Origin of the sequence: Pseudomonas sivasensis, from assembly GCF_013778505.1 — a bacterium.
GTDB lineage: Bacteria > Pseudomonadota > Gammaproteobacteria > Pseudomonadales > Pseudomonadaceae > Aquipseudomonas > Aquipseudomonas sivasensis.
In genome coordinates, this window is sequence record NZ_JAAOWU010000011.1 from 1 (window position 1) to 195,731 (window position 195,731).

General features: G+C 60.9%; 164 protein-coding genes, 4 tRNA genes and 6 pseudogenes. 85 read left to right on the top strand and 89 right to left on the bottom strand.

The annotated features are described in order from the left end of the window. Positions 1-282 precede the first annotated feature (282 nt). The 12 genes from G9Q84_RS18195 to G9Q84_RS18250 all read right to left on the bottom strand — a co-directional run bounded on the left by G9Q84_RS18195 (position 283) and on the right by G9Q84_RS18250 (position 11,702). Positions 283-1,677, bottom strand: a complete 1,395-nt coding sequence (locus tag G9Q84_RS18195) for an FAD/NAD(P)-binding protein (protein ID WP_181643821.1) — start codon at positions 1,675-1,677, stop codon at positions 283-285. A 12-nt stretch (positions 1,678-1,689) separates the two neighbouring features. Beyond that, the gene (locus tag G9Q84_RS18200; RefSeq protein WP_032889754.1) at positions 1,690-2,457 is read right to left on the bottom strand and encodes an ABC transporter ATP-binding protein; all 768 of its coding nucleotides are present in this window, start codon (positions 2,455-2,457) and stop codon (positions 1,690-1,692) included. 3 nt (positions 2,458-2,460) lie between these two features. Continuing rightward, positions 2,461-3,801, bottom strand: coding sequence for an ABC transporter substrate-binding protein (locus G9Q84_RS18205; protein WP_181643822.1), 1,341 nt, complete (start codon positions 3,799-3,801; stop codon positions 2,461-2,463). Between the two features lie 19 nt (positions 3,802-3,820). After that, the gene (locus tag G9Q84_RS18210) at positions 3,821-4,870 is read right to left on the bottom strand and encodes a branched-chain amino acid ABC transporter permease (RefSeq protein WP_181639988.1); all 1,050 of its coding nucleotides are present in this window, start codon (positions 4,868-4,870) and stop codon (positions 3,821-3,823) included. Between the two features lie 4 nt (positions 4,871-4,874). Continuing rightward, the gene (locus G9Q84_RS18215) at positions 4,875-5,756 is read right to left on the bottom strand and encodes a branched-chain amino acid ABC transporter permease (RefSeq protein WP_032889760.1); all 882 of its coding nucleotides are present in this window, start codon (positions 5,754-5,756) and stop codon (positions 4,875-4,877) included. Then, on the bottom strand, positions 5,756-6,526 hold the full coding sequence (locus tag G9Q84_RS18220) for an ABC transporter ATP-binding protein (RefSeq protein WP_032889762.1): 771 nt from the start codon (positions 6,524-6,526) through the stop codon (positions 5,756-5,758). The genes G9Q84_RS18215 and G9Q84_RS18220 overlap by 1 nt, the downstream gene beginning before the upstream one ends. After that, the gene (locus tag G9Q84_RS18225; protein ID WP_181643823.1) at positions 6,523-7,371 is read right to left on the bottom strand and encodes an acyl-CoA synthetase family protein; all 849 of its coding nucleotides are present in this window, start codon (positions 7,369-7,371) and stop codon (positions 6,523-6,525) included. Before G9Q84_RS18225 ends, G9Q84_RS18220 begins: the two co-directional genes overlap by 4 nt. Before the next feature lie 126 nt (positions 7,372-7,497). Continuing rightward, positions 7,498-8,931, bottom strand: a complete 1,434-nt coding sequence (locus G9Q84_RS18230; RefSeq protein WP_181643824.1) for an LLM class flavin-dependent oxidoreductase — start codon at positions 8,929-8,931, stop codon at positions 7,498-7,500. Then, positions 8,931-9,257: an acyl-CoA dehydrogenase gene (locus G9Q84_RS18235; protein WP_032889767.1), complete on the bottom strand. Its 327-nt coding sequence runs from the start codon at positions 9,255-9,257 to the stop codon at positions 8,931-8,933. Before G9Q84_RS18235 ends, G9Q84_RS18230 begins: the two co-directional genes overlap by 1 nt. Positions 9,258-9,269: 12 nt before the next feature. Continuing rightward, a complete protein-coding gene (locus G9Q84_RS18240; RefSeq protein ID WP_179178786.1) occupies positions 9,270-10,466 on the bottom strand; it encodes an SfnB family sulfur acquisition oxidoreductase in 1,197 nt (398 codons plus the stop codon). A gap of 174 nt (positions 10,467-10,640) precedes the next feature. Next, positions 10,641-10,997 carry a hypothetical protein gene (locus G9Q84_RS18245; protein ID WP_181643825.1) on the bottom strand — a complete coding sequence of 119 codons (357 nt, stop codon included), beginning with the start codon at positions 10,995-10,997 and terminating at the stop codon, positions 10,641-10,643. Positions 10,998-11,138: 141 nt separating this feature from the next. Further along, positions 11,139-11,702, bottom strand: coding sequence for a helix-turn-helix domain-containing protein (locus tag G9Q84_RS18250; RefSeq protein WP_095184420.1), 564 nt, complete (start codon positions 11,700-11,702; stop codon positions 11,139-11,141). 93 nt (positions 11,703-11,795) lie between these two features. Here G9Q84_RS18250 and G9Q84_RS18255 point away from each other — a divergent pair, with 93 nt between their 5' ends. The 7 genes from G9Q84_RS18255 to G9Q84_RS18285 all read left to right on the top strand — a co-directional run bounded on the left by G9Q84_RS18255 (position 11,796) and on the right by G9Q84_RS18285 (position 18,973). Then, positions 11,796-12,725: a DMT family transporter gene (locus G9Q84_RS18255; protein ID WP_181643826.1), complete on the top strand. Its 930-nt coding sequence runs from the start codon at positions 11,796-11,798 to the stop codon at positions 12,723-12,725. A 193-nt stretch (positions 12,726-12,918) separates the two neighbouring features. Beyond that, complete coding sequence (locus tag G9Q84_RS18260) at positions 12,919-15,840, top strand: monovalent cation/H+ antiporter subunit A (RefSeq protein ID WP_181643827.1); 2,922 nt, start codon at positions 12,919-12,921, stop codon at positions 15,838-15,840. Next, positions 15,840-16,184, top strand: coding sequence for a Na+/H+ antiporter subunit C (locus G9Q84_RS18265; protein ID WP_003192163.1), 345 nt, complete (start codon positions 15,840-15,842; stop codon positions 16,182-16,184). Before G9Q84_RS18260 ends, G9Q84_RS18265 begins: the two co-directional genes overlap by 1 nt. Then, complete coding sequence (locus tag G9Q84_RS18270) at positions 16,181-17,863, top strand: monovalent cation/H+ antiporter subunit D (RefSeq protein ID WP_032889777.1); 1,683 nt, start codon at positions 16,181-16,183, stop codon at positions 17,861-17,863. The genes G9Q84_RS18265 and G9Q84_RS18270 overlap by 4 nt, the downstream gene beginning before the upstream one ends. Next, positions 17,860-18,348 carry a Na+/H+ antiporter subunit E gene (locus tag G9Q84_RS18275; protein ID WP_032889779.1) on the top strand — a complete coding sequence of 163 codons (489 nt, stop codon included), beginning with the start codon at positions 17,860-17,862 and terminating at the stop codon, positions 18,346-18,348. The genes G9Q84_RS18270 and G9Q84_RS18275 overlap by 4 nt, the downstream gene beginning before the upstream one ends. Next, positions 18,345-18,623, top strand: a complete 279-nt coding sequence (locus G9Q84_RS18280) for a K+/H+ antiporter subunit F (RefSeq protein ID WP_005789171.1) — start codon at positions 18,345-18,347, stop codon at positions 18,621-18,623. Before G9Q84_RS18275 ends, G9Q84_RS18280 begins: the two co-directional genes overlap by 4 nt. Then, positions 18,620-18,973: a Na+/H+ antiporter subunit G gene (locus G9Q84_RS18285; RefSeq protein WP_032889780.1), complete on the top strand. Its 354-nt coding sequence runs from the start codon at positions 18,620-18,622 to the stop codon at positions 18,971-18,973. Before G9Q84_RS18280 ends, G9Q84_RS18285 begins: the two co-directional genes overlap by 4 nt. 129 nt (positions 18,974-19,102) lie before the next feature. Here the strand turns inward: G9Q84_RS18285 and G9Q84_RS18290 are convergent, their stop codons facing one another. Continuing rightward, positions 19,103-22,036, bottom strand: coding sequence for a M64 family metallopeptidase (locus tag G9Q84_RS18290; protein ID WP_181643828.1), 2,934 nt, complete (start codon positions 22,034-22,036; stop codon positions 19,103-19,105). Between the two features lie 175 nt (positions 22,037-22,211). On the opposite strand from G9Q84_RS18290, the pseudogene G9Q84_RS18295 reads away from it, so the two are divergent. Next, positions 22,212-22,440 (top strand): annotated as a pseudogene (locus G9Q84_RS18295) (monovalent cation/H(+) antiporter subunit G). A 373-nt stretch (positions 22,441-22,813) separates the two neighbouring features. Here the strand turns inward: G9Q84_RS18295 and cysS are convergent. Beyond that, positions 22,814-24,202 carry a cysteine--tRNA ligase gene (gene cysS / locus G9Q84_RS18300; RefSeq protein WP_032889792.1) on the bottom strand — a complete coding sequence of 463 codons (1,389 nt, stop codon included), beginning with the start codon at positions 24,200-24,202 and terminating at the stop codon, positions 22,814-22,816. Between the two features lie 20 nt (positions 24,203-24,222). After that, positions 24,223-25,923 carry a glutamine--tRNA ligase/YqeY domain fusion protein gene (locus tag G9Q84_RS18305; RefSeq protein WP_032889794.1) on the bottom strand — a complete coding sequence of 567 codons (1,701 nt, stop codon included), beginning with the start codon at positions 25,921-25,923 and terminating at the stop codon, positions 24,223-24,225. 259 nt (positions 25,924-26,182) lie between these two features. Here G9Q84_RS18305 and G9Q84_RS18310 point away from each other — a divergent pair, with 259 nt between their 5' ends. Together G9Q84_RS18310 and lpxH are read left to right on the top strand one after the other, a co-directional pair. Beyond that, positions 26,183-26,686 carry a peptidylprolyl isomerase gene (locus tag G9Q84_RS18310; RefSeq protein ID WP_032889796.1) on the top strand — a complete coding sequence of 168 codons (504 nt, stop codon included), beginning with the start codon at positions 26,183-26,185 and terminating at the stop codon, positions 26,684-26,686. Then, positions 26,683-27,432 carry a UDP-2,3-diacylglucosamine diphosphatase gene (lpxH, locus tag G9Q84_RS18315; RefSeq protein WP_032889799.1) on the top strand — a complete coding sequence of 250 codons (750 nt, stop codon included), beginning with the start codon at positions 26,683-26,685 and terminating at the stop codon, positions 27,430-27,432. The genes G9Q84_RS18310 and lpxH overlap by 4 nt, the downstream gene beginning before the upstream one ends. A 155-nt stretch (positions 27,433-27,587) precedes the next feature. On the opposite strand, the gene G9Q84_RS18320 is transcribed toward lpxH, so the two are convergent. The 7 genes from G9Q84_RS18320 to G9Q84_RS18350 all read right to left on the bottom strand — a co-directional run bounded on the left by G9Q84_RS18320 (position 27,588) and on the right by G9Q84_RS18350 (position 38,601). Further along, positions 27,588-29,117 carry a DHA2 family efflux MFS transporter permease subunit gene (locus G9Q84_RS18320; RefSeq protein ID WP_032889801.1) on the bottom strand — a complete coding sequence of 510 codons (1,530 nt, stop codon included), beginning with the start codon at positions 29,115-29,117 and terminating at the stop codon, positions 27,588-27,590. Next, positions 29,117-30,316, bottom strand: a complete 1,200-nt coding sequence (locus G9Q84_RS18325) for an HlyD/EmrA/EmrK family protein (RefSeq protein ID WP_032889802.1) — start codon at positions 30,314-30,316, stop codon at positions 29,117-29,119. Before G9Q84_RS18325 ends, G9Q84_RS18320 begins: the two co-directional genes overlap by 1 nt. A 15-nt stretch (positions 30,317-30,331) precedes the next feature. Next, the gene (locus G9Q84_RS18330; RefSeq protein WP_122680625.1) at positions 30,332-31,783 is read right to left on the bottom strand and encodes an efflux transporter outer membrane subunit; all 1,452 of its coding nucleotides are present in this window, start codon (positions 31,781-31,783) and stop codon (positions 30,332-30,334) included. Continuing rightward, positions 31,783-32,253, bottom strand: coding sequence for a MarR family winged helix-turn-helix transcriptional regulator (locus G9Q84_RS18335; protein ID WP_095184411.1), 471 nt, complete (start codon positions 32,251-32,253; stop codon positions 31,783-31,785). The genes G9Q84_RS18330 and G9Q84_RS18335 overlap by 1 nt, the downstream gene beginning before the upstream one ends. Before the next feature lie 228 nt (positions 32,254-32,481). Continuing rightward, on the bottom strand, positions 32,482-36,165 hold the full coding sequence (locus tag G9Q84_RS18340; protein WP_181643829.1) for a translocation/assembly module TamB domain-containing protein: 3,684 nt from the start codon (positions 36,163-36,165) through the stop codon (positions 32,482-32,484). Beyond that, positions 36,165-37,892, bottom strand: coding sequence for an autotransporter assembly complex protein TamA (locus G9Q84_RS18345; protein ID WP_122680623.1), 1,728 nt, complete (start codon positions 37,890-37,892; stop codon positions 36,165-36,167). Before G9Q84_RS18345 ends, G9Q84_RS18340 begins: the two co-directional genes overlap by 1 nt. 64 nt (positions 37,893-37,956) lie before the next feature. After that, positions 37,957-38,601: a GNAT family N-acetyltransferase gene (locus G9Q84_RS18350; RefSeq protein WP_032889813.1), complete on the bottom strand. Its 645-nt coding sequence runs from the start codon at positions 38,599-38,601 to the stop codon at positions 37,957-37,959. A gap of 168 nt (positions 38,602-38,769) precedes the next feature. On the opposite strand from G9Q84_RS18350, the gene xthA reads away from it, so the two are divergent. Next, positions 38,770-39,582, top strand: a complete 813-nt coding sequence (gene xthA, locus G9Q84_RS18355) for an exodeoxyribonuclease III (protein ID WP_099600987.1) — start codon at positions 38,770-38,772, stop codon at positions 39,580-39,582. 142 nt (positions 39,583-39,724) lie between these two features. Further along, complete coding sequence (locus G9Q84_RS18360) at positions 39,725-41,059, top strand: substrate-binding domain-containing protein (protein WP_122680622.1); 1,335 nt, start codon at positions 39,725-39,727, stop codon at positions 41,057-41,059. A gap of 133 nt (positions 41,060-41,192) precedes the next feature. Here G9Q84_RS18360 and G9Q84_RS18365 read toward each other — a convergent pair whose 3' ends face one another. Beyond that, the gene (locus tag G9Q84_RS18365; protein ID WP_032889822.1) at positions 41,193-42,422 is read right to left on the bottom strand and encodes an acyl-CoA dehydrogenase; all 1,230 of its coding nucleotides are present in this window, start codon (positions 42,420-42,422) and stop codon (positions 41,193-41,195) included. A gap of 166 nt (positions 42,423-42,588) precedes the next feature. Between G9Q84_RS18365 and G9Q84_RS18370 the strand changes: the two genes are divergently transcribed. From G9Q84_RS18370 to G9Q84_RS18380, 3 genes are all read left to right on the top strand, one after another. Beyond that, entirely contained in the window at positions 42,589-43,524 is a 936-nt protein-coding gene (locus G9Q84_RS18370) for a LysR family transcriptional regulator (protein WP_181643830.1), read from the top strand. 114 nt (positions 43,525-43,638) lie between these two features. Further along, a complete protein-coding gene (locus G9Q84_RS18375; protein WP_032889825.1) occupies positions 43,639-44,031 on the top strand; it encodes a MerR family transcriptional regulator in 393 nt (130 codons plus the stop codon). A 16-nt stretch (positions 44,032-44,047) separates the two neighbouring features. Further along, positions 44,048-44,962 carry a hydroxymethylglutaryl-CoA lyase gene (locus G9Q84_RS18380; RefSeq protein WP_181643831.1) on the top strand — a complete coding sequence of 305 codons (915 nt, stop codon included), beginning with the start codon at positions 44,048-44,050 and terminating at the stop codon, positions 44,960-44,962. 550 nt (positions 44,963-45,512) lie between these two features. Here the strand turns inward: G9Q84_RS18380 and G9Q84_RS18385 are convergent. Then, a complete protein-coding gene (locus G9Q84_RS18385; protein ID WP_181643832.1) occupies positions 45,513-50,675 on the bottom strand; it encodes an NEL-type E3 ubiquitin ligase domain-containing protein in 5,163 nt (1,720 codons plus the stop codon). Positions 50,676-50,756: 81 nt separating this feature from the next. Then, on the bottom strand, positions 50,757-52,391 hold the full coding sequence (locus G9Q84_RS18390) for an AMP-binding protein (RefSeq protein WP_122765500.1): 1,635 nt from the start codon (positions 52,389-52,391) through the stop codon (positions 50,757-50,759). 151 nt (positions 52,392-52,542) lie between these two features. On the opposite strand from G9Q84_RS18390, the gene G9Q84_RS18395 reads away from it, so the two are divergent. Genes G9Q84_RS18395 through G9Q84_RS18410 form a run of 4 tightly spaced genes read left to right on the top strand, consistent with a single transcriptional unit; the run spans position 52,543 to position 58,068 of the window. Further along, complete coding sequence (locus G9Q84_RS18395; RefSeq protein ID WP_032889830.1) at positions 52,543-53,706, top strand: isovaleryl-CoA dehydrogenase; 1,164 nt, start codon at positions 52,543-52,545, stop codon at positions 53,704-53,706. An 11-nt stretch (positions 53,707-53,717) separates the two neighbouring features. Then, entirely contained in the window at positions 53,718-55,325 is a 1,608-nt protein-coding gene (locus tag G9Q84_RS18400) for a carboxyl transferase domain-containing protein (RefSeq protein WP_181643833.1), read from the top strand. A 14-nt stretch (positions 55,326-55,339) separates the two neighbouring features. Further along, positions 55,340-56,146, top strand: coding sequence for a gamma-carboxygeranoyl-CoA hydratase (locus tag G9Q84_RS18405; protein WP_181643834.1), 807 nt, complete (start codon positions 55,340-55,342; stop codon positions 56,144-56,146). Then, positions 56,143-58,068 (top strand): acetyl/propionyl/methylcrotonyl-CoA carboxylase subunit alpha, encoded by a 1,926-nt coding sequence (locus tag G9Q84_RS18410; RefSeq protein WP_181643835.1) that lies wholly within the window; start codon positions 56,143-56,145, stop codon positions 58,066-58,068. Before G9Q84_RS18405 ends, G9Q84_RS18410 begins: the two co-directional genes overlap by 4 nt. Here the strand turns inward: G9Q84_RS18410 and G9Q84_RS18415 are convergent. Beyond that, a complete protein-coding gene (locus tag G9Q84_RS18415) occupies positions 58,065-58,700 on the bottom strand; it encodes a LexA family protein (RefSeq protein WP_095184402.1) in 636 nt (211 codons plus the stop codon). The two genes, G9Q84_RS18410 and G9Q84_RS18415, sit on opposite strands and share 4 nt — an antisense overlap. Before the next feature lie 131 nt (positions 58,701-58,831). Here G9Q84_RS18415 and G9Q84_RS18420 point away from each other — a divergent pair, with 131 nt between their 5' ends. After that, the gene (locus tag G9Q84_RS18420) at positions 58,832-59,182 is read left to right on the top strand and encodes a DUF6124 family protein (RefSeq protein WP_032889839.1); all 351 of its coding nucleotides are present in this window, start codon (positions 58,832-58,834) and stop codon (positions 59,180-59,182) included. 151 nt (positions 59,183-59,333) lie between these two features. On the opposite strand, the gene G9Q84_RS18425 is transcribed toward G9Q84_RS18420, so the two are convergent. Continuing rightward, positions 59,334-59,546, bottom strand: a complete 213-nt coding sequence (locus tag G9Q84_RS18425; protein ID WP_179178769.1) for a hypothetical protein — start codon at positions 59,544-59,546, stop codon at positions 59,334-59,336. A gap of 98 nt (positions 59,547-59,644) precedes the next feature. On the opposite strand from G9Q84_RS18425, the gene G9Q84_RS18430 reads away from it, so the two are divergent. Beyond that, positions 59,645-60,796: a M14 family metallopeptidase gene (locus G9Q84_RS18430; RefSeq protein ID WP_032889844.1), complete on the top strand. Its 1,152-nt coding sequence runs from the start codon at positions 59,645-59,647 to the stop codon at positions 60,794-60,796. A gap of 21 nt (positions 60,797-60,817) precedes the next feature. On the opposite strand, the gene G9Q84_RS18435 is transcribed toward G9Q84_RS18430, so the two are convergent. Together G9Q84_RS18435 and G9Q84_RS18440 are read right to left on the bottom strand one after the other, a co-directional pair. Continuing rightward, positions 60,818-61,357: a cytochrome b gene (locus G9Q84_RS18435; protein WP_032889846.1), complete on the bottom strand. Its 540-nt coding sequence runs from the start codon at positions 61,355-61,357 to the stop codon at positions 60,818-60,820. Further along, positions 61,354-62,436: a catalase family peroxidase gene (locus G9Q84_RS18440; protein WP_122765504.1), complete on the bottom strand. Its 1,083-nt coding sequence runs from the start codon at positions 62,434-62,436 to the stop codon at positions 61,354-61,356. Before G9Q84_RS18440 ends, G9Q84_RS18435 begins: the two co-directional genes overlap by 4 nt. Positions 62,437-62,605: 169 nt before the next feature. On the opposite strand from G9Q84_RS18440, the gene G9Q84_RS18445 reads away from it, so the two are divergent. Both G9Q84_RS18445 and G9Q84_RS18450 read left to right on the top strand, forming a co-directional pair. Then, a complete protein-coding gene (locus G9Q84_RS18445) occupies positions 62,606-63,112 on the top strand; it encodes a sigma-70 family RNA polymerase sigma factor (RefSeq protein ID WP_032889850.1) in 507 nt (168 codons plus the stop codon). Next, positions 63,109-63,846, top strand: coding sequence for an anti-sigma factor family protein (locus G9Q84_RS18450; RefSeq protein ID WP_095184398.1), 738 nt, complete (start codon positions 63,109-63,111; stop codon positions 63,844-63,846). Before G9Q84_RS18445 ends, G9Q84_RS18450 begins: the two co-directional genes overlap by 4 nt. On the opposite strand, the gene G9Q84_RS18455 is transcribed toward G9Q84_RS18450, so the two are convergent. From G9Q84_RS18455 to G9Q84_RS18485, 7 genes are all read right to left on the bottom strand, one after another. Next, positions 63,843-64,763, bottom strand: a complete 921-nt coding sequence (locus G9Q84_RS18455; protein ID WP_050442866.1) for a Csu type fimbrial protein — start codon at positions 64,761-64,763, stop codon at positions 63,843-63,845. The two genes, G9Q84_RS18450 and G9Q84_RS18455, sit on opposite strands and share 4 nt — an antisense overlap. Before the next feature lie 47 nt (positions 64,764-64,810). After that, the gene (locus tag G9Q84_RS18460) at positions 64,811-67,156 is read right to left on the bottom strand and encodes a fimbria/pilus outer membrane usher protein (RefSeq protein WP_095184397.1); all 2,346 of its coding nucleotides are present in this window, start codon (positions 67,154-67,156) and stop codon (positions 64,811-64,813) included. Positions 67,157-67,227: 71 nt separating this feature from the next. Further along, positions 67,228-68,016: a fimbrial biogenesis chaperone gene (locus G9Q84_RS18465; RefSeq protein ID WP_181640002.1), complete on the bottom strand. Its 789-nt coding sequence runs from the start codon at positions 68,014-68,016 to the stop codon at positions 67,228-67,230. Positions 68,017-68,042: 26 nt separating this feature from the next. Beyond that, positions 68,043-68,534, bottom strand: a complete 492-nt coding sequence (locus tag G9Q84_RS18470; RefSeq protein WP_122756403.1) for a Csu type fimbrial protein — start codon at positions 68,532-68,534, stop codon at positions 68,043-68,045. Next, entirely contained in the window at positions 68,534-69,076 is a 543-nt protein-coding gene (locus G9Q84_RS18475) for a Csu type fimbrial protein (RefSeq protein WP_032889863.1), read from the bottom strand. The genes G9Q84_RS18470 and G9Q84_RS18475 overlap by 1 nt, the downstream gene beginning before the upstream one ends. An 18-nt stretch (positions 69,077-69,094) precedes the next feature. Continuing rightward, entirely contained in the window at positions 69,095-69,637 is a 543-nt protein-coding gene (locus G9Q84_RS18480; protein ID WP_122680612.1) for a Csu type fimbrial protein, read from the bottom strand. After that, entirely contained in the window at positions 69,631-70,131 is a 501-nt protein-coding gene (locus G9Q84_RS18485) for a Csu type fimbrial protein (RefSeq protein ID WP_032889867.1), read from the bottom strand. Before G9Q84_RS18485 ends, G9Q84_RS18480 begins: the two co-directional genes overlap by 7 nt. A 214-nt stretch (positions 70,132-70,345) precedes the next feature. Here G9Q84_RS18485 and zapE point away from each other — a divergent pair, with 214 nt between their 5' ends. The 3 genes and pseudogenes from zapE to G9Q84_RS18500 all read left to right on the top strand — a co-directional run. Beyond that, the gene (gene zapE, locus G9Q84_RS18490; protein WP_181643836.1) at positions 70,346-71,440 is read left to right on the top strand and encodes a cell division protein ZapE; all 1,095 of its coding nucleotides are present in this window, start codon (positions 70,346-70,348) and stop codon (positions 71,438-71,440) included. Positions 71,441-71,479: 39 nt separating this feature from the next. Then, positions 71,480-72,781: a protein kinase gene (locus G9Q84_RS18495; protein WP_181643837.1), complete on the top strand. Its 1,302-nt coding sequence runs from the start codon at positions 71,480-71,482 to the stop codon at positions 72,779-72,781. 117 nt (positions 72,782-72,898) lie between these two features. Then, positions 72,899-73,261: pseudogene (locus G9Q84_RS18500) on the top strand (protein kinase); the annotation flags it as partial. A gap of 96 nt (positions 73,262-73,357) precedes the next feature. On the opposite strand, the gene G9Q84_RS18505 reads toward G9Q84_RS18500, so the two are convergent. After that, entirely contained in the window at positions 73,358-74,065 is a 708-nt protein-coding gene (locus G9Q84_RS18505; RefSeq protein ID WP_032889871.1) for a YebC/PmpR family DNA-binding transcriptional regulator, read from the bottom strand. Between the two features lie 108 nt (positions 74,066-74,173). Further along, positions 74,174-75,499 (bottom strand): MFS transporter, encoded by a 1,326-nt coding sequence (locus tag G9Q84_RS18510; protein ID WP_032889872.1) that lies wholly within the window; start codon positions 75,497-75,499, stop codon positions 74,174-74,176. A gap of 258 nt (positions 75,500-75,757) precedes the next feature. On the opposite strand from G9Q84_RS18510, the gene G9Q84_RS18515 reads away from it, so the two are divergent. Continuing rightward, positions 75,758-76,654, top strand: a complete 897-nt coding sequence (locus G9Q84_RS18515; protein WP_179178762.1) for a LysR substrate-binding domain-containing protein — start codon at positions 75,758-75,760, stop codon at positions 76,652-76,654. Here G9Q84_RS18515 and G9Q84_RS18520 read toward each other — a convergent pair. Further along, positions 76,624-77,484, bottom strand: a complete 861-nt coding sequence (locus tag G9Q84_RS18520) for a LysR substrate-binding domain-containing protein (RefSeq protein ID WP_032889876.1) — start codon at positions 77,482-77,484, stop codon at positions 76,624-76,626. The genes G9Q84_RS18515 and G9Q84_RS18520 overlap by 31 nt on opposite strands. Before the next feature lie 113 nt (positions 77,485-77,597). Here G9Q84_RS18520 and G9Q84_RS18525 point away from each other — a divergent pair, with 113 nt between their 5' ends. The 3 genes from G9Q84_RS18525 (at position 77,598) to G9Q84_RS18535 (ending at position 80,236) form a co-directional block, all read left to right on the top strand. Further along, the gene (locus G9Q84_RS18525; protein ID WP_181643838.1) at positions 77,598-78,707 is read left to right on the top strand and encodes a 2-aminoethylphosphonate--pyruvate transaminase; all 1,110 of its coding nucleotides are present in this window, start codon (positions 77,598-77,600) and stop codon (positions 78,705-78,707) included. A gap of 29 nt (positions 78,708-78,736) precedes the next feature. Continuing rightward, positions 78,737-79,564, top strand: coding sequence for a phosphonoacetaldehyde hydrolase (gene phnX / locus G9Q84_RS18530; RefSeq protein ID WP_032889878.1), 828 nt, complete (start codon positions 78,737-78,739; stop codon positions 79,562-79,564). Positions 79,565-79,678: 114 nt separating this feature from the next. Beyond that, complete coding sequence (locus G9Q84_RS18535) at positions 79,679-80,236, top strand: cytochrome b (protein ID WP_181643839.1); 558 nt, start codon at positions 79,679-79,681, stop codon at positions 80,234-80,236. On the opposite strand, the gene G9Q84_RS18540 is transcribed toward G9Q84_RS18535, so the two are convergent. Next, complete coding sequence (locus tag G9Q84_RS18540) at positions 80,226-81,116, bottom strand: 1-aminocyclopropane-1-carboxylate deaminase/D-cysteine desulfhydrase (protein ID WP_122756711.1); 891 nt, start codon at positions 81,114-81,116, stop codon at positions 80,226-80,228. The genes G9Q84_RS18535 and G9Q84_RS18540 overlap by 11 nt on opposite strands. A 57-nt stretch (positions 81,117-81,173) precedes the next feature. After that, the gene (locus G9Q84_RS18545; protein WP_181640433.1) at positions 81,174-83,213 is read right to left on the bottom strand and encodes an NADPH-dependent 2,4-dienoyl-CoA reductase; all 2,040 of its coding nucleotides are present in this window, start codon (positions 83,211-83,213) and stop codon (positions 81,174-81,176) included. Between the two features lie 212 nt (positions 83,214-83,425). On the opposite strand from G9Q84_RS18545, the gene G9Q84_RS18550 reads away from it, so the two are divergent. Both G9Q84_RS18550 and G9Q84_RS18555 read left to right on the top strand, forming a co-directional pair. Beyond that, positions 83,426-84,556, top strand: coding sequence for a carbon-nitrogen hydrolase family protein (locus G9Q84_RS18550; RefSeq protein WP_032889892.1), 1,131 nt, complete (start codon positions 83,426-83,428; stop codon positions 84,554-84,556). Positions 84,557-84,560: 4 nt separating this feature from the next. Next, entirely contained in the window at positions 84,561-85,595 is a 1,035-nt protein-coding gene (locus G9Q84_RS18555; protein WP_181643840.1) for an AraC family transcriptional regulator, read from the top strand. 341 nt (positions 85,596-85,936) lie between these two features. Here the strand turns inward: G9Q84_RS18555 and G9Q84_RS18560 are convergent, their stop codons facing one another. Continuing rightward, positions 85,937-86,413: a MarR family winged helix-turn-helix transcriptional regulator gene (locus G9Q84_RS18560; protein ID WP_181643841.1), complete on the bottom strand. Its 477-nt coding sequence runs from the start codon at positions 86,411-86,413 to the stop codon at positions 85,937-85,939. 145 nt (positions 86,414-86,558) lie between these two features. Between G9Q84_RS18560 and aceE the strand changes: the two genes are divergently transcribed. Then, entirely contained in the window at positions 86,559-89,219 is a 2,661-nt protein-coding gene (gene aceE, locus G9Q84_RS18565; protein WP_181643842.1) for a pyruvate dehydrogenase (acetyl-transferring), homodimeric type, read from the top strand. A 1-nt stretch (position 89,220) separates the two neighbouring features. Here the strand turns inward: aceE and G9Q84_RS18570 are convergent, their stop codons facing one another. Next, positions 89,221-90,003: a DUF2242 domain-containing protein gene (locus G9Q84_RS18570; RefSeq protein ID WP_181643843.1), complete on the bottom strand. Its 783-nt coding sequence runs from the start codon at positions 90,001-90,003 to the stop codon at positions 89,221-89,223. 89 nt (positions 90,004-90,092) lie between these two features. Further along, a complete protein-coding gene (locus G9Q84_RS18575) occupies positions 90,093-90,989 on the bottom strand; it encodes a LysR family transcriptional regulator (RefSeq protein WP_181643844.1) in 897 nt (298 codons plus the stop codon). 119 nt (positions 90,990-91,108) lie between these two features. Between G9Q84_RS18575 and G9Q84_RS18580 the strand changes: the two genes are divergently transcribed. Next, the gene (locus G9Q84_RS18580; protein WP_181643845.1) at positions 91,109-92,314 is read left to right on the top strand and encodes an MFS transporter; all 1,206 of its coding nucleotides are present in this window, start codon (positions 91,109-91,111) and stop codon (positions 92,312-92,314) included. Here the strand turns inward: G9Q84_RS18580 and G9Q84_RS18585 are convergent. The 11 genes from G9Q84_RS18585 to G9Q84_RS18635 all read right to left on the bottom strand — a co-directional run bounded on the left by G9Q84_RS18585 (position 92,261) and on the right by G9Q84_RS18635 (position 102,494). Then, positions 92,261-92,785, bottom strand: coding sequence for a GNAT family N-acetyltransferase (locus G9Q84_RS18585; RefSeq protein ID WP_122765519.1), 525 nt, complete (start codon positions 92,783-92,785; stop codon positions 92,261-92,263). The two genes, G9Q84_RS18580 and G9Q84_RS18585, sit on opposite strands and share 54 nt — an antisense overlap. 99 nt (positions 92,786-92,884) lie before the next feature. Continuing rightward, positions 92,885-94,759, bottom strand: coding sequence for a SurA N-terminal domain-containing protein (locus G9Q84_RS18590; protein ID WP_122680601.1), 1,875 nt, complete (start codon positions 94,757-94,759; stop codon positions 92,885-92,887). A 230-nt stretch (positions 94,760-94,989) separates the two neighbouring features. After that, complete coding sequence (locus G9Q84_RS18595; protein WP_003174819.1) at positions 94,990-95,262, bottom strand: HU family DNA-binding protein; 273 nt, start codon at positions 95,260-95,262, stop codon at positions 94,990-94,992. A gap of 149 nt (positions 95,263-95,411) precedes the next feature. Beyond that, positions 95,412-97,808, bottom strand: a complete 2,397-nt coding sequence (lon, locus tag G9Q84_RS18600) for an endopeptidase La (protein WP_032889909.1) — start codon at positions 97,806-97,808, stop codon at positions 95,412-95,414. A gap of 173 nt (positions 97,809-97,981) precedes the next feature. Beyond that, positions 97,982-99,265 carry an ATP-dependent Clp protease ATP-binding subunit ClpX gene (gene clpX / locus G9Q84_RS18605; protein ID WP_003238279.1) on the bottom strand — a complete coding sequence of 428 codons (1,284 nt, stop codon included), beginning with the start codon at positions 99,263-99,265 and terminating at the stop codon, positions 97,982-97,984. 112 nt (positions 99,266-99,377) lie between these two features. Continuing rightward, entirely contained in the window at positions 99,378-100,013 is a 636-nt protein-coding gene (gene clpP / locus G9Q84_RS18610) for an ATP-dependent Clp endopeptidase proteolytic subunit ClpP (protein WP_003174822.1), read from the bottom strand. A 91-nt stretch (positions 100,014-100,104) separates the two neighbouring features. After that, positions 100,105-101,415 carry a trigger factor gene (tig, locus tag G9Q84_RS18615; protein WP_032889911.1) on the bottom strand — a complete coding sequence of 437 codons (1,311 nt, stop codon included), beginning with the start codon at positions 101,413-101,415 and terminating at the stop codon, positions 100,105-100,107. Positions 101,416-102,015: 600 nt separating this feature from the next. Next, positions 102,016-102,091 (bottom strand) — tRNA-His (locus G9Q84_RS18620). Positions 102,092-102,167: 76 nt separating this feature from the next. After that, a tRNA-Leu gene (locus G9Q84_RS18625) sits at positions 102,168-102,252 on the bottom strand. A gap of 57 nt (positions 102,253-102,309) precedes the next feature. Then, a tRNA-His gene (locus G9Q84_RS18630) sits at positions 102,310-102,385 on the bottom strand. A 32-nt stretch (positions 102,386-102,417) separates the two neighbouring features. Next, positions 102,418-102,494: transfer RNA gene (locus G9Q84_RS18635), tRNA-Arg, on the bottom strand. Between the two features lie 275 nt (positions 102,495-102,769). On the opposite strand from G9Q84_RS18635, the gene folD reads away from it, so the two are divergent. Beyond that, on the top strand, positions 102,770-103,624 hold the full coding sequence (gene folD / locus G9Q84_RS18640) for a bifunctional methylenetetrahydrofolate dehydrogenase/methenyltetrahydrofolate cyclohydrolase FolD (protein ID WP_032889913.1): 855 nt from the start codon (positions 102,770-102,772) through the stop codon (positions 103,622-103,624). 207 nt (positions 103,625-103,831) lie between these two features. Further along, positions 103,832-104,755, top strand: coding sequence for a D-alanyl-D-alanine endopeptidase (gene pbpG / locus G9Q84_RS18645; RefSeq protein WP_032890050.1), 924 nt, complete (start codon positions 103,832-103,834; stop codon positions 104,753-104,755). A gap of 19 nt (positions 104,756-104,774) precedes the next feature. Here the strand turns inward: pbpG and G9Q84_RS18650 are convergent, their stop codons facing one another. Continuing rightward, positions 104,775-105,437, bottom strand: a complete 663-nt coding sequence (locus G9Q84_RS18650; RefSeq protein WP_122756704.1) for a C39 family peptidase — start codon at positions 105,435-105,437, stop codon at positions 104,775-104,777. A 211-nt stretch (positions 105,438-105,648) separates the two neighbouring features. On the opposite strand from G9Q84_RS18650, the gene G9Q84_RS18655 reads away from it, so the two are divergent. Beyond that, complete coding sequence (locus tag G9Q84_RS18655; protein ID WP_163034900.1) at positions 105,649-105,801, top strand: hypothetical protein; 153 nt, start codon at positions 105,649-105,651, stop codon at positions 105,799-105,801. On the opposite strand, the gene G9Q84_RS18660 is transcribed toward G9Q84_RS18655, so the two are convergent. After that, complete coding sequence (locus G9Q84_RS18660; RefSeq protein ID WP_099600964.1) at positions 105,798-106,208, bottom strand: PA0061/PA0062 family lipoprotein; 411 nt, start codon at positions 106,206-106,208, stop codon at positions 105,798-105,800. The genes G9Q84_RS18655 and G9Q84_RS18660 overlap by 4 nt on opposite strands. 194 nt (positions 106,209-106,402) lie before the next feature. Between G9Q84_RS18660 and G9Q84_RS18665 the strand changes: the two genes are divergently transcribed. The 8 genes and pseudogenes from G9Q84_RS18665 to G9Q84_RS29380 all read left to right on the top strand — a co-directional run. Then, positions 106,403-109,624 (top strand): efflux RND transporter permease subunit, encoded by a 3,222-nt coding sequence (locus tag G9Q84_RS18665; protein ID WP_181643846.1) that lies wholly within the window; start codon positions 106,403-106,405, stop codon positions 109,622-109,624. Further along, positions 109,614-110,780, top strand: coding sequence for an efflux RND transporter periplasmic adaptor subunit (locus G9Q84_RS18670; protein WP_181643847.1), 1,167 nt, complete (start codon positions 109,614-109,616; stop codon positions 110,778-110,780). Before G9Q84_RS18665 ends, G9Q84_RS18670 begins: the two co-directional genes overlap by 11 nt. Before the next feature lie 7 nt (positions 110,781-110,787). Beyond that, positions 110,788-112,206, top strand: coding sequence for an efflux transporter outer membrane subunit (locus G9Q84_RS18675; protein ID WP_181643879.1), 1,419 nt, complete (start codon positions 110,788-110,790; stop codon positions 112,204-112,206). A gap of 342 nt (positions 112,207-112,548) precedes the next feature. Then, entirely contained in the window at positions 112,549-113,007 is a 459-nt protein-coding gene (locus tag G9Q84_RS18680; protein ID WP_181643880.1) for an REP-associated tyrosine transposase, read from the top strand. Between the two features lie 222 nt (positions 113,008-113,229). Beyond that, positions 113,230-113,307: pseudogene (locus G9Q84_RS29365) on the top strand (REP-associated tyrosine transposase); the annotation flags it as partial. A 204-nt stretch (positions 113,308-113,511) separates the two neighbouring features. After that, positions 113,512-113,607, top strand: a pseudogene (locus tag G9Q84_RS29370) (REP-associated tyrosine transposase); the annotation flags it as partial. A 222-nt stretch (positions 113,608-113,829) separates the two neighbouring features. Continuing rightward, a pseudogene (locus tag G9Q84_RS29375) lies at positions 113,830-113,907 on the top strand (REP-associated tyrosine transposase); the annotation flags it as partial. Between the two features lie 204 nt (positions 113,908-114,111). Continuing rightward, positions 114,112-114,207, top strand: a pseudogene (locus G9Q84_RS29380) (REP-associated tyrosine transposase); the annotation flags it as partial. A gap of 140 nt (positions 114,208-114,347) precedes the next feature. On the opposite strand, the gene G9Q84_RS18685 reads toward G9Q84_RS29380, so the two are convergent. Further along, on the bottom strand, positions 114,348-115,631 hold the full coding sequence (locus G9Q84_RS18685) for a Zn-dependent hydrolase (protein WP_181643848.1): 1,284 nt from the start codon (positions 115,629-115,631) through the stop codon (positions 114,348-114,350). A gap of 25 nt (positions 115,632-115,656) precedes the next feature. Further along, on the bottom strand, positions 115,657-117,138 hold the full coding sequence (locus G9Q84_RS18690) for an NCS1 family nucleobase:cation symporter-1 (protein WP_032889926.1): 1,482 nt from the start codon (positions 117,136-117,138) through the stop codon (positions 115,657-115,659). A 590-nt stretch (positions 117,139-117,728) separates the two neighbouring features. Between G9Q84_RS18690 and hydA the strand changes: the two genes are divergently transcribed. The 3 genes from hydA to preA all read left to right on the top strand — a co-directional run bounded on the left by hydA (position 117,729) and on the right by preA (position 121,966). Beyond that, the gene (gene hydA, locus G9Q84_RS18695) at positions 117,729-119,168 is read left to right on the top strand and encodes a dihydropyrimidinase (RefSeq protein ID WP_181643849.1); all 1,440 of its coding nucleotides are present in this window, start codon (positions 117,729-117,731) and stop codon (positions 119,166-119,168) included. A gap of 156 nt (positions 119,169-119,324) precedes the next feature. Continuing rightward, on the top strand, positions 119,325-120,692 hold the full coding sequence (locus tag G9Q84_RS18700) for an FAD-dependent oxidoreductase (protein ID WP_181643850.1): 1,368 nt from the start codon (positions 119,325-119,327) through the stop codon (positions 120,690-120,692). Next, the gene (preA, locus tag G9Q84_RS18705) at positions 120,692-121,966 is read left to right on the top strand and encodes an NAD-dependent dihydropyrimidine dehydrogenase subunit PreA (protein WP_032889931.1); all 1,275 of its coding nucleotides are present in this window, start codon (positions 120,692-120,694) and stop codon (positions 121,964-121,966) included. Before G9Q84_RS18700 ends, preA begins: the two co-directional genes overlap by 1 nt. A 182-nt stretch (positions 121,967-122,148) precedes the next feature. Here the strand turns inward: preA and G9Q84_RS18710 are convergent, their stop codons facing one another. Next, a complete protein-coding gene (locus G9Q84_RS18710) occupies positions 122,149-122,769 on the bottom strand; it encodes a TetR/AcrR family transcriptional regulator (RefSeq protein WP_032889933.1) in 621 nt (206 codons plus the stop codon). A gap of 116 nt (positions 122,770-122,885) precedes the next feature. Between G9Q84_RS18710 and copC the strand changes: the two genes are divergently transcribed. The 9 genes from copC to G9Q84_RS18755 all read left to right on the top strand — a co-directional run bounded on the left by copC (position 122,886) and on the right by G9Q84_RS18755 (position 131,362). After that, positions 122,886-123,251, top strand: coding sequence for a copper homeostasis periplasmic binding protein CopC (gene copC / locus G9Q84_RS18715; RefSeq protein ID WP_032889934.1), 366 nt, complete (start codon positions 122,886-122,888; stop codon positions 123,249-123,251). Between the two features lie 3 nt (positions 123,252-123,254). Further along, on the top strand, positions 123,255-124,112 hold the full coding sequence (gene copD / locus G9Q84_RS18720) for a copper homeostasis membrane protein CopD (RefSeq protein ID WP_181643851.1): 858 nt from the start codon (positions 123,255-123,257) through the stop codon (positions 124,110-124,112). 257 nt (positions 124,113-124,369) lie between these two features. Beyond that, positions 124,370-125,632, top strand: a complete 1,263-nt coding sequence (locus G9Q84_RS18725; protein ID WP_032889938.1) for an OprD family porin — start codon at positions 124,370-124,372, stop codon at positions 125,630-125,632. Between the two features lie 223 nt (positions 125,633-125,855). Next, a complete protein-coding gene (locus G9Q84_RS18730) occupies positions 125,856-126,674 on the top strand; it encodes an NAD-dependent epimerase/dehydratase family protein (protein ID WP_032889940.1) in 819 nt (272 codons plus the stop codon). 30 nt (positions 126,675-126,704) lie between these two features. Further along, positions 126,705-127,580, top strand: coding sequence for an SMP-30/gluconolactonase/LRE family protein (locus G9Q84_RS18735; RefSeq protein WP_181643852.1), 876 nt, complete (start codon positions 126,705-126,707; stop codon positions 127,578-127,580). A 56-nt stretch (positions 127,581-127,636) separates the two neighbouring features. Beyond that, positions 127,637-128,599 (top strand): TRAP transporter substrate-binding protein, encoded by a 963-nt coding sequence (locus tag G9Q84_RS18740; protein WP_181643853.1) that lies wholly within the window; start codon positions 127,637-127,639, stop codon positions 128,597-128,599. Positions 128,600-128,662: 63 nt separating this feature from the next. Further along, entirely contained in the window at positions 128,663-129,190 is a 528-nt protein-coding gene (locus tag G9Q84_RS18745) for a TRAP transporter small permease (protein ID WP_032889944.1), read from the top strand. Position 129,191: 1 nt separating this feature from the next. Next, positions 129,192-130,472: a TRAP transporter large permease gene (locus G9Q84_RS18750; RefSeq protein WP_181643854.1), complete on the top strand. Its 1,281-nt coding sequence runs from the start codon at positions 129,192-129,194 to the stop codon at positions 130,470-130,472. Then, complete coding sequence (locus tag G9Q84_RS18755) at positions 130,472-131,362, top strand: aldose 1-epimerase (protein ID WP_181643855.1); 891 nt, start codon at positions 130,472-130,474, stop codon at positions 131,360-131,362. The genes G9Q84_RS18750 and G9Q84_RS18755 overlap by 1 nt, the downstream gene beginning before the upstream one ends. A gap of 190 nt (positions 131,363-131,552) precedes the next feature. Here the strand turns inward: G9Q84_RS18755 and G9Q84_RS18760 are convergent, their stop codons facing one another. The 12 genes from G9Q84_RS18760 to pedF all read right to left on the bottom strand — a co-directional run bounded on the left by G9Q84_RS18760 (position 131,553) and on the right by pedF (position 145,607). Continuing rightward, positions 131,553-132,698 carry an HlyD family secretion protein gene (locus tag G9Q84_RS18760; RefSeq protein ID WP_032889950.1) on the bottom strand — a complete coding sequence of 382 codons (1,146 nt, stop codon included), beginning with the start codon at positions 132,696-132,698 and terminating at the stop codon, positions 131,553-131,555. Further along, a complete protein-coding gene (locus tag G9Q84_RS18765) occupies positions 132,695-134,341 on the bottom strand; it encodes an MFS transporter (protein WP_032889953.1) in 1,647 nt (548 codons plus the stop codon). The genes G9Q84_RS18760 and G9Q84_RS18765 overlap by 4 nt, the downstream gene beginning before the upstream one ends. A 180-nt stretch (positions 134,342-134,521) precedes the next feature. Continuing rightward, positions 134,522-136,000 carry a DASS family sodium-coupled anion symporter gene (locus G9Q84_RS18770; RefSeq protein ID WP_032889954.1) on the bottom strand — a complete coding sequence of 493 codons (1,479 nt, stop codon included), beginning with the start codon at positions 135,998-136,000 and terminating at the stop codon, positions 134,522-134,524. Positions 136,001-136,079: 79 nt separating this feature from the next. After that, the gene (locus tag G9Q84_RS18775; RefSeq protein ID WP_032889957.1) at positions 136,080-137,450 is read right to left on the bottom strand and encodes an ATP-binding response regulator; all 1,371 of its coding nucleotides are present in this window, start codon (positions 137,448-137,450) and stop codon (positions 136,080-136,082) included. After that, on the bottom strand, positions 137,434-138,597 hold the full coding sequence (gene ercA / locus G9Q84_RS18780) for an alcohol dehydrogenase-like regulatory protein ErcA (protein WP_032889958.1): 1,164 nt from the start codon (positions 138,595-138,597) through the stop codon (positions 137,434-137,436). The genes G9Q84_RS18775 and ercA overlap by 17 nt, the downstream gene beginning before the upstream one ends. 127 nt (positions 138,598-138,724) lie before the next feature. Next, positions 138,725-138,796, bottom strand: coding sequence for a pyrroloquinoline quinone precursor peptide PqqA (gene pqqA / locus G9Q84_RS18785; protein ID WP_010209364.1), 72 nt, complete (start codon positions 138,794-138,796; stop codon positions 138,725-138,727). Between the two features lie 240 nt (positions 138,797-139,036). Next, complete coding sequence (exaC, locus tag G9Q84_RS18790) at positions 139,037-140,557, bottom strand: acetaldehyde dehydrogenase ExaC (protein ID WP_032889961.1); 1,521 nt, start codon at positions 140,555-140,557, stop codon at positions 139,037-139,039. A gap of 121 nt (positions 140,558-140,678) precedes the next feature. Continuing rightward, the gene (locus tag G9Q84_RS18795; RefSeq protein WP_032889964.1) at positions 140,679-142,454 is read right to left on the bottom strand and encodes a PQQ-dependent methanol/ethanol family dehydrogenase; all 1,776 of its coding nucleotides are present in this window, start codon (positions 142,452-142,454) and stop codon (positions 140,679-140,681) included. 107 nt (positions 142,455-142,561) lie between these two features. Continuing rightward, positions 142,562-143,491: a quinoprotein relay system zinc metallohydrolase 1 gene (locus tag G9Q84_RS18800; protein ID WP_181643856.1), complete on the bottom strand. Its 930-nt coding sequence runs from the start codon at positions 143,489-143,491 to the stop codon at positions 142,562-142,564. A 16-nt stretch (positions 143,492-143,507) separates the two neighbouring features. Continuing rightward, entirely contained in the window at positions 143,508-144,257 is a 750-nt protein-coding gene (locus tag G9Q84_RS18805) for a quinoprotein dehydrogenase-associated SoxYZ-like carrier (protein WP_181643857.1), read from the bottom strand. A gap of 9 nt (positions 144,258-144,266) precedes the next feature. Beyond that, the gene (locus G9Q84_RS18810) at positions 144,267-145,142 is read right to left on the bottom strand and encodes a substrate-binding periplasmic protein (RefSeq protein WP_181643858.1); all 876 of its coding nucleotides are present in this window, start codon (positions 145,140-145,142) and stop codon (positions 144,267-144,269) included. A 3-nt stretch (positions 145,143-145,145) separates the two neighbouring features. Next, entirely contained in the window at positions 145,146-145,607 is a 462-nt protein-coding gene (pedF, locus tag G9Q84_RS18815; RefSeq protein ID WP_032889971.1) for a cytochrome c-550 PedF, read from the bottom strand. A gap of 255 nt (positions 145,608-145,862) precedes the next feature. Here pedF and exaA point away from each other — a divergent pair, with 255 nt between their 5' ends. Together exaA and G9Q84_RS18825 are read left to right on the top strand one after the other, a co-directional pair. Next, positions 145,863-147,755: a quinoprotein ethanol dehydrogenase gene (gene exaA, locus G9Q84_RS18820; protein WP_032889973.1), complete on the top strand. Its 1,893-nt coding sequence runs from the start codon at positions 145,863-145,865 to the stop codon at positions 147,753-147,755. Positions 147,756-148,487: 732 nt separating this feature from the next. Then, positions 148,488-149,135 carry a pentapeptide repeat-containing protein gene (locus tag G9Q84_RS18825; RefSeq protein WP_181643859.1) on the top strand — a complete coding sequence of 216 codons (648 nt, stop codon included), beginning with the start codon at positions 148,488-148,490 and terminating at the stop codon, positions 149,133-149,135. Between the two features lie 37 nt (positions 149,136-149,172). Here the strand turns inward: G9Q84_RS18825 and G9Q84_RS18830 are convergent, their stop codons facing one another. Together G9Q84_RS18830 and G9Q84_RS18835 are read right to left on the bottom strand one after the other, a co-directional pair. Further along, the gene (locus G9Q84_RS18830; protein WP_032889977.1) at positions 149,173-149,799 is read right to left on the bottom strand and encodes a response regulator transcription factor; all 627 of its coding nucleotides are present in this window, start codon (positions 149,797-149,799) and stop codon (positions 149,173-149,175) included. After that, positions 149,796-151,058 (bottom strand): sensor histidine kinase, encoded by a 1,263-nt coding sequence (locus G9Q84_RS18835; RefSeq protein ID WP_181643860.1) that lies wholly within the window; start codon positions 151,056-151,058, stop codon positions 149,796-149,798. The genes G9Q84_RS18830 and G9Q84_RS18835 overlap by 4 nt, the downstream gene beginning before the upstream one ends. A gap of 152 nt (positions 151,059-151,210) precedes the next feature. On the opposite strand from G9Q84_RS18835, the gene G9Q84_RS18840 reads away from it, so the two are divergent. From G9Q84_RS18840 to G9Q84_RS18865, 6 genes are all read left to right on the top strand, one after another. After that, on the top strand, positions 151,211-152,392 hold the full coding sequence (locus G9Q84_RS18840; protein ID WP_181643861.1) for an ABC transporter substrate-binding protein: 1,182 nt from the start codon (positions 151,211-151,213) through the stop codon (positions 152,390-152,392). Positions 152,393-152,422: 30 nt separating this feature from the next. After that, positions 152,423-153,382 carry a YVTN family beta-propeller repeat protein gene (locus G9Q84_RS18845; protein ID WP_032889983.1) on the top strand — a complete coding sequence of 320 codons (960 nt, stop codon included), beginning with the start codon at positions 152,423-152,425 and terminating at the stop codon, positions 153,380-153,382. Then, positions 153,379-154,119, top strand: coding sequence for an ABC transporter ATP-binding protein (locus G9Q84_RS18850; RefSeq protein ID WP_122756690.1), 741 nt, complete (start codon positions 153,379-153,381; stop codon positions 154,117-154,119). Before G9Q84_RS18845 ends, G9Q84_RS18850 begins: the two co-directional genes overlap by 4 nt. Further along, entirely contained in the window at positions 154,116-154,907 is a 792-nt protein-coding gene (locus G9Q84_RS18855) for an ABC transporter permease (protein WP_099600947.1), read from the top strand. Before G9Q84_RS18850 ends, G9Q84_RS18855 begins: the two co-directional genes overlap by 4 nt. 107 nt (positions 154,908-155,014) lie before the next feature. Continuing rightward, entirely contained in the window at positions 155,015-155,563 is a 549-nt protein-coding gene (locus G9Q84_RS18860; RefSeq protein WP_032889991.1) for a PQQ-dependent catabolism-associated CXXCW motif protein, read from the top strand. A gap of 15 nt (positions 155,564-155,578) precedes the next feature. Continuing rightward, positions 155,579-156,244 carry a response regulator transcription factor gene (locus G9Q84_RS18865; RefSeq protein ID WP_032889994.1) on the top strand — a complete coding sequence of 222 codons (666 nt, stop codon included), beginning with the start codon at positions 155,579-155,581 and terminating at the stop codon, positions 156,242-156,244. A gap of 1,292 nt (positions 156,245-157,536) precedes the next feature. On the opposite strand, the gene G9Q84_RS18870 is transcribed toward G9Q84_RS18865, so the two are convergent. The 6 genes from G9Q84_RS18870 to G9Q84_RS18895 form a co-directional block, all read right to left on the bottom strand. After that, positions 157,537-159,480 (bottom strand): PAS domain-containing hybrid sensor histidine kinase/response regulator, encoded by a 1,944-nt coding sequence (locus G9Q84_RS18870; protein ID WP_050442845.1) that lies wholly within the window; start codon positions 159,478-159,480, stop codon positions 157,537-157,539. Beyond that, the gene (gene nosP / locus G9Q84_RS18875; protein WP_181643862.1) at positions 159,422-160,567 is read right to left on the bottom strand and encodes a nitric oxide-sensing protein NosP; all 1,146 of its coding nucleotides are present in this window, start codon (positions 160,565-160,567) and stop codon (positions 159,422-159,424) included. The genes G9Q84_RS18870 and nosP overlap by 59 nt, the downstream gene beginning before the upstream one ends. A 341-nt stretch (positions 160,568-160,908) precedes the next feature. After that, entirely contained in the window at positions 160,909-162,084 is a 1,176-nt protein-coding gene (locus tag G9Q84_RS18880) for a porin (RefSeq protein ID WP_032888121.1), read from the bottom strand. Positions 162,085-162,241: 157 nt separating this feature from the next. After that, a complete protein-coding gene (locus tag G9Q84_RS18885; protein WP_032888123.1) occupies positions 162,242-163,054 on the bottom strand; it encodes a sulfite exporter TauE/SafE family protein in 813 nt (270 codons plus the stop codon). After that, positions 163,055-164,299: an NAD(P)/FAD-dependent oxidoreductase gene (locus G9Q84_RS18890; protein WP_095184359.1), complete on the bottom strand. Its 1,245-nt coding sequence runs from the start codon at positions 164,297-164,299 to the stop codon at positions 163,055-163,057. Positions 164,300-164,350: 51 nt separating this feature from the next. Continuing rightward, positions 164,351-164,686 (bottom strand): ArsR/SmtB family transcription factor, encoded by a 336-nt coding sequence (locus G9Q84_RS18895; protein ID WP_017527038.1) that lies wholly within the window; start codon positions 164,684-164,686, stop codon positions 164,351-164,353. Between the two features lie 94 nt (positions 164,687-164,780). On the opposite strand from G9Q84_RS18895, the gene G9Q84_RS18900 reads away from it, so the two are divergent. Beyond that, complete coding sequence (locus G9Q84_RS18900) at positions 164,781-165,644, top strand: MBL fold metallo-hydrolase (RefSeq protein WP_032888127.1); 864 nt, start codon at positions 164,781-164,783, stop codon at positions 165,642-165,644. A 58-nt stretch (positions 165,645-165,702) separates the two neighbouring features. Here G9Q84_RS18900 and G9Q84_RS18905 read toward each other — a convergent pair whose 3' ends face one another. Together G9Q84_RS18905 and G9Q84_RS18910 are read right to left on the bottom strand one after the other, a co-directional pair. After that, a complete protein-coding gene (locus G9Q84_RS18905) occupies positions 165,703-167,328 on the bottom strand; it encodes a methyl-accepting chemotaxis protein (RefSeq protein ID WP_181643863.1) in 1,626 nt (541 codons plus the stop codon). Between the two features lie 181 nt (positions 167,329-167,509). Beyond that, entirely contained in the window at positions 167,510-167,992 is a 483-nt protein-coding gene (locus tag G9Q84_RS18910) for an Lrp/AsnC family transcriptional regulator (RefSeq protein ID WP_015884756.1), read from the bottom strand. Positions 167,993-168,186: 194 nt separating this feature from the next. Here G9Q84_RS18910 and G9Q84_RS18915 point away from each other — a divergent pair, with 194 nt between their 5' ends. The 5 genes from G9Q84_RS18915 to G9Q84_RS18935 all read left to right on the top strand — a co-directional run bounded on the left by G9Q84_RS18915 (position 168,187) and on the right by G9Q84_RS18935 (position 174,362). Then, a complete protein-coding gene (locus tag G9Q84_RS18915; protein WP_181643864.1) occupies positions 168,187-169,422 on the top strand; it encodes a 3-methyl-2-oxobutanoate dehydrogenase (2-methylpropanoyl-transferring) subunit alpha in 1,236 nt (411 codons plus the stop codon). Position 169,423: 1 nt separating this feature from the next. Next, positions 169,424-170,482, top strand: coding sequence for an alpha-ketoacid dehydrogenase subunit beta (locus G9Q84_RS18920; protein ID WP_181643865.1), 1,059 nt, complete (start codon positions 169,424-169,426; stop codon positions 170,480-170,482). Beyond that, a complete protein-coding gene (locus tag G9Q84_RS18925) occupies positions 170,483-171,739 on the top strand; it encodes a dihydrolipoamide acetyltransferase family protein (RefSeq protein ID WP_181643866.1) in 1,257 nt (418 codons plus the stop codon). It begins immediately after the preceding gene. 4 nt (positions 171,740-171,743) lie between these two features. Then, positions 171,744-173,123: a dihydrolipoyl dehydrogenase gene (lpdA, locus tag G9Q84_RS18930; protein ID WP_095184356.1), complete on the top strand. Its 1,380-nt coding sequence runs from the start codon at positions 171,744-171,746 to the stop codon at positions 173,121-173,123. A 219-nt stretch (positions 173,124-173,342) separates the two neighbouring features. Beyond that, positions 173,343-174,362: a branched-chain amino acid aminotransferase gene (locus tag G9Q84_RS18935; protein WP_032888142.1), complete on the top strand. Its 1,020-nt coding sequence runs from the start codon at positions 173,343-173,345 to the stop codon at positions 174,360-174,362. A 127-nt stretch (positions 174,363-174,489) separates the two neighbouring features. Here G9Q84_RS18935 and G9Q84_RS18940 read toward each other — a convergent pair whose 3' ends face one another. Beyond that, a complete protein-coding gene (locus G9Q84_RS18940) occupies positions 174,490-175,383 on the bottom strand; it encodes a GNAT family acetyltransferase (protein WP_181643867.1) in 894 nt (297 codons plus the stop codon). A 238-nt stretch (positions 175,384-175,621) separates the two neighbouring features. On the opposite strand from G9Q84_RS18940, the gene ctlX reads away from it, so the two are divergent. The 7 genes from ctlX to G9Q84_RS18975 all read left to right on the top strand — a co-directional run bounded on the left by ctlX (position 175,622) and on the right by G9Q84_RS18975 (position 181,558). After that, positions 175,622-176,548 carry a citrulline utilization hydrolase CtlX gene (gene ctlX / locus G9Q84_RS18945; protein WP_181643868.1) on the top strand — a complete coding sequence of 309 codons (927 nt, stop codon included), beginning with the start codon at positions 175,622-175,624 and terminating at the stop codon, positions 176,546-176,548. Positions 176,549-176,559: 11 nt separating this feature from the next. Beyond that, the gene (locus tag G9Q84_RS18950) at positions 176,560-177,606 is read left to right on the top strand and encodes an ornithine cyclodeaminase (protein ID WP_181643869.1); all 1,047 of its coding nucleotides are present in this window, start codon (positions 176,560-176,562) and stop codon (positions 177,604-177,606) included. A gap of 257 nt (positions 177,607-177,863) precedes the next feature. Next, complete coding sequence (locus G9Q84_RS18955; protein WP_181643870.1) at positions 177,864-178,643, top strand: ABC transporter substrate-binding protein; 780 nt, start codon at positions 177,864-177,866, stop codon at positions 178,641-178,643. A gap of 166 nt (positions 178,644-178,809) precedes the next feature. Beyond that, positions 178,810-179,511, top strand: a complete 702-nt coding sequence (locus G9Q84_RS18960) for an ABC transporter permease (RefSeq protein WP_032888150.1) — start codon at positions 178,810-178,812, stop codon at positions 179,509-179,511. Continuing rightward, complete coding sequence (locus G9Q84_RS18965; protein ID WP_032888153.1) at positions 179,508-180,221, top strand: ABC transporter permease; 714 nt, start codon at positions 179,508-179,510, stop codon at positions 180,219-180,221. The genes G9Q84_RS18960 and G9Q84_RS18965 overlap by 4 nt, the downstream gene beginning before the upstream one ends. A gap of 3 nt (positions 180,222-180,224) precedes the next feature. Continuing rightward, complete coding sequence (locus G9Q84_RS18970; protein ID WP_242461458.1) at positions 180,225-181,055, top strand: ABC transporter ATP-binding protein; 831 nt, start codon at positions 180,225-180,227, stop codon at positions 181,053-181,055. A gap of 5 nt (positions 181,056-181,060) precedes the next feature. Further along, positions 181,061-181,558 carry an Lrp/AsnC family transcriptional regulator gene (locus G9Q84_RS18975; RefSeq protein WP_032888155.1) on the top strand — a complete coding sequence of 166 codons (498 nt, stop codon included), beginning with the start codon at positions 181,061-181,063 and terminating at the stop codon, positions 181,556-181,558. A 152-nt stretch (positions 181,559-181,710) separates the two neighbouring features. Here G9Q84_RS18975 and G9Q84_RS18980 read toward each other — a convergent pair whose 3' ends face one another. The 4 genes from G9Q84_RS18980 to G9Q84_RS18995 all read right to left on the bottom strand — a co-directional run bounded on the left by G9Q84_RS18980 (position 181,711) and on the right by G9Q84_RS18995 (position 185,767). After that, complete coding sequence (locus tag G9Q84_RS18980) at positions 181,711-182,544, bottom strand: TIGR03915 family putative DNA repair protein (RefSeq protein ID WP_181643871.1); 834 nt, start codon at positions 182,542-182,544, stop codon at positions 181,711-181,713. Further along, positions 182,541-183,761: a putative DNA modification/repair radical SAM protein gene (locus G9Q84_RS18985; RefSeq protein ID WP_181643872.1), complete on the bottom strand. Its 1,221-nt coding sequence runs from the start codon at positions 183,759-183,761 to the stop codon at positions 182,541-182,543. Before G9Q84_RS18985 ends, G9Q84_RS18980 begins: the two co-directional genes overlap by 4 nt. A gap of 66 nt (positions 183,762-183,827) precedes the next feature. Next, positions 183,828-185,165 carry a lysine N(6)-hydroxylase/L-ornithine N(5)-oxygenase family protein gene (locus G9Q84_RS18990; protein WP_181643873.1) on the bottom strand — a complete coding sequence of 446 codons (1,338 nt, stop codon included), beginning with the start codon at positions 185,163-185,165 and terminating at the stop codon, positions 183,828-183,830. A gap of 119 nt (positions 185,166-185,284) precedes the next feature. Next, positions 185,285-185,767, bottom strand: a complete 483-nt coding sequence (locus G9Q84_RS18995) for a sigma-70 family RNA polymerase sigma factor (RefSeq protein WP_099600935.1) — start codon at positions 185,765-185,767, stop codon at positions 185,285-185,287. A gap of 260 nt (positions 185,768-186,027) precedes the next feature. Between G9Q84_RS18995 and G9Q84_RS19000 the strand changes: the two genes are divergently transcribed. The 7 genes from G9Q84_RS19000 (at position 186,028) to G9Q84_RS19030 (ending at position 194,226) form a co-directional block, all read left to right on the top strand. Then, positions 186,028-187,197, top strand: a complete 1,170-nt coding sequence (locus G9Q84_RS19000) for an efflux RND transporter periplasmic adaptor subunit (RefSeq protein WP_032888167.1) — start codon at positions 186,028-186,030, stop codon at positions 187,195-187,197. Position 187,198: 1 nt separating this feature from the next. Then, a complete protein-coding gene (locus G9Q84_RS19005; protein ID WP_095184348.1) occupies positions 187,199-189,169 on the top strand; it encodes a MacB family efflux pump subunit in 1,971 nt (656 codons plus the stop codon). Continuing rightward, complete coding sequence (locus G9Q84_RS19010) at positions 189,162-190,574, top strand: efflux transporter outer membrane subunit (protein WP_181643874.1); 1,413 nt, start codon at positions 189,162-189,164, stop codon at positions 190,572-190,574. Before G9Q84_RS19005 ends, G9Q84_RS19010 begins: the two co-directional genes overlap by 8 nt. 106 nt (positions 190,575-190,680) lie before the next feature. Further along, positions 190,681-191,430, top strand: a complete 750-nt coding sequence (locus tag G9Q84_RS19015; protein ID WP_181643875.1) for an alpha/beta fold hydrolase — start codon at positions 190,681-190,683, stop codon at positions 191,428-191,430. Between the two features lie 81 nt (positions 191,431-191,511). Further along, positions 191,512-192,375, top strand: coding sequence for a LysR family transcriptional regulator (locus G9Q84_RS19020; RefSeq protein WP_032888174.1), 864 nt, complete (start codon positions 191,512-191,514; stop codon positions 192,373-192,375). Positions 192,376-192,451: 76 nt separating this feature from the next. Next, entirely contained in the window at positions 192,452-193,129 is a 678-nt protein-coding gene (locus G9Q84_RS19025) for a sterol desaturase family protein (RefSeq protein ID WP_122680579.1), read from the top strand. Next, positions 193,126-194,226 carry an SMP-30/gluconolactonase/LRE family protein gene (locus G9Q84_RS19030; RefSeq protein WP_181643876.1) on the top strand — a complete coding sequence of 367 codons (1,101 nt, stop codon included), beginning with the start codon at positions 193,126-193,128 and terminating at the stop codon, positions 194,224-194,226. The genes G9Q84_RS19025 and G9Q84_RS19030 overlap by 4 nt, the downstream gene beginning before the upstream one ends. A 317-nt stretch (positions 194,227-194,543) precedes the next feature. Here G9Q84_RS19030 and G9Q84_RS19035 read toward each other — a convergent pair whose 3' ends face one another. After that, a complete protein-coding gene (locus G9Q84_RS19035; RefSeq protein ID WP_181643877.1) occupies positions 194,544-194,924 on the bottom strand; it encodes a hypothetical protein in 381 nt (126 codons plus the stop codon). Between the two features lie 206 nt (positions 194,925-195,130). Next, complete coding sequence (locus tag G9Q84_RS19040) at positions 195,131-195,511, bottom strand: hypothetical protein (protein ID WP_181643878.1); 381 nt, start codon at positions 195,509-195,511, stop codon at positions 195,131-195,133. Positions 195,512-195,731: the final 220 nt, after the last annotated feature.

The window sequence follows — 195,731 nt, forward strand, 5'->3', positions numbered from 1 at the left end:
CCCGATGGCGGTGTGTCAGTTTATGCAGCTGTGACTGACACACCGCCATCGGGAGCAAGCCCCCTCCCACATTTGGGCGGAGTTGGACCTGAGAACCCGGTCGGTTCTCAGGCCGCCACGCTCTTGCTTTTGATCTGAAATCGCCCCGTCAACCACGATGGCCGGCATTCCGGCCTTTACAAAAGTGACCCGTTGTAAGAGCGGAACCACTAGCCGCCGTGACCCAAATAACGGATATGTACCCCAAAAAAAACCGCAGATCTGAAGCAAGCCCTACCCCATTCAGGCCTTCACCAATCTCGAAGCCAGCGCCTTGGCCTGAAGCGCCACATCCGTCACCGCCGTGCTTTCCCACCACATCCCGCGCAATGGCGGGCCCATGGCAAACAGGCGTTCACTGACCTGCCCCTGGGCATCCAGCACTGCGCCGGACACATCCGCCGCAATCCCCAACGCCAACGGCCCAGGCCTGATCAACCCGCGTTTGAGCAACTGCTGCGGCAACGGCCGGGCCACGCGGCGCCAGTCGTATTCGATGCCGCTGGAGTTGATCAGCGCTGCCCCCGACACTTGGGTGATCGCCTGTTCGCCTCGATAACGCAAGCGAATGGTTACGCCCTCGCCCGAAGGCTCCAGCCCTTTGAAAGACGCCGCTTGAATCCGCAAGCGCCCTTCCTCATGCAGCCGCGCTACCAACTCTGCGCTCAATGGCGGCGAGCGGTGGTGATGGCTTTCCCACCAGGGCCGCACATGCCGCACGAACTGACGTTTCTCCCGCTCGCTGGCCTGGCTCCACAACCGGCCGATATGGGCACGCACGGTGTCCAGCGGCGACTGCCAATCGATGCCCTGCTCCAGCGCGATCCGGCATTGCCGACGCACTTCGCGCAGCAACTGCCGAGGGCTGCGAAGGCCATGGTCAGCGGCAAGAAAATCCTCCCAAGCCGGCGGTTGCCGGCGCACATGGGGCAACAAACCGTGGCGTGAGAAAACCTCGATAGGTCCGCGATGCCCGGCCTGTTTCAGGGACACCACCGCGTCGACCATGGTCAGCCCGGAACCGATGATCAGCACCCTGGACTGCGGGTCGAGTTGGGTCATGGCCTGCACATCCCACGGGTCCACCGCCGCGGCGTTCAAGCCGCTGGATTCGGTTTGTGGCGTGCGTGCCGCCGGGAACATGCCGGTGGCCAATACGGCAAACGCACCGCGCAGTTGCTGGCCGTTGTCGAGGGTCAGCAGGGTTGAATCCGCGTCCACTTGCAGGTCGACCACTTGCGCCCTGACATGCTCCACCGTGGAAGCCGACAACACCTTGGCCTCAGCCAACCGTTGCTGCGCATACAGGCCAAAAATCCCGCGCGGCGGGAACAGTTCGCTGATGGGCACGTGCTGCTGGTCCGACTCCGGCCAGCCGCCAGCGCCGATGTAGTCAGTGAGCCATTGAGTCAGGTCATCGGCATTGTCCGGGTCAACACTCATGCGTGCCGCGTTGCCGTTCAGGGTGTGGCCCAACTCCACAGCGCTATAGGCCTCGCCACGCCCAAGCTCGGCGCGCGGCTCGATCACCAGGATCCGACGCTGACCACCTAGACGCAGCAGTTGCACGGCCAGCATCGTCCCACTCAGGCCGCCGCCGACGATCAGTACATCAGCGTTGCGGATGGATTCACTCATGCAGGTTCGCCCTTACTGTTTACCCAGGTAAATATCATGCAAGTCACCCCGCGCCAGCAATTCAGCGGCGCTGCCGCTCAAGGCCACGCGCCCAGTATCCAGCACGTAACCCTGGGACGCATAGGTCAGCGCGACGTTGATGTTCTGCTCGGCGATCAGGAAGCTCACCTGCTGCTCGCGGTTGAGCTGCGCGATGATCTCGAAAATCTCCTGCACGATCATAGGCGCCAAACCCATGGATGGCTCGTCGAGCAGTACCAAAGTAGGACGAGTCATCAACGCACGGCCGATGGCGACCATCTGCTGCTCGCCGCCCGAGGTGAGCCCGGCGCGGGTGTGGCGCTTGGTCTTGAGCCGGGGGAACCAGGCGTAGATGCGCTCCAGGTCGTGCTCCATTTCCTTGCGGCTCAGGCGTCGCACAAAGCCGCCGCTGCGCAGGTTGTCTTCCACCGTCAGCTGGCCGAACACATGGCGCCCCTCCAGCACATGCACCATGCCCTGGCGCACGCGCTGGCTCGGGTCGACATCCGCCAGGTCCTTGCCTGCGTACTCGATAACACCTCGGCTGACCTCTGCGCGCTCGGCCCGCACCAGACCAGAGATGGCCTTGAGGGTGGTGCTCTTGCCGGCACCATTGGCACCGAGCAAAGCGACAATGGCGCCCTTGGGCACGCTCAGCGAGACCCCGGCCACCGCCAGGATTGCGCCGTCGTAGATCACTTCAATGTCATTGACCGTCAGCAGTGACGCGCTTTCGGCTTCAGTGGCTGGCTGACTCATGGCTTATTCACCCCCGGTGCAGGTGCGTGGCGTGAGGCCTTTTTCCTTGGCGAACGCGGCGGATTTTTCATCGATCAACGGGCGCAGCAGCGCACGGTCGGCAGCGATCCATTCGCTGACCAGCGTCCAGTTGGCGCCGTCCCATTGCTGCACCCGCGCAGAACCGCCGCCTTCATGGTCGCGGCATGACAGCTTGAGGTTCTGCATCAGGCCCAGGTAACCCATGGCCTTGAGGCGTGCGTCGTCGATATTCAGGTGTTCCAGGCCCCAGCGGCCTTCTTCACCATTGAGTGGACGCTTGCCGAACTTGGCCTGACCGGTGCGGATCGCCTCTACGGCCACGGCCGCGTTCACCAAGCCGGAGTTGTAGTACACGCTGCCGAAGTTTTTCAGGTCCTTGAGGTCGCTGTGGCCCTTGTCGAGGATGTATTGCTTGAGGCGTTTGTGGATCTCAAAATCGGCGCCGGCCGGGTATGGCGTCAGCGCCAGGTAGCCCTTGGCGGCAGCGCCAGCGGGCAATACGTCTTCGCTGGAACTGGCCCAGATGTCGCCGATGATATGGTCAACCGGGAAGCCGAAGCGCGCGGCGGTCTTCACCGCCACCGGCGTCGATACGCCCCAGGTGCGCAGGAACACCCAGTCCGGGTTGGCCTGGCGTACCTGACGCCATTGCGCGGACTGTTCATTGCCGGGGTCAGCCACCGGAATCTGGATATTTTCAAAGCCGTATTTCTCGGCCAGCAATTTCAGCGGGCCGAGGGTTTCGCGCCCATAGGCCGAGTCGTGGTAGACCGTGGCGATCTTCTTGCCCTTGAGTTTGTCGAAGCCGCCTTCGCGCTCGGCAATGTAGTTCACCAGGGTCGAGGCTTCGCTGTAGAAGGTCAGCATCACCGGGAAGTTATAAGGGAACACCGTGCCGTCGGTGGCTTCGGTGCGACCGTACCCGAGGGTGATCAGCGGGATCTTGTCCACCTCGGCCCGCTCGCTCAAGGCATACGCCGCCGGCGCGCCGTTGGGCTGATACACCGCGACCGGCGCGCCATCCAGGCCATTCTTGAAGCGCTCGTAGCACTCGATGCCCTTCTCTGCCGTCCACTCGGTCTCGCATTCCTGCCACACCAGTTTCACGCCATTAATGCCGCCTTCGACCTCGTTGATATAGCGCAGGTAGTCGATCATCCCGGCCCACACCTGCACGCCGCTGGACGCGTAGGCGCCCACCCGGTAAGTCGCCAGGGGGAAGAACTGCTGGTCGGCCGAGGCCATCGCCTGGGGCACGGCAGCGGACAACGCCGCCAACGCAAAGGCCGCACTGACCAGGGATCGTTTTAAGGATGCACGCATGGAAATTCTCTTCTATAGGTCAGAAACGTAGGGGCCACTGACGCAGCCGATCGCGAAGGTTGTGCAACAGGCGAATCAAGCCCTCGGGTTCCTTGATCAGGAACACGATGATCAACACGCCAAAAATGATTTTCTGCAGATTCTGCAACTGCCCCGCGTCCACCGCGCCGCCGAACAGCGCTTGCCCCGCGTGGCTGAGAAAGATCGGCAGCAAGCTGATAAACGCCGCGCCCACGAAGTTGCCGGCGATGCTGCCCATGCCACCGATAATGATGATGAACAGGATCTGGAAGGAGCGATTGATATCGAAGCTGCTGGCGCTGGCCGTGCCCAGGTAGGCAAACGCCCACAGCGCGCCGGCGATGCCGAGGTAAAACGAGCTGACCGCAAACGCCAGGCGCTTGTAGCGCACCACCGGGATGCCGACCACGGCGGCAGCGGTGTCCATGTCGCGGATCGCCATCCAGTTGCGCCCCACTTGGCTGCGCACCAGGTTGACGGCGGTCCAGGTCAACAGCAGCACCGTGACCAGCGTCAGCCAGTAGCGGCCCAGCGGCGTATTAAGGTCATGGCCGAACAGCGCCAGTTTCGGCGCCGAGATAGTCCCGGACGATCCGTAGTTGTAGAACCACGGGAATTTGACGAACAGCCATTCCAAGAAAAACTGCGCGGCCAATGTGGTGACCATCAGGTAGAAGCCTTTGATCCGCGAGCTGGGCAACCCGAACAACAGGCCGACCAAGGCGCTGATAATCCCGCCGCCCAGCAATGCCAGCGGCAATCCCAGCTCCGGCAAGCGCAGCAGAAATCCGTAGGTCGCGAAGGCGCCGACCGCCATGAAGCCGGCCGCGCCCACCGAGGTTTGCCCGGTGTAGCCGGTCAGCAGGTTCAAACCCAACCCGGCCAGCGACAGCACTAGAAACGGGATCAGGATCGCATTGAGCCAATAGTCATTGCCCCACAGCGGCACCACGATAAACGCCAACGCCAGCAGGCCGAGCAGGCCCCAGGGGACACGTCGCGGGACCAGCAACAACGGCGCGGTTTCTTGAGCAACAGGGATCGACATGGTTTCAGACTCGCTCAATAGCGCGCTCGCCGAACAGACCGGCGGGACGGATATACAGGAAGGCCAAGGCCAAGACATAGGCGAACCACGGCGTGATGCCGCCGCCGATCAGCGGGCCGATATACACCTCGGCCAGGTTTTCCGCCGCGCCGACAATCAGCCCGCCGACAATCGCGCCACCAATCGAGGTAAAGCCGCCGATGATCAACACCGGCAATGCCTTGAGCACCACCAGCGACAGCGAAAACTGCACCCCCTGGCGCGCGCCCCACAACAGCCCGGCCACCAGCCCGACAATGCCGGCCACCGCCCAGACGATCTGCCAGATGCGGTTGAGGTTGATGCCGATGGACAGCGCTGCTGTGGTGTCATCCGCCACTGCGCGCAACGACACACCGATGCGGGTCTTGTTGAACAGCAGCGCGAGCACCGTCACCAGCACCACGGCAGCCGCTGCGGCGATCAGGTCGAACTGGCTGAGCATCAGCGGGCCGACAAACAGCGGCACGTCGTCGATGCCCAAGTCCAGGGCGCGCACTTGCGCCCCCATCAAGCCCTGGGCCAGGCCTTCGATAATGAATGACAAGCCGAGGGTGGCCATGAACAGGGTGATCTGAGAGCGGTTCACCAGCGGGCGCAGCACCAGGCGCTCGATGAGCAACGCGCCGACGATCATCACGATCACCGTCAGCAGCAACGCGAGGGCAAACGGCACGCCCTGGTCATGCAGGCTGACAAAGGTCAACGCCGCAAAAAGCAACATCGCGCCCTGAGCAAAATTGAACACACCGCTGGCTTTGTAGATCAGCACGAAGCCGATGGCGACGAGTGAATACATCGTGCCGGCGAGCAGGCCGCCGAGCAGGGTTTCGAAGAAAAAGGTCATCAGTGTACGGCTCCCAGGTAGGCAGCGATCACCTCGGGATTCGCCTGTACTTGCGCCGGCGTGCCGTCGCCGACCTTGCGCCCGTAGTCAAGCACCACCACGTGGTCGGACAGTCCCATCACCACGCCCATGTCGTGTTCGATCAACACCACGGTGGTGCCGAGGTCGCGGTTCACGTCAGCGACGAAGCGCGCCATGTCCTGTTTCTCTTCTGCGTTCATCCCGGCCATGGGTTCGTCGAGCAGCAACAGGCTTGGTCCGGCGATCAGTGCACGGCCCAACTCCACACGTTTTTGCAGGCCGTAGGACAGGTTGCCCACCAGCACATCGCGGTGTGCTTGCAGCTCAAGGAACTCAAGAATGCCTTGGCCCCGCTGGCGAAAGGCCGCGGCCTCGCGGCGCGCGCGTGGCAAGCCGAGGGCCTGCTCGATAAAGCTGCTGCGCATGTGCCGCGACAGGCCGGTGAGAAGGTTGTCGAGCACGCTCATTTTTTTGAACAGCGCGTTGTTCTGGAAGGTGCGGCCAATGCCTCGGCGCGCGGCGCCCAAGGGGTCGATGCGGTGGAAATGTTGCTGTTCGAAGACGATCTCGCCGGCGTCAAAGCGATACACGCCATTGAGCACATTGAGCAACGAACTTTTACCGGCGCCGTTAGGGCCGATCAACGCGCAAATCTCGCCGCGCTGCACGTCAAAAGACAAGGCATTGATGGCCTTGACCCCTTTGAATGACAGCGAGATATCGCGCACCTGAAGAATAGCGTCGCTCATGCGATATCCCGTTTGAGTTCAGCCAGCCACACGGGCTCGGCAGTGGATTTGAGAGGCTGCCAGATAGAGGCCAGGCGCTGAAAACCCAGCAGTTTGCGTACACGGTTCTTCAGTAAACGGCGCAGTCCGCTTTGAGGATGGGCGATGGCCCAGTCGCACAGGCGTCGGCGCCAGGTGCCGCGGGGTGCAAGGCGGCTTTCGATTTCATCGGCCAAGTGCCGCAAACGCTCCGGCGACAGCAGCAAGCCGGTGGGCGCCACTTCACTGCGATCGCGCTGCGCCGAGGCCAGGCTTTCCGGGAAGGCCAGGCCGTGGCCGCTGCTCAGCCATTGCTCCAGCAGCACCGCCAGACCGCCTTGCCAATGGGTGCCCTCCTCGCTCCACAGTGCGGTTTCGCCGGAGGGTTGCCACCAGCGCTGCAAATGCTGCGCAGGCTCGACCGGGCCGAGCAATTGGGCGAAATCCAACCGCTGGGTGAACGTCCAATCGCGCTGACGACCTTGAGCGTAGGCGTGGCTGGGATGCATACGCCACAGGTGTTGCTCCAGGGCCTGCGGCTCAAGGTCATCGGCCAGCGTCAGCACTTGCGCGCCGACGGAATGGGCCGCCAACGCCAGCAACAGCAGGTTCGGCTCAAAGGCGCCGCTGAGCACCAAGCGAGACTGTTCACTTAAACCTTGCTGGCGCAAACCATCGGCCAGGCGCTCGACGTCGCGCAGGGTGTCAATCCAGCGCCAGGCATACCACTGGCCCTGGCGCTTGTGGCGCAGAGCGATGTGCAACGGCGTGAGTTGTGCCCAGCGTTGCAGGTGTTCCAGGAGGGCCTTGGGTTCGAGCACGCTCATAGGTGTTTGCTCCTAGTGGAGGGTGTGCGTGCGGTGGTCCGCTGGCTTGATTATTTGGATCGACACAGGACAACTGTGGGAGGGGCGGTGCGACAATTCGACTTGCTCCCGATGGCGGTGGGTCAGTTAGACCGCCTTTGACTGAGCCACCGCTATCCGCGGCAAGCCCCCTCCCACATTGGATTTATGTGCATTCGATAGATCGCGATAGCTGGCGCCCGGGTGGTTGGCTCCCAGTCGCGCACCGTCGCCAAACAACTTCTCGCGCAACGTGCCTTCGGCGTATTCGGTCTTGTACACCCCACGCTTCTGCAACTCCGGCACCAGCCATTCCACGGCGTCGATAAAGGTTTCGTGGGTCAGCGCATAGGCCAGGTTGAAGCCGTCGACGTCGGTCTCTTCGACCCATTCCTGCAACAGGTCTGCCACCGTCTCCGGACCGCCGACAAACAGCGGACCGAAGCCACCGATGCCGACCCAGTCCGCCAGTTCATTCGGCGTCCAGACTTTATTCGGATCGGCCGTGGAGAAGGCTTCCACCGCCGATTGAATGGCGTTGGTGTGCACATGCTTGAGCGGCTCATCCGGTTTGAACTGGCTGAAGTCGATGCCGGTCCAGCCGGAGATCAGCGCCATCGCGCCTTCGTAGCTCACATAGGATTTGTAGTCGTCAAACTTGGCTTTAGCCTTGGCGTCCGTTTCGTCGACGATCACCGTCTGCAAATTGAAGATCAGGATTTTCTTCGGATCACGCCCGGCCTCGGCCGCACGACGGCGGATGTCGGCAACGGTTTTTTTCAGCAGCACCTTGGACGGCGCGGCGACGAACACGCATTCGGCCTGCTCGGCGGCAAACTGCTTGCCACGGCTGGACGCGCCGGCCTGGTACAGCACAGGCGTGCGCTGCGGCGACGGCTCGCACAGGTGAATGCCGGGCACCTGGAAGTGTTTGCCGACGTGTCGGATCTCGTGGATTTTGCTCGGATCACTGAAAATCCGCCGCTCGCGGTCGCGCAGTACCGCGCCCTCCTCCCAACTGCCTTCCCAAAGCTTGTAGCAAACCTCCAGGTATTCCTCGGCGTAGTCGTAGCGTGCGTCGTGTTCGGTCTGGGCTTTCTGGCCGAGGTTCTTGGCGCCGCTTTCCAGGTAGGAAGTGACGATATTCCAGCCGATACGGCCCTTGGTCAGATGGTCCAGGGTCGACAGCCGACGCGCGAATGGATAGGGATGCTCAAACGACAACGAAGCGGTGAGACCAAAGCCCAGGTGCTCGGTGACCAACGCCATCGGCGCGATCAGCGACAACGGGTCGTTGACCGGCACTTGGGTGGCCTGGCGAATCGCCGCATCACCGTTGCCGTTGTACACATCGTAGATGCCCAGCACGTCGGCTATAAACAGGCCGTCGAACTTGCCACGCTCCAGAATTTTCGCCAGATCGGTCCAGTATTCCAGGTCCTTGTACTGCCACGAACGGTCACGGGGGTGCGCCCACAGGCCGGGAGATTGGTGGCCGACGCAGTTCATGTCGAAAGCGTTCAAGCGGATTTCACGGGACATCACAGCACTCCGTTGAGGTGGTAGTTGCCGACAATCTGGTATTTGTTGCGCAACGGATCATCCAGGGTCGACGGCAGCGCGGTGCGTTGCCCGGTCAGTTCAAATTCCGCGTTACTGGCGGCGATGAGGGCTTCGGCGGCGGCGATTTGCGCCTCGGTGGCGGCCACCGGGCTCGGGTGGGTTTCGGCGCGTTCGAGCAAGGCAGCGGCCACATCCACACGGATCTGCAAGTCGCCGAAGCGGCTGATCACATAGGGGTCAGCGCTTTTTTCGACATGGCGGCGGGTGCTGTCCAGCAGTTGGCGCGCGAGATTCAAGGCAGTCATGGGTCAGGTTCCTCAGTTCCAGGCGTGGCGCGCAGGTTTCACGCCGTTGAGCACGAAGTTGCCGATCAGGTGGTATTTCCAGCGGGCCGGGTCGTGCAGGGTGTGGGTGCGCGCGTTGCGCCAGAAGCGGTCGAGGTTGTGCTTGGCCGTGACCGAACGGGTGCCGGCCAGTTCGAAGAGTTTGCTGCTGGCGAGCAAGGCGGTTTCGGCGGACAGCACCTTGGCTTGGGCGACGATCAGCGAGGCGTTGGCCACGGTGTCTTCGTTCGGTTGCGCCAAGGCTTGGTCAACCGCGATGCCGGCCTTGGCGAGGATCGCTTCGGTGCCGTGCACGCGCCATTCCAGATCGCCGATGGCGGCGATGGTGAACGGGTCCTGCCAGCCGTGATCCTGCTGGCTGTCGATCCAGGGACGGGCCTGGCGCGCGAAAATTTTTGCCTGTTCAAGGGCGCCTAGGGCAATGCCGGTATCCACCGCTGCCTGGATGATTTGCGAAATCGGCCCATCAGCCGTGGGTTGGTCAAACGCCAGGTGGGCGGGGATCACCGCGCTCAAGGGCACAGTCACGCCGTCGAGGGTCACGCCGCCGCTGGCGGTGGTGCGCTGTCCGAAGCCGTCCCAGTTGTCGATCACGGTCAGGCCTGGCGCGTTGCGCTCGACAAAACCAATGAACGCCTGGCCCTTTTCGTTATTGCCCACCGTGGGCACGATATGGGCGAACAGTGCGCCGGTGCAGTAGAACTTTTCACCGTTGATTTGCGCGCTATCACCGTGAAACCGGATTTGGGTGTCAAAGGTGCCGGCGTTTTTGCTCTTGGCCTCGGAGAAAGCATTGCCGAAGCGGTAGCCCGCCAACACCTTGCCGAAGTAATAGCGCTTCTGCTCCTCGGTGGCGGTTTGCAGGAGGATGTCGACGACACCCAGATGGTTCTGCGGGATTTGCCCCAAGGACGGGTCTGCCGCGGAGATCAATTTGATCACTTCGGCCACGGTGACATAAGACACACCGGCGCCACCGTAGGCCTTGGGAACAGTGATGCCCCACAGGCCGCTGGCGGAGAACTCGTCGAGTTCGTCTACCGGTAAGCGACGGTCGCGGTCGCGCACGCTGGCATCGACGGCGAAGCGTTCGGCCAGGCGCGTGGCGACCTCGATGGCCTCCGCGTCCGAGCGGATGATATGGGCAGGGTGTTGAGGGTGGGCTGACATGGGCCGACTCCAGGCTCCAGGGATATGCAGGAGCTACAGCAGGAGTCGTGCCACATGAAAAATAACTTTAAAAACAATGAGTTAAATTAAAATCTCGCAAAGAACGGGAGCGCTGTCATACAGCAAACTGTCTAGTCACTGTTCACCTGCAAACAGTAACGTATGGAACACGCTCTATGCAGGGGTGCGAGGAGCCCCTTCGACAATGTACTTACCAAGGTCCGATTTATAAGGCGGCGAAAGCCCTTCCACCTCAAAACTCACATAAACGAGGGACGTGAAAAAAACCGGTTTTCCAGTCCACGCGGGAATTTCCAAGGTTTCTACCGATTTAACTTCAACCCTGAAGTAACTGGTGCCATTCCCCTCAATCTTCCCAATGATTGTTTGACCTATGCTCATGCCAACGAACGGTTTGATAACCAATTTGAGCACTTCAGTCTCCACATCAGCATATTGGACGACACCGCCCTGTGATGGCTCCAGGGATGGTGCAGGGTTCACCAGCACGGGGGTTTGTTCGTCTTTCATGGTCCATCCTCCAGTGATTGATTAAATCACGGCCAACCAACCACTTCCGGGCAGTGATGCCATAAACCTATGCCCGGCACATGAGACAAACAAGCTGTGAAACTTGACAGGTGCTCATCAGCATCCTTGTAGACAAAACCGCTAAATCACCACGTTGCGCACAAAGCGCACGGCGACCTCGCCATCGTTGCGATAGGCGTGGGGTTGGTGACTGGCGAACATGAAGAATTCGCCGGCGCCGATGGTGTTTTCCTGGTCGCCCACGACCAGCGTCAAGCTACCCTCAAACACAAACAGCTGCTCGCTCCAGCCTTCCAGGTCGGGGTCCGGGCAATAGCGATCACCGGGTTCGAGGCGCCACTCCCACAATTCAACCTCGCGCCGCGCGGTGGCCTTGGCCAGCAATACCGCCTTGCTCCCGGCAATTTCACCGGCCCAGGCCAGTTCGTTGATGCGGCTGTGATCGCGTACGTCCGGAGCCTGGATCAGGTCGCTGAAGGCTACGTCCAATGCTTCGGCCACGCGGTCCAAAGTGGACAAACTGACGTTTTTCTCGCCTGCTTCAATGGCCACCAGCATGCGCCGGCTGACCCCGGACTTTTCCGAGAGCGCGGTCTGGCTCAGGTCGGCGGCGTGGCGCAGGCGACGAACGTTTTGGCTGACGTGCTGCAGGACCGAGGCCCGTTGTGGATTTTCTTTGTGCACTATATTGCTCAATAGGTGGGTGTGCGCAGTATACTGCCCAGCGTGCGGCGCATTGTGCGGTCCGTACCTTTCCCTGTGCAAGACCGAGCCGCCATGACCACCACCAAAAACCCTTCGCGTTTCAACCGCTTCAGCAAAGCCGAATGCATTCTGGTGTTTATCACCATGATCTGGGGCGGCACCTTTTTATTGGTGCAGCACGCTATGACGGTGAGCGGTCCGATGTTTTTCGTGGGTCTGCGCTTTGCGGCTGCGGCCATCGTGGTGGGTTTCTTCTCGTTGCGCACGCTGCGCGACCTGACCTTGTTTGAATTGAAGGCCGGGGTGTTTATCGGTGTGGCGATCATGTTTGGCTACGGCTTGCAGACCATCGGCCTACAGACGATCCTGAGCAGCCAGTCGGCGTTTATCACCGCGCTCTACGTGCCGTTCGTGCCGTTGTTGCAATGGTTGGTACTCGGCCGTCGCCCTGGGTTAATGCCGAGCATCGGCATCATGCTCGCGTTTGCCGGGTTGATGCTGCTGACCGGGCCTGCGGGGGCTTCGCTGAATTTCAGCCCAGGTGAAATCGCGACCTTGATCGGTGCCATTGCGATTGCGGCGGAAATCATCTTGATCAGCGCATTTGCCGGTCAGGTGGATGTGCGCCGGGTGACGGTGGTGCAATTGGCCACAGCCTCACTCCTATCGTTTTTGATGGTGGTGCCGATGGGCGAGGCGCTGCCGGGGTTTTCGTGGTTGCTGCTGTTCAGCGCCGTGGGCTTGGGCTTGACCAGCGCGGTAATCCAGGTCGCGATGAACTGGGCGCAACAGAGCGTTTCACCGACGCGAGCCACGTTGATCTACGCCGGCGAGCCGGTGTGGGCCGGTGTGGTGGGGCGGATTGCCGGCGAGCGGTTCCCGCCGATTGCGATGCTGGGGGCGGTGTTGATCGTGGTGGCAGTGATTGTCAGCGAATTAAAGACGAAGGGGCAGAAAGCGCTCGCGTTGGCTGAAGAGCTGGAGCAAGAGCGTCAGAATTGAGGTTCGTGTTTTGGAGTTGCCTTGCAGCCCGGCAAGAGCATACGCCCTCGCCACAGGGGTAATTCCAGCCTAATGAAACAATGCCAAATGGGAAGTTTCAGCCTACCTTGTAGGATCCTGCCACATCTTGCCGTTTGGTGATCATCAAAGCGGCACGTATGATGCATCCCAAACTCCCGCAGATTAGAAGCCTATGTCCCTGATAGTTCTACTGCTTCTGCCATTCATTGGCAGCTGTCTAGCGGCCTTGCTGCCGCACAATGCACGTAACACCGAATCCCTGTTGGCCGGCCTTGTGGCCCTGGTCGGCACCATTCAAGTCGCCCTGCTCTACCCCCAGATCGCCCACGGTGGCGTGATCCGCGAAGAATTCATGTGGTTACCCAGCCTTGGGCTGAACTTCGTGTTGCGCATGGATGGGTTTGCCTGGCTGTTCTCGATGCTGGTGCTCGGCATCGGCGCGCTGGTGGCGCTGTATGCGCGCTACTACATGTCGCCGGACGATCCGGTGCCACGTTTCTTCGCGTTTTTCCTGGCTTTTATGGGCGCGATGCTCGGGCTGGTGATCTCCGGCAACTTGATTCAAATCGTATTTTTCTGGGAACTGACCAGCCTGTTCTCGTTCCTGTTGATCGGTTATTGGCACCATCGCGCCGATGCGCGACGCGGCGCCTACATGGCGTTGATGGTCACCGGTGCAGGCGGTTTGTGCCTGTTGGCAGGCGTGATGTTGCTGGGGCATATCGTCGGCAGCTATGACCTGGACCTGGTGCTGGCGGCGGGCGATCAGATTCGCGCGCACGCGCTGTACCCGGTCATGCTGGCCTTGGTGCTGATCGGCGCCTTGAGCAAAAGCGCGCAGTTCCCGTTCCACTTCTGGCTGCCCCACGCCATGGCGGCACCGACCCCGGTGTCTGCCTATCTGCACTCGGCGACGATGGTGAAGGCCGGCGTGTTCCTGCTGGCCCGCCTGTGGCCCTCGCTGTCGGGCAGCGAAGAATGGTTCTGGATCGTCGGCGGTGCCGGCGCCCTCACCCTCCTCCTCGGCGCTTACTGCGCCATGTTCCAGAATGATCTCAAAGGCCTGCTGGCCTACTCCACCATCAGCCACCTCGGGCTGATCACCTTATTGCTGGGCCTCAACAGCCCGCTGGCGGCCGTCGCGGCGGTGTTCCACATCCTCAACCACGCCACCTTCAAAGCCTCGCTGTTCATGGCGGCGGGCATCATCGACCACGAAAGCGGCACTCGCGACATCCGCAAGCTCAGCGGCCTGGTGCGCCTGATCCCGTTCACCGCGACCCTGGCGATGGTGGCGAGCGCATCCATGGCCGGCGTGCCATTGCTCAATGGATTCCTGTCCAAAGAGATGTTCTTCGCCGAAACCGTGTTTATCTCGGCCACTCAGTGGGTGGAAATCGCCCTGCCGATGATCGCAACCATCGCCGGCACCTTCAGCGTGGCCTATGCGCTGCGTTTTACGGTCGATGTGTTCTTCGGTCCGCCTGCCAAAGACCTGCCCCACACACCCCACGAGCCACCACGCTGGATGCGTGCCCCCGTCGAGTTGCTGGTATTCACCTGCCTGCTGGTGGGCATTTTCCCGGCCCAGGTGGTCGGCTCGATCCTCGCCGCTGCGGCACTGCCGGTGGTCGGCGGTGTACTGCCGGAGTACAGCCTGGCCATTTGGCACGGCTGGAACGCACCGATGATCATGAGCCTGGTGGCCATGACCGGTGGCGTGGTGCTCTACCTGATGCTGCGCAAGCAGCTCAAGCTCGGCCGTTTCAAGTACCCGCCGGTCATCAGCTACTTCAACGGCAAGCGCGGCTTTGAGCGCAGCCTGGTGGTGATGATGCGCGGCGTGCGCAAAATCGAAAAACGCATCAGCACCAAGCGCCTGCAGACCCAGTTGTTCCTGCTGGTGATCGTCGCAGTGATCGGCGCCATGATCCCGATGTTCAACAGCGGCCTCAGTTGGGGCGACCGGCCGAAGATCCCCGGCTCCATCGTGTTCGTGACCCTGTGGCTGCTGGCAATTGCCTGCGCCCTGGGCGCCGCCTGGCAAGCCAAATACCACCGGCTGGCGGCACTGACCATGGTCAGCGTGTGCGGCCTGATGACGTGCATCACCTTCGTATGGTTCTCCGCGCCCGACCTGGCATTGACTCAACTGGTGGTCGAAGTGGTCACCACCGTGCTCATCCTGCTCGGCCTGCGCTGGCTGCCACGGCGGATCGAAGAAGTCTCGCCACTGCCCAGCTCGCTACGCAAGGCGCGCATTCGCCGCCTGCGTGACTTCCTGCTGTCTACCGTGGTCGGTGGCGGCATGGCGCTGCTGTCCTACGCGATGCTGACGCGCCAGACGCCCAACGATATTTCCTCGTTCTACCTGAGCCGCGCCCTTCCCGAAGGCGGCGGCAGCAACGTGGTAAACGTGATGTTGGTGGACTTCCGTGGCTTCGACACCCTCGGCGAAATCACCGTGCTAGGCGCCGTGGCGCTGACGGTGTACGCCCTGCTGCGGCGCTTCCGCCCGTCCAAGGAAAGCATGCAGCTGCCTGCACAACAGCGCCAACTGGCGCCGGACGTGGCGACCGACCTGGTCAACCCGCGCCAGGCCAGCGATACCGCCCTGGGCTATATGATGGTGCCGGCAGTGCTGGTACGCCTGCTGCTGCCGATTGCCCTCGTAGTGTCGTTCTACCTGTTTATGCGCGGCCACAATCAACCGGGCGGCGGTTTTGTCGCCGGCTTGGTGATGTCGGTGGCGTTTATCCTGCAATACATGGTGGCCGGTACGCAGTGGGTCGAGGCACAAATGAGCCTGCGGCCAATGCGCTGGATGGGCTTCGGCCTGTTCTCGGCAACGCTGACCGGGATCGGCGCGTTGTTTGTCGGCTACCCGTTCCTCACCACGCACACCTGGCATTTCAGCCTGCCGCTGCTGGGCGATATTCATGTCGCCAGCGCGCTGTTCTTCGACGTCGGCGTATACGCCATGGTCGTCGGCTCGACCTTGCTGATGCTCACTGCCCTCGGTCACCAGTCGGTGCGCGCGCATAAACCGAGTAACCAGGCCAAAGTAGTCGCCGCAACAGAAGGAGCCGCCTGATGGAAGAAGTCATCGCAATTGCCATTGGGGTCCTGGCGGCCTCCGGCGTCTGGTTGATACTGCGGCCACGGACGTTTCAGGTGGTGATGGGCCTGTGCTTGTTGTCGTACGGGGTCAACCTGTTCATTTTCAGCATGGGCAGCCTGTTTATCGGTAAAGAGCCGATCATCAAGGACGGCGTGCCGCAAGACCTGCTCAACTACACCGATCCCCTGCCCCAGGCACTGGTGCTGACGGCCATCGTGATCAGCTTCGCCATGACCGCACTGTTCCTGGTGGTGCTGCTGGCGTCACGGGGCCTGACCGGCACGGACCATGTGGACGGCCGGGAGCCCAAGGAATGAACTGGGTCAACCAACTGATCGTCGCCCCCATCCTGCTGCCGTTGCTCACCGCAGCGCTGATGCTGATGCTCGGCGAAAAACGCCGCCCGCTCAAAGCCAAGATCAATCTGTTCTCCAGCGTCATCGGCCTCGGCATCGCGATCCTGCTGTTGTACTGGACGCAAAAAGGTGGCCCCGGCTCGATTGGCGTCTACCTGCCGGGCAACTGGCAGGTGCCATTCGGCATCGTGCTGGTGGTGGATCAACTCTCGGCATTGATGCTGGTGCTCACTGGGATTATCGGCGTGAGCGCGCTGTTGTTCGCCATGGCCCGCTGGGACCGTGCCGGTACCAGCTTCCATGCGCTGTTCCAGATCCAGATGATGGGCCTTTACGGCGCGTTCCTCACGGCGGACCTGTTCAACCTGTTCGTGTTCTTCGAGGTGCTGCTGGCCGCGTCCTACGGTTTGATGCTGCACGGCTCGGGCCGCGCGCGGGTGTCGTCGGGCCTGCATTACATTGCGATCAACCTGCTGGCGTCGTCGCTGTTCCTGATTGGCGCGGCGATGATCTACGGCGTTACCGGTACGCTGAATTTTGCTGATCTGGCACTGAAAATCCCGCTGGTACCGGAGGCCGATCGTGGCCTGTTGCATGCCGGTGCGGCGATCCTCGCCACCGCGTTTTTGGCCAAGGCCGGCATGTGGCCGCTGAACTTCTGGCTCGCGCCCGCTTACTCCTCGGCCAGCGCGCCGGTGGCGGCGATGTTCGCGATAATGACCAAAGTCGGCGTGTACACCGTGCTGCGCCTGTGGACGCTGCTGTTCTCCGGCCAGGCCGGCGCTTCGGCGTTGTTTGGTGGCGACTGGCTGGTGTACGGCGGCATGGCAACCATCGTCTTCGCTGGGCTAGCAATGGTGGCGGCGCAACGCCTGGAGCGCATGGCGAGCCTGAGCATCCTGGTGTCGGCCGGCATCCTGCTGTCGTCGGTGGGTTTCGCCCAGCCGAGCCTGACCGCTGGGGCGCTGTTCTATCTGGTCAGCTCGACCCTGGCGTTGAGTGCGCTGTTCCTGCTGGCCGAATTGATCGAGCGTTCGCGCTCGGCCAATGACCTGCCGTTGGATGAAGAAATCGATGCATTGCCCAAGGCCATGGAGTCGTTGCACCCGCGTCCAGGGGTCAACCTGGATGACGAGCAGAAAGCCGTAGTCGGCCAGGTGATCCCCTGGACCATGGCGTTCCTGGGCTTGAGTTTTGTCGCCTGCGCACTGCTGATCATCGGCATGCCGCCGCTGTCCGGGTTTATCGGCAAGCTCAGCTTGCTGAGTGCGCTGGTCAATCCACTGGGCCTGGGTAGCGGCCAGGAAGGCCCGATTCGCCCTGCGGCCTGGGGCCTGATGGCATTGCTGATCCTGTCCGGACTGGCCTCGCTGATCGCCTTCGCCCGTCTGGGTGTCCAGCGTTTCTGGACCCCGGAGGAGCGTCCATCGCCCTTGCTGCGCCGCTACGAATGCGTGCCGATTTTCTTCCTGCTGGGCCTGAGCATCCTGCTGACCTTCAAGGCCGAGCCGCTGATGCGCTACACCCAGGCCACCGCCCAAAGCCTGAACAACCCGGAAAGCTACGTGATGGCGGTCATGGCCACGCGACCAGTGCTCAGCCCTGAAGCCAAGACGGCCGCTCTGGAGGTGCAACCATGAAGCGTCTGCTCCCTGCCCCGTGGTTGTCCCTGGCATTGTGGGTGCTGTGGCTGGTGCTGAACCTCTCCGTCAGCCCTGGCCATCTGCTGCTAGGTGCTGCGCTGGGGGTGCTCGCCCCACTGCTGATGGCGCCGTTGCGCCCGCTGCCGATCCGTATCCGCCGACCTGGCGTAATCATCCGCCTGTTCTTCCTGGTGGGCCGCGATGTGATCGTCTCCAACCTGCAAGTGGCCTGGGCTGTGCTGACATGCGGCTCGCGCCCACCGCGTTCGCGCTTCATCAAGATCCCCCTGGACTTGCGTGACGCCAACGGCCTTGCCGCCCTGTCGATGATCACCACCGTAGTGCCCGGCACCATCTGGTCGGAACTGGCGCTGGATCGCAGCATCCTGCTGCTGCACGTCTTCGATCTGGAGGACGAAGTGGCCTTCATCGAACATTTCAAAAGCGCGTACGAGCGGCCATTGATGGAGATCTTCGAATGAGCGCCCTGCTCTCCAATGCAATCCTGTTCAGCCTGTTCCTGTTCTCCCTGGCCATGGTGCTGACGCTGATCCGCCTGTTCAAAGGCCCTTCAGCTCAAGACCGGGTACTGGCGCTGGACTATCTGTACATCCTGGCGATGCTGATGATGCTGGTGCTCGGTATTCGTTATGCCAGTGACACCTACTTTGAAGCGGCGCTGTTGATTGCGTTGTTTGGCTTTGTGGGCTCGTTTGCCCTGGCGAAATTCCTGCTGCGCGGGGAGGTGATTGAATGATGCCGTTCTGGATGGAAATCGTGGTCGCGGTGCTGCTGGTGTTGAGCAGTGTGTTTGCGCTGATCGGCGCGATCGGTTTGCTGCGCATGAAGGACTTCTTCCAGCGCATGCACCCGCCTGCCCTGGCCTCGACGTTGGGAGCCTGGTGTGTAGCGTTGGCGTCGATCGTGTATTTTTCGGTACTCAAGTCCGGGCCGGTGCTGCACGGGTGGTTGATTCCGATTTTGCTGTCGATCACCGTGCCGGTGACCACGTTGCTGCTGGCCCGTACGGCACTGTTTCGCAAGCGCATGGCCGGTGATGACGTGCCGGCCGAAGTCAGCAGCCGCCGCGCCGATAAAACACCGTAGCTCCGGCACTTTATCAGCGCTAGCTCGCGAAGCTCGTCAACGATAACGCAGCACTTCATGCTGAATCGTGGCGCACTCAGGGTTTCGCGAGCAAACTTCGCTCCAACAGTGATTGAAGGTCCGCCCGCCTCAGGGCGTGCAAGGACTCAAGCGCCGCCACGGCTTGGCTGAACCGCTCAATACAAAGTTCAGGTCAGGCCGATTATTCTGCGTCCAGTGGGCGACCTCGTAGTTGTAACCGTCATAGGACACCTTCTCGTTGGGCGTCGCGTAGGCCTTGCTCGCCACCCAGGCCGGCGCGCAGTTACCGGCTTGTTGGGCTGTGACGTTAACCGTATGACTTGCACTGGCGCTGCGATTGTCGACATCGGTCACCATGAGGTTGATGATGCGTGGGCCAGCCGTGGCAGGCGCGGTAAGGATCGGACCGATCCCGGAGGAAGACGCCGGCGAAAACTCATTCGCCGTCCATGCATAACGCAGGTTGCCGCCACTCGACCCCGCGCCCGACAGAGTCAGCGTCTTGCCTGCCTCCACGGAAATCGGACCGCTGATTATCGCCTGCGGTGCAGGGCTATCCACTGGCTTGGGCTCTATCACGACGTCCTTGGACAGCGAAGTCGGATTGGGGGAACCGGTGCGGTAAACCAGCACCGTAACCCTGCCGGTCGTACTTTGCGTGACCTCGGGCGCCTTCGCCACGATATTCGGGGCGCTCACATTCTGGTAAGCAAACGCCGGCGAAAACGCCCAGCTATAGCCGCGAACATCCCGCAGATCATTGACGACGGCGGTAAAGACAGCCACCTCACCGGACATCAGCGTCTGCGGCCCCTCTACCCTGTCGGGTTCGGGCGTGGGCTCATCGGACTCGACCTGAATGCTGCGCGTGACGGTATTACTGCGGTTCTCGCTGTTGGTCACCGTCAGCGATACCAGGAAACTGCCCGCTTTCTCAGGCGCTTTGAAATCAGGTGCCACTGCGGATGAACTGGATGGCTCAAAATCAGCGGCATTCCACCGATATGTCATCTTGGCCGACGAATGGGGGATCTCTGAACTGGACCCATCCAACTGAAAGGTTTGAGCGCTTTTTATCGACGAAGGTCCCTGGATTTTGGCATAGGGGTCAGTGTCTACGGGTTGCCTGCGCCTGACGACAACGGAGGTCTCCAGTGTCACGGTATCGGCCGGAAGGCTGATTTTTTCAGGATAAGGATCGTTCTCGGTGCCCGGTAACTTCATCAGCGGCGTGACACTGACACTGAACGTAAAGGGCGTACTGACAGAGGGCGTGGGGGCAACGATGCGCAAACTCTTCTGCGTCACGCCGATGGGCTGGGTCCACCCGTCCGGCACGGTCCAGCGATATTGAAATTCGGGGTCCTCTGCGCCTTCGTGGGAGATGTCGGCCGTCAATTCCACCCAGGTCCCTCCGTTAGCGGAAGAGGCGCCAATGATTTCCCCTTTGATCCGCACCGAGGGAAGGACTTTCAGCGTCTCACTCCGGGTGTTCGCCATCTTGCCGTCAGTAATCTGCACCTCGACCGGGTACTCCATGAATTGCGGCGCCGCTGGAGCCTCAATCAACGCGTAACGCCCGTTGACCTGCGGGTTGAGTTCAACAGGGATCTTCCAACGATACGTAAACGGCGCTCCGCCTGCATTAGGCACACTCGTCGATCCCGCCTCCACCGTCAGGGGAGCGCGACTGTTGCGGTAAGAGGACACTATGGGTTCACGTCTCTCCCCGGTTTTTATCTTCATGACAACTGACGGGGCAAAAACAAGCGGCACGTCGTTACCCAGGTACGCATGCAGCACACTGCGAATCTGCCGCTCGTTGACCGCCCCCCAACCAGCCTCGTGACTTTTCACGCCATAACGTCCACCGCCCATGATGCCTTGGGGTACGGGGCCGTACGTACAGTCTTTGTGGATGGTGTAAAGGCCTAACGTGCCAGCTTCAACCGCATTTTCTTCGGTTGGCAAAGGCGTTTGCGGACTGATCAGATCGCCCCACTTGATTTTTTCCCTGTCAGTCTGACGGGTGATATTCGGCGCCGCAGGCTCGACATCGAAGCACGTCTCGCCGGCGCCATAGGACGCATACTCATCCGACAACCCGAACAACGCATGACCGATTTCATGGGGAATCGATGTGATGGCCAGCGGCGTATTGGCAGACGGTTTAAAGATATAAATCCTATTGGTACTGGCGAGGCCGCCGACGCCGTTCTGATGGTAAGTGAACTTTGAAAGTTTAATCGAGACGTCATAGATGCCGTGCCCCAATTGATTACTGTGCCGCATGATCGTTTCAATATTCTTGGTATCCGGCTCACCCGATACCGGCGAAACATGGTCAAAGCGTAAAAAACCCACTTTATCTTTAATCGCATCGAAAACAGTATCACCCATAATAATGTCAATGGCGGCCTGAGTGTCGTCACGAAAGGCCTGCATATCGTCTTGGGCATAACCATCGCCGACAATGGCAAACACCAGCGGTTTTCTCTGGGTGCTACCGTCCGGATTAAGCATGACCACCTTGTCGCTGTCGATATCGCCTAGGACACCACGCAAAGGTGCTCGCTTCGCCAAGCGTTCGATGGCCTGGCGATCGAGTTCCAGTAACGGCTTACGCATCGCTGTGCCATCGAGTGAGTCAACCGCCTTGAGGTCAATACGAAAGATCTTGATCCTGGACACTTGGCTGTCGTAAGGAAGTAATACTTCTTCAGTGCCTTCTACAGCAGATTCCGCACTGACACTTGATATTGCACCTGTTATCTCATTAAAAACTTCGCCGCGACGATAACGACTGTCATTAATGGTGCTGCTATAAAGCGTATTGCCATTGGCGTCCACAGTAATAACTTTCCATCCCCGCTCAACATCGGCATGTTCCGCCAAAATCGCCGGAGGCACCTTGTAATTACCGAGGGAAACTTCAGCAACATCTAGCGCATCGTGCTGACTTTGCAGTTGCATCCACACACTTTGAGCTTGGGAGATCGGCATCCACACCAGTAGCGCCAATACAGTTAATATCTTATTCATTCCAATATCCTTCGTACCGGTGAGGAGATCAAAATTCTTTAAGAGATAAAACTGTTTCGCCGCACACTACGCTAACGTTCTCTGATTTAAGTCAGGATCATAAATTGATGTTTGTCAAGAAAGGTGACTCAGGCACATTGCCGCGAGTCAAACCCGGCAACTGCAATTAGCCTTCATTCGGTACACCAGTCGGCACATAGTGAACACCTGCCAGCCACTCCGCAGAGTGTTTGCGCTGATCGGTGCGACCGGGTTGTTGCGCATGAAGGACGTCTTCCAGCACATGCAGCCGCCTGCCCTCGCCTCGACGTTGGGGGCCTGGTGTGCTGCTGGCCCGTACGGCGCTGTTTCGTAAGCGCATGGCCGGTGATGACGTGCCCGCTGAAGTCAGCAGCCGCCGCTGAGCTCTGAGGCGAACACGGTAAAAATGTGGGAGGGGGCTTGCCCCCGATCGCAGTGGTTCAGTCAGTTCATCTGTTGCAGACTCACCGCAATCGGGGGCAAGCCCCCTCCCACACTTGATCGCTGTTGCCAGGTGGAAAGCAGTCGGCTGTAGACCTCATGGACACAGCCCCCTGTGGGAGATGTCGAGCTTTAGCGAGGCTTCGAAGGCGGCGGCACTGTTGGCAGGTATGTTGGCTGACACAGCCCTATCGGGGGCATGTCGAATCCTCACTCCGTCCCTCCCACACTCGATCGGGTGAGCCGCTCACTAAAAAGGTGCGCAAAAAAAACGCCCCGAACCAGTCGGGGCGTTTTTCATCCAGCGTTTGCCAATCAGGCCTGATCAGCCAACCGCCACGTCGTCCCGCCCTTCCCGTCTTCCAACACCACGCCCATCGCGGTCAGTTGGTCACGGATACGGTCGGATTCCGCCCAGTCCTTGCCTGCGCGAGCCGCCAGACGCGCCTGGATCAGCGCATCAACCTCAGCCGCATCCACGCGCCCTTCGGCGCCGGCTTGCAGGAAGTCATCGGCTTCCATCTGCAATACGCCCAGCACGCTGGCCAGCTCTTTCAAGCGAGCAGCCAAGCCAGCCGCTGCGTCGAGATCGCTCTCGCGCAGGCGGTTGATTTCACGCACCATTTCGAACAGCACCGCGCAGGCTTCGGGTGTGCCGAAGTCGTCGTTCATGACTTCGGTGAACCGTGCCACGAACGCTTCGCCGCCAGCCGGTGCAACGGCGGGCAAGCCTTTCAACGCGTGGTAGAACCGCTCCAGGGCGCCCTTGGCGTCCTTGAGGTTGTCTTCCGAGTAGTTGATGGCGCTGCGGTAGTGGCTGGACACCAACAGGTAACGCACTACTTCCGGGTGGTACTTTTCCAGCACGTCGCGAATGGTGAAGAAGTTGTTCAAGGACTTGGACATCTTCTCGCCATTGATGCGGATCATGCCGCAGTGCATCCAGGCGTTAGCGTAGGTCTTGCCGGTGGCGGCTTCGCTCTGGGCGATTTCGTTTTCGTGGTGCGGGAACTCAAGGTCGCTGCCGCCGCCATGAATGTCGAAGGTCTCGCCCAGGCAGCAGGTGGACATCACCGAGCATTCGATGTGCCAGCCCGGACGCCCGGCGCCCCATGGGGATTCCCAGCTCGGCTCGCCGGGCTTGGTGCCTTTCCACAGCACGAAGTCCAGCGGATCCTGCTTGGCTTCGTCGACTTCGATACGCGCACCGATGCGCAGGTCTTCGATCTTCTTGCGCGACAGCTTGCCGTAGCCCATGAACTTGGCGACGCGGTAGTACACGTCGCCATTGCCGGGGGCGTAGGCATAACCCTTGTCGATCAGGGTCTGGATCATGGCGTGCATGCCAGGGATGTGGTCCGTGGCGCGCGGCTCCATGTCCGGCTTGAGGATGTTGAGGCGAGCCTCGTCCTCATGCATCGCGGCGATCATGCGCTCGGTCAGCGCGTCGAACGACTCACCGTTTTCATTGGCGCGGTTGATGATCTTGTCGTCGATGTCGGTGATGTTGCGAACATAGGTCAAGTCATAGCCGCTGAAACGCAACCAGCGGGTCACCAGGTCGAAGGCAACCATGCTGCGGCCGTGGCCGATGTGGCAGTAGTCGTACACGGTCATGCCGCACACGTACATGCGCACCTTGTTGCCATCCAGCGGCTTGAAGACTTCTTTGGTCTTGCTGAGTGTGTTGTAGATCGTTAGCACGACAGTTCCTTAAAACAGAATCACTGGCCCCACGAATCACGCAAGGTCACGGTACGGTTGAATACCGGAGCGCCTGGTTTCGAGTCCTTGATATCCGCGCAGAAGTAACCTTCGCGCTCGAACTGGAAACGGTCTTCCGGCTGTGCGTCGCCAAGCGATGGCTCAGCACGACAACCAGTGAGTACTTGCAGGGAATCAGGGTTGATGTTGTCGAGGAAACTGGCGCTGTCTTCGGCCTTCTCAGGGTTCGGCGAGCGGAAAAGGCGATCGTACAGACGCACTTCGCACTCGATGCTGGCCGCAGCCGGCACCCAGTGGATCACGCCTTTGACCTTGCGGCCTTCAGGGTTCTTGCCGAGGGTTTCCGGGTCGTAGGAGCAACGCAGCTCAACGATGTTGCCATCGGCGTCCTTGATTGCTTCGTCGGCGCGGATCACGTAGCTGCCGCGCAGGCGCACTTCGCCGTTCGGTTCCAGGCGCTTGTAGCCTTTTGGCGGCTCTTCCATGAAGTCATCGCGGTCGATGTAGATTTCACGGGCGAATGGCAGCTTGCGCACGCCGAGTGCTTCGTTCTGCGGATGACGCGGCAGTTCGAGGTGATCGACCTTGTCTTCCGGATAGTTGGTGATCACGACTTTCAACGGACGCAAGACGCACATAGCGCGCGGAGCATTCGCGTCGAGGTCCTGACGGATGCTGAATTCGAGCATGCCGAAGTCAACCACGCCATCGGAACGGTTGGTGCCGACCATGTCGCAGAAATTACGGATCGACGCCGGGGTGTAGCCGCGACGGCGGAAGCCCGACAGGGTCGACATGCGCGGGTCATCCCAACCAAACACGTGCTTCTCATCGACCAGTTGCTTGAGTTTGCGCTTGCTGGTGATGGTGTAGTTCAGGTTCAGGCGGCTGAATTCGTACTGACGCGGGTGCGCCGGAACCGGCAGGCTGTCCAGGAACCACTCGTACAGCGGACGATGGCTTTCGAACTCCAGGGTGCAGATGGAGTGGGTGATGCCTTCGATGGCGTCCGACTGACCGTGGGTGAAGTCGTAGTTCGGGTAGATGCACCACTTGTCACCGGTCTGGTGGTGGTGGGCATGGCGGATGCGGTACATGATCGGGTCGCGCAGGTTCATGTTCGGCGAAGCCATGTCGATCTTGGCGCGCAGTACGCGGGCGCCGTCCGGGAACTCACCGGCGCGCATGCGGGCGAACCAGTCGAGGTTCTCTTCCACGGAACGGTCGCGGAACGGGCTGTTCTTGCCCGGTTCGGTCAGCGTGCCACGGTATTCCTTGGCCTGCTCCGGGGTCAGGTCGTCGACGTAGGCCTTGCCGGCCTTGATCAGCTCGACGGCCCAGTCGAACAACTGGTCGAAGTATTTGGAGGCATAGCGCACTTCACCGGACCATTCGAAGCCCAGCCACTTGATGTCGCTTTCAATGGCGTCGATGTATTCCTGGTCTTCCTTGGCCGGGTTGGTGTCGTCGAAACGCAGGTGCGTGACGCCACCGAACTCCTGGGCCAGGCCGAAGTTCACACAGATCGACTTAGCGTGACCAATGTGCAGGTAGCCGTTGGGCTCTGGCGGGAAGCGGGTGACGATCTGCGTGTGCTTGCCCGAATCCAGGTCCGCCTGGATGATCGGGCGCAGGAAATTGACCGGGACGGCAGGTCCGGCCTTGGAATTCGAGGTAGTGTCGACAGTGGGCTTGCTCATAGGATCCTTGAACAGACAGGTTCGTGGCCGGTTGGGGCCAGATAAAACAAAGGCCGTATCATAGCTGATGCTGTCAAGCTGCTGACAGAGCGCGGTCAAAAACTGCTGCATTTATTGCTGCTTTTATGACGGGCGCGGTAAAAAACCACCTCGAAATTCCTGCAAGGCACGCTAAACTGCGCGCCTTGGCCGCAGTTTAGCCAAACCGGTAAGGCGCCAAGGCGCTCAAACCCACGAATTTCCTGAAAGAGTAGTGAACATGACTCAAGTCAAACTGACCACCAACCACGGCGAGATCGTCATCGAGCTGAACGCCGAGAAAGCGCCGATCACCGTCGCCAACTTCATCGAGTACGTGAACGCTGGCCACTACGAAAACACCGTTTTCCACCGCGTCATCGGTAACTTCATGATCCAGGGCGGCGGTTTCGAGCCAGGCATGAAAGAGAAGAAAGACAAGCGTCCAAGCATCCAGAACGAAGCGGACAACGGCCTTTCCAACGACAAGTACACCGTCGCCATGGCCCGTACCATGGAGCCGCATTCGGCCTCCGCACAGTTCTTCATCAACGTGGCCGATAACGCCTTCCTGAACCACAGCGGCAAGAACGTGCAGGGTTGGGGCTACGCCGTGTTCGGTAAAGTCACCGAAGGCCAGGACGTTGTCGACAAGATCAAAGGCGTGTCCACCACGTCCAAAGCCGGTCACCAGGACGTTCCAGCAGAAGACGTAATCGTCGAGAAAGCCGAGATCGTTGGGTGATATTGCTGATTTCAGATTTGCATCTGGAAGAGGAGCGCCCGGACATCACCCGGGCGTTTCTGGATCTGCTCCACGGCCGCGCCCGTGGCGCCCAGGCGTTGTACATTCTGGGGGACTTCTTCGAAGCCTGGATTGGCGACGATGGGATGACCCCCTTTCAACGTTCGATTTGCGCAGCCCTGCGCGAGCTGAGCGACAGCGGTACCCCGATTTTTATCATGCATGGCAACCGCGATTTCCTGATCGGCAAGGCGTTCTGCAAAGCAGCAGGCGCGACCTTGCTCAAGGACCCGAGTGTCGTGCAGTTGTATGGCGAACCCGTGCTGTTGATGCACGGCGACAGCCTCTGCACCCGCGACGTGGGTTATATGAAGCTGCGGCGCATCCTGCGTAACCCGATTGTGCTGTTTATCCTGCGTCACTTGCCCTTGCGCACCCGCCACAAGCTGGCGCGCAAGCTGCGCAGTGAGAGCCGGGCGCAGACGCGCATGAAGGCCAACGACATTGTCGATGTAACCCCCGAGGAAGTGCCGCGGGTGATGCAGCAGTTCGGCGTGCGCACCCTGGTCCACGGCCATACCCACCGCCCGGCGATCCACAAACTGCAGATTGGCGAGCAGGCGGCCAAGCGCATTGTGCTGGGGGATTGGGACAAGCAGGGTTGGGCGTTGCAGGTGGATGAGCAAGGGTTTCAGTTGGCGGCGTTTGATTTTGTGAACCCGCAGCTGGCATTGCCTGGCGCCTGAGACCTCAAACACCACCGATCCAATGTGAACAGAGATAAAAATATGGGAGGGGGCTTGCCCCCGATGGCTGTGGATCCGTCAGCATTTTTTGGCTGACCCACCGCTATCGGGGGCAAGCCCCCTCCCACATCTGATTGCATTCCAGTCCGTGTGGATCAGTGGCCGCTTGCTTCGGGCCCTGCCTTGGCGCCAAACGGCGGCTTCGCCAGCCACACCAGCAGCATCAATCCCATGAACATCCACCCCAACAACGTGAAGTAATCCACGGTGGACATCATGTACGCCTGGCTGGTGAGGATCTGGTCCAACTGCGCATAGGCCTTGTGCCCTGCCCCACCCAACGCATCCAGCGCATTGCGCGTGGCCGCGTCATAGGTGGTCATGTTCTCGCTCATGTACGCATGGTGCTGGTCCGCCCGGCGAATCCAGATCCAGGTGGTCAGCGACGCCGCAAAACTGCCGCCTAACGTACGCAGGAAGGTTGCCAGGCCCGCACCGTCGGCAATCTGGTGCGGTGGCAGGTCGGACATCAAGATGCTCAGGGTCGGCATAAAGAACAGTGCAACACCAATCCCCATGAACAACTGCACAAGGGCGATGTGGGTGAAGTCCACTTCATTGGTAAAGCCTGCGCGCATGAAGCAGCTCAAGCCAATCGCCAGGAACGCCAGGCCCGCCAGCAGACGCAGGTCGAACTTGTGCGCGTACTTGCCCACGAACGGCGACATCAGCACCGGCAGAATCCCGATCGGTGCCACCGCCAGGCCGGCCCAGGTGGCGGTGTAGCCCATCTGGGTTTGCAGCCATTGTGGCAGGATCAGGTTGATGCCAAAGAAGCCCGCGTAACCGAGGATCAACACGATGGTGCCGATGCGGAAGTTGCGGTAGGCAAACAGCCGCAGGTTGACCACTGGGTGCTTATCGGTCAGTTCCCAGATGACGAACACCGCCAGGGCAATCGCCGAAATCGCCGCGCCGATGATGATGAAGTTGGATTCGAACCAATCCAGGTCATTGCCCTTGTCGAGGATGATCTGCAAGGCGCCGACCCCCACGATCAGGCTTAACAACCCGACGTAATCCATCGGCTGATAACTGGTGACCACAGGTCGCTTCTTCAGCTGAGCACGCACCACCATCACCGCAAAGATGCCGATGGGGACGTTGATAAAGAAGATCCACGGCCAGCTGTAGCTGTCGGTGATCCAGCCGCCGAGGATCGGCCCGGCAATCGGCGCGACCACCGTGACCATCGCCAGTAACGCGAGGGCCATGCCGCGCTTCGCCGGCGGGTAGACCGCAATCAACAAGGTTTGGGTCATCGGGTACAACGGCCCCGCCACCAAGCCTTGCAGTACCCGAAAGCCGATCAGCTCGGGCATCGAAGTGGAAATCCCGCACAGGAACGATGCCAGCACAAACAGAATGGTCGCCCACAGAAACAGCTTCACCTCGCCAAAGCGTCGGCTCAACCAACCGGTGAGCGGCAAGGCGATGGCGTTGCTCACCGCAAACGAGGTGATCACCCAGGTGCCCTGCTCCGAACTCACGCCCAGGTTGCCGGAAATGGTCGGCAACGCCACGTTGGCGATGGTGGTGTCGAGCACCTGCATAAAAGTCGCCAGCGACAGGCCAATGGTGGCCATCAACAGGCTGGGTGGCGTGAACGAGGCGTTATTGCTCATCAGCGTTGCACAGCCTTGGGAGCGGCGACGCTGTTGTCATGGATCAACTGGGTGATCATGGCATCGGCTTCGGCCAATTGGCGGTCATACACGTTGGTGGTGAAAGAGGCCTTTTGTGGCGGCTGTTGCGCCAGCACGGGACCGCTCTGGTCGTGCAGGTCCACATTCACCACGGTGCTCAAGCCAACGCGCAGTGGGTGCTTGGCCAACTCTTCGGCATTGATATGGATGCGCACCGGTACTCGCTGCACGATCTTGATCCAGTTACCGGTGGCGTTCTGCGCCGGCAACAGGGCGAACGCGCTGCCGGTGCCGGCGCCGAGGCTGTCGACGGTGCCGCTGTATTTCACATCGCTGCCATAGATATCCGACTCGATGTCCACCGGTTGGCCAATGCGCATGTCGCGCAGTTGGGTTTCCTTGAAGTTGGCGTCGATCCACAGTTGGTTCAGCGGGATCACGGCCATCAATGCGGTACCCGGCTGCACGCGCTGGCCCAGTTGTACGGAGCGCTTGGCGACATAGCCGGTGACCGGCGCGATCAGGGTGCTGCGCGCATTGGTCAGGTAGGCCTGACGCAATTGCGCGGCGGCAGCTTGCACGTCCGGATGGGACGAGATCACCGTGTCATCCACCAGGGCGTTGCTGGTTTTGAGCTGCTGCTCAAGGTTGGTCAGGGCGTTCTTGGCGGCCGTCAGGCTGTCACGGGCATGGGACAGTTCCTCCAGGGAAATCGCCCCGCCCTGGGCCAGGGTCTTACGACGGTTGTAGTTGTCCTGAGCGGTCTGCACATCGGCTTTCTGCGCGTTGACCTGGGCTTTCATGCCATCAACGTTGCTGTACAAGCCACGCACCTGGCGCACGGTACGCGCCAGGTTGGCCTGGGCACTTTGCAGGCCGACGGCGGCGTCATTCGGGTCGAAGTTGACCAGCACCTGGCCTTCGTGGACCAAGTCGCCATCGTCCGCGCCGATGCTCACCACGGTGCCGGTGACCAGCGGGGTGATTTCCACCACGTTGCCGTTCACATAAGCGTCGTCGGTGCTCTCGTTGAAGCGCCCGTAGAATTCGTGCCAGGCCCATACGCCGAGGACGCTGAGGATGACGATCAGCGCAAGGCCGATCAGCATGACTTTGCGTTTGCGCGGGTTGTTGTCTTTGGGTTGTTCTGTAGCGTTAGTGTTTTCGGCAGTGGCCATGACAAATACCTCAAATTATTCCGTGCGAGTGGCTGGGGTGGTCGACGCCACGTTGTCGGCGTTGAACCCGCCGCCCAGGGCCTGCATCAATTGAATCGATAGAGCGATCTGCCCGGCATTCAGGGTCGCCAGCTGACGCTGGGCCTGCAGCAATTGCTGTTCGATGCTGAGCACGTCCAGGTAGTTACCGATCCCGGAGCCGTACCGCTGAAGCACCGTGTCGTAGGACTGCTGGGCAATATCGGTAGCGTGTTGCTGGGCCTGGATCTGCCGGCCGGTTTCGCGCAGTTGCGAAAGGGTGTTGCCAATATCACCCAAGGCTTGCACCAGGGTTTTGTTGTATTGGGCCACGGCGAGGTCGTAGTCGGCGTCGCGGGCATCGAGGCCGGCGCGCAGGCGGCCGCCGTCAAAGATCGGCAGCGAGATCGTTGGCGCGATATTGAAGAAGCGGCTGGCCGACCCGAACATCGCATCCCCCAGCAACGACTCGGCCCCGGCGCTCGCGCTCAGGTTGAGGTTGGGGTAGAAGCGCGTCTTGCTGGCCGCGATGTCCTTGCTCGCCGCCTCCACACGCCACCGTGCGGCGATCAGGTCCGGGCGACGGCCCAACAGTTCGGCAGGCAACACCGACGGTACGGCAACGGCAGCGGGTTTCAACACACTGGGACGCGCCAGCTCATTGCCGCGATCCGGGCCTTTACCGAGCAGCACCGCCAGGGCGATCTTGGCACTCTGCAGTTGTTTTTCAGCGTCGATCAATTGCGATTGGGAGCTGGCTTCCAGGCTTTCGGTCTGCTGGTACTGATAGTGGCTGTCGATGCCCGAATCCAGGCGGCGCTTGCTGAGATCGAGCATTTGCCGGGTGCGCTTGAGGTCGTCAGTGGCCAGGTCCCGCACGATATGGGCCTGGCCCAGGTCGCTGTAGGCCTTGGCCACATCAGCAGCCAGGGTCAGGCGCGCGGCCTGTTGATCGACTTCAGCGGCACGGGCCTGGCCCAATGCAGCTTCCCAGGCGGCGCGCTGGCCACCCCAGAGGTCGAAGGTGTAGTTGAAGCTGGCACCGATTTTTCGCACGGTGGAGTACGCATCGCCCTGCCCCAGCGGGTCCTGATCCTTGGCCAGGCGCGAACGGGTCACACCGGCGCTGGCATCCAGGGTCGGCATGCGCGACGCGTCGGCGGCGTAGGCGGCCGCTTCGGCCTGGTGGGCACGGGCGCTCGCCACTTGCATGTCGGGGCTGTTTTGCAGGGCTTCATGGATCAGGCCGTCGAGCTGTGGGTCGCCGAGGCCTTTCCACCAATCGGCGCTGGGCCAGGCCGCACTCGACAGGGTCACGCCGCTCAGGGATTTACCGGCTTGCAGAGTGTTGGCGTCGAGGCGCTGGCCTTGGGTGTCGAGGCCGCTGAAATTGGCGCAACCGGCCATGCTCATGGCGACCAGCACTAGGCATAGGGCACGTGGATTCATCATTTACCTACCCGCTGAAGGGTGATGGGATCACCCGCAGCTATCAGAATTTTCTTGAGGATCTGTTCCAGGGTTTCCAACTCGCCGGGCTCCAATACGCCCGCCAGTTGGTTCAGCGCCTGGGCGCCGATGTGCGGCAGCATGTCCGCCAGGCGCTGGCCGTCGGCAGTCAACACCAACTGCACCTGGCGTCGGTCCAGCTCGGAACGCTTGCGGCTGAGCAGGTTTTTTTGCTCCAGGCGATCGAGCATGCGGGTCATCGAACCGCTGTCCAGGGACAGGTTGCGGCACAGCTCCGCCGGGGTGTCGACGCCGAACTGGGCCATGATGATCAACACCTTGAACTGCGCGGCCGTGATGCCGTGGGGTTCCATATGGGTGTCGATGATGCGGTCCTTGAGGATCGCAGCGCGGCCCAGCAACAGGCCGAGATGGCAGTTGTGGAAGTTTTCGGGGGTGAAATGGGGCATCGAAAGTCACCTTATTGCTGCCTAGGCAGCGAATGTATGACGAGATGTTACTGCTTAGGCAGCGAATGTCAAATGGAATAATTAGCTTGCTTGCTAATTCGACGACAGGCGGGAGCAAATGTGTGAGGGGGCTTGCCCCCGATCACGGTGTGTCAGTCACTACATCTGCTGACTGTCACACCGCAATCGGGGGCAAGCCCCCTCACACATTGGTTGACCGACTAGGACTTAGAAATCGCGCTTGTAGAAAATGTCGAGGGAACTGGCCACGCCACTCGCCACCTCCAGGTATACCTTCTTGCTCAGCAGGTAGCGCAAGGCAATGGTGCTGGCCGGTTCGAACACGCCCACGCCATAGCGCAGGCTGAGCTTCTCGGTGATCTTGCCGCTGGCTACTACGGCGGTGTTATTGCCGCTGCCCTGGGTGTCGAGGTCGAAGTCCTGAATGCCCAACTTGGTGGCGATGTCCGAGGTCACCCCGGCGCTGCCCATCAAACCCAGGCCCAGCGCCGCTTCGGCGAGCATGTTGTTGTCTTCGCCAGTGGTGGTGCGTGAACGCCCCAGTACCAAGTACGACAACGCATCCTCTTGGGCCATCGCCGGCTCGGAGAAAATCTGCGTAGTCGGTTGCTCGGCGCTGCCGCTCAGGCGAATACCGGCGGTCACGGTCCGCGACGGCTCTGTGGTGACACGCACCGCCTCGATGTCCAGGAACGGCTGGTCCAGAGGGCCGGCAAACAGCAGACGTGCCCGCCGCACATTGAGCCGCTGACCGTAAGCGCGGTAGCGGCCATCGTTGAGCCAAAGCTCACCACGAGTGTCCATGTTGTCGCCGATATGCACATGACCCTGCACCTTGGCGGTGAGGCCGAAGCCTGAGAAGTTGAGCTGGTCTTCGCCCACTGCCACGTCGATATCCATGGCCATGGCCATCGCTGGCTTGCCCTCCTCGGTCTGACTGCCGACGATGATAGTGTCGTCCGAGACCTTGACCGTCGACGGCGGCAATTCGCGCACGGTGATGTCGCCACGCGGGATCTTCACTTTGCCGGCAATCGCCAGTTTGTCGTCCTTCAAGGTGATCTTCAGGTCCGGCGCCACTTCCAGCGTGGCGTAGGGTTCGACTGTGACCGGCAATTGCGAGCCTTGCAGACTGAGGTCCACGGCCAGGGCCTGCCCCCAGTCGATCTGGCCCTTGAGGCTGCCCTGCCCGGCTTTGCCACTGCGCCAACCACCATTGAGCTGCACGCTTTCGCCAGCGATGAGAGCCTGCACGTTCAGGCCTTCGAGGCTGACGGGCAACTCCGGACCAGAGACTTCGCCGCCGATCAGGTTCACATTGCCGTTGATCTGCGGCGCGAGCAGGCCACCGGAAATCCGGCCGTTGCCGTTGAGCTTGCCGTTGAGGGTTTCCACCATCGGCACAAACGGACGCGCTACCGCCAGGTCCAGCCCGGTGAGGCTGAAATTGCCAGTGATCGGCTTGTTCTTCGGCAGCGGATTAATCTGCGCCTGCAACAGCAATTCACCGAGCTTGCCACCCCGGAAGTTCAACTGTGTGTCGATGCGCTTGGGGTTGAGGGTGGTTTCAAGCTTGAGGGTGTCGTAAGGAAAATCCAGCCACTGGTCCTTGTCCTTGACGCGCAAAGTGCCGCCGCTGGCATCCACCGAAATCAAGCCCTTGGGGCCGCTGTCGGGCAGGTCGAGCTGGACATCGGCATTGAGCCTGCCGCGCCAGGCAAAATCCTTGGGCAAAAAGGCCGCGAGGCTGTCGATTGGGAATTGCTTGAGGTGGTAACGCAACTTGGGCTCGGGCATCAGGCGCTGGTCTTCGCCGCACAGACTGGCGCCGCCGGAGACCCAGCAGTGCGCCGCGAAGGTCAGCTTGCCGTCGGCCATGTAATCGATCTTCGCCGGGGCTTGCAGTTTCCAATCCTGCCCGCCGGCCTGGACATCACCGCTGGCCAGGCGCCCGCGCCAGTTGCCTTTGTCGAGGTTGCCGTCCAGGGCCAGGGCCAGCTTGACCAGCGGACCGGCCAAGTCGAGCTGGACCTTCTGGTTCTTGATGTCGCCTTGAGCGCTGGCGGTCAGGGTGCCGATCTGGGTGTCGCCGCTTTGAATACCGCTGCCTTTGAGGTCGATCTTGGCGCGCTGGGCGCTGTCGAGGGTAGCGCCGAGGCTGAGGCTTTGCAGGCGGTTGTCGGCAAACGCCAGTTGCTGGCCCTTGATGTCGAGTTTGCCCTGAGGCGCATTCAGGCTGCCGGCCACGTCGAGGCGGCCATTGATCTGCCCGCGTAACTGCGGCCAGAGCTGGGCGAGGCGCGCCAGCTTGATGTCGATCTGCCCGGCCAGGCGTTGTTGCAGGCTGCCGCTGCCGTTGATGCGGTTGTCACCCAGGCGAATATCCAGGTTGGCCAGGGTCCATTGCTCCCCTGCACCTTCGGCCTTGGCCGCCAGCACGGCGGTTTGGCCCCGCAGGCGGCCCTTGAGGTCGAGGTCGGCATTCAGCTTGAGTTGCTCGTTCTTGAACTCGCCCTTGCTGCGCAGCGGACCGGCCAACGTACCCGGCAGTTCAGCGACCCAGTACGCCGGATTGAGCGCCGACAGGTCCAGCGCGGTATCCCAGGCGATGCCATCGGCGAACTGCAGGTTCAGATGGCCTTCGGCCTTACCTTGACCGGCGGTGAGTTTCAGCTCGGGCAGGAAGACTTGCTTGAGGTCGCCACTGAACGGCGTGACCACATTGAACTTGCCGGCCGGGCCGTCGAGGTCGGCCTTGAGGTTGCCCAGGTAGTTGCCGTCTTTATAGGAAATCTCGCCGTTGAACGTACGCACCGTCACTTGAGGTTCGTCGATCACGGGATAGAGGCGATGCCAGGGGAAGTCGAGCCAGTCGATCCTGGCATCGGCTGTGAAGCCTTGTTGCCAATCCAGGTTGGCACTCAGCTTGAGGCTTTGCTTGTCACCGGCATTCAGGTCCAGGCCCGCAATTTGCGCGCCGTTGGCGTCGACTTTGCCTTGCAGCAGCAGGTCCACCGGACCTTTCTCTGCCGGTAGCACGGCCTTGCCGAGCAGTTGGTAGCCGTTTTTCAGATCACCCTTGGCGGTGAGGTCCAGTTGATTGAGTTGCAGGGTGTCGGGCAGATCGGCGCTGGGCTTGAAGCCGTCAGCGGTGATGTGCAACTGGGCCGGAAGATTTTCAGCCAGGGGTTGCAGCTCGCCCTGCAGTTTGGCCGGCAGGTAGCCGCTGCTGTCGGCGTCGAGTTTGAGGGTCTTGAGCAGGTCGCCGTCGACCTTAAGGGCAACTTTCCAGGGCGCGCCGCCGGGCGCATAAGGCAGGCTCAGGTTTCCGCTGGCGGTCAAAGGCCAGTCGCCAGTGGGTTGCAACAGGCCAGACAGGTCCAGCACCAGATCGTCGCGCTGCAGGTGCACTGAGTCGATTTGCATCCCGGCGGCGGTCCAATGCGCCGCCAGTTGCAGGCCTTTAAGCTCTTCGCTGCCGTTGAACACCAGGCTACCGACGCGAACGTCGCCTAACTGGAGAGCAACCGGCAATTTCAGATCTGGCAGTACAAGGGGGCCACTGCTTTCTTCGGTGCTGGGTGGAAATTGCAGAATGACCTGATTCACATCCAACCGGTCAATGCACAAGGTCATGCGCAGCAGGCAGGCTGGCGACCACTCGAACGCGGGCGCCTTGAGTTCCACGCGACTGGTGTCTTGCTGCCACAGCAGATTATCGGCGCTCCACTGGCCGCCCAAACGGCCCTGGAAATTCTCCACACTCAAACCCGGCACTTGGCCCAACGCCCAGCGGCTGCCCGCCTGGCTGCCCAGTACCGCCCACAGTGCCAGCAACAGCACGGCGAGGATGGCCACCACGGCCAGCCCCGCTATTTTCAAACCACGCATCACAGCTCAGGCCCCATGGAAAAGTGCAAACGAACGCCGCCCGGGTCTTCCAGGGCATGGGCCAGGTCGAGGCGGATTGGCCCCACCGGCGATACCCAGCGGATACCGACACCCACGCCGGTTTTCAGGCTGGGCAGTTCCAGGGTGTTGAACGAGTTGCCCTGGTCGATGAAGGTCGCGATCCGCCATTTTTCGGCGATGGAATATTGATACTCGGCGCTCAAGGCCACCATGTAGCGGCCACCGATGCGATCACCTTGGTCGTTCTCGGGCGACAGCGTCTGGTACTCATAACCGCGCACGCTCTGATCGCCACCGGCAAAGAAGCGCAACGACGGTGGCACCGACTTGTAGCCATTGGTGGCACTGCCGCCGAACTGCGCCCGCGCCAGGAAACGATGATTGTCCCACAGGGTCGTCAGGCCTTTGACCATGGCTGTGCCGTACAGCAAGTTGGTGTCGGAGCCCAGGCCTTCCTTCGCCACCTTCGTGTCGAATTGCAGGCGGTAGCCGTTGTGGGGGTCGATGCGGTTATCGCTGCGTAGGTAGGAATAACTGATGCCAGGCATCAGCAGGTTACTCAGGCCGGAGTCGTTGCCCAGGCGATATTCTTCGCGCTGGTACTTGAGGGAAATCACCCGTGTCCAGCCACTGGGCAACTTGCTGTGCCATTCGGGGCCGACGGTAAGCAATTTACTCAGGGTGTCGGTGTTCGCCAGTTCTTCATTCTGGTAGCCGCCAGCGAAGCGCAGTTTGTCGGTGAGCGGCGGGTCCAGCGGAATGTCGTACCACAGGCCGACGTTCTGGCGCGGAGCCGAGAGTTCTGCTTCCCAGCCATAACTATGGCCCTGGGGGTTAACCCAGTGACGGGTCCAGTTGGCCTTGCCGCGCGGACCGACGTCGGTGGAGTAACCCAGGCCCAGGCCCATGGTGCGCGGCTTGCGTGTGTCCAGATTGACGGCCACCGGGATCACGTCTTGTGTCGAGGCGGTGGGGCTGGCATCCACGCGCACCCCTTCGAAAAAGCCGCTGGCTTGCAGGTTCTGGTTGAGTTCGGCGATCAGTTCGGAATCGTAGGGGTCACCGTTTTTGAACGGCACCATGCGTTGCAGCAGTTCGTCATCAAACGGCGTGTCGCCGGCAAAGCTAACCTTGCCCAGGCTGTAGCGCGGGCCGCTGTCATAAATGAGTTCGATATCGGCGACGCCTGCTTGTGGGTCCACCGCGAGTTTCTGGCTGGTAAAGCGCCCGCTGAAAAAGCCGTAGCGCGAGGCTTGATTCTGGATCAGACGCTTGGCGTCTTCGTAGTGGCCGTGGTTGAGCACGGCGCCGGAGATTAGGTCGTCGCTGGCAGGCACGCGAAAAGACTTGAGGTTCGCAGCCTCGCCGTCGACCCGAATAGTCACGTTGCGTAAATGCACCGGTTCACCGGGGTCGACGCGGAGGATCAGGCGCGGGTTCTTGCCGCCTTTCACCTCGCTGTCGATGTGTGGCTGATAGAAGCCTAGTGCCTGCGCCGCTTTGCGCGCCTGCTCTTCGGCGCCACGGCTGAACCGCAGCAAGGCCTCTTCGTCACGATCGCCAACCCCGCCGATGTAGCCTTCAATGTTGGCTTTCAACGCGTCGTTTGAGGGTTTGATCCGCACGTCCAATTCGCTTAGCGCAAATGCGCCGCAGCTTGTGAACAGCAGAACCAAGCCGCTGGTAAATCTTCCTGGAAACTTCATAGGCGCGGATGCTACACGAGCTGGGGGAAAACTTAGAACTCAGACGATTCTGAAAAATTCTGCATTAAGCCGTTGCAGCATGTAACAGCTGGGGATTGGGGTGGAAAAAGACATGCTCCAGGATAGGCCCTACAGCGACTTCGCCGATTTCCTCATAGCCCTGGCGCTTGTAGAAATCCAGGTAGCGGGAATTGCCGGTGTCCAGCACCACACCCGAAGAGTGCGGGTCTTCGGCGCACCAGTTGTGCACCGCCTCCAGCAACTGTTCACCGTAGTGTTTGCCCTGGAACTGCGGGTGAATGCCCAAAAGCGGCAGCACATGCACCGATTCGCTCGGCAGGCACGCCAGCACGGCGTGATGATAATCAAGATAACGCCGTGTACCGCGCACGCCAGTGCTCAGCCACATGCGCAGTTGCCACGCCCAGCTCTCAGTGATCCCCAGGCGCCGTTGCGGGGGTGCGATCAAGGCAATGCCAATCAGCCGATCATTCACAAACAAACCGATCGCCGGAAGTTTTTGAAAGAAATGCTGCTTGACCAGCTCCCGCACGGTGGCGCGTACCCGCTGCTCATAACCTGGGCGTTCGGCTTCGAAGATGTAGGCAAACGTCGGCTCATGCCGATAGGCCTGGTACAGCAGGGAGCGGGCCTCGCGGGAATAGCCGCTGTTGAGCAAGCGAACTTCGCCAATGGCAGTGTCAGTCATACAATCAATCTCCCTGGGCGCCACTCAATAGATGGCGTTCTTATGGGTACGAACCTACGCAGCACCAGTCGTTCCCAGACATTAGCAGCGCATCTGTCCTACCGCCACGCTGGCCCCCGTCCGACTTGTCCGCTAGCATCGCCCTTTTGCCAGACTGGACCGCCGACCATGAAAATCGTCTCCTTCAATATCAACGGGCTGCGCGCCCGCCCCCATCAGCTGGCGGCGCTGATTGAAAAGCATCAACCCGATGTAATCGGCCTGCAGGAAACCAAGGTCCACGACGACCAGTTTCCTCTGGCCGAAGTACAAGCACTGGGCTATCACGTTTACTACCACGGCCAAAAAGGCCACTACGGCGTGGCGCTGCTTTCGCGTCAGCCTGCGTTGAGCCTTCACAAAGGCTTTGCCAATGACGAAGAAGACGCCCAGCGTCGTTTTATCTGGGGCACCTTCGCCGATGAAAACGGCAACCCGGTGACCATCATGAACGGCTATTTCCCACAGGGTGAAAGCCGCGACCATCCAACCAAATTCCCCGCCAAGCAGCGCTTTTACGAAGACCTGCAACAGTTGTTGGAAAGCCAGTTCAGCAACGATCAGGCGCTGGTGGTGATGGGCGATGTGAATATTTCCCCGGAAGACTGCGACATCGGCATCGGCGCCGACAACGCCAAGCGCTGGCTGAAAACTGGCAAGTGCAGCTTCCTGCCCGAAGAGCGCGAATGGATGGCCCGCCTGAAAAACTGGGGCCTGGTGGACAGCTTCCGTCACCTCAACCCGGACGTGGCCGACCGCTTCAGTTGGTTCGACTACCGCAGCCGCGGCTTTGAAGATGAGCCCAAGCGTGGGCTGCGAATCGACCTGATCATGGCCTCCAACGGTTTGCTGCCACGGGTCAAGGATGCCGGCGTGGATTACGACCTGCGTGGTTTGGAAAAACCCTCGGACCATGCGCCGATCTGGCTTGAACTGAGCTGATCCCCCTGACTGTACTCGGGTCAAATGTGGGAGAAGGGGCAAGCCCCCTCCCACACCTTTGATCATTTGAGTGTCAGTCACATTATTGAAATCCTACTGACTTAATCTCGCGGCACTCCCTTTGGCTTGAGAAGGTGCCGGCATGATGCTGCGCGTTCTGTTCCTGTTGTGTTGCGCGTTTTCCCTCTCCGTTGTGGCTGCCCCCCTACCCGTTCCCGATCAAGGCCCGGCCTTGCGCATCCAGGGCTCCAACACCATTGGCGCGGCGCTGGCCCCGGCATTGGCCAAGGGTTTGATGGAGCATCAAGGGTTGCAGAACGTGCACAGCGAACCTGCCGAGGGCGCCAATGAACAGCGCGTGATCGGCAAGACACGCCAGGGCAAAACGGTGACTATCGACGTCGCAGCCCACGGTTCCAGCACAGGCTTTGTCGCCCTGAAGAAAACCAGCGCCGACCTTGCGGCCTCGTCACGACCGATCAAGGACAGCGAACTGGTAGACCTTGAACCACTTGGTGACTTGAAAAGCCCCGACGCCGAACACGTGATCGCCATCGACGGCCTGGCAATCATCCTCAACCCGCAGAACCCGCTGAATACCCTGAATACCGGGCAACTGGCGCAGATCTTCAACGGTGAGATCAGCACTTGGGAGGCTCTGGGCGGCATCGGCGGCGCGATTCATATCTACGCCCGCGATGACCAGTCGGGCACCTACGACACCTTCAAGGAATTGGTGTTGCGCCTGCGCGCCAAGCCCCTGGTTTCCTCGGCCAAGCGTTTCGAGTCCAGCGAGGCATTGTCCGATGCGGTGAGCCAGGACCCTCAGGGCATCGGTTTTATTGGGCTGCCCTACGTGCGCCACGCCAAGGCCGTGGCGATTGTGGATGGCGACTCGCAACCGATGTTGCCGCTCAACAGCCTGATCGCCACCGAGGATTACCCGCTGTCGCGCCGATTGTTCTTTTACCTGCCGCCCACCGCCCATAACCCGTGGGCCAAGGCGCTGGTGGACTTTGCCCAGAGCAGCAAAGGCCAGGCGATTGTGGCGGCCAGTGGGTTTATTGCGCAGCAGGTGCAGGCCATGGCCGTGGAACCGCGCCCGACAATGCCGGATGACTATCAAGCCATCGCTCGGGACGCTCAGCGCTTGACCGTGAATTTTCGTTTCGAAGAAGGCAGCGCCAGCCTGGATAACAAGGCGCGCCAGGATGTGCAGCGGGTGGTGGCGTATCTCAAGGGTCACGACAAGCTGGACAAAAAGGTGACGCTGGTGGGATTCGGCGATACCAAGAACGATCCGCAGCGGGCGGCGCTGCTGTCTAAATTGCGGGCGATGGCGGTGCGACGGGAGTTGGTCAAGAGCGGCGTAGTACTGCGAGATATTCGCGGGTTTGGTGCGCAGATGCCGGTGGCGGCGAATACGGCGGATGAGGGGCGGATCAAAAATCGGCGGGTGGAGGTTTGGGTGTACTGAGGACTGCCGGATCTTCAGTGCCTGATCCTGCCTCATCGGTAGCAAGCCCCCTCCCACAGGTGACCGCGTATCTCCAGTAGGAATACTGTCGAATGTGGGAGGGGGCTCGCCCCCGATTGCAGGCGACGCCGTATTACTGCCCGCTGCGCATCAACTCTTTAGGCACATATTTGCCGATTTCAAACTTGCCGATTGCAGCGCGGTGCACTTCGTCCGGGCCGTCGGCCAGGCGCAGTGTGCGTTGCATCGCGTACATGTAGGCCAGCGGGAAGTCGTTGGAGACGCCTGCGCCGCCGTGGATCTGGATCGCGCGGTCGATGACCTTCAGCGCTACGTTTGGCGCCACCACCTTGATTTGCGCAATCTCGCTTTTCGCCACTTTGTTGCCTGCGGTGTCCATCATGTACGCCGCTTTCAGGGTCAGCAGGCGCGCCATGTCGATCTCCATCCGTGAGTCGGCGATCTTGTCGATATTGCCGCCCAAGCGTGCCAATGGTTTACCGAACGCGGTACGGCTGACCGCGCGTTTGCACATCAACTCCAGCGCACGTTCGGCCATGCCGATGGAGCGCATGCAGTGGTGGATACGGCCTGGGCCAAGACGACCTTGGGCGATTTCAAAGCCGCGACCTTCTCCAAGCAGTACGTTCTCATAGGGCACACGCACGTTGTCGAACAGCACTTCGGCGTGGCCGTGAGGCGCGTCGTCGTAGCCGAACACCGGCAGCGGGCGCACGATTTTCACGCCGGGGGTGTCCACCGGCACCAGGATCATCGAGTGCTGCTGGTGGCGTGGCGCGTCGGGGTTGCTCAGGCCCATGAAGATCAGGATCTTGCAGCGCGGGTCGCAGGCGCCGGAGGTCCACCATTTCTTGCCATTGATCACCCACTCGTCGCCCTGGCGTTCGGCGCGGGCGGCCATGTTGGTGGCGTCCGACGAGGCGACGTCCGGTTCGGTCATGGCGAAGGCCGAGCGAATCTCGCCGCGCAACAGCGGTTCGAGCCAGCGTTGTTTCTGCTCTTCGTTGGCGTAGCGCACCAGTACTTCCATGTTGCCGGTATCCGGTGCCGAGCAGTTGAACGGCTCCGGGCCCAGCAGCGAACGGCCCATGATTTCGGCCAGCGGCGCATATTCGAGGTTGGTCAGGCCGGCGCCCAGTTCGGACTCGGGCAGGAACAGGTTCCACAGGCCTTCAGCTTTAGCCTTGGCTTTCAACTCTTCCATGATGGCGGTGGGCTGCCAGCGGTCGCCTTCGCTGACCTGGCGTTCGAACACCGGCTCGGCCGGGTAAACGTAAGCATCCATAAACGCGGTGACGCGTTCACGCAGTTCCTGAACCTTGGGCGAATAGGCGAAATCCATGAGCAGCTCCCTTCTTTGAGAGGTTGTTTAGGTCATGCAATCGATGCTAGAACAGCGCTCATAATTTACCTAGCCTATTCTCGGCGTGTATTAACATTCATCACCGATATATGATCGGCGTCTCAGCACGCAACAAATCGCCACCTAACAATAAGAGCGCAACCCAATGAATCTGAGCAAGGTCGACCTCAACCTCTTTATCGTCTTCGACGCGATCTACACCGAAGCCAACCTGACCCGCGCCGGTCAGATCGTCGGCATCACCCAGCCGGCGGTGTCCAACGCCCTGGCACGCCTGCGCGAGACCTTCAACGACCCGCTGTTTGTGCGCACCGCTCAGGGCATGGTGCCCACGCCGATGGCGCAGAACATCATCGGCCCGGTGCGCAATGCGCTGTCGTTGCTGCGAGTGTCGGTACAGGAAAGCCGTATCTTCAATCCGCAACAGGCGGCCAAGACCTACCGCATCAGCATGACCGACCTCACCGAAGCGGTGATTCTGCCGGCGCTGTTCCAGCGCCTGCGCCGTCTGGCGCCGACGGTAGTGATCGAAAGTTTCCTGTCCAAGCGCCGCGAAACCACCAAAGAACTGGCCGCCGGGCGCCTGGATTTTGCTGTGGATGCGCCGCTCAACACCGACCCGCAAGTGCGCCACGTCAAGCTGATGGAAGACCGCTACGTGTGCGCCATGCGCAAGGGCCACCCGATGGCGGGCAAGGACAAGCTGACCCTCGACGATTACCTGGGGCTGACCCATATCCACATCTCCAGCCGCCGCAACGGCCTGGGCCATGTCGACCTGGCCTTGGGCAAGATGGGCCTGCAACGCAAGATCGCCCTGCGCTCCCAGCATTACCTGATGGCCTCGCAAGTGCTGCAGCAGACCGACATGGTGATGACCGTGCCCGAACGCTTCGCAAGGCGCCATGAGTTGCACTGGGTCAACCTGCCGGTCAACGATGTGCCTGCGGTGGAAACGCACCTGTACTGGCACGAAAGCACCGACCAGGATCCGGCCAACCGCTGGATGCGTGAGCAGATGATCGAGTTGTGCCAGCAGGTTACGGCCCATGAGAAGAAGCTGGACAAACAACAAGCCTGAGGTTGAAGCGCGTTCCCTGTGGAGGGGGCTTGCCCCCTATGGTCAGCGAAGCTGGCCTTGACGTTTACGTCAACCTGCCATTAGCTTAGCGCCAGGACCTTCTTGAGCGCCGCCATGAGCATCACCTACAGCATCTCCGACCTCGCCCGCGAGCTCGACATCACCACTCGCGCCATACGCTTCTATGAAGAACAAGGCCTGCTGACCCCGGAGCGCCGGGGCCAGGAACGCATCTATTCGGCACGAGACAAGGTCAGCCTCAAGCTGATCCTGCGCGGCAAACGCATCGGTTTTTCCCTGGCCGAATGCCGCGAGCTCATCGAACTCTACGACCCCAGCAGCGGCAACCACATCCAGCTCAACAGCATGCTGGCCAAGATCGCAGAGCGCCGCGAGCAGCTTGAGCAACAGTTGCTGGATATCGAACAGATGAAACTGGAACTGGACACCGCCGAAGAGCGCTGCACCCAGGCCCTCGCGCACACCATGAGCCAGGCTGGCCATTGATCAGAAGGTAACTGCCATGTCCCACCCATCAAATCCACTCCCCTCCCATGTGCGCCTGGTCGAAGTCGGTCCGCGCGATGGGCTGCAGAACGAAGCCCAACCCATCAGCGTGGCCGACAAGGTGCAACTGGTGGACGCCCTCAGCTCGGCGGGTTTGAGCTACATCGAAGTTGGCAGTTTCGTCTCGCCCAAGTGGGTACCGCAGATGGCCGGTTCGGCCGAGGTATTTGCGCAGATCCAGCGTAAGCCCGGCGTGACCTATGGCGCACTGGCACCGAACCTGCGGGGTTTTGAGGCTGCGCTGGCGGCCGGGGTGAAAGAAGTCGCGGTGTTTGCGGCAGCGTCCGAGGCGTTTTCCCAACGCAATATCAACTGTTCCATCAGTGAAAGCCTGGAACGCTTTGCGCCGATCATGGCTGCAGCCCGGCAACATGGCATCAGCGTGCGCGGCTATGTGTCCTGCGTGTTGGGTTGTCCTTACGAAGGCGAGATTGCGCCAGAGCAAGTTGCCGCAGTCGCGCGGGAGTTGTATGCCATGGGCTGCTACGAGGTTTCCCTGGGCGACACCATCGGCACCGGCACGGCGGGCTCAACCCGGCGGCTGTTCGATGTCGTCGGTGTGCAGGTGCCACGGGACAAACTGGCGGGCCACTTCCATGACACCTACGGCCAGGCGGTCGCCAACATCTACGCCAGTCTGCTGGAGGGGATCAGTGTGTTCGACAGCTCTATCGCGGGCCTCGGCGGCTGCCCTTACGCCAAGGGCGCCAGCGGTAACGTTGCCACTGAAGACGTGGTCTACCTGCTCAACGGCCTGGGGATCGACACCGGCATCGACCTGCAAGCATTGATTGCCGCAGGCCTGCAAATCAGCCAGGTCCTGGGCCGCCCTACGGGTTCGCGGGTGGCCAAGGTCCGTAATGCCGTTTGAGTAGAGCAGCCGTGACAATGTGTTACCGCACGACTACACATCGAGTAACACGGGAACATATTTTGTCGAACTTTGCGTAAGCCAAATCCGAACAAAAAACTAACCAGCTGATTTTAAAGGGTTTTTAAAAGTTGGCACGGCTTCTGCTATCTCTATGGCATAACAAGAATAAAAAGCGCCAAACCTAATAAAAATAAGACGAAACGACTCTGACATAACAAAAACAACACGGCAGAGACGCAGCTAACAGATTTTTTTGGAGAAGATGTGCTTCGCAGGGTACGGCTCGCCGAAACCCGCAACCGGTTAGAGAAAAATAAAACTACCTCAGGTAGCTACCCACTGGTTGGATCGGTCACGAAGAAGCAGGTCAGCGCTCAAAAAAATACGTTTGCTCTTGACCCCGCATGGGGGTCGCTAAAAACAGCGGTAAAAGGGTCACGGCTACCAAAAACAACAACAGGCCGCCCTTCAATAATAAAAAAGAGCACGCAACGACAAATTAAAGGGGACCCTCGGGTCCCCTTTGTGCTTTCTGCACATGGCCTTTTCAGACCTCTGTCCCCTGCTCCGCGGCGGCGTTGTTGAGCACCGACCGCGTCAGTGTGCGCATGGCCTGTTCTTCTTGCTCCCACTGCGCCACGCGCAGCAGGTTGAACTGCTCGATATAGAACGCACTTTGCATCGAACCATCCACCAGAATCTCTTCCCTGGGCTTACCCAGCACAGTCATCAGGTTATCGACCAATTCGGTGTGTGTTGCCTGCCACTGCGCCCTGTCCGGCGCGCTATCCTCCAGCGCCTGCCAGTCCGAGACCGCTTCGAGCGCCTCGCCCCTGGCCCGGTTCAGCGCGGTACCGGGCGCCGTCAAAGCCTCAAGCTCCTGAGGGTAGCGAGTGCGCAAGTGCTGTTGCCAGAAACGCCGCTCGGCAAAAAACGCTGACTCATCCGCAACCATCCGCTCATTCGCGAGCACCTGCGTATAGGCCTGGTCGAGTGCTGCCGGGCTTACATTGGCTTGCTGGGGAAACAACATGCCGCGGGATTTGACGGGCAGGTCCAGCCGGTCCGCCAGACCGACCCGATAGGCCAGGATGACTTCGACCTGCTCGGTGAACCCAGGCCCTCGCGCCTCGACGTCCCGTTGCGCAAGGGTGTCCACCAGATGCAGGCGAAACAGTTTTTTCGCGGTGCTGATCAGTGCGCCCTCCGCGTGCGCATCCCCCGCTTGTGCCAGGGCCCTTGCGCCGATCAGTTCCCTTTCAAGGTTCATGAACTCCACCGTGGTGCCATCGCCACAGGTGACTCGATCATCTGCGGTGCTGAAGAGCGTTTCGCGGATGTCTTGACTTTGCTGTGCTGCTTCCAGCATGTCCCACACCCGCGCCGCCAGGGCTGCACGGGTGTTGGATGAGGCATATTCGGCGCTGCGTGTGGTGTCGGCCAGTACCGTGAAGAACGGCGCCGAGTCGGCACTGGCACTCAGGTCATCCCACAGGATCCCGCGCTCGGCCTGCAGCGCCGTCGGTGTATCGGCCAGCCAGAGTACCCGCGCTTCGTCAGCGGTGACATGGTCTGCCCATTGCGCCTGATTCACCGGAAACTCACCGGGAAGGCGCACCCGGGTAGCCTCCGAAAAGGGGTTGTCATGCACAGAGATCCGTTCCAGATGCTGGAACGCGTACTCCGGCAGTGTCGTGAGCCGATTGGTATGCAGGTCGATCCGCGCCAGTTGAGTCAGTTGCTCGACGCCCGCCGGGAAACGAGTGGTCCCGGTATCGCTCAGATACAGCTGGTTCAGACTGCGCATGTTGCGCACGTCGGCGGTCCATCCCAGGTTGCGATTGCCGGAGAGGTTTAGAATCTTGAGGCCATGCATGGCTTCCAGGCGCGCTCGGCTTTGCTCGGTCAGGCGAATATCGTTGCGGCTCAGGTTGAGCTTGGTCAGCCCAACGCCCGCATTGGCGAACTCCGGCAGTTGAGTGAGGTTGTTCTCACGCATGTCCAGCCAGCGCAAACCGCCGAAGGACTGCAGAAACGGCAGGGAGCTGTCCGACAGCCCCATGCGCCGTAAAGTCAGGCGGCCCACGTGGTCCATATTGGCGCTGAGCTGCGGAAGCTCGTCGATGACTTCACCAGACAGATCCAGGACATGCCCGATAGACGTGCCATCCGCCGCGAACGCCGTAGCCGACTCGCGCTGCCAGGCGTATCGCACGGTCGCGCTGACCCGACGCCTGGCGCTGCGGTAACCGGGCTCACCTTGTTGCTGCCAGGCGACCAATTCCCGGTCAAGCTGTGCGAACTCTTGTTCAAGCTGATTGAGCCTGGCCACCAGCGCCGCACTGCCACGGCCTTGCAACCCCAGCATCTCGACCACCGCCTCGATGGATTTCGACGGGTACAGCATCATTGCTTTCATCACGCACACCGAGGGCCATTGCTGCGCGCCGCCCACCGGGCTGAGCGGGTAGCCGATGCGCCCGTCGGCCAGGCGCATGGGCGACTTGAACCCCGGCTTGATCGCTTGCAGGCGCAGGGCTTGGCGGCTCGCCTGTTCGCTCAACGGCTGAGTGGTGATCTGTGCCTTCAAGGTCGGCGTCGATTCGCGTATTCGCGGCATGTCGAGGCCCTGATCCTCGGTGGCCACCAGCAGCGCGCTGTAGAACGCGTCTTTATCGGCACGATGGTACGAAGCCACTTGCGGTTCGCGGTACACCGCCCATTCCTTCATGCTGACGCGCACAAGGCGCCGCTGTCGCGGGGCGTCCGCACGGCCTATGCGGTCCAGCACCGGCCCGTCATAGGTGCCTGCACGCAACTCGATGCCGACACCGTCGAGGCGGCCGGGCAGCGCCGCCAGCTTGTGCAGCGCCAGGTGTACGCCATCCATGGTCAATTCACTGTCAAACAGCATGTCGGTATGCGCACGCATGACCCGTGCTTTTTGCAGGTAACAACGAGCCTCTTCGGCCAGACGCAGGGGCAACCGGGATGTGCTGTCCAGGTGCACCAACTCCTCGGGGCTGGCGTGGTTGGCCAGCTCCTCGGCGGCGAGCCGGGGCAGTCCGGGGAAGCTGTCCTGGATCAGCTGTGCATGAGTATTACTGGGCCTATCACCGGCCAAAACCTCCTCGCGGTACAGCTTGCCCTGGGTGTTCTTCGCCACCTCCAGCAACCGGTCACGGTACCTGAGTGCTCTCGCCTCGGGCGTACGCTGCGCGGGCATCATAAGCTGCGCCTTTGCCTCCAAGTCTTCTCGGCTTGCCGGCCGGGGAATGGGATCGCCTTCCTCGTCCGTCAGCCCACCAAAATCCAGGCGAGTACGGAGATCGTGCAGCACGGCCTCTTCGTCGAGCAGTTGACGGATTTCAGGCTCACTCAATTGTTTGAGAAAAGCTGGCAGCAACATGCCACTGTCGGTCTGCTCGGCATCAAGCTTCACCACCTGGCTGCGCGTCCTGACCCGGTCAGAACGCCAGGTCAGATTGCCTTCGGCATCAAAGATCACCAGCACCCTGGATTTTGGCCACAGGCCGTTGTCCACCAGCAATTTCAATTGCAAGGTCGCGTCGACCCGGCCGAACACCTGCGGATCATCGCTGCTCAACTGGTCGATAAACGCCTGGTGCTTGCCCGCCAACTCAAAGCGCCGCAGTGTTTCGCTGAATATCGGTGGCGGCAGTTGCTGCTCGACATAGATACGGCGCAGTTCATCATCGGACACCCCGCTGATCAGCCGAAGCTGCTCCAACTGGTCATCGCTCAGGCGCTCGACACGGGGGCCCATACGGCGCAACAAGGTTGTGCGATCCCAACTCAAAGGCTGTTCAAACTCGTGCACCCACGCGCCTTCGCCGTTATGCCGGATACGCGGTGCATAACGCGTGTCACCTTCGGGATGGATCAGTGTGAAGGCATTGCGGCCCCGTGCGGCCTGGACTTCATAGTGGCCGCCACCTGCAGCCGGCAAGTACAGGCGCCCCTCGTGGGGATAGAGTCCATCGGACTGCGGTACAAGACCGGCCGGCAATGTAACCTGATGCTTGTAGGCACCCGGGCTGAAGTCATACAGACGTGGTCGCCCACCCATCTGGACATGCACCAGCCGTCTGACCAATGCGGTGTCCTTCAATACCGTCAGCGCCTTGGGGACCGCCAGCCCCGCCACATTCAGCGCCACCGCCGAGAGATGCGCCCAGGCCTGGTGCGTGTCGCCGTCGGACCATGACTCAAGGCCCTCACACACCTCGCGAGCCATCTGTATCGCCCCCACTACCAGCATCACTTCACCGAGCACCGGCACCACGAACGCCGCCAGATTAAGAATATCCAGGGCCTTGCTGCCCCAGGACCAGAGCCAGGCATTGTAGGTTCGCGTAGTGATGTCGTCGGTCGAGACCGCGCCGGCACTGGCGTTGTTCATGATCGAACGCACGCGCTGCAGCGCGCTGTCGTACCACACGTCTTTCCAGACCTTGCCGTAGTCCCCCTGGCGCTGGACCGGCGTCCTTTTGCTTGCATCAAAATCATCGCTGAAGCTGTACCCCTCTTCAGGGTCAAGCAACATTTTAAGCTTGGCAAAAAAATCATTCTGCTCGGCCAGTGGCACAAATTGGCTGAAGAACGTGCGGTACTTCGCGCGGCACAGGCGCAGGGTCAGTGCTTCGGTGAAAGCGCCCACGTTGTCATAGGCCTTTAGCGGATAAAGCGGATCGCCGGGTATGTAAACCATGCACGGCCGAGGCACGATCTCGGAGTTGACCAGGTACTGCTCCATCACCCGCGGGCCGATGATCAGGATGCTGTCCAGCTCCAGCCCCAGCAGCCGAAATCGACAGAACGCGACATCATCACCCGCCCATTTGCGTCCAACCGGGTCGATCAGGATCTGTTTGATCAGCGCATGCTGAGACGGGTCGATATCCGCCTTCATCAAGGCGATCTCAGCGGCCAGTTCCAGTTGGTTTCGATGGCTGGTGATCAGCGTGCTGTAGAGCTTTCCGGGCGGCGCGTCTGGCACCGCGTTTATGTGCGCATTGATCGTGGTACGCACGTGTTCGAAGTATGACTTGCCCAGGTCAAGCTCCCGGCACAACTGGGCAAAACGATAGGCGTCAATGTCCAGTTTTTGCGCCTGGACACTCCACACAGAATGAATGACGCGTACGCGGTAGCTGTGAAAGTTGTAACAGGTGATCAGGTGGCAATCACCGCACACCGGTGCGGTGGCCTCACTCGCAGTGAAGTTATTCAGCGCCGCTTCAAGCAGGCTCAGGCCTTTATAGAAATAAAACTCGGGCGCCAGTGCATGCTCGCTGTCGGGTTCCAACTCAGCGGGTCCGGGGTTGCATGTGGTGTTCGCCATCTTGCGCGCATAGAACACCTGGCGAACGTCCAGGCGTTTACCGAACGTTTTCTCGATGGCGGCAACCAGTAATGGCTCGGCGTAGTCCGCCGGATTTTGCAGCGAACCAAGCAACTGATCGAGCTGGTTCAGCGAGCGCCGACTGCGCTCGTGAACCTTCTTGAGCCGCTCCTTGGCTGGCGCTTGCGCCTGTTTGTACCAATCCGGAATACGCAGGCCCACGGCGGTCAGTTCGGTTTTACGCGCGTCTACTGCATCGGTGTACCACCCGGGCGTGTTGTCGCGGATTACCGTGACGTGAGGGCCCTGATCCTCCTCAATGTCAGGTGTGGCTGGGTCTGTCATGTGCATCGCCTTCAGATAGCGGAATATCCCGCCACTCTAGGCAATGGGCCCCATACCGAAGCGGTAGCCATGCACCGCGTTTCAGGCGTCGCCCTGCAGCTCCTGGAGACTGATTTCGCGCATCCTGAACTTCTGGATCTTACCCGTCACCGTCATCGGGAACTCCTCCACAAACTTGAAATGCCGAGGCGTCTTGAAGTGCGCTATGCGGTCCTTGCACCACGCCTGCAACTCCAGCGCATTGGCCACATGGCCAGGGTGGAACTTGATCCAGGCGACAATTTCTTCGCCGTAGCGCGCATCGGGAATGCCGATGATCTGCACGTCAGCCACTGCCGGATGGGTGAAGAAGAACTCTTCCAGCTCCCGCGGGTACACGTTTTCGCCGCCGCGAATGATCATGTCCTTGTTGCGCCCGGCAATGCACACGTAACCGTGTTCATCCATGCTGGCCAGGTCGCCGGTGTGCATCCAACCGGCGTCGTCAATGGCCTCTCGGGTGCCTTCGGGGTTGTTCCAGTAGCCGAGCATCACGCTGTAGCCACGGGTGCACAGTTCGCCGATCTGGCCGCGTGCAACGGTGTTGCCCGCCTCGTCGATGATCTTGTTTTCCAGTTGCGGCTGGGTGCGACCGACAGTGGTCACGCGGCGTTCCAGGTCGTCATTGGCGCCGGTCTGCAGCGACACCGGGCTGGTTTCGGTCATGCCGTAGGCAATCTGTACTTCGCCCATGTGCAGTTCGCTGATGACCCGGCGCATCACTTCAATGGGGCACGTGGCGCCGGCCATGATGCCGGTGCGCAGGGTGGACAGGTCAAAGTCGGCGCGGCCCGGATGATCGAGCATGGCGATGAACATGGTGGGCACGCCATACAAGCCGGTGGCGCGCTCTTCGGCGACGGCGGTGAGGGTCAGCAGCGGGTCAAAGCCATCATTGGGGTAGATCATGGTGGTGCCGTGAGTGATGCAGCCCAGGTTGCCCATCACCATGCCGAAACAGTGGTACAGCGGCACCGGGATCACCAGACGATCCTGCGCGGTGAGGCCCAGGCTTTCGCCGACCATGTAACCATTATTGAGTATGTTGTGATGACTGAGGGTGGCGCCTTTGGGGAAACCGGTGGTGCCGGAGGTGTATTGAATGTTGACCGGTTGATCGAAGTGCAGGCTGGCCTGGCGCGCGTGAAGTTGCTCGGGCGCAACGCCGGCGCCGAGGTTCGCCAGTTGCGACCAAGGCATAAACCCCGCGGGCGGCTCGGGGTGAAGGCTGATCAGGCCGCGCAGGTCGGGGTTCAGTTCCTGCAACATAGCGTGGTAATCGGAGGTCTTGAACGAACCGGCACACACCAGCCATTGGCAGCCGGATTGCTTGAGCACGTAGGCAAGCTCGCTGCTGCGATACGCGGGGTTGATGTTGACCAGGATCACTCCGAGCTTGGCGCTGGCGATCTGGCTGATGCACCACTCCGCGCAATTGGGCGCCCAGATGCCCAGGCGATCGCCGGTCTGCATGCCCAATGCGAGGAACGCGCGGGCATGCAGTTCAACCGTCTCGGCCAATTGCTGCCAGGTATAACGACGTTGCTGATGAAGCACTACCAGCGCTTCGCCCTGAGGGTATTGCGCGACGGTGCGATCGAAGGCCTGGCCAATGGTCATGGCCAACAAGGCCTTGTCCTGAGCGCCACGGCTATAGCTCGGCTGCGGTTGATCCATAACGACCCCTGTTGTCTTTTTTGTAGGTTGACGTAAACGTAAACTACGATTGACAGCACCACAACGCAAGCTTACGTTAACGTAAAGGTGAGCGCCCTCCTCTGATGAGCCCTCCATACAACAACAACGCTGATATTTAAGGTGCCTGTCCATGAGTTACCCGTCCCTGAACTTCGCCCTCGGTGAAACCATCGACATGCTGCGCGACCAGGTGCAGTCCTTCGTGGCCAAGGAGATCGCGCCTCGCGCGGCTCAGATCGACAGTGACAACCTGTTCCCCGCCGACCTGTGGCGCAAGTTCGGTGACATGGGCCTGCTGGGCATTACCGTGGCCGAAGAATACGGCGGCGCCGGCCTGGGTTACCTGGCCCATGTGGTGGCCATGGAGGAGATCAGCCGTGGTTCGGCGTCTGTAGCGCTGTCCTACGGCGCACACTCGAACCTGTGCGTGAACCAGATCAACCGCAACGGTAATCACGAACAGAAACTCAAATACCTGCCCCAACTGATCAGTGGCGAACACGTCGGCGCTCTGGCCATGAGCGAGCCGAACGCCGGGTCCGATGTGGTCTCTATGAAACTGCGCGCCGACAAGCGCGGCGACCGCTACGTGCTCAACGGCAGCAAGACTTGGATCACCAATGGTCCCGACGCCAACACCTACGTGATCTATGCCAAGACCGACCTGGAAAAAGGCCCTCACGGCATCACTGCGTTTATCGTCGAGCGCGACTGGAAGGGTTTCAGCCGCAGCAGCAAATTCGACAAGCTGGGTATGCGCGGCTCCAACACCTGCGAACTGTTTTTCGATGACGTCGAAGTGCCCGAGGAAAACATCCTCGGGGTGCTCAACGGCGGCGTAAAAGTACTGATGAGCGGCCTCGATTACGAGCGTGTGGTGCTGTCCGGCGGCCCTACCGGGATCATGCAGGCCTGCATGGACCTGATCGTTCCCTACATCCACGACCGCAAGCAGTTCGGCCAGAGCATCGGCGAATTCCAGCTGATCCAGGGCAAGGTCGCCGACATGTACACCCAACTCAACGCCAGCCGCGCCTACCTCTACGCCGTGGCCCAGGCCTGCGAGCGCGGCGAAACCACGCGAAAGGACGCGGCCGGGGTGATCCTCTACAGCGCCGAACGCGCCACGCAAATGGCCCTGGACGCGATCCAGATTCTCGGCGGCAACGGCTACATCAATGAATTCCCCGCCGGCCGCCTGCTGCGCGACGCCAAACTGTATGAAATCGGCGCCGGCACCAGTGAGATTCGGCGGATGCTGATCGGTCGTGAACTCTTCAACGAAACTCGCTGAAGGAGCGCCCCATGGCCACCTTGCACACTCAACTCAACCCGCGTTCGGCGGAGTTTGCCGTCAACAGCGCGGCGATGCGCCAACAGGTCGACGCCCTGCACACCTTGCTCGCCCATGTGCAACAAGGCGGCGGCGCCAAGGCGCAGGAGCGGCACACCTCACGTGGCAAATTGCTGCCCCGTGAGCGCATCAATCGCCTGCTCGATCCGGGCTCGCCGTTCCTTGAACTCAGCCAATTGGCCGCCCATCAGGTGTACGGCGAAGACGTGCCTGCAGCCGGGGTAATCGCCGGGATCGGTCGCGTGGAAGGCGTCGAATGCATGATCGTCGCCAACGACGCAACGGTGAAAGGCGGTTCGTATTACCCACTGACCGTGAAAAAGCACCTGCGCGCCCAGACCATCGCCGAGCAGAACCGCCTGCCGTGTATCTACCTGGTGGACTCCGGCGGCGCCAACCTGCCGCGCCAGGATGAAGTATTCCCCGACCGCGAGCACTTCGGGCGGATCTTCTTCAACCAGGCCAATATGAGCGCCCAAGGCATCCCACAGATTGCGGTAGTGATGGGCTCGTGCACAGCCGGTGGCGCCTATGTCCCCGCCATGGCGGACGAAGCGATCATGGTGCGCCAGCAGGCCACCATCTTCCTTGCCGGCCCACCGCTGGTAAAAGCCGCCACGGGTGAAGTGGTCAGCGCTGAAGACCTCGGTGGGGCCGATGTGCACTGCAAGATATCCGGCGTGGCCGACCAATATGCCGACAGCGACGAACACGCCCTGGCCCTGGCCCGACGCAGTGTGGCCAACCTCAATTGGCGCAAGCAGGGCCAGTTGGTGCAACGCGCGCCAGTGGCGCCGTTGTACAGCAGCGATGAGCTGTACGGCGTGATCCCGGCGGATGCCAAGCAGCCATTCGATGTGCGCGAAGTGATCACACGGTTGGTGGACGGTTCGGTGTTCGATGAATTCAAGGCGCTGTTCGGCACAACACTGGTGTGCGGTTTTGCGCACTTGCACGGCTACCCGATTGCGATCCTGGCCAACAACGGGATTCTGTTTGCCGAGGCGGCGCAAAAAGGCGCGCACTTTATCGAATTGGCCTGCCAGCGCGGGATTCCACTGCTGTTTTTGCAGAACATCACCGGCTTTATGGTCGGCCAGAAATACGAAGCCGGCGGCATCGCGAAGCATGGCGCCAAGCTGGTCACCGCCGTGGCCTGCGCCAAGGTGCCGAAGTTCACGGTGATCATCGGCGGCAGTTTCGGCGCCGGTAACTACGGCATGTGCGGCCGCGCCTACGACCCGCGTTTTTTGTGGATGTGGCCCAACGCACGCATCGGGGTCATGGGCGCCGAGCAGGCCGCCGGCGTGTTGGTGCAGGTCAAGCGTGAGCAGGCCGAGCGTGCGGGCAATGCATTCAGTGCTGAAGAAGAGGCCGCGATCAAGCAGCCGATCCTCGATCAGTACGAAACCCAGGGCCACCCCTACTACTCCAGCGCGCGCCTGTGGGACGACGGTGTCATCGATCCGCAGCAGACCCGCGAGATGCTCGCCCTTGCGCTGTCCGCCTCCCTGAACGCCCCTATCGAGCCGAGCCGCTTCGGCGTGTTCCGCATGTAATCGGAGCTGTACCCATGAGCGATTTCAACACCCTCGAACTGATCACCGACAGCCGTGGCTTCGCCACCCTGTGGCTCAGTCGTGAAGCCAAGAACAACGCGTTCAATGCCGAAATGATCCGCGAATTGATCATTGCTCTCGACCAGGTGCAAGGCGATCCATCCCTGCGTTTTTTGCTGCTGCGCGGGCGCGGCAAGCACTTCAGTGCCGGCGCGGACCTGGCCTGGATGCAGCAGTCGGCCGAGTTGGATTACCACACCAACCTCGACGACGCCCGCGAACTGGCAGAGCTGATGTACAACCTGGCCAAGCTGAAAATCCCAACCTTGGCCGTGGTGCAAGGCGCAGCCTACGGTGGCGCCCTCGGGTTGATCAGTTGCTGCGACATGGCGATCGGCGCCGATGACGCGCAGTTCTGCCTGTCGGAAGTGCGCATTGGCCTGGCGCCGGCGGTGATCAGTCCGTTCGTGGTGCAGGCCATCGGCGAACGCGCGGCGCGCCGGTATGCTCTGACGGCCGAACGCTTTGGTGGCCAACGTGCGCGAGACATCGGTTTGCTAGCCGAAAGCTACCCGGCCGGTGAGCTGGATACCCAGGTCGAGCAGTGGATTGCCAACCTGTTGCAAAACAGCCCGGCAGCGATGCGCGCGAGTAAAGATTTGCTGCGTGAAGTGGGCAACGGCGCTCTCACCCCAGCACTGCGCCGCTACTGCGAAAACGCAATTGCACGGATTCGCGTCAGTGCCGAGGGGCAGGAAGGATTGAGGGCGTTCCTGCAAAAAAGGTCACCGAGCTGGCAATCCCAGGAGCCGCGCCCATGAGTACACTGACGACCCTGCTGGTAGCCAACCGAGGTGAGATTGCCTGCCGGGTGATGCGCACCGCCAAAGCAATGGGCCTGACAACCGTGGCCGTGCACAGCGCCATCGACCGCGATGCGCGGCACAGTCGCGAGGCGGATATTCGCGTGGACCTGGGCGGCAGCAAGGCCACGGAAAGTTACCTGCAAATCGATAAGATCATCGCGGCCGCCCACGCCAGCGGTGCCCAAGGGATTCATCCGGGCTACGGCTTTTTATCGGAAAACGCCGGTTTTGCCCGGGCGATTGAAGCCGCCGGCCTGATCTTCCTCGGCCCGCCCGCCTCGGCCATCGACGCCATGGGTAGCAAATCCGCCGCCAAGGCGCTGATGGAAACCGCTGGTGTGCCGTTGGTGCCGGGTTATCACGGCGAAGCCCAAGACCTGGAAACCTTCCGCGCCGCCTGCGAACGTATTGGTTATCCGGTGCTGCTAAAAGCCACAGCGGGCGGCGGTGGCAAGGGCATGAAGGTGGTTGAGCACGTCGACCAACTCGCCGAAGCATTGGCCTCCGCCCAGCGTGAAGCACTGTCGTCGTTTGGCAACGGCCAGATGCTGGTGGAGAAATACCTGCTCAAGCCGCGCCATGTGGAGATCCAGGTATTTGCCGATCAACAGGGGCACTGCCTCTACCTCAATGAACGCGATTGCTCGATCCAGCGTCGGCACCAGAAGGTCGTCGAGGAAGCGCCAGCGCCGGGGCTGAGTGTTGAACAGCGCAAAGCCATGGGCGAAGCCGCCGTGCGTGCCGCCCAGGCCATCGGCTACGTTGGCGCCGGTACCGTGGAGTTTTTGCTGGATGCGCGCGGCGAGTTCTTCTTTATGGAAATGAACACGCGGCTGCAAGTAGAACACCCGGTGACCGAGGCCATCACCGGCCTGGATCTGGTGGCTTGGCAGATTCGTGTCGCCCAGGGCGAAGCGCTGCCGATCAGCCAGGAACAGGTGCCACTGATCGGCCATGCGATTGAAGTGCGCTTGTATGCCGAGGACCCGGCCAATGACTTCTTGCCCGCCACTGGGCACTTGGCGCTGTACCGCGAATCCGCGTCGGGCCCGGGGCGTCGGGTGGACAGCGGCGTTGGGCAAGGGGACAGCGTTTCGCCGTTCTACGACCCGATGCTCGGCAAGTTGATTGCCTGGGGCGAGGACCGTGAGCAGGCACGTCTGCGATTGCTGGGTATGCTCGATGAGTTTGCCGTCGGCGGGATCAAGACCAACCTGGGCTTCCTGCGGCGCATCATTGGCCATCCCGCATTTGCGGCGGCCGAACTGGATACCGGATTTATTCCGCGTTATCAGGATGAGTTGCTGCCCGTGCCCGGTGAGTTGAGCGATGAGTTCTGGCAGGCGGCGGGTTCGGCGTTTATGCAGAGCTTGCCGGCGGGTGAAGGGCCTTGGGCGGACACCCGTGGGTTTCGTGCCGGGCTACCCGCCGAGGTTTCCCTGCACTTGAGCTGTAATGGGCAGGATCGCCGAGTGACAGTGGGCGAAGATGTTCCGCGACTGTGCGGGGAGCGCCTGCTGATCGACCATCACGGCGTGCGTCATTCACATCTGGCAGTACGTCGCGAGGGCACCCTGTTCTTGCGTTGGGATGGCGAGATGCATGGCGTGAGCCTGTTCGACCCAATTGCCGCCGTCGAGGCCAACCAGTCTCATCAAGGTGGCCTTACAGCGCCGATGAACGGCAGCATTGTGCGAGTGCTGGTGGAAGTCGGCCAAGCGGTTGAAGCCGGTACGCAATTGGTGGTGCTCGAAGCGATGAAGATGGAGCACAGCATCCGCGCGCCCAAGGCCGGAGTGGTCAAGGCGCTGTTCTGCCAGGAAGGCGAAATGGTTGCCGAAGGTTGCGCGCTGGTGGAACTCGAAACCGCTGATTAGAACTTCGCCGTGGCCTGCACGACGACGCCAAGGATGCGGCAATCCTTGGTGAACAGCCGTTTCGGGTAGGTAGGGTTGAGCGGCACCAGGTAGAGCTCGCCGCTCTCTTCCATCAACTGGCGGAAGGTCGCCTGGGGGCTGTCTGCCCATTGGGCGACCACCAGCCTGCCGGGTTGTGCGGCGATTGCGGGATCCACCAGAATCATCATGCCCGCAGCGATGCTCAGGCCACTAAGCGCAGTCATGGCGTCCCCCGTCACGGGCAGCCAAAAGGCATCTCCGTGGGCATGGTAGTCCGACAGCTCGAAGCCCGCGGCGCCATAAGCGGGGCGCTCTTCGCGCACTTCGCACAGGCCCCTCCACTCGCTGACCGGGTAGCGAAAATACGGTGTGTACTGTTTAGCCTGAATGGGGACTTCGTCGGTTTTCTCACGCACCTCCTGCACCACTTCCAGGTAGCCCAGCCCCAACTCTTCCAGGACCCGGTTCATGTCTGCCAGGCTCGGCACGCGCCGCTTGTTGAGCCAATGGCCCACACCGCCCTGGGACATGCCCAAGCGTTCAGCCAGCTCACCCTGTGTGACCTTGCGGTCTTTCATGTTGGCCTTGACCAACGCTATCCAGTTATCCATGGCGCCAGACAATACGGCAGGTATTTTTCAGGGCAATAAACAGTTTGTAGTAATCCATAAAACGACATAAATACGATACGTACTATTATCAGGCTCAAGGTTTTCGACACCCACACAGAGTACCGCCCCTTATGACAACGAGCCCGTATCTCCTGCCTGAAGCCACCAAGAGTGACGACGTTTACAACCTGCGCAGCAGCGGTGCTGCCCAGAGGGCGCTGGACTTTTACTTGAAAGAAAATATGTCAGCACCCGTCCCGGACGAAGGTTTTTTCACACTCAAACCGGGCATCAGTCAGGAAGAAGCGCTGGTGCACGCCTCAGAGCTGTTGCGCAGCGCCGCCGCTACGGCCTATGAATCGGCGAGCAGCCATCAAGGCAATCAGCGCGACCTGGCGTTTTCAGTGGTGTATTTGATTGATATGGCGAAGGCGATGATAGAGCGGTCGCTGCAGGCATCGGAGGCTCAGACGAACGCGTAAGAGGCGCGAAGGAAAATATTTCTATCACAGGGATAAAAACATTTGACTTGCAAATGATAATGATTATTATTGGGCTCAGCTGATCGCGAGATCAGTCGATAAACCAAGGGACCTTAGGTCGGACTCTTGGAATATCTCCTCATCAGGCTAATCACGGTTTTTGACCCGGCTCTTTGGCCGGGTCTTTTTTTTGCCAGTTTCCCTGGCGTGGCTTCAGGCTAATGAAGACTGTGTGTTGCTCGATGGCGCGCATGGTAGCAAAAGACCATCGCCAAAAGAAAGTCAGTCGGGCGCTCTGGCTCAGATCTCTGCGAAATAGCGCTTGAGAATCAATCTCATAGATTTTAAGCTGCGGCAGCGTCACGGATGACGCCCCCCTTCTCGCAACAATTTTGCGTCCAGTCTTTACCAGACTCCTGTGTAATATAGTCGTCACAACACTCATATTCAGGCAACCAGACTATGACCGTGGCCTTGACTTCCATCAAGATCAGCACCGACTTCGACAGTGGCAATATCCAAGTACTCGACGCCAGCGATGCATACCATTTGTTGCTGGCAATTCGACCCGATACCCGCAGCCACCATTTCCAATGGTTCCACTTCAAGGCCGAAGGCATGCACGTGGGCCACACCCACACCTTTCGCCTGAGCAACGCGGGTGGCTCCTCGTATAAGCACGCCTGGAGCGGCTACCACGCTGTCGCGTCTTATGATCACGTCAACTGGTTCCGAGTACCAACGCGCTTCGACGGAGAGATCCTGCACATCAGCCTCGAAACCCGCGAGAAACATGCCTGGTTCGCCTACTTTGAGCCCTACAGCCGTGAACGCCATGATCGGCTGATAGAGCTGGCGCTGAAATACGCCGGCACTCAACTGCTGGCGACCGGTAAAAGCGTCGAAGGCCGCGATATCCAACTGCTGCGCCGTGGCAAAGGCGGCGAAGGCCGTCGCAACATCTGGATCATCGCCCAGCAGCACCCCGGCGAACACATGGCCGAATGGTTCATGGAAGGCATCATCGAGCGCCTGCAACAGGACGGCGATGCCGAGATGAAAAAACTCCTGGCCGTTGCCGACCTGTACCTCGTGCCGAACATGAACCCCGACGGTGCCTTCCACGGTCACTTGCGCACCAACGCCATGGGGCAGGACCTCAATCGTGCCTGGCAAAGCGCCAGCCAGGAGATCAGTCCAGAAGTACTGTTCGTGCAGCAACAGATGGAAGAGTACGGTGTGGACCTGTTCCTCGATATCCACGGTGACGAAGAAATCCCCTACGTGTTCACCGCCGCCTGCGAAGGCAACCCGGGCTATACCCCGCGTATCGAAGCGCTGGAAAAACACTTCCGCCGCCACTTGAGCGCGCTGACCCGAGACTTCCAGACCACACATGGCTACACCCGCGACTTGCCGGGCGAAGCCAATATGACCCTGGCGTGCAATGCAGTCGGCGAAAAATACGACTGCCTGTCCCTGACCCTGGAAATGCCATTCAAGGACAACGACGACGCCCCCAACCCGAAAACCGGTTGGTCGGGTGAGCGGTCCAAGCAATTGGGCAAGGATGTGTTGAGTACCGTGGCCGATATCGTCACGGTCCTGCGCTAACGCCCCTGCCCTCAGCCGGCATCAGTCCCTGGTGCCGGTCATGCTCTGCAACACCCCGTCACGCCGAATCAGTCCATGGAACAACGCCGCCGCCAAGTGCACCAGCACCGTGAAAAACAGCAGGTAAGCCAGATACCCATGGGCCTTGCGCAGCAGCGCAAACAGCGGCGCGTTAGCCGCCACGAGCGCCGGCAACTGCACCGAACTGCTGAGCATTACCGGATCACCTGCCGCCGAGATCATCGCCCAGCCCAGCAGCGGCAATACCAGCATCAACCCATACAGCACCAGATGGGATGCCTTGGCCGCCAGCACTTGCCACTGCGGTAAGTCAGACGGTAACGGCGGCTGACGGGTGGAAAAACGCACCACCAATCGCACGATCACCAACGCCAGGATCGCAATCCCCAGCGGCTTGTGCAGGTGGATCAACCACTCATGCCGCTCCGACACCGACGCCGCCAGCCCCGCGCCGATAAACAACATGGCGATGACCATCAGCGCCATCAACCAGTGCAGCAGACGTGCCAGGGGCGCAAAAAACCGAGGGTGGGCATTCATGGTTTCGACTCCTGAGGGGCACTGTGCAACGGGCCGACTTCACCGGCACGGCGCAGGTACGAACTGGCATACGCCGCCGAGCGGGCGGCCAGCAGCGGATCATTTGAGGCTTCGATGCCGCTGGGCAGAATCAGCGGGTCAAAGTTGATGTCGCGGCAATCACCGTCGGCCTGGGGTTGGCTGCTTTGCAGCACCAGGGTGCCGGCGTTCAACACTTTGTGCTCGCCGGTCCAGCTCTTGCTCGCATCGTCGAGTGGGTCGCCGGGGTTGGCCAGGGTGATGTTCAACTGCCAACGCAATGGCCCTGACGCCAGGCGCTGCGCCAAGTCTTTCTCAAGGAAGTCAGCACCGGCCGGCGCAGTATCCCCCGCCGCGTCCTGGCTCTGCGGCACCACGCCCCAGCGCACGGCCTGGCGCTTGCCATCGGCGCTCACCAGGTAAAACGCGTTGATGCCGTTATAGGTTTCGGTGGCGTAACTGGCCGATGGCTTGGCGGTCTTGACCCACGCCAAAAACGGCGCCGTCTCGGGATGCGCGGCAAAAAACGCCGGCATATTCGCCGGGTTCGGCTTGCCGGTGGCCGGATCGGGCGCACCCGCTTTGAGCATCTGGTAGAACGCCTCGGGCGTGCCTACCGGGAACACAGGCATGCTGTTCATACCCGTGCGCCATTGCTGGCCGTTGGATTGGTTGAACTGCACGGCGAAGCTGCGGATCGGCACACTGCTGTCCGGTGCATATGGGTTACCACTGGGCAACGCAAACCGGCCGACCAGGGGCGTCTTGGCCTCGCTGAACACCTGGGCACTGGAGTACGCACGGGCTTCGGGGCTGCTCTCAAAATACCCGGCCACGCACACGCCCTTGGCATGGTTACGGCGAAAACCAGGGTGCACGCCGTTGTTCGTTTCCAGGGCATTGACCAAGGTTTTCGGCCGCAGCCGCTGTGGGTCGAGCGTGCCGTTGACGTAGGCAAATGCCCCAGCAACGACAGCAACTACGGCCCCAATACCGGCGAGTCGCGCAATCAGGCTCGCAGTGCTCAACGCAGGACGGGGCGGTGATGAGTGATCTACCATGAACAAACTCCAGGGCCAGAGGCCTTAGGGGGTGAAACTTAAGGTCGGAGCATTGAGACGAATGCCGATCTGCTCTATTCCCTGGCCGTGGATTTATTTTTCCTAGCCTGGAATAACCCTTAACGCCGGACGTCTCTCTAGTCCCAGCGTAGTGACCAGCCAGACACCCATGCATGAACTCGACGAACAGTTACGTGAACTCATCCCCAGGCTGCGGCGTTTTGCCGTGTCCTTGACCCGTAACGCCAGCAGCGCCGATGACCTGGTGCAGTCCACCCTGGAACGGGCGATTACCCGCTGGGCCGACAAACGCGTTGAGGGCGATCTGCGCGCGTGGCTGTTTTCGATCCTCTATCGGCAGTTCCTCGACGCCCACCGCCGCACCCGGCGCTATGCACGCATGCTGGAGTTTTTTACCGGCCGCGATGACGCGCAGCCGTCGGTGGAGCGCACCGTGATCGCCCAGTCGACCCTGCAAGCCTTCGATCAACTCAACACCGAACAGCGCGCCCTGCTGTTATGGGTGTCGGTCGAAGGTCTGAGCTACAAGGACGTCGCCGACATCCTTGACGTGCCAGTCGGCACCGTGATGTCGCGCCTGTCCCGGGCACGCCAAGCCTTGCGTCAACTCAGCGATGGCGAAATTGCCAGCCCTTCCCTGCGGATACTCAAATGATCAGCCTGCCCCCCAGCGAACGCGACCTGCATGCCTACGTCGACCACCAGCTCCTGGAGAGTGATCGCCGTGTGCTCGACACCTATTTGGCGGCCCATCCCGACGTCGCGGCCCGGGTCCAGGCTTGGCAACAGGACGCGCAACTGCTGCGCGCGTCCTTGAGCGGCGCCCTGCAACAGCCGCCCAACCCGGCACTGGACCCGGCGCTGATTCGCCAACGCATCAAGCATCAATCGCGCCGCCACTTCGCCACGGCGGCGGTGTTGCTGATTGCCGTCAGCCTGGGCGGCCTCGGCGGCTGGCACGCCCGTGAAGCCACACAAGCACCGATGTTGCCGATGGCCGACGCGATGCAAGCGTTCCGCCTGTTTGCCCAGGAAGGCATCATGCCCGCCGACTACAACGGCCAGGACAGCGGCACCATGCAGGCGTGGCTCGACCGCTACTTCAACCAGGCCCACCGCCTGCCGGACTTGAGTCAGTCGGGCTTCAAGCCGGTCAGCGGTCGATTGCTCACCACCGACCAAGGCGCCGCCGCCATGGTGCTGTACGAAGATCCCCAGGGTCGACGCATCAGTTTCTACATTCGCCCACCGGGCCCGGACAACGGTTTCCTGCCCCGCGGCCAGCGCACGGCGGATGGATTACAAGCGCAATACTGGTCCGGCGGCGGCTACAACTATGCGGTGGTCAGCCCGACGGATCAGCCGCCACCCTCCCTTCAGCCGTTCTAGAACCCCACGTCCAGCACCACATTGTCGAGATAGGTGCCAGCGGGTGGGGTGGTCTGGTCGCTGTAGATTTTTGCGTTGTAGTTGAACACCTGGCTGCCAGTGCCCAAGCCATTGCCGGGGTTGACCTCAGCCGTGGAACTGGCCCGCCGCGCTGCGCCAACACTGCCCCACCGCGTGGTGCCGGCGCTTTTGAAAATGTCGTAGGCCAGGTAATTGCTGCCTGAAATCATGCGCCGCCGCCCACCCGCACTCAGCGGATTCTGGCCGTCGCTCAGGCCCACGGTGTAGGCACTGCCCTTGGTGCAGGCGATGTTGATGGTCTGTCCGGTCACGGCAGTGAACCCACTGATCACCGGAGCACTGCCAAAGCTGATATTGGGCGCGGTGATCTGACAGTCGTTGGTGACGATCATGCTGACCGTCAGGGTCGCGACGGCATTACCAATGTCCCGTCCCAGGCAGACGCCGCCGATGCCGATCCCCGAGCAATAGTTCCAGTTCCAGGCAATGTTCAACGTCTCGGTATATAGCCCCGCCGCCACATTGCTGCCCGTGATACTGCTCAGGTACAGCGGCACGGTTTTCGTCCCTGGCCCTGCGATCAGCCCCAACGCCTGGGCAATCCCCCCGGATCCACCAAAATCGAATTGCGTGCCTCGGGTAATCGGATAACTGCTGCTGTTGTTGCCGTAAAGGGTGTAACCGATCACGTCACCGGTCGGCCCGACCATGCCACTCTGGGCCGACGTAACGGTGGCGTAGAAGTGGTCCGACGACACCAACAGCGAAATCAGCGCCGACGTGCAACTCAAACCGGCGTTGGCCGTGGAACTGGTCTGCGCGGCAGTGCGCACCGTCATTGAACTGATCGAGCCGAAGCTGGCCGGCGCGGTGGTGACCACCGAGCACGCCGCCATCGCCGGGCCCGCCTGCAGCAGCCCGAGCAGCAACCATGCCCTGCCTCTCACTGGCACACCAACGGCCCGATCAGCGGCACGCCTTGTTGCTGCTCATCGATATCAAAGGTCGCCTGGCAGGTTCGCCCTTGTCCCAACGTCACCTGCAAGGTGTTGTGGGCCGACAGGTTCTCCAGGTACACCAGACCATCCCAGCCCACCACCGCCTGCTGGCCGCTTTGCTCATGGACCACCAGGCTGCCCAGGGGTAATTCCTGATGCTGACTGTCCACCAGGGTAACGCTCGCAGCGAGCACTCGCCGCAGCGGGAACTCAAGCAGATAACCCGCGCCACGGCGCACCGAGACTCGTTGTTCCACGTTAGGGCTCTGCACATTGAGCGGCAGGTTCAGCGGATCGATTTCATACTTGCCCCGGTAATACGCACTGCTCCATGGCACCAGCAAATGCCCATTGCGATCGGTCTCTCCCACCAACTGGTTTTCGTAGCGCACCGGAATCCCGGCAAACCCCTGGGTACTCACCACCACAAATGCATCGTTGATGCGGTTGGCAGCAAAGGTGTCGCCGCCCATCCACACCAGAGAGCCACTGGCATCCGCCCAGCGCGTCTCGGCATCGCTGCTGCCGTACACGCCGGCCTGCAATTGCACCGACTGCAAACGCCAGGTCAAGTCAGCCTGTCGATAGCTGGGTGCATCGCCTTGGGCATACCCCAGGTTGTAGCCGAACCCACCTTGGCTGGGCACCGCACTGCTGTAGTTGACGCGCTGGCGACGGGTGCCGTCCTTTCCGCGCTCGGTGCTCAACGCCAGGCTGCCGTTGAGGTCGAACGGGATTACCAGTTGTGCCTGCATGGCCCAATTGCTATCGCCGATCTCGCGGTTGGCCGACAGGTAGAAACTGGTGTTGCGCCACAACGGTTTGCTCCAGCTCAGGTTGAGCAGCCGCGTGCGGGAATCGTCCGCTGCCTGCACGTCGAAATACCCAAGGCCCAGGCTGCCAAAACGCTGCAGATTGAGGCTCAGGGTCACCTGTTCGCTGCGCTTGCTGAGGCTGGCATAGGGCGTGTCGACCAGGGTCAGATCGGCGTAATCGGCGCGCCGTTCCACCCGTTGGTAGGACAGGCTGTAACGGGTGCTGTTGTACTGATAACCCAGGCTCAGTTGCTGGCCGTTGCGGCCTTCGAACTGGCTTTGGCTGAGGGCAGTGTTGAGCACGCCAAAATTGCCCAGGCGCACATTGGCGCCCAGCCCGCCGAGGGTCAGATCGCTGGTGGCTTCGGCGTGGCTTTCCAGAGTGAGGTTGTCGGAGTAGCCATAACGCAACGTGGCACTGGTCACCCCTGATCCATAGGAGAAGTCGCGCACGGTGTAGTCGCGGCGCAACGTGCCGGCCGCCACCGAAAAATCCGTCAGGCCTTGTTGCAACAGCGTACTGGTGACGTAGAACGGCACCGTGGTCGACACTTGGCGACCCAGGGCGTCGGTGGTGACGACCACCGCTTCACCCGCGCCGTTGATAAACGGGATATTGGTCAGGGTGTAGGGGCCCGGTTGCAGCAGCGCGCTTTCGGATTTGTAGCCGTTGATGAACAGATCCACCGACGACGGCACTGCCGCCTCGCCCGCAAATTGCGGCAAGGGATAAGTAACCAGATCGGGGCGCACCGCAAAATCGCGCGACAACTGCACCCCGCCCAAGCGTACCGAGCTGCTCCAGGGCAGCGAACCGCTGATCACGTCGCCGGCCTCGTAGGTGAGCAAGCGCTCATCATCCGAGAAACGCCAGGTGGTGTCGTAGCGCCGGTAACCATTATTGAGGGTGCTGTCGTTGATACCGCCGGCCAGGGTCTGGCGATACTGCCCGGTGTTGGACAAGGTGCCCCAGTTGTCGAACAGCCGCACTTCATTCCAAGCCGCGAGGTAGCTGCCGCCTTCATCGGTGTCGTTGAAGTACAGGTCGTAGTTGAGCAAAGCGCCAAAGCTGCTCATGGCCTGGGTACGCGGGTAGGTGTCGCGGTTGCCGATGAACTGCTCCTGCAACCACGACGGCGGCACGTCGATCAGCAGGCGCTGGCCGTTGCTGTCGTAATCGCTGTGCAGGCCGGGGATTGCGTCCAGGGCCACGCTGCCGCTGAGTTCACCGGGCAATTTCATGCCCACGTCCTGCAGCGCACCGGCCGGCACATAGAGTTGCCCGGCACGTTGATCGACTGCAACGACGCGGCCGGTGTCCATCTGGTTGACCACCAACTCCAGAAATAACTGTGCATCGGCGACAGCCTCCATGCTGCTCGGCGGCGGCGGCAGGTCGCCAGCCACTGCCACGCCCCACAGCCCGCTGACCACCACCGACAGCCATAGATGACGAGCCCGACCACGACTCACCATGGCGTTGTGTCCTTCAATGGACATCTCCATCTGCTTAAAACCCGGAGCTTCCCCGCCCCGTTACACTGCCTTCAACGCCTCGGCGCCAGGCTCTCCAACTGCGCCGCACCATTGACGCGAACCTGCAACGGCTGATCAGCCGACACAGCATCCGGCACCGGCCAGCGCATCGTCGCGCCGGGCAGCACATAACCCAACAAGCCCTCCACCAGCGGCCGCGTCTGTCCGCTCTGCTTGAACGACGCGTCCGTCAATCGTGCATGCACAGCGCCCTGGTTACGCACCTCGATGTAATTGCGCCCCGCGACTGTGACCTTGTGCCAACTCAGGTCCGGTTTGCCCGCGCCCGCCGGGTCACGCTGACGCGTGGCGTCCTCCTTGCTCCACAGCCCCGCGCCGTAGGCGAATAACGGCACCGAGTAGCGCATCTGGAAACGAATCGCCGCCGCCGTATTCTTGCCTTCCGGCGGCGTGGGCACCTGCAATGGCGAGGGAATTTCATCAATGATGATGCGGTAGGCCAACTCCTGGCCCGGCGGCACTTCACGGGTGCGGGTCAGGCGTACCAGTTGCTTTTGACCTGGTTCGATCCTGGCCACCGGTGGGCTGCCGATCACATCGCGCTGGTTCTGGTACTGCTCGTCAAAGCCACTCTGGCTCCAGGCAAATACGCGAATCTGCAGGCTCGCGGTTTCCGTTCCGCGGTTCTCCAGCCACAGCGCGCTGGCCTGTTGATCAGCTTCCAGCACCGGGTCGATAGGCCAGATCAGCACCGAACTGGCGGCCTGCACCAGCCCCGTCGTACACAACGCCCCCAAGGCAATACCTGCGGCCCACAGCCGCCGGGAAGGTGAACGCATAAAACCACTCCTTTTACCGATAAGCCCTACCACGTCAGCTGCACCTGTAGCGTGTCGCTGTACGTCCCCCCAGGCTGATTGCCTGGTAAAACCACCCGCCCATAGATCGGCAGACTGATGTTGTTTGCGTCGCTGTACGCCACGCTGACGCTCTGGCTGATCCCCAGGCTCTGGCTGAACGCCGCGTCCCGAAACAGCTGATAAGCCACTCGCGCACTGCCGCTGTTGAGTTGCAGGTTGCGCCCGCTGCTGTTATGCAGGCCGCCGTCGACACTCATGCTTAACGCCACCCCCGGCGTGCATTGCAGGGTCACGCCGCCGGTCAGCGCCGCGGTCACGGTGCTGGTGGCCAGGGCCGAGTAACTGCCGTAGTTCAGCGCGCCGTAGTTGGCGCCGCCGCCGACGATCAGGCAGCCCGGCGTAATCGTCGCGCTCACCTGAAAACTCTGGCTGGTCACCGCCGACAACGGCAGCGGCACCACCAGCCCACAGGCCAGCAATGCGCGAAGCCAGCGCATTAGAACGTCAGTTCAACGGCCACGGTGTCCGAGTACGTGCCCGCCGGCAGCCCGGCCTTGCCCACTGCCCGACCATAAAGGTTCACGGTTTGCGCCACACCGGTGCTGGTCGCGAGGGTGATCACGCCGTCAATCGCCAGCAGCGCCGAATGGCCGCTGTCGGTGTAGAAGTCGTAAGGCACGAAGTTACCCGCGCCGTCGGCCAGTGCACGGGTGCCTCCCGGAGAAGCACCATCATGGGCACCGGCACGCACTTTCACTGCTGGCGTGGTGCCACTGGAGCACAGGATCGAGAGCGCGCCACCAGTGCCGGTACCGCCCAGCAGTTGGGCGTCAGCATTGGTAAACAGGCTGTTGGTGGTGCCGAAGTTCAAGCTACCGAAGTTGAGACCAGTAGCCGCTCCGGAACCGTTGACCTGGCAACTGGCAATCAGTGTCAGGCTGGAGGTGATCTGGCCGGTCACCGTGGTGGCCGCATTCAGGCTGGAGGCCATCGCCAGACCCAGTGCACAAACGCCGAGTCGAGATACAAGTGCATGCATGATCGTCATCCTTTTGATTTACCAATCCAGTGTCACCGTCAATGTGTCGGTATAGGTTCCTGCAGGGAGGGCCGTGGTATTGGCCACCACGGCGCCCCACACCGGGATGGTCATTTGCGTGCCATTAGCGGCTACAAAACTGCGTTGCTGGCCGATGGTGTAAGGGATACGCCCCCGCGGGTCGGCCATTAGTTGATAAGGGATAGTCTGGCGGCCGTTGCTCAGGCGCCGGGTGGTGCCGACGGCATTGGTGCCGCCGTCGATGGTCACGGTGAAGCTGGCGACCGTCGGGTTGCACGAGACTGTCAGCGGCGCGTTACTGCCGTCTGAGATGTTCGCCCCCAAGGGGTTGCTCCACGTAGGTCCCTGGCTGCCGAAGTCCAGCATGGCGGTGCCGCCCGTCGGGCTGACCGGCGCTGTGTCATTGCCCTTGCTCACTTCGCAACTGGCGGTGATCACCATGCGCGCCTGGATAAACCCGCTGGCCACCGCCGCGCGGGCGTCTTCAGCCAGCAGCAACAGGCCACCCATGGCCAGCAGGGTCCAGCCACGGTTCACCATGTGACCGTTACCTTGAGCAGGTCGGTGTAACGGCCGACGGCCGGGATGTCCTTGAGCGGTTCGATACGACCATACAGCGGCAGATCGACGGAGCCAGAGTCCGGCACACGGCCGCTGAGCGGGACATTCACTGGCAACGGAACACGCCGCGCGGCGTCGGCATAAATGCGATAAGGAATGGGTTTGCCGGAGGGGATGCCCGTGCTCAGGTAACGCACTTCGCCGGTGCCACCGTTCAGGCCGCCATCGACGCGCATCTGGTACGGGGTGTCGGGGTTACATTCCAGGCGCGGCTGGCGCTGACTGATCAGCGCCGCACTCAACGGCCCGGCCGGGTCATCCAGACGCGGGCCGCTGCCAAAATCCAATACGCCAAGTTGCTCGATGCCAGCGCTGCGGGTGGTGCCCACCAACTGACAGCCCCGTTGCACATCGATGCGCACCACAACTTGCAGTTGCGCCGCGTAAACCGTGCTGCAGAGCATCGCGCCCATGACTGTCAATACTGCTCGTCCCTTCACTGCCCCAAATCCTTATACAGGGGTGACTGCCATGTAGAAGGGTAGTCACTGAGAAAAAATCTGCCAGTGTGGACAGGATTACCTGTGCTCCATGCCGTTTAGAGATAGCTGGCCGCGGCCTTCTGTATTGGTCAAATCGCCCCGAGCGACCTAAAGTAAGCGACCTCGACACACAGAGTGAATCCCATTGGCCGTGCTTCCTTTAATCCGTCGCTTGCTCGGTAAACATGCCGACGGCCACGACGACTCGCCCATCCAGACGTTCTTTGAGAACAAGGCCCGGCAACAGGGCTATACCCTCAGCGACGGCCAGGCCCAGGCAATCGCCGCCATGGCGCGCGCGACCCAGCGCCTGCTCGCTGGCCAACCCACCCGCAGCCTGTACCTGCACGGCCCGGTAGGTCGCGGCAAAAGCTGGCTGCTGGACGGTTTCTTCCAGGCGCTGCCCATCGCCGAAAAGCAGCGCGTGCACTTCCATGATTTTTTCGCCCAGTTGCACCGGGGCATGTTCGCCCACCAGAAGGCCGAGGATGCCCTGGCCGTCACCCTGGACGAACTGCTCGACGGCTGCCGTGTGCTGTGTTTCGACGAGTTCCACGTGCACGATATCGGCGATGCCATGCTGATTACCCGGCTGTTCAAGGCGTTGTTCCAGCGCGGCGTACTGGTACTGGTCACCTCCAACTATGCGCCCGAAGGCCTGTTACCCAACCCGCTGTACCACGAGCGGTTCAAACCGGTGATCGACTTGATCGCCACGCGTATGGAGGTGCTGGAAGTCAGCTCGCCCAAGGATTTTCGCAGCCTGCCCCAGGCTCATTCCGTGCAGCGCTTTACCACCGGGCAATACGTGTGGCCGGGCACTCCGACCCAGCGTGCGGCGCTCGGCCTGCCGGTCACCGATGGCCCGGCGCAGCACCTGACGGTGGGCAACCGACAATTGATCTGCCGCCAGCATCACGCTCGTACCATCGCGTTTACCTTCAGCGACCTCTGCGAACAGCTGACAGCCGTGATGGACTACCTGCTGCTGTGCGAGGATTTCGATCACTGGATCATCGACGGCCTGCCCCACTTGGCCGAGTGCCCGATCGCTGTGCAGCAGCGCTTTATCAACCTGGTGGACGTGCTCTACGACAAAGACAAGCACCTGATCCTGATCGGCGAACAACCGCTGGCACAGGCGATGAGCGGTCAGGCCATCGACTTGGCGCGCACCGCCAGCCGCCTGAATCAACTGCAACACGCCAGCCCGCAACCGGTGCCCGACCCGGTATCATGAGCGCCATTTACGCCCCCTTGCCGAGTGACCGCGCCGTTCATGAATACCCTCGCCCAACTCAAGGCTGGCCAATTGGCCGGCGTTACGCGCCTGGACCTGTCCTGCGGGCTCACCGAATTCCCAGAAGAAATCTTCGGGCTGGCCGACTCCCTGGAGATCCTCAACCTCAGCGGTAACGCCCTGAGCCGCCTGCCCGACGACCTGCACCGCCTGCCGCACCTTCGCGTGCTCTTCTGCTCGGACAACGCTTTTACTGAGCTGCCGGAATGCCTGGGGCAGTGCGCCAAGTTGAGCATGATCGGCTTCAAGGCCAACCAGATCAGCCACGTTCCCGCCGCCGCTTTACCGCCGCTGTTGCGCTGGCTGATCCTCACCGACAATCGCATCAGCCAATTGCCCGACGCGTTGGGCGAGCGGCCGCTGCTGCAAAAACTGATGCTCGCCGGGAACCAGCTCGCGGCGCTGCCGGAAAGCCTGGCCAACTGTCACAACCTCGAATTGCTTCGCATCGCGTCCAACCGCTTTACCCACCTGCCACAATGGCTGTTAGCCCTGCCAAGCCTGACCTGGTTGGCCTATGCCGGAAACCCGGTGGAAATGGCAGTGGATGTGGCGGCAGAAGACGCAACACCGGACATCCCGTGGACAGAGCTGGAATTGGCCGAAGTGCTGGGCGAAGGCGCCTCGGGGGTGATCCGCAAGGCCCTATGGAAACCGCAGGCCAAGCCGGTGGCAGTCAAACTCTATAAAGGCACGATCACCAGCGATGGCTCGCCGCTGCACGAAATGCAGGCTTGCATCGCCGCCGGGCTGCATCCCAATCTGATCAAGGTCGAGGGCCGTGTAGTCGGCCATCCCGATCACCAGGCCGCACTGGTGATGGACCTGATTGACCCCAGTTACCGCAACCTCGCCGCCCTGCCGAGCCTGGCTTCGTGCACCCGCGACATCTACGAACCGACTGCCCGTTTCAGTGCCAATGTGGCCTTGCGCATGGCCCAGGGCATCGCCTCCGTGGCCGCTCATTTGCACAGGCACGGCATCACCCATGGCGACCTGTACGGCCACAATATTCTGTGGAATGAAGTGGGCGATTGCCTGCTAGGGGATTTTGGCGCAGCGTCGTTCCATGCCACGACGGATACCTTGGAAACACGGGCGTTACAGCGACTTGAAGTGCGGGCGTTCGGGGTGTTGCTGGGGGAATTGTTGGAGCGGGTTGAAACGGGGTTGAGCGGTGAACTCTTGGAACTCCAAAAAATGTGCTGTCAGCCGGATGTGTTGGCACGACCGAGCTTCGAAGAAATCAACGCCTTGCTGGCATCTACCCAACACTCTTAAAACCAAGTGGGAGGGGGCTTGCTCCCGATTGCAGTGGGTCAGAACCACCGCTATCGGGAGCAAGCCCCCTCCCACAGTTGTACAGCTATAAATTCAATCAGCCCGCCAGGCCCACGAACTGTGGCCTTGCGCATGGCCCAGGGCATCGCCTCGGTGGCCGCTCATTTGCACAGGCACGGCATCACCCATGGCGACCTGTACGGCCACAATATTCTGTGGAATGAAGTGGGCGATTGCCTGCTAGGGGATTTTGGCGCAGCGTCGTTCCATGCCACGACGGATACCTTGGAAACACGGGCGTTACAGCGACTTGAAGTGCGGGCGTTCGGGGTGTTGCTGGGGGAATTGTTGGAGCGGGTTGAAACGGGGTTGAGCGGTGAACTCTTGGAACTCCAAAAAATGTGCTGTCAGCCGGATGTGTTGGCACGACCGAGCTTCGAAGAAATCAATGCCTTGCTGGCATCTATCCAACACTCTTAAACCATGTGGGAGGGGGCTTGCTCCCGATTGCAGTGGGTCAGACCCACCGCTATCGGGAGCAAGCCCCCTCCCACAGTTGTACAGCTATAAATTCAATCAGCCCGCCAGGCCAACGAACATATCCTGCACGTCATCATGGTTGTCCAAACCTTCGAGGAAGGCTTCGACTTCAGCCATCTGCTCATCCGTCAAACCGCTGACCGGATTTTTCGAGATGTAGCCCAGCTTGGCCGATAGCACGGTGAAACCCTGCTCGGGCAACGCTTTCTGCACTGCGTCCAAGTCGGTGGTTTCGGTGATGAACAGGGTCGCGCCCTCTTCTTCGCCGTCTTCAAAGTCCTGTGCACCGGCTTCAATCGCAGCCATTTCCGGATCCGCGTCCGGGGTATCCGGCGACGCTTCGATCAGGCCGACATGGTTGAAGTCCCAGGCTACCGACCCCGAAGCACCCAACTGACCCTTGCGGAACGCCACGCGGATTTCCGCCACGGTGCGGTTGATGTTGTCGGTTACGCACTCAACGATCAGCGGCACCTGGTGCGGGGCGAAACCTTCGTAGGTCACGCGGTGGTATTGCACAGTTTCACCGAGCAGACCGGCGCCCTTCTTGATCGCGCGTTCCAGGGTTTCCTTGGGCATCGAGGCCTTCTTGGCCTGCTCCACCACCAGACGCAGGTGGGCGTTGGTCGCGGTGTCGGCGCCATTGCGGGCGGCGATGGTGATTTCTTTCACCAGCTTGCCAAAGATCTTGCCCTTGGCATTGGATGCCGCTTCTTTATGTTTGACTTTCCACTGTGCGCCCATGACTCACTCTCTTCTATACATCGCGCCGAAACGTCTACTGGCCGGCGCTTTGGGGGCAGAGTTTATAGGGCAAAAACGCTCTGATCCACCAAAAACCGGCCATCCCCCTCAGGTTCGCAAGGGTTTGATCGCAAGACCGCGGTCCGGCACGAAATCCCCGACCTGGGCCAGCACGGCCGGCCTGGCGTTCCAGTAGGGCATCAGCACCAGCGAGGAAAAGAGCGCGGCACCGGCAAACACGATAAACACCGTCACCGTATCGAAGTAGCCCGGCAGCAACCCGCCGAGGATCGCCCCCACCGAACCGCAACCGTTCACAAAGCCTGCGGCTGTCGCCCCCGCCTTGGCGGTGCCGAAGTCGATGGCGGCGGTGCTGCTGATCATTGAGTCCGGCCCGTAGAGGGTCAGGCCCATCACAAACAACAACGCCATCACCAGCAGCACGCTGCCGGTGTGCAGCGCGCCCATGAATAGCGCCAAGGCCACGGTCAGGGCCAGCAGGCTGAGCACGCAGGCCGGCATGCGTCGGGCGCCGAAGAGTTTGTCGGACGCCAGCCCGATCAGCACTGGCCCAAGCAAACCGGCCAGTTCGAACGCCGTCGGCACGATGGCCGCGCCGACCTTGCCGACCGAGGGCATTTGCTCATACACGATCACCGGGCCCCACAACAGGATCGCGTAGCGCGCCGGTTTCAACAGGAAATACGCCAGCCCCAGGGTCAAGACGGTGCGGTTACGCAAGATGGCCCGCAGCGGTTCCAGCACGCTGATGCGCTTCTCGGCGGCGGCCTCCTCGGCGCTCAGCAGCGGCTCCGGTTCCACGGCCGGCAAGTCAACGTCCTGCGGCGTGTTGCGCTGGAAGAGAAAGAACAGCACCGCCACAAACGCTACCACCGCCGCACTGGAGATAAACGCCGCATGCCAGCTGCCGATCAGGGTGTAGGCCCACCACCCGGCAAAGGGCGACGCCACCAGGCCACCGAAGGCGTAGCACGAACTCCATAACCCCAGCACCCGCCCGCGCTGCTGCGCCGGGAAGAAACTGCCGAGGTTCTTGCACAGTCCAGACCAGCCGGTGGACTGCGCCAAGCCCTGGATCAGCATGCAACTTATAAAGATCGGCAAGGTGGCAAACGTGCCCATCACCAACGCCGCAGCGGCAGAAATCAGTAACCCGCCGAGTACCACGACACGCGGCCCGAAGCGGTCGGCAAGCATGCCCCAGGTGAACTGCCCGACGGCGTAGGCCGCCAGGTAAATGCCATCCAGGTTGGCCATCATCATTTTGTCGAGGGGGAAACTCGGGTCGTCGACGATCCCCAGCTTGGCCACGGAAAACGCTTTGCGAGTGAAATAGAACGCGGCGTACGCCAGCCAGGTGATGGCGAAAATCTGCACGCGCCAACGCTTGATGCTACCCATAGGGATATTCATGGTGGTTCTGACCTCAGGTGAGTGTGCCGGCAGAATCGAGAAGCAAATGCCTGTTGTTTTTATGGTTAAGCACTGCAATGCCGAGCCGTGGATGGCGCGGTATTGGTCAGATGAGTCCGGTGTCCCAGAGCCCATGACCACCGGAGGTTGTAGGACTCAACCTACAGTGGTTGAGACATATCAAAGCAATGGCTGACTAATAGGTAAAATCGATTTATCGTATTTCAAATATAAGCTCAGCTTGTAAGAGGATTTGCGATGTCGGTGTCCCATACCCAACTCAAAGCCTTTCATGCCGTGGCCGTACACGGCAGTTTCACCCAGGCCGCCGAACGGTTGTTCCTGACGCAACCGGCGATTTCCGACCAGGTGCGCAAACTCGAAGAGCGCTTCGGCGTGCTGTTATTTCATCGCAACAAGCGCTCAGTGCGCCTTACAGACCTGGGCGAACGCCTGCTGAGCATCACCCAGCGCCTGTTTGTGATCGAGGCCGAAGCCGAGGAACTGTTGCAGGACTCCCGCGCGTTGCTCACCGGCACCCTCACCCTCGCCGTGGATGCCCCCGTGCATGTGCTGCCGCAGATCGCGCGTTTTTGCCAGCTGTACCCGGGAATCAGCGTGAAGATCGAAACCGGCAACACCGACGAATCGCTGTTTCGCCTGTACAACTACCAGGCCGACCTGGCCTTGCTGGGCCGCGACGTCGACGATGAGCGCCTGCTGTCGCTGCCGTTGCCTGACGACCAATTGCTCGCCTTTGTCGCGCGCAACCACCCGTGGGCCGGACGCGAGTCCATCTGCTTGGCTGACCTGGACGACACGCCGCTGGTATTGCGTGAAATCGGCTCGGTCACCCGTCAGACCCTTGAACAGGAAATGAGCCAGGCAGGCTTGCGCATTCGCCCGGCGATCCAGGTGGAAGGCCGTGAGGCCGCGCGTGAAGCGGTGGTGGTGGGCATCGGCGTGGGCGTGGTCTCGGCGGCGGAGTTCGGCGCCGACTCACGGGTGTGCGCCATGCCGATCCGCGATTGCAGCCAGCGCATGAAAGAAACCCTGGTATGCCTCAAGGAACAGAGTTCCCGCCGGGTGGTGGCGACGTTCCTGGAGATCGTGCGCGACAGCCTTCAGCTCGGCGCCAACTCGAAAAACGCCTGAATCAGGCGCAACGAACGGCGCCGCTCCATGCAACCGAGCGTATGCCGGTTGACCAGCCCATCGCCCTCAATCGCCACGGCCTGCACGCGCGGGTCGGGGCTGACTTCCATGGACGAGACCACGCCCACCCCCAACTCAGCAGCGACGGCTTCGGTCACCGCCTCGCGGCTGTCCAGTTCCAGCAGCACCTTGGGCTGCACATTCGCCGCCACACAGGCGTCATCGAAGGTACGCCGGGTGATGGAGCTGGGCTCGCGCAGCACCATGATCACGTCGTTGAGTTGCTCGAGGCGAATACCCTCGGGTTGCTGCGCCCACGGATGGCTGGCCGGCACCAATGCGCAAATCCTCGACTCGTTCAACGGTTGCAGGTGCAGGCCATTGCGCGGCTCCACTTCGGTGAGCACCGCCACATCCGCATGTTCGGATAACAGCGCGGCGAGGGTTTCCTGGGCATTGCCCAGGCGCAGGTTGACGGTAATCCCGGGGTAGCGCGCGCGCAGGCTGGCAATCATCGGCATCACCAAGTGCGGGCCGTCCGCCGCGACTTCCAGACGCCCGGTCAGCAGTTGGCGGTTGGCCTCCAGCATCGTCTGGGCTTCGTCCACCAGGCCGAAGATCGCCCGGGTGATCGCCGCCAGCCGTGCGCCCTCTTCAGTCAACTCAACCCGTCGGGCGGTGCGCCGTAGCAACGGGATCTGGTAGTACTCCTCCAGGGCCTTGATATGCCCGGTCACCGCCGGTTGGCTGATGAACAGCCGCGCGGCAGCACGGGTAAAACTGCCCTCGCGGGCCACGGCATCGAATGCGCGCAGTTGGAACAGGTTCATAGTCATCGGCCTCACTGATAGCTCGCATAACAACAAACAATTTGATTGATGACAAGCCAAACTGCAATTTAGGCGCCGTAGCTTCAACCCCCGATGCCTTGCGAGGACTTGAGATGACCACTGCCGCGCCGATCCTGCTGACCCCTGGCCCCCTGACCACATCCAACCGCACCCGTCAGGCCATGATGGTGGACTGGGGTTCATGGGATGACCGTTTCAACCAACTCACTGCCAGCGTCTGCGAGCAATTGCTGGCAATCCTCAATGGTGCTGACAGCCACCACTGTGTGCCCTTGCAAGGCAGCGGCACCTTTGCCGTCGAAGCGGCCATCGGCACCCTGGTCCCACGTAATGGCAAGGTGCTGGTCCTGATCAACGGCGCGTACGGCAAGCGCCTGGCGAAGATCTGTGAAGTGCTGGGCCGCGACTTCAGCACCTTTGAAACCGCTGAAGACGAACCCACCACCGCCGCCGATGTGGACCGTTTGCTCCAGGCCGACACGGGCATCACCCACGTCGCGTTGATCCACTGCGAAACCAGCACCGGCATTCTCAATCCGTTGCCGGAGATCGCCCAGGTCGTTAAGAACCACGGCAAGCGCCTGATCATCGACGCCATGAGTTCCTTCGGCGCCCTTCCAATTGATGCCCGCAACGTGCCGTTCGACGCACTGATCGCCGCCTCGGGCAAGTGCCTCGAAGGCGTGCCCGGCATGGGCTTCGTCTTTGCCGAGAAGCAGGCACTGGCCGCCGCCCAAGGCAACTGCCATTCCCTGGCGATGGACCTGTTCGACCAGCACACCTACATGGCGAAGACCGGCCAGTGGCGCTTCACCCCACCGACCCATGTGGTCGCCGCCCTGCACGAAGCGCTGCTGCAGTACCAGGAGGAAGGTGGCCTGCCTGCACGCCATCGACGCTATGCCGAGAACTGCCAGGCGCTTCTAGACGGCATGGCCAGCATTGGTTTGCGCAGTTTTCTGCCGGCCGCAATCCAGGCACCGATCATCGTCACCTTCCACGCCCCCAAAGACCCGCGCTACCAGTTCAAGGACTTCTACGAGCGGGTCAAGGCCAAGGGTTTCATCTTGTACCCCGGCAAATTGACCCAAGTGGAAACGTTCCGCGTCGGCTGCATCGGCCATGTCGACGCAACCGGCATGCAGGCGGCGATCAAGGCAATCGCCGAGGTGCTGCAAGAAATGGAAGTGTTGGACATCTGATTCTCCCCATAACCCACAGGATCTGAACCATGAACTATCAAAACCCCAACACCCTCCAGGCCGTCATCCTCGATTGGGCCGGCACCGTCGTCGACTTCGGCTCCTTCGCGCCGACTCAGATTTTTGTCGAGGCCTTCGCCGAGTTCGACGTGCAAGTCTCCATCGAAGAAGCCCGTGGCCCGATGGGCATGGGCAAGTGGGACCATATCCGCACCCTTTGCGACCAACCGCAAGTCGCCGAGCGTTATCGCAAGGCGTTCGGCCGCACGCCCACCGACGACGACGTGACCGCCATCTACCAGCGCTTCATGCCGTTGCAGATCGAGAAGATCGCCGAACACTCGGCGCTGATCCCCGGCGCACTCGACACCATCGCTCAACTGCGTGAGCAAGGCATCAAGATTGGCTCCTGCTCCGGCTACCCCAAGCAGGTGATGGACAAGGTTGTCGCCTTGGCCGCCACCAATGGTTACGTCGCCGACCATGTGGTCGCCACCGACGAAGTGCCCAACGGCCGCCCATGGCCGGCCCAGGCCCTGGCCAACGTAATTGCCCTCGGAATTGATGATGTGGCGGCGTGCCTCAAGGTCGACGACACCGTGCCCGGCATACTCGAAGGTCGTCGCGCCGGAATGTGGACCGTGGCCCTGACCTGCTCCGGCAATGCCCTGGGGCTTACCTATGAACAGTTTCAAGCCCTCGATGCCGCCACCCTGGCCAGCGAACGCACGCGCATCGAGGCGATGTTCGAAGGCTCACGCCCGCATTACCTGATCGATACCATCACTGACCTGCCGGCGGTGATCGCCGATGTTAACCAGCGTCTGGCGCGCGGTGAAATGCCGCAAAGCCACTGACAAGCGTCAATACAAAGGCATTCGCGCCGGGCAAATCGTTCAAAACAGGCATAAAGTAAAAAGACTCCGTCGCCAAAGAGCGGAGGTTTACCCTGATGAATAAGGAACCGAGCGATGCCGTGGAAAAATTCCGATACGCGCTACAGCACCATGTCGATTGCGCTGCACTGGTTGATGGTGGTGCTGCTGGCGGTGGTCTACGCCTGCATAGAGTTACGCGGCCAGTTCCCCAAAGGCAGCGGCGCCCGCACCTTGATCGTCGAGATGCACTTCATGTTCGGCCTCACCGTGTTTGTATTGGTATGGCTGCGTCTGTTCGCGCGCAGCCTGGGGGTGGCGCCGAAGATCGTACCCGCCCCGCAGCAATGGCAAAGCCTGCTCGCCACCCTGATGCACGCCGCGCTGTACGCCTTGATGATCGGTATGCCGATTGCTGGTTGGCTGATCGTCAGTGCCGAGGGGCATTCGGTGATGTTCTATGGCATGGAGTTGCCGCCGTTAATTGGCGAGAACAAGCCACTGGCCAAAGAGATTGAAAGCTGGCACGTGTTGTTCGGCCAGATCGGGTATTGGCTGATCGGCCTGCATGCCCTGGCGGGGATCTTTCATCATTATGTGATGCGCGATAACACAGCGTTGCGGATGATGCCGGGTAAGCGCGCTAGGCTGTAAGCCCTCGGCGGCCTTGCAGGCCGCCGGTGTGCACAAAGATCAGGCGAGTACCGGGCGCGATGTGCCCGGCCTCGATCTGCTGCTTCAACGCCAGCAGGGCTTTGCCGGTGTACAGCGGTTCCAGCGGCACGCCGCAGGCCTGCTCCGTGGTTTCAATAAAGTCGAGCAACAGCGGGTCGACCTTGGCGAAGCCACCCCGGCTGGCATCCAGCAATGTATAGCCGCCTTGCACCAAGGCACTCACGTTTTGCGCCACACCATGATCGTCCGGCACGGCCATTGCGCCGAACACCGGATGGGCGCCCGCCTCTGCCAGGACTAAACCTGCCAGCGTGGTGCCGGTGCCTGCTGCCAGCCACCAGCCGTCGTAATCGGCCCAACCCAGGTTTCTCAGTTGTTCACGGGCCTGTTCGACCAACACCCCACACCCCACTGCGCCGGCCAATCCGCCGCCGCCTTCAGGCACGGAATACAGATGCGGATAAAGCGCGCGCCAAGGTTCCCAGAAACCCGGCTCATGGCGCGCACGATAGCCGCCATAACCGAGCCAATGCAGCTGCATGCCGAATGCTTTCAAATCCTGGACGGTAGCCGTGTCTTGCGCATGACCGCGCAACAGGCCGACAGTGGGAAAGCCAAAACGCTTGCCCGCCGCCGCCAGTGCGTGCAGATGGTTGGAATAGGCGCCGCCGAGGCTGATAACGCCGCTGGCGCCTGCCCGTTGCGCCTGGGCCAAGTGCTCGGTGAGCTTGAACCACTTGTTGCCACTGATCAGCGGGTCGATGCGGTCCAGGCGCAGCACGGCCAACTCGACGCCGTTGAGCCAATCCAGTGCTAACGGTTCAAGCGGAGCATGGGGAAGCCAATCGAAAGGACCCATCGGGCGGCATCTGAATAAAAAAAGGGGCGGTAGTCTAACACCGCCCCTTTCGTCGTCTTACAGCTGCGCGGCGAGGCGTGAGCCTTGGTTGATGGCGCGCTTGGCATCCAACTCAGCCGCCACATCGGCGCCGCCGATCAGGTGTACGTTCTGGCCCGCTGCGACAAGGCCGTCGTGCAATTCACGCAACGGATCCTGGCCGGCACAGATGACGATATTGTCCACCGCCAACAGCTGCGGCTCGCCCTCGGCGCCGATGCGGATATGCAGGCCGTCATCGTCGATTTTCAGGTACTCAACGCTGTTGAGCATCTGCACCTGCTTGTTCTTCAAGCCGGTACGGTGAATCCAGCCGGTGGTTTTGCCCAGACCGTCGCCGACCTTTGAAGCCTTGCGCTGCAACAGAAACACTTCACGGGCCGGTGGATGGGGTTGAGGCTTGATGCCGGCCACACCGCCACGGGCTTGCAACTGGGTGTCGATGCCCCATTCTTTCCAGAATGCTTCACGGTCCAAGCTGGTAGACACGCCCTGGTGCACGAGGAATTCCGACACGTCGAAACCAATACCGCCAGCGCCAATCACCGCGACGCGCTTGCCCACCGGCTTGCGTTCAAGGATTACGTCCAGGTAGCTCAGCACCTTGGCATTTTCCACGCCCGCAATCGCCGGCGTGCGGGGCGCGATGCCGGTGGCCAGGATGATCTCGTCGTAGCCGCCAGCCGCCAGCTGCGCGACATCCACTCGGGTGTTGAGGCACAGCTCGACGTGGGTGGTTTGCAACTTGCGCTTGAAGTAGCGCAGGGTTTCAAAGAACTCTTCCTTGCCGGGCACACGCTTGGCGATGTTGAACTGGCCGCCGATCTCGCTGGCCGAGTCGAACAGCGTCACGTGGTGACCGCGTTCAGCGGCTACGGTGGCAGCGGCCAGACCCGCGGGGCCGGCGCCGACCACAGCGATTTTTTTGATCTGCTTGACCGGCAGGTAATTCAGTTCGGTCTCGTAGCATGCACGGGGATTGACCAAACAGGTGGTCAGCTTGCCGCCAAAGGTGTGGTCCAGGCAGGCCTGGTTGCAGCCGATGCAGGTGTTGATTTCATCGGCACGCCCGGCGGCGGCCTTGTTGACGAACTCCGGGTCGGCGAGGAACGGTCGCGCCATCGAAACCATGTCCGCATCGCCTTCAGCGAGAATCTGCTCGGCAATTTCCGGTGTATTGATGCGGTTGGTGGTGATCAGCGGGATCTGCACCGCTCCGCGCAACTTGGCAGTGACTTTGCTGAACGCGCCGCGTGGCACCTTGGTGGCGATGGTCGGAATACGCGCTTCGTGCCAGCCGATGCCGGTGTTGATGATGGTCGCACCGGCCTGCTCGATGGCCTTGGCCAACTGCACGATTTCTTCCCAAGTGCTGCCGCCTTCCACGAGGTCGAGCATCGACAGGCGGAAGATGATGATGAAGTTCGGCCCCACCGCTTCGCGCACCCGGCGCACGATTTCCACGGCAAGGCGCATGCGATTTTCGTAGCTGCCGCCCCAACGGTCGGTGCGGTGGTTGGTGTGGGCGGCAAGGAACTGGTTAATGAAATAACCTTCGGAGCCCATGATTTCCACGCCGTCGTACTCGGCGACCTGGGCCAGCAGCGAACAGGTGACGAAATCCTGGATCTGCTTTTCGATGCCCTCTTCGTCCAATTCCTTGGGCTTGAACGGGTTGATCGGCGCCTGGATGGCGCTTGGCGCGACCTGCTTGGGGCTGTAGGCATAACGGCCGGCGTGGAGGATCTGCATGCAGATCTTGCCGCCCGCTTCATGCACGGCCTCGGTCACGATCTTGTGCTTTTGCGCTTCCTCGTCGGTAGTCAGCTTGGCCGCACCGGCGTACACCCCGCCTTCATCGTTGGGGCCAATGCCACCGGTGACCATCAGGCCGACGCCGCCACGGGCGCGCTCGGCAAAATAAGCCGCCATGCGTTCGAAGCCACCGGGTTTTTCTTCAAGGCCGGTGTGCATCGAACCCATCAGAGTACGGTTGCGCAAGGTCGTAAAACCCAGGTCCAACGGGGCCAGCAGGTGCGGGTAGGCAGCAGCGGTCATGGTACAGCTCCACAACGGATCATCACGGGACGTGGAAGGCTCGAATGGCCTGCCATCGGTTTATGTCCCACAGACTAAGAGGCGACCCCCTACCGCTCAATGACCGAAACTCACAACTTATTGATCCAAACGCACAGCGCCCCTTGGCAAGCCGCCGCATGGGCCCTACCCTAGTCAGCGAACCCTGCACTTGGTCTGTTGTCTGTTCCCCCATGCGTAAACTTCTAGCTTTTACCGTCACCCTGGCCCTGGTTGCCGCCGTCGCCGCGTATCTGGTCTGGACCCAGGAGCGCCCCGTGGCGCATTACCTGTCGGACCTGCGCAGCACCCTCGCCGTCAACGAAGGCCAACCCGCCGATCGAGGTAACCTGCTGGGCATCCAGCCGGAGTTATTCCCCGCCGACTACCAGAGCCTGGAACGCCTGCACCTGAAGCTTGCGGCCTACCTGCAAAACGCACGGGACCAGGGCTTGATCAACGAAAAGACCATTGTGGTACTGCCTGAACACATCGGCACTTGGCTGATGCTCACCGGCGAAAAAAACGAGGTGTACCAAGCGCTGCATGTGAAGGACGCGATGCACTGGCTGTCGCTGAGCAATCCCTTGCAATTCCTGCGTGCCTGGATCAGCGCCACGGGCGATGACCGCACCAACGACGCCTACCTGCGCATGAAAGCCCCGGCCATGGCGCGTGACTATCAAGTGCTGTTCGGCGGCCTGGCCAAGGAATTCGGGGTCACGGTGGTCGCTGGCTCCATTGCCCTGCCCAACCCAAGTGTGAGCCAAGGGCAACTCCAGGTCGGCCATGGCGCACTGTTTAACGCCAGCGTGGTATTTGCGGCAGACGGCTTGCCCGTCGGCAATCTGCAACGCCAGCTTTACCCGATATACGATGAGCGCGGTTTTATCGAGCCTGGAGACGAAAATATCGTCAGCGTGGTCGACACCCCGGCCGGCCGCCTTGGTGTGCTGGTGGGCAGTGACAGCTGGTACCCGGACAACTACCGCAAGCTCAACGAACAAGGCGCGCAGCTGATTGCAGTGCCGGCCTTTGTGCTTGGCCGCGAGACCTGGGATCGACCATGGCGCGGTTTTAAAAGCGTCTCCACTCCACAGGAAATCAGCCTCAAGCCCGAAGAGCTCAGTGAGGGCGAAGCGTGGCGCCGCTTGACCTTGATCAGCCAACAACCGATCAGCCAGGCCAGCGCCGGCATGAGCGTATTTCTGCGCGGGCAGTTCTGGGATTTGGGCACTGCCGGGCAGAGTTTCCTGAGTCACAACGGGCAGATCAACGCCGACAGCGACGCCCGTGGCGCGCGCCTGCTGAATATCTGGCTGTAACGCGGTGAAGCCGGTGCGCCTCGGGGATTTGTCGGTGGGCTTCGTGCACACCCTGGCCGACGCGATCCACAGCCACGGCCTGGACCCGCAACCGCTCTTGCTGCAATACAGCCTGGACCCGGCGCGCCTCGCCGAAGCTGGCGCGCGCTTGTCGATCCCGCGCTATATGCGCCTGGGCCATGCGGCCATTCAACTGACCGGCGACCCAGGCCTGGGCTTGCGCATGGGGCAACTCAGCCGCTTGAGCCAAGCGGGACTGGCTGGTGTCACCGCCGCACAGGCGCCTAACGTACGCGAAGCCGCTCGCACCCTGACGCGCTTTGAGCCGCTGTATGGTGCCAACTATCGCGGGCAATCGAGTTTTCATGAGGATGCCGAAGGCGCCTGGCTGCGTTTCTATTCCATCAGCCCCTACAACGCCTACAACCGTTTTGTGGTGGACTCGATCATTTCCAGCTGGTTGCATCAGCTCGCCAACTTGGCACAACAACCGTTGCTGGCGCAACGAATCGACATCGAGTTCGATGCCCCCGAGTACAGCGAGCAGTACAGCCTATTGAGCGCCAACCAGGTCCACTTCGGTGCCGAGGCCAACCAGTTGCGCCTGAGCCAATCCACCCTGGCAATGCGTAACCCGCAGCATTGCCCAAGTACCTGGCAGCTCTTGCTGCAATTGTGTGAAAGGGAGTTGGAGCAGTTGACCCGCACCCGCAGCTTGCGCGAGCGCATTACCCGGTTGCTCGGGCCGATGCTCAATGGCGGCCGGGAACCCGACCTGGAAGAAGTGGCGGCACGCTTGAAGCTGCCGACCTGGACATTGCGCCGTAAACTGGCCGAAGAAGGCACTCAATTCCGCGCGATTCTCAACGATACCCGCCGCGACCTGGCCATGACCTACATTCGCGATACGGAACTGGCGTTCGGCGAGATCGCCTACTTGCTCGGCTTTGCCTCAGCCCAAGCCTTTCAACGGGCATTCAAGCGATGGAACAACCAGACCCCAGGGGAATTTCGCCGCAGTCAGCGGCATTCCGCCTGAAGTCGGTCTTACAGCTCGGTGGCGTCGTCGGCCGGATCCAGCGGATCGAATTCAAAGGCCTGGTACTCCAGCAGTTCTTCCTGGTAATCGTCCATCATGGACTCCTTCTTGACGTTAAAAGTGGCTGCAGATAAATGACCTGCATCACCAGCCTAAAGTGCCGTCATGACGAAAAAATGTCTGCGCCATGACGTTCCTGCACTTCAAGATTAAACGTAGCAGCGTTATGCGGATTTAGCGCCAGGGCTCTGAAGCGCGATTGCAATCAGCTACGCACTGAAATGGACGGCAATGCATTCCATTGTGGGAGGGGGCTTGCACCCTCGCACATGAGATCTGCATCAGGTTTCAGCTTTGCGTCGGCCACGGGTTTGAGCACCCGCCTCCACCGCCATCCCGGCGGTACGCTCCAACGCCTCGGCAAACGCCCGGCGCTGCTCCGGTTCGATCTGCGACAGGAACAACTCGTCCACCGTACTTTCGTAGATCTTCCACATTTTTTTACGCAACGCCCGGCCGGTATCGGTGATCGACGCAAATGCCGCGCGGCCATCGCCGTCGGAGCGTGAACGCAGCACCAGGCCCTCTTTTTCCAGGCGGTCTACCAGGCGCGTGAGGTTATAGCGCTCAATGGCCAATACATCGGCCAACTCGTGCATGCGGCGGGTGCCTTCGAGGCCGCTTTCTAGACCCCACAGTGCGTCGTACCAGGCGTAAGGGGGCAAGTCGGCGGCCGCCAGGCGGCGCTCGATTTCACGGATGACCGTCCTGTGGGCCCTGACAAAACGGAACCATACATCGGGCTCTTTCGACGACATGCAACACCATCCGGTGGATTTCAAGAAGGTTGCAATAGTAGCTCATCCCGCGCTAGATTCGGCCATGTAGTTGCAATTGCAACAACATTGACGACGTTCCCACAAGGAGCCCGCCACTTGAAATCCGCCGACCCTGGAGCCTCACATGACCCCGAATAACGCAGTCAGACGCGACGTCGATCCACAGGAAACCCGCGAGTGGCTGGAGTCCATCGAATCGGTGCTGTCCACCGAAGGCCGCCCGCGCGCCCATTACCTGATCGATCAGTTGCTGGATTTCGACGTGGCGCGGCATGGCGACTTCTATGGGCGGGTGACCACGCCTTACGTCAACACGATCCCGGTGGATCGCCAGTTGCCCTACCCCGGCAACCTGGCCATCGAACGCCGCACCAATGCGTTTATCCGCTGGAACGCCATGGCCATGGTATTGCGTGCAGGCAAACACTCCGGTGTGGGTGGGCATATCGCCACTTATGCGTCAGCCGCTGTGCTTTACGACGTCGGCTTCGACCACTTCTTCCGTGGCCGCACCGACCGCTTCGACGGCGACCTGGTGTACATCCAGGGGCATTCCTCGCCTGGCATTTACGGCCGCGCCTACCTCGAAGGCCGCATCAGCGAAGCACAACTGGATAACTTCCGCCGTGAAGCCGGTGGTGAGGGCATTTCGTCCTACCCCCACCCACGACTAATGCCGGACTTCTGGCAATTTCCTACGGTGTCCATGGGACTGGGGCCGATCACGGCGGCCTATCAGGCGCGTTTTATGCGCTATCTGGAGTTTCGTGACCTCAAGCAACACCAGGGCCGTAAGGTCTGGGCATTCCTGGGTGATGGCGAAATGGACCAGCCGGAATCCCTGGCCGCCATTTCCCTGGCCGGACGCGAGGAACTCGACAACCTGATCTTCGTGGTCAACTGCAACCTGCAACGCCTGGACGGCCCGGTACGCGGCAACGCCAAGGTGATCCAGGAATTCGAAAGCCTGTACCGCGCCGCCGGCTGGAATGTGATCAAAGTGATCTGGGGCGGTGGTTGGGATGCACTGCTGGAAAAAGACACAAGCGGCCTGCTGCGCCAACGCATGATGGAATGCGTGGACGGTGACTATCAGAACTACAAATCCCAGAACGGCGCCTACGTGCGCGAACACTTCTTCGGCAAATACCCGGAGTTGCTGGCACTGGTTGCGGACCTGTCCGACGACGACATCTGGAAACTCTCACGGGGAGGCCATGACCCGGACAAGGTCTACAACGCCTATGCCGCCGCCGTGCGTCACAGTGGCCAACCGACGGTGATCCTGGCAAAAACCGTCAAGGGCTTTGGTATGGGCGAAGCCGGCGAAGGCCAGAACATTAACCACCAACTGAAAAAGATGGGTGCCGACGCCGTCAAGGCCTTCCGCGACCGCTTCGGCCTGGAGGTGCCCGATGAGCAACTTGCTGAAATTCCTTACCTCAAGCCCATAGCCGATAGCGAAGAAGCCCGTTACTTCGCCGCACGTCGCCAGGCCATGGGCGGCTATGTGCCCGCGCGCCACACTGCGGTCGAATCGCTGCAGATCCCCGAACTGAGCGCCTTCGCCACTCAGCTCAAGGACACTGGCGAGCGCGCGATTTCCACCACCATGGCCTTCGTGCGCATCCTCGGTACACTGCTGAAAGACCCGCACCTGGGCAAGCTGATCGTGCCCATCGTGCCGGACGAATCACGCACCTTCGGCATGGAGAGCCTGTTCCGTCAGATCGGCATCCACTCCGCCGTCGGCCAACTCTACACCCCACAGGACTCCGGACAACTGAGCTACTACAAGGAGAGCAAGGACGGACAGATCATGCAGGAAGGCCTGAATGAGTCAGGCGCCATTTCCTCATGGATCGCGGCGAGTACGTCCTACAGCAACCACGGCCTGATGACCGTGCCGTTCTATATCTTCTATTCGATGTTCGGTTTCCAGCGCGTCGGCGACCTAGCTTGGGCGGCGGGCGATGCGCGCGCGCGTGGTTTCTTGCTGGGCGCCACGGCCGGGCGTACCACGCTGATGGGCGAAGGCTTGCAGCATGACGATGGTCATAGCCATATCCTCTCGTCGGTGATTCCGTGCTGCATCTCTTATGACCCGACCTTTGCCTACGAACTGGGGGTGATTATTCGCGAGGGCATGCGGCGCATGTACGTTGAGCAAGAGGACATTTACTACTACATCACCCTGCTCAACGAAAACTACCCGCACCCGGCGATGCCCGAAGGCGTGGAAGGCGGCATTCTCAAAGGTATGTACAGGCTCAGCGCCAACCCTGAGGCGCAAGTGCAACTGATGGGCAGTGGTTCGATCCTGCGAGAAGTGATCGCCGCCGCTGAACTGCTGGCCACCGACTTCGGTGTGCACGGCAACGTGTGGAGCGTGACCAGCCTCACCGAGTTGCGCCGTGACGGGCATGCGGTCGAACGCTGGAACCTGCTGCACCCGGAAAGCGAGCCTCGCGCGAGTTATGCAGAGCAATGCCTGGCCGGGCACACGGGGCCAGTGGTGGTGGCGACGGACTACGTGAAACTGTTCGCCGATCAGCTTCGTCCGTTCGTGCCGGGCCGTCGCTTTGTCGCGCTGGGCACTGATGGCTTCGGGCAATCAGACACCCGGGAAGCCTTGCGTGAGTTCTTTGAGGTGGATCGCCACTTCATCGCCCTGGCCGCCCTGAAGGCGCTGGCGGATGACGGCATGATCGGTCGCGACAAGGTCAGTGAAGCGATCAAACGCTACGGGATCAACGTCGACAAGGTGAATCCCGTAGCGGTCTGAACTACTGCGCAGGCGTTGGCAGGGGCGGAATCGCTTCTGTCGGCGCCGGCATGTCCGGCGTGGTCGTGGCGGGTGCGGGCTCGGCCTGCGGGGCAATCGGTGCGGCTTCAGGCGCAGGCACAACCGGCTCCGCAGCAGCTGGTACGGCAGGCTCTTCCTTCGGCGCCTCGACTTTCTCCGCAGCGGGTGCGGCCTTCGGCTCCGGCACACCGAGGTCCGCCTTTGGCTGCTCGGGGATATGCTCAGCCTTCTTCACTTCCTGGGGCAGGAAGACGTCCACCAACGCAAAGTAGCGATCGTAGAACTTCGGCGCGGACACCGTTTCACTCGCCACCTTCACCATCGAGTCATCGGTGGAGCCAATCGGCATCGACACCGACCCCAGCACGCCTACACCGAGGCTCGCGGAGTTGTTGACCTTCTTCAGCGCATAGCGATCCTGAAGGGCGTTGGCAAACATCGTCGAGTGCTTTTTACCTTTGCCGTCATCGGCACACACCACGTTGAAGCTGATCTGCAGGTGAGTTTCGCCGGTCTGCTGGAAACTCTTGTTACCCACGACCAGTTTCGGGTCGCTGCTGGTGATGATGTAGCCCTGGCTCAGCAAGGCACGCCGCGCGGCCTCGCACGCTGCTACATCGCTAACGGGGTAATCCCGGGAAAACGTACCGGAGTCGTCGAAGTTCTCATGTTCATAAATAGCGGTCTTGGGTGACGAGCAGCCCGCGGCGCCCGCCAGCACCAGCGCCAGCCCGAGGCTACGCAAGTGGAATGATGTCGACATTGAAGATCCTGAGGAAAACGGTCTGGGCGGTATTGTGCAACAGAACGAGGCCTTGGCGCGCGCATTCCTGTCGGTAAAACGTCACAGGGTTACGCACCGGGGCCTGCAGGGAAAAGCCCGGCGCACATATGGTCAATAAACACGCGTACCTTGGTCGAGGTATGGCGACCGGGCCACAACATCCAGAAACTGCCCCGGTGTTCCAAGTAATCATCCAACACCCGTTGCAAGCGCCCCTCGCCCACGGCCTGGTTGACCATGTAGTCCGGCAGGCAGGCAATGCCCAAACCCTCGAGCACCACGTGGTTCAGAGACTCAATGGTGGTACTGACCAACGGCGTACGTAACAGCGGTTCCGCAGTACCCGGGGCAAGACGCAACGGCCAGGGCTCGAGCTTGCCCGTGGCGCAGAACTTGTGGCGCAGGCAGGCGTGGCCATTCAGGTCCTGTGGTTGCTGCGGGGTGCCGTGTTGGGCGAAGTATCCCGGTGTGGCGACGAGCACCAACTGGTAGTGACCCAGGTGGCGCGCTATCAACCGCGAATCTTCCGGCTTGCCCGTGCGAATCACCGCATCGAAACCTTCCTCGATCACGTCCACCATACGGTCAGAGAAATCCACATCCAACTCGATATCCGGATAGACGCGCATAAAGTCACTGAGTACTGGCATCAACAAGCCACGCACCTGCGGCACACTGATACGCAGCTTGCCCCGTGGGGTTGCACCGGCGTCTGTCAGTTCCTGCTCGGCTGCTTCCACCTCAGCGAGAATCCGCCGCGACCGTTCAAGGAACAGCGAGCCTTCACTGGTCAAGGTGATACTGCGCGTGCTGCGGTGAAACAGCCGCACGCCCAGGCGCTCTTCCATCCGCGCAATGCTTTTGCCTACAGCCGACGACGACACCCCCAGCACACGGCCGGCGGCGGTGAAGCTGAGCGTCTGCGCCACCTGCACGAACACCGAAAGGCTGCCCAAGCTGTCCATGATCCCGCCTTCAGCGATTGCGGACACTTGCGTCCGATAAGTTCGGAACCTTAGCCTGTTTTTCCGTCAACCACAGCCCCCTACTCTGCCCGCTTGCCCTTTTACCTGGATAAAACGTCATGAGCAGCAGCCCTTCACTCGCCGCATCAGCCCAGCGGGATTCATTACCGCTGGGCGGTCTACTGGCCCTGGCCAGCGCTGGCTTTATCACCATCCTCACCGAAGCCATGCCCGCCGGATTACTACCCCAGATAGGCGAAGGCCTAGGCGTGTCGCCCGCCCTGGTCGGTCAACTGGTCACGGTCTATGCCCTTGGCTCGTTGCTGGCAGCCATCCCCCTGACGCTGCTGACCCGCGGCTTGCGCAGACGACCGTTACTGCTGATGGCCATCGGCGGCTTTGCCTTGGTCAACAGCGTAACCGCGCTGTCCAGCCACTACGGGCTGACCCTCGTGGCGCGATTTTTTGCCGGGGTCTTCGCCGGGCTGCTTTGGGCGTTGCTAGCGGGTTATGCGAGCCGAATGGTGTCGCCACACTTGCAAGGTCGCGCCATTGCCGTGGCCATGCTGGGTGCACCGCTGGCGCTGTCACTGGGTGTGCCTGCGGGCACCTTCCTCGGCACCGCCGTTGGCTGGCGCCTGAGTTTTGCAATCATGACCGGGCTGACCTTGGTGTTACTGGCTTGGGCACGCTGGCAACTGCCGGATTTTGCTGGCGAACGGGCGGATAAACGCTTGGGGCTGCGCCAGGTGCTGAACCTGCCAGGAATTCGTCCGGTGCTGTGGGTAACGTTTACCTACGTGCTGGCCCACAACATTCTCTACACCTACATCGCCCCGTTGCTGGTGCCCGCCGGGATCGATGCGGATGTTGACCGAGTGCTGCTGGTGTTTGGCCTCTCGGCGGTGCTTAGCATCTGGTTGGCAGGTGTGTTGATTGACCGGTGGCTGCGCGCCTTACTATTAATCAGTTGTGCGCTGTTTGGCCTGATCGCCCTGGCGCTGGCGTTCTGGATCAATGTGCCGGCAGTCATCTATACCGCCGTGGCGTTATGGGGCCTGGCGTTCGGCGGCCTGCCGGCGCTGTTGCAAACCGCACTGGCCCAATCGGCGGGCGAGTCGGCGGATGCCGCACAATCAATGCTGGTGACCGTGTGGAACTTGGGGATAGCCGGTGGCGGGCTGGCGGGTGGCGTGTTGCTTCAGGGCTGGGGCGTCGCGGGCTTTCCATGGGCCGTTATGCTACTGATGCTACTGGCCTGGGCCGGCGCATCACAGACGGCGCCCCAACAGTTGGCCCGGCCAGCCCGCCAAGTCGAATGTTGAAATGCGCTCGTAGCCACAGGACACATAAAAACGCACCAGATCCCCTGTCCCGCCGCCGTAGCAGTCCACACGCAAACGCGTGACGCCTACTGCCCGGGCCTGATCATCGGCAAAGGCCATCATGCGCCGCCCAAGGCCGCGAACACGCGGGTCACGCGCGGCAATCAACAGGCGCACATACACCTCGGGCTCAGTCGCCAACGGTACATAAGGCATAGGATCGCCCAAAACCAGCGCTCCACGGATACGCCCTGCGGGATCCTCTACCACCCACGCCCCGGGCAACGCGCAGGCTTCAGCCACTTGCGCGACCCGCCGGGGCAACGCCGACCAGGGCTCGGTGCCCCACTGATGGGTATTGCCTATGCCAACGAACCATGCAATCACCTCGTCGAACACCTGGAGCACGGCAGAAACATCCGCCACACGGGCGCGGCGGATCAGCAAGCCGTCCATTCCTTGAATCAACATGCATGGAACTCCTGGGTCGACGATACCGAGCACCCAGTCTAGCGCACATAAAAAAGCCCCCGGTCTTTTCAGGCCGGGGGCTTCTTGTTCAAACCAACATCAGTACTTCTTGATATCAGCCTTGGTTTCCAACTGCTTGCGGTACGCTGCGAAGTCCTGCTGGCCGACACGGGAAGCGAGGAAGCGGCGGTATTGGGCCTTTTCTTCTTCCGATGGGGCTGCAGCTTCATTCACGCCGTTCAAGCGCACGATCGCCAGGCTACCGTCAGCCAGGGTCACGGTGGTGAAGGTCGGCTTGTCCTTGACCGCAGGCTTAGGCATGCGGAACAGGGCTTGCAATACGGCTGGGTCGATCGCTTCCTGGCTACGGGTAGCCGCTTCAGTGACTTTCCACGCCTGACCATCGACCGGCTGGTTCAGCGGTGTCTTGCCATCACGCAGGCTGGCGATCAGCTCGTCAGCGTGAGTCTTGGCAGCCGCGCTGGCGCGCTCCTTGGCCATCTGCGTGCGGATTGCCGCAGCAACGCTTTCCAGCGGCAGTTGCGCAGGTTTGCGGTGCTCTTTGGCACGCAGCACGATGATGGTTTCCGGGTCCAGCTCAATGGCGGTGCTGTTGGCACCTTCATCCAGCACTTCCGGGCTGAACGCAGCGGTGACCACGGCACGGTTGGCCGCGACACCGTCACCACCTTCACGGCCAAACGGTGCGGAGGTGTGCACGGTCAGCTTCAGGTCAGAGGCAGGCTGAGCCAAATCAGAAGCTTCGAATGCCGCATCTTCCAATTGCTTGGTCGCTTCGACAAAACGCTGCTCTACCTGCTGGGCCTTGAGCTCACGGGTCAGTTTGTCTTTCAGGCTGGCGAACGTCGGCACTTGCGGTGCTTCAACGCCCAACAACTTGATCAAGTGCCAACCGAAGGTGCTGCGCACCGGCGTCGAGACCTGGTCCTGTTTCAACGCATACAGGGCCGTTTCGAAGTCCGGATCGTAGACGCCAGGGCCAGCGAAGCCGAGGTCACCGCCGTTGTTGGCAGAGCCAGGATCCTGGGAAAACTCCTTGGCCAGGGCTTCGAACTTCTCACCTTTGGCCAGGCGTGCCTGGATTTCTTCGATCTTAGCCTTGGCTTGCGCGTCGGAAACCTTGTCGTTGACTTCAATCAGGATGTGCGCCGCGCGACGCTGTTCAGCGAGGTTGGCGGTTTCTTTCTGATAGGCCGCCTGCAGCTCATCGTCCTTGACGTTGACCTGGTCGAAGAAAGAAGACTTCTTCAATTCCAGGTAGTCGATGACCACCTGGTCCGGGGTCATGAACTCTTTGGCGTGCTGGTCGTAGTAAGCCTTGACCTCTTCGTCGGTGAGCTTCACCGCCGCAGGGTTGGCCTTGATGTTGACGGTGGCGAAATCGCGAGTCTGTTTTTCCAGACGGGCGAATGCGAGCACTTCGGCATCGGTGACAAAACCGCTACCGGCAATGCCTGCGCGAACCTGACCGATCAGCATTTCCTGGGTCATCATCTGACGGAACTGCAGACGGCTATAGCCCAACTGACGGATCACCTGGTCAAAGCGTTCGGCGTTGAACTTGCCGTCAACCTGGAATTCCGGCGTTTGCAGGATCACCTGATCCAATGCAGCTTCAGAGAACCCGAACTTGGAATCGGCAGCACCCTGCAGCAGCAGCTTGCGGTCGATCAGGCCTTTGAGAGCCGCCTCGCGCAGCAGTTTTTCGTCGAGGAGCGAAGCGTCGAAATCCTTGCCCAACTGTTGCATCAGCTGTCGACGTTGCATGTCGACGGCCTGGCTCAGCTCGGTCTGGGTGATTTCTTCACCGTTGACCTTGGCCACGTCCTGCTTGTTAGTACCCGAAGCCTGGAAAATGGCTTCGATACCGGTGAACGCCATCAATGCGACGATGATCCCGATAATGGTCTTGGCAATCCAGCCTTGTGAATTGTCCCTGATATTTTGCAGCATGCGTCCCCCAGAAACGGTTGAACTTCAAAAATTGGCAACCGTGGAGCGTGGGTAGAATCCGGATAGAAGAAAGGCGCATCCGAGGATGCGCCTTCTCGTAACTGGCGGAGCGGACGGGGGGTTGAACTTGCACCCCCGGCGTGGCGACCCAATGGATACGTGGGTCAGCTACCGCTCCGCTGCCAGGCCAGACCTGCGTCCGACCCGGGTAGCAAAGGCTTGAACGAAGCTTAGTTAACGGCTTCTTTCAGGGCTTTACCGGCTTTGAAACCTGGTTTTTTGGCAGCAGCGATTTGCAGTGCTTTGCCAGTCTGTGGGTTGCGGCCAGTGCGAGCTGGGCGGTCAGTCACAGAGAACGTACCGAAGCCTACCAGTACCACGGAGTCGCCGGCCTTCAGAGCGCCAGTGACGGATTCGATTACTGCATCCAGCGCACGGCCAGCAGCAGCTTTCGGGATATCAGCGGATGCAGCAATAGCATCAATCAGTTCCGACTTGTTCACTCTAAGTCCCCTTATATATCTATTGAGTATGATTCTAAGTTTTTTGGTAAACAGCAAAAACCAGTGCTGAATGGCCTACAGACACTTAAGAGCCGCTTTATAACAAGGGCTCTAAAAAGCTGTCAAGGAAGCCTCCAGGCTTATTCACATTAATGCGTGCTAATTCTTTCCTTGGAATCAGACTCTCGTTTTTCATCCTTGGCAACTATCTCCGGAGCCACATCCGGCAAGGGCTCTGGCGCGTATTGCAGCGCAATTTGCAGGACCTCGTCAATCCATTTAACCGGTTTAATCTGAAGATCCTGCTTGATGTTGTCAGGAATTTCCTTCAAGTCGCGAACATTCTCTTCAGGGATGATCACTGTTTTGATACCACCCCGGTGTGCTGCAAGCAATTTCTCTTTCAGACCACCGATGGCCAATACCTGACCACGCAGGGTGATTTCCCCAGTCATGGCAACGTCGGCACGCACCGGAATGCCGGTCAATGCAGACACCAAGGCCGTGCACATGCCTACGCCAGCGCTAGGGCCATCTTTAGGCGTAGCACCTTCCGGCATATGGATGTGAGTGTCATGCTTCTCGTGGAAGTCCAGGGGGATCCCCAGGCTTCTGGCGCGACTGCGCACCACGGTCTGCGCGGCAGTGATGGATTCAACCATCACGTCACCCAGGGAACCGGTCTTGATCAGCTGGCCTTTGCCTGGAATCACAGCAGCCTCGATGGTCAGCAATTCCCCGCCCACCTGGGTCCACGCCAAGCCAGTCACCTGACCGACTTGATCCTGCTGCTCGGCCAGGCCGTAGCGGAATTTCTTCACACCCAGGAAGTGCTCCAAGGAGTCGGCCACCACCTTCACGGAGAAGCGTTTTTCCAGCGCATGCTCTTTGACTGCCTTGCGGCAAATCTTCGCGATCTGGCGCTCAAGGCCCCGCACACCGGCCTCGCGGGTGTAGTAACGCACGATGTCGCGGATCGCTTCGATGTCAAATTCAATCTCGCCCTTCTTCAGGCCATTCGCCGAAATTTGCTTGGGCGCGAGGTACTTGACCGCAATGTTGATCTTCTCGTCCTCGGTGTAACCCGGTAGACGAATCACCTCCATCCGATCCAGCAAGGCCGGCGGGATGTTCATGGAGTTGGAAGTGCAGAGGAACATTACGTCAGACAAGTCGTAGTCGACTTCCAGGTAATGGTCGTTGAAATTATGGTTTTGCTCAGGGTCGAGCACTTCCAGCAACGCCGATGCCGGGTCGCCACGCATGTCGCTGCCCATTTTGTCGATTTCATCAAGCAGGAACAGCGGGTTGCGCACACCCACCTTTGTCATCTTTTGAATCAATCTTCCTGGCATCGAACCGATGTAAGTTCGGCGATGACCACGAATTTCCGCTTCATCACGCACACCGCCGAGCGCCATGCGCACGAATTTGCGATTAGTCGCACTGGCAATCGATTCGGCGAGAGAGGTTTTACCAACACCTGGAGGTCCGACCAGGCACAACACCGGACCACGAATTTTCTTCACGCGCTTTTGCACGGCGAGGTATTCGAGAATCCGCTCTTTGACTTCTTCGAGGCCATAGTGATCGGCGTCGAGAATTTCCTCGGCACGTGTCAGGTCCAAACGCACTTTGGTCTGGGCCTTCCACGGCACTTGCACCAGCCAGTCGATATACGAGCGCACTACGGTCGCTTCAGCGGACATCGGCGACATCTGCTTGAGCTTGTTCAGCTCGGCATTAGCTTTGGTAAGAGCGTCTTTCGGCAGGCCTGCGGCATCAATGCGCTTTTTCAGCTCTTCGATTTCGTTGTGGCCCTCCTCGCTGTCGCCAAGTTCTTTCTGAATGGCCTTCATCTGCTCATTCAGGTAGTACTCGCGCTGGCTACGCTCCATTTGTTTCTTCACGCGACCACGAATGCGCTTCTCAACCTGCAACAGGTCGATTTCGGCATCCAGCAACGCTAGGACATGTTCAACACGGGCCGACAGGTCGATGATTTCGAGGATGTCTTGCTTCTGCTCGATCTTCAGCGCCATGTGTGCGGCCATGGTGTCGACCAGACGGCTTGGCTCATCAATGCTATTGAGGGAAGACAGGACCTCAGCCGGGACTTTTTTGCCCAACTGCACATACTGCTCGAACTGCGAGAGCAGGCTGCGTACAAAAACTTCGGATTCGCGCTCAGGGGCTTCGACTTCGTCGATCAGCGCCACTTCGGCGCGCAGATGACCATCCACCTCCATGAAACGCTCTACAGCACCTCGTTGCTCGCCTTCTACCAGCACCTTGACGGTGCCATCAGGCAGTTTGAGCAGTTGCAGGACAGTAGCAATTGTACCGACGCGATACAGGGCGTCTTCGCCTGGATCATCATCGGCAGGATTTCTCTGGGCCAACAGCAGGATCTGCTTGTCGCCCGTCATCGCTGCCTCAAGGGCTTCGATAGACTTCTCGCGCCCCACGAACAGCGGGATAACCATGTGCGGATAAACGACGACATCACGCAACGGCAGGAGAGGCAATTCAATGGTTGTCTTCATGATTTCGCCTCTATGACAGTTGAAAAATAAGCTTGAAACCAAGATGGGGGCTGCATGCAAAAAAAACAAGCTTATTGCCAGCAGTTAAACGCAGTAAACGCTTCAAGATAAAAGTCGCACAAAAAACAAAGGGGCCCTAGGGGCCCCTTGTTTGTACCGAAACTGCGAAACGCTTACGCGTCTGGCGCAGCTTTGGCAGTCGGCTCACTGTTCTCGTAGATATACAGCGGCTTGGACTTACCTTCTATAACGCTTTCGTCGATCACCACTTTACTCACCTCAGACTGCGAGGGGATTTCGTACATGGTGTCGAGCAATACACCTTCAAGGATAGAACGCAGACCACGTGCACCGGTCTTGCGCTCCAGCGCCCGCTTGGCTACCGACTTGAGGGCATCAGTACGGAACTCAAGGTCCACACCTTCCATCTCAAACAGCTTGGCGTACTGCTTGGTCAGGGCATTTTTCGGCTCGGTGAGGATCTGAATCAGAGCAGCCTCATCCAACTCGTCCAATGTGGCCAGGACCGGCAAACGGCCAACGAATTCCGGGATCAGACCGAACTTGACCAGATCGTCAGGCTCAACCTCACGCAGGGACTCGCCCACCTTCTTGCCTTCTTCCTTGCTGCGCACTTCTGCACTGAAACCGATACCGCCCCGGGTGGAACGTTGCTGAATAACTTTTTCCAGCCCAGAGAACGCACCGCCACAGATGAACAGGATGTTACGCGTATCAACCTGAAGGAATTCCTGCTGCGGGTGCTTGCGGCCGCCTTGTGGCGGTACGGAAGCAACCGTGCCTTCAATCAGCTTCAACAGAGCCTGCTGCACGCCCTCACCAGAAACGTCCCGGGTGATCGACGGGTTGTCAGACTTGCGCGAGATCTTGTCGATTTCGTCGATATAGACAATACCCATCTGGGCCTTCTCTACGTCGTAATCGCACTTCTGCAGCAGTTTCTGAATGATGTTCTCGACGTCCTCACCCACGTAGCCAGCCTCAGTGAGGGTGGTAGCGTCGGCGATGGTGAACGGAACATTCAGCAGACGAGCGAGGGTTTCTGCAAGCAGGGTTTTACCCGAGCCTGTAGGACCGATCAGCAAGATGTTGCTCTTGCCGAGTTCGACTTCGTCGCCTTTCTTGTCACGCTGGTTCAGACGCTTGTAGTGGTTGTACACCGCTACGGCCAGAACCTTCTTTGCACGCTCTTGACCAATCACATATTGATCAAGGATGCCGCTGATTTCTTTAGGCGAAGGCAGTTTATGCGCGCTGCTCTCGGCCTGTGCTTCCTGCACCTCCTCGCGGATGATGTCATTGCACAGGTCGACGCACTCGTCGCAGATAAACACCGAGGGGCCGGCAATCAACTTGCGTACTTCATGCTGGCTTTTGCCACAGAAGGAGCAATAGAGCAGCTTACCGTTGTCCTCGCCGTTGCGGGTGTCAGTCATTCGTTCGATCCAAATCCGATAGGCTTGCAACACAAGATGAAGGCTTATGCGGGCTTTTTCAAGCCCGCCGATGATCGGACACGCCGACCAGCCCTATTTTGAGCGGCTTATATTAAGCGGGGCGCTTTTCGATCACTGCATCGATCAACCCGTATTCACGTGCGGCTTCGGCGCTCATGAAGTTGTCGCGGTTGGTGTCGCGCTCGATTTCTTCCAGCGTGTGCCCGCTGTGCTTGGCCATCAGCGTGTTAAGACGTTCGCGGATGAAGAGGATTTCCTTAGCGTGGATTTCGATGTCCGACGCTTGGCCCTGGAAACCGCCCAGTGGCTGGTGAATCATCACGCGCGAGTTCGGCAGGCAGTAACGCTTGCCCTCGGCACCCGCCGTCAGCAGGAACGCGCCCATGCTGCAGGCCTGGCCAATGCAGGTCGTCGAGACGTTAGGCTTGATGAACTGCATGGTGTCGTAGATCGACATACCTGCCGTCACCGAACCGCCCGGCGAGTTAATGTAGAGATGGATGTCCTTGTCCGGGTTTTCCGCTTCAAGGAACAGCAGCTGCGCACAGATCAGGTTGGCCATGTAGTCCTCTACCGGGCCCACCAGAAAGATCACTCGCTCCTTGAGCAGGCGCGAGTAGATGTCGTAGGCGCGCTCGCCACGAGCAGACTGCTCGACAACCATCGGGACCAAGCCGCCTGCGGCCTGGATATCAGAGTTCTGCTGAATATAGGAATTACGGAACATGCTCTGCAGTTACTCCCAAATAGTCATGTCTTGAAAACGCATAAGCCAGCGCGAGGCTGGCTTATGGTTGAATTTCCAACGAGTTGGACAATCAGTCGGCTTGTGCTGCTTCCGCCGGCTTGACTGCTTCTTCGTAAGAGACCGCTTTATCGGTCACCTTAGCCTTCTGCAGAACAGTATCCACAACTTGTTCTTCCAGCACAACCGAACGCACTTCGTTCAGTTGCTGGTCGTTCTTGTAGTACCAAGCCACAACCTGCTCAGGCTCCTGGTAGGCCGAAGCCATTTCCTGGATCATTTCGCGAACGCGATCTTCATCAGGCTTGAGGTCGAACTGCTTGACCACTTCAGCCACGACCAAACCCAGCACAACGCGACGCTTGGCTTGCTCTTCGAACAGCTCGGCAGGCAGTTGGTCAGGCTTGATATTGCCACCAAACTGCTGAACCGCTTGAACGCGCAGGCGATCCACTTCATTGGACAGCAAAGCCTTAGGCACTTCGATCGGGTTGGCAGCCAGCAGACCGTCCATGACCTGATTCTTAACCTTGGACTTGATGGCCTGGCGCAGCTCGCGCTCCATGTTCTTGCGAACTTCGGTGCGGAAGCCTTCGATGCCGGTTTCCTTGATACCAAACTGATTGAAGAACTCTTCGTTCAGCTCTGGCAGCTTAGGCTCGGAAACGCTGTTGACGGTCACGGTGAACTCGGCAGCTTTGCCAGCCAAGTCCAGATTTTGGTAGTCAGCAGGGAAAGTCAGGTTCAGAACACGCTCTTCGCCGGCTTTGGCGCCAACCAGGCCGTCTTCGAAACCAGGAATCATGCGGTTGGAGCCCAGTACCAATTGGGTACCCTTGGCAGAGCCACCAGCGAACACTTCGCCGTCAACCTTGCCAACGAAATCGATGTTCAGCTGGTCTTCGTTCTGGGCGGCACGATCGGCCACTTCGAAACGAGTGTTCTGCTTGCGCAGGATTTCCAGCATGTTGTCCAAGTCGGAATCAGCGACGTCAGCGCTCAGGCGCTCGATTTCGATACCGTCGAAACCGGCGACTTCGAACTCTGGGAACACTTCGAATACGGCAACATATTCCAGGTCCTTGCCAGCTTCCAGGGACTTAGGCTCGATCGAAGGCGAGCCAGCTGGGTTCAGCTTTTGCTCAACAACGGCTTCGTAGAAGGAAGCCTGGATCACGTCACCTACAGCTTCTTGACGCGCATCAGCACCAAAACGGCGCTTGATTTCGCTCATCGGCACTTTGCCTGGACGGAAACCAGCGATCTTGGCCTTTTGGGCAGTCTGCTGCAGACGCTTGTTGACCGCAGTCTCGATACGCTCTGCCGGCACGGTGATGCTCAGGCGGCGCTCAAGAGCAGTAGTATTTTCAACAGAAACTTGCATGAATATTCCTCGTTGCACAGACGTTAGCCGGCCGTTTCCGACCCCAGAATCAAGGGCATGCATTCTAGAGGGTCAAACTCAAGAAGTCACCCTACTGGAAACGGGTAAAAAAACAGCAGGCCATTTGTAGGTTCAAGTGCACGCGTGCACCTCATCCCGTTAGCAAATACAGCTCATCACGCCAGGGCTCTGCGCCAACCCTTCTATATATAGAAGGACCAGGAACGCAGGCCCCGGCAGCCAGCCTTGCGAGCAAGACCGGCGACAGGGAAGCAGCATCGAGAAACACAAATACGATGAAGCGCCCCGCCCTTGAAACTCGAAACGCTTAAACGAAAACGGCACAGCCCTTTTCAGGTACTGCGCCGTTATCGCTATTTAATAGCGGTACTGACCCCTCTATAGACGAGCATCAGTCCTACACGTTCAAAACCGGCAACGATTCTAACGCCAAGGCATTGAGAATGCTTGCTTTTTTGACAACCATAATCTCTAGGCGCGTCGCACTACTCGACCGCAACCGCCCACAGAAACAAGACCTGGCTTTTTCCAGATGCAAAAAAAAGCGCCAGATCATTGATCTGGCGCTTTTTCAAAATATGGGGTGGACGAAGGGGATCGAACCCTCGACAACGGGAGTCACAATCCCGTGCTCTACCAACTGAGCTACGCCCACCATATTGCATTAACAAAGAACTCGAACATCTTCTTTGTTGACCCCACCCAGCCTGACGGCTTGGCGAAGCTTTAATTGGTGCGGATGAAGAGACTCGAACTCTTACGCCTCGCGGCGCTGGAACCTAAATCCAGTGTGTCTACCAATTCCACCACATCCGCGTTTGAAGCTCTTAAAGCAAAGGCGCCAGACGATTAATCTGGCGCCTTTTCAAAATATGGGGTGGACGAAGGGGATCGAACCCTCGACAACGGGAGTCACAATCCCGTGCTCTACCAACTGAGCTACGCCCACCATATAGCGCTACTTGTGCCAAAGCTGCCTAATGGCGCACCCGGCAGGACTCGAACCTGCGACCATCCGCTTAGAAGGCGGATGCTCTATCCAGCTGAGCTACGGGCGCCTTATTAATCTGTACTCTTAGAGGATTACAAACTAAGTGCTTCCAGCCTTGCAGTACAACAATTCTGCTCGACCTTCTTAACCAGTGCTAGGCTGTGCCCGACAAGTGCGACGAATAGTATAGAGGGCCCGGAAACCCGTCAAATCTTTTTTGAAAAAAATTCATTTTATTTAAGGGGTTAGGCCAATTTGCAGACCAAGCGCCTTTGCCCTCACGCCGTGGCGTGCGAGAATGCGCGCACTTCTCCTCCCCCTCTCGATGGTTAATCACGCGTAATGACTGCACAACTTATCGACGGCAAATCAATCGCCGCCAGCCTGCGCCAGCAGATCGCCAAACGAGTCACCGAGCGCAGCCAGCAAGGCCTGCGCACGCCTGGCCTCGCGGTGATCCTGGTCGGCAGCGATCCTGCCTCTCAGGTTTATGTCTCGCACAAGCGTAAAGACTGTGAAGAGGTCGGCTTTATATCCAAGGCCTATGACCTGCCTGCCGCCACCACCCAAGAGGCACTCACCGATCTGATCGACGGCCTCAACGACAACCCTGCGATCGACGGCATCCTCCTGCAACTGCCACTGCCCGAGCACTTGGACGCGTCCAAGCTGCTGGAGCGTATCCGCCCGGACAAAGACGTCGACGGCTTCCATCCTTACAATGTCGGCCGCCTGGCCCAGCGCATCCCCCTGCTGCGTCCGTGCACGCCAAAAGGCATCATGACCCTGCTGGAAAGTACCGGTGTCGATCTGTACGGCCTTGATGCAGTTGTGGTCGGCGCGTCCAACATTGTCGGTCGCCCGATGGCCATGGAGCTGCTGCTGGCCGGCTGCACCGTGACCGTTACCCACCGCTTCACCAAGGACCTGGCAGGCCACGTTGGTCGTGCCGACCTCGTTGTCGTAGCCGCCGGCAAGCCGGGCCTGGTCAAGGGTGAGTGGATCAAGGAAGGCGCCATCGTTATCGACGTGGGCATCAACCGTCAGGAAGACGGCAAGCTGGTAGGCGATGTGGTGTACGACACTGCCCTGCCCCGCGCTGGCTGGATCACCCCGGTGCCAGGCGGCGTCGGCCCGATGACCCGCGCTTGCCTGCTGGAGAACACCCTGTACGCCGCAGAGACCCTGCACGGTTAATAACCAGTCGTACTGAAAAAGCCCTGCCTTATCGCAGGGCTTTTTATTGCCCGAAAAAAACCTGTTTTTTCTTAGTTTTTAAGCACTTTCGTCTGGTTTTAGAAGAACATTCGACACTCCATCGTCCATACTCCTAAAATGTAACGGCATTTATCAAAGAAACCGTTACTCAACGGTATTTCCTACTTTTTTAGCGAGTTCATCCGCGTGAAAATTCGTCTTTCTATTGCCAGCCTATTTTTTGCGTTCACAGGCACCTTTGCGCACGCCGCCGAATCCACCCAGGCGCCGCGCGACCCATCCAAACTGCAGATCGCATCCGGCAGCGCCATGCTGGTGGACCTGCAGACCAACAAGGTCATCTACGCCAGCAACCCCGACGTAGTAGTGCCGATTGCGTCGGTGAGCAAGTTGATGACCGGCCTGATCGTGCTTGAAGCCAAGCAGAACATGGATGAGTACATCGACATCAACATCAAAGACACGCCGGAAATGAAAGGCGTGTTCTCCCGCGTAAAAATCGGCAGCGAAATGCCTCGCAAGGAAATGCTGCTGATCGCCCTGATGTCATCGGAAAACCGCGCCGCCGCCAGCCTGGCCCACCACTATCCGGGGGGCTACCCGGCATTTATCGCGGCGATGAACGCCAAGGCCAAGGCGCTGGGCATGACCAACACCCACTATGTTGAACCCACCGGCCTGTCGATCCACAACGTGTCCACCGCCCGCGACCTGAGCAAGCTGTTGGCTGCCGCACGGCACTACCCGCTGCTCAGCCAGTTGAGCACCACGAAGGAAAAGACCGTTGCGTTCCGCAAGCCCAACTACACCCTGGGTTTCTCCAACACTGACCACCTGATCAACCGCGCCAACTGGGATATCAAGTTGACCAAGACCGGCTTCACTAACCAGGCCGGCCATTGCCTGGTACTGGTGACCAGCATGGGTAATCGCCCGGTGTCGCTGGTGATCCTGGATGCGTTCGGCAAGTTCACGCACTTTGCCGATGCCAGCCGTATTCGCAGCTGGGTCGAGACCGGCAAGGGCGGTTCGGTGCCGGACGTGGCATTGCGCTACAAGGCCGACAAAAATCTGAAGAACCGCTCGAATGCGGCGCAAGCCCACCGTTAAAGGGCGCCGCACCACATTTTTATCGGTGTTCTGACAATACTTTAAGCGCCTGGGCCGCCGCCTGCTCCTGCCCGGCTTGGGCCGTCGCATTTGCCGCCTCGCGCCAACGCTGGGCATCCACATTCGCTGGCAACTGGCTCGGACGCTGGGTGAGGATCGCCCAGTGCCCGGCGCTTGCCCACTTCGATTCAAACTCGCTGAAGCTCATCAATAAACGCCGGTCCATGCCCGAGCGCAGCAGAACCGTGCTTTTCTGCTGATTGAAGCCAACCACGACAACATAGTGCGCATCCGACCACAGCCCGCCGCCCACCCGCGCCATCACCGGATAACCCGCCGCCACTTGCGCCAGCACGGCCGTCAGTTTGGCATCCAGTGGATACACCATCAGCCCGTACTCACGCGCCAACACTTGCATGTTGCGCTCCAGGTCCGCTTCGCCGCCCGGCAAACGCAGCGGCTTATCCAGCAAACCCGGTGTCATGACAATGCCTTGTTGCGACAGCATGCTGGCTAACGCCGTAGGACCGCTCTGATAAGCCTCGCTGCGAAAGGTCGGCACACCATTGAGTTCGACGCGCTCCGGCAAGCCCGGCAGTTTCGAAGGATGCCCGGAACAGGCCGCGAGGCCCATGGCGCAGGCCAGCAACAGGGATGATTTAACGTTCGACCGTAACCGCAATTTTTTACTCTCTTGATCAACTGCCGGTAAGGGCCCTGATCATAGGGCGCTCGGCCACGCGGGTATAGCCCAAAGCCAGGGTTTACCGCCTGAGATAGAGCAAACAAGTTGGATGAACACGACCATTGGTCAATAGCAGGCAACCGTCAGGTAGCTAGACTGTCCATTGAGAAGACTGTGTGTGCCCCGTACTGGGCGAAAGGAGGCCTGAATGAGCCTTGCAACGACGATTGTGATGTTGATCTGCGGTTGGCTGGCGGTTGCCGGCGCCATGTTGTGGGGGGTGTTGCGCATTACCCGTCGGCACCATCACCCCCACGTAAAACCTGCCAAGCCCCTAAAGGCAGCGGCACACCACGCCTAGCCAGGCATGCAATTGAAGTCCCGCGTCGCCGCAACTTCCTTGCCGTGGCCATCTTTTAAGGATGCACGCACGGTGGTGCCCAGGCTGGATTCCACCAGCGTGTAGTGCTCACCCGCCTTAAAGGCTTCGTATTCGACCCGGCCTTGGCAATCCCGCTGATTGTCGTCGCCGGGCTCCTCTTCGTACAACGTAACATCCAGGCTGTGAGCCCCCGGTGTCACCTCAAAATAGCGCCCGTCATCCACACGCTTGCCGTCCACGCGCTCAGCCAGCAAGTCATTCGGCGCATCCTCTGTCAGACCAATCCAGGCCTCACTCGGATCCGCTTTAGGGATCGGGCCGGCGCACGCCGACAGCAGCAATACGACACCCAATGCAGGGATCAACAACAGAGGTTTAAGTGACATGGCAGTGCTCCAAAAAGACGATATGTCCGATGGGTGACAAGCGTGACCAGCAGCGCTGCCTGGAACAAATGAATCCATATGAAACGATCTTCAGCCCTTAACTAAATGTTCCTTCACCTGGCTGAAAGGCGCGTGTTAGGTGGGTCGGGCAAGACTGCCGGGGTTTGCAATCCTGCTCCCTCGGAGGTTCACGCATGCTCGGGCTGGTAAAGACCGCACTGCAAAAGCCCTACACGTTTATCGTGTTGGCCATATTTATCTGCATCATCGGGCCGATGGCGGCCCTGCGTACTCCCACCGACGTGTTCCCCGATATCGGCATCCCTGTGGTCGCCGTGGTCTGGCAGTACAACGGCCTGTCGCCGGACGCCATGGCGGGTCGCGTGATCTACACCTACGAACGCTCCCTGAGCACCACCGTCAACGACATCGAACATATCGAATCCCAATCCCTGCCAGGGATGGGCATCGTGAAAATCTTCTTCCAACCCGGCGTCGATATCCGCACCGCCAATGCCCAAGTGACCGCCGTGTCACAAACCGTGCTCAAGCAAATGCCGCCGGGCATCACGCCGCCGCTGATCCTCAACTACAGCGCGTCCACGGTGCCGATCCTGCAAATGGCGTTTTCCAGCCCAAGCCTCTCGGAAGCCAAGATCCGCGACCTGGTGCAGAACAACATCCGCCTGCCGTTGAGCGCCCTGCCCGGCCTGGCCATGCCCACACAGATGGGTGGCAAGCAGCGTCAGATCACCCTCGACCTCGACCCGCAAGCGCTGGCTGCCAAAGGCCTGTCGGCCCAGGATGTGGGCAATGCCCTGGCGCTGCAGAATCAGATCATTCCGGTGGGCACTGCCAAGCTCGGCCCCAACGAATACACCATCCTGCTCAACAACAGCCCCAAGGCCATCGATGAGCTTAACGACCTGCCGATCAAGACCGTCGACGGCGCGCTGATCACCATCGGCCAGGTTGCCCACGTGCGTGACGGCTCGCCGCCGCAGACCAACATCGTGCGCGTCGACGGTCATCGCGCAGTGCTGATGCCGGCGTTGAAAAACGGCAGCATTTCCACCCTGTCGATCATCGACGGTATCCGTGGAATGCTGCCGCGCATCAACGAGACCCTACCACCGTCACTGAAGACCTCGTTGCTGGGCGACGCCTCGGTGTTCGTCAAGCAATCGGTGGGCAGCGTGGCCCAGGAAGGCATCATCGCCGCGCTGCTGACCAGCGCGATGATCCTGCTGTTCCTCGGCAGTTGGCGCTCCACGATCATTATTGCGGCGTCGATTCCTCTGGCAGTGCTCTCAGCGATTGCGCTGCTGGCCGTCAGCGGGCAAACCCTCAACGTCATGACCCTCGGCGGGCTGGCGTTGGCGGTGGGGATCCTGGTGGACGACGCCACGGTGACCATCGAAAACATCAACTGGCACCTGGAACAAGGCAAGGCGGTGAAGACCGCGATCCTCGACGGCGCCGCGCAAATTGTCGGCCCGGCGTTCGTCTCGCTGCTGTGCATCTGCATCGTGTTCGTGCCGATGTTCCTGCTGCAAGGCATCGCCGGTTATCTATTCCGGCCCATGGCGCTGGCGGTGATCTTTGCCATGGCCAGCTCGTTCATTCTTTCGCGCACCCTGGTGCCGACGCTGGCGATGTTCCTGCTCAAGCCGCATACGCCGGAGCAAGGCGCGGGACATCATCCGGAAGATGAATTCATCAACCACCATGAGGGTGAGCAGCACACGAAACCGCGCACTGCCGCGCTGCAAGCCGTGCTGAATTTCCAGCAAGGGTTCGAGCGCCACTTCTCGAATATCCGCGACACCTACCATGGCTTGCTGACATTGGCCCTGGGTCATCGCAAGCGCTTTATCGTGGGTTTTCTGGCCTGTGTGTTCGCCTCATTCCTGCTATTGCCCAGCCTTGGCCAGGACTTTTTCCCGGCCACGGATGCCGGTGCGCTGGCCCTGCATGTGCGCCTGCCGCTGGGCACGCGCATCGAAGAAAGCGCCGCCGCCTTCGACCGCATTGAAGCGCGGATCCGTGAGGTCATCCCTGCCGAAGAACTGGACACCATTGTCGATAACATTGGCATCCCGCTCAGCGGCATCGACATGGCCTACAGCAGCAGCGGCACCATCGGCCCGCAGGATGGCGACATTCAAGTCAGCCTGAAAAAACACCACGCGCCCACCGCCGACTACGTGAAAAAACTGCGTGAAGCGCTGCCGCAAAGTTTTCCCGGCAGCCACTTCGCGTTCCTGCCGGCGGACATCAGCAGCCAGATCCTCAACTTCGGCGCGCCGGCGCCGCTGGACGTGAAAATCTCCGGGCGCAGCGATGAAGAAAACCGCGCCTATGCCGTCGAGCTGGAACGTCGCCTGCAACACGTGCCCGGCATCGCCGACCTGCGCATCCAGCAGTCAACCGGCTACCCGTCGCTGCAGGTGAATGTCGACCGCCTGCGCGCCAACGGCCTGGGCATTACCGAGCGCGACGTGACCAACAGCATGGTCGCCTCTCTCGCCGGCAGCTCGCAAACCGCGCCGACCTTCTGGCTCAACCCGGCCAACGGCGTGTCCTATTCCATCGTCGCCGCCACCCCGCAATACCGCCTCGACAGCCTTCCGTCACTGGAAGCGCTGCCCGTCACCGGCGCCAACGGGCAGTCGCAGATCCTCGGCGGTGTGGCAACCATCTCCCGTGTGCAAAGCCCGGCGGTGGTGACCCACTACAACATCGAACCGACCCTGGACCTGTACGCCAACGTGCAAGGCCGCGACCTCGGCGGCGTAGCCCGCGACGTGCAAAAGGTGCTGGATGACACCGCGTCCATGCGCCCAAAAGGCGCGACGATCAGCCTGCACGGCCAGATCGACGCGCTGCATGAAGCCTTCAGCGGCTTGAGCTTCGGCCTGCTCGGCGCTGTGGTGCTGATCTACCTGCTGATCGTGGTCAACTTCCAATCGTGGGCCGACCCGTTTGTGATCATCACGGCCCTGCCTGCCGCACTTGCGGGAATCGTGTGGATGCTGTTCCTCAGCGGCACCTCATTGTCGGTGCCGGCGCTCACCGGAGCCATCTTGTGCATGGGCGTAGCCACGGCTAACTCAATCCTGGTGGTGAGCTTCTGCCGTGAGCGCCTGGCCGAACATGGTGATGCGCTCAAGGCCGCGCTGGAGGCCGGTTACACGCGCTTCCGCCCGGTGTGCATGACGGCCCTGGCGATGATCATCGGCATGTTGCCCCTGGCGCTGTCCGAGGAGCAAAACGCGCCGCTGGGCCGTGCGGTGATCGGTGGTTTGATCTTCGCCACCATCGCCACCCTGTTGTTTGTTCCCGTGGTCTTCAGCCTGGTCCACGGGCGTCACCCTAGTCGCGCAGTTGCAGGAGAAACCCCACATGTCGTCTGATCACAAACCCTCGCGCAAGCGCCTGATGCTCATGGGTGTCGGCGGCCTGACCGTGGCTGCCCTGTTGGTCGCCAACGGCTTGCATGCCCGCACGCTGCACGAGCAATCGGTCACCGCCTGGACAGAGACAGCCGCCATCCCGCAAGTGATGGTGTTTCAACCCAAGCAGAATGTGGCCGGCGATACCTTGCGCCTGCCGGCGCACCTTGAGGCGTGGAGCAAGGCGCCGATCCACGCCCGGGTCAGCGGTTATTTGAAGGACTGGACAGTCGACATCGGCCGCCAGGTCAAGGCCGGGCAAGTCCTCGCCGAAATCGACAGCCCCGACCTGGACCAGCAACTGGCGCAAGCCCATGCACGCTTGGTGCAGGAACAGGCCAATGCGCGCCTCGCTGCAACCACCGCAACCCGATGGCAAAACCTGCTGGCGAGCCACTCCGTATCGCGCCAGGAAGCCGATGAAAAAACCTCCAACGCCGCGGCCGCCAAAGCCAATGCCCAGGCTGCTGCTGCCGACTATGCGCGGCTGTCCGCACTGGAAGACTACAAGACGCTGCGCGCACCGTTCGCCGGCACCATCACGGCGCGCAACACCGATATCGGCCAGTTGATCAAGGCCGACACCGACAGCGACCCGGAGTTGTTCAGCATCGCGGATACGCACCAGCTGCGGCTTTATGTACCCGTGCCACAGAACTACGCGGCAGTGATTCACCCCGGCCTGGAAGCCCGGCTCACCGTGCCCGAACACCCTGGCGAGCACTTCAAGGCACGGCTGATCGGCGACTCCACTGCCATCGATCGCCGCTCCGGCACCCTGCTCGCGCAGTTCGTGGTCGACAATCCCGACGACGCGCTACTGCCGGGTGATTACGCCGAAGCCACGCTGCCGATTCCGGCCGACACCCATGGTGTGAGCATCCCGGCCAGCGCGTTGATCTTTCGCGCCCAAGGCACCCAGGTCGCGGTACTGGATGGGCAGAACCATGTGCACCTGCAAGCCATCCATATCGGCCTCGACCTGGGCGAACGCCTGGTAATCGACCAGGGCCTGAAACCTGCCGACCGCGTGGTCGACAACCCGCCCGACGCTCTGCGCGAAGGCGACGCTGTGCAACTGGCCGACGCCGGAGGTGCGCATGCGCGTAAGGCTTAAGGTGCGCATGCGCACAGGGCTTAAACCACTCGCTGCGTTGACGCTGCTGGTATTGCAAGGTTGCTCGATGGCGCCTAGCTACAAGGTGACGTCGATTGACCTGCCAGCCAACTACCGCGAACAGACCAGCGACGGCCCCTGGCACAGCGCGCAGCCGTCCGACCAACTGGCCCCCGAATGGTGGAAGCTCTACAACGATTCGGGCCTGAATGACCTGCAACAGCAATTGCTCAAGGCCAACCCGGACTTGGCTGCAGCGCTGGCGCACTTCGATGCGTCCCAAGCCTATGCCAGTCAGTTACATGCCGGGCTGTTCCCGCAGATTACCGCCAGCGCACAACCGTTGCGCCAGCGCCAATCTGACTCGCGGCCGCTACGGGGGGAGACGCAGCCGTCGGTGTACAACAGCAACACCGCCGGTTTTTCATTGAGTTACGACCTGGACCTGTGGGGCAAAATTCGCAATCAGGTCGCGGCCGGTGACGCCCAGGCGCAAGCGTCCGGGGATGACCTGGCGGTGGCGCGCCTGAGTTTGCAGCGTCAGTTGGCGACCTTGTACGTGCAGCTCAATGGGCTGGATGCGCAGAGCCGGATTCTTACTGGCTCGCTGGAGGATTTCAGCCAGGCACTGCAACTGACCCGCAGCCGTTACGAGGGCCAGATAGCCTCGGAGCTGGACCTGACCCGTGCGCAAAATCAACTGGCGCAGGCCAGGGCGCAATTGGATGAGGTACGCGGGCAACGCAACCTCACCGAGCACGCCATCGGTGAATTGGTGGGTGTGGCAGCCAGCGACTTTACGCTGCCGCCCGGCCAGCAACTGATCGCCCTGCCGGGGGTTCCCTCGCAGCTGCCAAGCCACCTGCTGCAACGTCGCCCGGACATTGCGGCGGCAGAACGCCGGGTGTTTGCGGCCAACGCGAATATCGGCGTAGCCAAGGCGGCGTGGTATCCGGATTTCAGTTTGACCGGGCTGATCGGCGGGCAGACGCAGGGCGTGGGGAATTTGCTCTCGGCGGGTAATCGGTATTGGGCGCTGGGGCCGTTGGTGAACCTGCCGATCTTTGATGGCGGGCGCCTGAGCGCCAATGAACGCCAGGCCAAGGCCGAGTTTGAAGAAGCGTCCGCGCAGTACCGCAGCCAGGTACTGAAGGCCGTGCGTGAGGTGGAAGATAACCTCGCGCAACTGCGGGATTTGCAGCAGGAAGCGCAGGATGAGCAAGCGGCGGCGGACGCGGCGCAACATACGCAATCATTGGCGATGAACAGCTATCAAGCAGGTGCGGTGAGTTACCTGGATGTGGTGACGGCGCAGACGGCGGCGTTGCAAGCGCAACGGACATTGCAGGCGGTGCAGACGCGGCAGTTGCAGGCCAGTGTAGGACTCGTGACGGCACTCGGCGGCGGCTGGCAACCTGGCGCCTGACATCATTCTCGGACCTGACACAGCTCTAGATCTGGGAGGGGCGGTGCGACTTGCTCTCTATAACGGTGGGTCAGTTATTGATGCCTTGAATGAAATACCGCCATCGGGGGCAAGCCCCCTCCCACACTGATTCTGCGTCAGACACATAATATATAAGCACCGCAGAGCCCCCTCCCACACTTGTCCTGCGTCAGACACATAATGTATGAGCGCCGCTGAGCCAATGTGGGAGGGGGCTTGCCCCCGATGGCGACCTTCCCGACACATCCTGCCAAAAGCCTGCCCATCAACCTCTTGCTCTCCAATCTAGCCTCTCTAAGCACATCTAGAGAGGGCCAGGGAATGGCAGATTTACCCGCTTCACACCGCCTGCGCATCGGCCGCTTCAGCGAACCCAACCGCATTTACCTCATCACCACCAACACCCACGAACGCATACCGATATTCAACAACTTCCATCTCGCTCGCTTAGTGGTCTGGCAATTTCGGCTGGCTCAGTACCAAGGGCTGGCCAATTCCCTGGCATGGGTGATCATGCCGGACCATTTCCACTGGCTGCTTGAACTGAAAAAAGGCTCGCTGGCGGACTTGATGTGCCAGGTGAAGTCAAAAAGCACCAGGACCGTCAATGCCCTGAGCGGTCGCAAGGGACGGCTTTGGCAAGAAAGCTTTCATGACCGCGCACTGCGCAAGGAAGATGACTTGGTGAAAATGGCCCGATATGTGGTGGCTAATCCATTGCGAGCGGGCCTGGTGGAGCGGATTGGCGACTACCCACTGTGGGATGCCATCTGGGTCTAACGTCCGGCAACATTACCTGAAACAACACCGTTCAAATGTGGGAGGGGGCTTGCTCCCGATTGCGGTAAGTCAGTCAGTTCATCTGCAACTGATACACCGCTATCGGGAGCAAGCCCCCTCCCACATTTTTTACCCGCATTTCAGGCCGCGAGTTTGCCGCTGGCGATGGCTGCTGATGCAGCCACCATGGCACGCAACAACACCATGAAAATGGCCCGATAGGTGCTGGCTAATCCATTGCGAGCGGGCTTGGTGGAGCGGATTGGCGACTACCCACTGTGGGATGCCATCTGGGTCTAACGTCCGGCAACATTAGCTGAAACAACACCGTTCAAATGTGGGAGGGGGCTTGCTCCCGATTGCGGTAAGTCAGTCAGTTCATCTGAAACTGATACACCGCTATCGGGAGCAAGCCCCCTCCCACATTTTTTACCCGCATTTCAGGCGGCCCGTTTGCCGCTGGCGATGGCTGCCGATGCAGCCACCATCGCGCGCAGCAATACCGTAAAAATGGCCCGATAGGTGGTGGCCAATCCATTGCGAGCGGGCCTGGTGGAGCGGATTGGCGACTACCCACTGTGGGATGCCATCTGGGTTTAACGTCTGGCAACACTAGCTGAAACAACACCGTTCAAATGTGGGAGGGGGCTTGCTCCCGAATGCGGTAAGTCAGTCAGTTCATCTGTAACTGATACACCGCTATCGGGAGCAAGCCCCCTCCCACATTTTTTACCGGCATTTCAGGCGGCGAGTTTGCCGCTGGCGATGGCTGCCGATGCAGCCACCATGGCGCGCAGCAATACCGAGAAAATGGCCCGATAGGTGGTGGCCAATCCATTGCGAGCGGGCCTGGTGGAGCGGATTGGCGACTACCCGCTGTGGGATGCCATCTGGGTCTAACGTCTGGCAACACTAGTTGAAACAACACCGTTCAAATGTGGGAGGGGGCTTGCTCCCGATTGCGGTAAGTCAGTCAGCTTATCTGTAACTGATACACCGCTATCGGGAGCAAGCCCCCTCCTACATTTTTTACCGGCATTTCAGGCGGCGAGTTTGCCGCTGGCGATGGCTGCCGACGCAGCCACCATCGCGCGCAGCAATACCGTAAAAATGGCCCGATAGGTGGTGGCCAATCCATTGCGAGCGGGCCTGGTGGAGCGGATTGGCGACTACCCATTGTGGGATGCCATCTGGGTCTAACGTCTGGCAACATTAGCTGAAACAACACCGTTCAAATGTGGGAGGGGGCTTGCTCCCGATTGCGGTAGGTCAGTCAGATTATCTGTAACTGATACACCGCTATCGGGAGCAAGCCCCCTCCCACATTTTTTACCGGCATTTCAGGCCGCGAGTTTGCCGCTGGCGATGGCTGCTGAAGCAGCCACCATGGCGCGCAGCAATACCGCACACCCTGCCGCCAGATCATCCGGGGCGGCATTCTCGATCTCGTTATGGCTGATCCCCCCCTCACACGGTACAAAGATCATCCCCGCCGGCCCCAACTCGGCGACGAAGATCGCGTCGTGACCTGCCCCGCTGACGATGTCCATGTTCGACAAGCCCAGCCCATTCGCCGCATCGCGCACGGCGTCAACGCAGCCTTTGTCGAAGTACAGCGGCGGGAAGTCGGCCGTGGGTTCCATTTCAAAACTCAAGCCATGCTTGGCGCAGGTGTCATCAATGACCTTGCGCACCTCGGCAATCATCGAATCCAAGCGCGCCGGTTCCAAGTGACGGAAGTCCAGGGTCATGCGCACTTCGCCAGGAATGACGTTGCGTGAGCCGGGATACGCCTGCAGGCAACCCACGGTCCCGCAAGCATGGGGCTGATGCCCCAACGCCGCCGCATTCACCGCCGCCACCACTGCCGCCGCGCCTACCAGGGCGTCCTTGCGCAGATGCATCGGCGTCGGCCCCGCATGCGCTTCAACGCCGCGCAGCTTCAGGTCGAACCACTTTTGTCCGAGGGCGCCGAGTACCACGCCGATGGTCTTCTTCTCATCCTCAAGAATCGGCCCTTGTTCGATATGCGCTTCGAAATACGCACCGACCTTGTGCCCACTCTCAGGACGGGTTCCCGCGTAGCCAATCGCATTCAACGCATCACCCACGCTCACGCCATCCGCATCGACTTTGGCCAGCGTCTCCGCCAGGGTGAATTTTTCGGCAAACACTCCGGAGCCCATCATGCAGGGCGGAAAGCGCGAGCCTTCTTCGTTGGTCCACACCACCACTTCCAGCGGCGCTTCCGTTTCGATATTCAGATCGTTCAGGGTGCGCAGCACTTCCACCCCGGCTAATACACCAAAGCAGCCATCAAACTTGCCGCCCGTGGGCTGAGTGTCGATATGGCTGCCGGTCATCACGGGCGGCAAGCTGGGATTACGACCGGGACGGCGCGCGAAAATATTGCCAATGCCGTCGACGGTCACGGTGCAACCGGCGTCTTCGCACCACTGCACAAACAGGTCGCGGGCCTTGCGGTCGAGGTCGGTGAGGGCCAGGCGGCACACGCCGCCCTTGGGGGTGGCACCGAGTTTGGCCAGGTCCATCAGCGACTGCCATAAGCGGTCGCGGTTGATGTGCTGGTGGGTCGATTGCAGAACGTCAAGGGCAGCGTTCATGGGGATCTCCTCAGGCTTGTATTTCTTATGAATTGACAACGACCGGGCTGATTCCGCGCCTGGCATTCAGGCCGTAATACAACAACCCGCCCAACGCCGAACCGGTAAACCAGCCGTAGCTGTAGAACCAGCTGAACGCATCACTGCCCAACGACAGCAACGTCAACACCACCGGCACGCCAAAGGCGATAAAGCCGCTCCAGTTCCACGCCGGGTATACGTCGTCGCGGTATAAGCCGGCCAAGTCCAGTTGCTGTTTGCGGGTGATGAAGTAGTCCACCACCATGATCCCGGCGATCGGGCCCAGCAAACTTGAGTAACCCAGCAACCAGTTGGAATACACGGTTTCCAGACTCACATCCGAGACGATCAGCCCGAGTTTTTTCAGCAGTTCATGGCCCATCAATACCAGCCCGACCAGGCCGGTGAGGATCACCGCCGTGGTGCGGTTGATCAGCTTGGGCGCGATGTTCTGGAAGTCGTTGGTGGGCGAGACGATGTTCGCGGCAGTGTTGGTGGACAAGGTCGCGACGATGATCAGCGCCATGGCCACGGCCACCCACACCGGGCTCTGGATATGACCGATCAGGGTCACCGGATCGGACACGCTGACGCCTACCAGCTTCACTGACGCGGCGGTCATGATCACGCCGAGGGCGGCGAACAGAAACATGGTCAGCGGCAGGCCGAAAATCTGCCCGAGGATCTGGTCCTTCTGGCTTTTGGCGTAGCGGCTGAAATCGGGAATATTCAGCGACAAGGTGGCCCAGAAGCCCACCATCGCGGTAAGGCCGGCCATGAAATAACCGGTGAGGCTCGCCCCTTCAGGGCGCTTGGGAGGAATAGCCATCAACTCGCTGATAGATACATTCGGCATCGCCCACACCAGCAGGCCAATGCCCACAGCTACCAGCAACGGCGCCGACAGGGTTTCCAGGCGCTTGATCGACTCGGCGCCACGCAATACGACCCACAAATTCAGACACCAGAAAATCATGAAGCCGATCACTTCACCGGTGCCGCCTAGGGACTTCCACCCCTCGAAAATCGACCCCAGGAACAGGTGAATCGCCAGTCCGCCAAACATCGTCTGGATACCAAACCAGCCGCACGCCACCAGCGCGCGGATGAGGCACGGCACGTTGGAACCGAGGATCCCGAAAGACGAACGCAGCAACACCGGGAACGGAATGCCGTACTTGGTGCCGGGGAAGGCGTTGAGGGTCAGCGGAATCAGCACCACGATATTGGCGAGCAAAATCGCCATCAGCGCCTCGCCCACCGACAACCCGAAGTAAGCGGTCAGCACCCCACCCAGCGTGTAGGTGGGCACGCAGATCGACATGCCGACCCACAGCGCGGTGATGTGCCATTTGTTCCAGGTTCGTTCATGCACCTTGGTCGGTGCCATGTCGTGGTTATAGCGAGGGCTGTCGAGGACGTCGGGGCCGGCGTCGAGTTCGTACAGGCCGTTGCGTTCTATGACTTGCGATCTGTTCTGTTGCATGGCCGCTCCACGGTTTTTTCGAATTATTTTTGCTCACCTGCGTGGTGAGTGCAGGTGGCCGGAGTACCTCGTAAACAACATGACATCACGGGCCCGGCCAGCCGTTTCTGCACTCAATAACCGTGCCGAAAACCGCCACCACACCCTTACCGCTCATATAACTGACTGATGTTAATCAGCTTTCCGATTGAACCTGCGGTACTTGCCACGTGACTCAGGCCGAATAACGTAGAAGTTGCCCGAACTGTCAGGACTCAATCTGGTGCAACACAATTATTTTTATTTCCCAGCCCCGTCAAGAGGCATATCTCAACCGTCTGATTTGCAATAAGAAATGTTGCTCATATTGAGATCCTGTCAAGTGCGTCAAAATGGTGAGAGGCCGCTACATTTTGGTGATTTTAATTTTTAATCCTTATAAATCAGATACTTAATATGGATATAAGCTTATTAAAAATCTTCTTGCTCAATCGAAAAACTCGGGCTAGTTTCTATTCCTGTCACCGATGACAGGAATTAACCGACCATCGGCAGCAGTATTACAACACTTAGAACTGGCACAAGCCGGTCAAGCCTGTGAGGAACTCGACATGTCGCTGTTGATCCGTGGCGCTACCGTTATTACCCATGATGAAAGTTACCGCGCCGATGTGTTATGCGCAGGCGGTCTAATTCGCGCCATTGGCACGGATCTGGATATTCCCGCCGGCACTGAAATACTCGATGGCAGCGGCCAATACTTGATGCCCGGCGGCATCGACCCCCATACCCACATGCAACTGCCTTTCATGGGCACCGTGGCCAGTGAAGACTTTTTCAGTGGTACAGCAGCGGGCTTGGCCGGAGGCACCACCTCCATCATCGATTTTGTGATCCCCAACCCGCAGCAGTCCTTGATGGAAGCGTTTCACCAATGGCGCGGCTGGGCCGAAAAATCGGCATCCGACTACGGCTTCCACGTGGCAATCACCTGGTGGAGCGAACAGGTGCGCGAGGAAATGGCCGAGCTGGTCAGCCATCACGGCATCAACAGCTTCAAGCACTTCATGGCCTACAAGAACGCAATCATGGCGGCCGACGACACCCTGGTCGCCAGCTTCGAGCGCTGCCTGGAACTCGGCGCCGTGCCCACCGTGCATGCCGAAAATGGCGAGTTGGTGTATCACCTGCAACGCAAGTTGATGGCCCAGGGCATCACCGGGCCGGAGGCGCACCCGCTGTCGCGCCCGTCCCAGGTAGAAGGTGAAGCGGCCAGCCGTGCGATCCGTATCGCCGAGACGATCGGCACGCCGCTGTACCTGGTGCACGTGTCCACCAAAGAAGCGCTGGATGAAATCACCTATGCCCGTGGCAAGGGCCAGGCGGTGTACGGCGAAGTGCTCGCCGGCCACTTGCTCCTGGACGACAGCGTCTACCAACACCCCGACTGGCAAACCGCCGCCGGCTATGTGATGAGCCCGCCGTTCCGCCCGCGCGGGCACCAGGAAGCCCTGTGGCATGGCCTGCAATCGGGCAACCTGCACACCACCGCCACCGACCACTGCTGCTTCTGCGCCGAGCAAAAATCCGCCGGGCGTGACGATTTCAGCAAGATCCCCAACGGCACCGCCGGTATCGAAGACCGCATGGCGCTGCTGTGGCACGAAGGCGTCAATACCGGGCGCCTGTCGATGCAGGAGTTTGTCGCGCTGACCTCCACCAACACCGCGAAGATCTTCAACCTGTACCCACGCAAAGGCGCGATCCGCGTGGGTGCGGATGCCGACCTGGTGCTGTGGGACCCCGAAGGCACGCGGACCATTTCCGCCAAGACGCACCATCAAAAGGTCGACTTCAACATCTTCGAAGGCAAGACCGTGCGCGGCGTGCCGAGCCACACCATCAGCCAGGGCAAACTGGTCTGGGCCGATGGCGACCTGCGCGCCGAACGTGGGGCCGGGCGGTATGTGGAACGGCCGGCGTATCCGTCGGTGTTTGAGCAGTTGAGCAAGCGGGCCGAGCATTCAAGGCCGGTTGCTGTGAAGCGCTGAGACCGCCATCGGGGGCAAGCCCCCTCCCACGCTTGACCGCATTCATTCAGATACAACTCGGTCGAATGTGGGAGGGGGCTTGCCCCCGATGAGGCCAGTACAGGCAACAAAAATGCCCACTTAGAGGCAATCCAAAAAAACCGTGAGGCCGACACCGTGATCCAGACCCTGACCCACCTCCCCCATCCCCATGAAGACGGGGCCACCCTCGCCAGCCATTTCACCGACCTGGCGCCGCCCCTCAACGCCCGCCAGGCCCAACTGGAAGCCTCGCGCTGCCTGTATTGCTACGACGCCCCGTGCGTGAACGCGTGCCCCAGCGAAATCGACATCCCGTCGTTCATTCGCAATATCCACACCGACAACGTCCAGGGCGCAGCGCAGAAAATCCTCTCGGCCAATATCCTCGGCGGCAGCTGCGCCCGGGTCTGCCCCACCGAAATTCTCTGCCAACAAGCCTGCGTGCGTAACAACAGCGAAGAATGCGCGCCCGTGCTGATCGGCCTGTTGCAACGCTACGCCATCGACAATGCGCACTTCAGCGAACACCCCTTCCAGCGCGCCGCTTCCACCGGCAAGCGCATCGCCGTGGTGGGCGCCGGGCCAGCCGGTCTGGCCTGTGCCCATCGCGCAGCCCTGCATGGCCACGACGTGGTGATTTTCGAAGCCAAGGAAAAAGCCGGCGGCCTGAATGAATACGGGATCGCCAAATACAAACTGGTGGACGACTTTGCCCAGAAGGAGTTGGATTTTCTCCTGCAAATCGGCGGCATCGAGATCCGCCACGGTCAGTGCCTGGGTGACAACCTGACCTTGAGCGAACTGCATCAACAATTCGATTCGGTATTCCTCGGCCTGGGTCTCGCCGCCAGCAAACAACTGGGGCTGCCCCACGAAGACGCCCCCGGCCTGCTCGCCGCCACCGATTACATCCGCGAGCTGCGCCAGGCCGATGACCTGACTCAACTGCCGCTGGCCGACCGCTGCATCGTGCTCGGCGCCGGCAACACCGCCATCGACATGGCCGTGCAGATGGCCCGCCTCGGCGCCCGCGATGTGAACCTCGTCTACCGCCGTGGCCTTGCCGATATGGGCGCCACTCACCATGAACAAGACATCGCCAAGGCTAATCAGGTGCGCCTGTTAACCTGGGCACAGCCCGAAGAAGTGCTGCTGGATGACAAGGGCCACGTACGCGGCATGCGCTTCGCCCGCACCCGCGTGGAAAACGGCCGCCTGCTCCCCACCGGGGAAACCTTCGAACTGGCTGCCGATGCAATCTTCAAGGCCATTGGTCAAGGCTTCGACAACGACGCATTGCACGATCCCATGGCGCAACAGCTGCACCGCGTGGGCGAGCGCATCTTCGTCGACGAACAGCTACGCACCAGCATCCCTGGGGTCTACGCCGGCGGCGACTGCGTCAGCCTCGGCCAGGACCTCACCGTACAGGCAGTGCAACACGGTAAGCTGGCCGCCGAAGCCATGCACGCCCAACTCATGCTCAATGTGGAGGCTGCGTAATGGCCGATCTCTCGATTGTCTTCGCCGGTATCAAAGCTCCCAACCCGTTCTGGCTGGCCTCCGCGCCGCCCACCGATAAGGCGTACAACGTGGTGCGTGCGTTTGAAGCAGGCTGGGGCGGCGTGGTGTGGAAGACCCTGGGTGAGGACCCCGCAGCGGTCAACGTGTCGTCACGTTACTCGGCGCACTTCGGCGCCAACCGTGAAGTGTTGGGCATCAACAACATCGAGCTGATCACCGACCGTTCCCTGGAAATCAACCTGCGGGAAATCACCCAGGTGAAAAAGGATTGGCCCGACCGCGCGCTGATCGTGTCGCTGATGGTGCCGTGTGTTGAAGAGTCCTGGAAAAACATTCTGCCCCTGGTGGAAGCCACCGGTTGCGACGGTATCGAGCTGAACTTCGGCTGCCCCCACGGCATGCCCGAGCGCGGTATGGGCGCGGCGGTGGGCCAGGTGCCGGAGTATGTGGAGCAGGTGACGCGCTGGTGCAAGACCTATTGCTCGCTGCCGGTGATCGTCAAGCTCACGCCGAACATCACCGACATCCGTGTGGCGGCGCGGGCGGCCTATCGCGGCGGTGCGGATGCGGTGTCGCTGATCAACACCATCAATTCCATCACCAGCGTGGACCTGGATCGCATGGTCGCCCTCCCCATCGTCGGTACGCAAAGCACCCACGGCGGTTATTGCGGCTCGGCGGTCAAGCCGATTGCCTTGAACATGGTCGCGGAAATCGCCCGCGACCCGCAGACAAAAGGCCTGCCGATCTGCGGCATTGGCGGCATCGGCAACTGGCGCGACGCCGCAGAATTTGTCGCCCTCGGTTGCGGCGCGGTGCAAGTGTGCACGGCGGCGATGCTGCATGGTTTTCGCATCGTGGAGGAGATGAAGGACGGGCTGTCGCGGTGGATGGACAGCCAGGGTTACGCGAGCTTGCAAGAGTTTTCCGGGCGGGCGGTGGGCAATACAACGGACTGGAAGTACCTGGACATCAACTACCAGGTGATCGCCAAGATCGACCAAGAGGCGTGCATTGGCTGTGGGCGTTGCCATATTGCCTGTGAGGATACCTCGCACCAGGCCATCGCCAGCTTGAAGCAGGCGGACGGCACGCATAAGTACGAGGTGATCGATGATGAGTGCGTGGGCTGCAACCTGTGCCAGATCACCTGCCCAGTGGCGGATTGTATCGAGATGGTGCCTATCGACACGGGCAAGCCGTTTTTGAATTGGACGCAGGATCCGAGGAATCCCTACCGGGAGGCGGTGTAGGCCTGTAGGCCGCTATCGGGGGCAAGCCCCCTCCCACAATGGTCTGCATTCTTTCAGACAAAATGCAGTAAAGCCCCCTCCCACAGTTGTCTGCATTCTTTCAGACAAAATGCAGTAAAGGTGGGAGGGGCGGTGCGACGATTCGACTTGCTCCCGATGAGGCCCTCAGCCCCCCATCCCACTCAAGGCTCCAACCCAATCCCGCGCAAAATCACACCTGTCACCGTCTGGATCGCCTTCTCGAACTGCATATCCGACAACGGCTGGTGATCATTCAAAATCTTCACTTGGTGGTCAAAGTCGGCATAGTGTTGGGTCGATGCCCAGATCATATACAGCAGGCTCGACGGCTCCACCGGCAGGATGCGTTTGTCTTCCACCCACTGGCGAATTTTCGCTTCCTTCATCTTGGCCCAGTCGTACAGGCTCTCGTCCAGCGCTTCACCGAGTGTTGGTGCGCCGTGGATGATTTCGTTGGCCCAGACCTTCGAACCATAGGGCCGCGTGCGTGAGCGCTGCATCTTGGCGCGGATGTAACTGCTGAGGACCACCCGCGGGTCATCGAAGGTTTCGAAGCTCAGGGCGTCCTGTTTCCACACCTCCAGCAGGTCGAACAGCACGGCGCTGTACAGTTCGCTTTTGGTGGTGAAGTAGTAATGCAGGTTGGAGCGCGGCAGTTGCGCTTCTTCAGCAATGTCGGCCATGGCGGTGCTGCCGTAGCCTTTCTCGGCGAAGATTTTCTCCGCCGCCAGCAGGATTTTTTCGACGTTGATCCGACGAATTCCGATCTTGTGATTGCCCATAAGGGCTCCCTGACAAAGACATACGCCAAAGACTACCACCCGCTCTAGATCGGGGCGACAGGCGCAGTCGAAACTTCGTACACTGCCCGCTCCTAACCATTGATGGGTATTGCACAATGTTGATCAAGAAAACCCTGACCACTGTCGCCCTGCTCGCCTCCCTGCTGGGTGCCTCCGCAGCATTTGCCCATGCTCATCTCAAAAGCGCCACGCCTGCGGCAGACAGCACTGTCACGGCCCCCCAGGATCTGCGTCTGACCTTCAGCGAAGGCATCGAAGCCACCTTCACCAAGGTGTCCCTGAGCAAGGACGGCACCGAAATCGCCATCAAGGGCCTGGATACCGAAGGCGCCGACAAGAAAACCCTCGTAGTCACCCCGGCCGCGCCATTGGCGGCCGGTAACTACAAGGTGGTGTGGAATGCCGTCTCGGTCGACACCCACAAGAGCAACGGCGAATACAGCTTCAAGGTCGGCCAATAATCCATGGCGACGCTGCTGGTGCTGTGCCGCTTTGTGCATTTCATCGTCGTGTTGCTGATGTTCGGGGCCTGTGTGTTCAGGCCCTGGCTCCTGGGCGCCAAACCGCAGCCCGTGCTGGACCGACAATTGTTGCGCCTGACCCGTGGCCTGGCATGGACTGCCCTCGCGTCGGGTGTGATCTGGTTAATGTTGATCACCGTCAGCATGGCGGGCTCATGGGCGGCGGCGCTGGAACCGTCAACCGTGCAGTTAGTGCTGGGCAAGACCTTTTTTGGCCAGGTATGGACCTGGCATCTGATGTTGAATGGGTTGCTGGCCATCGCCCTGATGACCGCGTGGAAGGCCCCGCGCCTGCCGCTGATCACACTCTTGCTGATGACCCTCGCGCCGGTCGGCCATGGCGCCATGCTCGACGGGCTGAGCGGGCAGCTGTTGATCCTCAACCAGGTGGTGCACCTGATGTGCGTCGGTGCATGGTTGGGTGGGTTATTGCTGCTGGTTATGATCCTCAGGCAATCGAACCGTGATGAGCTGGCACCTGTCCTGCGTCGTTTCAGTGGCGTGGGCTATGGCCTGGTCGCGGGCCTGCTGGTGACTGGCTTGATCAATGTGCGCGTACTGACCGGGCAACTGTGGCCCACGCCGTTGTTCAGTGGTTTTGCCCTGATTCTGTTGATCAAGGTGATGCTGGTGTTGGGCATGTTGGCCCTGGCACTGCTGAACCGGCTGCGCCTTGATCGTTGCGAACAGCAGCTGGGCAGTTTGAAGGCCAGCGTGATGGTGGAGTGGCTGCTGGGTGTTTGCGCAGTAGCCGCTGTTTCGCTCCTCGGCACTTTGCCGCCGATGGTCCTGGCGGACTGAATATAGAAGGGGCGGTGCGACGATTCGCATGGCTTCCGATGGCGGTGTATCAGCGACATCATCTGTGGCTGACCCACTGCTATAAGGGGCAAGTCGAATCGTCGCACCGCCCCTCCCACATTGACTGTTCCCGCCTTTACTTAGTCATCGTATAACTTCTGCTTGACACTCCAAGAAAACCCCGCAAATATCCGCCCTGATGTTGTACGACGACGTATAACAAATAATAAAAACAACAAATCAAAGGGAGCGTCACTGTGAGTCAATTCGCCCGTAATTCCTCGTCGTGTATCGGCCTTATCGGTCTCGGCGGCCTGGCCTTCACCCTGCCCCTCATCACCCACGCCGAAGGTTTTGTCGACGACGCCAAAGCCACGCTCAACCTGCGCAACGCCTACTTCAACCGCAACTTCACCAACCCGGCAAACGCCCAGGGCAAGGCCGAAGAGTGGACGCAGAGTTTCATTCTCGATGCCAAGTCGGGCTTCACCCAGGGCACGGTGGGTTTCGGCCTTGATGTGTTGGGCCTGTATTCCCAGAAACTGGATGGCGGCAAAGGCACTGGCGGTACCCAATTGCTGCCAATCCACGATGACGGCCGCCCCGCCGACAACTTCGGACGCCTGGGTGTGGCGCTGAAAACCCGACTGTCGAAGACCGAACTGAAGGTCGGCGAATGGATGCCGGTGCTGCCGATCCTGCGTTCCGACGATGGTCGCTCCCTGCCCCAGACCTTTCGCGGCGGCCAGGTGACGTCCAACGAGATCGCCGGCCTGACCCTTTACGGCGGCCAGTTCCGTGGCAACAGCCCGCGCAACGACGCGAGCATGGAAGACATGTTCATGAACGGCAAAGCGGCATTCACCTCCGACCGGTTCAACTTCGGCGGCGGCGAATACAGCTTCAATGACAAGCGCACCCAGGTCGGCCTGTGGTACGCCGAACTGAGCGACATTTACCAGCAGCGCTACGTCAACCTCACCCACAGCCAGCCGGTAGGCGACTGGACGTTGGGCGCCAACCTCGGTTTCTTCAGCGGCAAGGAAGACGGCAGCGCCCTGGCCGGCGACCTGGACAACAAGACCACCTTCGCCCTGCTCTCGGCCAAATACGGCGGCAACACCTTCTATGTGGGCCTGCAAAAACTCACCGGCGACAGCGTGTGGATGCGCGTCAACGGCACCAGCGGCGGCACCCTGGCCAACGACAGTTACAACGCCAGCTATGACAACGCCAAGGAAAAATCCTGGCAGGTGCGACATGACTTCAACTTCGTGGTGCTCGGCGTACCGGGGCTGACCCTGATGAACCGCTACATCAGCGGCAGCAACGTGCACACCGGGGCGATCACTGATGGCAAGGAGTGGGGGCGTGAGTCGGAGCTGGCCTACACCGTGCAGAGCGGTGCGTTGAAGAACCTGAACGTTAAGTGGCGGAACTCGACCATGCGTCGGGATTTCAGCACCAACGAGTTCGACGAAAACCGGATCTTTATCAGCTATCCAATCTCCCTGCTGTAGAGCTCAGTCTCCCAGCCCAAGAAAATCCCCTGTGGGAGGGGGCTTGCTCCCGATGGCGGTGGGTCAGTAGCAGATGCATTCACTGGCACGCCCTCATTGAGGGCAAGCCCTCTCCCGCATTTTGCTCCGCACTCTGTCCGCAAGAACGTTGACAACCTGGGGGCTCCCTAACAATACTTCGGCATAGTCATACGACAACCTACAACAAAAATTTGGAATCCCCATGACCACGACCACCCCCGCTCCCTTCAACCGCCTGCTGCTCACCGGTGCCGCCGGTGGCCTCGGTAAAGTCCTGCGCGAGCGTCTGCGCCCTTACGCCCAAGTACTGCGCCTGTCCGACATCGCCGCCATGGCCCCGGCTGCCGATGCCTCGGAGGAAGTCCAACCGTGCGACCTCGCCGACAAACAAGCCGTGCACCACTTGGTGGAAGGCGTCGACGCCATCCTGCACTTTGGCGGTGTCTCGGTGGAGCGTCCGTTTGAAGAAATCCTCGGTGCCAATATCAGCGGCACATTCCATATCTACGAAGCCGCCCGCCGCCATGGCGTGAAGCGCGTGATCTTCGCCAGCTCTAACCATGTGATCGGCTTCTACAAGCAGACCGAAACCATCGACGCCCATTCCCCACGCCGCCCCGACAGCTACTACGGCCTGTCCAAGTCCTATGGCGAAGACATGGCCAGCTTCTACTTCGACCGCTACGGCATCGAGACCGTGAGCATCCGTATCGGCTCCTCGTTCCCGGAACCGCAGAACCGCCGGATGATGCATACCTGGCTGAGTTTCGACGACCTCACTCAACTGCTCGAACGCGCGTTGTACACGCCGAACGTCGGCCACACCGTGGTCTACGGCATGTCGGATAACCTCGACACCTGGTGGGACAACCGCCACGCCGCACACCTGGGTTTTGTGCCCAAGGACACGTCCGAAGTGTTCCGCGCCCAGGTCGAAGCCCAGCCGCCAGTGGCAGCCGATGACCCGGCCAAGGTCTATCAGGGTGGCGCATTCTGCGCAGCCGGACCGTTCGGTGACTGAGTTCACATCAACCCAAGGGAATGAGTTGCCATGACTGCTGAATTGATCGTCGACGCCCGCAATGCCGTGGGCGAATGCCCGGTATGGGTGCCTGAGGAAAACGCGCTGTTCTGGGTGGACATTCCCAACAGCGGCCTGCAGCGCTGGAGCGCCGGCAACGGCCATGTCGCCGCCTGGAAAGCCCCGCAGATGCTTGCCTGCATCGCCCGCACCAATGCGGGCAATTGGGTCGCAGGCATGGAAACCGGCTTTTTCCAACTCACCGCACACAACGACGGCAGCCTCGACACCACCCCTCTGGCCAGTGTCAAACACCCGCGCCCGGACATGCGCCTGAACGATGGCCGCTGTGATCGCCAGGGCCGCTTCTGGGCCGGCAGCATGGTGCTCAACATGGGCGCCAATGCGGCGCAAGGCATCCTCTACCGTTATGCGTCCGGTTCAGCGCCCCACGCCCAACTTGACGGGTTCATCACCCTGAATGGCCTGGCCTTCAGCCCCGATGGCCGCACGATGTACGCCTCCGATTCCCACCCGCTGGTGCAGCAGATCTGGGCCTTCGACTACGACATCGAGACCGGCACGCCGTCCAATCGCCGCGTGTTTGTCGACATGAACCATTTCCTGGGTCGACCCGACGGCGCCGCGGTCGACGCCGAAGGCTGCTACTGGATCTGCGCCAACGACGCCGGTTTGGTCCACCGCTTCACCCCCGACGGTCGCCTGGATCGCTCCCTGAGCGTGCCGGTGAAAAAACCCACCATGTGCGCCTTCGGCGGCAGTCGGCTGGACACCCTCTTCGTCACCTCGATCCGTGATGACCAGAGCGACCAGTCCATCGCCGGCGGCGTGTTTGCGCTCAACCCCGGCGTCACCGGATTGCCGGAGCCCACCTTCACCCTCTAGCTGCATCGCTGTGCCTTGAATACAACAATAAAATAACAAGACAGGAGTGACCCCCAATGGACTTCAAACGCACCTTGCTCGCCGCCGCAGTGTTCACCCTCAGCAGCGCCGCTCACGCGCTGGAAATCAAATTCGCCGACATCCACCCCGCTGGCTACCCCACCGTGGTCGCCGAAGAAAACATGGGCAAGGCGCTGACCAAGGAAAGCAACGGCGAACTCACGTTCAAGTACTTCCCGGGCGGCGTGCTGGGTTCCGAGAAAGAAGTGGTCGAACAGGCCCAAGTGGGCGCCGTGCAGATGACCCGCGTCAGCCTCGGCATCGTCGGGCCGGTGGTGCCGGACGTGAACGTCTTCAACCTGCCGTTCGTGTTCCGCGACCAGGCGCATATGCGCAAGGTCATCGACGGCGAGATCGGCGATGAAATCCTCGCCAAGATCACCGACTCGGAGTTCGGCCTCGTGGCCCTGGCCTGGATGGACGGCGGCACGCGCAACCTTTACACCAAGAAACCGGTGCGCAAGATCGAAGACCTCAAGGGCATGAAGATCCGCGTACAGGGCAATCCGCTGTTCATCGACGCCTTCAACGCCATGGGCGCAAACGGCATCGCCATGGACACCGGCGAGATCTTCAGTGCCTTGCAGACCGGTGTCATCGACGGCGCGGAGAACAACCCGCCCACCATGCTGGAACACAACCACTTCCAGAACGCCAAGTACTACACCCTCACCGAACACCTGATCCTGCCTGAGCCCATCGTGATGTCGAAAATCACCTGGAACAAACTCACTCCCGCCCAGCAGGACATGGTGAAAAAAGCCGCTAAGGTCGCCCAGGCCGATGAGCGCGTGCTGTGGGACGCCAAGTCCGCCAGCAGTGAGGAAAAACTCAAGAAGGCCGGGGTCGAGTTCATCACCGTCGACAAAAAACCCTTCTACGACGCCACCGCCGCGGTGCGAGCCAAGTACGGCGCGCCTTACGCCGACATCATCAAGCGTATCGACGCCGTTCAGTAACGCCCCATTCCCTGACAAGGCCTGGCGCGGTCGGCATCGACGCGCCCGGTGACGGTGAACGCCATGAAGAATCTACTGCTGCGCATCAACGACCGTATCTACATGACCTGCATCTGGGTCGCCGGCCTCTCGGTCCTCGGGGTCGCACTGATCATTCCCTGGGGCATCTTCGCCCGCTACATCCTCGGTACCGGTTCCAGCTGGCCGGAGCCCACCGCTATCCTGCTGATGCTGGTGTTCACCTTTATCGGCGCAGCCGCCAGTTATCGTGCCGGGGCGCACATGTCGGTGGCCATGGTCACGGACCGCCTGCCACCTGCCCAACGCCGAATCGTCGGCATTTTCTCGCAACTGCTGATGGCGACAATCTGCCTGTTCATGGCGATCTGGGGCACCAAGTTGTGCCTGTCCACCTGGAACCAGTTCATGAGCGCCATCCCCACCCTGCGCGTGGGTATCACCTATATGCCGATCCCCATCGGGGGCGTGCTGACGCTGATTTTCGTGCTGGAAAAACTGCTGCTGGGTGACCAGAGCAACCGGCGCGTGGTGCGCTTCGACCTGGTAGAAGAAAACGAAGGGGCTGCCTGATATGGACGCATTGATTCTGCTGGGCAGCTTTATCGCCCTGATCCTGATCGGCATGCCGGTGGCCTATGCCCTGGGGCTGTCGGCGCTGATCGGCGCGTGGTGGATCGATATCCCGTTCCAGGCCCTGATGATTCAGGTGGCCGGCGGGGTGAACAAGTTTTCGCTGATGGCGATACCGTTCTTTGTGCTGGCTGGGGCGATCATGGCCGAGGGCGGCATGTCGCGGCGGCTGGTGGCGTTTGCCGGGGTGCTGGTGGGCTTTGTGCGCGGCGGCCTGTCCCTGGTGAACATCATGGCCTCGACGTTTTTCGGCGCGATCTCCGGCTCGTCGGTGGCGGACACCGCTTCGGTGGGCTCGGTGCTGATTCCAGAAATGGAGCGCCGTGGCTATCCACGGGAATTTGCCACGGCGGTGACCGTCAGCGGCTCGGTGCAGGCCTTGCTCACGCCACCCAGCCACAACTCGGTGCTCTACTCCCTGGCGGCTGGCGGCACAGTGTCCATCGCTTCGCTGTTCATGGCCGGCGTGGTGCCGGGCCTGCTGATGAGCGCGTGCCTGATGGTGCTGTGCCTGATCTTCGCGAAGAAACGCAACTACCCCAAAGGCGAAGTCATCCCCCTGAAGCAGGCGCTGAAGATTGCCGCCGATGCGCTCTGGGGCCTGATGGCCATGGTGATCATCCTCGGCGGCATCCTCTCGGGCATCTTCACTGCCACCGAGTCTGCCGCGGTTGCGGTGCTGTGGGCGTTCTTCGTGACCATGTTCATCTACCGCGACTACAAGTGGCGCGAGCTGCCCAAGCTGATGCACCGCACGGTGCGCACGATTTCCATCGTGATGATCCTGATCGCCTTCGCCGCCAGCTTCGGCTACATCATGACCCTGATGCAGATCCCGGCGAAGATCACCACGCTGTTCCTGACGCTGTCGGACAACCGCTACGTTATCCTGATGTGCATCAACGCCATGCTGCTGTTGCTCGGCACGGTGATGGACATGGCGCCGCTGATCCTGATCCTCACGCCGATCCTGTTGCCGGTGGTGTTGGGTATCGGCGTCGACCCGGTGCATTTCGGCATGATCATGCTGGTGAACCTCGGCATTGGTCTGATCACCCCGCCGGTGGGCGCGGTGCTGTTTGTCGGCGCAGCGGTGGGCAAAACCACCATCGAGAAAACCGTAAAGGCGCTGGTGCCGTTTTATGCCGTGCTGTTCCTGGTGCTGATAGCAGTGACGTACGTTCCAGCATTGTCGCTGTGGCTGCCGAGCGTGGTGCTGTAATGCTGATTGAACTTGAAGACAACCTGACCCACCTCACCTTGAATCCGGCCGTGGGCGGCAGCATCGTCAACTGGACGGTGCGCGCCACCGGGCAGCCGTTGCTGCGCCATAACGATGAGCAGGCGATCCATACCGGTTTGCCGGGCAAGCTGGGGTGCTATCCGTTGGTGCCCTGGTCCAACCGCATTGCCCACGGCGGTTTCGATAACCCCGACGGTTGGCTGGTGCTCACGCCTAACAGCCTGACCGATCCGCTGCCGATTCACGGTTCGGCCTGGCAACAAGCGTGGCAGGTGGTCAGCCAGTCGGCAGATGAAGTGGTGCTGGAGGTGGTCTGCCAGACGCCGTTTGCCTATCGCGCCGAGCAGCGGATTCACTTGAGCGATGGGGCCTTGCGTATCGAACTGCGCGTGACCCATCTGGCCGAAACAGCGGCGTGGCATGGCGTGGGCTTGCATCCGTACTTTCCGCGTCGGCCGGGTACTCGGTTGCAGGCCAAGGCCGCGCAGGTGTGGATGAGTGACGCGTCCAAGCTGCCGACCGGCTTGGCACCGGTGCCGGACGAGTGGGATTTCCAGGAAATGAATGCCCTGCCCCAAGGCTTGGTGGACAACGGTTTTTGCCAGTGGGACGGGTATTGCCGGATCGAACAGCCGGACCTGGGCTATGCGCTGGAATGCCAGGCCAGCGGGGCCGATTACTTCCTGCTGTACTGCCCGCCGGGGCTGGGGTTCTTTTGCATCGAGCCGGTGAGTCATCCGGTGAATGCTCATCACCTGGCGGGACGGCCGGGCCTGAAACTGCTGGAACACAATCAGTCGGTCCAACTCAATTTCAACCTGAAATACATTCAAAATGTGGGAGGGGGATTGCCTCCGATGGCGGCCTGACAGCCGAACAGGATGCTGGAACAGACCGAGTACATATCCATTATTCAGCCAACGGCCGCTATGGGTTCCGCCCTTACGGCGACTCGCTTCGCATCGTGATTACCGTTGACTGCTATAAAGTTGTGTAAATACCTATAGCTATCAGGGGCAAGCCCCTCCCACAGTTTTGATTTAGGTTTTGTCACTGATGTCAGGGTGGAGAGTTTTTCAGACGCCCAGCCGTATCGATACTCACGACAACCGACAACCCCGGCCGCAACCGTTCGCTCTCAGCCTGATCCGGGTCCACCGTAATCCTTACCGGCACGCGCTGGGCAATCTTCACAAAGTTGCCCGTCGCGTTGTCCGCCTGCAACAGGCTGAACTCCGAGCCGGTGGCCGGCGAAATATGCTGCACCGTGCCATGAAACTTGCGGTGGTTCAGCGCATCCACGGTAAAGGTCACCGGCTGGCCGACCTGCACATTGTCCATTTGGGTTTCTTTCATATTGGCAATCACCCACAGCTGCTTCGGCACCAGTGCCATCAGCTGCGCGCCAGAGTTGACGTAGGCACCGAGGCGCACGCCAATCTGCCCCAACTGACCGTCGCGGGGTGCGGTGATGCGGGTGTTGGACAGATCGATCCGCGCCAATTCCACCGCCGCATCGGCACTCGCCACCGCCGCTTCCAGGGAGCCGCGATTGACGATCACCGTCTGCAAATCCTGCCGCGCGATTTCCAGGCTGGCCTGGGCTTGGGCGACGGCGGCGACCGTCTGCGCATTGGCAGCACGGGTCACGTCCAGCTCGCGCTTGGACACCGAACCGTCGCTGATCAGCTCCTCGTTACGACGCAAATCCGCAGTGCTTTTACGCGCCTGTGCCTGGCTGTCTACCAGCGCAGCCTGGCGTAACTTGATGGTCGCTTCGGCGCTGTTGCGCTGCTGCACCACATTGGCCAGCGAGGCCTTCTGCACCGCCAGTTGCGCCAAGGCTTGGTCCAGGCGCTGCTTGTAGATGCGGTCATCAAGGCGCACCAACAAGTCACCGGCCTTGACGTATTGGAAGTCCTGCACTGGCACCTCGAACACATAGCCGCTGAGCTGCGGGCCAATAATCGTCACTTGGCCACGTACCAGGGCGTTTTCAGTGGTTTCCACCGCGCTGCTGAACGGCGGCAGTTGCCAGGCATACAGCACGATCAATACCCCGACGATGGCAATCGCGGCGAAGCCCATGGACGAAAGGATGCGCACGCGCAATGAGCGCGGCTCGGTGACCGTGGCGCCGGGCGGCATGGTGCCTTCCGGGGTGGATGCAATGGCGGTGGTGGTGGTTGTCGAAGGTTCGGTCATGAAGGTGCGCCGCTGGGTTGAACGGGAGGGGCTGCTGCTTGGGTGGTGCTCATCAGCCACAGACTGCGAATAAATATCCAGAGCATGGTCAGGATCGCGATGATCGCAATCAGCATGAACACATCGTTGTAAGCCATGACATTCGCTTCACGGGTGGCCGCCGTGGCCAAGCTGCGGATACCCATCAGGTTGCGCAGCTCGGGGTCGGCAATGACACCGCCATAGGCCGAGCCACCGCTGCTCACCCGCGCGGCCACACGCGGGTCGAGCAAGGTCAAGTGTTCGACGATCATGCTGGAATGAAACTTCTCGCGCACGACCTGGAACGTTCCCAGCAACGCGGCTCCAATCAGGCCGCCGAGGTTCTGGCAAATGCCGAACATCACCGAAAAACTCACCAGATTGCGCGGGTTCGTCAGCACGTTCTTGGTGCCCAACACCATGGTCGGTCCCAGGAAAAAAGTGCCGCCAAAGCCCAACAGGAACTGGCTGATATACAGGTTTTCGGGCCGGGTCAGGTTGCTGGAGAAACTGTCCATCACCGAGCCCGTGGCCATCAGCGCCAGGGAGATCACCAGCGGCATCAGCAAGTGAGCCGGGTTGATCGTCAGCGCACTGACCGCCAGCCCGCTGATCGCGCCGGCCAGCATCACCACGTACAGCGTATGCATCTGCTGGTAGCTCATGTTCAACATCTGCATGAACCCGACCGCACCGGTGGACTGCTCCGACAGCACCATGCGAATCAGGATCACCGCCAGTGCCAGGCGAATCATGGTGCCGCTGCCCAGCCAACGGGTCATCAACATCGGGTTGGCGCGGTTATGCTCAATGGCCAGGCCGGCCATGATCAACACCAGGGAACAGGCTGACGCGATACCGATCCACGGGGCTTCCAGCCACCAGTCGATGCGCCCCAGGGACAGCACCGCACAGAGCAACGCCACGCCGGTGGCGAGGATGCCGAAGGTCAGGAAGTCGAGTTTCTCAAAGGTCTTGAAGCGGTCACCCGGCGGCAACTTGAGCAAGAACACACAACCCAGGCAGATCAGCGCCATCCCCAATTCAAACAGATACAAACCGCGCCACTCGGCGATTTGCAGCAAATCTTCGGAGAACAACCGCGCCAGCGGCAACGCCAACTGCGCCGTGCCCAACCCCAGCACCAGGGCTTTGAGTCGCCACTTGGCGGGGAACGCCTGGATCATGTAGTACAAGCCCAACGAACTCAGGGCCGCGCCCACCATCCCATGGGCCGCCCGCACCGCGATGGCCGAACTGAGATCGTTAACGAACAAGTGGCCGAAGGTCACCAGCGCGTACAGCACCAGGAACACCTCGGTGAACACGCGCAGGCCGAACTGCTGGCGGAACTTCACCAGCAGCAGGTTCATGCACACGTTGGTCATCACATAGGCGGCGGGCAGCCAGGCCATTTCCGCTGTGGTCGCGCCGAGGGCGCCTTGCAGGTATTGCAGGTTGGCGATGACCAGGGCATTTCCCAGGCCGCCAGTGATCGCGACCAGCACACCGACCAGCGCATACAGCCAACGCTTGTGCGTAGGGTGCCACGGCGTCGACGGCGAACCGGGCAGGCTCGGGCGCTCGTGGGGTTCCCAGGTGTGGGGGGTGTATTTATCCATTCGATGACCTAGATGACCCGACGGGTGAGGTCGGTAAAACCATTACTCAGAGTAGTAAACCTGAGCGGGGTTCATCTTGCCATCTTGGGCATGGAATTGATGCCTGGAGCGGGTACGGTCAAAAGTCGGAGGGGGCTTGCTCTCTTTGGATTGCATGCCCATCCAGAACCGCCTTCCCGATCAGATCCACCCCAACCAACTCCAGTAAGTCGCCGCAAACACCAACATCAGCCCATACCCGATCACCGTCACCAGGATCCCCACCTTGGCGAACTGCCGCGCCGTAAACGTCCCAGTCCCCAGGCACACCATATTCTGCGGCGCATTAATCGGCAGGATAAACCCGTAGCTCATCACAAACCCCAGCAGCATGGTCATCCCCAACCGGTTGAACTCCCCGGGCAAGGTCTGCAACACCGCAATCAGGATCGGCAACAGCGCCGAGGTCAGCGCCGTGGCGCTGGCAAAGCCCAGGTGGATCACAATCAAAAACGCTCCCAAAATCGCAAACACCCCCAACGGCCCGACCTGATCCAACCCGGTATGCGCCACCACCTGGGAGCCCAGCCACTGCCCGGCTTGGGTCGTCAGCAACGCGGTGCCGAGGCTGATGCCCACGCCGAATACAATCACCGTGCCCCACGGAATACGCGACTGCACATCCTTCCAGGTCATCACCCCAATCCCCGGCAACAGCAGGAACACCAGCCCGGCGTAGGTGGTCGAGGTGGTGTCGAAAGGGTGCAGGCGCCCTTCCGTCGCCCACGCCAACAGCAACAGCACCGACACGGTGAGCAAGCGCTTCTGCGGGCCGGTCATCGGGCCGATGTCCACCAGGGACTGGGCCACGGCCTCCTTGCCACCGGGGATGCTGTCGGTTTCCGGCGGCAGCAGCTTGATCACCAGGAACAGCAACACCGCCGACATGATCACCGCCCACGGCGCGCCGGCGATCAGCCAATCGATCCACGACACGCGCTGGCCGAGCATCTTGTCCATAAAGCCCACAGTCAGCAGGTTTTGCGCGGCGGCGGTCTGGATGCCGACGTTCCAGATGCTGGTGCCCTGGGCCACCACGATCATCAGGCCGGCGGCAATATTGGAGCGCTTGTCCACGCCAAACGCGGCGACCACGCCCATCATGATCGGCACCACACAGGCGCTGCGCGCGGTGGCACTGGGCACCACGAGGCTGAGCAGGATGGTCACCGCAATCGCCCCCAGCAGAATGCCGCGGGTGCTGGTGCCGACGCGGGTCAGGGTCACGAGGGCGATGCGCCGGTCGAGGCCGGTGTGGGTCATGGCCGCCGCAATGAACAACGCGCCCGCCACCAAGGCCAGTGCCGGGTTGGAAAAGCCGGTGAGCGCCATGCTGATGGCCGGGCTGGAGCCGATCAGGTGGGCGGGGTCTTGCAGCGACGGCGCCGTGCCCAGCAAAAATGCCATGAGCGAGGTAATCATGATCGCGCTGGCTTCATAGGACACCGCCTCGGTGATCCACACCACCACGGCAAACGCGAGAATCGCCAGCATGCGCTGCCCGGCCACCGGCAGATCGGCGGGCAGCGGCAACAGCAGCACGCCGACCATCGCCAGTACGCCGATCACCAGGCCCAGGGGCAACTTGAAGGATGCTGCGGTTGTTGCGGGGGCGTTCATGGCGGGCTCCGTCGTGCTCTAAATCAGGCAGGCAGCATGGGGCAAAGCGCCGCAACGGGTGTTGACGGGTATCAAGACCCTAGGTCAATAACTGGCTCAATACCGCCCGCAACTTGCCGGGCTTGAGCGGTTTGTTCAACAACGGCGCGTCAAGGCGGCGCAGCACACGACGGCATTGGTCGGTGCGGTCGGCGGTGATGATCACGGCCGGGATCTTTTGCGCGAAATGCTCGCGCAGATGCTTGACCACCGCAGCGCCCACCACGCCGTGGTCGAGGTGGTAGTCGGCGAGGATCAACTCCGGCGCCCTGCCCTGCAACGCCAGTAACGCGCCGGCCTGGTCGGTGGCGGTGACCACCTCACAGCCCCACTGCACCAGCAGCGCGCGCATGCTTTCGAGGATGCTCACCTCGTTATCGATCACCAGCAAACGCCGCCCCGGCAGCGGGTTGCCCGTGGTCGGCAGCACCGGCAGTTGGCTGATCGCCAGGGGCATCTCTTCGCTGATGGGCACCTCGATGCTGAACATCGAGCCACGCCCCGGCCACGAACGGACCGCCACCGGGTAGCCGAGGATCTCGGCGATACGCTCGACAATCGCCAGGCCCAGCCCCACGCCTTTGCGGTCCGAGGCGCGGCCGACGTCGAGCTGGTTGAATTCGAGGAAGATCGCGTCGAGCCGGTCGGCCGCGATGCCGCGCCCGGTGTCCCACACCTCCAGGCGCAGGCGGTCGCCACGGCGGCGCGCGCCGAGCAGGATGCAGCCCTCGTCGGTGTAGCGGCAGGCATTGCTGAGGAAGTTACGCAGGATCCGCGTCACCAGGCGCAAGTCGGTGCGAATCGCATAATGGCCGGTACGCGCGCGCAGGTTCAGCCCGGCCGCCAGCGCCACCGACTGGAACTCCGAGACCAGCGGCGCAAACAGTTCATCCAGGCGATACAGCGCCACGTCGGGTTTGACCGCCGCCTGGTCGAGCCGCGAAATATCCAGCAGATCGGTGAGTAAATCTTCCGCGCCTTCCAGCGCCTGGTGAGTACGTTCCACCAGCACCTGCTCAACGCTGGGCAAGTTGCGTTCACGCAAGGTGGAGATCAGCAGCCGCGCCGCGTTCAGCGGTTGCAGCAGGTCATGGCTCGCGGCGGCGAGGTATTTGTCCTTGCTGCGGTTGGCAGCCTCCGCGGCGTCGCGCGCATCGCGCAATTCCTGCTCGACCTGCTCACGCTGGGCGATCTGCTGTTGCAGGTTGCGGTTGGCTTCCAGCAGCTCATCGGTGCGCGCGGCCACGCGCTGTTCCAGCTCATCGTTGAGACGGATATAGCGGTTGCGCTCCGCCTCCAGCTCGTCGAGGCGCGCGGTGAGTTCCGGGTAGTGACTCTTGCGTGCCGAGTGATTACCCAGGCCCAGCAGCCCGGCCAGTGCTTGTTGCTGGTCGTCAGAGCGCTTCGCCATAAACAACCTCGACGTCACGCTGGCTGGACTCACGAGGGTTGGTGAGGATGCAGGGGTCGTCCATCGCATGCTCGGACAGGAACGGAATATCCGCCACGCGCACCCCATGCAGACCCAGGGTTTCGTGGAAGCCAATCGCATGTTTGAGCGCGATCAGGTGGTCGACCAATCGTCCGCAGATCTGTCGATGGTTGAGGCCACGGCAGTCAATGCCAAAGGTCTCGGCAATCACCTTGAAGCGCTCCGGCGCCGAGTTGTAGTTGAACGCCACCACATGCTCCACCAGCACCGCGTTGCACAAACCGTGGGGCAAATCGAGAAAGCCGCCGAGGCTGTGGGACATGGCATGCACGGCGCCGAGGATCGCGTTGGAAAACGCCAGGCCCGCCTGCATGCTGCCGAGCATGATTTTCTCGCGCAGGGCAATGTCCGTGGGGTTGGCGATCATCTGCACCAGGTTGCCGTTGATCAGGCGCATGGCTTCCAGCGCATGGGGGTCGGTCAGTGGGCCGTGGCCGGTGGACACGAACGCCTCGATGGCATGCACCAGCGCGTCGATGCCGGTACAGGCGGACAGGAACGGGTCCATGCTCGCCGTGGTTTCCGGGTCGATCAGCGACACATCCGGCACCACCGCCTTGCTGACGATGGAGAACTTCATGCGCTCCTGCTGGTTGGAAATGATCACGAACTGCGAGACATCCGCCGACGTACCGGCGGTGGTGGGGATCAGGATCAACGGCGGGCTGGGCACACGAATGGTGTCCACGCCCTCGAACTCAAGAATGCTACGCCCATGGGCGACCACAATGCCGATGGCCTTGCCGCAATCCATCGGACTGCCGCCGCCGATGGCCACGATCACGTCGCAATGGTTTTCCCGGTACACCTCGGCGCCGAGCATTACTTCTTCGACGCGCGGGTTGGGCGACACAGCGCTGTACAGGCAGTAGTCGATACCGATGGCTTGCAGGCTGGCTTCCACATCCGCCACCCAACCGGCAGCGATCACACCGGGGTCGCTGACGACCAGCACCTTGCGCGCACCAAAGGTCTTGGCATAGTTACCGACGTTGTGCCGACAGCCGGCACCGAAGATGATTTCAGGCGAGACGAATTTACGCAGGAGGCTCAGATTGGGGCTCATTGGAAAGCCTGTTCTTATTATTTTTGGGAGATGCGCTTCACACTAACCCATTCGCAGGCGAATGCAATCAGACCAAAGGGTCATTCCCAATACGGCACCGGCCAGCGCGAGGCTGGCCGGAGATGGATCAACGGCTGGCGAAGTACATGGTCACTTCGAAGCCGATACGCAGGTCGGTGAAGGCGGGTTTGGTCCACATGGGGAGAGTCCTCTTGTTGTGCCGGAAGATTCCGGTAGAGGCATTAATGCATGGGGGGATGGGGGTCCGAATGCTACTTTCGAAGTAGCTCGCACCCGCATTGGTAGCGGGTATACGCCGATCAAAATGTGGGAGGGGGCTTGCTCCCGATAGCAATGTGTCAGCCACATCACTGTTGACTGACCCACCGCCATCGGGAGCAAGCCCCCTCCCACAGGGGACCGCGTTGCAATGCGAGGGTTAGAAGAAACCCAATGGATTGATGTCGTAGCTCACCAGCAAATTCTTGGTCTGCTGGTAGTGATCGAGCATCATCTTGTGGTTCTCACGCCCCACGCCCGACTTCTTGTAGCCGCCAAACGCCGCATGCGCCGGGTACAGGTGATAACAGTTGGTCCACACGCGGCCAGCCTTGATCGCCCGGCCCATACGGTAGGCGCGGTTGATGTCGCGGGTCCACAGCCCGGCGCCGAGGCCGAATTCGCTGTCGTTGGCAATGGCCAGGGCTTCGGCTTCGTCCTTGAAGGTGGTGATACCCACCACCGGGCCGAAGATTTCTTCCTGGAACACGCGCATCTTGTTGTGGCCCTTGAGCAGGGTCGGCTGGATGTAATAACCGCTGGACAGGTCGCCTTCCAGGCGCTCGGCCGCGCCGCCGGTGAGCAGCTCGGCGCCCTCTTCCTGGGCTATCTTGAGGTAGGAGAGGATCTTGTCGTATTGCTGCTCGGACGCCTGGGCGCCGACCATGGTCTCGGTATCCAACGGGTTGCCGCGCTTGATCTTGACGATCTTCTTCATCACCACTTTCATGAAGTCGTCGTAGATCGACTCCTGCACCAGCGCCCGCGACGGGCAGGTGCACACTTCGCCCTGGTTGAAGAACGCCAACACCAGGCCTTCGGCCGCTTTTTCGATGAATTGCGGCTCGGCCTGCATGATGTCTTCGAAGAAGATGTTCGGCGACTTGCCGCCCAGTTCCACGGTAGACGGAATGAGGTTCTCGGCGGCCGCATGCATGATGTGCGCACCGATTGGGGTCGAGCCGGTAAAGGCAATCTTGGCGATGCGCTTGCTGGTGGCCAGTGCCTCCCCGGCTTCGCGGCCAAAGCCCTGCACGATATTCAGCACGCCCGGTGGCAGCAGGTCATTGATCAACTCGGCAAACACCATGATCGACAGCGGTGTCTGCTCGGCCGGCTTGAGCACGATGCAGTTACCGGCAGCGAGGGCCGGGGCGAGTTTCCAGGCGGCCATCAGCAGCGGGAAGTTCCACGGAATGATCTGCCCGACCACGCCCAATGGCTCATGGAAGTGATAGGCCGCGGTGTGTTCGTTGATCTCGGCGGCGCCGCCTTCCTGGGCGCGGATGCAGCCGGCGAAGTAGCGGAAGTGGTCGGCGGCCAGGGGCACGTCAGCGTTGAGGGTTTCGCGCACGGCCTTGCCGTTGTCCCAGCTTTCGGTCACGGCCAGTACTTCGAGATTCTGCTCGATACGGTCGGCGATTTTCAGCAGCACCAGGGAGCGATCCTGGGGCGACGTCTTGCCCCAGGCGTCAGCGGCGGCATGGGCGGCGTCGAGGGCTTTGTCGATATCGGCAGCGTTGGAGCGCGGGAATTCGGCGATCGCTTCACCGGTCACTGGCGAGGTGTTGGTGAAATACTCACCGCTCAGCGGGGCGACGAACTCTCCGCCGATGTAATTTCCGTAGCGCTGCTTGAAGCTGACGATAGCGCCAGGGGTGCCAGGTTGTGCGTAGATCATGTTAAAGCCTCTGTCTGGGTCCGGGCCTGTCGGTCAACAGGCGATGACCCGATAGTAAAGAGCCCCCGTTGCCGGGCGAATGCGCCGTTGGCAGGGGGGCACTTGTCATTTGGTCGTAGATTCAGTGTTTGGCGACCAGCTCTTTGGGCAGCTTGAAGGTCCAGAGCATGCCGCCCTGGTTGAAGTCCTTGATGCGCTTGGCCACCTCACCGCCCCACAACGGCACCGCGCCGCCCCAGCCGGAGAGCACCGAGACGTACTGTTCGCCGTCCATTTCCCAGGTCACAGGCGAACCGAGCACGCCGGAGCCGGTCTGGAATTCCCAGACCTTCTCGCCAGTCTTGGCGTTGAATGCTTGCAGGAAACCTTCCGGCGTACCGGTGAACACCAGGTTGCCCTTGGTGGTCAGCACCCCGCCCCACAGCGGCGCGAAGTTCTTGTGGCGCCAGACTTCCTTACCCGTCTTAGGATCGATGGCGCGCAGTACGCCGATGTAGTCTTCGTTCAACGGCTTGATAGTGAAGCCCGCGCCGAGGAACGCCGCGCCTTTCTTGTAGGCGATACCTTCGTTCCAGATGTCCATGCCCCACTCGTTGGACGGCACGTAGAACAGCCCGGTGTCACGGTTGTAGGCCATCGGCATCCAGTTCTTCGCACCGAGGAACGCCGGTGCGACAAACACCGAAGTGCCCTTGGTTTCGCTGCCCGGCGCACCTGGGCGGCTGGCTTCGTTGTAGATCGGACGACCGTCCTTATCCAGGCCCGTGGCCCAGGTGATCTTGTCGACAAACGGGAAGCCACGGATGAACTTGCCGTTGGTGCGATCGAGCACGTAGAAGAAGCCGTTGCGGTCGGCGGTGGCCGCCGCTTTGATTTCCTTGCCACCTTCGGTGTAGTTGAAGGAGACCAGCTCGTTGACGCCGTCATAGTCCCAACCGTCGTGGGGCGTGCTCTGGAAGTGCCACTTGATGGTGCCGTCGTCCGGGTTCAGCGCCAGGCGCGAGGACGAGTAAAGGTTGTCGCCAGGGCGCAGGTGCGAGTTCCACGGCGCCGGGTTGCCGGTGCCGAACAGCAGCAAGTTGGTTTCCGGGTCGTAGTAGCCGCCCAGCCACGGTGCCGCGCCGCCGGTTTTCCACAAATCCCCCGGCCAGGTCTTGCCCGCCTCGCCGCCGGAGATGCCGTTTTCCACAGCCTTGCCGTCTTTGTAGACATAACCCATATGGCCTTCGACCGTCGGGCGGCTCCACAGCAGCTCGCCGTTTTTCGGGTCATAGGCCTGGATCTTGCCCACCACGCCGAATTCGCCACCGGCCACGCCGGTGATCAGCTTGCCGTTGACCACCAGGGGCGCGGCGCTGATCGAGTAGCCTTCCTTGTGATCGGCGACCTGCTTGCTCCACACCACTTTGCCGGTGTCTTTGTTCAGCGCCACCAGCTTGGCGTCGAGGGTGCCGAAGAACACCAGGTCGCCGTACAGCGCCACGCCACGGTTGATCACGTCACAGCACGGGCGGATGTCATCGGGCAGACGCGCATCGTACTGCCAGAGTTTCTTGCCGGTGCGCGCATCCACCGCGAACACCCGCGAGTAGGAACCGGTGAGGTACATCACCCCGTCCTTGATCATCGGCTGCGCCTGTTGCCCACGCTGCTTTTCGCCGCCAAAGGAAAACGCCCAGACCGGGCGCAGTTCCTTGACGTTGTCGACGTTCAGGGTGTCGAGGGGGCTGTAGCGCTGGCCCTGCACGCCCAGGCCGTTGGTGACGATCTGCCCGGGGTTTTTCGGGTCCTGGAGGATGTCCTCATCGGTGACCGAGGCCATGGCCTGGCCGGATAACAGGATGGCACCGAGCAACACACTCAAGGCGAAGGGTTGGCGACGTGCGGGTTGGGTCATGACGGCTACCTCTGCGGTTTTTTGTTATACCCGGGAAATTTTCCCGGTCTGGTGCAGATTCTTGGGCGCAGGGGCCATTGTCACAATTGACCGCAGTATCGAGTTTGCTAGTTCCTTAGTAGCGGTTGCATCTGCTCGCGCTCGTAACGCGGGTACAGGTGGCTGACGCTGCGGATCAGTTCATAGCGGCTCAGGCTGATCGCGGCGAAGCGTTCGGGGATGGGGCTGCGGATCATCTCGGCCATGTCGTTGCCCTTGGCAGCGCCGTCACGCAGCAGTTGATCGAGCCAGGTCAGGTAGTCGCGCATTTGCGTGAAGGGTTGCGCGTCGCTGGCCACCGGGCCATGGCCCGGCACGATCAGGGTCCAGGGCAAGGCTTGCAGGGTGCCGAGGTCGGCCAGCCACACCGCCAGCCCCGGGCTGTTGGGGGTGGTGAGCGCGCGTTGGTAAAACACCATGTCGCCGGCGAACAGCACGCCGGTGCTCTGGTCGAAGATCGCCAGGTCGGCGCCGGTATGGCCGGTGAGCGCGAGCAGGCGCAAGTCGTGGCCGCCGACGCTCAGCACACCGGGTTCCAGCACCTGAGTGGGCAACACCACCTCAGTGCCGCGCATCCAGTCGCCGACCATGCGGTAGAGGTTTTCCGCCATGCCGTCGCCCTGCTCATGCAGCAGCCGCGTGGTCTCGGCCAGGGCGCCGATGGGCACGTCCTTGAAGGCCTGGTTGCCCAGCGCATGGTCGGGGTGATGATGGGTAATCAGCACCTGAATCACCGGCTTGGGGGTGACGCGGGCGATGGCCTCGCGCATGGCTTCGCCGTAGCGCCGCGACGGCCCGGTGTCGATCACCACCACGCCGGCCTCGGTGACGATGAAGGCGGTGTTGACGATATTGCCGCCATTGGCCTTGGCAAAACTGTCAGTGCTGCCTTCGAGTAGCCAGGTGTCGTCGGCGATCAGCCGGGGCTTGAGGGCGTAGTCGAGATCTGCCAGGGCGGGCAAGCTCAGGCCCAGGCACAACAATAGAATCCAGCGCATGCCGCGCTCCTTCTGGTCAGGGGATGGCCGCGTCGAACTCGTTGCCGCTGTTGTCACGCAGCACCAGTCGGGTGGGCCCCGGCGCGTCGATGTCGAAGGCCAGGTTGGGGTTCTCGCTAACCGCCGGGAACAGCTCAAGATCAGCCAGCACTTGGCCGTCCTGGTCGCGCAGTTGCGCATGGTTGATAAAAAACTCGGGGATGCCGCTGACCATGCCGTTGTCCATCGGGTGCGCCACCTGCACACGCACGCGGCTGAACTCACCACGCGGGTAACGGCCGCCGAGCACTTCGCCGATGTGCTCTTCCCAGCCCGGCTGGGTGCGTACCACGCTGGGCGCGGTGCAGCCGCCACCGGCCGCGTCGATCAGGGTCGAACCCACATGCCACAGGCCGTCATCGGTGAGCACCGCCGCACGCAACGGCGTGGCCTGCTCGATACGAATCCGCAGCGACAGCCACGGCAGCACGCCGGCCTTGGGCTGGAAGTCGACGATTTTCGGCAATGGGTTGAGCTCGGCCCAGGCGAGGATTTTCACCACATGGCCGTTGAAGGCGCGGGCGTCGATTTCCAGCGGCACCTGGCGCGCATCTTCGGCGAACGGCGGCGCGAGCAGCTTGACTCGGTCGTCGAACACGAACGGCGCCTGCGCCAGGAACTGCTTGTGATAGAAGTCCCACATCACCGACGGCACCGGGTCGACCTCCACGGCGTGAGCCGCCAGCGGCAGCCAACACGCCAAGATGCAGCTCAGTCGCCAGTTCATCGCCTGCTCCTATTGATACATCTCGGGGACTTCGTACTGCAGGCCGTAACGGGCATAGATGGCTTGCACCGCGCCGTCGCGGATCAGGCCTTCCAGCGCCTCTTCCACCGCGTAGGCCAACTGGCGATTGCTCTCGTGTACCGCCATGCCGATCTCCCAGCGTTGCTTGCCCATGTTCGGGTAGGCGTTTTCGGCGAGGGCCAGTTGCGGGTCGTGGGCTTCATGCACCTGCCAATCGACTTCGCCGCGCATCGCCATCACCGCATCGACCTCACCGGCTTTCATCGCCGCAAATGCCTGGGGGACGTCGGGGTAGTGATGGGTCTTGGCGGCAAGCATGCCGTTGAACACCGAGGTGAGGTAGAACGACGGCACGCTGTCGACTTCGACGCCAATCGGGTGCTGCTCGAACACCGCCACGCTGGCGACCGTGTCCAGGCGCCGACGGTCATAGGCCACCTGCCATTGTTCGTTCTGGTACGGCCCGAACATCACCACATGGCCGTTTTCCAGTTCGCCCTGGTCGTTGCGCTTTTGTGCGTAATCGCGATCGTAGGGCGCGCGCATCATCAGGTCGGCCAGTTGCTGGTTGTGCAACTGGCTGCCGCGCCAGATGTAGTCGCGCAGGTCGTCATCGAGCTTCTCGCCGGCCGGCGCCCAGATCAACTTGAGCTTTACCCCCAGCGCCGTGGCCAAGGCCTGGGCCAGTTCCACATCGACCCCCCGCGCGTTGGCGCCGTCTTCGAAACTGTAGGGGGCGAAGTCCTTGTACACCGCCACCTTGATTTCGCCGTCAGCGATCATCTGGTCATAGCTGCGCACCTGCGCCTGTGCCGACTGGCAACACAGCAGGGCCAGGCCAAGCACATAAGCGAACAGGCGCATGGCTTACTCCTCGACGTGCACGCTGTCCAGGTAGGTGCGCACCGCCCACAAGGCTTCCTGGCTCAGGTAGTCGGCCATTTTGGGCATGTACACGCGGCCGTCACGCACCGCGCCATGGCGCACACGCTCGACGAACCACTCATCACCGGCTTCGCCCACATCGAGCATGCGCAGGTCGGGGGCGATACCACCGGACTTGGCTTCCAGGCCGTGGCAGGCGGCGCAGTTCTGGTTGTAGGCGGACGAGCCGATTTCCACGGCCCGATCGTGTTCCGGTGAGGTGCGGTACGGATTGACCGCCGCCCAGCCGTCTTCGTTGACCGGCACGCCGGCGTCCTTGATCGAAGTCAGGCCCTTGGTTTCCACCGCTTGCGGGACCACGTTGCCATGCGCCCAAACAGAGCCGGCGCCGAATACACCCACCAACAGGCCAGCCACGAGCCAGGCATTGTGTTTTGTTGTCATTATTTTTGCCCTCAGGATTGCACGCAAAACCTCATTGCAGAGGCTATGGCAACCATCTTAGAAACCCCGAGGCATGGGCCGTATGCTGCTTTGGTGGCCGCCCTCTCCTCCCTTGGTAGTAGGGCTTGTGGGGCACACCTAAAACAGCGGCGGTCCGGGAAGTCTTCCCGGCCACAGCGGGACTTTTTCCGTATCCGCCCGGCGCCCCGGCGTTCCACCCTGTGCAGGCCAAAACCTCCACTGGGAACTGCAACCATGACAATAAGATCGCTACCCGCCCGCTCACCTTTAAGCCTTGCCGTGCAAGCCTTTATGCTGGTGGGCAGCCTGTCCCTCAGTGCTGCAACCTTCGCAGCCGCCGAGCCTGCCAAATCGACACGCAACGTCACCTGGGAAGACATTGCCAACGACCACCTGACCACCAAGGACGTGCTGCAATACGGCATGGGCACCAACGCCCAGCGCTGGAGCCCGCTGGCCCAGGTCAACGACAAGAACGTGTTCAAACTCACCCCGGCTTGGTCCTATTCCTTTGGCGACGAGAAACAGCGCGGCCAGGAATCCCAGGCCATCGTCAGCGACGGCGTGGTGTACGTCACCGGTTCCTACTCCCGCGTGTTCGCCCTGGATGCAAAGACCGGCAAGCGCCTGTGGACCTACAACCACCGCCTGCCCGACAACATTCGCCCGTGCTGTGACGTGGTCAACCGTGGTGCGGCGATCTTCGGCGACAAGATCTACTTCGGCACCCTCGACGCGCGCCTGATCGCCCTCGACAAAAACACCGGCAAAGTGGTGTGGAACAAGAAATTCGGCGACCACGCCGCCGGCTACACCATGACCGGCGCCCCGGTGCTGATCAAAGACAAGGTCAGCGGCAAGGTGCTGCTGATCCACGGCAGCTCCGGCGATGAATTCGGCGTGGTCGGCCAGCTGTTTGCCCGCGACCCCGACACCGGTGAAGAAGTGTGGATGCGCCCGTTCGTGGAAGGCCATATGGGCCGCCTCAACGGCAAGGACAGCACCACCACCGGCGACGTCAAGGCCCCTTCGTGGCCGGATGACCCCACCACCGAAACCGGCAAGGTCGAGGCCTGGAGCCACGGTGGCGGCGCGCCTTGGCAGAGCGCAAGCTTCGATGCCGAGACCAACACCATCATCGTCGGCGCCGGCAATCCTGGCCCGTGGAACACCTGGGCACGCACCGCCAAGGACGGCAACCCCCACGACTTCGACAGCCTCTACACCTCGGGCCAGGTTGGCGTCGACCCGAGCACCGGCGAAGTGAAATGGTTCTACCAGCACACCCCGAACGATGCCTGGGACTTCTCCGGCAACAACGAGCTGGTGCTGTTCGACTACAAGGACAAGGACGGCAAAGTGGTCAAGGCCACCGGCCACGCCGACCGCAACGGCTTCTTCTACGTGGTGGACCGCAACAACGGCAAGCTGCAGAACGCCTTCCCGTTTGTCGACAACATCACTTGGGCCAGTCATATCGACCTGAAGACCGGGCGTCCGGTGGAAAACGAAGGCCAGCGTCCGGCCAAGCCATTGCCGGGTGAAACCAAAGGCAAGCCGGTGGAAGTCTCGCCGCCGTTCCTGGGGGGCAAGAACTGGAACCCCATGGCCTACAGCCAGGACACCGGCCTGTTCTACATTCCGGGCAACCAGTGGAAAGAGGAATACTGGACCGAAGAGGTCAACTACAAGAAGGGCTCGGCCTACCTGGGCATGGGTTTCCGCATCAAGCGCATGTATGACGACCACGTCGGCACCCTGCGCGCGATGAACCCGACTACAGGCAAGGTGGTGTGGGAGCACAAGGAAGCCTTGCCACTGTGGGCCGGCGTGTTGGCCACCAAGGGCAACCTGGTGTTTACCGGCACCGGCGACGGATTCTTCAAGGCCTTCGACGCAAAAACCGGCAAGGAGCTGTGGAAGTTCCAGACCGGCAGCGGCATCGTCTCGCCGCCGATCACTTGGGAACAGGATGGCGAACAGTACATCGGCGTGACCGTCGGCTACGGCGGCGCGGTGCCGTTGTGGGGCGGCGACATGGCCGAGCTGACCAAACCGGTGGCGCAAGGCGGGTCCTTCTGGGTGTTCAAGATTCCGAGCTGGGATAACAAAACGGCCCAGAAGTAACCCATCAGAAAATGCCGGGGCCGCGTTTTTCTGTGGTGAGCGGGCTTGCCCCGCGCTCGGCTGCGAAGCAGTCGTAAAACCTGAGCGCACGCAGGTGCTGGAGGAATGCCAGGGCCGCTTCGCAGCCGAGCCCGGGGCAAGCCCGCTCACCACAACAATTCCGCTCAACACAGGATCTCCAGAGGTCTCGCAATGAACTACCTGCCCTTGCTACTCCTGTTATCCCTTACCCCTGGCCCACGCCGACGATGGCGACGACGCCCAGAAGTAACCCGTCAGAAAATGCCGGGCCGCGTTTTTTTGTGGTGAGCGGGCTTGCCCCGCGCTCGGCTGCGCAGCAGTCGTAGAACCTAAGCGCACGCAGGTGCTGGAGGAATGCCAGGGCCGCTTCGCAGCCCAGCGCGGGGCAAGCCCGCTCACCACAACAAGCCCGCTCACCACAGTATCTCCAGAGGTCTCGCAATGAACTACCTGCCCTTGTTACTCCTGTTATCCCTTACCCCTGGCCCACGCCGACGATGGCGACGACGCCCAGAAGTAACCCTTCAGGAAATGCCGGGCCGCGTTTTTTTGTGGTGAGCGGGCTTGCCCCGCGTTCGGCTGCGCAGCAGTCGTAGAACCTGAGCGCACGCAGGTGCTGGAGGAATGCCAGGGCCGCTTCGCAGCCCAGCGCGGGGCAAGCCCGCTCACCATAACAATTCCGCTCACCACAGTATCTCCAGAGGTCTCGCAATGAACTACCTGCCCTTGCTACTCCTGTTATCCCTACCCCTGGTCCACGCCGACGATGGCGACGACGCCCCGTTGATCGTCAACGGCTGCACCATCGCCGAACACAGCCAATGCCCCGGCGCCAACCTCAAGGGCGCCAACCTTCGAAATCAGAACCTGAGCAAAATGAACCTGGCAGGCGCTGACCTGCGCGATGCAGATCTGCGCCATGCCAACCTCGACCTGGCCAACCTGGAAAAGGCCCAGCTGCAAGGCGCCAACCTGACCCGCGCCAGCCTGCAACAAAGCAACCTGCGCCTGGCGGACTTTAGCGGCGCCACGCTGATGGCGATCCAGGGTTGGGGCCTGTTCGCCCAAGGCGCCCGGTTCGAAAACGCCAACCTCAGTGCGGCCTACCTGCAATTTGCGCGGCTGTCAGGGGCCAAAATGCACAAGGCCAACCTGCGTGCGGCCGACCTGGAGATGACCTGGCTGAGCAAGGCCGACTTGCAAGGTGCTGACCTCAGCGACGCCAATCTGCAGGAAGCGAAGTTCGGCGAGAGCAACCTTGAAAACGCCACGCTGACCGGTGCGCGGCAACATTATGGGAATTTTCAGGATGCCAATATGGAGGGCTGCCAGGATTGCCCAACGACCTGGGACCGCTGAAACGACGCCCTTAAAATGTGGGTTTGTGCACACCCAATTATCCAACCACCCGCACCACCCCCATGTCGATTCCCAGGTGCACCAGCTCGGCATGGGAGCTCACCTGCAGTTTGCTCTTGAGCAAGGTCAGGTGATTGGACACGGTCTTGCTGCTGATATTCAGTTGGTCGGCAATCGCTCGGGTGGGCGTGCCCTTGGCCAGCATCAGGAAGATTTCCAGTTCGCGCGGGGTCATGCCCTGCAAGCGTTGATCACTGGGGGTGTAGGCCAGTTCGGTGGCCAGGGCCTGTTCGATATAGGCGTGGCCGTCGAGGATGCGCCGCACGGCTTCAATCAACACCTCGGGCGCCGAGCTTTTGGTCAGGTAACCGGAGGCTCCGGCGTCCAACGCCTGGCGCACCAGCGGCAGCTCGTCGTGCATGCTGAAAAACAGCACGCGCAACTGTGGCAAGCGCTGGCGCAGGCGGCGCGTGGTTTCCAGGCCGCTGATGCCTGGCAGGCCGAAGTCCATGATCACCAGATGCGGCACCGCCTCCTGCACCCGGCTCAGGGCCTCTTCGCCACTGGCCGCTTCGCGTACTTCGACCGCTGGCAGCAGCGCGCGCAGCAGGCTGGCATAGCCTTGGCGCACCACGGCGTGGTCATCCACCAACAGAATATTCATGAGGCCTCCAACGGCATGTTCAACGCCAGCGCCCAACCGCCGCCGGGGTGGCTGATGATCTTTAATTCGCCGCCCAGGCAGCGGGCGCGTTCGGCCATCGAATACAGGCCCACGCCGGGCCGCTGGGGCGTGACTGCACCGCGACCGTTATCACGCACCCACAGGCGCAGACGTGAACCGCGGTGTTGCAGGCGCACGCGCACCTGGCTGGCATCGGCATGCCGCAGGATGTTGGTCAGCGCTTCCTGGAGCAGGCGGTACAGGTGAGTTTTGTTGGCGCCGGACAACGCCGGCAGGTCGGCACTGACCTGCAATTGACAGGGAATCCCATGGCTCGCCTGCCACTGCGTTACCAGCATCGAGAACGCCTCGCCCATCGGCAAATGTTGCAACGCCACCGGGTAGAGGTCGTGGACCAGGGCGCGGAAACCTTGCTGCAAGTGCTCGCAATGATCTTCCAGCAGCCCCACCGTACGGGTCAGCACGTGCGGCTGATCGGCGACCAGCCGCAACAGGCAGGCCTGGGCGCGAATGCCGGCCAGGTATTGGCCGAGGTCATCGTGCAGGGTCTGGGCCAGGTGGGTGCGTTCCTGCTCCTGCACCGCCAGCAGGGTCTGGGTGAGCCGGGTGTTATCGGTGCGCGCCTGCTCCAGGGCGTCGGTCATGCGGTTGAAGTGCAGCGCCAGTTGCCGCGCTTCCGGCGCGCCTTCACCGCGCAGACGCACATTGAGCTGGCCGGCGCACACCTGTTGCAGGGCGCGCAGCAATTCATCGAGCACGCCCATGCCGCGCTGCACGGCCCAGCGAATAGTCAACAGACTCAGGGCCAACGCCAGGGCGCACAGGCCCAACAGTTGTTGCAGGGAATCCCAGACTTCGTCGATTTCATCCCGTGGATCGACGGCGATGGACACGCGCCGACCGTCCGGCAAGTCCAGCACCTGGGCACTGCGTCGCGCCTCGACGAACAGCAGGCGCCCAAGCCAGGCGTCCAGCCCGTCCGAGGCCGGCGCTTGCGCGGTGTCGTCGCTCGCCAGCCAGTGCACGCGTACATGACGCAAACTCGCGGTGAGGTGGGGTTGCAGGCTGGCCGGGTCGCGCTCGGCGGTTTCGCTCAGGTAGTGCACCACCGCTTCGGCCGATTGCAACTCGCGCTCCACATCGGCCAGGGCCTGGTGCAGCAACAGCGCGGTGCAGGCGCAGGTCACCAGGGCGAAGAAGCCGCAGACCCATAGATTGATGCGCCACAACGCCGACATAGCCAACTCCCGAACAACACACTGAAGCGTCATGCTAAGACCGCTTCACGCGCTGCGAGCTACTACCTTGGTACTGCCCCAGCGCTACTTTCTGCATATTTGCAGCGACCTTAAGGCTTTCTATGCTGGCGCTTCCTGTCATGGAGTGCCTTATGCGCCAGCTCGCCCCTTACGCCGTGATCTATCTGCTGGCGATTGCTTGCGCAGCCGGGGTGGCCACCGCCAGCCAGGCCGCCGAGCCCTTGCAGGTGCAGATCGGCTACTTGGGTTATCGGCCCGATCCGGGCCCGCTGCTGTCGAATGTGATTCCCGAACCTGCCGACGCCGGGCAGCGCGGCGCCGAACTGGCGATCATCGACAGCAACAGCACCGGCGTCTTTCTCAACCAGCGCTACAGCCTGACGACCGCCACGGTTGATACGCCGGACGCCCTGCTCGCCGCCGCCCAAGCCCAGCATGCCCAGGGCCTGCGTTTGTTCGTGGTCAACGCCCCCGCCGCGAGCCTTCGCCAACTCAGCGCCGCGTTGCCTGACAGCCTGCTGTTCAATGCCGGCAGCCCGGATGACAGCCTGCGCAGCACCGACTGCCTGGGCAACGTGCTGCATACGCTGCCCAGCCGGGCGATGCTCGCCGATGCGCTGGCGCAGTTCCTGGTCGTCCGTAAATGGCAGAAAGCGTTGTTGATCGTCGGCCCCACCGAGGATGACCAAGCCTACGCCGCCGCCCTGCGCCGCGCCGCCAAACGCTTCGGCGTGCGTCTGGTGGCGGAGAAAGCCTGGCGCTTCGATAACGACCAACGCCGCAGCGCCCAGGCGGATATGCCGCTGTTCACCCAAACCGCCGAATACGACGTGGTGCTGGTGGCCGACGAGCGCGGCGACTTCGGCGAGTACGTGCCCTACCAGACCTGGTACCCGCGCCCCGTCGCCGGCACCCAGGGCCTGACGCCCACCGGTTGGCACAAGACCGTCGAGACCTACGGCGCCGCTCAACTGCAGAAACGCTTCGAGGCCCTGGCCGGACGTTGGATGAACGATCGCGACTTCGCCGCCTGGATGGCCGTGCGCAGCGTCGCCAGTGCAGTGAGCAAGTTGCGTCAGGTCGAGCCCATGGCGATCCGCGATCTGGAAATCAGCGAGCAACTGCCCCTGGATGGCTTCAAGGGCCGCAAGCTCAGTTACCGCGCCTGGAACGGCCAATTGCGCCAACCGATTCCCATCGTGCAACCCCGCGCGTTGGTCAGCACATCGCCCCAGGAAGGCTTCCTGCACCCCACTAACGAAATGGACAGCCTGGGCTATGACAAACCCGAGGTGACCTGCCGCTTCCCTTGATCACCTACCCACAATAATAAGGAATCCGCCATGCGCCGCACCCTGCTCTCATGCGCCCTGCTGCTTGCCGCCGGGCACGCCGTGGCCAGTACCGCCTGGGTCTCCAACGAGAAAGACAACAGCCTGAGCCTGATCGACATGCAGACCCTGCAAGTCACCGACACCCTCAAGGTCGGCCAGCGCCCGCGAGGCTTGCTGCTGTCCCATGACAATAAGCTGCTGTACATCTGCGCCAGCGACTCGGACCGCGTGCAGGTGATGGACGTGGCCACGCGCAAGATCATCAAGGAACTGCCCTCCGGCAAAGACCCCGAGCAGTTCGCCCTGCACCCCAATAACCGCTGGCTGTACGTGTCCAACGAAGACGATGCGCTGGTCACCGTGATCGACACCGAGACCTCCAAGGTGCTCGGCCAGATCAACGTCGGCGTCGAACCCGAAGGCATGGCCGTCAGCCCGGATGGCAAGTGGGCGGTGAACACCAGCGAAACCACCAACATGCTGCACTGGATCGACACCAGCACCCAGACCCTGGCCGACAGCACCCTGGTGGACCAGCGCCCGCGCTTCGTCGAGTTCAACCACGATGGCTCGCAGTTGTGGGCCTCGGCAGAAATCGGCGGCACCGTGACCATCCTCGACGTGGCCAGCCGCGCGATCCTCAAGACCCTGACCTTCAAGATCAAGGGCGTGCACCCGGACAAAGTCCAGCCGGTCGGCATCAAGCTCAGCGCCGACGGCAAATACGGTTTTGTCGCCCTCGGCCCGGCCAACCATGTGGCGGTGATTGATGCCAAGACCTTTGAGATTCTCGACTACCTGTTGGTGGGCCGCCGCGTGTGGCAGATGGCATTTACCCCGGACGAGAAACAGTTGCTCGCCACCAACGGCGTGAGCGGTGATGTGTCGGTGATCGACGTGGACAGCCTCAAGGTGGTCAAGTCGGTGAAAGTCGGGCGTTACCCGTGGGGTGTGGTGGTGACGCCATGAACGCCCTGGAGGTGCGCGACGTGAGCTTCGCCTATGGCGCACGGCAGGCCTTGTGCGAGGTGAGTTTCAGCCTGGCGCCAGGGCGTTTTGCGGCATTGCTGGGGCCCAATGGCGCCGGCAAATCCACCTTGATCGCCCTGCTCACGCGGCTGTATGACCTGCAAAGCGGCGACATTCGCGTGGGCGGTCATTCCCTGCGCGATGCGCCGCGCGCCGCCCTTAAGCAATTGGGCGTGGTATTCCAACAAAGCACCCTGGACCTGGACTTGAGCGTTGAGCAGAACCTGCGCTACCACGCCGCGCTGCACGGTTTGTCGCGGCGCCAGACCGACACACGGGTCGAAGCCGAACTGACGCGTCAGGCCCTCACCGAGCGCCGCCGCGAAAAAGTCCGCGAACTCAACGGCGGGCACCGGCGCCGCGTAGAAATCGCCCGCGCCCTGCTGCACGAACCGCGCGTGCTGTTGCTCGACGAAGCCAGCGTCGGCCTCGACCCGGCCAGCCGCCTGGCGCTGAACCAGCATGTGCGCAGCCTGTGCGCCGAGCACGGCATCAGCGTGCTGTGGACCACTCACTTGCTCGACGAAGTGCAGGCCAACGATGCACTGATGATTCTGCACCAAGGCCGCCTGGTGGCCAGCGGGCAAGTTGATGAGTTGATCCAGCAACAAGGCGGCGACCTGGGCAGTGTGTTCGCCCGATTGACCCGCCCCACTGTGACGGGAGCCGCCGCATGAACGCTTACTGGCAATGCCTGCGCGGCATCGTGCTGCGTGAGTGGCTGCGTTTTGTGTTGCAGCGCACGCGCTTTCTCAGCGCCCTCGTGCGCCCGTTGCTGTGGCTGGTGGTGTTCGCCGCCGGGTTCCGTGCCGCGTTGGGCATCTCGGTGATCGAGCCCTACGACACCTACATCCCCTACGAGGTCTACATCATTCCGGGACTGGCCTGCATGATCCTGCTGTTCAACGGCATGCAGGGCTCGTTGTCGATGGTCTACGACCGCGAGATGGGCAGCATGCGCGTGTTACTGACCAGCCCGTTGCCGCGCACGTTTTTGCTGTGCAGCAAACTGTTGGCCACGGCATTAATCTCGCTGTTGCAGGTATACGGATTCCTGGCGATTGCCTGGGTCTACGGCGTGCAACCGCCAGCCATGGGCCTGTTGACTGCCCTGCCGGCGTTGCTGCTGGTGGCGTTGATGCTCAGTGCATTGGGCCTTCTGCTGTCGAACGCGATTCGCCAATTGGAGAACTTTGCCGGGGTGATGAATTTCGTGATTTTCCCGCTGTTTTTCCTGTCGTCGGCGTTGTACCCGCTGTGGAAAATGCGCGACTCCAGCGAATGGCTGTACTGGCTGTGCGCGGTCAACCCGTTTACCCACGCCGTGGAACTGGTGCGCTTTGCCCTGTATGAACGCTTCGCCGGCCTGGCCCTGGCGGTGTGCCTGGGGTTGACCCTGTTGTTCACGCTGCTGGCGGTGCTGACCTTCAATCCCCAGCATGCCGCACTGCGCAAAAAAGGCTGAAGCCGATAAAACTACTACTTTGGTACTGGTTTTCCTGTCTATCGTCGCATTCCCAAGGGCTCGGGACTCACGTGTAATGCGCGCATAACGATAAGGATTGCCCTGCCATGCTGCACGCCCGACTGCCTCTGTTGGCACTGCTGTGCCTGTTCGTCGCCCACGTCCAGGCCGACACCCCACTGTTTTCCGCCGACGGCTACCGCATCAGCCTGTACCGCAGCCCCACGCCCGACCACCTGCCTGGCGCCACGATTGTCGACACCGCGGCCCTGCAAACCCTGCTCGGCCAAAGCCCGGCGCCGGTGCTGATCGATGTGTACCGCCGCCAATGGCTGCAAGGCCGCTTCATCGAAGACCAGCCCCACGCCAACCTGCCCGGCAGCCACTGGCTGGCCAATACCGGCGACGGCGACCTCACGCCGGAGTGGCAAAGCTATTTCGTGCGCCACCTGTATGCCTACAGCGGCGGCGACCTCACGCGACCGTTGGTCTTCTATTGCCGCTCCGATTGCTGGCTGAGTTGGAACGCGGTAAAACGTGCCGCCAACCTCGGCTATACCTCTGTGTACTGGTATCGCGACGGTCTGGATGCCTGGGAGGCGGCGAAGCTGCCGGTGACGGTCGCCCAACCCGAGCCATTTCAAACATCACAATAAGAAAGGTGAACGGCCATGTACAAAATCCTGATTGCCGACGATCACCCACTGTTTCGCGAAGCGATCCATAACGTCATCAGCGACGGCTTTCCCGGCAGCGAAGTGATGGAAACCGCCGACCTGGACAGCGCCCTGGCGCTGACCCAGGAACACGACGACCTCGACCTGATCCTGCTGGACCTGAACATGCCCGGCATGCACGGCCTCAATGGCCTGATCAACCTGCGCAACGAGGCGCCGACCATTCCGGTGGTGATCGTCTCGGCCGAGCAGGACAAGCAGATCGTGCTGCAAGCCATCACCTATGGCGCCGTGGGTTTTATCACCAAGTCCTCGCCACGCCTGCAAATGACCGAGGCGATCCAGCAGATTCTCAACGGCAACGTGTACCTGCCGCCGGACATCATCCGCACCCAGAAGCCCGGCACCCACCGGCGCCTCAACGAAAACCCCGGCTTCGCCCCCGAACTGCTGCAAGCCCTGACACGCAAGCAATTGCTGGTGCTGGAGCGGATGACCAAGGGCGAGTCGAACAAGCAGATCGCCTACACCCTGGAGATTGCCGAGACCACCGTGAAGGCCCACGTGTCGGCGATCCTGCGCAAGTTGAACGTGCACAACCGGGTGCAGGCGATCCTCAGTGCCGGGGATATCGATTTCGGCTCGTACCTGCGCCGCTGACCCGCCTGACACAACAGTGGTAAATGTGGGAGGGGGCTTGCCCCTGATAGCGGTGGGTCAGTCGGCATCTACTTGACTGAAACACCGCCATCGGGGGCAAGCCCCCTCCCACACTTGATCTACGTTTGTCAGGGCCGACCGAGGGGTGGCTCGTGGCAGTCTTGAGCTTCATCGGCCGTACCTGCGGCGCCAATCTTCCAAACACAACACCGGTCAAATGTGGGAGGGGGCTTGCTCCCGATAGCGGTGGGTCAGTCGACATCTACTTGACTGAAACACCGCCATCGGGGGCAAGCCCCCTCCCACATTGGTTCTCCGTTTGTCAGGGCCGACCGAGGGGTGGCTCGTGGCGGTCTTGAGCATCATTGGCCGTACCTGCGCCGCCAATCCTCCAAACACAACACCGGTCAAATGTGGGAGGGGGCTTGCTCCCGATAGCGGTGTGTCAGTCGGCATCTACTTGGCTGAAACACCGTCATCGGGGGCAAGCCCCCTCCCACACTTGATCTCCGTTTGTCAGGGCCGACCGAGGGGTGGCTCGTGGCAGTCTTGGGCTTCATTGGCCGTACCTGCGCCGCCAATCCTCTAGACACAACACCGGTCAAATGTGGGAGGGGGCTTGCTCCCGATAGCGGTGGGTCAGTCGACATCTACTTGACTGAAACACCGCCATCGGGGGCAAGCCCCCTCCCACACTTGATCTACGTTTGTCAAGGCCGACCGAGGGGTGGCTCGTGGCAGTCTTGAGCTTCATCGGCCGTACCTGCGCCGCCAATCCTCCAAACACAACACCGGTCAAATGTGGGAGGGGGCTTGCTCCCGATAGCGGTGGGTCAGTCGACATCTACTTGACTGAAACACCGCCATCGGGGGCAAGCCCCCTCCCACATTGGTTCTCCGTTTGTCAGGGCCGACCGAGGGGTGGCTCGTGGCGGTCTTGAGCATCATTGGCCGTACCTGCGCCGCCAATCCTCCAAACACAACACCGGTCAAATGTGGGAGGGGGCTTGCTCCCGATAGCGGTGGGTCAGTCGACATCTACTTGGCTGAAACACCGCCATCGGGAGCAAGCCCCCTCCCACACTTGATCTCCGTTTGTCAGGGCCGACCGAGGGGTGGCTCGTGGCAGTCTTGGGCTTCATTGGCCGTAACTGCGCCGCCAATCTTCCAAACACAACACCGGTCAAATGTGGGAGGGGGCTTGCTCCCGATAGCGGTGGATCAGTCGGCATCTACTTGACTGAAACACCGCCATCGGGGGCAAGCCCCCTCCCACACTTGATCTCCGTTTGTCAGGGCCGACCGAGCAGGTGGCTCATGGCGGTCTTGAGTTTCATCGGGCGTACTGGCTTGTGCATCAAGGTGTGCCCCAATTCGCGGATCTGTTGCTTCAACTCATTGCTGTAGTTGGCGGTGATCATCAGCGCCGGGATTGCACTGGCCCGGCGTGCGTTGATGCGTGCCACGGCATCTACACCGTTCTGGTCGTCGTCGAGGTGATAGTCGGCGATCAGCAAGTCGGCTTCGGCATGGTAGTTGTCCACCTGCCGTGCCAAATCCTGTTCCGACAAGGCGGTAATCACCCGGCAGCCCCAGCCTTCCAGCAAGGTGCGCATGCCCGCGCAGATCGCCGCGTCGTTATCCAGCACCCACACCCGTGCGCCTTGCAGGCGTTCGAGCATCGGTTCGCTCATGGCCAGCATCGGCAGTGACTTGGGCGCCGTGGCGCTCAACGGCACCTCCACCGAGAACATCGAGCCCTGGCCCGGCCAGGATTTGACGCTGATGCGATGACCCAGTATCCCCGCGATTTTTTCCACGATCGCCAGCCCCAGGCCCAACCCGCGGTCCTGGTCCGGACGCTGCACATCGCCGCGTTTGAACTCCTGAAAAATCTCCTCCAGCCGCTCCTCGGCAATGCCCATGCCGCTGTCCCACACCTGGATCGACAGGCGCTGGTGCTGGCGGCGACATCCCAGCACCACACGCCCTTTGTAGGTATAGCGAATCGCATTGCTCAGCAGGTTGCGCAGAATCCGCGCCAGCAACTGAATATCACTGCGCACCAGCGCCGAGCAGCCGACAAAATGCAGCTCCAGGCCCTCGCTGCGGGCCAATTCGGTGTATTCGGCTGCCAGGTTGTCGAGCAATTCACTCAGGGCAAACGGCGCGATGTCGGCCTTGATCACCCCGGCATCCAGCTTGGAAATATCCACCAGAGTACCCAGCAGGTTTTCCACGTCTTCCAGGGAATTGCTCACGTTGCGCACCAACTGTTCGCTGGGGCGTTCGAGCAAAGCGCTGGTGAACAATCGCGCGGCGTTCAGCGGTTGCAGCAGGTCGTGGCTGACGGCGGCGAGGAATTTGGTTTTCGACAGGTTAGCCTGTTCGGCTTCGAGCTTGGCTTCGCGCAGGCGGGTTTCCATGCGGCGGCGCTCGTCGATTTCCTTGAGCAACTGGTCGTTAAGCGCAGTGAGTTCCGAGGTCCGCTGGGCGACACGCTGCTCCAGGTGTTGATAGGCCTGATGCAGGGCCTCGGCGGTGCGGCGGCGTTCGGTGATGTCGCGGATCAGCACAAAGATCCCCACCACTTCGCCACTGGCCAGCAGATTGGGTACATAGGAGCGCAGCATGTAGCGCTCCTGGTTATTGATATTGGTCTCGGCGAATTCAAAGGTCACGCTCTCCCCCGCCAAGGCGCGGGCGACGTAGGCGTCCAGGCGCTGGCAGTGCTGTTCGCTGTGGACCTCGCGCAGGCTCTGGCCGAGCATCATGCCGCGCGGCCAGCAGTACCATTCTTCGTAGACTTTGTTGGTGAACTCGTAGACCAGGTCAGCATTCAGGTAGCCGATGAGGGCCGGAACGTGGTCGGTGATCAAGCGAATCCAGCGCTCGCTTTCCTGGGCTTTCTGCGCCGCCACCTGTTCGCCGCGCAGAGTTTCGGCACGCAGCCGGGCGTTGATCAGCAAGTGGTTGCTGGCCTTGAGTTCGGCCATCGCCTGGTTCAGCGCGTCGGTGCGTTCACGCACTTGCTCGGCCAGTACCACCGAATGCTGGAAGGTGGTGTAGGGGTTGTTGCCCTGGGTCACGCCGGACTCGATGCGCTCGATCAGCGCGGCGTTGATCCGCGCCAGCTTGTGGTTGTCCTGTTGCAGTTGGGCAACCTGGGCGAGCAGTTCAGCGCCGGCCTCGGGCAATGGCGACCCCGGTGAAGGTCTGGTTGATATGCATGCCATTGAACTGTTCTCCGTAGGTGTTGAACCCCATCACCCGCTGGTCACGCAGGAAGCCGCCGATCTGTTCCAGATTGTCACTGTCTTCCAGCTCAAGGCGGCGCAGGAAGCAGTCGCAGCCGATGGTCAACAGCAGGTCGCCAAGGCGCGCTTGCAGGCCGTCGAACAGCGTTTGCAGGTTCGGCAGGATCGGCCCGGGCTTCATCACGGTGAGGACGATGCCGTTTTCCACGGCGCAGTAGAAACTCAGGCTCAAGTCGTCGTGCACTTGCTGGATCGCGCGTACGTAATACTGATCGTGGATGCGCACCGCCAGCGGGTGCGCCGCGAACACGCGGTGATCGAGATCGGCGACGGCCACGCCGATATGCCGCGCGTACTCTTCGGCGGCAGGTTCGGCGTTGAGCTCGAAGACCCGGCGCGACGGGCTGTCGGCGCCGGTCACCACCAGCTTTTCACTGCGCGGCAGAATGTGGTGGGTGGTAAACACCTCGAAGTCCAGCCAGGTATTGACCAACACCACCACCGCCGCGCCGCTGTGGAAGGCGCCGTTAAAGTACACGTGGGTGTGGGTGAGGAAGTTGTCGTCGCCGGCCGAACCGCCAAAATGCGGGATGTCGCCAAGCGCGGCGCTGAGGGCCGCGAGCACCACTTCTTCACGGCTGGACAGGCCATCGAGCAGGGTCAGGGCGAACGTGTTGCCCTTGATCGGCGCCAGGGTATTGCTGCGGCAACCGCCGACCAGACGTTCGACCATCTGCTGGGCGTCGATCAGGCTGAAGTGTTCCACCTGATCGATCAGCTCGGTGGCGATGGAAAAGTGCGCGTGGTTAAAGCCCATCGCCGTCACGCAATTGCGGCCGTAGCCCTGGGGCGTGATCTCGCCGGCGCTGGTGCAACCCACCACGCGCACGTTACCGAAGCACTGTTGCAGGGCCTGGCCCAACGCCTGCAAATCGTAGGAGGCCGAACAGAAAAACAGCACAAACCCCAGGTAGGGGTGCAGCAGTTGACGGGCCAACTCCTCAGCCGCCTGCCCGGCGTCGATGGCCTGGGACATGGCGCTGATTACGCCTTCACTGTTATGCATCGTTGGTTCCCCCTCTGAGGCATGAGTGTACGAAGGGCGGGGGGCGGGACCTATGCTACTTGGGTACTGGGTGGGGGGATGCGATGGGATGAGTCTCTCCACTGACCGATCCACCCCATCGGGGCAAAGGTATCTACACCTTGCCTAAAAGCCGACGCATAACGCTGTGATGAGCGGGCTTGCCACGCACTGGGCTGCGCAGCAGCCCCGCGCGGGGCAAGCCCGCTCACCACGAAAGCACTATTTTCCCAGAATGTGTTTTCACCAAAGAGGTGTAGATACCTCTGCCTGTGGGGGGCAAGTCGAATCGTCGCACCGCCCCTCCCCCATTTTTGAATGGCTTACCACGTCAGGACTGCACCTACCGCAAAGGTATCGGTGTCTTCATTCTGCGCACGGGTGTCATGCCCCTTGATCTGGAATTGGTTGTACTCCGCCACCAGCTTCAGGTTGTCGTTCACGTCATGAAACAACGCAATCCCGCGCGTCTCATAATCCGCCCCGCTGCCCACCACGCCGTTGCCGTCGTCCTCTGTCTTGCCGTAGGACAGCGCCAGACGGTTCTTGCCCACTTTGTACGAGCCTTGCACCAGGTAACCGTTACTGTCCACATTGCGCAGGGTGGCTTCCCCGGCATTGTTGGTGAAGAACGGGTTGATGCCCTTGGCCTGGAAGCCCGAACCGGTCAGCGACAAGCCGCCGATTTTCGCCTGTACGCCATAGCCCAGGCCTTTGGACGTCACCGATTCGACGGTGGAGTCGGTGTTGTCCGAAGTCTGGTAGCTGCCATTGAGCCAGCTGTAGATCTTCGCCCCGCCCAGGTCGAACTGGTAGGTGATCTCGCTCTCGGTGCGCGGGTTCTTCTGGTAGGCCTTGCCCAGTGCGCTGCTGTCGTTGGTGTCCACCGGGTCCATGATGCCGACGGCCACGCGCAGGCCGTCCATCATTGGGGTGCGGTAGGTAATCTGCGAGGTGGGGAACGGGTACGGGTAACCGCTGCCGATATTGCCGAACGACACACCGCCGCCGTCCACCAAGCCAAGGCTGTCGCTGACCTGGCCGTAACCGGCGAGCAGTTCATCGAGCAGGATATTGGAGCGGGCGAACAGGCCGAAGTCCTTGCCGATCAGCACTTCGCCCCACTCTGGGTTCGCCACGGTGCCGTAAAACTGGCGCACATCGATGGCGGTGTCGGTGCCGTTGGTTTCGCTGTCGTTGATCGTCACCCAAAACGAGGCGCGGGCGCCGAGCTTGAGGTCGTCGACCTGCTTGCCCATGTTGAAGCCCAAGTAGTTGGGCAGAAAACCCATCTTCACCCGGGATTGGCGGCGGTCGTATTGGTCGCCGGCGCGGTCCACGTCACTGTTGACGTAGAAAGCGTTGATGTAGCCGTCGGTGGAAAAGGTGGTTTCGTCCTTGTCGTACAGCATGATTTCGGCGTCAGCGAACGGGCTGAGGCTAAGGCCGACGATAAAAGCAGGTAACAGACGCAGGGGGAGATTTTTATTGTTATGCATGGCGCGCTCCGCAACGGGGACTTGATGTCGGAGGCGATTATCGAAAAGCGCCAGGCCACGGCCTACGCTGCCTTGGCCGTGGTTTCAGGGTGCTTTGGACGGGCAGCGGGTGCCCGGCAACTCTGGTGTAAGACGGGCCCGGTCACAGGCCCGGCACTTAGTGCGTAAGACCGGCCTTGGCCAACATGCCCACAGCCACCAGTACACACAGACTGGCAAACCCCACCTGCAAGGTGCGCGCGGGGATCACGGAACACAGGCGCCGGCCGACCAGCATGCCGACGATACTGGCGCCGATAAACACCCAGCCCACCGGTTCGATGCTCACCCCGGCATGCAACGCACCGGCCACGCCGATCAGCGAGATCAGGCTGATCACCATCAACGAGGTGGCGACGATGCCGCGCATCTGCACATCGGTGAGTTGTTTGAACGCCGGCACGATCAGGAAGCCTCCGCCCACGCCGAGCAAACCGGAGACCGCACCGGTCACGGCGCCGAGCGCGGCCAGGGTGGCGCTGCATTTGGCGGTCCAGGCCAGGCGTCCGGTCTGTTGATTGAGCATGCAGTTCTTCTGGCCCCAGGAGGCGGCGCCGTGATCACTCGGCCCGGCCTCGACCTTTTCACGCTGCAACATGCGCCAGGCCACCAGCACCATCAGCGCACTGAACAAGCCCATCAGCACCGGTTCCGTCATTTGGTGAGCAAGAAATACCCCCAGCGGCGAGAACAGCGCGCCTAGCAAGGCGATCAGCAGCGCGGCGCGGTAACGCACCAGGCCGTGGCGCAAGCCATCAATCGCACCGACAGCCGCCGCCGCGCCCACCGCCAGCAAAGACACCGGCGCGGCCTGGGTCATGCTCAAGCCCAATCCCAGCACCAACGCCGGCACCCCAAGGATGCCGCCGCCCGCACCGGTCAGGCCCATGACCAGGCCCATCAACACACCCAACACACTGGCCAGCAGCATTCAGTCCACCTTGCTCAGACGGGTCAGCCACTCGCGGCCCTTGAGCATGCCGTTCCAGTAGAACCACGGCAGCAGCGTAGCCTTGAGGAACCACATCGAACGGCGCGCCTTGGTCGGATCGAGGGCGAAGGTCGGCAGCAACTTGCCGCCGTAACCGAACTCGGCAAGCACCACCTTGCCCTTCTCCACCGTCAGCGGGCAGGACCCGTAGCCGTCGTACTTGAGCGGCAAGGTTGCTTGCTTACGCAGGGCCAGCAGGTTTTCGGCAACCACCACGATCTGCTTGCGCACAGCGGCGGCGGTCTTGGCGTTGGTGGTGCCGCACACATCGCCCAGGCCGAAGATGTGCGGGTAGTGCAGGTGTTGCAGGGTATGGGGGTGCACTTCACACCAACCGGCGGCGTCGGCCAGCGGGCTTTGGCGGATAAAGTCCGGGGCGACTTGCGGCGGGACGACGTGCAGCAGGTCGAAGGATTTCTCTTCAACCGTTGTATTGCCCTCGGCGTCTTTCACTGCAAACCAGGCCTTGCGTGCCGGACCGTCAACTTTCACCAGATTGGAATTAAACGCCAGGCGCGCGTTGTATTTTTCAACGTACTTCATCAACGGCGGCACAAAGGTCGCCACCCCGAACAGCGCCGCGCCGGCCAGGTTGAATTCCACATCAATGTGCTTGAGACGGCCCTGCTTGAGCCAGTGATCGCAGGACAGGTACATGGCTTTCTGCGGCGCGCCGGCGCATTTGATCGGCATGGCCGGCTGGGTGAAGATCGCCTTGCCGCCCTTCAACTGCTGCACCAACTGCCAGGTGTAGGCGGCGTATTCGTAGCTGTAGTTGGAGGTGACGCCGTGCTGACCGAGGGTGTCTTGCAAGCCCTCGATAGCCTCCCAGGCCAGGCGCAGGCCGGGACACACAATCAGATGTTGCCAACTCACGCGCTGGCCGCTGTCGAGTAAGAGGGTTTGCTCGTCCGGCAGCACCTCGCTGACCGCTGCCTGTATCCAGGTGACGCCATTAGGCAGCACGTCGGCCAACGGGCGGCGGGTCTTTTTCAGGTCATAGGCGCCGCCGCCCACGAGGGTCCAGGCCGGCTGGTAGCAATGGTGGTCGTTGGGTTCGATGAGGGTGATGTTCAGGTCGGGGTCGCGCTTGAGCAGGCTGGCTAGCAGGCCGATGCCTGCCGAACCGCCGCCGATGACAACGATATCGCCACTGATGGATGGGCCCCAGTGTTGTTCGGTCATGGTCTGATGCCTTTTATCGTCAATGCACACAAGGGTCGTTGCCGTATGGCGTCACGCCCAGCTTTTTATGACCGCGCCGCAGTACAGCCCGGACAGGGTTTTCATCACTTGGATCACTTCGTGGCTGGCCAGCCCGTAGAAGATGTACTTGCCTTCCCGACGGGTGGCGACCAACCCTTCGTCGCGCAAGATGCCCAACTGTTGTGACAGGGTGGGCTGGCGCACACCGGTCATGGTTTCCAGCTCGCCGACGTTGCGCTCGCCCTGGGTCAACTGGCACAGGATCAACAGGCGATCCTCATTGGCCAGGGCCTTGAGCAAGGCACAGGCCTTGGACGCCGACGCGCGCAACTGGGCAACTTCGCCTTCACTCAGAGTAGATTCCATTTGCCTCGGGTCCTTTGCCTCACTTAAGCTCAAAACATTATGTGTAAATGTAAAGTGATTGTAATCACTTTTTTCAGCATCAGGGGCAGCCGTCATGTCAGCGTTGATTCATTCCTTTCTGGACGAGACGTCGTCGACCTACACCTACGTCGTCTATGAAACGGACGGCGGCCCCTGTGCCATCGTCGATTCGGTTCTCAACTACGACCCGGCCTCCGGGCGTACTGACACCGCCCAGGCCGACAAGGTTATTGCCTTTGTGCGTGAGCACAGCTTGCAAGTGCAGTGGCTGTTGGAGACACACGCCCATGCCGACCACCTGTCCGCCGCGCCGTACCTGCGCCGGACAGTGGGCGGCAAGATCGCCATTGGTCAGTCGATCAGCAAGGTGCAAGGCGTGTTCAAGAACCTGTTCAACCTGGAGCCGGAATTTCGCGTCGACGGCTCGCAGTTCGACCACCTGTTTGCGCCGGATGAAATCTTTCACATCGGCAACCTCAAGGCCCAGGCGTTGCACGTGCCCGGCCACACCCCGGCGGACATGGCTTATCTGATCGAGGATCGATTGATCCTGGTCGGCGACACCCTGTTCATGCCCGATGTCGGCACGGCCCGCTGCGACTTCCCTGGCGGCGATGCGCGGCAGCTGTATGCGTCGATGCGCAAGCTGTTGGCCTTCGCTCCCGACACGCAGCTGTACGTGTGCCATGACTACCCGCCCGAGGGTCGCGAGGCAAAATGCCTGACGACCGTGGCGCAGCAGCGAGCGGGCAATATTCATGTGCATGACGGAGTGGATGAAGCGACGTTTGTGGCGATGCGCACCCAACGCGATGCTGGGCTGGGGATGCCCACGCTGTTGTTGCCGGCGATCCAAGTGAATGTGCGGGCCGGTCATATGCCGCCAGCGGAGGCAAACGGGGTGGTTTACTTGAAGATTCCGTTGAACCAGCTCTAAAGCCGCCCCGCATGGCGTCCATGCCATTGAATGTTCCGAGGGTGTTACGCAGGTGTGATCAGGCTACGGCAAATTTCGACACGATCTGCTTGAGGTCCACCGCCAGCCGCGACAGCTCTTGGCTGGCAATCGACGTCTGACCAGCCGCCGAAGAGCTCTGGATGGAAAGATCACGGATGCTGATCAGGTTCTGGTCCACCGAGCGGGCCACATGGGCCTGTTCTTCAGAGGCCGTGGCGATCAACAGGTTGCGGTCATTGATGTCGGTAATGGCGTCGGTGATCTGAGTAATCGCGGCGCCCGCTTCATGGGCGATCTTCAATGAATCCACTGCTTCGTTGCGGTTAAGGGCCATGGAAGACACCGCTTCGCTGGAGCATGTTTGGATTTTCGCGATCATCTGCTCGATTTCCTGGGTCGAGGTCTGGGTTCTATGGGCCAATGCCCGCACTTCGTCGGCGACGACCGCAAAGCCTCGGCCCTGCTCCCCTGCCCTGGCCGCCTCAATGGCGGCGTTCAAGGCCAGCAGGTTGGTTTGCTCGGCAATTGAACGGATCACTTCAACCACTCGGGCAATATCCTGGGCCTGCTTGGCCAACCCTTCGACTTCGACGCCGGTCTGCTGCACCGTGGCGCTGAGCTTCTCGATGGAGGCGATGGTTTGTGTCACACGCTCCTGGCCGACTTTGGCCGAGCGCTGGGAATCCTGCGTTGACAGGGAAGCCGACACCGCATTGCGCGCCACTTCTTCCACGGCCGCCGTCATTTCGTTAACCGCCGTCGCGGCCTGATCGGTTTCCATGCTTTGGCGTTCAATACCGGCGCTGGACTCGCGGGTAATGGCGCTCATCTCCTCCGCCGCCGCAGCCAATTGCCCGGACGCCTCCGAGATATGCTGCAAGGTGCTTTTCAGGTTCATTTGCATAGACGCGGTAGATCGTTGCAACTCGGTCAACTCGTCGTTGCCATTGATGGCAATCGCCACGCGCAGATCGCCGTCAGCAATCTTGCCGGTTGATACCAACAGTTCACGGACCGGAGTAATGATGCTGCGGGTAAACAGGCTTGCAACCACGACGGTGACCATCAAGGAGGTGCCCATCAATATCCAAGTGAACAGACGCGCCGCGTCATATTCGCTGGAAGCCACCTGAACCGCCGTATTGGAGCCACCGGAATTCAACGCGATCAACTCGCTGATGGAACGCTGTACATCAAGGGCAATCGGCCCATTGACGTCACGCAAATAAGTCGACATCTGTTCAGCGGACAGCGTCGAGGATTGCGCGAGGAACTCATCCATCTTCTGGCTGTAGTTCTTTATGCCGGTCAATGCGTCGTTGTACTTGGCTTGTTCTTCGGGGCTTGAGACTAACGGCGCATAACGCTCTGCAATATCAAGGGCTTCCTTGCGCGTCGCTTTGAGCTTCTCAAGGGAGGCCGGATCCTGGCGCCCGATATCCATGGCATAGCGGCGTAGATCAAGACGAAGTTTGTAAAAAGCCGAATCTATTTCACCTGCCGAACGAATACTGGGAAGCCAGTTAGATTCGATTTCAACCGTCGATGAATAAACTTTATCGACTTTTATCAGCGTCATTGCTCCTTGGATCAACAGCAGAAGACACACCACACCAAAACAAAGTGTGGTACGGAAGTTCAGCTTCAAGGCTCTCATGGACATCGCGGCGCACCCCTTTCCTGGGCCGCGAACTTCACGGCCTGATGGGGATTAATGTGTTAAACCAGACGTGAAAAATACGTGACTAATTAGGTATTTTTTTATTGGCAATCCTAAATATTTAAATAGCGAGTTTAGGTGTCTAGCTAACTATTAACGTGCCAAGGGAAACCGCGCCACTTTATTAGACCATCAGTCCATCTCTTGGCAGTGGCAATGCTGTTTTGTAACGCACTTGTTTGAGGGCAAAACTGGAGCGGATATTCGCCACCCCCGGTACCTTGGTCAGAAAGTCCATCATGAACCGCTCCAGCGACTGGATCGTCGGCACCAACACCCGAATCAAATAGTCCGGATCACCGGCCATCAAATAGCACTCCATCACCTCGGGCCGGTCGGAAATCGCGCCTTCGAACTGCTGCAACGCCAGTTCGTTCTGCTTTTCAAGGCTCACATGGATAAACACGTTGACGTGCAGCCCCAGTAAATCGGCGTCGAGCAGCGTGACCTGCTCGCGAATCAGGCCCAATTCCTCCATCGCCTTCACCCGATTGAAACACGGCGTGGGCGACAGGTTGACCGAGCGGGCCAGGTCGGCGTTGGTGATGCGGGCATTCTCCTGCAGAGCGTTGAGAATGCCGATATCGGTACGGTCCAGTTTGCGCATGAGACAAAATCACCTGTTTATTATGTTTATGCAGGTTTTTTATCCGCAATTGATCCCGGGCGCAACGAAACAGAGATAAATATTCTTCTACGCCACGCCTATGATTGTTGTAGGACAAGATTTCTTCTACCCGAAGACTGACTGTCAGCTAGCGCGCCCACTACAAGAAATTCACAAGATCGAGCGTAGAAGCCATGACCCAGCAGTACGAACCACTGCGCCTGCACGTCCCTGAACCCTCGGGCCGACCAGGCTGCAAGACCGACTTCACCTACCTGCGCCTGACCGACGCCGGCCTGGTGCGCAAACCCGCCATCGACGTAGAACCCGCCGACACCGCCGACCTGGCCAAGGGCCTGATCCGCGTACTCGACGACCAGGGCCAAGCCTTGGGACCGTGGGCCGAGGGCGTCTCCACTGAGATCATGCGCAGAGGCATGCGTGCGATGCTCAAGACGCGCATCTTCGACAACCGCATGGTGGTCGCCCAGCGTCAGAAAAAAATGTCGTTCTACATGCAAAGCCTCGGCGAAGAAGCGATCGGCAGCGCCCAGGCCCTGGCGTTGAACATCGACGACATGTGCTTCCCCACCTACCGCCAGCAAAGCATCCTGATGGCCCGCGAAGTGCCACTGGTGGACCTGATCTGCCAGTTGCTGTCCAACGAGCGCGACCCGCTCAAGGGTCGCCAGTTGCCAATTATGTATTCGGTGAAAGACGCCGGCTTCTTCACCATCTCCGGCAACCTCGCCACCCAATTCGTTCAGGGCGTGGGCTGGGGCATGGCCTCGGCGATCAAGGGCGATACCAAAATCGCCTCGGCCTGGATCGGCGACGGCGCCACCGCCGAATCCGACTTCCACACCGCCCTCACCTTTGCCCACGTGTACCGCGCGCCGGTGATTCTCAATGTGGTCAACAACCAATGGGCTATCTCCACCTTCCAGGCCATCGCCGGCGGTGAAGCCACCACTTTCGCCGGACGCGGCGTCGGTTGCGGCATCGCTTCCCTGCGCGTGGACGGCAACGACTTTATCGCCGTGTACGCTGCCTCCGCCTGGGCCGCTGAACGTGCGCGGCGCAACCTCGGCCCGAGCCTGATCGAGTGGGTCACCTACCGCGCCGGCCCGCACTCCACGTCCGATGACCCGTCCAAATACCGCCCCGCCGATGATTGGAGCCACTTCCCGTTGGGCGATCCGATTGCTCGTCTCAAACAGCACCTGATCAAGATTGGCCAGTGGTCCGAAGAGGAACACGCGGCGGTCAGTGCTGAACTTGAAGCCGAGGTGATCGCCGCGCAGAAACAGGCCGAACAGTACGGCACCCTGGCCGGTGGCCAGATTCCAAGCGCCGCGACCATGTTCGAAGACGTCTATAAAGAGATGCCGGAGCACTTGAAGCGCCAGCGTCAAGAGTTGGGGGTCTGACATGAACGATCACAACAACAGCATCGAATTGGAAACCGCCATGACCACCAACACCATGACCATGATCCAGGCCCTGCGCTCGGCCATGGATGTGATGCTTGAACGTGATGACAACGTGGTGGTGTTCGGCCAGGACGTGGGTTACTTCGGCGGTGTGTTCCGTTGCACCGAAGGCTTGCAGACCAAGTACGGCAGCTCGCGGGTGTTCGACGCACCGATCTCGGAAAGCGGCATTATCGGCGTGGCCGTGGGCATGGGTGCCTATGGCCTGCGCCCGGTGGCTGAGATTCAGTTTGCCGACTATGTGTACCCCGCCACCGACCAGATCATCTCCGAAGCGGCGCGCCTGCGTTATCGCTCGGCCGGCCAGTTCACGGCACCGCTGACCATGCGCATGCCCTGCGGCGGCGGCATCTACGGCGGCCAGACTCACAGCCAGAGTATCGAAGCGGTGTTCACCCAGGTCTGCGGCCTGCGCACGGTGATGCCGTCCAACCCCTACGACGCTAAAGGCCTGCTGATTGCGTCCATCGAAAACGATGACCCGGTGATCTTCCTTGAGCCTAAACGCCTGTACAACGGCCCGTTCGATGGCCACCACGACCGCCCGGTAACACCGTGGTCGAAACACCCGCAAGCGCAAGTGCCGGACGGTTACTACACCGTGCCGCTGGACGTGGCCGCCATTGTGCGTCCGGGTTCGGCAGTCACCGTGCTGACCTACGGCACCACGGTGTATGTGTCCCAAGTCGCTGCCGAAGAAACCGGCATCGACGCCGAAGTCATCGACCTGCGCAGCCTGTGGCCGCTGGACCTGGAGACCATCGTCAAATCCGTGAAGAAGACCGGCCGTTGCGTGGTGGTGCACGAAGCCACCCGCACCTGCGGTTTTGGTGCCGAATTGGTGGCGCTGGTGCAAGAGCATTGCTTCCACCACCTGGAAGCGCCGATCGAACGCGTCACCGGCTGGGACACCCCTTACCCGCACGCGCAGGAGTGGGCGTATTTCCCAGGCCCGTCCCGAGTGGGCGCGGCGTTGAAACGGGTCATGGAGGTCTGAATGGGCACGCACGTTATCAAGATGCCGGACATTGGCGAAGGCATCGCGGAAGTTGAACTGTCGGTCTGGCATGTGAAGGTCGGCGACATGGTCGTCGAAGACCAGGTGCTGGCGGATGTGATGACCGACAAGGCGATGGTGGATATTCCCTCGCCGGTGCACGGCAAAGTGATTTCCCTTGGCGGCGAGCCGGGTGAAGTGATGGCCGTGGGCAGTATTCTGATCAGCATTGAAGTAGAAGGTGCGGGCAACGCCAAGGAGGCGCCCGTGGTGGCGGAGCCGGTGAAAGCTGCTCCCGTTGTCGAGGCCAAACCTGCACCAGTGGTTGAAAGCAAGCCCGCGCCCGTCGTGACCGCACAGGCCCCTGTGGCCCGCGATGCCGATGAACGCCCCCTGGCCTCCCCCGCCGTGCGCAAGCATGCGCTGGATGCCGGGATTCAACTGCGGCTGGTCCAGGGCTCCGGCCCCGCCGGGCGGATCCTGCACGAAGACCTCAACGCCTACCTGCAACAAGGGGCGTCAAAAGCTTCGACGGCAGCCAACCCTTACGCCGAACGTAACACCGAAGAACAGATCCCGGTGATCGGCATGCGCCGCAAGATTGCCCAGCGCATGCAGGACGCCACCCGCCGTGCCGCGCATTTCAGCTATGTGGAAGAGATCGACGTCACCGCCCTCGACGAGCTGCGCGTGCACCTCAACGAGAAGCATGGCGCCACGCGCGGCAAGCTGACGTTACTGCCGTTTATCGTGCGCGCCATGGTCGTGGCGCTGCGGGATTTCCCGCAGATCAACGCGCGTTATGACGACGAAGCCCAGGTCATCACCCGCCTCGGCGCGGTGCATGTGGGCGTCGCCACCCAGAGCGATGTGGGCTTGATGGTGCCGGTGGTGCGTCACGCCGAAGCCCGCAGCCTGTGGGGCAATGCCGAGGAAATCGCGCGTTTGGCCACGGCCGCGCGCAATGGCAAGGCCAGTCGTGACGAGTTGTCGGGTTCGACCATTACCTTGACCAGCCTGGGCGCCTTGGGCGGCATCGTCAGCACCCCGGTGCTTAACTTGCCGGAGGTGGCCATCGTTGGCGTCAACCGTATCGTTGAGCGGCCGATGGTGATCAAGGGCCAGATCGTGATTCGCAAAATGATGAACCTCTCCAGCTCCTTCGATCACCGCGTGGTCGATGGCATGGACGCGGCGCAATTCATCCAGGCCATTCGCGGCCTGCTCGAACAACCCGCCAGCCTGTTCCTGGAGTAAGGACATGACTCAGACATTGCATACCACGCTGCTGATTATCGGCGGCGGCCCTGGCGGTTATGTGGCCGCCATTCGCGCCGGCCAACTGGGCATCCCGACCATCCTGGTGGAAGGCCAGGCGTTGGGCGGCACCTGCCTGAACATCGGCTGCATTCCGTCCAAGGCCTTGATCCATGTGGCCGAGCAGTTTCAGCAAACCATCCACCATAGCCAGGGTTCGCAACTGGGTATCGAAGTGGATGTGCCGACCCTGGACATCCGCAAAAGCGTTGAATGGAAAAACGGCATCGTCGACCGCCTGACCACTGGCGTCGCCGCACTGCTTAAAAAGCACAAAGTGCAGGTGATCCACGGCTGGGCCAAGGTGGTGGACGGCAAGACCGTCGACGTTGGCGACCAGCGCATCCAGTGCGAACACCTGCTGCTGGCCACCGGTTCGAAAAGCGTCAACCTGCCAATGCTGCCAATTGGCGGGCCGATCATCTCCTCCACCGAAGCCCTGGCGCCGACCCGCGTGCCCAAGCGCCTGATTGTGGTGGGCGGCGGCTACATTGGCCTTGAGCTGGGGATTGCCTACCGCAAGCTGGGCGCTGAGGTGAGTGTGGTCGAGGCCCAGGATCGCATCCTGCCGGCTTACGACGCCGAGCTGACCCAGCCGGTGAACGAATCTCTCAAGCAACTGGGGGTGAAGCTGTACCTCAAGCACAGCGTCACCGGGTTTGCCGACAACTGCCTGCAAGTGCGTGATCCGAACGGCGACACGGTGTCGCTGAAGACCGATCAGGTCCTGGTGGCCGTGGGTCGCAAACCCAACACCCAAGGCTGGAACCTTGAAGCGCTGAACCTGGCGATGAATGGCGCGGCAATCAAGATCGACAGCCGTTGCCAGACCAGCATGCGCAATGTGTACGCCATCGGCGACTTGAGCGGCGAGCCGATGCTCGCCCACCGCGCCATGGCCCAGGGCGAAATGGTTGCCGAACTGATCAGCGGTCAACACCGCGAATTCAACCCGGCGGCAATCCCGGCGGTGTGCTTTACCGACCCGGAACTGGTGGTGGTCGGCAAGACGCCCGATGAAGCCAAGGCCGCCGGCCTGGACTGCATCGTGTCGAGTTTTCCCTTTGCAGCCAACGGCCGGGCGATGACCCTGGAGTCGAAAACCGGCTTCGTGCGAGTGGTGGCGCGGCGTGACAATCATCTGATTGTCGGCTGGCAGGCCGTGGGTGTGGGTGTATCTGAGCTGTCCACTGCGTTCGGCCTGAGCCTGGAAATGGGTTCGCGCCTGGAGGATGTAGCCGGCACCATCCACGCTCACCCGACGCTCGGCGAGGCGGTGCAGGAAGCTGCGCTGCGCGCATTGGGCCACGCGTTGCATCTGTAAAACCGTGGTGAGGCCATCGGGGGCAAGTCGAATCGTCGCACCGCCCCTCCCACAGGGGAATGCATTCCACATGTGGGACGGGGCTTGCCCCCCGATAGCGGTGGATCGGTCAATACAGAGGCTGAAGGCGTCCACCCAGTGGCTCCCACACAAGCCAAGAATGAAGTATTGTTGCGCCCATTCAGAAAAAAACCGACTTGACCAAAGATAGAGGGTGTCATGGGTAACGAAAGCATCAATTGGGACAAGCTGGGTTTTGACTACATCAAGACCGACAAACGGTATATCCAGACCTTTAAAGACGGCGAGTGGCAAGCAGGCTCCCTGACTGACGACAACGTGCTGCACATCAGTGAGGGCTCCACCGCTCTGCACTATGGCCAGCAGTGCTTTGAAGGCCTCAAGGCCTACCGCTGCAAGGACGGCTCGATCAACCTGTTCCGTCCGGACCAGAATGCCGCGCGCATGCAACGCAGCTGCGCCCGCCTGCTGATGCCCCATGTGCCGACCGACGTGTTCATCGACGCCTGCAAACAGGTGGTCAAGGCCAACGAGCGTTTCATCCCGCCGTACGGCAGTGGCGGCGCGCTGTACCTGCGCCCGTTCGTGATCGGTACCGGTGACAACATCGGCGTGCGTACCGCGCCGGAGTTCATCTTCTCGGTGTTCTGCATTCCGGTCGGTGCCTACTTCAAGGGCGGCCTGGTGCCACACAACTTCCAGATCTCCACCTTCGACCGCGCTGCGCCACAAGGCACCGGTGCTGCGAAAGTGGGCGGCAACTACGCGGCCAGCTTGATGCCGGGCTCTGAAGCGAAAAAATCCGGTTTCGCCGATGCGATCTACCTGGACCCGATGACCCACTCGAAGATCGAAGAAGTCGGCTCGGCCAACTTCTTCGGGATTACCCACGACAACACGTTCATCACGCCGAAGTCGCCTTCGGTGCTGCCAGGCATCACCCGCCTGTCGCTGATCGAACTGGCCAAGACCCGCCTGGGCCTGGAAGTGGTTGAAGGCGAAGTGTTCATCGACAAGCTGGCTGACTTCAAGGAAGCCGGCGCCTGCGGTACTGCTGCGGTGATCTCGCCGATCGGCGGCATCCAGTACAACGGCAACCTGCATGTGTTCCACAGCGAAACCGAAGTCGGCCCGATCACCCAGAAGCTCTACAAAGAGCTGACCGGTGTGCAGACCGGCGACGTCGAAGCACCAGCGGGTTGGATCGTGAAGGTCTAACAGCCTCAACGCATATCCCATGTGGGAGGGGGCTTGCCCCCGATAGCAGTGGGTCAGTCAATGAATCTGTTGACTGATACACCGCCATCGGGAGCAAGCCCCCTCCCACATTTGCTCTCCGGCGCATTCAAGACTCTTTCGGGATATTCTCGGCAATCTTCTTCCCCATGCTGACCCTCGCCTCCACCCCATACCCCAGCGCCTCGTAAAACCCCGCCACCGCCTCATTGCCACTGGTGATCTGCAGGTTGATCTTCATGCAGCCCAGCGCCGTCAACGCCTGTTCCGCATGCCGCACCAGCGAAGAGCCCAGGCCATGACGCCGGTAGTCCGTGTGCACCGCCACCGAATAGAGCCAACCACGATGCCCGTCGTACCCGGCGAGAATGGTGCCGATCACGGTTTTTTTATCCGTCGCCACGAAGAACAACTCGTCATTGACCGCCAGCTTCTTATCGATCGCCAGGCTAGGCAGGTTATGGGCCGTGTCATAACCAAACGCCGCCTGCCATAGCTCAATCACCTGCGCGCGATGCGGACGATCGCGATATGGCCCGATGGGGTAGCGCGATGACAACGTCTTTTCCATCACCAGCGTGCGCTCGTTGCCATGGTAAACATCGCGCACCGTGTGAAACCCCAGCTTGGTGTAGAACGGCTCGGCAGTCAGCGAAGACGGCACACTTAATACGGTGACTCCTGCTTCGCGGGCGCGTAGTTCGATTTCCATCATCAGCAACCGGCCAATGCCCTGCCCTTGCAAGGTCGGGTTGACGAACACCGAGCGCACCACATTGGCATCAAGTGCCGCCGTGGCGACCACCCTCTGATCCTCAATCGCCACCAGCACGACACGCCGCTTGAGCAAGGCCAACACCGCGTCCGGCGTGAAGTTGCTCGCCACACGGGCAATCACGTCCGCCGGGTAATCCCGCGCATTGCTGCTGTGCAGGGCCGCCAGGATGACCTGGCTGATCCCTTCGGCATCGGTGGGTTGGGCGAGACGAACGGCGGTAGACATGATTCCTCCTGGCTGACGGCGCTATAACAGGCGCCACTGTACCAATGTGGGAGGGGGCTTGCCCCTCCCGCATTTTGACCGCATTCCACCTCTCGCAGCCGATTCGGCTGGCCTACCCCCCTTTTCAGCTTTCCCGGCTGAGCCGCCCATGGGTTTCAGCCGGGATTCATCCCGCACAAGCCACAAAATAGCCCCACTGCATCTTTGTTCACCGCCTTACTCATGGATCCGTGCACCCATGCAAACCACCAACACCGTCTTGATGATTCGCCCGGCGCGCTTTGCCTTCAACCCGGACACTGCGATCAACAACCGCTTTCAACGCCCGCCCCTTGACCTGCTCAGCGCACAGCAGAAAGCGCTGGAAGAGTTCGACGGTTATGTCGACACCCTGCGCCAGCACGGCGTAGAAGTGCTGGTGGTGCAGGACACTCCGGCGCCCCACACTCCCGACTCAATCTTCCCCAACAACTGGTGGAGCAGCCACGCCGACGGCAGCCTGGTGCTGTACCCGATGGAAGGCCAGAACCGACGACTGGAGCGCAACAAGGGTGTGTTGCAAGTGCTGGAGCAACGTTTTGCGATCAACAGCACCATCGACCTCAGCCACCTCGAACAACAGAACATATTCCTCGAAGGCACCGGCAGCATGGTGCTCGACCGCCAACACCGCATCAGCTACGCCTGCCACTCCGGGCGCACCCATCAGGATGCGCTGCGCGAATTCGCCGAACGCCTCGACTACCGGCTCTGCGTATTCCATGCGGTTGACCGCCACCACGCGCCGATCTACCACAGCAACGTGATGATGAGCGTCGGCCGCGACCTGTCGGTGGTGTGCCTGCAAGCCCTGCCCGACCAAAACGAACGCCTGGCCCTGGAACGCTCCCTGCGCGACACCGGCAAGGACATCCTCGCCCTCGACTTCGACCAATTGGAAGCCTTCGCCGGCAACATGCTTGAAGTCCACGACCGCGACGGCCAGCCGCTGCTGGTGATGTCTGCCAGCGCCTGGGGCGCACTGCAACCGGCCCAGCGCCAGCATGTGGAACGCCATACGCGGCCTGTGGTGGTGAATATCGACAACATCGAACGCATCGGCGGCGGCAGCGCCCGCTGCATGCTCGCGGAAGTGCACCTGCCCGCCCGCCCCTCATTTCAATAAGGAGTCTTGCCATGACCCGCTATATCGACGTCAACGACCTCAGCTACCTGGTCTCGCAAAAAGGCCTGCAAACCTGCATCACCGAGATGGCCGAGTACATTCGCGCGGACTACCTGCGCTGGCAGGATTTCGAAAAGTGCGCGCGCCTGGCCAACCACTCGCCGGATGGCGTAATCGAGTTGATGCCGGTGTCAGACGCGTCGCTGTACGCCTTCAAGTACGTCAACGGCCACCCAAAAAACACCCTCGCCGGAATGCTCACCGTCATGGCGTTCGGTGCGTTGGGCGACGTGGACACCGGCAAACCAGTGCTGCTGGCAGAAATGACCCTGACTACCGCCATTCGCACCGCCGCCACCTCGGCGCTGGTCGCGCGTTATCTGGCCCGAGACAACAGCCGCAGCATGGCGTTGATCGGCAACGGCTCGCAGAGCGAGTTTCAGGCCCTGGCCTTCCACGCCATGCTCGGCATCAACGAAATCCGCCTGTTCGATATCGACGCCAAGGCCACTGCCAAACTGGCAACCAACCTCAAGGCCTTCCCGGCGATCAGGGTGATCCTGGCCGGCAGCGTGGCGGAAGCGGTCAAGGGCGCGGATATCGTCACCACCGTGACCGCGGACAAGGCCTACGCCACCATCCTTACTGACGAGATGATCGAACCAGGCATGCACCTGAATGCCGTGGGCGGCGACTGCCCAGGCAAGACCGAACTGGACCAACGCATCGTCGAGCGCGCCCGGGTCATCGTTGAGTACGAGCCGCAAAGCCGTATCGAAGGTGAGATCCAGCACATGCCGAAAGACTCGCCAGTGACCGAGTTGTGGCAGGTGATCAACGGCCAGGTAGCCGGCCGCGAGAATGAGCGCCAGATCACCCTGTTCGACTCGGTAGGTTTTGCCATCGAAGACTACTCGGCCCTGCGCTACGTGCTCGACGTGGCCAAGGCTCTGGATGTGGGCAGCGAGTTGGAGTTGGTGCCGGACCTGGCCGACCCGAAAGACCTGTTCGCACGCCTGGCCCAGCAGCCACGCGCACAGCACAAAAAGCGCGCGTGAGACCGCTCTGGCCTGCCCCTTTGCGCCGAGGGCAGGCCCGACTTACACAGCTGAAAAGCCGATTCAGCGGGTGCAACAGCCGATTCCGCTGCAATGCTCGTTTTAACAGCGCAATTTGCGCTTTGAGCACCGGGTAAACGACACAAAAAAAGCACCACCATCAAGCATTCTGAGCCCGACCGAAGAGTCACCGAATGAATGCAAGCCGCACCCTTTTTACTGCCCTGACATCAATTACAAAATATAGGGACTGACACATGATTCCACTGCGATCACTTTTCGCTGCGTTGCTGTTGCCACTGTGCGCCAGCGCCGCCCACGCCCAGGACTGGAAAGAAATCCGCTTCGGCGTATTCCCCGAATACCCACCCTTTGAATCCGTGGCCGCTGACGGCAGCCTGCAAGGCTTCGATATCGAATTGGGCAATGCCATCTGCGCCAAGCTCGAAGTCAAATGCACCTGGGTGCACAACGAATTCGACGGCATGATCCCGGCGCTGCGCGCGCGCAAATTCGACGCCATCATGTCGTCCATGGCCGTGACGCCGGCCCGTGAAAAAGTCATCGACTTCAGCGACCGGCTGTTCCTCAGCCCAACCTCCGTGATCACCCGCAAAAGCGCCGACTTCGGCGACACGCCTGAATCGTTGAAAGGTAAGCAGGCCGGCGTACTGCAAGGCTCGTTGCAGGAAGCCTATGCCCGTGCGCACCTGGCTAAGCTCGGGGCTCAGGTCAAGGCCTACCAGTCCCAGGAACAGAACTACGCCGACCTGCAAAACGGCCGCCTCGACGCCACCCTCACCGACAAACTCGAAGCCCAGCTCAACTTCCTGTCCAAACCTGAAGGCGCCGACTTCAAGACCGGCCCGGCCTTCAAGGACCCGACCCTGCCGCTGGATATCGCCATGGGGTTGCGCAAGAACGACCAGGAATTGCGTGCGCTGATCAACAAGGGCATCGCCGCCGTCCAGGCCGATGGCACCTACGCGCAGATCCAGAAGAAGTACTTCGGCGATCAGGACATCTACAACGAATAAGCCAACACAATCCCTGTGGAAAAAGATTTGTGTGAGAGGGGGCTTGCTCCCGATAGCGGTGGGTCAGTCACAACTGCATCAACTGACACACCCTCATCGGGAGCAAGCCCCCTCCCACAAAAGCCCCCCCACAGGGGTATGTCTGCGCCCTTTAGAGATTCCCCCCATGAACGAACTCCTCAACCTGCAAGGCTACGGCCCCATGCTGGCCCAGGGTGCCTGGATGACGCTCAAGCTGGCGTTCCTCGCGCTCGCCTTGAGCCTCACCCTCGGCCTGCTCGCCGCGGGCGCCAAGCTGTCCAGCGCCAAATGGCTGCGGGTGCCGGCCACGCTGTACACCACGTTGATCCGTAGCGTGCCGGACCTGGTGCTGATCCTGCTGATTTTCTACAGCCTGCAACTGTGGCTCAACGACCTGACCGAACGCGTCGGCTGGGACTATTTTGAAATCGACCCGTTTACCGCCGGCGTGATCACACTGGGGTTTATCTACGGCGCGTATTTCACCGAGAACTTCCGTGGCGCAATCCTCAGTGTGCCGGTCGGCCAACTGGAAGCTGCCACCGCCTATGGCCTGAGTCGCTGGCAGCGGTTTCATCTGGTGCTGTTTCCGCAGTTGATGCGCTTCGCTTTGCCGGGCCTGGGCAATAACTGGCTGGTACTGCTCAAGTCCACGGCGCTGGTGTCGATCATCGGCCTGTCGGATCTGGTCAAAGCCGCGCAAAACGCCGGCAAGACCACCAACGAGCCGCTGTACTTCCTGATCCTTGCCGGCCTGGTCTACCTGGTGATCACCACCCTCTCCAACCGCATCTTCAAGCGCCTCGAGCGGCGCTATAACCTCGGCATCAAGGGGATGGCGCGATGATCGAATTGTTCCAGCAATACGGCCTGGCCTACCTGTTCAGTGATGGCTCGGGCCTTTCCGGCGTGGCCATGACCCTGTGGCTGTTCATCATCTCGGTGGTGCTGGGCTTCATTCTGTCGATTCCCCTGGCACTGGCGCGGGTCTCGGAGCACTTCTGGCTGCGCTGGCCGGTAGAGGTCTACACCTACTTGTTTCGCGGCACGCCGCTGTATATCCAACTGCTGATTTGCTACACCGGGCTCTACAGCCTTGAAGTGGTGCAGGACAACGCCCTGCTCAACCAGTTTTTCCGCAATGCGCTGAACTGCACCCTGCTGGCGTTTGTTTTGAACACCTGCGCCTACACCGTGGAGATCTTCGCCGGGGCGATTCGCAATATCCCCCATGGCGAGATCGAAGCCGCCCGCGCGTACGGTCTGCACGGCTGGCGCTTGAATCTGTTTGTGGTGGTGCCCGCCGCCCTGCGCCGCGCGTTGCCGGCCTACAGCAATGAAATGATCCTGATGTTGCACGCCACCTCGCTGGCGTTCACCGCCACCGTCGCCGATATCCTCAAAGTGGCCCGCGACGCCAATGCCGAGACGTTCCTGACGTTCCAGGCCTTCGGCATCGCTGCCCTGCTGTACATGTTGCTGTCCTTTGCACTGGTGGGCCTGTTTCGACTGGCCGAACGTCGCTGGATGCGTTTTCTTGTTCCTACCCGAGGCTAACCCATGAATCAGTCCGCGCAGGCCCTGGCCACTTATCCTGTCGATGCACCCGCTACCAAGGCTGCAACTGCTGCCATCAAGCTGCAAGTCGAAGGCATTCATAAACGCTACGGCGAGCACGAAGTGCTCAAGGGTGTTTCCCTTAACGCGCGCCAAGGCGATGTGATCAGCCTGATCGGCGCCAGCGGCTCCGGCAAAAGCACCATGCTGCGTTGCATCAACTTTCTGGAGCAGCCCGACGCTGGAGTCATCACCCTGGACGGCATCAGCATAGAAATGCAGCAAGGACGTGCCGGCACCCGTGCCCCGGATCAGGCGCAATTGCAAAACCTGCGCACGCGCCTGGCCATGGTGTTCCAGCACTTCAACCTTTGGAGCCACATGACCGTGCTGGAAAACATCACCATGGCGCCGCGCCGGGTGCTGGGCGTAAGTGCGGCCGAGGCGGAAAAACGCGCACGGATGTACCTGGACAAGGTCGGCCTGCCAGACCGCGTGGCAGATCAATACCCGGCGTTCCTGTCCGGCGGCCAGCAACAGCGCGTGGCGATTGCGCGGGCCTTGGCGATGGAGCCGGAAATCATTCTGTTCGATGAGCCAACGTCCGCACTGGACCCAGAACTTGTAGGAGAAGTCCTCAAAGTCATACAGACGTTGGCCGAGGAAGGTCGTACCATGCTGATGGTCACCCACGAGATGGGCTTTGCCCGCCAGGTGTCCAGCCAAGTACTGTTCTTGCACCAGGGACGGGTCGAGGAACAAGGCAGCGCCGAGATCCTCGACCACCCCAAAAGCGAGCGCTTGCAGCAATTTCTTTCCAACCGTTTGAAGTGAAACCCATGGATACCAAGGCCAACGGACCCCATACCTCCCCCGCACTGGATCGCATCGATGAGGCAATCATCGAAGTACTGCGCCATCAGGGGCGGATCACCTATGAAAAGCTCTCGTCACTGGTGCACCTCACTCCCAGGCCTTGCCTGGAGCGGGTGCGCAAGCTGGAGCGCCGTGGAGTGATCCGTGGGTATGGGGCGATCATCGACGTGCAGATGGTCTCGCCAGGGCTGTCGTTGCTGGTGCTGGTGGCCTTGTCCAACCAAAGCGGGCGCTCGGCGCAAAAGGCCTTCGAAGCTTGCATCAAAGCCTGCCCCCAGGTGTTCGAATGCCAGTTGATCAGCGGGCCGTTCGACTACAGCCTGCGCATGCGCTGTCGGGACATGGAGCACTACCGGGTGGTATCGGAGATCTGGCTGAACAATGATGAGTTGCACATTGATAAGTTGGTGGCGCATCCGGAGTTGGCGGTGGTGAAAAATACCGCCATCGAACTGGCCTGAGCCCCACTCGCCAAGCCAATGAGGATCGAATGTGGGAGGGGCGGTGCGAGGATTCGACTTGCTCCCGATAGCGGTGGGTCAGTGAAAGATGAGCTGACTGACACACTGCTATCGGGAGCAAGTCGAATCGTCGCACCGACCCTCCCACATTTTTAACCATGCCCGCTTAAGATTTTCTTACCTTGGCGCGCGCCCACCAGCTTCGCCTGCCCATCCTTTTGCTTGCCCGTGCGCGCCTCGCTGATCAACCCCGGTATCAACTTGCCCTCCGGCAGATTCTTCCAGAACCGGCTGGGCAAGTGCCCTTCCATTACCTTGGGATTCAACCGCGCCGGATTGAAAATATGGCTGTAATAAGTCAGCCACATAGCGCTGTGCGGGTCTTCGACATTCTGCGCCAATTGCTGCCACGCCTCGGGGCACTCGCGCTGATGAATCAGCTGTTCACCGTCGTAATACACCCCATCCAACGGCGTAGCGATCATCCAACGATGACGCCCCATACGCCCGACAAAGTGCTGGCTGGCCGATTTCAAGATGTCATGGGCCGGCTCATGCCAGGCCACATACTCCGGCAGTTCAGGCCCCGCCTCTGCCGGTAACGCGATGAACCGCACAAACGCATGCAGGTGATGGGCTTCACGGCTGACCTGTTTGATGCGCCGCTGCAATTCGCTGCCCAGCTTGTCCCCCGCCAGCATCGCCGTGCGGTCGCCATGGCTGACCCGCCACAGCACCTCATACAGCAGGCTCCAACGCTGGTCGCCGTGATAGCAGGCCGCAGACTCCAGCAGCTCGATCAGCGCCTTGGGAATACGCGCCTGAAACGGACCGAGCCCTTCAGGAATCGACTCGTCGGTGGCGAACAAATCCGCCACTTCGGCCTCACCCCAGCTCACCTGGCTGGGGTCGGCCTGATGGCTGAGCAACCAGCGCGCCTGTTCGCGCCAGGTGCTGAACAGGTTGTCGCATTCCAGGCTGATCATCCCCACAACCCCATCTGTTGCGGTTGCGGACGATCACGCAGTTGTTCGCGCAGCAGCATGCTGGTGCTGTCAGCCTGTTGCGGGTGGTAGTCGCTGGTGATGAAAAACGGCTTGGCCTTGGCCAGCACGCAGCGCATGCGGGCCAGGTCTTCGAAGCGAATCTTGCGTTCACGGCGCAGGTCCACCAGGCGTTGGGTGGTGCGCAGGCCGATACCTGGGATGCGCGCAATAAGCGTGGGTTCGGCGCGGTTCAGATCAAGGGGAAACACCTCACGATGCTCCAGGGCCCAAGCAAGCTTGGGGTCGATATCCAACGCCAGATGGCCGGGGCCTTCGAACAATTCATTGGCGCTGAAGCCATAGCTGCGCAGCAGGAAATCCGCCTGGTACAGACGGTGCTCACGCATCAAAGGCGGCGCGGCCAGGGGAACGCTTTTCGGGCTGTTGGGGATGGGGCTGAACGCCGAGTAATACACGCGGCGCAGCTTGAAGTTGCCATACAGCGCCTCGGCGCCGTGCAGGATGGTGCTGTCATCGGTATCGTCGGCGCCGACGATCATCTGCGTGCTCTGCCCAGCCGGGGCGAAACGCGGGGCGCGAGGTTCGTTGAACACGGTCTGTTCGCCGGTGTAGATGGTCTGCATGGCCTGCTTGATGGTGACGATTTGTTTTTCCGGCGCCAGGGTGTTCAGGCTGGCCTCGGTGGGCAGTTCGATGTTCACGCTCAGCCGGTCGGCGTAGCGCCCGGCTTCGGCGATAAGCGCAGGGTCGGCGTCGGGAATGGTCTTGAGGTGGATATAGCCGCGGAAGTCATGCTCTTCACGCAATAGCTTCGCCACCCGTACCAGCTGCTCCATGGTGTAGTCGGCCGAACGAATGATGCCGGAGCTGAGAAACAGCCCGCTGACGCAGTTGCGCTTGTAGAAATCGAGGGTCAGGGTGACCACCTCCTCCGGGCTGAAACGCGCGCGGGGCACGTCGCTGGAGCGGCGGTTGACGCAGTATTGGCAGTCGTAGAGACAGAAGTTGGTAAGCAGCACCTTGAGCAACGACACGCAACGGCCGTCGGGCGTATAGCTGTGGCAGATGCCCATGCCATCGGTTGAACCCAGCCCCGCCTTGCCCTCCGAACTGCGCTTGGGTGCGCCACTGCTGGCACACGAAGCGTCGTACTTGGCGGCGTCGGCGAGGATGCTGAGTTTTTCGATCAACTGCATGGAAGGCTACCGATACTGGTTTTTTGTACAGTATCAGGCAGCCCTCCGGGTCACAAGTGCAGTCTGTCAGCTGGCGGTGGCCAACAGCAGGTCCTGCACCGAACGCGCCTTGCCTCGGCTGCGGTCGTATTCATACAACGACGCGGCAATTTCATCCGCGCGAATCGGCAGAATCGACAGCAATGTGTCGCTCAAACCATGGCTGGCCTGGCTGAAGCCCTGGATATAGATACCCGCCTTGCAGCGATCGTCGGTCACGATGCGGTAGTCACGAGCCACTTCGAAATCACCCATATACGCTTCCAGAGGCGCCAGCAGTTCGCGGTGCATCTGACGCTCGTAGCCGGTCGCCAGCACCACCGCATCGTAATGATTGACGGTGATGTCACCGTTGGCATTGTTGCGCAGGGTCAACTCAATACCCATCGGGCCGGCCACCGCTTTTTCCACCACGGTCATGGTGCGGAACGCGTGACGGGCGATGCCGGAGACTTTCTGGCGGTAGAGAATCCCGTAGATACGCTCGATCAGGTCCAGATCGACCACCGAATAGTTGGTGTTCTGGTACTCCGCGACCAAACGCTCGCGCTCGGCCCCCACTTGTTGGAACACCAGGTCGGTGAAGGCCGGCGAGAACACCTCATTGACGAACGGGCTATCATCGGCCGGTTTTAGCGCCGAACCGCGCAGGATCATGTCGACCTGCACCGACGGATAGCTGTCATTGAGGTCGATGAAGGCTTCAGCCGCGCTCTGGCCACCGCCAATGATCGCGATGCGCATCGCCTTGCCGTCCACACAGGGTTGCTGCGCAACGCGGGCCAGGTACTGGGAGTGATGAAATACGCGGTTGTCATCCTTGAGCCCTTTGAACGCCGCAGGCACCCGTGGCGTGCCACCGGCGCTGACCACCACCGAGCGCGTCGTGCGCACGTGCTGCTCACCGTGAACATCGCGGGAAATCACGCGCAGTGCCTCGACCTGCTGCTGATGCAGGATCGGCTCGATGGCCAGTACTTCCTCGCCATAACGGCCCTGGTTCTGGAATTGCGCCGCGACCCAGCGCAGGTAGTCGTTGTACTCCATGCGGCACGGGTAAAAGGTGCCCAGGTTGATGAAGTCCACCAGGCGGTCGTGGGCTTTCAGGTAATTGACGAAGGAGTACGGGCTGGTGGGGTTGCGCAGGGTCACCAGGTCCTTGAGGAACGAAATCTGCAGTTCGCTCTGGGTCACCAGGGTATTGCCATGCCAGCGGTAGTCGGCCTGCTTGTCGAGAAACAGCGCGTCCAGCTTGCCCTGGGTTTTCTCTCGTTCCTGCAGAGCGATGGCCAGCGCCAGGTTCGATGGGCCGAAACCGATACCGATAAGGTCGTGAACCGCGGGCGAAGCAATTGCCTGTGTCATTCCAGTGTCCTCTGGATAAGCCCCTTGGCGATGGGGCAGGAATACCTTCAAGACCTGCACAACAGGTCATGTGTTGATAGGAAACGAGGACAGTGAAATAAAATTTACCTGATCAGCGATCAGTGCCCTTCCCACTCGCGCATCCGCACCCGACAGTGCTTCATGGCGTTGACGATATGTTTTTCCACCAGGGCGCGGGAAATACCCAGGCGCTCGGCAATCTGCAGGTGGGTCAGCCCGTCGAGTTTGCGCAGCAGGAAGCTATCGCGGCAGGCTTTCGGCAACTCGGCCAGGGCACGATCAAGCAGCTCCAGGCGTTGGCCTTGGTCGTGGCTGGCGTGGGGGGAACTGGGGGAGAAGCGTTCTTCGCTGTCGAGTATTTCCAGCGGCTCGTGCTGGCGCAGTACGTTGCGCCGATGCCCGTCGATCACCAGGTTCAGCGCCGTGCGGTATAAAAACGCACGGGGCTGGTCGATGGGGACAGCGCTGGAACGCTCAAGTACCCGAACGTAGGCGTCATGCACCACATCTTCGGCCACCTGACGGTTGCCCAGCTTGGCGTTGAGGAAACACACCAGCTCGCGATAGTAGTTTTCCAACATGACTCCCGACCGCCACAGAAAGGCGATATCCGTTCCTTGAGTACCTGAAAATGACAACCCATAGCGTAATGGCAGTTTGGGTGCGTGCAATTTATAGTAATTCTCATCTACTTTTAAACAAGTCTTGCGCCACCGGTCGTTTTTTTTACGCAAACGACCCGTTACACAGTGTGTAACAGCCTAAATCCTCACGCGTTTCTCTCGTTTAACTGTCAGCTCTGCGCAACTGCGCTCCGAACTTTCCTGGCTGGAACCTAAGCATGAAACGCCCTCGACCTGCCCGACGCGCCCTGCTAGTTGTGGCGTGCCTGATTCCCGTCATCGCGGTCGCCGCCTGGCAAGTACTGCCGACCGGCCGCGACACGCTGACCACCGTCACCGTGACCCGCGGTGATATCGAAAACAGCGTGACCGCTTTGGGCACCCTGCAACCACGTCGTTACGTGGACGTGGGCGCCCAGGCGTCCGGGCAGATTCGCAAGATCCATGTTGAAGCCGGCGACCAGGTGCAGGAAGGCCAATTGCTGGTAGAGATCGACCCCTCGACGCAAAAAGCCAAGCTCGATGCCAGCCGCTACGCCATCGAAAACCTCAAGGCCCAGCTGCAGGAGCAGAAGGCCCAGCACGAACTGGCGCGGCAGAAGTACCAGCGCCAGCAGCGTCTGGTCGCCGGCAACGCCACCCGCGAAGAGGATGTGCAGACCGCCAAGGCCGAACTGAGCGCCACCCAGGCCCGGGTCAATATGTTCCAGGCGCAGATCCTCCAGGCTCAGGCCAGCCTGCGCAGCGATGAAGCGGAGTTGGGCTATACGCGTATCTACGCGCCAATGACCGGCACGGTGGTTGCCGTGGACGCGCGGGTCGGCCAGACCCTCAATGCCCAGCAGCAGACGCCGTTGATCCTGCGCATCGCCAAGTTGTCGCCGATGACCGTGTGGGCCGAAGTCTCGGAGGCCGACATCGGCCATGTAAAACCCGGCATGACGGCGTACTTCACCACCCTGAGCGGCGGCAACCGGCGCTGGACCAGCACCGTGCGGCAGATCTTGCCAATTCCACCCCAGCCCTTGAACGAAACCCAGGGCAGCGGCAGCCCTAATAGCTCCGGCAAAAGCGGCACCGGCCGCGTGGTGCTGTACACCGTGCTGCTGGATGTGGACAACGGCGATAACGCGTTGATGGCCGAAATGACCACCCAAGTGTTTTTTGTCGCCAGCCAGGTCAAGGATGCCCTGACCGCGCCGGTCGCTGCCCTGCTGGGCAGCCACAGCGCCGACAAACAGATCGCCCGTGTTGTCACGGAGAACGGCCGCATCGAGGAGCGCGAGGTGCAACTGGGCATCAGTGATCGCCTGCGGGTGCAGGTACTCGGTGGACTGAATGAAGGCGACCACCTGTTGATCGGCCCGGCTGCTGGCAGCGGGGGTTGAGTTGACCACGCCTCTGATCGAACTCAAGAACATCCGCAAGTCCTACGGCGGTGGCGACAGCCCACAGGTGGACGTGTTGCGCGGCATCGACCTGTCGATCCATGCCGGGGAATTCGTCGCCATCGTCGGTGCGTCCGGCTCCGGCAAGTCCACGCTGATGAACATCCTCGGCTGCCTCGATCGGCCCTCGGTCGGGGACTACCTGTTCGCCGGGGAAAACGTCGCCCACCTGGACAGTGATGAATTGGCCTGGCTACGCCGCGAGGCCTTTGGTTTTGTGTTCCAGGGCTACCACCTGATTCCTTCAGGCACGGCCCAGGAGAACGTCGAGATGCCGGCGATCTACGCCGGTATCAGCGCGTCCGAACGCCATGCCCGAGCCAACGCCCTGCTGACCCGTCTGGGCCTGGCCGAGCGTACCGGTAACCGTCCACATCAACTGTCCGGCGGTCAGCAGCAGCGGGTGTCCATTGCCCGCGCACTGATGAACGGCGGCCATATCATTCTCGCCGACGAACCCACCGGTGCCCTCGACAGCCATAGCGGCGCCGAGGTGATGACCCTGCTCGACGAACTGGCCAGCCAGGGCCACGTGGTGATCCTGATCACTCACGACCGCGAAGTCGCCGCGCGGGCCAACCGTATCATCGAGATTCGCGATGGCCTGATCATCAGCGACTCGGCCGATGACAGTGAAACAGCCCCAACAGCCGCCAGCGGCGCGTTGCAAGCCGTGGACCTGCGTCAACGCCTGGTCGACGGTGCGGAGCATAACGGCGCGTGGAAAGCCGAATTGGTGGACGCGGTACAAGCCGCCTGGCGGGTGATGTGGATCAACCGTTTTCGCACCGCATTGACCCTGCTGGGGATCATCATCGGCGTGGCGTCGGTGGTGGTGATGCTGGCGGTCGGCGAAGGCAGCAAGCGCCAGGTCATGGCGCAGATGGGCGCGTTCGGCTCCAACATTCTTTATTTGAGCGGTGCATCGCCCAACCCACGCACGCCACTGGGCGTCATCACCCTCAATGACGTCGAGGCACTGGGTGCGTTGCCCCAGGTCAAGCGCATCATGCCGGTCAACGGCAGCAAAGCAGGCGTGCGCTATGGCAACGTCGACTACATGGCGTACGTGGGCGGCAACGACACCAACTTCCCGGATATCTTCAATTGGCCGGTGGTCGAGGGCAGCTACTTCACCACCGCCGACGAGCGCAGCGGGGCTACGGTCGCGGTGATCGGCCACCGTATCCGCGAAAAGCTGTTCAAGGGCCAGGTCAATCCGATCGGACAATACATCCTGATCGAGAACGTGCCGTTTCAGGTGATCGGTGTGCTGGCGGAAAAAGGCGCCGCCTCCGGCGATAAGGACAGCGACGACCGTATCGCCATCCCCTACACCGCCGCCAGCGTGCGTTTGTTTGGCAGCTACGACCCCGAATACGTGGTGATTGCCGCCGCCGATGCAGGCAGGGTCCACGAAGCCGAAGTGGCCATCGACCAACTTATGCAGAAGCTGCACAACGGCAAACCCGACTACGAGTTGACCAACAACGCCGCAATGATTCAGGCCGAGGCCCGTACCCAGAACACCCTGTCGCTGATGTTGGGCTCGATTGCCGCGATTTCCTTGCTGGTGGGCGGTATTGGCGTGATGAACATCATGCTGATGACCGTGCGCGAGCGCACCCGCGAAATCGGCATCCGCATGGCCACCGGTGCGCGCCAACGCGACATCCTGCGCCAGTTCCTTACCGAGGCGGTCATGCTCTCGGTGGTCGGCGGCTTGTGCGGCATTGCCCTGGCCCTGCTGGTGGGCGGCGTATTGGTGCTGGCCAAGGTGGCGGTGCAGTTTTCCCTGGTGGCGGTGCTTGGCGCATTTGGTTGTGCGCTGGTCACCGGCGTCGTATTCGGCTTTATGCCGGCCCGTAAAGCTGCCCGGCTCGATCCGGTTAAGGCGTTGACCAGTGAATAAACGATCCATCCCCTCGCAGCTGTCCCTAGTCAGCCTGTGCCTGCTGCTCAGTGCGTGCGCCGGCGATCAACCCGCGGTGGACAGCGATATTGCGCCGCCGGCCGCCTGGCAGTTCGCCGAGCGCGACGCGGCCCAGGCCACCAACCAGCGCTGGTGGACGCAATTCGGCAGCCCGCAATTGAACCGGCTGGTCGAACAGGCCCGGCGTGACAGTGTCGACGTGGCCGCCGCCATGGCCCGTGTGCGGCAGGCCCAGGCCAGTGCAGTGATCGCCGGGGCGCCGTTGCTACCCGAGGTGAAGTTCGACCTCGCCACCAGCCACCAGAAGCTGCTGCACGGCCAGGGCGGACCAGACCTGGACGTCTCGCAGAGCGACGACGCGGTCGACAATTTCGGCGCCAGCTTGACGGCCAGTTATGAAGTGGATTTCTGGGGCGGCCGCGCCGCCGCCCGAGACAGCGCCCTGCAGGGCCTGCGGGCCAGTGAGTTCGATCAGGCCACCGTGGAACTGACCTTGCTCAGCAATGTGGCCGACCGCTACGCGCAAACCCTGGCAGCACGTCAGCGCCAGCAGATCGCCGAGCTGAACCTGGCCAATGCACGCAACGTGCTCGACCTGGTGCAAACCCGCTACGACGCGGGCTCCGCCACGGCGCTGGAACTGGCCCAACAGAAAAGCCTGGTCGCCAGCCAGCGACGCCAACTGCCATTGATTCAGCAACTGGCCGAAGAATCCCAGATCACCCTCGCGGCCCTCCTTGGCCAGCCGGTTCAAACCCTGGACTTGGGCGCCGAGCCCTTCCAGGCCCTGACATGGCCAACCATCGGCACCGGCATGCCCAGCCAGTTGCTCAGCCGCCGCCCCGATATTGCCAAGGCAGAGGCCCAACTGGCCGCCGCGCAAGCGGACGTCACCGTGGCGCGCGCCGCGATGCTGCCAGCCTTGACCCTCGGCGCCACACTGGGCTCCGACGCCTACAAGGCCGTGGACATCCTGCGCAGCCCTTATTACACGCTGACTGCCGGACTGGCAGGCCCGATCTTCAACAACGGCCGTTTAAGCGCCGAACGCGACAAGGCCCGAGCGCGCCAGGATGAGCTGCTGTACGCCTATCGCGGTGCGATCATCAACGGTTTTGCCGATGTGGAAAAAGCCCTCAGCAGCATCACGCGCCTGGACCAGCAGCGCCAATGGCAAACGGAAGAATTGCAGCAGGCCCAGACCGCCTTCCAGATTGCTGAAAGCCGCTACCAGGCGGGCGCCGAGGACCTGCTTACGGTACTGGAAACCCAGCGTACGCTTTATGCTGCCCAGGACTTGAACGTGCAATTGCGACTGTCACGCCTGCAAGCCAGCATTGCGCTGTACAAGGCATTGGGTGGCGGTTGGAAGACTAATATCTGATAAACGAAACTCTTGTTTCGTACACCAGTCGTCTCACGCCCCTACATTCGTCACCTCAGGATCCTTGGTAAAAAGCCGCTTCCACACGGCTGCCCGGGACCTCCTGATGAATGTTGCAAAACACCTCGCATGCGGCTGTCTCTGGCTGGTCACTCATCTTGTCCAGGCAGAGTCACTGATCAAGCCCACCGCCATCGATTGGCTGCTCGATTGCACCCTCCCCACAGACGAACAGATGGCACCTGAGGTGCTGGCGCGCACCCAGTGCGGCGTCGTGACAGTACCGCGTAACCACGCGGCCCCCGGGGAAGGCACTCAACGCCTGTACCTGACCCGTGTCGGCGCCCGTGAGCCACTGAGTCGTGAAGGTGTGGTATTCGTCCAACCCGGTGACACACTGCAGGAAAACAGCGCAAGTACGTTCAGCATTCACCTCGCCAGCCGTTGGGAGACCTACTACACACAGGCCTACCGCACTCTGCTCAACCGCTACGATGTGATTGAACTCAGCCCTCGCGAACTCACTCAGGCCCATGACGTCGAACAGGCAGTTCAGGACATGGAGTATGTACGCGCACAACTGGGCGACCCACGATTGCATTTTTTGGGTAACGGCCACGCAACCCGCCTGGGCAGCCGTTACGCGGTGCAGTTTCCCGAACGCGTCGCACGCATGGTGCTGGTCAACGCTGAACAGGGCACGGCAGACGCCTTTCAAGTCACACACCTGCGCCTCAGGGAGCCCGCCAAACCGGACGGCGGAGGGTGTATCAGCCGATGGGTGGGCGATTTCCTGGCCCTTGGCAAACAGCCGCCGCCCTCCACTCGCTGTCTTGACGGGCATACCTTGGAGTAGGTCCACCGTTGAATTGCATTCCACGCCCCCCTCTTCAGTGATCAGTTCTACAATGCCCCCCATTCATCCCCAGGGGTTTTCATGGACATCGAACTGGCACGCACCTTCCTCGAAATCACCCGCTGCGGCAGCCTCGCGGCGGCGGCCGAGAAACTGCACGTCACCCAGACCGCCATCACCGCACGGGTCAAAAGCCTGGAAAGCCAACTGGGCAGTACGCTGTTCATCCGCAACCGCGCGGGTGCACGCCTGACCGCTGACGGCGAGGCCTTCGTGGTGTACGCCAACCAGTTGCTGCAAACCTGGGAGGCCGCGCGCCGCGACCTGCCGTTGCCCGATGGCTATCGCAATGTGCTGCATATCGGCGGAGAGGTCAGCCTGTGCAACCCGCTGATGCTCGGCTGGGCCCAGGCGCTGCGCGAGCATATTCCCGGCCACGCATTGCGCACCGAAGTGCGTGAAGGCGAATACCTGTTGCGCCAACTGGAACTGGGAGTGCTCGACGCTGCGTTGGTGTTCCAGCCGCAGTACTGGCCGGGGTTGCAGGTGGAGCAGGTGCTGGAAGAAAAGCTGATCCTGGTGCAATTGGTCAGCAAGCCGGCGCCGTACGTCTACATCGACTGGGGCCCGGGCTTTCGCCAGCAACATGACGCGGCCCTGCCCGACAAGGCCCGCGCTGCGGTGAGCTTCAACCTGGGGCCTTTGGCCTTGCAGTACATCCTCGAAAACGGCGGCGCCGGGTATTTCCGCACGCGGGTGGTGCAAAGCTACCTGGACAGCGGTGTGATGCAGCGTGTGGCCAAGGCGCCGGAGTTCAGTTTCCCAACCTACCTGGTGTATTCGCGGGCACGGGATTCGGCGGTGTTGCAGCAGGCCCTTGAGTTACTGCGCGACGTGGTCAAGGCCGAAGGTGACTGGTCGCAACGCTGGGATCCGCTGATGTGAAATGGACTATGGACTCGCACAATCGCGAAGGCGGACTAAGCTCAGTCACCACCCAAAAATAATATGAGTCCCGACCATGCCCGACGCTACCGAGGCTTTCCGTGCCCGCTACCGCGCCGCGGTTTCCGCTCGCTACAACCCCTGGCTTCATGGTTTTTTTGTACTGGGTTACGGCATCGCCTGCATCACCCTGGCCTGGTCCAGCACTGAGCAGATCACAGCGCTGCAATGGCTGACCGTGCCGTTGACCCTGCTGTTCTTCAACCTCTGCATCTACCTCGTGCACCGCCACCTCGGCCATCACAAACACGCCTTCGCGCGCTTGTTTTACGCACGCCATACCGGCGACCACCACAGTTTTTTCACCCCTGGCCACATGACTTACGACAGCCCACGGGACTGGCGGGTGATCCTGTTCCCGGCCTGGTTGATCGTGCTGCACAGCCTGGCCATCACGCTCCCCGCCTGGTGGCTGCTCAAGCAACTGAGCCCCAACGTTGCTGGGCTATTTGCCGGGTGCATGCTCCTGGGCTACCTGTTCTACGAAGTGTTCCACGCCTGCGAGCACCTGCCTGCGGAGCATCCGGTGGCGCGCCTGCCGTGGATTCGCCAGATGCACCGGCTGCATGCCCTGCACCATCGTCGCGAGCTGATGCAGGGGCGCAATTTCAATATCGTCCTTCCCCTGATGGATTACCTGTTCGGCACCCTGCACTGGGAGCCGAACCCCAACGACAACCAGGAATCGTCATGAGTACACGTCCAAAAAAACTGCGCCATCTGCTATTTGTGTTGCTGCTGGCGGTGGTCGCCTTTCTGCTGCTGATGCCCACCAAGGTACAACCGGTGAACTGGTCACCGCCCAAAGCGCCATCGATGAAGGATGGGCCTTTCGCCGAAAACCAGCGACTCAAGGCTGTACAGAAAATCGGCGCCCAGGACATCGCCGGACCGGAGGCGTTGCTGTTGGATGCACAGGGTTTGCTCATCAGCGGCCTGCATGACGGGCGCATCATCCGCACATCGCCCGACAGTCAAAGCCTGGAAGTACTGGCCAATACGGGCGGTCGCCCACTGGGCCTGGCGATGCACCCGGATGGGCGCTTGATCATTGCCGATGGGGTGAAAGGTCTGCTCGCGCTGGACTCGAACCGCCAACTCACTTCCCTGAGCACCAGCGCCAATGGCCTGCCCTTCGGTTTTACCAATGACGTCATCGTGGACGCCAACGGCCGCTATGGGTATTTCAGCGATGCGTCGAGCCGCTGGGGTTATGGGCAAGACGGCGAAGCGGTGATCGAACATGGCGGCGATGGGCGATTGCTGCGTTACGACTTCAGCAACGGCAACACCGAGGTGTTGCTCGACCAGTTGCAATTCGCCAACGGCGTAGCCCTGGGCCCGGACGAAAGCTACGTACTGGTGAATGAAACTGGCGCCTACCGCATCAGCCGTTACTGGCTCAAAGGCGAACGTGCTGGCAGCCACGACCTGTTTATCGACAACCTGCCCGGCCTGCCGGACAACCTGAGTTTCAATGGCCGGGACCGTTTCTGGGTAGCGCTCTACTCACCGCGCAACCCGTTGCTGGACAGCTTCGCCGGCTACCCGCTGCTGCGCAAAGTGATGGTGCGCGCACTGACGGTGGTGCCCAAGCCCATCGAGCGCAAAGCGTTTGTGTTGGGGTTGGATACCAACGGCAAGGTCATCGCCAACTTACAGGATGGCAGCGCGGGCAACTACTCACCGATTACCACGGCGCGGGAGTATGGCGACTGGTTGTACCTGGGCTCGCTGACGAACACGAGCATGGCGCGCGTGCCGTTGCAACTGGCGTTAAAGCCGGAGTGAAGAGAGGGTCAGTTTGGTCCGGACGGGGCGCCTGAGATCAAAATCAAAAGCAGAGAACAAGCCTAAGCCAGCCGGAGGTCTATCTGATGCATGAAGATCAAATGTGGGAGTGGGCTTGCCCGCGATGAGGGAGTGTCAGTTGATACATCTATGACTGACCCACTGCCACTGGGGTCAGGCCCTATCGCACATCTGGTCTGAGTTCACTAAAAAATCGATCGACTCTAAGGCTGCCGCGCTTCTGCCTTTAATCTGAAGTCGCCCGGTCAACCACGTAGGCCGACAGCTATTTATGCAGTCAAGCTGCCCGTTGAGATTCAGTCAATCGGGATGTCGCACCAGCTTCGCCAAACGGCCCAGACGACTGCGGCAATAGTCCAAACATAACCAAGACGATACGGCCACAATGCCCAACGTTTAAGCGCTAAAGGAACAGATGCCAGTTCGGCCTCAGTCACAAGGCCTGCTTTCAGGAAGGCCTTGGGCATCGACAGAATGTCGACCATCAACCCCATGCGATGATACCGGTCGATTCGCTGATTTCTTTTCCAAAAACGCTTATGTCTACGAACCTTTTCATTTTCACTGAAGTAACTTTCCAGCTCGTCGAGCTTCGTATATTCGGCAAACAGTACCAGTCCTAAGAAAACAAACGTCCCCACAAACCAGACAATGGTATAGACCAGAAAAAAGTCCATGGCTAAGCCCCCTCTGGCTGGAATATCAAGTCACCATCGACCTCTATAGTGTTTTAAAAAAAGAACAGGACGCTTCCCCTATAGCCAAGTGCACCAATAACCTCAACTGATAGCCCAAATCATCGCGAGACGGTATGGCCATACGGCCCAACGCTTAAGTGCCAAGGGAGTGAATGCAGGAGCAGTTTGGTCGCACCCTTTAAGTTTCAGTCAATCGGGATGTCGCACCATCTTCGCCAAACGACCCAGACGACTGTGGCAATAGTCCAAATTAAGCCGAGATAATAGGGCCACAACACCCAACGCCTGAGTGTTAACGGAACAGACGCCAGTTCGGCCTCGGTCACCACACCTGCTTTCACATGACGCGCTGAGTCTGACAGGTACTCAAACATCAACAACATGCGGTATTGCCTGTCGATCCACTGGTTTCGTCTCCAGAATCGCCTATTGTCGCGGACTCTTTCGTTCTGACTGAAATAACTCTCCACCTTGTCCAGTTTTGTGTATTCGGCAAACAGCATCAGCCCCAAAACGACAAACATCCCAACAAAATGCACAAGGGTAAAGGCAAGAAAAAACGACACGATTAAGCTCCCTGTGGCTCGAAGATCAACTCACCATTAACCTCTAGAATCTTTCCACCCAGTAACGCACCTTCATCACCTAGAACAGAGCCTCCCGCGTGCCCCCCCGCAGCGCCTCCGATAACTGCGCACACAAGCGCACCTTGTGACTTCAGGGAAATGCCCAAAAATATGTGACACGCACGATGAGCGATGGCAGCGCCATACTTTCCCCCGACAG

What these genes read in the sequence shown, in the direction of transcription:
- G9Q84_RS18195 (WP_181643821.1), bottom strand. Translation starts at nt 1,677, where the DNA reads ATGAGTGAATCCATCCGCAACGCTGATGTACTGATCGTCGGCGGCGGC.
- G9Q84_RS18200 (WP_032889754.1), bottom strand. Translation starts at nt 2,457, where the DNA reads ATGAGTCAGCCAGCCACTGAAGCCGAAAGCGCGTCACTGCTGACGGTC.
- G9Q84_RS18205 (WP_181643822.1), bottom strand. Translation starts at nt 3,801, where the DNA reads ATGCGTGCATCCTTAAAACGATCCCTGGTCAGTGCGGCCTTTGCGTTG.
- G9Q84_RS18210 (WP_181639988.1), bottom strand. Translation starts at nt 4,870, where the DNA reads ATGTCGATCCCTGTTGCTCAAGAAACCGCGCCGTTGTTGCTGGTCCCG.
- G9Q84_RS18215 (WP_032889760.1), bottom strand. Translation starts at nt 5,756, where the DNA reads ATGACCTTTTTCTTCGAAACCCTGCTCGGCGGCCTGCTCGCCGGCACG.
- G9Q84_RS18220 (WP_032889762.1), bottom strand. Translation starts at nt 6,526, where the DNA reads ATGAGCGACGCTATTCTTCAGGTGCGCGATATCTCGCTGTCATTCAAA.
- G9Q84_RS18225 (WP_181643823.1), bottom strand. Translation starts at nt 7,371, where the DNA reads ATGAGCGTGCTCGAACCCAAGGCCCTCCTGGAACACCTGCAACGCTGG.
- G9Q84_RS18230 (WP_181643824.1), bottom strand. Translation starts at nt 8,931, where the DNA reads ATGTCCCGTGAAATCCGCTTGAACGCTTTCGACATGAACTGCGTCGGC.
- G9Q84_RS18235 (WP_032889767.1), bottom strand. Translation starts at nt 9,257, where the DNA reads ATGACTGCCTTGAATCTCGCGCGCCAACTGCTGGACAGCACCCGCCGC.
- G9Q84_RS18240 (WP_179178786.1), bottom strand. Translation starts at nt 10,466, where the DNA reads ATGTCAGCCCACCCTCAACACCCTGCCCATATCATCCGCTCGGACGCG.
- G9Q84_RS18245 (WP_181643825.1), bottom strand. Translation starts at nt 10,997, where the DNA reads ATGAAAGACGAACAAACCCCCGTGCTGGTGAACCCTGCACCATCCCTG.
- G9Q84_RS18255 (WP_181643826.1), top strand. Translation starts at nt 11,796, where the DNA reads ATGACCACCACCAAAAACCCTTCGCGTTTCAACCGCTTCAGCAAAGCC.
- G9Q84_RS18260 (WP_181643827.1), top strand. Translation starts at nt 12,919, where the DNA reads ATGTCCCTGATAGTTCTACTGCTTCTGCCATTCATTGGCAGCTGTCTA.
- G9Q84_RS18265 (WP_003192163.1), top strand. Translation starts at nt 15,840, where the DNA reads ATGGAAGAAGTCATCGCAATTGCCATTGGGGTCCTGGCGGCCTCCGGC.
- G9Q84_RS18270 (WP_032889777.1), top strand. Translation starts at nt 16,181, where the DNA reads ATGAACTGGGTCAACCAACTGATCGTCGCCCCCATCCTGCTGCCGTTG.
- G9Q84_RS18275 (WP_032889779.1), top strand. Translation starts at nt 17,860, where the DNA reads ATGAAGCGTCTGCTCCCTGCCCCGTGGTTGTCCCTGGCATTGTGGGTG.
- G9Q84_RS18280 (WP_005789171.1), top strand. Translation starts at nt 18,345, where the DNA reads ATGAGCGCCCTGCTCTCCAATGCAATCCTGTTCAGCCTGTTCCTGTTC.
- G9Q84_RS18285 (WP_032889780.1), top strand. Translation starts at nt 18,620, where the DNA reads ATGATGCCGTTCTGGATGGAAATCGTGGTCGCGGTGCTGCTGGTGTTG.
- G9Q84_RS18290 (WP_181643828.1), bottom strand. Translation starts at nt 22,036, where the DNA reads ATGAATAAGATATTAACTGTATTGGCGCTACTGGTGTGGATGCCGATC.
- G9Q84_RS18305 (WP_032889794.1), bottom strand. Translation starts at nt 25,923, where the DNA reads ATGAGCAAGCCCACTGTCGACACTACCTCGAATTCCAAGGCCGGACCT.
- G9Q84_RS18310 (WP_032889796.1), top strand. Translation starts at nt 26,183, where the DNA reads ATGACTCAAGTCAAACTGACCACCAACCACGGCGAGATCGTCATCGAG.
- G9Q84_RS18320 (WP_032889801.1), bottom strand. Translation starts at nt 29,117, where the DNA reads ATGAGCAATAACGCCTCGTTCACGCCACCCAGCCTGTTGATGGCCACC.
- G9Q84_RS18325 (WP_032889802.1), bottom strand. Translation starts at nt 30,316, where the DNA reads ATGGCCACTGCCGAAAACACTAACGCTACAGAACAACCCAAAGACAAC.
- G9Q84_RS18330 (WP_122680625.1), bottom strand. Translation starts at nt 31,783, where the DNA reads ATGAATCCACGTGCCCTATGCCTAGTGCTGGTCGCCATGAGCATGGCC.
- G9Q84_RS18335 (WP_095184411.1), bottom strand. Translation starts at nt 32,253, where the DNA reads ATGCCCCATTTCACCCCCGAAAACTTCCACAACTGCCATCTCGGCCTG.
- G9Q84_RS18340 (WP_181643829.1), bottom strand. Translation starts at nt 36,165, where the DNA reads ATGCGTGGTTTGAAAATAGCGGGGCTGGCCGTGGTGGCCATCCTCGCC.
- G9Q84_RS18345 (WP_122680623.1), bottom strand. Translation starts at nt 37,892, where the DNA reads ATGAAGTTTCCAGGAAGATTTACCAGCGGCTTGGTTCTGCTGTTCACA.
- G9Q84_RS18350 (WP_032889813.1), bottom strand. Translation starts at nt 38,601, where the DNA reads ATGACTGACACTGCCATTGGCGAAGTTCGCTTGCTCAACAGCGGCTAT.
- xthA (WP_099600987.1), top strand. Translation starts at nt 38,770, where the DNA reads ATGAAAATCGTCTCCTTCAATATCAACGGGCTGCGCGCCCGCCCCCAT.
- G9Q84_RS18360 (WP_122680622.1), top strand. Translation starts at nt 39,725, where the DNA reads ATGATGCTGCGCGTTCTGTTCCTGTTGTGTTGCGCGTTTTCCCTCTCC.
- G9Q84_RS18365 (WP_032889822.1), bottom strand. Translation starts at nt 42,422, where the DNA reads ATGGATTTCGCCTATTCGCCCAAGGTTCAGGAACTGCGTGAACGCGTC.
- G9Q84_RS18370 (WP_181643830.1), top strand. Translation starts at nt 42,589, where the DNA reads ATGAATCTGAGCAAGGTCGACCTCAACCTCTTTATCGTCTTCGACGCG.
- G9Q84_RS18375 (WP_032889825.1), top strand. Translation starts at nt 43,639, where the DNA reads ATGAGCATCACCTACAGCATCTCCGACCTCGCCCGCGAGCTCGACATC.
- G9Q84_RS18380 (WP_181643831.1), top strand. Translation starts at nt 44,048, where the DNA reads ATGTCCCACCCATCAAATCCACTCCCCTCCCATGTGCGCCTGGTCGAA.
- G9Q84_RS18385 (WP_181643832.1), bottom strand. Translation starts at nt 50,675, where the DNA reads ATGACAGACCCAGCCACACCTGACATTGAGGAGGATCAGGGCCCTCAC.
- G9Q84_RS18390 (WP_122765500.1), bottom strand. Translation starts at nt 52,391, where the DNA reads ATGGATCAACCGCAGCCGAGCTATAGCCGTGGCGCTCAGGACAAGGCC.
- G9Q84_RS18395 (WP_032889830.1), top strand. Translation starts at nt 52,543, where the DNA reads ATGAGTTACCCGTCCCTGAACTTCGCCCTCGGTGAAACCATCGACATG.
- G9Q84_RS18400 (WP_181643833.1), top strand. Translation starts at nt 53,718, where the DNA reads ATGGCCACCTTGCACACTCAACTCAACCCGCGTTCGGCGGAGTTTGCC.
- G9Q84_RS18405 (WP_181643834.1), top strand. Translation starts at nt 55,340, where the DNA reads ATGAGCGATTTCAACACCCTCGAACTGATCACCGACAGCCGTGGCTTC.
- G9Q84_RS18410 (WP_181643835.1), top strand. Translation starts at nt 56,143, where the DNA reads ATGAGTACACTGACGACCCTGCTGGTAGCCAACCGAGGTGAGATTGCC.
- G9Q84_RS18415 (WP_095184402.1), bottom strand. Translation starts at nt 58,700, where the DNA reads ATGGATAACTGGATAGCGTTGGTCAAGGCCAACATGAAAGACCGCAAG.
- G9Q84_RS18420 (WP_032889839.1), top strand. Translation starts at nt 58,832, where the DNA reads ATGACAACGAGCCCGTATCTCCTGCCTGAAGCCACCAAGAGTGACGAC.
- G9Q84_RS18430 (WP_032889844.1), top strand. Translation starts at nt 59,645, where the DNA reads ATGACCGTGGCCTTGACTTCCATCAAGATCAGCACCGACTTCGACAGT.
- G9Q84_RS18435 (WP_032889846.1), bottom strand. Translation starts at nt 61,357, where the DNA reads ATGAATGCCCACCCTCGGTTTTTTGCGCCCCTGGCACGTCTGCTGCAC.
- G9Q84_RS18440 (WP_122765504.1), bottom strand. Translation starts at nt 62,436, where the DNA reads ATGGTAGATCACTCATCACCGCCCCGTCCTGCGTTGAGCACTGCGAGC.
- G9Q84_RS18445 (WP_032889850.1), top strand. Translation starts at nt 62,606, where the DNA reads ATGCATGAACTCGACGAACAGTTACGTGAACTCATCCCCAGGCTGCGG.
- G9Q84_RS18450 (WP_095184398.1), top strand. Translation starts at nt 63,109, where the DNA reads ATGATCAGCCTGCCCCCCAGCGAACGCGACCTGCATGCCTACGTCGAC.
- G9Q84_RS18455 (WP_050442866.1), bottom strand. Translation starts at nt 64,763, where the DNA reads ATGGCGGCGTGCTCGGTGGTCACCACCGCGCCGGCCAGCTTCGGCTCG.
- G9Q84_RS18460 (WP_095184397.1), bottom strand. Translation starts at nt 67,156, where the DNA reads ATGGTGAGTCGTGGTCGGGCTCGTCATCTATGGCTGTCGGTGGTGGTC.
- G9Q84_RS18465 (WP_181640002.1), bottom strand. Translation starts at nt 68,016, where the DNA reads ATGCGTTCACCTTCCCGGCGGCTGTGGGCCGCAGGTATTGCCTTGGGG.
- G9Q84_RS18470 (WP_122756403.1), bottom strand. Translation starts at nt 68,534, where the DNA reads ATGCGCTGGCTTCGCGCATTGCTGGCCTGTGGGCTGGTGGTGCCGCTG.
- G9Q84_RS18475 (WP_032889863.1), bottom strand. Translation starts at nt 69,076, where the DNA reads ATGCATGCACTTGTATCTCGACTCGGCGTTTGTGCACTGGGTCTGGCG.
- G9Q84_RS18480 (WP_122680612.1), bottom strand. Translation starts at nt 69,637, where the DNA reads ATGGTGAACCGTGGCTGGACCCTGCTGGCCATGGGTGGCCTGTTGCTG.
- G9Q84_RS18485 (WP_032889867.1), bottom strand. Translation starts at nt 70,131, where the DNA reads ATGGGCGCGATGCTCTGCAGCACGGTTTACGCGGCGCAACTGCAAGTT.
- G9Q84_RS18495 (WP_181643837.1), top strand. Translation starts at nt 71,480, where the DNA reads ATGAATACCCTCGCCCAACTCAAGGCTGGCCAATTGGCCGGCGTTACG.
- G9Q84_RS18505 (WP_032889871.1), bottom strand. Translation starts at nt 74,065, where the DNA reads ATGGGCGCACAGTGGAAAGTCAAACATAAAGAAGCGGCATCCAATGCC.
- G9Q84_RS18510 (WP_032889872.1), bottom strand. Translation starts at nt 75,499, where the DNA reads ATGAATATCCCTATGGGTAGCATCAAGCGTTGGCGCGTGCAGATTTTC.
- G9Q84_RS18515 (WP_179178762.1), top strand. Translation starts at nt 75,758, where the DNA reads ATGTCGGTGTCCCATACCCAACTCAAAGCCTTTCATGCCGTGGCCGTA.
- G9Q84_RS18520 (WP_032889876.1), bottom strand. Translation starts at nt 77,484, where the DNA reads ATGAACCTGTTCCAACTGCGCGCATTCGATGCCGTGGCCCGCGAGGGC.
- G9Q84_RS18525 (WP_181643838.1), top strand. Translation starts at nt 77,598, where the DNA reads ATGACCACTGCCGCGCCGATCCTGCTGACCCCTGGCCCCCTGACCACA.
- phnX (WP_032889878.1), top strand. Translation starts at nt 78,737, where the DNA reads ATGAACTATCAAAACCCCAACACCCTCCAGGCCGTCATCCTCGATTGG.
- G9Q84_RS18535 (WP_181643839.1), top strand. Translation starts at nt 79,679, where the DNA reads ATGCCGTGGAAAAATTCCGATACGCGCTACAGCACCATGTCGATTGCG.
- G9Q84_RS18540 (WP_122756711.1), bottom strand. Translation starts at nt 81,116, where the DNA reads ATGGGTCCTTTCGATTGGCTTCCCCATGCTCCGCTTGAACCGTTAGCA.
- G9Q84_RS18545 (WP_181640433.1), bottom strand. Translation starts at nt 83,213, where the DNA reads ATGACCGCTGCTGCCTACCCGCACCTGCTGGCCCCGTTGGACCTGGGT.
- G9Q84_RS18550 (WP_032889892.1), top strand. Translation starts at nt 83,426, where the DNA reads ATGCGTAAACTTCTAGCTTTTACCGTCACCCTGGCCCTGGTTGCCGCC.
- G9Q84_RS18560 (WP_181643841.1), bottom strand. Translation starts at nt 86,413, where the DNA reads ATGTCGTCGAAAGAGCCCGATGTATGGTTCCGTTTTGTCAGGGCCCAC.
- aceE (WP_181643842.1), top strand. Translation starts at nt 86,559, where the DNA reads ATGACCCCGAATAACGCAGTCAGACGCGACGTCGATCCACAGGAAACC.
- G9Q84_RS18570 (WP_181643843.1), bottom strand. Translation starts at nt 90,003, where the DNA reads ATGTCGACATCATTCCACTTGCGTAGCCTCGGGCTGGCGCTGGTGCTG.
- G9Q84_RS18575 (WP_181643844.1), bottom strand. Translation starts at nt 90,989, where the DNA reads ATGGACAGCTTGGGCAGCCTTTCGGTGTTCGTGCAGGTGGCGCAGACG.
- G9Q84_RS18580 (WP_181643845.1), top strand. Translation starts at nt 91,109, where the DNA reads ATGAGCAGCAGCCCTTCACTCGCCGCATCAGCCCAGCGGGATTCATTA.
- G9Q84_RS18585 (WP_122765519.1), bottom strand. Translation starts at nt 92,785, where the DNA reads ATGTTGATTCAAGGAATGGACGGCTTGCTGATCCGCCGCGCCCGTGTG.
- G9Q84_RS18590 (WP_122680601.1), bottom strand. Translation starts at nt 94,759, where the DNA reads ATGCTGCAAAATATCAGGGACAATTCACAAGGCTGGATTGCCAAGACC.
- lon (WP_032889909.1), bottom strand. Translation starts at nt 97,808, where the DNA reads ATGAAGACAACCATTGAATTGCCTCTCCTGCCGTTGCGTGATGTCGTC.
- clpX (WP_003238279.1), bottom strand. Translation starts at nt 99,265, where the DNA reads ATGACTGACACCCGCAACGGCGAGGACAACGGTAAGCTGCTCTATTGC.
- clpP (WP_003174822.1), bottom strand. Translation starts at nt 100,013, where the DNA reads ATGTTCCGTAATTCCTATATTCAGCAGAACTCTGATATCCAGGCCGCA.
- tig (WP_032889911.1), bottom strand. Translation starts at nt 101,415, where the DNA reads ATGCAAGTTTCTGTTGAAAATACTACTGCTCTTGAGCGCCGCCTGAGC.
- folD (WP_032889913.1), top strand. Translation starts at nt 102,770, where the DNA reads ATGACTGCACAACTTATCGACGGCAAATCAATCGCCGCCAGCCTGCGC.
- G9Q84_RS18655 (WP_163034900.1), top strand. Translation starts at nt 105,649, where the DNA reads ATGAGCCTTGCAACGACGATTGTGATGTTGATCTGCGGTTGGCTGGCG.
- G9Q84_RS18660 (WP_099600964.1), bottom strand. Translation starts at nt 106,208, where the DNA reads ATGTCACTTAAACCTCTGTTGTTGATCCCTGCATTGGGTGTCGTATTG.
- G9Q84_RS18665 (WP_181643846.1), top strand. Translation starts at nt 106,403, where the DNA reads ATGCTCGGGCTGGTAAAGACCGCACTGCAAAAGCCCTACACGTTTATC.
- G9Q84_RS18670 (WP_181643847.1), top strand. Translation starts at nt 109,614, where the DNA reads ATGTCGTCTGATCACAAACCCTCGCGCAAGCGCCTGATGCTCATGGGT.
- G9Q84_RS18675 (WP_181643879.1), top strand. Translation starts at nt 110,788, where the DNA reads ATGCGCACAGGGCTTAAACCACTCGCTGCGTTGACGCTGCTGGTATTG.
- G9Q84_RS18680 (WP_181643880.1), top strand. Translation starts at nt 112,549, where the DNA reads ATGGCAGATTTACCCGCTTCACACCGCCTGCGCATCGGCCGCTTCAGC.
- G9Q84_RS18685 (WP_181643848.1), bottom strand. Translation starts at nt 115,631, where the DNA reads ATGAACGCTGCCCTTGACGTTCTGCAATCGACCCACCAGCACATCAAC.
- G9Q84_RS18690 (WP_032889926.1), bottom strand. Translation starts at nt 117,138, where the DNA reads ATGCAACAGAACAGATCGCAAGTCATAGAACGCAACGGCCTGTACGAA.
- hydA (WP_181643849.1), top strand. Translation starts at nt 117,729, where the DNA reads ATGTCGCTGTTGATCCGTGGCGCTACCGTTATTACCCATGATGAAAGT.
- preA (WP_032889931.1), top strand. Translation starts at nt 120,692, where the DNA reads ATGGCCGATCTCTCGATTGTCTTCGCCGGTATCAAAGCTCCCAACCCG.
- G9Q84_RS18710 (WP_032889933.1), bottom strand. Translation starts at nt 122,769, where the DNA reads ATGGGCAATCACAAGATCGGAATTCGTCGGATCAACGTCGAAAAAATC.
- copC (WP_032889934.1), top strand. Translation starts at nt 122,886, where the DNA reads ATGTTGATCAAGAAAACCCTGACCACTGTCGCCCTGCTCGCCTCCCTG.
- copD (WP_181643851.1), top strand. Translation starts at nt 123,255, where the DNA reads ATGGCGACGCTGCTGGTGCTGTGCCGCTTTGTGCATTTCATCGTCGTG.
- G9Q84_RS18730 (WP_032889940.1), top strand. Translation starts at nt 125,856, where the DNA reads ATGACCACGACCACCCCCGCTCCCTTCAACCGCCTGCTGCTCACCGGT.
- G9Q84_RS18735 (WP_181643852.1), top strand. Translation starts at nt 126,705, where the DNA reads ATGACTGCTGAATTGATCGTCGACGCCCGCAATGCCGTGGGCGAATGC.
- G9Q84_RS18740 (WP_181643853.1), top strand. Translation starts at nt 127,637, where the DNA reads ATGGACTTCAAACGCACCTTGCTCGCCGCCGCAGTGTTCACCCTCAGC.
- G9Q84_RS18745 (WP_032889944.1), top strand. Translation starts at nt 128,663, where the DNA reads ATGAAGAATCTACTGCTGCGCATCAACGACCGTATCTACATGACCTGC.
- G9Q84_RS18750 (WP_181643854.1), top strand. Translation starts at nt 129,192, where the DNA reads ATGGACGCATTGATTCTGCTGGGCAGCTTTATCGCCCTGATCCTGATC.
- G9Q84_RS18755 (WP_181643855.1), top strand. Translation starts at nt 130,472, where the DNA reads ATGCTGATTGAACTTGAAGACAACCTGACCCACCTCACCTTGAATCCG.
- G9Q84_RS18760 (WP_032889950.1), bottom strand. Translation starts at nt 132,698, where the DNA reads ATGACCGAACCTTCGACAACCACCACCACCGCCATTGCATCCACCCCG.
- G9Q84_RS18765 (WP_032889953.1), bottom strand. Translation starts at nt 134,341, where the DNA reads ATGGATAAATACACCCCCCACACCTGGGAACCCCACGAGCGCCCGAGC.
- G9Q84_RS18770 (WP_032889954.1), bottom strand. Translation starts at nt 136,000, where the DNA reads ATGAACGCCCCCGCAACAACCGCAGCATCCTTCAAGTTGCCCCTGGGC.
- G9Q84_RS18775 (WP_032889957.1), bottom strand. Translation starts at nt 137,450, where the DNA reads ATGGCGAAGCGCTCTGACGACCAGCAACAAGCACTGGCCGGGCTGCTG.
- ercA (WP_032889958.1), bottom strand. Translation starts at nt 138,597, where the DNA reads ATGAGCCCCAATCTGAGCCTCCTGCGTAAATTCGTCTCGCCTGAAATC.
- exaC (WP_032889961.1), bottom strand. Translation starts at nt 140,557, where the DNA reads ATGATCTACGCACAACCTGGCACCCCTGGCGCTATCGTCAGCTTCAAG.
- G9Q84_RS18795 (WP_032889964.1), bottom strand. Translation starts at nt 142,454, where the DNA reads ATGACCCAACCCGCACGTCGCCAACCCTTCGCCTTGAGTGTGTTGCTC.
- G9Q84_RS18800 (WP_181643856.1), bottom strand. Translation starts at nt 143,491, where the DNA reads ATGCGCTGGATTCTATTGTTGTGCCTGGGCCTGAGCTTGCCCGCCCTG.
- G9Q84_RS18805 (WP_181643857.1), bottom strand. Translation starts at nt 144,257, where the DNA reads ATGAACTGGCGACTGAGCTGCATCTTGGCGTGTTGGCTGCCGCTGGCG.
- G9Q84_RS18810 (WP_181643858.1), bottom strand. Translation starts at nt 145,142, where the DNA reads ATGCGCCTGTTCGCTTATGTGCTTGGCCTGGCCCTGCTGTGTTGCCAG.
- pedF (WP_032889971.1), bottom strand. Translation starts at nt 145,607, where the DNA reads ATGACAACAAAACACAATGCCTGGCTCGTGGCTGGCCTGTTGGTGGGT.
- exaA (WP_032889973.1), top strand. Translation starts at nt 145,863, where the DNA reads ATGACAATAAGATCGCTACCCGCCCGCTCACCTTTAAGCCTTGCCGTG.
- G9Q84_RS18825 (WP_181643859.1), top strand. Translation starts at nt 148,488, where the DNA reads ATGAACTACCTGCCCTTGCTACTCCTGTTATCCCTACCCCTGGTCCAC.
- G9Q84_RS18830 (WP_032889977.1), bottom strand. Translation starts at nt 149,799, where the DNA reads ATGAATATTCTGTTGGTGGATGACCACGCCGTGGTGCGCCAAGGCTAT.
- G9Q84_RS18835 (WP_181643860.1), bottom strand. Translation starts at nt 151,058, where the DNA reads ATGTCGGCGTTGTGGCGCATCAATCTATGGGTCTGCGGCTTCTTCGCC.
- G9Q84_RS18840 (WP_181643861.1), top strand. Translation starts at nt 151,211, where the DNA reads ATGCGCCAGCTCGCCCCTTACGCCGTGATCTATCTGCTGGCGATTGCT.
- G9Q84_RS18845 (WP_032889983.1), top strand. Translation starts at nt 152,423, where the DNA reads ATGCGCCGCACCCTGCTCTCATGCGCCCTGCTGCTTGCCGCCGGGCAC.
- G9Q84_RS18850 (WP_122756690.1), top strand. Translation starts at nt 153,379, where the DNA reads ATGAACGCCCTGGAGGTGCGCGACGTGAGCTTCGCCTATGGCGCACGG.
- G9Q84_RS18855 (WP_099600947.1), top strand. Translation starts at nt 154,116, where the DNA reads ATGAACGCTTACTGGCAATGCCTGCGCGGCATCGTGCTGCGTGAGTGG.
- G9Q84_RS18860 (WP_032889991.1), top strand. Translation starts at nt 155,015, where the DNA reads ATGCTGCACGCCCGACTGCCTCTGTTGGCACTGCTGTGCCTGTTCGTC.
- G9Q84_RS18865 (WP_032889994.1), top strand. Translation starts at nt 155,579, where the DNA reads ATGTACAAAATCCTGATTGCCGACGATCACCCACTGTTTCGCGAAGCG.
- G9Q84_RS18870 (WP_050442845.1), bottom strand. Translation starts at nt 159,480, where the DNA reads ATGGCATGCATATCAACCAGACCTTCACCGGGGTCGCCATTGCCCGAG.
- nosP (WP_181643862.1), bottom strand. Translation starts at nt 160,567, where the DNA reads ATGCATAACAGTGAAGGCGTAATCAGCGCCATGTCCCAGGCCATCGAC.
- G9Q84_RS18880 (WP_032888121.1), bottom strand. Translation starts at nt 162,084, where the DNA reads ATGCATAACAATAAAAATCTCCCCCTGCGTCTGTTACCTGCTTTTATC.
- G9Q84_RS18885 (WP_032888123.1), bottom strand. Translation starts at nt 163,054, where the DNA reads ATGCTGCTGGCCAGTGTGTTGGGTGTGTTGATGGGCCTGGTCATGGGC.
- G9Q84_RS18890 (WP_095184359.1), bottom strand. Translation starts at nt 164,299, where the DNA reads ATGACCGAACAACACTGGGGCCCATCCATCAGTGGCGATATCGTTGTC.
- G9Q84_RS18895 (WP_017527038.1), bottom strand. Translation starts at nt 164,686, where the DNA reads ATGGAATCTACTCTGAGTGAAGGCGAAGTTGCCCAGTTGCGCGCGTCG.
- G9Q84_RS18900 (WP_032888127.1), top strand. Translation starts at nt 164,781, where the DNA reads ATGTCAGCGTTGATTCATTCCTTTCTGGACGAGACGTCGTCGACCTAC.
- G9Q84_RS18905 (WP_181643863.1), bottom strand. Translation starts at nt 167,328, where the DNA reads ATGTCCATGAGAGCCTTGAAGCTGAACTTCCGTACCACACTTTGTTTT.
- G9Q84_RS18910 (WP_015884756.1), bottom strand. Translation starts at nt 167,992, where the DNA reads ATGCGCAAACTGGACCGTACCGATATCGGCATTCTCAACGCTCTGCAG.
- G9Q84_RS18915 (WP_181643864.1), top strand. Translation starts at nt 168,187, where the DNA reads ATGACCCAGCAGTACGAACCACTGCGCCTGCACGTCCCTGAACCCTCG.
- G9Q84_RS18920 (WP_181643865.1), top strand. Translation starts at nt 169,424, where the DNA reads ATGAACGATCACAACAACAGCATCGAATTGGAAACCGCCATGACCACC.
- G9Q84_RS18925 (WP_181643866.1), top strand. Translation starts at nt 170,483, where the DNA reads ATGGGCACGCACGTTATCAAGATGCCGGACATTGGCGAAGGCATCGCG.
- lpdA (WP_095184356.1), top strand. Translation starts at nt 171,744, where the DNA reads ATGACTCAGACATTGCATACCACGCTGCTGATTATCGGCGGCGGCCCT.
- G9Q84_RS18935 (WP_032888142.1), top strand. Translation starts at nt 173,343, where the DNA reads ATGGGTAACGAAAGCATCAATTGGGACAAGCTGGGTTTTGACTACATC.
- G9Q84_RS18940 (WP_181643867.1), bottom strand. Translation starts at nt 175,383, where the DNA reads ATGTCTACCGCCGTTCGTCTCGCCCAACCCACCGATGCCGAAGGGATC.
- ctlX (WP_181643868.1), top strand. Translation starts at nt 175,622, where the DNA reads ATGCAAACCACCAACACCGTCTTGATGATTCGCCCGGCGCGCTTTGCC.
- G9Q84_RS18950 (WP_181643869.1), top strand. Translation starts at nt 176,560, where the DNA reads ATGACCCGCTATATCGACGTCAACGACCTCAGCTACCTGGTCTCGCAA.
- G9Q84_RS18955 (WP_181643870.1), top strand. Translation starts at nt 177,864, where the DNA reads ATGATTCCACTGCGATCACTTTTCGCTGCGTTGCTGTTGCCACTGTGC.
- G9Q84_RS18960 (WP_032888150.1), top strand. Translation starts at nt 178,810, where the DNA reads ATGAACGAACTCCTCAACCTGCAAGGCTACGGCCCCATGCTGGCCCAG.
- G9Q84_RS18965 (WP_032888153.1), top strand. Translation starts at nt 179,508, where the DNA reads ATGATCGAATTGTTCCAGCAATACGGCCTGGCCTACCTGTTCAGTGAT.
- G9Q84_RS18970 (WP_242461458.1), top strand. Translation starts at nt 180,225, where the DNA reads ATGAATCAGTCCGCGCAGGCCCTGGCCACTTATCCTGTCGATGCACCC.
- G9Q84_RS18975 (WP_032888155.1), top strand. Translation starts at nt 181,061, where the DNA reads ATGGATACCAAGGCCAACGGACCCCATACCTCCCCCGCACTGGATCGC.
- G9Q84_RS18980 (WP_181643871.1), bottom strand. Translation starts at nt 182,544, where the DNA reads ATGATCAGCCTGGAATGCGACAACCTGTTCAGCACCTGGCGCGAACAG.
- G9Q84_RS18985 (WP_181643872.1), bottom strand. Translation starts at nt 183,761, where the DNA reads ATGCAGTTGATCGAAAAACTCAGCATCCTCGCCGACGCCGCCAAGTAC.
- G9Q84_RS18990 (WP_181643873.1), bottom strand. Translation starts at nt 185,165, where the DNA reads ATGACACAGGCAATTGCTTCGCCCGCGGTTCACGACCTTATCGGTATC.
- G9Q84_RS18995 (WP_099600935.1), bottom strand. Translation starts at nt 185,767, where the DNA reads ATGTTGGAAAACTACTATCGCGAGCTGGTGTGTTTCCTCAACGCCAAG.
- G9Q84_RS19000 (WP_032888167.1), top strand. Translation starts at nt 186,028, where the DNA reads ATGAAACGCCCTCGACCTGCCCGACGCGCCCTGCTAGTTGTGGCGTGC.
- G9Q84_RS19015 (WP_181643875.1), top strand. Translation starts at nt 190,681, where the DNA reads ATGAATGTTGCAAAACACCTCGCATGCGGCTGTCTCTGGCTGGTCACT.
- G9Q84_RS19020 (WP_032888174.1), top strand. Translation starts at nt 191,512, where the DNA reads ATGGACATCGAACTGGCACGCACCTTCCTCGAAATCACCCGCTGCGGC.
- G9Q84_RS19025 (WP_122680579.1), top strand. Translation starts at nt 192,452, where the DNA reads ATGCCCGACGCTACCGAGGCTTTCCGTGCCCGCTACCGCGCCGCGGTT.
- G9Q84_RS19030 (WP_181643876.1), top strand. Translation starts at nt 193,126, where the DNA reads ATGAGTACACGTCCAAAAAAACTGCGCCATCTGCTATTTGTGTTGCTG.
- G9Q84_RS19035 (WP_181643877.1), bottom strand. Translation starts at nt 194,924, where the DNA reads ATGGACTTTTTTCTGGTCTATACCATTGTCTGGTTTGTGGGGACGTTT.